Annotated in this window: 219 protein-coding genes, 1 tRNA gene, 1 pseudogene and 1 riboswitch (2 of these 222 only partly in view); of the genes and pseudogenes, 135 read left to right on the top strand and 86 right to left on the bottom strand. The window is 67.0% G+C overall.

Annotated features, from left to right (window positions below; all coding sequences use genetic code 11):
• Together QFZ46_RS05855 and melA are read right to left on the bottom strand one after the other, a co-directional pair.
• Positions 1-110 carry the 5' portion of an ABC transporter substrate-binding protein gene (locus QFZ46_RS05855; protein WP_307359316.1) on the bottom strand. The gene continues 1,195 nt to the left of window position 1, outside the view, so 110 of the gene's 1,305 nt are visible here — the first part of the coding sequence; it begins with the start codon at positions 108-110; its stop codon lies off the left edge, out of view.
• A 109-nt stretch (positions 111-219) separates the two neighbouring features.
• The gene (gene melA, locus QFZ46_RS05850) at positions 220-1,665 is read right to left on the bottom strand and encodes an alpha-galactosidase (RefSeq protein WP_307359314.1); all 1,446 of its coding nucleotides are present in this window, start codon (positions 1,663-1,665) and stop codon (positions 220-222) included.
• Positions 1,666-1,756: 91 nt separating this feature from the next.
• Here melA and QFZ46_RS05845 point away from each other — a divergent pair, with 91 nt between their 5' ends.
• The 6 genes from QFZ46_RS05845 (at position 1,757) to QFZ46_RS05815 (ending at position 7,438) form a co-directional block, all read left to right on the top strand.
• A complete protein-coding gene (locus tag QFZ46_RS05845; protein WP_307359312.1) occupies positions 1,757-2,680 on the top strand; it encodes a helix-turn-helix domain-containing protein in 924 nt (307 codons plus the stop codon).
• Positions 2,681-2,750: 70 nt separating this feature from the next.
• A complete protein-coding gene (locus QFZ46_RS05840) occupies positions 2,751-3,440 on the top strand; it encodes a GNAT family N-acetyltransferase (RefSeq protein ID WP_307359308.1) in 690 nt (229 codons plus the stop codon).
• Positions 3,441-3,486: 46 nt separating this feature from the next.
• Positions 3,487-4,113, top strand: coding sequence for a hypothetical protein (locus QFZ46_RS05835; RefSeq protein ID WP_307359306.1), 627 nt, complete (start codon positions 3,487-3,489; stop codon positions 4,111-4,113).
• A gap of 34 nt (positions 4,114-4,147) precedes the next feature.
• A complete protein-coding gene (locus QFZ46_RS05830; RefSeq protein ID WP_307359302.1) occupies positions 4,148-4,813 on the top strand; it encodes a YdeI/OmpD-associated family protein in 666 nt (221 codons plus the stop codon).
• An 87-nt stretch (positions 4,814-4,900) separates the two neighbouring features.
• Positions 4,901-6,286: a glycine--tRNA ligase gene (locus QFZ46_RS05825; protein WP_307359298.1), complete on the top strand. Its 1,386-nt coding sequence runs from the start codon at positions 4,901-4,903 to the stop codon at positions 6,284-6,286.
• 333 nt (positions 6,287-6,619) lie between these two features.
• Positions 6,620-7,438 carry a serine hydrolase domain-containing protein gene (locus tag QFZ46_RS05815; protein WP_307359295.1) on the top strand — a complete coding sequence of 273 codons (819 nt, stop codon included), beginning with the start codon at positions 6,620-6,622 and terminating at the stop codon, positions 7,436-7,438.
• A gap of 61 nt (positions 7,439-7,499) precedes the next feature.
• Here QFZ46_RS05815 and QFZ46_RS05810 read toward each other — a convergent pair whose 3' ends face one another.
• From QFZ46_RS05810 to QFZ46_RS05790, 5 genes are all read right to left on the bottom strand, one after another.
• The gene (locus QFZ46_RS05810) at positions 7,500-7,922 is read right to left on the bottom strand and encodes a DUF1801 domain-containing protein (RefSeq protein WP_307359292.1); all 423 of its coding nucleotides are present in this window, start codon (positions 7,920-7,922) and stop codon (positions 7,500-7,502) included.
• Between the two features lie 4 nt (positions 7,923-7,926).
• Entirely contained in the window at positions 7,927-9,408 is a 1,482-nt protein-coding gene (locus tag QFZ46_RS05805; RefSeq protein WP_307359289.1) for a phytoene desaturase family protein, read from the bottom strand.
• Complete coding sequence (locus QFZ46_RS05800; protein WP_307359287.1) at positions 9,405-9,872, bottom strand: SRPBCC family protein; 468 nt, start codon at positions 9,870-9,872, stop codon at positions 9,405-9,407. The genes QFZ46_RS05805 and QFZ46_RS05800 overlap by 4 nt, the downstream gene beginning before the upstream one ends.
• 76 nt (positions 9,873-9,948) lie before the next feature.
• Entirely contained in the window at positions 9,949-10,521 is a 573-nt protein-coding gene (locus QFZ46_RS05795; RefSeq protein ID WP_307359285.1) for an HhH-GPD-type base excision DNA repair protein, read from the bottom strand.
• A gap of 53 nt (positions 10,522-10,574) precedes the next feature.
• A complete protein-coding gene (locus tag QFZ46_RS05790) occupies positions 10,575-11,876 on the bottom strand; it encodes a glutamyl-tRNA reductase (protein WP_307359283.1) in 1,302 nt (433 codons plus the stop codon).
• 83 nt (positions 11,877-11,959) lie between these two features.
• Between QFZ46_RS05790 and hemE the strand changes: the two genes are divergently transcribed.
• From hemE to QFZ46_RS05735, 11 genes are all read left to right on the top strand, one after another.
• A complete protein-coding gene (gene hemE, locus QFZ46_RS05785) occupies positions 11,960-13,000 on the top strand; it encodes a uroporphyrinogen decarboxylase (RefSeq protein ID WP_307359281.1) in 1,041 nt (346 codons plus the stop codon).
• Positions 12,997-14,448 carry a protoporphyrinogen oxidase gene (hemG, locus tag QFZ46_RS05780; RefSeq protein WP_307359279.1) on the top strand — a complete coding sequence of 484 codons (1,452 nt, stop codon included), beginning with the start codon at positions 12,997-12,999 and terminating at the stop codon, positions 14,446-14,448. Before hemE ends, hemG begins: the two co-directional genes overlap by 4 nt.
• Before the next feature lie 123 nt (positions 14,449-14,571).
• Positions 14,572-14,997, top strand: coding sequence for a hypothetical protein (locus QFZ46_RS05775; RefSeq protein WP_307359277.1), 426 nt, complete (start codon positions 14,572-14,574; stop codon positions 14,995-14,997).
• 1 nt (position 14,998) lies between these two features.
• Positions 14,999-15,406, top strand: a complete 408-nt coding sequence (locus tag QFZ46_RS05770; protein ID WP_307359275.1) for a phage holin family protein — start codon at positions 14,999-15,001, stop codon at positions 15,404-15,406.
• Entirely contained in the window at positions 15,393-15,668 is a 276-nt protein-coding gene (locus QFZ46_RS05765; protein ID WP_307359273.1) for a hypothetical protein, read from the top strand. The genes QFZ46_RS05770 and QFZ46_RS05765 overlap by 14 nt, the downstream gene beginning before the upstream one ends.
• 63 nt (positions 15,669-15,731) lie before the next feature.
• On the top strand, positions 15,732-16,409 hold the full coding sequence (hemQ, locus tag QFZ46_RS05760; RefSeq protein ID WP_307359271.1) for a hydrogen peroxide-dependent heme synthase: 678 nt from the start codon (positions 15,732-15,734) through the stop codon (positions 16,407-16,409).
• A 6-nt stretch (positions 16,410-16,415) separates the two neighbouring features.
• The gene (hemC, locus tag QFZ46_RS05755) at positions 16,416-17,423 is read left to right on the top strand and encodes a hydroxymethylbilane synthase (RefSeq protein ID WP_307359269.1); all 1,008 of its coding nucleotides are present in this window, start codon (positions 16,416-16,418) and stop codon (positions 17,421-17,423) included.
• Entirely contained in the window at positions 17,423-18,223 is an 801-nt protein-coding gene (locus QFZ46_RS05750; protein WP_307359267.1) for a uroporphyrinogen-III synthase, read from the top strand. Before hemC ends, QFZ46_RS05750 begins: the two co-directional genes overlap by 1 nt.
• On the top strand, positions 18,220-19,197 hold the full coding sequence (hemB, locus tag QFZ46_RS05745) for a porphobilinogen synthase (RefSeq protein WP_307359265.1): 978 nt from the start codon (positions 18,220-18,222) through the stop codon (positions 19,195-19,197). The genes QFZ46_RS05750 and hemB overlap by 4 nt, the downstream gene beginning before the upstream one ends.
• Before the next feature lie 11 nt (positions 19,198-19,208).
• The gene (locus QFZ46_RS05740) at positions 19,209-20,534 is read left to right on the top strand and encodes a glutamate-1-semialdehyde 2,1-aminomutase (RefSeq protein WP_307359263.1); all 1,326 of its coding nucleotides are present in this window, start codon (positions 19,209-19,211) and stop codon (positions 20,532-20,534) included.
• Between the two features lie 87 nt (positions 20,535-20,621).
• Positions 20,622-21,071: a hypothetical protein gene (locus QFZ46_RS05735; RefSeq protein WP_307359261.1), complete on the top strand. Its 450-nt coding sequence runs from the start codon at positions 20,622-20,624 to the stop codon at positions 21,069-21,071.
• A 2-nt stretch (positions 21,072-21,073) separates the two neighbouring features.
• On the opposite strand, the gene QFZ46_RS05730 is transcribed toward QFZ46_RS05735, so the two are convergent.
• A complete protein-coding gene (locus QFZ46_RS05730) occupies positions 21,074-22,831 on the bottom strand; it encodes an ABC transporter ATP-binding protein (protein ID WP_307359258.1) in 1,758 nt (585 codons plus the stop codon).
• Between the two features lie 109 nt (positions 22,832-22,940).
• Here QFZ46_RS05730 and QFZ46_RS05725 point away from each other — a divergent pair, with 109 nt between their 5' ends.
• The 3 genes from QFZ46_RS05725 to QFZ46_RS05715 all read left to right on the top strand — a co-directional run bounded on the left by QFZ46_RS05725 (position 22,941) and on the right by QFZ46_RS05715 (position 28,006).
• Entirely contained in the window at positions 22,941-24,002 is a 1,062-nt protein-coding gene (locus tag QFZ46_RS05725) for an enoyl-CoA hydratase/isomerase family protein (RefSeq protein WP_307359256.1), read from the top strand.
• 159 nt (positions 24,003-24,161) lie between these two features.
• Positions 24,162-25,889: an ABC transporter ATP-binding protein gene (locus QFZ46_RS05720; RefSeq protein WP_307359255.1), complete on the top strand. Its 1,728-nt coding sequence runs from the start codon at positions 24,162-24,164 to the stop codon at positions 25,887-25,889.
• On the top strand, positions 25,886-28,006 hold the full coding sequence (locus QFZ46_RS05715) for an ABC transporter ATP-binding protein (protein ID WP_307359252.1): 2,121 nt from the start codon (positions 25,886-25,888) through the stop codon (positions 28,004-28,006). Before QFZ46_RS05720 ends, QFZ46_RS05715 begins: the two co-directional genes overlap by 4 nt.
• Before the next feature lie 26 nt (positions 28,007-28,032).
• Here QFZ46_RS05715 and QFZ46_RS05710 read toward each other — a convergent pair whose 3' ends face one another.
• Positions 28,033-29,685: a D-alanyl-D-alanine carboxypeptidase family protein gene (locus tag QFZ46_RS05710; RefSeq protein WP_307359250.1), complete on the bottom strand. Its 1,653-nt coding sequence runs from the start codon at positions 29,683-29,685 to the stop codon at positions 28,033-28,035.
• Positions 29,686-29,779: 94 nt separating this feature from the next.
• Positions 29,780-29,891, top strand: a riboswitch (TPP riboswitch).
• Between QFZ46_RS05710 and QFZ46_RS05705 the strand changes: the two genes are divergently transcribed.
• The 3 genes from QFZ46_RS05705 (at position 29,882) to QFZ46_RS05695 (ending at position 32,771) form a co-directional block, all read left to right on the top strand.
• Entirely contained in the window at positions 29,882-30,523 is a 642-nt protein-coding gene (locus tag QFZ46_RS05705) for an ECF transporter S component (protein ID WP_307359248.1), read from the top strand. (Overlaps the previous riboswitch by 10 nt.)
• Before the next feature lie 2 nt (positions 30,524-30,525).
• Positions 30,526-31,983, top strand: coding sequence for an ABC transporter ATP-binding protein (locus QFZ46_RS05700; RefSeq protein ID WP_307359246.1), 1,458 nt, complete (start codon positions 30,526-30,528; stop codon positions 31,981-31,983).
• A complete protein-coding gene (locus QFZ46_RS05695) occupies positions 31,980-32,771 on the top strand; it encodes an energy-coupling factor transporter transmembrane component T family protein (protein WP_307359244.1) in 792 nt (263 codons plus the stop codon). Before QFZ46_RS05700 ends, QFZ46_RS05695 begins: the two co-directional genes overlap by 4 nt.
• Positions 32,772-32,775: 4 nt before the next feature.
• On the opposite strand, the gene QFZ46_RS05690 is transcribed toward QFZ46_RS05695, so the two are convergent.
• The 3 genes from QFZ46_RS05690 to QFZ46_RS05680 form a co-directional block, all read right to left on the bottom strand.
• Complete coding sequence (locus QFZ46_RS05690) at positions 32,776-33,168, bottom strand: MmcQ/YjbR family DNA-binding protein (protein WP_307359242.1); 393 nt, start codon at positions 33,166-33,168, stop codon at positions 32,776-32,778.
• Entirely contained in the window at positions 33,168-33,893 is a 726-nt protein-coding gene (locus tag QFZ46_RS05685; protein WP_307359239.1) for an aminoglycoside 3'-phosphotransferase, read from the bottom strand. The genes QFZ46_RS05690 and QFZ46_RS05685 overlap by 1 nt, the downstream gene beginning before the upstream one ends.
• Positions 33,894-34,004: 111 nt before the next feature.
• On the bottom strand, positions 34,005-34,364 hold the full coding sequence (locus QFZ46_RS05680; RefSeq protein ID WP_307359236.1) for a DUF488 domain-containing protein: 360 nt from the start codon (positions 34,362-34,364) through the stop codon (positions 34,005-34,007).
• Between the two features lie 97 nt (positions 34,365-34,461).
• Between QFZ46_RS05680 and QFZ46_RS05675 the strand changes: the two genes are divergently transcribed.
• Both QFZ46_RS05675 and QFZ46_RS05670 read left to right on the top strand, forming a co-directional pair.
• On the top strand, positions 34,462-35,223 hold the full coding sequence (locus tag QFZ46_RS05675) for an SDR family NAD(P)-dependent oxidoreductase (protein ID WP_307359232.1): 762 nt from the start codon (positions 34,462-34,464) through the stop codon (positions 35,221-35,223).
• 95 nt (positions 35,224-35,318) lie between these two features.
• On the top strand, positions 35,319-36,149 hold the full coding sequence (locus tag QFZ46_RS05670) for an SDR family oxidoreductase (RefSeq protein ID WP_307359230.1): 831 nt from the start codon (positions 35,319-35,321) through the stop codon (positions 36,147-36,149).
• 12 nt (positions 36,150-36,161) lie between these two features.
• Here the strand turns inward: QFZ46_RS05670 and QFZ46_RS05665 are convergent, their stop codons facing one another.
• The 4 genes from QFZ46_RS05665 to QFZ46_RS05650 all read right to left on the bottom strand — a co-directional run bounded on the left by QFZ46_RS05665 (position 36,162) and on the right by QFZ46_RS05650 (position 38,853).
• Complete coding sequence (locus tag QFZ46_RS05665; RefSeq protein ID WP_307359228.1) at positions 36,162-36,908, bottom strand: sulfite exporter TauE/SafE family protein; 747 nt, start codon at positions 36,906-36,908, stop codon at positions 36,162-36,164.
• On the bottom strand, positions 36,908-37,585 hold the full coding sequence (locus QFZ46_RS05660) for an ankyrin repeat domain-containing protein (protein ID WP_307359226.1): 678 nt from the start codon (positions 37,583-37,585) through the stop codon (positions 36,908-36,910). The genes QFZ46_RS05665 and QFZ46_RS05660 overlap by 1 nt, the downstream gene beginning before the upstream one ends.
• Before the next feature lie 44 nt (positions 37,586-37,629).
• Positions 37,630-38,268, bottom strand: coding sequence for a bifunctional 4-hydroxy-2-oxoglutarate aldolase/2-dehydro-3-deoxy-phosphogluconate aldolase (locus QFZ46_RS05655; RefSeq protein ID WP_307359223.1), 639 nt, complete (start codon positions 38,266-38,268; stop codon positions 37,630-37,632).
• Between the two features lie 63 nt (positions 38,269-38,331).
• On the bottom strand, positions 38,332-38,853 hold the full coding sequence (locus tag QFZ46_RS05650) for a ribosomal protein L7/L12 (protein WP_307359220.1): 522 nt from the start codon (positions 38,851-38,853) through the stop codon (positions 38,332-38,334).
• A 70-nt stretch (positions 38,854-38,923) separates the two neighbouring features.
• On the opposite strand from QFZ46_RS05650, the gene rlmN reads away from it, so the two are divergent.
• Complete coding sequence (gene rlmN / locus QFZ46_RS05645) at positions 38,924-40,186, top strand: 23S rRNA (adenine(2503)-C(2))-methyltransferase RlmN (RefSeq protein WP_307359217.1); 1,263 nt, start codon at positions 38,924-38,926, stop codon at positions 40,184-40,186.
• Here rlmN and QFZ46_RS05640 read toward each other — a convergent pair.
• Positions 40,135-40,770, bottom strand: coding sequence for an NAD(P)H-dependent oxidoreductase (locus QFZ46_RS05640; protein ID WP_307359214.1), 636 nt, complete (start codon positions 40,768-40,770; stop codon positions 40,135-40,137). The two genes, rlmN and QFZ46_RS05640, sit on opposite strands and share 52 nt — an antisense overlap.
• Before the next feature lie 65 nt (positions 40,771-40,835).
• On the opposite strand from QFZ46_RS05640, the gene QFZ46_RS05635 reads away from it, so the two are divergent.
• Both QFZ46_RS05635 and QFZ46_RS05630 read left to right on the top strand, forming a co-directional pair.
• Positions 40,836-41,396: a TetR/AcrR family transcriptional regulator gene (locus QFZ46_RS05635; protein WP_307359211.1), complete on the top strand. Its 561-nt coding sequence runs from the start codon at positions 40,836-40,838 to the stop codon at positions 41,394-41,396.
• Positions 41,397-41,478: 82 nt separating this feature from the next.
• Positions 41,479-43,032 (top strand): DUF4407 domain-containing protein, encoded by a 1,554-nt coding sequence (locus QFZ46_RS05630; protein ID WP_307359208.1) that lies wholly within the window; start codon positions 41,479-41,481, stop codon positions 43,030-43,032.
• A 17-nt stretch (positions 43,033-43,049) separates the two neighbouring features.
• Here the strand turns inward: QFZ46_RS05630 and QFZ46_RS05625 are convergent, their stop codons facing one another.
• Positions 43,050-43,583 carry a TetR/AcrR family transcriptional regulator gene (locus QFZ46_RS05625; protein WP_307359205.1) on the bottom strand — a complete coding sequence of 178 codons (534 nt, stop codon included), beginning with the start codon at positions 43,581-43,583 and terminating at the stop codon, positions 43,050-43,052.
• Between the two features lie 114 nt (positions 43,584-43,697).
• On the opposite strand from QFZ46_RS05625, the gene QFZ46_RS05620 reads away from it, so the two are divergent.
• A complete protein-coding gene (locus QFZ46_RS05620; protein WP_307359202.1) occupies positions 43,698-44,315 on the top strand; it encodes an NAD(P)H-dependent oxidoreductase in 618 nt (205 codons plus the stop codon).
• A gap of 13 nt (positions 44,316-44,328) precedes the next feature.
• On the opposite strand, the gene QFZ46_RS05615 is transcribed toward QFZ46_RS05620, so the two are convergent.
• A complete protein-coding gene (locus QFZ46_RS05615; protein ID WP_307359200.1) occupies positions 44,329-44,679 on the bottom strand; it encodes a hypothetical protein in 351 nt (116 codons plus the stop codon).
• 19 nt (positions 44,680-44,698) lie between these two features.
• On the opposite strand from QFZ46_RS05615, the gene QFZ46_RS05610 reads away from it, so the two are divergent.
• Positions 44,699-46,156, top strand: a complete 1,458-nt coding sequence (locus QFZ46_RS05610; protein WP_307359196.1) for an aminotransferase-like domain-containing protein — start codon at positions 44,699-44,701, stop codon at positions 46,154-46,156.
• 21 nt (positions 46,157-46,177) lie between these two features.
• Here the strand turns inward: QFZ46_RS05610 and QFZ46_RS05605 are convergent, their stop codons facing one another.
• From QFZ46_RS05605 to QFZ46_RS05590, 4 genes are read right to left on the bottom strand one after another with little or no spacing between them, the layout of a single operon-like run.
• Positions 46,178-47,071, bottom strand: coding sequence for a carbohydrate ABC transporter permease (locus QFZ46_RS05605; RefSeq protein WP_307359193.1), 894 nt, complete (start codon positions 47,069-47,071; stop codon positions 46,178-46,180).
• The gene (locus QFZ46_RS05600) at positions 47,068-48,018 is read right to left on the bottom strand and encodes a carbohydrate ABC transporter permease (protein WP_307359191.1); all 951 of its coding nucleotides are present in this window, start codon (positions 48,016-48,018) and stop codon (positions 47,068-47,070) included. The genes QFZ46_RS05605 and QFZ46_RS05600 overlap by 4 nt, the downstream gene beginning before the upstream one ends.
• Positions 48,019-48,020: 2 nt before the next feature.
• On the bottom strand, positions 48,021-49,334 hold the full coding sequence (locus tag QFZ46_RS05595) for an ABC transporter substrate-binding protein (protein ID WP_307359189.1): 1,314 nt from the start codon (positions 49,332-49,334) through the stop codon (positions 48,021-48,023).
• A 44-nt stretch (positions 49,335-49,378) separates the two neighbouring features.
• Positions 49,379-50,599 carry an aminotransferase class V-fold PLP-dependent enzyme gene (locus QFZ46_RS05590; protein WP_307359186.1) on the bottom strand — a complete coding sequence of 407 codons (1,221 nt, stop codon included), beginning with the start codon at positions 50,597-50,599 and terminating at the stop codon, positions 49,379-49,381.
• Positions 50,600-50,784: 185 nt separating this feature from the next.
• Here QFZ46_RS05590 and QFZ46_RS05585 point away from each other — a divergent pair, with 185 nt between their 5' ends.
• Positions 50,785-51,471 carry a FadR/GntR family transcriptional regulator gene (locus QFZ46_RS05585; RefSeq protein WP_307359183.1) on the top strand — a complete coding sequence of 229 codons (687 nt, stop codon included), beginning with the start codon at positions 50,785-50,787 and terminating at the stop codon, positions 51,469-51,471.
• Between the two features lie 54 nt (positions 51,472-51,525).
• Positions 51,526-52,539 carry an aldo/keto reductase family protein gene (locus tag QFZ46_RS05580; protein ID WP_307359180.1) on the top strand — a complete coding sequence of 338 codons (1,014 nt, stop codon included), beginning with the start codon at positions 51,526-51,528 and terminating at the stop codon, positions 52,537-52,539.
• Between the two features lie 105 nt (positions 52,540-52,644).
• Here the strand turns inward: QFZ46_RS05580 and QFZ46_RS05575 are convergent, their stop codons facing one another.
• From QFZ46_RS05575 to QFZ46_RS05550, 6 genes are all read right to left on the bottom strand, one after another.
• The gene (locus QFZ46_RS05575; protein WP_307359179.1) at positions 52,645-53,151 is read right to left on the bottom strand and encodes a glycine cleavage system protein R; all 507 of its coding nucleotides are present in this window, start codon (positions 53,149-53,151) and stop codon (positions 52,645-52,647) included.
• A gap of 117 nt (positions 53,152-53,268) precedes the next feature.
• A complete protein-coding gene (locus QFZ46_RS05570) occupies positions 53,269-54,330 on the bottom strand; it encodes a PLP-dependent cysteine synthase family protein (protein ID WP_307359177.1) in 1,062 nt (353 codons plus the stop codon).
• A 22-nt stretch (positions 54,331-54,352) separates the two neighbouring features.
• Complete coding sequence (locus QFZ46_RS05565; RefSeq protein WP_307359175.1) at positions 54,353-54,640, bottom strand: hypothetical protein; 288 nt, start codon at positions 54,638-54,640, stop codon at positions 54,353-54,355.
• Between the two features lie 30 nt (positions 54,641-54,670).
• On the bottom strand, positions 54,671-55,507 hold the full coding sequence (locus tag QFZ46_RS05560) for a GntR family transcriptional regulator (RefSeq protein WP_307359173.1): 837 nt from the start codon (positions 55,505-55,507) through the stop codon (positions 54,671-54,673).
• A complete protein-coding gene (gene rbsD, locus QFZ46_RS05555; RefSeq protein WP_307359171.1) occupies positions 55,508-55,906 on the bottom strand; it encodes a D-ribose pyranase in 399 nt (132 codons plus the stop codon). It lies immediately after the preceding gene.
• A gap of 24 nt (positions 55,907-55,930) precedes the next feature.
• Positions 55,931-56,875: a ribokinase gene (locus tag QFZ46_RS05550; protein ID WP_307359169.1), complete on the bottom strand. Its 945-nt coding sequence runs from the start codon at positions 56,873-56,875 to the stop codon at positions 55,931-55,933.
• Positions 56,876-57,023: 148 nt separating this feature from the next.
• Between QFZ46_RS05550 and QFZ46_RS05545 the strand changes: the two genes are divergently transcribed.
• Positions 57,024-57,692: a transaldolase family protein gene (locus QFZ46_RS05545; RefSeq protein ID WP_307359167.1), complete on the top strand. Its 669-nt coding sequence runs from the start codon at positions 57,024-57,026 to the stop codon at positions 57,690-57,692.
• 16 nt (positions 57,693-57,708) lie between these two features.
• Here the strand turns inward: QFZ46_RS05545 and QFZ46_RS05540 are convergent, their stop codons facing one another.
• Positions 57,709-58,395 carry a FadR/GntR family transcriptional regulator gene (locus QFZ46_RS05540; RefSeq protein WP_307359165.1) on the bottom strand — a complete coding sequence of 229 codons (687 nt, stop codon included), beginning with the start codon at positions 58,393-58,395 and terminating at the stop codon, positions 57,709-57,711.
• A 47-nt stretch (positions 58,396-58,442) separates the two neighbouring features.
• Here QFZ46_RS05540 and QFZ46_RS05535 point away from each other — a divergent pair, with 47 nt between their 5' ends.
• Positions 58,443-59,351 (top strand): amidohydrolase family protein, encoded by a 909-nt coding sequence (locus QFZ46_RS05535; RefSeq protein WP_307359163.1) that lies wholly within the window; start codon positions 58,443-58,445, stop codon positions 59,349-59,351.
• Between the two features lie 135 nt (positions 59,352-59,486).
• On the opposite strand, the gene QFZ46_RS05530 is transcribed toward QFZ46_RS05535, so the two are convergent.
• Together QFZ46_RS05530 and QFZ46_RS05525 are read right to left on the bottom strand one after the other, a co-directional pair.
• Positions 59,487-60,239 carry an SDR family NAD(P)-dependent oxidoreductase gene (locus QFZ46_RS05530; protein WP_307359161.1) on the bottom strand — a complete coding sequence of 251 codons (753 nt, stop codon included), beginning with the start codon at positions 60,237-60,239 and terminating at the stop codon, positions 59,487-59,489.
• Positions 60,236-61,096 carry a fumarylacetoacetate hydrolase family protein gene (locus QFZ46_RS05525; RefSeq protein ID WP_307359158.1) on the bottom strand — a complete coding sequence of 287 codons (861 nt, stop codon included), beginning with the start codon at positions 61,094-61,096 and terminating at the stop codon, positions 60,236-60,238. The genes QFZ46_RS05530 and QFZ46_RS05525 overlap by 4 nt, the downstream gene beginning before the upstream one ends.
• Before the next feature lie 124 nt (positions 61,097-61,220).
• On the opposite strand from QFZ46_RS05525, the gene QFZ46_RS05520 reads away from it, so the two are divergent.
• From QFZ46_RS05520 to QFZ46_RS05510, 3 genes are read left to right on the top strand one after another with little or no spacing between them, the layout of a single operon-like run.
• Entirely contained in the window at positions 61,221-62,516 is a 1,296-nt protein-coding gene (locus QFZ46_RS05520; RefSeq protein ID WP_307359155.1) for an L-fuconate dehydratase, read from the top strand.
• Positions 62,503-63,465, top strand: coding sequence for an aldo/keto reductase (locus QFZ46_RS05515; protein WP_307359153.1), 963 nt, complete (start codon positions 62,503-62,505; stop codon positions 63,463-63,465). The genes QFZ46_RS05520 and QFZ46_RS05515 overlap by 14 nt, the downstream gene beginning before the upstream one ends.
• Before the next feature lie 28 nt (positions 63,466-63,493).
• Positions 63,494-63,913: an RbsD/FucU family protein gene (locus QFZ46_RS05510; protein WP_307359150.1), complete on the top strand. Its 420-nt coding sequence runs from the start codon at positions 63,494-63,496 to the stop codon at positions 63,911-63,913.
• A 4-nt stretch (positions 63,914-63,917) separates the two neighbouring features.
• Here the strand turns inward: QFZ46_RS05510 and QFZ46_RS05505 are convergent, their stop codons facing one another.
• A complete protein-coding gene (locus QFZ46_RS05505) occupies positions 63,918-64,790 on the bottom strand; it encodes a sugar phosphate isomerase/epimerase family protein (RefSeq protein ID WP_307359149.1) in 873 nt (290 codons plus the stop codon).
• 196 nt (positions 64,791-64,986) lie between these two features.
• On the opposite strand from QFZ46_RS05505, the gene QFZ46_RS05500 reads away from it, so the two are divergent.
• The 3 genes from QFZ46_RS05500 to QFZ46_RS05490 all read left to right on the top strand — a co-directional run bounded on the left by QFZ46_RS05500 (position 64,987) and on the right by QFZ46_RS05490 (position 68,607).
• Entirely contained in the window at positions 64,987-66,489 is a 1,503-nt protein-coding gene (locus QFZ46_RS05500) for a sugar ABC transporter ATP-binding protein (protein ID WP_307359148.1), read from the top strand.
• Complete coding sequence (locus QFZ46_RS05495) at positions 66,489-67,520, top strand: ABC transporter permease (protein WP_307359145.1); 1,032 nt, start codon at positions 66,489-66,491, stop codon at positions 67,518-67,520. Before QFZ46_RS05500 ends, QFZ46_RS05495 begins: the two co-directional genes overlap by 1 nt.
• Before the next feature lie 85 nt (positions 67,521-67,605).
• Positions 67,606-68,607 (top strand): ABC transporter substrate-binding protein, encoded by a 1,002-nt coding sequence (locus QFZ46_RS05490; protein WP_307359143.1) that lies wholly within the window; start codon positions 67,606-67,608, stop codon positions 68,605-68,607.
• 174 nt (positions 68,608-68,781) lie between these two features.
• Here the strand turns inward: QFZ46_RS05490 and QFZ46_RS05485 are convergent, their stop codons facing one another.
• The 4 genes from QFZ46_RS05485 to xylB are packed head-to-tail and all read right to left on the bottom strand — an operon-like array spanning position 68,782 to position 73,262.
• A complete protein-coding gene (locus QFZ46_RS05485) occupies positions 68,782-69,768 on the bottom strand; it encodes a phosphotriesterase family protein (protein WP_307359140.1) in 987 nt (328 codons plus the stop codon).
• Positions 69,765-70,694, bottom strand: a complete 930-nt coding sequence (locus QFZ46_RS05480; RefSeq protein WP_307359138.1) for a shikimate dehydrogenase family protein — start codon at positions 70,692-70,694, stop codon at positions 69,765-69,767. Before QFZ46_RS05480 ends, QFZ46_RS05485 begins: the two co-directional genes overlap by 4 nt.
• A 10-nt stretch (positions 70,695-70,704) precedes the next feature.
• Positions 70,705-71,655 carry an NAD(P)-dependent oxidoreductase gene (locus QFZ46_RS05475; protein ID WP_307359136.1) on the bottom strand — a complete coding sequence of 317 codons (951 nt, stop codon included), beginning with the start codon at positions 71,653-71,655 and terminating at the stop codon, positions 70,705-70,707.
• Positions 71,655-73,262 carry a xylulokinase gene (gene xylB, locus QFZ46_RS05470; protein ID WP_307359134.1) on the bottom strand — a complete coding sequence of 536 codons (1,608 nt, stop codon included), beginning with the start codon at positions 73,260-73,262 and terminating at the stop codon, positions 71,655-71,657. The genes QFZ46_RS05475 and xylB overlap by 1 nt, the downstream gene beginning before the upstream one ends.
• 99 nt (positions 73,263-73,361) lie before the next feature.
• Between xylB and QFZ46_RS05465 the strand changes: the two genes are divergently transcribed.
• Entirely contained in the window at positions 73,362-73,967 is a 606-nt protein-coding gene (locus QFZ46_RS05465) for a glucose-6-phosphate isomerase family protein (RefSeq protein ID WP_307359132.1), read from the top strand.
• 15 nt (positions 73,968-73,982) lie between these two features.
• Here QFZ46_RS05465 and QFZ46_RS05460 read toward each other — a convergent pair whose 3' ends face one another.
• Entirely contained in the window at positions 73,983-74,513 is a 531-nt protein-coding gene (locus tag QFZ46_RS05460) for a CGNR zinc finger domain-containing protein (RefSeq protein ID WP_307359130.1), read from the bottom strand.
• 39 nt (positions 74,514-74,552) lie between these two features.
• Between QFZ46_RS05460 and QFZ46_RS05455 the strand changes: the two genes are divergently transcribed.
• The 7 genes from QFZ46_RS05455 (at position 74,553) to QFZ46_RS05425 (ending at position 81,602) form a co-directional block, all read left to right on the top strand.
• Positions 74,553-75,608: an EamA family transporter gene (locus tag QFZ46_RS05455; protein ID WP_307359127.1), complete on the top strand. Its 1,056-nt coding sequence runs from the start codon at positions 74,553-74,555 to the stop codon at positions 75,606-75,608.
• Positions 75,609-75,622: 14 nt separating this feature from the next.
• Complete coding sequence (locus QFZ46_RS05450; protein WP_307359125.1) at positions 75,623-75,988, top strand: VOC family protein; 366 nt, start codon at positions 75,623-75,625, stop codon at positions 75,986-75,988.
• A 78-nt stretch (positions 75,989-76,066) separates the two neighbouring features.
• Positions 76,067-76,789 (top strand): GntR family transcriptional regulator, encoded by a 723-nt coding sequence (locus QFZ46_RS05445; protein ID WP_307364503.1) that lies wholly within the window; start codon positions 76,067-76,069, stop codon positions 76,787-76,789.
• Positions 76,786-78,303, top strand: a complete 1,518-nt coding sequence (locus QFZ46_RS05440) for an MmgE/PrpD family protein (protein WP_307359123.1) — start codon at positions 76,786-76,788, stop codon at positions 78,301-78,303. Before QFZ46_RS05445 ends, QFZ46_RS05440 begins: the two co-directional genes overlap by 4 nt.
• Positions 78,303-79,205 (top strand): methylisocitrate lyase, encoded by a 903-nt coding sequence (prpB, locus tag QFZ46_RS05435; protein ID WP_307359120.1) that lies wholly within the window; start codon positions 78,303-78,305, stop codon positions 79,203-79,205. Before QFZ46_RS05440 ends, prpB begins: the two co-directional genes overlap by 1 nt.
• A 3-nt stretch (positions 79,206-79,208) precedes the next feature.
• A complete protein-coding gene (locus QFZ46_RS05430; RefSeq protein ID WP_307359119.1) occupies positions 79,209-80,399 on the top strand; it encodes a bifunctional 2-methylcitrate synthase/citrate synthase in 1,191 nt (396 codons plus the stop codon).
• 18 nt (positions 80,400-80,417) lie between these two features.
• A complete protein-coding gene (locus QFZ46_RS05425) occupies positions 80,418-81,602 on the top strand; it encodes a thiolase family protein (RefSeq protein WP_307359117.1) in 1,185 nt (394 codons plus the stop codon).
• A 9-nt stretch (positions 81,603-81,611) separates the two neighbouring features.
• Here the strand turns inward: QFZ46_RS05425 and QFZ46_RS05420 are convergent, their stop codons facing one another.
• Positions 81,612-82,643, bottom strand: a complete 1,032-nt coding sequence (locus QFZ46_RS05420; protein ID WP_373457667.1) for a LacI family DNA-binding transcriptional regulator — start codon at positions 82,641-82,643, stop codon at positions 81,612-81,614.
• Between the two features lie 255 nt (positions 82,644-82,898).
• Between QFZ46_RS05420 and QFZ46_RS05415 the strand changes: the two genes are divergently transcribed.
• From QFZ46_RS05415 to QFZ46_RS05370, 10 genes are all read left to right on the top strand, one after another.
• Positions 82,899-84,254 carry an ABC transporter substrate-binding protein gene (locus tag QFZ46_RS05415; protein WP_307359113.1) on the top strand — a complete coding sequence of 452 codons (1,356 nt, stop codon included), beginning with the start codon at positions 82,899-82,901 and terminating at the stop codon, positions 84,252-84,254.
• A gap of 82 nt (positions 84,255-84,336) precedes the next feature.
• The gene (locus QFZ46_RS05410) at positions 84,337-85,278 is read left to right on the top strand and encodes a carbohydrate ABC transporter permease (RefSeq protein ID WP_307359111.1); all 942 of its coding nucleotides are present in this window, start codon (positions 84,337-84,339) and stop codon (positions 85,276-85,278) included.
• Positions 85,275-86,156, top strand: a complete 882-nt coding sequence (locus QFZ46_RS05405; protein WP_307359109.1) for a carbohydrate ABC transporter permease — start codon at positions 85,275-85,277, stop codon at positions 86,154-86,156. Before QFZ46_RS05410 ends, QFZ46_RS05405 begins: the two co-directional genes overlap by 4 nt.
• Before the next feature lie 9 nt (positions 86,157-86,165).
• On the top strand, positions 86,166-87,677 hold the full coding sequence (gene arfA / locus QFZ46_RS05400; RefSeq protein ID WP_307359107.1) for an arabinosylfuranosidase ArfA: 1,512 nt from the start codon (positions 86,166-86,168) through the stop codon (positions 87,675-87,677).
• 89 nt (positions 87,678-87,766) lie between these two features.
• Positions 87,767-88,801, top strand: a complete 1,035-nt coding sequence (locus tag QFZ46_RS05395) for a helix-turn-helix domain-containing protein (RefSeq protein ID WP_307359105.1) — start codon at positions 87,767-87,769, stop codon at positions 88,799-88,801.
• Between the two features lie 220 nt (positions 88,802-89,021).
• Positions 89,022-90,017: an ABC transporter substrate-binding protein gene (locus QFZ46_RS05390; RefSeq protein ID WP_307359103.1), complete on the top strand. Its 996-nt coding sequence runs from the start codon at positions 89,022-89,024 to the stop codon at positions 90,015-90,017.
• 67 nt (positions 90,018-90,084) lie between these two features.
• Positions 90,085-91,659: a sugar ABC transporter ATP-binding protein gene (locus tag QFZ46_RS05385; protein WP_307359101.1), complete on the top strand. Its 1,575-nt coding sequence runs from the start codon at positions 90,085-90,087 to the stop codon at positions 91,657-91,659.
• Positions 91,656-92,702, top strand: a complete 1,047-nt coding sequence (locus tag QFZ46_RS05380; RefSeq protein WP_307359100.1) for an ABC transporter permease — start codon at positions 91,656-91,658, stop codon at positions 92,700-92,702. Before QFZ46_RS05385 ends, QFZ46_RS05380 begins: the two co-directional genes overlap by 4 nt.
• The gene (yjfF, locus tag QFZ46_RS05375; protein WP_307359098.1) at positions 92,699-93,718 is read left to right on the top strand and encodes a galactofuranose ABC transporter, permease protein YjfF; all 1,020 of its coding nucleotides are present in this window, start codon (positions 92,699-92,701) and stop codon (positions 93,716-93,718) included. The genes QFZ46_RS05380 and yjfF overlap by 4 nt, the downstream gene beginning before the upstream one ends.
• Before the next feature lie 81 nt (positions 93,719-93,799).
• Positions 93,800-94,819: a LacI family DNA-binding transcriptional regulator gene (locus QFZ46_RS05370; RefSeq protein WP_307359096.1), complete on the top strand. Its 1,020-nt coding sequence runs from the start codon at positions 93,800-93,802 to the stop codon at positions 94,817-94,819.
• Between the two features lie 34 nt (positions 94,820-94,853).
• Here the strand turns inward: QFZ46_RS05370 and QFZ46_RS05365 are convergent, their stop codons facing one another.
• The 6 genes from QFZ46_RS05365 to QFZ46_RS05340 form a co-directional block, all read right to left on the bottom strand.
• Positions 94,854-95,699, bottom strand: coding sequence for an NAD-dependent epimerase/dehydratase family protein (locus tag QFZ46_RS05365; protein ID WP_307359094.1), 846 nt, complete (start codon positions 95,697-95,699; stop codon positions 94,854-94,856).
• Between the two features lie 105 nt (positions 95,700-95,804).
• Complete coding sequence (gene arfA, locus QFZ46_RS05360; RefSeq protein WP_307359092.1) at positions 95,805-97,328, bottom strand: arabinosylfuranosidase ArfA; 1,524 nt, start codon at positions 97,326-97,328, stop codon at positions 95,805-95,807.
• 38 nt (positions 97,329-97,366) lie between these two features.
• Positions 97,367-98,278, bottom strand: a complete 912-nt coding sequence (locus tag QFZ46_RS05355; RefSeq protein WP_307359090.1) for a carbohydrate ABC transporter permease — start codon at positions 98,276-98,278, stop codon at positions 97,367-97,369.
• Positions 98,278-99,237, bottom strand: coding sequence for a carbohydrate ABC transporter permease (locus QFZ46_RS05350; RefSeq protein ID WP_307359088.1), 960 nt, complete (start codon positions 99,235-99,237; stop codon positions 98,278-98,280). The genes QFZ46_RS05355 and QFZ46_RS05350 overlap by 1 nt, the downstream gene beginning before the upstream one ends.
• On the bottom strand, positions 99,234-100,571 hold the full coding sequence (locus QFZ46_RS05345) for an extracellular solute-binding protein (RefSeq protein ID WP_307359087.1): 1,338 nt from the start codon (positions 100,569-100,571) through the stop codon (positions 99,234-99,236). The genes QFZ46_RS05350 and QFZ46_RS05345 overlap by 4 nt, the downstream gene beginning before the upstream one ends.
• Before the next feature lie 94 nt (positions 100,572-100,665).
• Positions 100,666-101,712, bottom strand: coding sequence for a LacI family DNA-binding transcriptional regulator (locus QFZ46_RS05340; protein WP_307359086.1), 1,047 nt, complete (start codon positions 101,710-101,712; stop codon positions 100,666-100,668).
• 112 nt (positions 101,713-101,824) lie between these two features.
• Here QFZ46_RS05340 and QFZ46_RS05335 point away from each other — a divergent pair, with 112 nt between their 5' ends.
• The 6 genes from QFZ46_RS05335 to QFZ46_RS05310 all read left to right on the top strand — a co-directional run bounded on the left by QFZ46_RS05335 (position 101,825) and on the right by QFZ46_RS05310 (position 109,339).
• A complete protein-coding gene (locus tag QFZ46_RS05335) occupies positions 101,825-102,880 on the top strand; it encodes a LacI family DNA-binding transcriptional regulator (RefSeq protein WP_307359084.1) in 1,056 nt (351 codons plus the stop codon).
• An 80-nt stretch (positions 102,881-102,960) separates the two neighbouring features.
• On the top strand, positions 102,961-103,695 hold the full coding sequence (locus QFZ46_RS05330) for an L-ribulose-5-phosphate 4-epimerase (RefSeq protein ID WP_307359082.1): 735 nt from the start codon (positions 102,961-102,963) through the stop codon (positions 103,693-103,695).
• A complete protein-coding gene (locus QFZ46_RS05325; RefSeq protein ID WP_307359080.1) occupies positions 103,692-105,275 on the top strand; it encodes a xylulokinase in 1,584 nt (527 codons plus the stop codon). The genes QFZ46_RS05330 and QFZ46_RS05325 overlap by 4 nt, the downstream gene beginning before the upstream one ends.
• A 9-nt stretch (positions 105,276-105,284) precedes the next feature.
• The gene (gene araA, locus QFZ46_RS05320) at positions 105,285-106,808 is read left to right on the top strand and encodes an L-arabinose isomerase (RefSeq protein WP_307359078.1); all 1,524 of its coding nucleotides are present in this window, start codon (positions 105,285-105,287) and stop codon (positions 106,806-106,808) included.
• A complete protein-coding gene (locus QFZ46_RS05315; RefSeq protein ID WP_307359076.1) occupies positions 106,808-107,734 on the top strand; it encodes an aldose 1-epimerase family protein in 927 nt (308 codons plus the stop codon). Before araA ends, QFZ46_RS05315 begins: the two co-directional genes overlap by 1 nt.
• A gap of 66 nt (positions 107,735-107,800) precedes the next feature.
• Positions 107,801-109,339, top strand: a complete 1,539-nt coding sequence (locus tag QFZ46_RS05310; RefSeq protein WP_307359075.1) for a hypothetical protein — start codon at positions 107,801-107,803, stop codon at positions 109,337-109,339.
• A gap of 13 nt (positions 109,340-109,352) precedes the next feature.
• Here QFZ46_RS05310 and QFZ46_RS05305 read toward each other — a convergent pair whose 3' ends face one another.
• Entirely contained in the window at positions 109,353-110,018 is a 666-nt protein-coding gene (locus QFZ46_RS05305; protein ID WP_307359074.1) for a type 1 glutamine amidotransferase domain-containing protein, read from the bottom strand.
• A gap of 92 nt (positions 110,019-110,110) precedes the next feature.
• On the opposite strand from QFZ46_RS05305, the gene QFZ46_RS05300 reads away from it, so the two are divergent.
• Complete coding sequence (locus tag QFZ46_RS05300; RefSeq protein ID WP_307359071.1) at positions 110,111-111,010, top strand: LysR family transcriptional regulator; 900 nt, start codon at positions 110,111-110,113, stop codon at positions 111,008-111,010.
• Positions 111,011-111,014: 4 nt separating this feature from the next.
• Here the strand turns inward: QFZ46_RS05300 and QFZ46_RS05295 are convergent, their stop codons facing one another.
• Positions 111,015-111,593: an antibiotic biosynthesis monooxygenase gene (locus QFZ46_RS05295; RefSeq protein WP_307359069.1), complete on the bottom strand. Its 579-nt coding sequence runs from the start codon at positions 111,591-111,593 to the stop codon at positions 111,015-111,017.
• Between the two features lie 369 nt (positions 111,594-111,962).
• Between QFZ46_RS05295 and QFZ46_RS05290 the strand changes: the two genes are divergently transcribed.
• The 5 genes from QFZ46_RS05290 to QFZ46_RS05270 all read left to right on the top strand — a co-directional run bounded on the left by QFZ46_RS05290 (position 111,963) and on the right by QFZ46_RS05270 (position 116,911).
• Positions 111,963-112,409 carry a hypothetical protein gene (locus tag QFZ46_RS05290; protein WP_307359067.1) on the top strand — a complete coding sequence of 149 codons (447 nt, stop codon included), beginning with the start codon at positions 111,963-111,965 and terminating at the stop codon, positions 112,407-112,409.
• 104 nt (positions 112,410-112,513) lie between these two features.
• Positions 112,514-114,016, top strand: a complete 1,503-nt coding sequence (locus QFZ46_RS05285; protein WP_307359065.1) for a CoA-acylating methylmalonate-semialdehyde dehydrogenase — start codon at positions 112,514-112,516, stop codon at positions 114,014-114,016.
• Between the two features lie 51 nt (positions 114,017-114,067).
• Positions 114,068-115,213: an acyl-CoA dehydrogenase family protein gene (locus tag QFZ46_RS05280; RefSeq protein WP_373457666.1), complete on the top strand. Its 1,146-nt coding sequence runs from the start codon at positions 114,068-114,070 to the stop codon at positions 115,211-115,213.
• Complete coding sequence (gene mmsB / locus QFZ46_RS05275) at positions 115,210-116,094, top strand: 3-hydroxyisobutyrate dehydrogenase (protein WP_307359061.1); 885 nt, start codon at positions 115,210-115,212, stop codon at positions 116,092-116,094. Before QFZ46_RS05280 ends, mmsB begins: the two co-directional genes overlap by 4 nt.
• Positions 116,095-116,134: 40 nt before the next feature.
• Positions 116,135-116,911: an enoyl-CoA hydratase-related protein gene (locus QFZ46_RS05270; protein ID WP_307359060.1), complete on the top strand. Its 777-nt coding sequence runs from the start codon at positions 116,135-116,137 to the stop codon at positions 116,909-116,911.
• Positions 116,912-116,963: 52 nt separating this feature from the next.
• Here QFZ46_RS05270 and QFZ46_RS05265 read toward each other — a convergent pair whose 3' ends face one another.
• The 3 genes from QFZ46_RS05265 to QFZ46_RS05255 are packed head-to-tail and all read right to left on the bottom strand — an operon-like array spanning position 116,964 to position 118,435.
• Complete coding sequence (locus QFZ46_RS05265; protein WP_307359059.1) at positions 116,964-117,407, bottom strand: YdeI/OmpD-associated family protein; 444 nt, start codon at positions 117,405-117,407, stop codon at positions 116,964-116,966.
• Between the two features lie 25 nt (positions 117,408-117,432).
• Positions 117,433-117,882: an SRPBCC family protein gene (locus QFZ46_RS05260; RefSeq protein WP_307359057.1), complete on the bottom strand. Its 450-nt coding sequence runs from the start codon at positions 117,880-117,882 to the stop codon at positions 117,433-117,435.
• Positions 117,883-117,898: 16 nt separating this feature from the next.
• The gene (locus QFZ46_RS05255) at positions 117,899-118,435 is read right to left on the bottom strand and encodes a MarR family winged helix-turn-helix transcriptional regulator (protein WP_307359056.1); all 537 of its coding nucleotides are present in this window, start codon (positions 118,433-118,435) and stop codon (positions 117,899-117,901) included.
• Positions 118,436-118,564: 129 nt separating this feature from the next.
• On the opposite strand from QFZ46_RS05255, the gene QFZ46_RS05250 reads away from it, so the two are divergent.
• Genes QFZ46_RS05250 through QFZ46_RS05240 form a run of 3 tightly spaced genes read left to right on the top strand, consistent with a single transcriptional unit; the run spans position 118,565 to position 122,010 of the window.
• On the top strand, positions 118,565-119,341 hold the full coding sequence (locus QFZ46_RS05250; protein WP_307359054.1) for an electron transfer flavoprotein subunit beta/FixA family protein: 777 nt from the start codon (positions 118,565-118,567) through the stop codon (positions 119,339-119,341).
• Complete coding sequence (locus tag QFZ46_RS05245) at positions 119,341-120,315, top strand: electron transfer flavoprotein subunit alpha/FixB family protein (protein WP_307359052.1); 975 nt, start codon at positions 119,341-119,343, stop codon at positions 120,313-120,315. The genes QFZ46_RS05250 and QFZ46_RS05245 overlap by 1 nt, the downstream gene beginning before the upstream one ends.
• 6 nt (positions 120,316-120,321) lie before the next feature.
• Complete coding sequence (locus tag QFZ46_RS05240; RefSeq protein ID WP_307359049.1) at positions 120,322-122,010, top strand: cytochrome b/b6 domain-containing protein; 1,689 nt, start codon at positions 120,322-120,324, stop codon at positions 122,008-122,010.
• A 105-nt stretch (positions 122,011-122,115) separates the two neighbouring features.
• Here QFZ46_RS05240 and QFZ46_RS05235 read toward each other — a convergent pair whose 3' ends face one another.
• Positions 122,116-122,622: a GNAT family N-acetyltransferase gene (locus QFZ46_RS05235; protein WP_307359048.1), complete on the bottom strand. Its 507-nt coding sequence runs from the start codon at positions 122,620-122,622 to the stop codon at positions 122,116-122,118.
• A gap of 108 nt (positions 122,623-122,730) precedes the next feature.
• Between QFZ46_RS05235 and QFZ46_RS05230 the strand changes: the two genes are divergently transcribed.
• Both QFZ46_RS05230 and QFZ46_RS05225 read left to right on the top strand, forming a co-directional pair.
• Positions 122,731-123,291, top strand: a complete 561-nt coding sequence (locus QFZ46_RS05230; RefSeq protein WP_307359046.1) for a thioesterase family protein — start codon at positions 122,731-122,733, stop codon at positions 123,289-123,291.
• A gap of 19 nt (positions 123,292-123,310) precedes the next feature.
• The gene (locus QFZ46_RS05225; RefSeq protein ID WP_307359045.1) at positions 123,311-124,717 is read left to right on the top strand and encodes a hypothetical protein; all 1,407 of its coding nucleotides are present in this window, start codon (positions 123,311-123,313) and stop codon (positions 124,715-124,717) included.
• Here QFZ46_RS05225 and QFZ46_RS05220 read toward each other — a convergent pair.
• The 3 genes from QFZ46_RS05220 to QFZ46_RS05210 are packed head-to-tail and all read right to left on the bottom strand — an operon-like array spanning position 124,696 to position 126,472.
• The gene (locus tag QFZ46_RS05220; protein WP_307359043.1) at positions 124,696-125,232 is read right to left on the bottom strand and encodes a hypothetical protein; all 537 of its coding nucleotides are present in this window, start codon (positions 125,230-125,232) and stop codon (positions 124,696-124,698) included. The two genes, QFZ46_RS05225 and QFZ46_RS05220, sit on opposite strands and share 22 nt — an antisense overlap.
• Positions 125,217-125,762: a hypothetical protein gene (locus QFZ46_RS05215; protein WP_307359041.1), complete on the bottom strand. Its 546-nt coding sequence runs from the start codon at positions 125,760-125,762 to the stop codon at positions 125,217-125,219. The genes QFZ46_RS05220 and QFZ46_RS05215 overlap by 16 nt, the downstream gene beginning before the upstream one ends.
• A complete protein-coding gene (locus tag QFZ46_RS05210; protein WP_307359038.1) occupies positions 125,759-126,472 on the bottom strand; it encodes a hypothetical protein in 714 nt (237 codons plus the stop codon). Before QFZ46_RS05210 ends, QFZ46_RS05215 begins: the two co-directional genes overlap by 4 nt.
• Positions 126,473-126,625: 153 nt before the next feature.
• On the opposite strand from QFZ46_RS05210, the gene QFZ46_RS05205 reads away from it, so the two are divergent.
• The 7 genes from QFZ46_RS05205 to QFZ46_RS05175 all read left to right on the top strand — a co-directional run bounded on the left by QFZ46_RS05205 (position 126,626) and on the right by QFZ46_RS05175 (position 135,523).
• Positions 126,626-130,303 carry a proline dehydrogenase family protein gene (locus QFZ46_RS05205; RefSeq protein WP_307359036.1) on the top strand — a complete coding sequence of 1,226 codons (3,678 nt, stop codon included), beginning with the start codon at positions 126,626-126,628 and terminating at the stop codon, positions 130,301-130,303.
• Positions 130,304-130,396: 93 nt separating this feature from the next.
• Positions 130,397-130,831, top strand: coding sequence for a hypothetical protein (locus tag QFZ46_RS05200; RefSeq protein ID WP_307359033.1), 435 nt, complete (start codon positions 130,397-130,399; stop codon positions 130,829-130,831).
• Entirely contained in the window at positions 130,831-131,046 is a 216-nt protein-coding gene (locus QFZ46_RS05195; protein WP_307359031.1) for a helix-turn-helix transcriptional regulator, read from the top strand. Before QFZ46_RS05200 ends, QFZ46_RS05195 begins: the two co-directional genes overlap by 1 nt.
• A 1-nt stretch (position 131,047) precedes the next feature.
• Positions 131,048-132,052, top strand: a complete 1,005-nt coding sequence (locus QFZ46_RS05190) for an NAD(P)-dependent alcohol dehydrogenase (RefSeq protein ID WP_307359029.1) — start codon at positions 131,048-131,050, stop codon at positions 132,050-132,052.
• Between the two features lie 172 nt (positions 132,053-132,224).
• On the top strand, positions 132,225-133,121 hold the full coding sequence (ddaH, locus tag QFZ46_RS05185; RefSeq protein ID WP_307359027.1) for a dimethylargininase: 897 nt from the start codon (positions 132,225-132,227) through the stop codon (positions 133,119-133,121).
• Positions 133,118-134,317, top strand: a complete 1,200-nt coding sequence (gene rocD, locus QFZ46_RS05180) for an ornithine--oxo-acid transaminase (protein ID WP_307359025.1) — start codon at positions 133,118-133,120, stop codon at positions 134,315-134,317. Before ddaH ends, rocD begins: the two co-directional genes overlap by 4 nt.
• Positions 134,318-134,428: 111 nt before the next feature.
• A complete protein-coding gene (locus tag QFZ46_RS05175; protein WP_307359024.1) occupies positions 134,429-135,523 on the top strand; it encodes a hypothetical protein in 1,095 nt (364 codons plus the stop codon).
• A gap of 30 nt (positions 135,524-135,553) precedes the next feature.
• Here QFZ46_RS05175 and QFZ46_RS05170 read toward each other — a convergent pair whose 3' ends face one another.
• The 4 genes from QFZ46_RS05170 to QFZ46_RS05155 all read right to left on the bottom strand — a co-directional run bounded on the left by QFZ46_RS05170 (position 135,554) and on the right by QFZ46_RS05155 (position 140,714).
• Positions 135,554-136,888 (bottom strand): MFS transporter, encoded by a 1,335-nt coding sequence (locus QFZ46_RS05170; RefSeq protein ID WP_307359023.1) that lies wholly within the window; start codon positions 136,886-136,888, stop codon positions 135,554-135,556.
• Between the two features lie 122 nt (positions 136,889-137,010).
• Positions 137,011-138,903, bottom strand: a complete 1,893-nt coding sequence (locus tag QFZ46_RS05165) for a BCCT family transporter (protein WP_307359022.1) — start codon at positions 138,901-138,903, stop codon at positions 137,011-137,013.
• Between the two features lie 39 nt (positions 138,904-138,942).
• Positions 138,943-140,268, bottom strand: coding sequence for an MFS transporter (locus QFZ46_RS05160; protein ID WP_307364501.1), 1,326 nt, complete (start codon positions 140,266-140,268; stop codon positions 138,943-138,945).
• A 5-nt stretch (positions 140,269-140,273) separates the two neighbouring features.
• Positions 140,274-140,714: a MarR family winged helix-turn-helix transcriptional regulator gene (locus QFZ46_RS05155; RefSeq protein ID WP_307359021.1), complete on the bottom strand. Its 441-nt coding sequence runs from the start codon at positions 140,712-140,714 to the stop codon at positions 140,274-140,276.
• 54 nt (positions 140,715-140,768) lie between these two features.
• On the opposite strand from QFZ46_RS05155, the gene QFZ46_RS05150 reads away from it, so the two are divergent.
• The 4 genes from QFZ46_RS05150 (at position 140,769) to QFZ46_RS05135 (ending at position 144,433) form a co-directional block, all read left to right on the top strand.
• Positions 140,769-141,503 carry a copper homeostasis protein CutC gene (locus QFZ46_RS05150; RefSeq protein ID WP_307359020.1) on the top strand — a complete coding sequence of 245 codons (735 nt, stop codon included), beginning with the start codon at positions 140,769-140,771 and terminating at the stop codon, positions 141,501-141,503.
• A gap of 96 nt (positions 141,504-141,599) precedes the next feature.
• Positions 141,600-142,460: an alpha/beta fold hydrolase gene (locus QFZ46_RS05145; protein ID WP_307359019.1), complete on the top strand. Its 861-nt coding sequence runs from the start codon at positions 141,600-141,602 to the stop codon at positions 142,458-142,460.
• Positions 142,461-142,493: 33 nt separating this feature from the next.
• Positions 142,494-143,543 carry a lipoyl protein ligase domain-containing protein gene (locus QFZ46_RS05140; RefSeq protein WP_307359017.1) on the top strand — a complete coding sequence of 350 codons (1,050 nt, stop codon included), beginning with the start codon at positions 142,494-142,496 and terminating at the stop codon, positions 143,541-143,543.
• The gene (locus QFZ46_RS05135) at positions 143,540-144,433 is read left to right on the top strand and encodes a DNA-methyltransferase (protein ID WP_373457665.1); all 894 of its coding nucleotides are present in this window, start codon (positions 143,540-143,542) and stop codon (positions 144,431-144,433) included. Before QFZ46_RS05140 ends, QFZ46_RS05135 begins: the two co-directional genes overlap by 4 nt.
• Here QFZ46_RS05135 and aztA read toward each other — a convergent pair.
• Complete coding sequence (aztA, locus tag QFZ46_RS05130; protein ID WP_307359016.1) at positions 144,420-145,085, bottom strand: zinc ABC transporter ATP-binding protein AztA; 666 nt, start codon at positions 145,083-145,085, stop codon at positions 144,420-144,422. The genes QFZ46_RS05135 and aztA overlap by 14 nt on opposite strands.
• A gap of 55 nt (positions 145,086-145,140) precedes the next feature.
• On the opposite strand from aztA, the gene aztB reads away from it, so the two are divergent.
• Genes aztB through aztD form a run of 4 tightly spaced genes read left to right on the top strand, consistent with a single transcriptional unit; the run spans position 145,141 to position 149,361 of the window.
• Positions 145,141-145,995: a zinc ABC transporter permease AztB gene (aztB, locus tag QFZ46_RS05125; RefSeq protein WP_307359013.1), complete on the top strand. Its 855-nt coding sequence runs from the start codon at positions 145,141-145,143 to the stop codon at positions 145,993-145,995.
• Positions 145,992-147,194, top strand: coding sequence for a hypothetical protein (locus QFZ46_RS05120; RefSeq protein WP_307359011.1), 1,203 nt, complete (start codon positions 145,992-145,994; stop codon positions 147,192-147,194). Before aztB ends, QFZ46_RS05120 begins: the two co-directional genes overlap by 4 nt.
• Complete coding sequence (locus QFZ46_RS05115; RefSeq protein WP_307359009.1) at positions 147,191-148,138, top strand: metal ABC transporter substrate-binding protein; 948 nt, start codon at positions 147,191-147,193, stop codon at positions 148,136-148,138. Before QFZ46_RS05120 ends, QFZ46_RS05115 begins: the two co-directional genes overlap by 4 nt.
• Positions 148,139-148,173: 35 nt before the next feature.
• On the top strand, positions 148,174-149,361 hold the full coding sequence (aztD, locus tag QFZ46_RS05110) for a zinc metallochaperone AztD (protein WP_307359008.1): 1,188 nt from the start codon (positions 148,174-148,176) through the stop codon (positions 149,359-149,361).
• A gap of 105 nt (positions 149,362-149,466) precedes the next feature.
• Here the strand turns inward: aztD and QFZ46_RS05105 are convergent, their stop codons facing one another.
• Both QFZ46_RS05105 and QFZ46_RS05100 read right to left on the bottom strand, forming a co-directional pair.
• Complete coding sequence (locus QFZ46_RS05105; protein WP_307359006.1) at positions 149,467-150,900, bottom strand: carboxylesterase/lipase family protein; 1,434 nt, start codon at positions 150,898-150,900, stop codon at positions 149,467-149,469.
• 36 nt (positions 150,901-150,936) lie between these two features.
• The gene (locus QFZ46_RS05100; RefSeq protein ID WP_307359004.1) at positions 150,937-151,890 is read right to left on the bottom strand and encodes a LacI family DNA-binding transcriptional regulator; all 954 of its coding nucleotides are present in this window, start codon (positions 151,888-151,890) and stop codon (positions 150,937-150,939) included.
• Between the two features lie 202 nt (positions 151,891-152,092).
• On the opposite strand from QFZ46_RS05100, the gene QFZ46_RS05095 reads away from it, so the two are divergent.
• The 7 genes from QFZ46_RS05095 to QFZ46_RS05065 all read left to right on the top strand — a co-directional run bounded on the left by QFZ46_RS05095 (position 152,093) and on the right by QFZ46_RS05065 (position 160,453).
• The gene (locus QFZ46_RS05095; protein ID WP_307359002.1) at positions 152,093-153,712 is read left to right on the top strand and encodes an ABC transporter permease; all 1,620 of its coding nucleotides are present in this window, start codon (positions 152,093-152,095) and stop codon (positions 153,710-153,712) included.
• Complete coding sequence (locus QFZ46_RS05090) at positions 153,709-154,704, top strand: ABC transporter ATP-binding protein (protein WP_307359000.1); 996 nt, start codon at positions 153,709-153,711, stop codon at positions 154,702-154,704. The genes QFZ46_RS05095 and QFZ46_RS05090 overlap by 4 nt, the downstream gene beginning before the upstream one ends.
• Before the next feature lie 20 nt (positions 154,705-154,724).
• Entirely contained in the window at positions 154,725-155,795 is a 1,071-nt protein-coding gene (locus tag QFZ46_RS05085; protein ID WP_307358998.1) for an extracellular solute-binding protein, read from the top strand.
• On the top strand, positions 155,792-156,937 hold the full coding sequence (locus tag QFZ46_RS05080) for an adenosine deaminase family protein (RefSeq protein WP_307358997.1): 1,146 nt from the start codon (positions 155,792-155,794) through the stop codon (positions 156,935-156,937). The genes QFZ46_RS05085 and QFZ46_RS05080 overlap by 4 nt, the downstream gene beginning before the upstream one ends.
• Before the next feature lie 113 nt (positions 156,938-157,050).
• Positions 157,051-158,190, top strand: a complete 1,140-nt coding sequence (locus QFZ46_RS05075; protein ID WP_307358996.1) for an ROK family transcriptional regulator — start codon at positions 157,051-157,053, stop codon at positions 158,188-158,190.
• Positions 158,187-159,116: a polysaccharide deacetylase family protein gene (locus QFZ46_RS05070; RefSeq protein ID WP_307358993.1), complete on the top strand. Its 930-nt coding sequence runs from the start codon at positions 158,187-158,189 to the stop codon at positions 159,114-159,116. Before QFZ46_RS05075 ends, QFZ46_RS05070 begins: the two co-directional genes overlap by 4 nt.
• 2 nt (positions 159,117-159,118) lie before the next feature.
• On the top strand, positions 159,119-160,453 hold the full coding sequence (locus QFZ46_RS05065; protein ID WP_307358985.1) for an MFS transporter: 1,335 nt from the start codon (positions 159,119-159,121) through the stop codon (positions 160,451-160,453).
• Positions 160,454-160,459: 6 nt separating this feature from the next.
• Here the strand turns inward: QFZ46_RS05065 and galE are convergent, their stop codons facing one another.
• Both galE and QFZ46_RS05055 read right to left on the bottom strand, forming a co-directional pair.
• A complete protein-coding gene (galE, locus tag QFZ46_RS05060; protein WP_307358982.1) occupies positions 160,460-161,437 on the bottom strand; it encodes a UDP-glucose 4-epimerase GalE in 978 nt (325 codons plus the stop codon).
• 60 nt (positions 161,438-161,497) lie between these two features.
• Positions 161,498-162,859 (bottom strand): 8-oxoguanine deaminase, encoded by a 1,362-nt coding sequence (locus tag QFZ46_RS05055; protein ID WP_307358980.1) that lies wholly within the window; start codon positions 162,857-162,859, stop codon positions 161,498-161,500.
• Positions 162,860-163,093: 234 nt separating this feature from the next.
• On the opposite strand from QFZ46_RS05055, the gene QFZ46_RS05050 reads away from it, so the two are divergent.
• Positions 163,094-164,656 carry a nucleobase:cation symporter-2 family protein gene (locus tag QFZ46_RS05050; protein ID WP_307358978.1) on the top strand — a complete coding sequence of 521 codons (1,563 nt, stop codon included), beginning with the start codon at positions 163,094-163,096 and terminating at the stop codon, positions 164,654-164,656.
• A 4-nt stretch (positions 164,657-164,660) separates the two neighbouring features.
• Here QFZ46_RS05050 and galK read toward each other — a convergent pair whose 3' ends face one another.
• Positions 164,661-165,848, bottom strand: a complete 1,188-nt coding sequence (galK, locus tag QFZ46_RS05045; protein ID WP_307358975.1) for a galactokinase — start codon at positions 165,846-165,848, stop codon at positions 164,661-164,663.
• Positions 165,845-167,029 (bottom strand): galactose-1-phosphate uridylyltransferase, encoded by a 1,185-nt coding sequence (gene galT / locus QFZ46_RS05040; RefSeq protein WP_307358973.1) that lies wholly within the window; start codon positions 167,027-167,029, stop codon positions 165,845-165,847. Before galT ends, galK begins: the two co-directional genes overlap by 4 nt.
• 160 nt (positions 167,030-167,189) lie before the next feature.
• Here galT and QFZ46_RS05035 point away from each other — a divergent pair, with 160 nt between their 5' ends.
• Positions 167,190-168,155 (top strand): LacI family DNA-binding transcriptional regulator, encoded by a 966-nt coding sequence (locus QFZ46_RS05035; protein ID WP_307364498.1) that lies wholly within the window; start codon positions 167,190-167,192, stop codon positions 168,153-168,155.
• Positions 168,156-168,198: 43 nt separating this feature from the next.
• Here QFZ46_RS05035 and QFZ46_RS05030 read toward each other — a convergent pair whose 3' ends face one another.
• Complete coding sequence (locus QFZ46_RS05030; RefSeq protein WP_307358971.1) at positions 168,199-170,142, bottom strand: DUF6807 family protein; 1,944 nt, start codon at positions 170,140-170,142, stop codon at positions 168,199-168,201.
• Positions 170,143-170,313: 171 nt separating this feature from the next.
• On the opposite strand from QFZ46_RS05030, the gene QFZ46_RS05025 reads away from it, so the two are divergent.
• The 9 genes from QFZ46_RS05025 (at position 170,314) to QFZ46_RS04985 (ending at position 179,412) form a co-directional block, all read left to right on the top strand.
• Positions 170,314-171,477 (top strand): Gfo/Idh/MocA family protein, encoded by a 1,164-nt coding sequence (locus QFZ46_RS05025; protein WP_307358968.1) that lies wholly within the window; start codon positions 170,314-170,316, stop codon positions 171,475-171,477.
• Positions 171,474-172,679 carry a dihydrodipicolinate synthase family protein gene (locus QFZ46_RS05020; protein ID WP_307358965.1) on the top strand — a complete coding sequence of 402 codons (1,206 nt, stop codon included), beginning with the start codon at positions 171,474-171,476 and terminating at the stop codon, positions 172,677-172,679. Before QFZ46_RS05025 ends, QFZ46_RS05020 begins: the two co-directional genes overlap by 4 nt.
• Positions 172,676-173,542, top strand: a complete 867-nt coding sequence (locus tag QFZ46_RS05015; protein ID WP_307358963.1) for a sugar phosphate isomerase/epimerase family protein — start codon at positions 172,676-172,678, stop codon at positions 173,540-173,542. Before QFZ46_RS05020 ends, QFZ46_RS05015 begins: the two co-directional genes overlap by 4 nt.
• A 34-nt stretch (positions 173,543-173,576) precedes the next feature.
• Positions 173,577-174,347 carry a sugar phosphate isomerase/epimerase family protein gene (locus QFZ46_RS05010; protein WP_307358961.1) on the top strand — a complete coding sequence of 257 codons (771 nt, stop codon included), beginning with the start codon at positions 173,577-173,579 and terminating at the stop codon, positions 174,345-174,347.
• 9 nt (positions 174,348-174,356) lie between these two features.
• On the top strand, positions 174,357-175,418 hold the full coding sequence (locus QFZ46_RS05005; protein ID WP_307358960.1) for a LacI family DNA-binding transcriptional regulator: 1,062 nt from the start codon (positions 174,357-174,359) through the stop codon (positions 175,416-175,418).
• Positions 175,415-176,530 (top strand): glycerate kinase, encoded by a 1,116-nt coding sequence (locus QFZ46_RS05000; RefSeq protein ID WP_307358958.1) that lies wholly within the window; start codon positions 175,415-175,417, stop codon positions 176,528-176,530. Before QFZ46_RS05005 ends, QFZ46_RS05000 begins: the two co-directional genes overlap by 4 nt.
• Before the next feature lie 94 nt (positions 176,531-176,624).
• Positions 176,625-177,488: an ABC transporter permease gene (locus QFZ46_RS04995; RefSeq protein ID WP_307358956.1), complete on the top strand. Its 864-nt coding sequence runs from the start codon at positions 176,625-176,627 to the stop codon at positions 177,486-177,488.
• A 50-nt stretch (positions 177,489-177,538) separates the two neighbouring features.
• Positions 177,539-178,576, top strand: coding sequence for an ABC transporter substrate-binding protein (locus tag QFZ46_RS04990; RefSeq protein ID WP_307358954.1), 1,038 nt, complete (start codon positions 177,539-177,541; stop codon positions 178,574-178,576).
• A gap of 44 nt (positions 178,577-178,620) precedes the next feature.
• On the top strand, positions 178,621-179,412 hold the full coding sequence (locus QFZ46_RS04985; protein WP_307358952.1) for an ABC transporter ATP-binding protein: 792 nt from the start codon (positions 178,621-178,623) through the stop codon (positions 179,410-179,412).
• Positions 179,413-179,427: 15 nt separating this feature from the next.
• On the opposite strand, the gene pgm is transcribed toward QFZ46_RS04985, so the two are convergent.
• Positions 179,428-181,071 (bottom strand): phosphoglucomutase (alpha-D-glucose-1,6-bisphosphate-dependent), encoded by a 1,644-nt coding sequence (pgm, locus tag QFZ46_RS04980; RefSeq protein WP_307358949.1) that lies wholly within the window; start codon positions 181,069-181,071, stop codon positions 179,428-179,430.
• 93 nt (positions 181,072-181,164) lie between these two features.
• Here pgm and pheA point away from each other — a divergent pair, with 93 nt between their 5' ends.
• Positions 181,165-182,115 (top strand): prephenate dehydratase, encoded by a 951-nt coding sequence (pheA, locus tag QFZ46_RS04975; protein WP_307358946.1) that lies wholly within the window; start codon positions 181,165-181,167, stop codon positions 182,113-182,115.
• 7 nt (positions 182,116-182,122) lie between these two features.
• Here pheA and QFZ46_RS04970 read toward each other — a convergent pair whose 3' ends face one another.
• The 4 genes from QFZ46_RS04970 to QFZ46_RS04955 all read right to left on the bottom strand — a co-directional run bounded on the left by QFZ46_RS04970 (position 182,123) and on the right by QFZ46_RS04955 (position 184,254).
• On the bottom strand, positions 182,123-182,347 hold the full coding sequence (locus QFZ46_RS04970; RefSeq protein WP_307358944.1) for a methyltransferase: 225 nt from the start codon (positions 182,345-182,347) through the stop codon (positions 182,123-182,125).
• Positions 182,348-182,417: 70 nt separating this feature from the next.
• Positions 182,418-183,473 carry an LLM class flavin-dependent oxidoreductase gene (locus QFZ46_RS04965; protein WP_307358941.1) on the bottom strand — a complete coding sequence of 352 codons (1,056 nt, stop codon included), beginning with the start codon at positions 183,471-183,473 and terminating at the stop codon, positions 182,418-182,420.
• Positions 183,474-183,568: 95 nt separating this feature from the next.
• Positions 183,569-183,796 carry a DUF2795 domain-containing protein gene (locus tag QFZ46_RS04960; RefSeq protein ID WP_307358939.1) on the bottom strand — a complete coding sequence of 76 codons (228 nt, stop codon included), beginning with the start codon at positions 183,794-183,796 and terminating at the stop codon, positions 183,569-183,571.
• Positions 183,797-183,831: 35 nt separating this feature from the next.
• Positions 183,832-184,254 carry an Hsp20/alpha crystallin family protein gene (locus tag QFZ46_RS04955; RefSeq protein WP_307358936.1) on the bottom strand — a complete coding sequence of 141 codons (423 nt, stop codon included), beginning with the start codon at positions 184,252-184,254 and terminating at the stop codon, positions 183,832-183,834.
• Positions 184,255-184,374: 120 nt separating this feature from the next.
• Here QFZ46_RS04955 and QFZ46_RS04950 point away from each other — a divergent pair, with 120 nt between their 5' ends.
• On the top strand, positions 184,375-184,659 hold the full coding sequence (locus tag QFZ46_RS04950; protein WP_307358934.1) for a MerR family transcriptional regulator: 285 nt from the start codon (positions 184,375-184,377) through the stop codon (positions 184,657-184,659).
• Positions 184,660-184,730: 71 nt separating this feature from the next.
• Positions 184,731-186,461 (top strand): cation:proton antiporter, encoded by a 1,731-nt coding sequence (locus QFZ46_RS04945; RefSeq protein ID WP_307358932.1) that lies wholly within the window; start codon positions 184,731-184,733, stop codon positions 186,459-186,461.
• Between the two features lie 133 nt (positions 186,462-186,594).
• Here the strand turns inward: QFZ46_RS04945 and QFZ46_RS04940 are convergent, their stop codons facing one another.
• From QFZ46_RS04940 to QFZ46_RS04925, 4 genes are all read right to left on the bottom strand, one after another.
• On the bottom strand, positions 186,595-188,007 hold the full coding sequence (locus tag QFZ46_RS04940) for a dicarboxylate/amino acid:cation symporter (protein ID WP_307358931.1): 1,413 nt from the start codon (positions 188,005-188,007) through the stop codon (positions 186,595-186,597).
• A 170-nt stretch (positions 188,008-188,177) separates the two neighbouring features.
• Complete coding sequence (locus tag QFZ46_RS04935) at positions 188,178-188,414, bottom strand: helix-turn-helix domain-containing protein (RefSeq protein ID WP_307358929.1); 237 nt, start codon at positions 188,412-188,414, stop codon at positions 188,178-188,180.
• Entirely contained in the window at positions 188,411-189,022 is a 612-nt protein-coding gene (locus QFZ46_RS04930) for a hypothetical protein (protein ID WP_307358926.1), read from the bottom strand. The genes QFZ46_RS04935 and QFZ46_RS04930 overlap by 4 nt, the downstream gene beginning before the upstream one ends.
• Entirely contained in the window at positions 189,022-189,642 is a 621-nt protein-coding gene (locus QFZ46_RS04925; protein ID WP_307358923.1) for a hypothetical protein, read from the bottom strand. The genes QFZ46_RS04930 and QFZ46_RS04925 overlap by 1 nt, the downstream gene beginning before the upstream one ends.
• Before the next feature lie 149 nt (positions 189,643-189,791).
• Here QFZ46_RS04925 and QFZ46_RS04920 point away from each other — a divergent pair, with 149 nt between their 5' ends.
• From QFZ46_RS04920 to QFZ46_RS04900, 5 genes are all read left to right on the top strand, one after another.
• Positions 189,792-190,613, top strand: coding sequence for an EamA family transporter (locus QFZ46_RS04920; protein WP_307358920.1), 822 nt, complete (start codon positions 189,792-189,794; stop codon positions 190,611-190,613).
• A gap of 122 nt (positions 190,614-190,735) precedes the next feature.
• The gene (locus QFZ46_RS04915) at positions 190,736-193,264 is read left to right on the top strand and encodes an ATP-dependent Clp protease ATP-binding subunit (RefSeq protein WP_307358916.1); all 2,529 of its coding nucleotides are present in this window, start codon (positions 190,736-190,738) and stop codon (positions 193,262-193,264) included.
• 232 nt (positions 193,265-193,496) lie between these two features.
• Complete coding sequence (locus tag QFZ46_RS04910; protein ID WP_307358914.1) at positions 193,497-193,997, top strand: amino-acid N-acetyltransferase; 501 nt, start codon at positions 193,497-193,499, stop codon at positions 193,995-193,997.
• Entirely contained in the window at positions 193,997-194,653 is a 657-nt protein-coding gene (locus tag QFZ46_RS04905) for a hypothetical protein (protein WP_307358911.1), read from the top strand. The genes QFZ46_RS04910 and QFZ46_RS04905 overlap by 1 nt, the downstream gene beginning before the upstream one ends.
• A gap of 293 nt (positions 194,654-194,946) precedes the next feature.
• Positions 194,947-195,363, top strand: a complete 417-nt coding sequence (locus QFZ46_RS04900; RefSeq protein ID WP_307358908.1) for a dehydrogenase — start codon at positions 194,947-194,949, stop codon at positions 195,361-195,363.
• A gap of 40 nt (positions 195,364-195,403) precedes the next feature.
• Here the strand turns inward: QFZ46_RS04900 and radA are convergent, their stop codons facing one another.
• Positions 195,404-196,786: a DNA repair protein RadA gene (gene radA, locus QFZ46_RS04895; RefSeq protein WP_307358905.1), complete on the bottom strand. Its 1,383-nt coding sequence runs from the start codon at positions 196,784-196,786 to the stop codon at positions 195,404-195,406.
• A 224-nt stretch (positions 196,787-197,010) separates the two neighbouring features.
• On the opposite strand from radA, the gene QFZ46_RS04890 reads away from it, so the two are divergent.
• From QFZ46_RS04890 to cydC, 4 genes are read left to right on the top strand one after another with little or no spacing between them, the layout of a single operon-like run.
• Positions 197,011-198,423, top strand: a complete 1,413-nt coding sequence (locus tag QFZ46_RS04890) for a cytochrome ubiquinol oxidase subunit I (RefSeq protein ID WP_307358902.1) — start codon at positions 197,011-197,013, stop codon at positions 198,421-198,423.
• A gap of 15 nt (positions 198,424-198,438) precedes the next feature.
• Positions 198,439-199,464, top strand: a complete 1,026-nt coding sequence (cydB, locus tag QFZ46_RS04885; RefSeq protein WP_307358898.1) for a cytochrome d ubiquinol oxidase subunit II — start codon at positions 198,439-198,441, stop codon at positions 199,462-199,464.
• Entirely contained in the window at positions 199,461-201,104 is a 1,644-nt protein-coding gene (gene cydD / locus QFZ46_RS04880; RefSeq protein WP_307358897.1) for a thiol reductant ABC exporter subunit CydD, read from the top strand. Before cydB ends, cydD begins: the two co-directional genes overlap by 4 nt.
• Entirely contained in the window at positions 201,101-202,747 is a 1,647-nt protein-coding gene (gene cydC / locus QFZ46_RS04875; protein ID WP_307358894.1) for a thiol reductant ABC exporter subunit CydC, read from the top strand. Before cydD ends, cydC begins: the two co-directional genes overlap by 4 nt.
• A gap of 9 nt (positions 202,748-202,756) precedes the next feature.
• On the opposite strand, the gene QFZ46_RS04870 is transcribed toward cydC, so the two are convergent.
• The gene (locus QFZ46_RS04870) at positions 202,757-203,533 is read right to left on the bottom strand and encodes a hypothetical protein (RefSeq protein ID WP_307358891.1); all 777 of its coding nucleotides are present in this window, start codon (positions 203,531-203,533) and stop codon (positions 202,757-202,759) included.
• Positions 203,534-203,648: 115 nt separating this feature from the next.
• On the opposite strand from QFZ46_RS04870, the gene QFZ46_RS04865 reads away from it, so the two are divergent.
• The 3 genes from QFZ46_RS04865 to QFZ46_RS04855 all read left to right on the top strand — a co-directional run bounded on the left by QFZ46_RS04865 (position 203,649) and on the right by QFZ46_RS04855 (position 204,921).
• Positions 203,649-204,242: a hypothetical protein gene (locus QFZ46_RS04865; protein ID WP_307358889.1), complete on the top strand. Its 594-nt coding sequence runs from the start codon at positions 203,649-203,651 to the stop codon at positions 204,240-204,242.
• A gap of 24 nt (positions 204,243-204,266) precedes the next feature.
• The gene (locus QFZ46_RS04860) at positions 204,267-204,695 is read left to right on the top strand and encodes a hypothetical protein (RefSeq protein WP_307358886.1); all 429 of its coding nucleotides are present in this window, start codon (positions 204,267-204,269) and stop codon (positions 204,693-204,695) included.
• A 136-nt stretch (positions 204,696-204,831) separates the two neighbouring features.
• Positions 204,832-204,921 (top strand) — tRNA-Ser (locus QFZ46_RS04855).
• A 235-nt stretch (positions 204,922-205,156) separates the two neighbouring features.
• Here the strand turns inward: QFZ46_RS04855 and QFZ46_RS04850 are convergent.
• Together QFZ46_RS04850 and QFZ46_RS04845 are read right to left on the bottom strand one after the other, a co-directional pair.
• Positions 205,157-205,462 (bottom strand): NIPSNAP family protein, encoded by a 306-nt coding sequence (locus QFZ46_RS04850; protein ID WP_307358883.1) that lies wholly within the window; start codon positions 205,460-205,462, stop codon positions 205,157-205,159.
• 55 nt (positions 205,463-205,517) lie between these two features.
• A complete protein-coding gene (locus QFZ46_RS04845; protein ID WP_307358881.1) occupies positions 205,518-206,474 on the bottom strand; it encodes a LysR family transcriptional regulator in 957 nt (318 codons plus the stop codon).
• 141 nt (positions 206,475-206,615) lie between these two features.
• Between QFZ46_RS04845 and QFZ46_RS04840 the strand changes: the two genes are divergently transcribed.
• The 4 genes from QFZ46_RS04840 to QFZ46_RS04825 all read left to right on the top strand — a co-directional run bounded on the left by QFZ46_RS04840 (position 206,616) and on the right by QFZ46_RS04825 (position 211,267).
• The gene (locus tag QFZ46_RS04840) at positions 206,616-207,845 is read left to right on the top strand and encodes an MFS transporter (protein WP_307358879.1); all 1,230 of its coding nucleotides are present in this window, start codon (positions 206,616-206,618) and stop codon (positions 207,843-207,845) included.
• A 2-nt stretch (positions 207,846-207,847) separates the two neighbouring features.
• On the top strand, positions 207,848-208,744 hold the full coding sequence (locus tag QFZ46_RS04835; protein ID WP_307358876.1) for an MBL fold metallo-hydrolase: 897 nt from the start codon (positions 207,848-207,850) through the stop codon (positions 208,742-208,744).
• Positions 208,745-208,804: 60 nt separating this feature from the next.
• Positions 208,805-209,812 (top strand): fumarylacetoacetate hydrolase family protein, encoded by a 1,008-nt coding sequence (locus tag QFZ46_RS04830; RefSeq protein ID WP_307358874.1) that lies wholly within the window; start codon positions 208,805-208,807, stop codon positions 209,810-209,812.
• 225 nt (positions 209,813-210,037) lie between these two features.
• Positions 210,038-211,267, top strand: coding sequence for an MFS transporter (locus QFZ46_RS04825; RefSeq protein ID WP_307358871.1), 1,230 nt, complete (start codon positions 210,038-210,040; stop codon positions 211,265-211,267).
• 42 nt (positions 211,268-211,309) lie between these two features.
• Here the strand turns inward: QFZ46_RS04825 and QFZ46_RS04820 are convergent, their stop codons facing one another.
• Positions 211,310-212,254 (bottom strand): LysR family transcriptional regulator, encoded by a 945-nt coding sequence (locus QFZ46_RS04820; protein WP_307358869.1) that lies wholly within the window; start codon positions 212,252-212,254, stop codon positions 211,310-211,312.
• Between the two features lie 128 nt (positions 212,255-212,382).
• Here QFZ46_RS04820 and QFZ46_RS04815 point away from each other — a divergent pair, with 128 nt between their 5' ends.
• The 6 genes from QFZ46_RS04815 to QFZ46_RS04790 all read left to right on the top strand — a co-directional run bounded on the left by QFZ46_RS04815 (position 212,383) and on the right by QFZ46_RS04790 (position 218,119).
• The gene (locus QFZ46_RS04815; RefSeq protein ID WP_307358868.1) at positions 212,383-213,399 is read left to right on the top strand and encodes a VOC family protein; all 1,017 of its coding nucleotides are present in this window, start codon (positions 212,383-212,385) and stop codon (positions 213,397-213,399) included.
• Positions 213,399-214,358 (top strand): fumarylacetoacetate hydrolase family protein, encoded by a 960-nt coding sequence (locus QFZ46_RS04810; protein WP_307358866.1) that lies wholly within the window; start codon positions 213,399-213,401, stop codon positions 214,356-214,358. Before QFZ46_RS04815 ends, QFZ46_RS04810 begins: the two co-directional genes overlap by 1 nt.
• 85 nt (positions 214,359-214,443) lie before the next feature.
• Entirely contained in the window at positions 214,444-215,577 is a 1,134-nt protein-coding gene (locus QFZ46_RS04805; RefSeq protein WP_307358864.1) for an FAD-dependent monooxygenase, read from the top strand.
• Entirely contained in the window at positions 215,574-216,593 is a 1,020-nt protein-coding gene (locus tag QFZ46_RS04800) for an amidohydrolase family protein (RefSeq protein WP_307358862.1), read from the top strand. Before QFZ46_RS04805 ends, QFZ46_RS04800 begins: the two co-directional genes overlap by 4 nt.
• Before the next feature lie 97 nt (positions 216,594-216,690).
• Positions 216,691-217,281 carry a TetR/AcrR family transcriptional regulator gene (locus QFZ46_RS04795; protein ID WP_307358861.1) on the top strand — a complete coding sequence of 197 codons (591 nt, stop codon included), beginning with the start codon at positions 216,691-216,693 and terminating at the stop codon, positions 217,279-217,281.
• A 52-nt stretch (positions 217,282-217,333) separates the two neighbouring features.
• Complete coding sequence (locus QFZ46_RS04790; RefSeq protein WP_307358859.1) at positions 217,334-218,119, top strand: SDR family oxidoreductase; 786 nt, start codon at positions 217,334-217,336, stop codon at positions 218,117-218,119.
• A gap of 123 nt (positions 218,120-218,242) precedes the next feature.
• On the opposite strand, the gene QFZ46_RS04785 is transcribed toward QFZ46_RS04790, so the two are convergent.
• From QFZ46_RS04785 to QFZ46_RS04765, 5 genes and pseudogenes are all read right to left on the bottom strand, one after another.
• Positions 218,243-219,451, bottom strand: coding sequence for an ABC transporter permease (locus tag QFZ46_RS04785; RefSeq protein ID WP_307358858.1), 1,209 nt, complete (start codon positions 219,449-219,451; stop codon positions 218,243-218,245).
• Positions 219,448-219,954, bottom strand: a complete 507-nt coding sequence (locus tag QFZ46_RS04780; RefSeq protein WP_307358856.1) for an ABC transporter ATP-binding protein — start codon at positions 219,952-219,954, stop codon at positions 219,448-219,450. The genes QFZ46_RS04785 and QFZ46_RS04780 overlap by 4 nt, the downstream gene beginning before the upstream one ends.
• Before the next feature lie 40 nt (positions 219,955-219,994).
• Positions 219,995-220,078 (bottom strand): annotated as a pseudogene (locus QFZ46_RS04775) (ATP-binding cassette domain-containing protein); the annotation flags it as partial.
• Positions 220,079-220,155: 77 nt separating this feature from the next.
• On the bottom strand, positions 220,156-221,211 hold the full coding sequence (locus QFZ46_RS04770) for a peptidoglycan-binding protein (protein ID WP_307358854.1): 1,056 nt from the start codon (positions 221,209-221,211) through the stop codon (positions 220,156-220,158).
• On the bottom strand, positions 221,208-221,969 hold the full coding sequence (locus QFZ46_RS04765) for a hypothetical protein (RefSeq protein ID WP_307358852.1): 762 nt from the start codon (positions 221,967-221,969) through the stop codon (positions 221,208-221,210). Before QFZ46_RS04765 ends, QFZ46_RS04770 begins: the two co-directional genes overlap by 4 nt.
• A 136-nt stretch (positions 221,970-222,105) precedes the next feature.
• Between QFZ46_RS04765 and QFZ46_RS04760 the strand changes: the two genes are divergently transcribed.
• Positions 222,106-222,771 (top strand): response regulator transcription factor, encoded by a 666-nt coding sequence (locus tag QFZ46_RS04760; RefSeq protein ID WP_307358850.1) that lies wholly within the window; start codon positions 222,106-222,108, stop codon positions 222,769-222,771.
• A gap of 5 nt (positions 222,772-222,776) precedes the next feature.
• Entirely contained in the window at positions 222,777-224,057 is a 1,281-nt protein-coding gene (locus tag QFZ46_RS04755) for a sensor histidine kinase (protein WP_307358847.1), read from the top strand.
• A 30-nt stretch (positions 224,058-224,087) separates the two neighbouring features.
• On the opposite strand, the gene QFZ46_RS04750 is transcribed toward QFZ46_RS04755, so the two are convergent.
• Positions 224,088-224,356, bottom strand: the 3' portion of a protein-coding gene (locus QFZ46_RS04750; RefSeq protein WP_307358844.1) for a sensor histidine kinase. It continues 892 nt past the right edge of the window; 269 of the gene's 1,161 nt are visible here — the last part of the coding sequence; the start codon falls outside the window, past its right edge; the stop codon is at positions 224,088-224,090.

Raw genomic sequence — 224,356 nt, 5'->3', positions numbered from 1 at the left:
GGGGCTCCGGCGCAGGCGGCCAGTGCACCTGCGACTGATATGCCCGCGACCGCGAGGAACCCTCTGCGGCCGAGTTCCTTGTTCATGATCGGCTGATTGGTGGGCGGCATGCGTTGCCTCTCCTTCGAGGAACGATCGGACGGCAGATGAGTTCGAGTGCGAGCCAGGGGGGCGGAGGTGATGAGGCCTCCGCCCCCTGGCTCGACGTCTCCGGTCAGGTCACGGGGTGAGCACCGGAGCGGCGGTTTCCTGTCCGATGGCGATCGCGTCCGAATCTGTGGGGTTCGGGCGAAGAGCCGCTGGCAGGAGTGCCGCGTGGGCGTGGAGCAGCTCGTCCGTCATCGAGCGGATCTGATCGAGGGTGAGCTGGGCTGCGGTGAGCGGGTCGAGGGCGACCGCGTGGTAGACATGCTCGACCTCGCCGCTGAGCGCCGCGATCACCGCGAGGGTCTGCACGCCGATGTTCGTCCGGTTGAGTGCGGCGAGCTGCGGCGGCAGGCTCCCGATCGCCGTGGGCTGGACGCCATTGCGATCGACGAGGCACGGAACTTCGACGCAGGCGTCGGTCGGGAGGTTCTGGATGAGCCCGGTCGCGTTCGGCACGTTGCCGTAGACGACGGCGGGCACGCCGGTGACGGCGGCGTTGACGATGCTCGCACCGTATTCGACCGAAGGGGAGAGGTTCTTCTGCAAGCGCGTGAGTTGCTCGTCGATGTCGCCCTGCTCATCGTGGGCCACGCAGATCTCGTAGTAGTCCCAGCGTTCTGGGATGTACTCGAGGACAGTCTCCGGATCCTTTCGGAAGTACGGCAGATACTCGGAAGCATGGTGGCTCGACTCCGTCTCGAAGTAGCCGAACGTGTTCATCAGCGCAGTCCGCACCTGTTCGTTGCCGCCCTCGTAGTTGCTCATCCCCTCGGCGGCCTCGCTGTGGTCTCCGTCGTCCTCGTGCAGACCGCTGGCCCCCTTGCCTCGCCGGTGGCGTGCCGACATCGTGCGGCGCAGCTCGGGGTAGAGATCCTTGCCGTCGCGTGAGAACTCCAGGATCCAGGCCTGGTGATTGATCCCCGCAGACAGGAAGCTCACTTCTTCGTAGGGCACACCGAGCGTTCGCGCGAGCATCCGTGTCGTGCCCTGGACGCTGTGGCAGAGGCCGACGGTCTTCAACCCCTTCGCGTTGAGGAAAGCCGTCGCCATGGCCATCGGGTTCGCGTAGTTGATGAACTGTGCGTCCGGACAGAGTTCCAGCGCGTCGGCGGCGATCGCCTCGTAGGCGGGCACCGATCGCAGGAAGCGGAACACGCCGCCCGGCCCGACTGTGTCGCCGACCGCCTGGTCGACCCCGTAGCGACGCGGTATCTCGACGTCCCAGCGGTACGAGTCGATGCCTCCGACCTGGAAAGTGATGATGACGAAGTCGGCGTCGGCCAGCGCCTCGCGTCGGTCGGTCGTCTCCACGATCGTGGTGTCGAACCCGTGGTGGTCGACGAGTGCCCTCGCCGCAGTCGCGGTCCGGTGCACGCGGTCGGCGTCGAGGTCCATCAGGCACAGCGTGCTGTCTCGAAGCGCGGGGAAACTCACGAGGTCGCCGATGAGGCGGAAGGGGAAGACGAATCCTCCAGCGCCGATGATCGTGATCTTCGGGGTGTGCGTCGTTGCAGTCATAGGGAGAGCTTAAGTTCGAGAATCCCGGCATACCTTCCACGATTGACTGGAAAGTATCCAGGATTCTCAGATCGATGCGTACACTCGGGGCATGGCCATCCCTCCAGGCATCGGCGTCGCGAGCGATCCAGATTTGGCCGATCCGCTCGACGACCTCGTGCAGCACACCGAGCGGCACGGCTCGCAGGAGATCGTCGTCACGGAGCCTGGGCTCTGGGTGCGGCGCGGTGTCGCTCCGACCATGCCGCTCCCGCATCGGCACGACGACCTCGAGATCAACATCGTGCTGCGCGGGCAACTCGACTACCTGTTCGGCGGCACGCGGATAACCGTGCCGGCTGGATCGGTTGCAGTCTTCTGGGGTGCGACGCCGCATCGTCTCGTGAACACCGACGACGACGGAGACATGTGCTGGGTGCATGTGCCGTTGAGTACCGTCCTCAGCTGGAACCTTCGGGAGGCGGATCTCAGTGAGGTCCTGCTGAGTCGGCCGATCATCGTGCCTGCTTCCTCACTGGCCAGGGATCTCGAGACGATGTTCGAGGCCTGGCAGGATGAGCTCGGCACCGACGGATTGGAGACGATCGCGCTTCTCGAGGTTCAGGCGCTCATCCGCCGCCTCCTCCATCGGCACCGCCGCGACGGTGAGATGCCGGTGATGCAGCCGCTGGATCAACCCGGCGCGTCGACGGTCGCGATGCTGGCGGTCACCGAGATGGCGCGGTTCACCGTGACGCATTTCCGAGAGCCGATCTCGACGGTCGACATCGCTGCAGCCGCGCACCTGAACGCCAACTATGCGACCGCCCTCTTCCGCCGCGCAATAGGCTCCACGATCGGCGAGTATCTGATCCGCTGTCGGGTCGCCGAAGCACAACGTCTGCTGGTGACCACGCGGATGACCGCGAGTGATGTCGCCCACGCCGCAGGCTTCGGCTCGCAAAGCAGCTTCTACGCGCAGTTCACGAAGCGCTGCGGTTCGTCTCCCAGCGCCTACCGCGCTCGACTCCACTGACGAGAACCCGAAAGCCCACGTCGCGGACGTTCGATTCCGGATCCGGATCAAGGAGGGGCAGACTGGGGTCGTGCGAACAATACGTGATCTCGACACCGTTGAACTCATCATCGAAGCGCAGTCCTTGCTGGATTCCATCCGCGGACCGGAGCGCGTGATCGATGCCGGCACGCTGCGCGCCCTGGAGCAGTCCGGCAACTACGTCGTCGGGCTGTTCGACGATGAATCCGGTGCGGAGCGCATGGTCGGTGCATCCGTCGCCTTCTTCGGCGTTCCCGGCCAGCGGACGATGCACTCGCACATCACCGCTCTGGTGCCCGAGTACCGCGGTCGCGGGTGGGGGCGTGAACTCAAGGAGCACCAGCGCCAGTGGGCGTTCTCGCGCGAGGTCGGCCGGATCACCTGGACGTTCGATCCGCTCGTCGCCCGCAACGCGCACTTCTTCCTCACCATCCTGGGCGCGCGAGTGACCGGGTACTCGGTGAACAACTACGGCATCTTCGGCGGCGGCGATGCCGGCGACGAGAGCGACCGGCTCGACGTCGAGTGGATGCTCGCCGATATCGCCAAGCACCCGGCGACTGACGCCGTCGTGGAGACGCTCGAGATCCCGTCGGACATCGAGGGGATGCGGCTGTCCGATCCCGACGCGGCGCACGAGTGGCGGCTGCGACTGCGCGGTGAGATGGAGGACCTGCTCGGGCGAGGGCTGCGGCTGGGTGGTTTCGATGTGAAGCGTGGGTATCTGTTCATCGAGTGAGCCGCGGCGTGGACGCCGTGCCGACGGATTCTGGTTTCATGTAGACATGCCTTCCGACGCAGAATTCGCACAGCATCCCGCCGACACGGAGTGGCACAAGTGGGCGCCGATCGGGCAGACGCTCGATACGAGCGGCGTGCCCGGCAGTGGACCGGTGCCCAGCATCGCAGCGTTCGAATTGCTGCCGATCGAGCAGATGCTCGTTCCGGAGAGGCCGCGGCATGGCGAGTTCGACGCCTCGGAGTGCGGGCATTGCAAGCCGTCGAAGCGCACGATCTGGCAGGACGACGAATGGCAGGTGGGTTCCGGCTTCGAAGGCGGCGTCGGCCTGCCTTTCGTCGGCTCGATCTCGCCGCGTCGTCACGTGAAGCTCGAGGATGCTCCGATCGAGGTGCTCGCAGGCCTCGGTCCAGTGCTGCAGCGGCTGTCGGAGGCCACCAAACAGATCCCCGCGGTCGCCCGCTGCCATTTCTCGCGATGGAATGACGGCTCGGCGCACCTTCATCTGTGGGCCTACGCGCGACCGGCCGGGATGATGCAGGGGCGTGGGGCGATCCTGCCCTACTGGGAGCAGTCGATGCCGGCGATGCCGGAGGAGATGATGAACGAGCACATCGAGATCGTCGCGAATGCGCTCGCCGCCGGCGGCGGAGTGGCATTCCCGAACCGCTGAGCGGCTGTCGGAGCTTCGTTGCATCCTGATGCGCATGGACGACACTGTGGGACAGCCGGGCGGTTCGGCGGAGAAACCGGCCGTCTTCTTCCGCGACGCCGCGGAGTTCCGGGCGTGGCTGGCGCGTCATCACGACAGTGAGCCCGAGCTGTGGATGGAGATGCGCAAGGCCCATGTCGCCGATCGGGGTCTGACCTGGGCCGAGGCCGTTCCGGAGGGGTTGTGCTTCGGATGGATCGACTCCGTCTCCCAGCCGATCGACGACGATCGTCGACGCCAGCGGTGGACGCCGCGGAAACCGCGAAGCACCTGGTCGAAGGTCAATGTCGCGCACGTGGAGCGGCTGATCGCAGAGGGGCGGATGGCGCCGGCTGGTCTGGCGGCGTTCGAGGCGCGTGGCGCAGACCGCACCGGCACGTATTCGCACGAGAACGGCGAAGCAGAACTCGAGCCAGAGGTGCAGGCCGTGCTCGCGTCCTCTCCGGCGACACAGGCCTTTCTCGACGCCGCTGCCCCGGGATATCGCAAGGCCGTGCGGCACTGGATCGCGACGGCCAAGCGTCCAGCCACTCGCATCGCACGGGCCGAGCAGCTGGTCGAAGAGAGCACAGCAGGGCGACTCGTCCCCTTCGCGCGACCGGGTAAGACGCCGGCGTGGCTGGTGCGCGCCGCCGCGGCAGCGGCCGCAGCCGGGGGCTGAACGGTCCGCGTCGGCGCGGATAGGATGGTGGATGCCGCGGCATGTCCGCGCGCAGCATCCGAATCTCTCCCGACCATTGGAGCCACCGTGGCCGAACAGTCCCGTCTTGACAAGGTCATCAGCCTCGCCCGCCATCGCGGGTTCGTGTTCCAAGCGGGTGAGATCTACGGCGGTTCGCGTTCCGCGTGGGACTACGGCCCCCTCGGTACGGAGCTGAAGGAGAACATCCGCCGCCAGTGGTGGCAGACGTTCGTCCGCGGGCGCGGCGACATGGTGGGCCTGGACTCCTCGATCATTCTTCCGAAGCGCGTCTGGGAGGCGTCCGGTCACGTCGCGACATTCACCGACCCGCTGGTCGAGTGCCTGAGCTGTCACAAGCGCTTCCGCGCCGACACCCTCATCGAGGACTTCGAGGCACGCAAGGGCCGCACAGCAGAGAACGGCCTCGACGACGTGCCGTGCCCGAACTGCGGCACCAGGGGGCAGTACACCGAACCGAAGGCGTTCTCGGGGCTCGTGAAGACCTACCTCGGCGTGGTCGACGACGAATCCGGAATGTTCTTCCTGCGCCCCGAGACCGCGCAGGGCATCTTCGTGAACTTCGCCAATGTGCTCACGGCCAGCCGCAAGAAGCCGCCGTTCGGCATCGGCCAGGTCGGCAAGGCGTTCCGCAACGAGATCACCCCGGGCAACTTCATCTTCCGCACGCGCGAGTTCGAGCAGATGGAGATCGAGTACTTCGTGCCGCCCGCCGAGGCGCAGGAGTGGTTCGAGCACTGGGTCGAAGCCTGCTGGGCGTGGTTCGAAGACCTCGGCATCGACACCGCCAACATGCGTCGCTTCGATGTCCCCGAGGACGAGCGGGCGCACTACTCCGCCGGCACCATCGACTTCGAGTACCGCTTCGGCTTCCCGGGCAAGGAGTGGGGCGAGCTGATGGGCGTCGCCAACCGCACCGATTATGACCTCAGCAGCCACTCCGAAGCCTCCGGTCAGAGCCTGTCCTATTTCGATCAGGCATCCGGTGAGCGCTACACGCCTTACGTCATCGAGCCGTCGTTCGGACTCACCCGCTCGATGATGGCGTTCCTGGTCGACTCGTACGTCGAGGAGGAGGTGCCGAACGCCAAGGGCGGCACCGACACCCGAACCGTGCTCAAGCTCGACCCGCGCCTGGCGCCGGTCAAGGTCGCCGTCCTTCCGCTGTCGCGCAACGAGAAGCTTTCGCCGCTCGCGCGCGAAGTCGCCGACTCGCTGCGTGGCCGTTGGGCCATCGACTTCGACGACGCCGGTGCGATCGGTCGACGCTACCGCCGTCAGGACGAGATCGGCACGCCGTTCTGCGTCACGGTCGACTTCGATTCGCTCGAAGACCACGCCGTCACGGTGCGCGATCGCGATTCGATGGCGCAGGAGCGCATCTCCGTCGACGCGCTGCACGAGTACCTGGCGGAGCGCCTCAAGGGCGCCTAGTTCCTCAATCCCCGCCGCCGAGACCCCTGATTGCTGTCGAGACCCCTGGTCATCGACGTCCGCAGGCAGGGGTCTCGGCAATGAGACGGGGTCTCGGCGGCGGAACGAATTGCTGACTGCGCCCGGCGACCTCCTGCTGATGGATGAGCCGACCAACCACTTCGATCCCGAACTGGTCGAGCAGCTCGAGCACGCCGTTCAGCCTCATCCGGGAGTTGTCGTGACCGTCACGCACGATCGGTACTGGCTTCAGCGGACGGTCGGTGCGCCGCACGTGCAGGTGGGCGATGGTCGAGCGGAGGTCTGCGACGGCCGACGTGGGACGATGACAGGGTGGAGACCACGAATTTCGCAGCAACGGACGGCTTCCCGCACACGGCACTGGTGGGGGTGACCGGCCCGGAGCAGACCGTCGCCGTGCAGGGAGATCCGCGCGCCGCCCTCCCGCTGGCATCGGTGTCCAAGCCCATATCGGCGTGGGGCGTGCTGATCGCCGTAGAGCGAGGGCTCGTCGACCTCGACGAGCCGGCCGGGCCGGAGGGATCCACGCTGCTGAACCTGCTCGACCACACCAGTGGACTGCCGTTCGAAGGCGACCAGACGCAGGCGGCGCCAGGAACGCGGCGCATCTACTCGAACGCCGGGTTCGACGCACTCGGCGCGCACGTGGGCGCGTCCGTCGGCATGCCGCTCGCCGAGTGGCTGGCCCGTGAAGTCATTTTGCCGTTGGGCATGCAGGACACGGACGTGACCGGTCGCCCGTCCGCGGGCTATCGAGCCTCGATCGCAGATCTGCTGTCCTTCGCACGCGAAGTGCTGCGACCGGCGTTGATCCCGGTCGCGTTGCGCGACCTCGCGCTCTCGGTCTCACGATCCGGGCTGCGCGGCGTCGTGCCCGGATACGGCTCGTTCGACGACAACCAGTGGGGACTGGGATTCGAGCTCAAAGGCTCGAAGAGTCCGCACTGGCTGAGCGACAGCCTTCCGCCCGCGACCGCAGGTCACTTCGGTGGGCAGGGCAGTTTCCTCTTCATCGACCGGTCCAGCGACCTCGGCGCGGCGTTCCTCTCCGGTGTCGCCTTCAGCGATGAGCACAAGCGCATCTGGCCGTCTCTCACCGAGGAGATCGTCGCGCGCTATGGCGCCCGCTGACGGGTCGCGCGCGCTGCCGTCGCTCATGTCCGCAGGCGTGCAGAGGGCCGAGGAACGGGAGTCAGTCGGTGACGGTGATCTTCGCGTAGTCGTCGCCGCCGGCTTCGGTCCAGGCGAGCGTGCTCTCCAGGATCCCGCGGAGCACATCGAGGTCGACCTTCTCGAGATCCTTGATGTAGAGGCATCCGCGGCCCGTGGTGTGCGGGCCGAGATCACCGAGAGCCTCACCGTGGCGCCCGGTGTCGTCGAGGTAGATCGTGGTCGCGGCCTTACGCGGGGCGAACGCGAGGATGGGCATGTCGCCTTCGGTACCGGTCGGGTAGCGGTAATGGCAGGAGCCGAATCCGATGATCGTTCCCCACGTGGCGGGTTCGCGGCCGGAGATCTCCTGCATCAGGGCTGTCAGCGTCTCGGCATCCCGCCGTCTGGTCGCAGGGGTCGCTGCGGAGATCAGTGCTGCGACGTTCGAACCGGTCTGCTTCATGCGTTCATTCTCTGCCAGAAGCGCGGTCCGTTGCGAGAACCGGCAGCGCACTGGTGCCGAAGTCGTTCCTCAGCGCGCTCAGCGCCGCATGCCAGCCCGCCAGGCCGTGTACACCTGGTCCTGGCGTGGTCGATGCGCCGCAGAGGTAGATGCCACTCATCGGCGTCCGCCACGGATCGGGACTGAGCACAGGGCGGCGCAGCAGCTGCGCCAGATCAGGGGTGCCGGCGGAGATGTCGCCGCGCGGGTAGTTCGGGTTGTGGTGCTCCACGTCGATCGCCGTGCGGGAGGACATCCCCAGGATCGTGTCACGGAAGCCGGGCGCGAACCGTTCGATCTGACGGATGACCGCTTCCGACCTGTCCGCGCGCGATGCCGCGGGCACGTGCGTGTAGGTCCACAGTGTGTGCTGACCGGCCGGCGCGCGTGTGTCATCGAACACTGACGGCTGCGAGACGAGCACGTACGGAGATTCGGAGAGGGTGCCGTGCGCGACGGCGTTCTCGGCTGCCGCGATCTCGGCCCGTGTGCCGCCGAGGTGGAGAGTTCCGGCGCGACCGAGTTCCTCATTCGACCATGGCACGGGTTCGGAGAGTGCGAAGTCCACCTTCGCGACGGCGTTCCCGTAGCGGAAGCGCCCCAGCGCTCGGCGGTATCGCTCCGGCATCCGGTCTCCGGCGATTCTGCTCAGCGCGCGCGGCGTGACATCGAGCAGCGTCACGCGTGAGTTCGGCAGCTCGTCGAGCGAGGTGACGTCGTGATCCGTCACGAGTTCGCCGCCATGCGCCAGGAGGTCGTCGACCATCGCGTCGATGATGCTCTGGCTGCCGCCGATCGGAATCGGCCAGCCTTTGCCATGCGCGTAGGCCGTCAATGCGAGGCCGGCCCCGGCGGTGGCCAGACCAGGCAGCGGTAGGATCGTGTGCGATGCGACACCGGTGAGCATGGCGGGAGCGGCATCCTCACGGAAGCGCGCGTTCCACAGCGGGCCGCCCTGCTCCAACGCCGCCAGCCCGAACGCGAGGGCGGTCGGGATGTCGCGGGGAATGCGCAGGAGTGTGTCGCCGGTGAAATCGGCGACTCTCGTCGACCGCTCGACGAGGGGACGCAGCAGTCTGGCGTAGGCCTTGCCGTCCACGCCCAGACGCTCCGCCGTGCGCTCCAGATCCCGATATGCGATCCCAGCCCTGCCGCCGTCGAGCGGATGAGCGAAGGAGATCTCCGGCACGGCGAAGGGCACGCGTCGAGTGAGCTCGAACTCCCGGAAGAAGCGCGATTCGAAGGCGAGCGGATGAACCGCAGAGCAGACGTCGTGGCGGAAGCCCGGCAGGGTGAGCTCTGCGGTCGCCGCACCCCCGCCCGGATTCGCGGCGCGTTCGAAGACTCGGACCGACAGCCCGGCGCGTGCGAGTGTGACCGCGGCGGCGAGACCGTTCGGCCCCGCGCCGACGACAGTGGCGTCGACTTCGGCTGAACCGGCCGTCATCGGGTCTCCGGCGGGGATGCTGTGTCGATCTGGCCGAATCCTTCGGCGAGATATGCGAGTCGGTGCAATGTCTCGGCATTCCGCCACTGCAGCAGCACATCGGTCAGCACGCGGGGGATCGCCTTCGCGGGTCCGCTGACGGCCTCCTCCTGGATGCGGACCAGGCATCCGCCGCCGAAGGGCTTGACGTCGATCGTCACACGCGCTTCTCCGATCGGCCAGCCGCGTGCGGTCATCACCATCAGACGGGGCGGATTCCACGTCACGCTGCTGGTGGTGTCATCGAGGAGTGCCGGCCAGACTCCGACCGAGTGATGCAACTTCGCGCCGGGTTGCGGCCACGCGGCATCGACGTCTCGCATGCGCGATGCTCCGACGACCCAACTCGGATAGAGCCAGCCGTCCGCCAACACGCGGAAGACGGCATCAGGCGGGCAATTCATCCTTCGGACGTTTCTCGACATGTGCGCTCCCTGGATCGTCTGCGACCAGTCTGCGTCATCGCATCGTCCGCCGGACCGGCCTTGACAATGGCCTGATCTACTTCACGGCTTTGGCAGCAGCCTTCATGGCCTTCTTGTGCTCGCGCACCTTCGTGAGTGACTCGGGGGAGACGATGTCGGCGACGCTGCGGTAGGAGTCGTCCTCCCCGTAGGGGGCGGACGCCTCACGCCATCCCGACCCGGTGAACGCGTACTGCTTGCCGAGCAGAGCGAGGAAGATCTTCGCCTTCTGCTCGCCGAAGCCCGGCAGCTTCTTCAAACGTCGCAGCACCTCTGCGCCGTCCGGGTCGTCGCGGGTCCACAGTGCCGCGGCGTCCCCATCCCATGAGTCGACGAGCTCCTGGCAGAGGGTCTGCACTCGAGCGGCCATCGAGCCGGGGAACCGGTGCACAGCCGGCGTCTGCTTGAACGCCTCGAGGAAGGCCTCGGGGTCCATGCCTGCGATGGCCGTGGCATCCGCCGCACCTGTGCGCTGCTCGATCTTCAGCGGGCCGGCGAATGCGGTCTCCATCGGCACCTGCTGATCGAGCAGCATCCCGACCAGTAGAGCGAGCGGGTTCTCAGTCAGCAGCGAATCGGCGGCGGTATCTCCGGTGATGTGAAGGGCCATGCATCCAGTCTTGCACTCGAGCGCAAGATCCGGAGCGAAGCGTCGGAGCCGGGTCAGGCCGACTCTGCCGTCGGCGCATCGACAGCGACATCCGCCGTGATGCCGTACAGAGTCTGCAGTGCGGCGGCGAACTCGTCGCCCCGCCCTTGAGCTGCGAGTTCATGCGCACGTGTCGTCGGAGTGTGCGTGAGCACACCCGCGAGGTGCCGCATGGCCTGCTCGACCTTGCCGCCCTCGTCGCCGCGGGAACGAGCCCGCTCGATCTCGGCCTCCATCAGCGACAGGATGTGCGTGCGGAACGCGACGACAGAGGGTGTCACGCTCTGCTGCGCGCCGACGACATGGAACGTGTCAGCGGCCTCGCGAACGACCGTACGCGCGGCATCCGTCGCCTGCAGCTCCTCCAAAGGGGCGTGCAGCCGGATGGTCTCGAGGTCGAGCAGCGCGACGCCCTCGAGGCTCGCGATGTCGGGGTCGACGTTGCGCGGCATGCCCAGGTCGATCACGAGCTGTGAGCTCTGCTGCCCCATCGGGCATCCCGCGGTCGCGTTCGTGATCGGGCCCTGCAGCTGCGCACGGCCGAGTACCGGCTCGGTCGCGGTGGTGCAGGTGATGAGCAGGCTCGACGCCGTGGCGACGCGTGCGTAGTCGGCCTCGGATACCGCCGTGATGTCGTGCTTCTTGGCGAAGAGCTCGGCCCGACCTGACGGCGAGTACACCGAGATGTTCGTGGCGCCACGTTCGCGCAGCGTCGCGAGGGTGACTGCGGCATACGAACCCGTGCCGACCAGCAGCACGCGCTCTGCGGACCAGTCTGCGATGCGGCTGTCGGCGAGTTCGAGTGCGAGACGCACCAGTGAGCGGCCGGCGCGACCGAGCGCTGTCACGTTCTTGACCTTGCGCTGCGCCTGGCTCGCGCGCTGGAAGAGTCGTTCGAGTTCGGGGGAGGTGGTGCCGTGCTTGCGGGCGGTCGTGAGCGCGCGACGCACTTGGCCGGCGATCTCGCCTTCGCCGGAGACGACGGATTCCAGACCGGATGCCACGGCGAACAGATGCTCGGCGACCCGGCGTCCGGAGTGCACGGCATACGCGCCGTCCAATTCCGCAGTGGGGATTCCGGCTGATTGCTCGATGGCCTCGAGCACGGCCTCGACGCCTACGGCGCCGGCGGCGGTGACCGGTTCATCGACCTCGACGTACGCCTCGAACCGATTGCACGTCGAGACGACGACTGCACCCTGCACGCACGGAGCGAGGCGCAGAAGGTTCGGCGCGACGTCGTCGGGGGTGCGGCTCAGTCGTTCGAGCATTTCGAAAGAGGCGGTCTTGTGGTTCGCCGTCACACACAGCAGCACAGGGACATACTACGCCGCCTTCCGGAGTGCCTTCTGAATGGGGACACCGGGCACCCACAGAGTCCGGATGGGAAGATGGACGCATGCCTTCCCCCTCAGCCCCGTTGCTGCGAGCGCTCGCCGGAGACCGACCGGAGCAGACCCCGGTCTGGTTCATGCGTCAGGCCGGACGCTCTCTCCCGGAATATCGTGAGCTCCGCGTCGGCACCCGCATGCTGGATGCCTGCCTGACACCCGACCTCGCGGCGGAGATCACGCTGCAGCCGGTGCGTCGCCACGGTGTCGATGCGGCGGTGTTCTTCAGCGACATCGTCATCCCGCTGCGCCTTGCCGGTGTGGACGTCGTGATCGAGCCCGGTCGCGGCCCGGTGTTCGCGGAACCTGTGCGCACTCGGGCCGACGTCGATCGGATCACCGCGATCGATCCGGACGCGCTGGACACCACTGCGATCGCTGAAGCGGTGCGCATCGTCACCGCCGAACTCGGCGAGACCCCGCTCATCGGCTTCGCCGGTGCGCCATTCACGCTCGCTGCGTATCTGGTCGAGGGCGGCCCGTCCAAGGAGCACCTCCGCGCCCGTGCCATGATGCACACCGATCCCGAGGCGTGGGATCGTCTGGCAGGTTGGCTCTCACGCATCTCTCGCCGTTTCCTCGAAGCTCAGCGCGACGCCGGGGCCGCGACCGTTCAGCTCTTCGACTCCTGGGCCGGATCGCTCAACCCTGCCGACTATCGTGCGTTCATCGCCCCGCACTCCAAGGCTGCAGTGACAGATCTCGGCATCCCGGTGATCCACTTCGGTGTCGGTACCGGCCCCTTCCTCGGCGACATGAGGCTCGACGGCATCGCATCTGCTGTCGGCGTCGACTGGCGCCAGCCGCTCGACGAGGCGGCCCGCGTCCTCGGGCCGGATGTCACGGTGCAGGGCAACATCGACCCGGCGCTGCTGTCTGCGCCGTGGGACGTTCTCGAGGCGCATGTGCTCGACGTGCTCGAGCGCGGACGCGCAGCCCGCGCGCACATCCTCAACCTCGGCCATGGCGTGCCGCCGGAGACCGATCCGGACCAGCTCACCCGTATCGTCGAGCTGGTGCACTCCCGTTCGGATGCGGCGCGCGCATGACGGATGATCCCGTCGACCTCGCCGCGAGGGCGGCGAAGCGCCACATCATCGTGATCGGTGGCGGCATCGGGGGTCTCGTCGCCGCGCGCGAGTGCGCGAAGGTCGGGATGAACGTGACATTGCTGGAGGCGGCGAGCCTCGGCGGGGCCATCCGCAGTGCCGAGCTCGACGGGATAGCGGTGGACGCCGGCGCCGAGAGCTACGCGACGCGCGGTGGGCACGTGCGCGAACTGCTCACCGACCTCGGTCTCACCGATCGCATCGTCACCCCGAACCCGGACGGGGCATGGCTGGTCGGTGTGCCGGGAGTCGCAGCGGCACCGCTGCCCAAGGGCGGCATCCTCGGCATCCCGTCGAATCCCTTCGCCGATGACGTGCGCCGCATCATCGGCTGGGGCGGCGCGTGGCGCGCCTATGTCGACCGACTGCGACCGCCGCTGACGATCGGCAAGGAGCACAGTCTCGGCCGACTCGTCTCGACGCGCATGGGTGACAAGGTGCGCGACCGGCTGGTCGCTCCGGTGACCGCAGGCGTCTACTCGGCGCTTCCAGACGACATCGACACCGAAGTCGCCGCTCCCGGCCTCAACGAGGCACTCACGCGCACGGGCTCGCTCTCCGGGGGCGTGGCTCAGCTGCTCGCCGATCGTGCGGACCGCGCGAAGAAGGCTCCGGGCTCTGCAGTCGAAGCCCTCGCCGGCGGCATGAGCGCCCTCGTCGACGCCCTGGTCGACGATCTGGTCGAGCTCGGCGCAGTCGTGCGCACCGGCGTCGACGTGCAGATGCTGGCTCGTGACGGCCATGGCTGGACTGTCGCGTTCCCGGCGCCGTCGGAGGGCGTCGAGACGCTCGTCGCGGATGCCGTCATCATCGCCACCGCGGAGCCAGCGGCCCGCACCCTTCTCGACGGCCACATCGACGCTCTCGGCACTGCCGGCGCCGCTCCGGAGATCGAGATCGTGAGTCTGCTGCTCGATGCACCGGCGCTCGATGCCGCACCGCGTGGCACGGGCGTGCTCACCGTGCCCGGCAGCCACACGGCCAAGGCGCTGACGCACGCGACGGCGAAGTGGTCCTGGTTGCGCGAGGCCGCAGGCGGCCGACACATCGTGCGGGTGTCGTTCGGTGCGCAGGGCGAGCCCGCCGCCACAGCGAGACTCGACGACGCGGACGCCGCTCGGCTTGCACTGCGCGAGGCCGCTGACATGCTCGGAGTGCCGCTCGACGAATCGACACTGGTCGACTCGCATCGGGCGCGATTCACGCAGGCGCAGCCGGCCTCCCTCATCGGCGCGGCCGGCCGCCGTCGTGCAGTGCGCGCAGAAGTGCAGAAGCTCGATGGCCTCGCCGTCGTCGGGGCATGGCTCGCCGGGACAGGGCTCGCGCAGGTGATCCCGGATGCGGAGGATCAAGCCGACCGCCTCCGCAGGAGCCTGCTCTGGGAGTGAGACGGCGATGGCTGTCAACCCCCTGAGGTATAGATGCCGAAATCGGCATATGGGGTTACGCTGGGTACCTGGCCGCCAGGGGCAGAATCCTGCGGCTCGACCGGAACAACGTGAGGAGACCCCATGAAGGGGAAGATCGGACTCGTCGTCGGACTCGGCGTCGGTTACGTACTCGGCACGCGCGCCGGACGCGAGCGCTACGAACAGATAAAGAAGCAATGGCTGAAGGTCTGGCACCTCGATCCTGTTCAGGACCAGGTGACCAAGCTCACAGCCTTCGCGGGCGACAAGGCTGCTGCCATCCCAGGCGCGGTCTGGTCAGGCATCGTCAAGGTGGCCAAGTCTGCGGGCAACGGGACCACGCCTGGCGAGAAGCTCGACTCCGCCATCGCCACGACCAAGAAGGCTGCGGAGAACGTCGCCGAGGTGGCAGAAGGTGTGGTGGAGGACGCGAAGACCGCAGCGAAGACGCCGGCCGCCAAGAAACCCGCCGCCTCGAGTGCGTCGACGGCCTCAACGGCGAAGAAGACTTCGACGAACGGGAAGTGACATGGTTCGCGGATACCGTGACCGCGCCGACGACAGTTTTCTGACCCTGCTCGGCGATCTTCCCGAACTGGTCAGCAAGCTCGTCAAAGCCGAGATAGATGCGGCCAAGACGTGGATCTCCCGCACTGCGAAGGATGCGGGGATCGGCAGCGTCTGGTTCGTGATCGCGCTGTTCTTCCTGTTCTGGTTGATCCCGATGATCCTCGTCTTCGCTGTGGCAGGGCTCTCATCATGGTGGCCGGTCTGGCTCTCGGCGCTGGCGGTGCTCGGTCTTCTGCTGCTCTGCGTTCTGGTGTGCGCGGTGTTCGGGCTGCTGAAGTTCCGCAAGGTGCTGAGCCGGGAGAACCCCGGTCAGGCAGTCGCGACCGATATTCGAATCGTGAAGGACGCCGGTGATGACAAACTCTGAGTTGAATCTGCCCCGTACCGCAGTGCCTGCGGGGATCACCGACCCCGTGGCATCCGCCCGCGCCGAACTGAAGGCTGCTCTTGCCGCGATCGAGGTCAAGGGCAACCTTCCTCGTCGTATCGAGAAGGCGTCCGTGCGCGGCGCTGCGAAGGCGCGTGTCTTCGCGGATCGCAACCCGGTCGGCGCGGTCGCCGCGGTCGTCGGGATCGCGGCGGCGACCGGCGCTCTCGTCTGGGCGATCGCGCGGGCACTCGCTCGCTGACCTCGTAGACCCTCGCCGTCGGCTGCATTCGCTCCTTCCTCGAGAAAGGGGCAGACTGGATGCATGTCCGACGCGAGCGAAGAGAACCCCACCGGCTTCACACTCTGGGCCGTGTGGCGACGCAATCCTGATGCACCGGTCTCCGAGACCGACGCGACAGAGCTGGAGACGATCTCCGAGCACATCGAGAACTCCGGCGTCTCCATCCGCGGCTTCTACGACGTCTCAGGCCTCAAGGCCGACGCCGATCTGCTCGTGTGGCTGCACGGCGACACCGCCGAGGAGCTGCAGAAGGCGCTGCGCCGCCTTCGTCGCACCGAACTCCTGCGCACGCTGGTGCCCGTCTGGAACGTGATGGGCGTGCACCGCGACGCCGAGTTCAACCGTGCGCACGTGCCCGGATTCCTGCGCGGCGTCGAGCCGAAGGGCTGGCTGTGCCTCTACCCGTTCGTACGCACACCCGAGTGGTACCTCGCGCCCGAAGATGATCGCCGCAAGATGCTGGCCGATCACGGGCGCAAGGGCGCAGCGTTCAAGGGGGTCATCGCGAACACCGTCGCCGCCTTCGCGCTCGGCGACTACGAATGGATCCTTCCCCTCGAGGCGGATGATGTCACAGAGCTCGTCGATCTCATGCGTGACCTGCGCTACACCGAGGCTCGTCGTTTCGTGAAGGAGGAGGTCCCGTTCTTCACGGGCCGCAGGCTCCGCTTCGATGAGATCGCGGACGTGCTGCAGTAGACCGCCATGACGACTCCGAAGCATCAGCGCCCCATTCGCCTGGGCACGCGGCGAAGCGCACTCGCGCAGGCGCAGTCCGGTCACGTCGCCGCCGCTCTTGAGAAGATCTCGGGGCGTAAGGTCGAACTCGTCCCCATCGTGTCGGAGGGTGACACGAACCGTGCGTCGCTCTCCGAGATCGGCGGCATGGGCATCTTCGCGACTCGTCTGCGGGAAGCACTGCTGAACGGGGAGTGCGACATCCTGGTGCACTCCCTCAAGGATCTCCCGACGGCCGTGCCGAACGGTCTTCTGATCGCTGCGACGCCGGTGCGGGAAGACGCTCGAGACGTCGTGCTCACGCGTGACGGCACGCCGTTGCATGAGTTGCGCCCCGGCGCGAAGGTCGGCACGGGATCACCGCGGCGCATCGCGCAGGTGCGTCGTCGAGCACCCCGTGCGGAGGTCGTCGACATCCGCGGCAACATCGGCTCCCGCATGGGGCGGGTCGATACCGGTGAGTTGGATGCCGTGATCCTCGCCGCCGCCGGCCTGTCGCGGCTCGGATCCGAGGTCGCCCTCGTTCGCGAAGAGCTCGGTCTCGCCGAGTGGCCGACCGCCCCGGGACAGGGCTCACTCGCCGTCGAGACGACGAAGGATGCGCCCGCAGAGCTCCTCGCCGCCCTCGCAGAACTCGACGATGAGGCGACCCGTCTTGCGATCACCGTGGAGCGAGGCGTCCTCGAAGGATTGGATGCCGGATGCCAGGCGCCGATGGCTGCGCATGCGGTCGTGGCCCGCGAGGAAGTGCGCGTGCGCACCGTCGTCTACGCGCCGGAAGGGGACAGGCGGATCGGGCTCGACGTCACCGAACCTCTGCGCCGGGGGTATATTCGTCTGAACGGCAGTGGCAATGGAGCGGATGCTGCCGATGGTGCGGACCCGAATCACGCAGCACGCGAGATCGGACTTTCTGTCGCCCGTCGGCTGCTCGATCAAGGGGCGGCCGGACTCGTCTCCCGAGAGCAATCCTGATGACCAGCACACCCGAAACGAACCATGAGAAGCCGTTGACCGGCTGGCGCGTCCTCGTTCCGCGAGGAGGCCCCTGGGGCGACGGCGTCGCCGCGAGCCTTCGCTCGCAGGGCGCCGTTCCCGTCGTCGCGCCACTGATCAACTTCGGCCCGACGACAGACCAGGCAGCGCTCGACGACGCGCTGACGAAGCTCGCGGCCGGAGAGTTCGACTGGCTCACGATCACCAGTGCCACGACCGTGGATGTGCTGTTCGCGCACCGCGCGGTCGTTCCCAGATCGACGAAGATCGCTGCTGTCGGCGAGACGACGGCGGCCGCTCTCCAGGCCGTCGGGTACGAGGTCGCCCTGGTGCCCGAGGAGGACAACTCCGCCGAAGGAATGGCGCAGCAGCTCCTCGCTCTCGAGCCCTCGCCCCGACGCATCCTGACGCTGCGCAGCGAGATCGCGAAGCCCGTGCTCACGCGCTCCCTCATCGAGGCGGGGCACGAGGTCTCGAGCATCGTCGCCTATCGCACAGTGGGGGTGCCGGTCACCGACCGCATCCGCCGCGATGTCGACAGTGGCCGGATCAACGCGATCCTCATCACGAGCGGCTCGGTCGCTCAGCAAGTGCGCGAGCAGTTCCCGAACATCCCGGATGACACCCTGCTCGCCGCGATCGGACCCCGCACCGCGAAGGACGCCCGCAAGGCTGGGCTGCCCATCACGGTGGTCGCGGACAAGCAGACCGTCGATGCGCTCATCGATGCTGTCTCGCACTTCACCCTCCCGCACGCGGCCGACGAGTTCGCGCCGTGAGCTTCCCCGAGATCCGGCCGCGCCGACTGCGTCAGTCGACGGCGGTGCGCAATCTGGTTCGCGAGACGTCATTGGAGTCCCGCCAACTGGTGCTGCCGATGTTCGTGCGCGAGGGCATCGCCGAGGCGGTGCCGATCAGCTCGATGCCCGGCGTCGCCCAGCACTCGCTCGATTCTCTTCGCCGCGCCGCAGTCGATGCGGCCGAGGCAGGAGTCGGCGGCGTGATGCTCTTCGGCGTGCCCGCCGTGCGCGACGCCGTCGGCTCCGGCGCGGACGATCCGGACGGCATCCTCAACATCGCCACAGCCGCGCTGGTCTCGGAGGTCGGCGACGCACTCGTCGTGCAGACCGATCTCTGCCTGGACGAGTTCACGGATCACGGTCACTGCGGCGTTCTCGCTGAGGACGGCTCGGTCGACAACGACGCCACGCTCGAACGCTACATGTCAATGGCGCTCGCGCAGGCGCGGGCCGGCTCGCACCTGCTGGGTCTGTCGGGGATGATGGACGGCCAGGTGGCGGCGATCCGTCGTGGGCTGGATGCCGAGGGCTTCGCGGACACGCTTCTCCTCGGCTACGCGGCCAAATACGCGAGCGCGTTCTACGGTCCCTTCCGAGAGGCCGTCGACTCCCAGCTCCAGGGTGACCGCCGTACGTATCAACTCGACCCCGGCAACCGCCGCGAGGGCCTGCGCGAGGCGCTGATCGATGAGGCCGAAGGCGCGGACATCGTCATGGTGAAACCCGCGATGGGCTTCCTCGACGTCCTCCGCGAGGTTCGCGACGCCGTCCATATTCCGGTATGGGCATACCAGGTCTCCGGCGAGTACGCGATGATCGAGGCCGCGAGTGCGAACGGCTGGATCGATCGTCGTGCCGCGGTGATGGAATCACTGCTTTCGATCCGTCGCGCCGGTGCGGACGCCGTGCTCACCTACTGGGCGACCGAGGCTGCCGGCTGGCTTCGCGACTGAGGGAGGCTCCCATGAACGACCGCAACGACGACCTGTTCGCTGCCGCACGCACCGTGACCCCCGGCGGTGTGAACTCGCCGGTGCGGGCGTACGGCTCCGTCGGCGGCACTCCGCGGTTCCTGGCATCCGCGAAGGGTGCGACGGTCACCGATGCCGCCGGCAACGAGTACGTCGACCTCGTCGCGTCGTGGGGCCCCGCTCTGCTGGGTCACGCGCACCCGGATGTCGTCGCCGCCGTGCAGGAGGCAGCGACCCGCGGTCTCTCCTTCGGAGCACCGACGGAGGGTGAAGTCCAACTGGCGCGGTTGATCACCGAGCGCGTGCGGGTGGGAGATCTCGCCCCGATCGAACGCGTCCGTCTGGTCTCCACCGGCACCGAGGCGACCATGACGGCGATCCGCCTCGCGCGCGGCGCTACGGGCCGCGACCTGCTGGTGAAGTTCGCCGGGCACTACCACGGACATTCCGACGGACTTCTGGCGGAAGCGGGCTCAGGCGTCGCGACGCTGGCCCTGCCCGGCTCAGCCGGTGTGCCCGCCCCCATCGCGGCGCAGACGCTCGTGATCGGCTACAACGACCGCGCCGCGCTCGAGGCCGTCTTCGCCGAGCATGCGGGCCGCATCGCCGCCGTCATCGTCGAGGCCGCAGCCGCGAACATGGGCGTTGTCGAACCCGACCCCGGCTTCAACCGCTTCATCGCCGACACGGCGCATGCGAATGGTGCGTTGATGATCCTCGACGAGGTGCTCACCGGCTTCCGTGTGCACCACGCCGGATTCTGGGCGCTGCAGGCGTCGCTCGGCGAGGAGTACCTGCCCGACATCATCACGTTCGGCAAGGTCGTCGGCGGCGGCATGCCTCTCGCGGCCATCGGCGGTCGCGCCGATGTGATGGATCTGCTCGCACCCACCGGCCCGGTCTACCAGGCGGGCACGCTGTCGGGGAACCCGCTGTCGGTCGCTGCCGGCCTTGCGACGCTGCGCCTCGCGACGCCTGCCGTGTACGCCCGGGTGGATGCCGCGGCCGCTCGAGTCGCGGACGCCCTGGATGCAGCCCTCACCGACGCGGGCGTCGTGCATGCCGTGCCGCGCGCCGGCAACCTGTTCGGCGTGGTGTTCGCGGAGAAGGCACCGCACACCTATGCGGAGGCGCAGGCGCAGGAGGCATTCCGCTACGCACCCTTCTTCCATGCGATGCGCGAGCAGGGCGTCGCCCTGCCTCCGAGCGTGTTCGAGGCCTGGTTCCTCACGGCCGCACACGACGACGAGGCGCTGACCCGCATCGAGCGCGCGCTCCCCGCGGCGGCCGCTGCCGCAGCATCCGCTTCGCGTTCATAACTCCTGGCGGAATCGCACAAGCGGATTGTTGTGGTCCTGTGAGGAAGTCGCAGACAGTTTGCGGGGCGTCGCTGGCAGACTGGGTGCATGGTGACGTTGCTGCTGGATCAGACACAGCTTGAGGTTGTGCTCTCTCCGCTCGAGCGCGCTGCGACGTTTCACCGTGAGAACGTGAAGGTGTCGCGCGACACCATCACCAAGGTGCAGCTCACCGATGACGCATGGACGTGGCTGCGCGGGGTGCCGGGGCCAGGCACCCATATCCCGAGCATCCTCGCTGCCGGCACGTGGAAGGCCGCGGCGTCGACCGACTTCGTGCTCATCCGCCGGCATCGTCCGAGCGTGGTCATCGACCTCGAAGGCGATGAGCAGTTCCAGCGGCTGATCTTCACGACCAGGCACGGCCTCGCCCTGACGCAGGCGCTCCGACTCGAGGTCACAGAAGAGCCGGTCGATGTGGTGGAGATCGCCAGCACGGCTCCGATACCGGTCGTGAAGGGGCGTCAGCGTCCGGTCATCAGGCCGCGCCCCGTCTGAACTCAGCGCTGTTCGTGCGGTGGCTCGTCGCCGTCGTGCTCGTCGCCGTCTGCGTCGTCGCCTTCTGAACCGGCGTTCTCCAGGTCGTCGTCTTCCGACTCTTCGTCGGACGACGGTTCCTGTTCGTCGTCATCCTCGGAAGACGGGTCGCCGGTGAACGCGTCGAAGAACTCATCAGTCGGATCGGTCTCGTCGAGAGTCCCAGCCGATTCTGATTCCGCCAGCGGCACGTCGGCGACGACGTCGGATGCTGACGGCTCGGCGTCGGCGGCGGGGATGACCTCGATGACGCGGGTCACGTCCGAGTCGTCGCTGTCCGCGTCCGCAGCGTCGGCATCCGCATCGTCGATCGCATCCGTCGATGGCTGCTCTGCGTCGACGTGGCCTTCGGCGTCGTCGGCGTCGTCATCGGCAGCCGAAGCCGTCGCCGGGGTGTTGAACAGGCTGGCGACGGCCGCGAGTCCGGCGATGCCGGGGAGCGGGCGGGCGTCTTCCCGAGGGGCGGTGTCAACGTCTGCGGTATCACCAGCGCCGGACGCGTCTTCCGCCGTATCGGCGGGCTCCGCGGCGGTGCCGTCTTGTGCGGAATTCGCGTCATCGGAATCTGCAGCATCTGCGGGCGACGACCCGGCGTCGTCCTCGGCCTCGTCGGCCGGCTGATCCTCGGACCCCTCGGACCCCTCGGGCTCGGTGGGCCGGTCCACGGTCTCGGCGATCGAGTCCTCGTCGCGTTCGGATGCTTCGACCGTGCCGAACAGGGCGGCTGTGGCGTCGTCCGCGTGAGTCGCCGGCTCGTCTGCGTCCGAAGCAGACGCGGGCGCGACCGCCGCGGGAGCGGCACCTGCCACGCTCTTCGCGGGACGCACGTGCCGGTCGTTCACGAGGTCGAGGAAGACGTCTTCAAGGGTGGGTCCGCGCTGCTGCAGCGTGGTCAGGGCCACGCCGGCACCGGCGGTGACCGCACCGATCGTGGCAGCATCGCTGCCGCGTACTGTCAGCCCGGAGCGCAGGACCTCGAACTCGAAGCCTGCACCGCGCAGCGCCTTCGAGAGCGCGGAGCGGTCGGCGGCGTCGACCACCACGGGGCCGGCGGTCGGGTCGGCGAGGTCTTCCATGGTGCCGGCGAACTTCAGCTTGCCGCTCGCGATGACGAGGATCGCGTCGGCGGTCTGCTCGACTTCGGAGAGCACATGAGAGGAGACGAGCACGGTGCGACCCTCATCGGCGAGGCCGCGGATGAGAGTGCGCATCCAGCGGATGCCCTCAGGATCGAGACCGTTCGCCGGTTCGTCGAGCACGAGCACGCCCGGGTCGCCGAGCAGTGCCGTCGCCGCGCTCAGGCGCTGGCGCATGCCGAGTGAGAGCGCGGCGATCCGCGTCTCGACGTCATCGCCGAGGCCGACGAAAGAGATGAGCTCACCGACGCGCGACAGCGGGATGCTGTTGGCCTTGGCCGCCGCGATGAGATGACGCTCGACCGTGCGACGGGCGCGGAAGCCCGGGTTCTCGAGCATCGCCCCGATCACGCGAGCCGGGTCGCGCAGCTCGGAGAAGCGCTTGCCACCGATCTTCGTCGTGCCGATGGTCGGGCGCTCGAGGCCGACCAGCATCCGCAACGTGGTGGTCTTGCCCGCGCCGTTCGGGCCGAGGAAGCCCGTCACCACACCAGGGTTGACGCGCGCGGAGAAGTCAGACACCGCGGCGACTGCGCCGAAGCGCTTCGTCACGTGGTCGAACTCGATCAGCTGTCCGTCTGGCATCCGGGGCCTTTCCTGCGATGGGCGTTCTCTCTATCTTGTCGGAAAACACGCAGAATCTCGCGTCGGCACTGTGCGAAGCGTGAAGAAACAGACGAGTAACGTGGCATTCGTGACTGACAACACCGCGGCATCCACCGTTCTCGTCCGCACCGAGGGATCGCTGGGGCGGCTCACGCTGAACCGCCCGAAGGCGATCAACGCGCTCGATCTCGACATGATCCGTCAGCTCACGGCCGCCCTCGATCGGTGGCGTGATGACACCGACATCGACATCGTGCTCATCGACGGTGCAGGCGAACGCGGTCTGTGCGCCGGCGGCGACGTGCGGGGACTCTACGAGCAGATCGCGGGCGGCCGGTATGAAGGGGTCAGCGATTTCTTCCGCGAGGAGTACGCGCTGAACCTCATGATCGCGCAGTACCCGAAGACGGTCGTCGCCTTCGCGGACGGCATCACGATGGGCGGCGGAATCGGGCTCGCAGGGCACGCGGCCATCCGCGTCGTGACCGAGCGAAGCCGCCTGGCCATGCCGGAGACCAGGATCGGGTTCACCCCCGACGTCGGTGGCACGTATCTGCTCAGTCGCGCCCCCGGCCGCATCGGCGAGTACCTGGGACTCACCGGTGCCACCATGACGGGAGAGGATGCCGTGTACGCGGGCTTCGCCGACTATTACGTGCCGTCGACGCACCTCGACGAACTGCGCGAGGCTCTCGGCAAGCGCGCCGATCCGACCAGCCCGTCCGAGCTCGTGCTGCTGTTCGATGACACGCCGGAGCGTTCGCCTCTCGCGGATGAGCGCGGCTGGATCGACGAAGTCTTCTCGGCCGACACGATCGGCGAGGTCATGCAGCGGCTCTCCGCGCGGCCCGAGCCCGCGGCATCCGCCACGGCGGCGACGCTCGCCGAGCTCTCACCGACCGGGATCGCCGTCACGCTGGACGCCGTCCGCGAGGCCCGCGAGGGCGAGCTGCGCGATGCGCTGATCGGCGAGTACCGTCGGGTGCTCTGGTTCGGGACGCACCACCCCGATCTCATGGAGGGGATCCGCGCGCAGCTGGTGGACAAGGACCGCTCGCCGAAATGGCGGCCTGCCACCCTCGCGGAGTTGGAGCCGGACGCCGGTGCTGCGGCCCGCGCGTATGCGCCAGAGGTGCCTCTCTTCGGCTGAACAGCCCGCCGAGGTTTGCTGGACACCGTGCAGAATCCGCTGGTGACCAGCGGTTCGTTCGCCCTGAGCGGATAATCCTCCTTCGTCGTTACGAATGTCCGAGCTTCGTGACAATCTGTTCTGTGGCACTCGCTGCCCCTATCCCACAAGGACACTTTCATGCTCGGAAAACTCCTCGTCCGCTATCTCTCCAAATACAGGTGGCTGCTCGTCGGTGTGCTGGTCTTCCAGTTCGCCAGCGCGCTCGCCACGCTCTACCTTCCCCGCCTGAACGCCGACATCATCAACAACGGCGTCGCTCAGGCCGACACCGGCTACATCTGGCGCACCGGCGCATTCATGCTCCTGGTCTCGCTCGGTCAGATCGTCTGCTCGATCGTCGCGACATATTTCGCTGCCAAGGCGGCCATGAGTGTCGGACGCGACATCCGCGCCGACGTCTTCTCCCGCGTGAGCGGCTTCTCGGAGCGTGAGGTGTCGCAGTTCGGCGCCGGCTCGCTGATCACACGCAACACCAACGATGTGCAGCAGGTGCAGATGCTGGCGATGATGGGCGCGACGATGTTCGTCACCGCCCCGCTGCTCGCCATCGGCGGCATCATCATGGCCGTCCAGCAGGACGTCGGGCTGAGCTGGCTGATCGCCGTATCGGTGCCGGCTCTGCTGATCGCCGCCGTCCTCGTCATCGGCCGCATGGTCCCGCTGTTCCGCCGCAACCAGAAGCAGCTCGATGCGATCAACCGCGTCATGCGCGAGCAGCTCACCGGCGTGCGGGTCGTTCGCGCATTCGTCCGCGAGCCCATCGAGGAACAGCGTTTCCGCGAGACGAACACGGAACTCATGATTCTCGGGCGCAAGATCGGCTCGCTGTTCGTCCTGCTCTTCCCGCTGTTCATGCTGATCCTCAACGTCACCGTCGTCGGCGTGATCTGGTTCGGCGGTATCGAGATCAATGCGGGCAACGTCGAGGTCGGCACGCTGTTCGCCTTCATGCAGTACATCGGTCAGATCATGATGGGTGTGATCATGTCGAGCTTCATGGCGATGATGATCCCGCGCGCGGCTGTCTCCGCCGAGCGTGTCGGCGAGGTGCTGAACGCGGAGTCCAGCATGCACCGTCCTGACAACGGGGTCGTCGACTTCAGCGCCCCCGGCACCGTCATGCTCGAAGACGTCGAGTTCACCTATCCGGGAGCTGAGTCTCCGGTTCTTTCCGGTATCTCTTTCGGCGCGAACAAGGGCGAGACGGTCGCGATCGTCGGCTCCACCGGCGCAGGCAAGACCACACTCGTGTCGCTGATCCCGCGGCTGTTCGACGTCACCGGCGGCGGTGTGCGCGTGAACGGCACCGATGTGCGCGAGGCCGATGTGGACGCGCTGTGGAAGAGCATCGGTCTGGTGCCGCAGCGACCCTTCCTGTTCACCGGAACGGTGGCGTCGAACCTGCGGTACGGGCGAGAAGAAGCCACAGATGAAGAACTGTGGCACGCGCTCGAGATCGCGCAAGGACGCGATTTCGTCGAGGAGATGCCCGATGGTCTCGAATCGCGCATCGCTCAGGGCGGGACGAATGTCTCCGGCGGGCAGCGCCAGCGGCTCGCGATCGCGAGGGCCATCGTGCATCAGCCGGAGATCCTCATCTTCGATGATTCGTTCTCCGCGCTCGACCTCACGACCGACGCCCGGCTGAGACAGGCACTGTGGCGTGAGCTTCCGGGAGTGACGAAGATCGTCGTCGCGCAGCGTGTGTCGAGCATCATGGATGCTGATCGCATCGTGGTCCTCGATGGCGGCGCGATGGTCGGCGTCGGCACTCACGACGAGTTGCTCGCATCCAACGACACGTACCGAGAGATCGTCGAATCGCAGCTGGGAGTTGACGCATGAGCACGCCAGAGCAGCTCACTGCAGAAGAGCAGTACGAAGCGGAACTCGCCGATGCGGCGCGCCTCGACGCCGGTGGTTGGGATGCGCCGGCGCCGGGCAAGGCCGACAACTTCGGCAAGAGCTTCGCCAGGATGATCGGACTGCTGAAGCCCTCAGCCGTCTGGTTCGTCTTCGTCTCCATCCTCGGCGCGCTCGGCGTCGTGCTGACGGTCGCCGCGCCCAAGGTGCTCGGTGAGGCCACCAACCTCATCTACGAGGGATTCATCTCCAAGACGCTCGCCGACAATGGCGTGCCGGCCGGCACGCCGCAGGACCAGGTCGTGGAGATCCTGCGGTCGCAGGGGCAGGACGACTTCGCCAACATGGTCGCGGCGTTCACCGACTTCCAGGTCGGCGCAGGCATCGATTTCGAGCGTCTGCGCTGGATCATCGTCGCCGTGCTCGCCATCTACGTCGGTGCCGCCCTGCTGAGCTGGATCCAGGGCTACGTCATCAACGTGATCATGGTGCGTACGATGTGGCGTCTGCGGGAATCCGTCGAAGCGAAGATCAACCGACTGCCGCTGTCGTATTTCGACAAGGTGCAGCGCGGCGAACTGATCTCGCGCGTCACGAACGACATCGACAACATCACCACGGCGATGCAGCAGTCCCTCTCCGGTGCGCTGACCTCGGTGCTCACCGTCATCGGCGTGCTCGTGATGATGTTCTCCATCTCGTGGCAGCTGGCGCTCGTCGCCCTCGTAGCGTTGCCGCTCATGGGCGTCATCTTCGGCGTCATCGGCCCGCGTTCGCAGAAGGCCTTCGGGTCGCAGTGGCGCAAGGTCGGCCGTCTCAACGCGCGGGTGGAGGAGGCCTTCTCCGGCCACGCGCTGGTGAAGGTATACGGACGTGAGAAGGACGCACTCGACAAGTTCCAGGTCGAGAACGAGGAGCTCTTCCAGGCGAGCTTCAAGGCGCAGTTCCTGTCCGGCATCATCATGCCGGCCATGACCTTCGTCGGCAGCCTCACCTACGTCGGCATCGCGGTGCTCGGAGGCCTGATGGTCGCGAGCGGCCAACTCCGCCTCGGCGACGTGCAGGCCTTCATCCAGTACTCGCAGCAGTTCACACAGCCGCTGAGCGAACTGGGTGGCATGGCAGCCGTCGTGCAGTCCGGTACCGCCTCGGCCGAGCGCGTCTTCGACTTCCTCGACGCCGATGAGCAGGATCCTGATGCTGCAGATGCACCGGCCCTCGTCGAGGGCAAGGGCGTCATCGAGTTCGAGAACGTGTCGTTCTCGTACACGCCGGAGCGCCCACTGATCAATGACCTCTCGTTCCGGGTGGAGCCGGGGCAGACGGTCGCGATCGTGGGCCCCACCGGCGCAGGTAAGACGACGCTGGTGAACCTCATCATGCGCTTCTACGAGCTCAGCGGCGGACGCATCCTGCTGGATGGGCAGGACATCTCCGAGGTGACACGATCCGAGTTGCGATCGCGCACCGGCATGGTGCTGCAGGATCCCTGGCTGTTCGCAGGTTCCATCCTGGAGAACATCCGGTACGGCCGTGCGTCGGCGACCGACGAAGAGGTGCTGGACGCGGCGAAGGCGACCTACGTCGACCGTTTCGTGCACGCGCTTCCCGACGGCTACGAGACCGTTCTCGAAGAGGACGCGGCGAACGTCTCAGCTGGAGAGCGTCAGCTCATCACGATCGCGCGAGCATTCGTGGCGAAGCCATCGATCCTCATCCTCGATGAGGCGACGAGCGCTGTCGACACTCGCACCGAGCTGCTGCTGCAGCACGCCATGGCGGCGCTGCGTCAGGGGCGCACCTCGTTCGTGATCGCGCACCGTCTGTCGACGATCCGCGACGCCGACCTCATCCTCGTGATGGAGCACGGTGACATCGTCGAGAAGGGCTCGCACGATGAGCTCATCGCGGCGCAGGGTGCGTACTGGCGGCTGTACCAGTCGCAGTTCGAGCAGGCCGCCACCGACATCGACGCCGAGGAGGCCCTCACCGGCACGACTCCGGTCGTCGGCGCCGAAGAGGCGGAGCCGGCTGCGACGACGGGCGCGGTGCCGGTCGTGAAGACGGGTGCCGACGCCGAGGAATCGGCGCAGATCTGAGTTCGGAGGTTGTGGCCGGCTGCGCGTCAGTCGGCCACAACGCCGAGAAGTTCGAGCGGGTGCGTCAGCCGCCACCAGGGGCTCGGTCCCGTGAGCTCATCTGCGAGCGAGACACTGACCTCGACGGCATCCACGGGGCCGCTCACGCTGAGGCTGCCGGCCTCGTCGCCCGCAGCGCGCTCGTCGCTCAGAGCGAGAGTCGCACTGGCGTCGGCTGATGCTCCGTTCCACAGCAGAACCGTCGCATCTTCGTCTGTGACGAGGTCGACGTTCGAGCCCCAGAGGGTTTCGACCGTGCCGACCACGGTGCCGGTCGGCACAGTCGCCGGCATGTCCTGCAGTGCATTCTCGACTTCGGTGAACAGCGATCGCGTCACGGCGAGACGCTCGTCATTGCTGCCCTGGTTCAGCACGGAGGCGAACAGACGCACGGTCGTGTCCCCGATCGTGACGTCTTTCGCCGTGAGCATGCTCCAGCCCTCGAGCGTGCCGGTCTTGATGCCGACGACGCCCGGATCCGCCAGCATGCCGTTGGTGTTCGTGACGAGTCCAGCGCCGGGGATGTCAGCAGTGACCGTCCCGACGATCTCCGCGAAGACCGGGTTCTGCATCGCGCGCTCGCCGAGTTGCAGCAGGGCGTCGGGAGTCGCGACGTTGCCCTCGTCGAAGCCGGACGGCGTCACGATGGTGATTCCGGATAATCCGCGCTCAGCGAGCCAGGTCGCTGCGGCGTCGGCGAACTCCGCATCCGATCCCCAGATCTCGCGGGCGAGGCGATCGACATAGTTGTTCGCAGATCCGAGAAGCGTGCCCTGCAGCATCTGATACTCGGTCAGCACGCCGTCGACCGGTACATCCAGCGCCGACTGATCGCCGCGGCGATAGTCCCAGTACTCGACGCTGTCGCTGTAGGTGAAGGCGAACTCCGGCCCCTGCTCGCCGAGCTGCAGCGGCATCCGATCCAGCACCATCAAGGCGGTGACGACCTTCGTCACGCTGGCGATCGATACGGCATCCGCGGCGGACGATGCGGAGGAGACCCCGGCGACGCTGATGCCTGCGCTGCCCGCAACCGGCCAGGTGGGCGTCGCGAGCTCCGCCGTGATCTGCTCGATCTCCAGGACCTCCACCGTCGGAGGCACCTCATGTAGAGGCCACAGGAGTACTGTCGCGACGTATGCCAGCGCGAGCGCGGCGACAGCGCTGAGCGGCACCAGCCAGCGTGCCCGCAGCAGTGCGGGGCGGACGTGCGCGTCAGCGAGAAGATCGGGTCCGGTCTCCTGCATCGTTACTGGATCGAGATCCGCAGGGTGAGTGGCTTTCTCGACGGTGTCGATGTCGAGCCAGGTGAACGCGGTGGCCGTCCGCTCTTCGTCGGCCCACTGCGCAGCGGATGCGGTCGCTTCGTCGACATCCTGGTCGCCGTCCGACTCGAGCGCCGTCTCGATGTCATCGAGCCGGGCATCGCTGGAAACGGAATCGGCGGCCGACACGGGCGTTTGCGCTGTTTCCCCGGTGCTCGTCGCGGGTTCGACGACGGCATCGCCTGAAACGGTTGCGTTCGCGGTGTCGCTGAACGGCAGCGCCGGCGGCTGCACGGTACTGCTTGCTCCGGTGCTGGCACGAAGCTCCCGCCGGGTGAGGGTTCCCGTATCGGGCGTCGCGTCATCGATGGTCACTTGTTCACGGTACCGAATCCGGTGGCCTTGCCGTGCTTTGACGCTGCTGCTCCCAGGTGCCGGCGCGGGCGATTTCGAACCTGAGTATGATCGTCATCACAACCACGGGAGTCCGGCGAGCCGGGCTGAGAGGGAGCGAAAAGCGCTTCGACCGTCGAACCTGATCTGGGTCATGCCAGCGCAGGGAGGAGTTCCTATGAACACGTCTACACGCACGCCCGCCGCCACGACCATCGGCACCGGTGCGAATCCGTGGCGCTGGCGCGTCGTCGACATCGTCGTCGCCGCCGTCCTCGGCGTCGCGGTCGGCCTGCTCTTCTGGGGGTGGAACGTCGTCGGCGGGGCGTGGTTCGGGGCTGCGGATGCCTTGACCCCAGGGCTCGGCGGCATCGCCGTCGGCATCTGGCTGATCGGTGGCGTCATCGGCGGCCTCGTCATCCGCAAACCGGGGGCGGCCCTCGTCGTCGAGGTGGTCGCCGCGATCGTCTCGATGCTCATCGGCAACGTGTGGGGCGTTTCCACCGTCTTGTCCGGACTCGTCCAGGGCCTCGGCGCAGAGCTCATCTTCGCGCTGTTCCTGTACCGGCGTTTCGGCCTCGGTGTCGCGGCCCTCGCCGGAGTCGGCGCCGCGGTCGCCGCGTGGGTCTTCGAGCTCTTCTACGGCAGCTCGCCCAACATCCTCAAGTCGCTCGAGTTCAACACGATCTATCTGGTGTGCGTCGCCGTCTCCGGTGCGATCCTCGCCGGCGTCGTCGGTTGGTTGCTCGTGCGCGCACTGGCGAAGACCGGAGCGCTCAGCCGCTTCGCCGCGGGCAGAGAACTCGCACGCGAGGTCTGAACATGACTTCTGCCACCCCGGCCCGCGTGCAGGCCGCGGGCTGGGGGTGGCGCTACGCCGGACGGAAGCTTCCCGCCGTCAGCGATGCCACCTTCACGATCGAACCAGGCGAGCGCGTGCTGCTGCTCGGCGCCTCCGGCGCGGGAAAGTCGACCCTGCTGGCGGGTCTCGCCGGAGTGCTCGGCGATGCTGATGAGGGAGAACGCACCGGAGCTCTTCTGATCGATGGAGCCGCTCCAGAGTCGCGCCGCGGGCAGGTGGGCCTGGTCATGCAGGATCCGGATGCGGGAATCGTGCTGTCGAAGGTCGGCGACGATGTCGCCTTCGGCTGCGAGAACCTCGGCATCCCGGCATCAGAGATCCCCGCGCGTGTGGCGGGCGCACTCGAAGCCGTGGGGTTGGACGTGCCGTTGCAGCACGCGACGAAGGCGCTTTCCGGCGGTCAGAAGCAGCGGCTGGTACTCGCGGGCGTGCTTGCGATGCGCCCAGGGCTGCTGCTGCTCGACGAGCCGACCGCGAATCTCGATCCGGAAGGGGTCGCTGAGGTCCGGTCGAGTGTCGAGCGGGTCGTGGATGCCACCGGCGCGACGCTGATCGTCGTGGAGCACCGCACTCCGGTCTGGGTCGACCTGATGACCCGGGTGATCGTGCTCGCCGCCGGCGGCGGGCTGCTCGCAGACGGTTCACCCGCGCAGGTGTTCGCTGAGCACGGCCGTGCGCTGGCGGATGCCGGGGTGTGGGTACCGGATCAGGATGTCGAGCTGCCGGTGACGCCGGTAGCCTCTGGCGCGGCATCCGCTGTTCTCGAAGCGACCGGTCTCGCCGTGGCGCGCGATCCGCGTGTCGTCGTGCAGTCCGGGCTCGATGTGCGCGTGCCGCAGGGGAGTGCGACCGTGATCACGGGTCCGAACGGCGTGGGCAAGTCGACCCTCGCTCTCACGCTGGCAGGTCTCATCCCCGAGCGCACGGGTGAGGTCGTCGCGGCATCCTCGCTTACCGGCAGGGGTGGGCGTCGGCCGATCCGATGGACATCGCGCGAACTGCTCACGCGCATCGGCACAGTGTTCCAGGAGCCCGAGCATCAGTTCCTCACACAGACACTGCGTGACGAACTCGCCGTCGGGCCGAGAGCGCTGGGCTGGGACGCCGCCCGTACTGCATTCGTCGTCGACGGGCTGCTCGAGCGCCTGCACCTGTCGCACCTCGCGCTCGCGAACCCGTTCACGTTGTCGGGTGGGCAGAAGCGGCGGCTGTCCGTCGCGACGGTGCTCGCGGCATCGCCCGAGGTGATCGTGCTCGACGAACCGACCTTCGGGCAGGACCGGCGCGGCTGGATCGAGCTGGTCTCCTTGCTGCAGGAGGAGATCGCGTCGGGCACTTCGGTCGTCGCCGTCACGCACGACGAGGGCGTGATCCAGCACCTCGGCGGGCATCGGATCGTACTGGAGCCGGCGGCATGAGCGCGGATGTCGAGATCGAAGAGACGGTGCATCGCGCATGGCTCGACGGCGTGAACCCGGTGACGAAGCTGGTGCTCGCACTGCTGCTGTCCGTGCCGCTGTTCGCGTCCATCGATGTGGTGAGCGGCCTCGTCGCGATCGGACTGCAGCTGCTGTGCCTGCCGCTCACCGGTCTGCGATGGGGCACCGTGCTGAAAAGGATGCTGCCGATCATGATCTTCGCCCCGGTCGCGGGGCTGAGCATGCTGCTGTACGCCGAGCCTGCAGGGCGCATCTACTGGAGCTGGGGGTTCGCGACGGTGAGCGAGGAGTCGGTCCAGCTGGCCATCGCTGTGGCCCTCCGCGTCGTCGCCCTCGGTCTGCCGACGATCCTGCTGTTCGGGCGCACCGACCCGACCGAGCTGGCGGATGCTCTCGCGCAGGTCGCGAAGCTGCCCAGTCGATTCGTGCTCGGCGTCCTCGCCGGTGCCAGGATGCTGGGTCTGTTCCTCGATGACTGGCGCACGATGGGCCTCGCCCGACGTGCGCGTGGTGTGGGTGATCGCGGTGCGCTCAGACGCTTCTTCTCGATGGCGTTCGTACTGCTGGTGTTCGCGGTGCGCCGCGGCACGAAGCTCGCGATGGCGATGGAGGCGCGCGGGTTCGGGTCCGGCATCCCGCGTACGTGGTCCCGGCCGTCCCGTCTGCATGCACGTGACGGTGTGGCGCTGCTCGGAGGCACCCTGATCATGGCCCTCGCGCTCACCGCGGCAGTGCTGCTCGGCACGTTCCGGTTCGTCTGGAGTTGAGCGGTCAGCGCCCGTCGAGTTCTCGCACCAGCCGCCGCGGTGCTGTCACCCGATAGGAGGCGTCGATGAGTTCGGCGATCTCCTGCCAGTCCGTCTCCTCGTCGAGGTCGATCCCGAGCCATCCCGAGGGCCCGAGATACGCAGGCACCCAGAATCGTGGGTCCTGCCGCAGAGCGGGATCATCGGCGGGGTCCGGACGCACCATGATCGCCGCGTCATGCGCGACCCATTCATCGTCGGCGCGCACCGAGCCGCCGAAGTAGCAGAACACCTTCTGCGTGAAGAACGTGGGACGCCCGTGACTGACCTTCTCATCGGCCTCCGGCAGCCCGAGCGCGATCTGGCGTACCCGTGCGAGCAGCGGGTCGTCCTCGTGGAACATGATCGGATGAGCCATCAGGTCGCGTCCCACAGCGCTCGGTAGTACGCCAGCCGCTCGCGGTCGGGTTCGACGCCGTATGCCTCGATGAGCGCGTCTTCCCATCCGGAGCCGTAGTTCCAGGACGTGCTCATGGATGCCACCGCGATGTCCGCCCAGCGGTCGGCGGTGCCGAGTACCGCGAAGTCGACGTGCGCGAGCCACCGGCCACCGGCATCCAACAGGGTGTTGGGAACGCAGGCATCGCCGTGGCAGACGACCAGCTTGTCTATCGGCGGAGCCTCGCGCAGCGAGGCGGGAATGCGGATGCCCCTGGCCTCGGCGTTCGCGATGCGGGCGGGCACGCTCCAGGTCCACGGGCATTCGTCCACCGGAAGCCTGTCGTGCAGTGCTCGCAGCGCTTCGCCGACAGCACGCACGGCAGCGGCGGGTTCCGCGATCCAGCGCGGCGCGACGGCGCTCTCACCCTGAAGCGCCACCGTGACGAGCCACTCGTGAGTGGCTTCCTGTCCCTGCTCGATCACCTCCGGCACTCGTATCCATCTCGATGCCCAGCGCATCCGCTCTGCTTCATCGCGCATGTTCGCCTCGTCGTCGAGCGGACCGTACTTGATGAAGCGCCCGTCGTCGGTGCGGAACGTCAAGCCGCCGATGTTGTTGTGCCACACGGGCGTGAGGTCTGCACCGGCCGCGAGCGCCTCCACGCGCGCCGGAACCGCGACCTCTCCGACGGGGATCGTCATGCTGTCTTCCGTGTGCTCATAACTCCTCAACGATGGTTGCAGAATGTCGGCTTCTTCGCTCGCAGTGCCTCGGATCGCGGAAACGTGAGGAGTTGTGAACACGCAGGTCCGTCACAACAGTCTCCGCAGCGCTTCCTCCAGCACGATCGCGTGGTTGTGCTCCGGGTCGTGCGCGGCGTAGACGAGCGTGACGACGTCGTGCTGCTTCAGCGTCGCAGTGAGGTCCTCGAGCGCGGGCGCCGACTCGTTCGCCAGTTCGGCCCGGTACCGGTCTGCGTAGATGCCCCAGTCGTCGTCGGATGCCGTGTGCCATGCCTTTCGCAGGTCAGGGCTGGGCGCGGTGTTCTTGGCCCAGAGGTCGATGCCGGCCCGCTCCTTGGAGACACCGCGCGGCCACAGCCGATCGACCAGCACACGGAACCCATCGGCCGACGCAGCGGTGTCGTAGGCTCGCTTGCGACGCAGTTGCATGCCTCCACCCAACACCCGATTGCGGAACAGCGCCAGGGTGGAACTGAGAACTGCGTATGCTGGAACTGAGTTGCAAAAACCGTTCGAAGGAGAACACATGCAGGTCCAGGGATCCGCAGCACTGATCACGGGTGGCGCCTCAGGCCTCGGCCTCGCCACCGCTCGTGCGCTCGCCGCAGCGGGCGCGCACGTCACGCTGCTCGACCTGCCGTCATCGGCAGGCGCCGACCTCGCCACTGAACTCGGCGGAACGTTCGCCGCCGGCGACGTCACCAGTGCGGAGGATGCCGCGGCAGCCGTCGTCGCCGCGAACGCGGCGGCTCCACTGCGCATCGTCGTGAACTGCGCCGGCATCGCGCCGCCCGCGAAGGTGCTCGACCGTGAAGGCAACCCCGCCGTTCTCGCGGACTTCGAGCGTGTGATCCGCATCAACCTCGTGGGCACGTTCAACGTCATCTCGCAGGCGTCCGCCGTGATCGCGAAGAACGACCCGACCGAGTCAGGTGACAGAGGCGTCATCATCAACACGGCGTCCGTCGCCGCGTTCGACGGGCAGATCGGTCAGCCGGCGTACTCCGCGTCGAAGGGCGGCGTGCACGCCATGACATTGCCGATCGCACGTGAACTCGCTCGCTACAGCATCCGAGTCTGCACGATCGCTCCCGGCATCATGGAGACCCCCATGCTCGCCGGTCTCCCCGAAGCCGCGCAGGAGTCGCTCGGGCAGCAGGTGCCGTATCCCGCGCGTCTGGGGCGCCCATCCGAGTACGCCGCGCTCGCCCTGAGCATCGTCGAGAACGACTACCTGAACGGCGAGACGATCCGCCTGGACGGCGCGATCCGCATGGCGCCGAAGTAAGACACCCCTTTCGAATCACACAAAGTGCTGCAGATCGGCGGAGACCGAACACTGTGAACGATTCGAAGCAAGACATCGATCGACAAGGAGACCCCATGACACTGGCAGGAAAGACGATCCTGATGTCGGGCGGCAGCCGCGGCATCGGACTGGCGATCGCGCTGCGCGCCGCGGCGGACGGTGCGAACATCGCGATGCTCGCGAAGACCGACACACCTCATCCGAAGCTCGAGGGCACGATCCACACCGCGGCCGAGCAGATCCGTGCCGCCGGTGGCAACGCGCTGCCCATCGTCGGCGACGTGCGTGAGGACGACGACATCACCGAGGCGGTCCTGAAGACGCAGGGCGAGTTCGGCGGCATCGACATCGTGATCAACAACGCCAGCGTCATCGACCTGTCGCGCTCGCTCGATCTCGGCGCGAAGAAGTACGACCTGATGCAGGACGTCAACGTTCGGGGCACGTTCATGCTGTCGCGTGCGGCGATTCCGCAGCTGAAGGATGCCGCGAACCCGCACATCCTGTCGCTCTCGCCGCCGCTCAACCCGACACCGAAGTGGCTCGGCGCGCACACCGGATACTCGCTGGCGAAGTTCGGCATGACGATGGTCACGCTGGGGCTCGCGGCGGAGTTCGCCTCAGACGGCATCGCCGCCAACACGCTGTGGCCACGCACGACGATCGCGACCGCTGCGGTGCAGAACCTGCTCGGCGGTGACAAGGTGATGGCCGCGAGTCGCACGCCGGAGATCTATGCGGATGCCGCCTACGCGGTGCTCACGAAGCCGGCGGCCGAGTACACCGGGCAGAGCCTGATCGTGGAGGACGTGCTGGAAGCCGACGGCGTGACCGACTTCTCCGGCTACGCTGCGATTCCCGGCACCCCGGACGACCGGTTGTTCCCGGACATCTTCCTCGGGTAGCTGCTCGCCGGCTCAGAACAGCAGGTAGACGGCGCCGATGATCGTCAGGCCGATCACGATCTTGTCGAACACCTGCTGCTTCATCCGGCGGGCGAGTCGGATGCCGAGCAGTGCGCCGATGACGACGAGCGGGATGAGCACGGCGTCCATCAGCAGCACAGGGCCGTTGAACAGCCCGATGCCGGCGAGGAATGGCACCTTCACGAGGTTCACGATCGCGAAGAACCACGCCGAGGTGCCGAGGAACACCTGCACGGGAGTGCGCATCGCGAGGAAGTACATCGACATCACCGGCCCGGCGGCGTTGGCGACCATGGTCGTGAAGCCGGCGAGTGCGCCGTAGGTGGATGCGATCACGACCCCGTGCGGGGCAGTCTCGGCATCCGCCTTGCTCTGCCGCCAGCGTCGCCACAGCGTCACGGCGATCATCGCGAGCAGGATGACGCCGATCGCGCGGCGCACGACGTTGTCATCACCGATCGCGAGAAAGGCGAACCCGGCCACCAGGCCAGCGACGACCGCCGGTGCCAGCCGCAGCAGCGTCGGCCAGTGCGCGTGCCGTCGATAGGCGACCAGTGCGAACATGTCGCCGACGATGAGCAGGAGCAGCAGCGCCGCCGTCGAGGTGCGAGCCGGAAGCACAGCCGCGAAGAGCGCGACAGGCAGGATGCCACCACCGGGGATCGCGGTCTTCGCGAGGCCGATCGCGAGCGCGGCGAGCGCCAGCACGGCCCACGCCCACGGCAGAAGTTCGGGCATCACAGGGCGGTGTCGAGCACGGCGACGATTGCGTCGTATCCGCGGCCGGCGGCGAGTTCGCGGGGCGAGGCGCCCTCGCCGTCTGCGATTGCCGGATCTGCGCCGCCGGCGAGCAACGCGCGGACGACCTCGACATAGGCATCTGATCCGTCGCCCAGGACGATCGCCTCGTGCAATGCCGTCCAGTCCAGATTGTTGACGTGGTTCGGATCGACGCCGGCGTCGAGCAGGATCTGCACGGTGCTGAGCAGACCCCGTTCGGATGCCGGGATGAGTGCTGTCCCGCCGAAACGGTTCGTGCTCGACAGGTCTGCGCCGCTCTCGAGCGTGAGCCGGAGGATCTCATCGTGGCCGCGTGCTCCGGCGTAGAGGTATGCGGAGTCCTGGATGTCGTCCTGCGCGTTGACGTCGGCGCCGGCCTCTATGAGCGTGCGCGCGGCCTCGACGTGGTTCGCCTTGGCGGCGATGATGAGCGCGGTCATCCCGTTCTCGCCGCGCGTTTCCAGGTCGGCGCCGTCTCGGAGTGCGGTGCGCACACCTTCGACGTCTCCGGTGGAAGCGGCGGCGAGCAGGCGCTGTTCGGCGGGAGTGTTCACACCAGGTTCCTCAAGGTCGGTCGTCGGTGAACAGGCGGCTGCACCGACTGCCAGGGTGAGCAGCAGTATGGTCAGCAGCATTCGTCTCACCTGGGTGGTCCACCATGTCTGTCCGGCAGCTCGGATCAGCCGCGTACGGCGGCGAGCGCTGCGGCGAAGGCCTCCGCGCGCGCCGTGAGGTCGGCCCAGTCGCCGGTCTTGATCGATGCGGAGTTCGCGAGGTCGCCGCCCGCGCCGACGGCCACCGCGCCCGCGGCGAACCACTCGGCGAGGTTGTCGGGCTTCACGCCGCCGGTGGGCATGAGCGGAGCATCGGGGAACGGTCCGCGCAGTGCTCCGAGGTAGGAGGGGCCGCCGAGAGAGGCGGGGAAGATCTTCACGACGTCGACACCGAGCGCGAGCGCACCCATGACCTCGGTCGGTGTCATGGCACCGGTCATCACGACGCGGCCGGTGTCGAGCATGGCGCGGGTGAGATCGGGCAGCGTCCCGGGGCTCACCAGGAACTCGGCTCCTGCGTCCGCGGCGGCCGTCGCCTGTTCGATCGTCGTCACGGTGCCGGCACCGACATAGGCGGCGTCGCCGTGGCGGGCGATGAGCTCGCGGATCACGGCAGGAGCATCGGGTGTCGAGTAGGTGACCTCGATGCCCGCGACGCCGCCGCGGATGATCGCCTCGGCGGCGTCAAGCGCCGACTCGGCGGAAGGTGCGCGCAGTACGGCGAGGACGCCGGTTGCGCGGGCGCGGGCGAGACGGTCGGTCATGGAAAGCTCCTCGATCGGTGGTGATTCCATTCTCGTGCATCCCCGAATGCTGTAGTGACAGGTTCAGTTCGCGTTGCCTCGCGGAACCCAGGCGTCTATGCGGTCTTTGGCCTCCTTGAGACCGACTCCGGTCGCCGCCCGAAAGAGCTTGATCGCGTGGATCTTCTGATCTGCGGCGACGAGATGGTCGATCTGCGCGATGATGTCGGGGGGCAGCACGCCGCGGGGGGCGGGCGGCGGCACGGCAGCCGTCGGTGAGGCGAGGTACGGGGCGAATCGACGCTGGGCGACGCTGACTCCGTTCGGCCAGGTGTCGATGAGGTTCTTCGCCTCCGCGAGCCCGAGGCCGGTCTGCTCACGCATCAGCTTGATCGCCGTGATCTTCTGACCCTGCGAGAGAAGCCGTTCGATCTCGTGCGCGGCCTCAGCTGTCACCGCGGTCGGCTGGGCCGCGGGCTGAAGCGGGCCCTGCCCGGCGGGATGGATCGAAGGCGCTTCAGGGCGCATCGAGCGCAACGCGTGACGAACCCACAGAACCACGACGACGATCACGACGATGAAGCCGATGACGATCAGGATCTCCATCGCGCCATTCTAGGAGGCGGCGCATTCGACCCCAGCCGCTTCCCACCCGCCACCGCGTACCCTTGGAAGCATGACTGAGTCCTCCCGCATCCGCTCGACGGGTCCCGCACGCCCGAAAACGGATGCCGCCACGCAGGTGCGCCCCCGTACCGAAGGCTGGACCCAGAAGAAAGACGAGAGCGGACGTCCGCTGCTGCAGTTCGCGAGCCCCAAGCGCGGCAAGCCCCCGGTGCACCTCGCCGACCTCACGGTCGAAGAGCGCATCGAGAAGGTCAAGGAGCTCGGCCTCCCGGGGTTCCGCGCGAAGCAGCTGTCGACGCACTACTTCACGCACTACACGTCCGACCCCGCCGAGATGACCGACCTCCCCGCAGCCCAGCGCGAGGAGCTCGTCGCCGGGATGCTGCCGCCGCTGCTCACCGAGGTGCGCCGTCTCGAGACCGACAAGGGCGACACGATCAAGTTCCTCTGGCGACTGCACGACGGTGCTCTCGTCGAGTCGGTGCTCATGCGCTACCCCGGCCGGATCACGCTGTGCGTGTCGAGCCAGGCCGGCTGCGGCATGAACTGTCCGTTCTGCGCCACCGGCCAGGCCGGGCTCACCCGCAACATGTCGTCTGCCGAGATCATCGAGCAGATCGTCCGCGCGAACCGGCTGATCGCCGAGGGTGGTCTCGGCGGCAAGAAGGCCGACGACCACAGTATGGAGCGCGTCTCCAACATCGTCTTCATGGGAATGGGCGAGCCGCTCGCCAACTACAAGCGCGTGATGGATGCCGTGCGCACGATGGTCGCAGAGCAGCCGCACGGCCTCGGCATGAGCGCTCGTGGCATCACGGTGTCGACGGTCGGCCTCGTCCCGGCCATCCGCAAGCTCGCCGACGAGGGCATCCCCGTCACGTTCGCGCTGTCGCTGCACGCCCCTGACGATCACCTGCGCGACGAGCTCATCCCGGTGAACTCGAAGTGGAAGGTCGATGAGGCGCTGGATGCCGCGTACGGGTACTACGAGAAGACCGGCCGCCGCGTCTCGATCGAGTACGCACTCATCAAGGACATGAATGACCACGGGTGGCGCGCCGACCTCCTGGCGGAGAAGCTCAACGCCCGCGGGCGCGGCTGGGTGCATGTGAACCCCATCCCGTTGAACCCGACCCCGGAGTCGGTGTGGACGGCATCCACCCGCGAGGTCACGAACGAGTTCGTGCGCCGCCTCAACGATGCCGGCGTGCCGACGACCCTCCGCGACACCCGCGGCAAGGAGATCGACGGTGCATGCGGTCAGCTCGTCGCGACCACCGAGGACGAGGCCGCGTCCGCGGCGATGGCCTGAGGGTTCGGCCGATCGGCGTCTCTCCGAGCATCTGACGCCCCGGTGCGCTCCACGCCTTCGAGCCATCTCGCGATCTTGGCATCGTCGGCGCCTTGGACGCCGAGCAGGCGATGCACCTGGAAAGGTCGGACGCCGCAGAGCTTCATGGTGTTCTTCGCGACGTGCGTGGCGGCGGGGAGCCCGAGGACGGGAGCGGCGTACCACGGAGTGTCGGCGAGGAGGAACATCCGTCCGCGCCGCCCCTTGAGCAGTCCCTCCGGGAGCCCGTGCGAGTTGTAGCGGTACTCCTGCTGAGGCAGCAGGGCGCGGTCGAAGAAGCCCTTGAGCAGAGCCGGAACTGATCCCCACCACAGCGGAGTCGTGATGATGATCGTCTTCGCCTCCCGCATGGCCCGCTTCGCGTCTGCGAGGTCAGGTTCCAGAGGCATGCGCTGTCGATAGCCGAACCGCATGTGCGGATCGAACTCGAGGTCGCGAAGCGCGAGCAGCCGAGCATTCCCATATCCGGCGACGTAGCGCTGCGCCAGGGATGAGGTGAGGGATTCCGCGTCTGGGTGGCCGTCGATGACGAGAGCGGACGACATGGATGATTCCTATCTTGACACTGTCTAATTGGTGGACACTGTCAAGATAGGAAAGAATGTTGCTCATGTCAAGTTCGAAGACCGGCTATCACCACGGTGACCTGGCGCGGGCACTCGAGGTTGCAGCCATGCAGCTGCTGGAACGGACGCCGGCCGCCGAGATCAGCCTTCGGGAAGTGGCGCGCGCAGCCGACGTGAGCCACAACGCGCCGTATCACCACTTCACCGACCGACGAGGTCTGCTGAAGACGCTTGCCGAGCGCAGCATGGCCGAACTCGTCGACACTGTTCGTCGGGGAGCGGTGGCGAGCGATCCCCGTGGAGAGCTCGTCGGGGCGGGGGGTGCATACATCCGCTTCGCGGCCGAGCATCCGAATTCCTTCGACGTGATCTACGATCCGACGGTCTGCGTACCGGGCGCGCCGACGGAGATCATGGCGCCTCTCATCGAGGAACTGGAGGCTGTCCTGGCGGCCGCCGCGGTGGCGAACGGGCTCGATGCGCCCGAGGATGTCGCCGCGTTATGGGGTCTCGCGCACGGGCTCGGCACGCTTGCGGCCGCCGGGCACCTGACGCTCGACGCTGCGCTGGCCGCGCTCGATGCGGCTGTCGATCGGCTCGTCTGATCGCTTCGCTGCGCCCGAACCTGTGAACGTCATCCAGGAGTTTTGCACTGAGTCCACAGGCGACCTTTCGTAAGTTGTCCTGATGCCCTACTCCGCCCATCGACCGGGTCGACTCGACTCGCAGGGTCAGATCATCCTCGACGACGACTCGAACGTCGACACCGATGATCTCGACTTCCTGCGCGAGTTCGAACCCACGGGTTCCGACTCGACGCCCGCTGCCGACGAATCCACGCCCGTTGACGAAGCACCCGCAGCCGACTCCACGCCCGTCGATGACGAGCCATTCATCGGGGCGACGCCTCAGCGCCCGACTCCGGTGGAGCCCGATGCCGCACCCACTGCTGCAACGCGGGTGAAGCCCGCCCGCAAGCAGCGCGTCCGCCGGCCGCGTCGTCCTCGCACACCGGGTTCGCGCTTGCGCACGCTCGCGATCCTGGGCGGTGCAGACGGAGAGATCCTCGACCGGGTCCAGGGCGAGACCTCGCGCTTCGTGCAGATGTTCTTCGTGCTCGCCGGCACCGCTCTCGTCTCGGCGATCTCGATGCTCTTCGCTCTCACGACCGGTGTGCAGGCGATCATCTGGTTGGCGATTCCTCTAGCGCTCGTATGGGCCCTGATCATCTTCAATCTCGACCGCTTCCTCACTTCGACCATGACGTCGACGCGGAACATCTGGAAGCTCATCGGGCTCGCCATCCCGCGCGTGATCATGGCCGTGATCATCGGCTTCGTCGTCGCAGAGCCGCTCGTGCTGCAGATCTTCCACAACGACATCTCCCGCGAGGTCGCCGCGACGAACATCGTCCAGGCGCAGTCCGACCAGGAGGCCCTCGAGTCGGGCCCGGAGAAGTTGGCACTGGATGCCGCATCCGACCGCGTCGCGACGCTGGAGAATCAGGCCGCGACAGGGATCGTCGCCGGCACCGACTCCTCATCCGCCAGTGAATCCGCCGCCCAGGCGACCGTCGACGATCTCAACGCCAAGATGACCGAGCAGCAGGCCGTGATCGATCAGGCGCGTGCGCTGTACCAGTGCGAGCTCACCGGTGAGGGCGCGGGTACCGTGCCGGGCTGCACCGGCGTGAACGGCGAGGGTGCGAGCTCTGATGCCGCAGAGGCGCAGCTCGCGCAAGCGCAGCAGACGTATGACGCGCTCGCCGCACAGCAGCGCGACGCGAACGATGCGCTGGAGTCCGCCGGTACCGCCGCGAAGGAGAACACCTCGGCGTCCGAGTCGCAGAACCGCGAGCAGGCGAACTCGCAGCTTCCCGCCGCGAGGGACAGCTACGACCAGGCGCTCGCCGCGTACAACGCGCGGGCGGATGCCGTGGCAGGCGGCAATGCCGGAGCCACAGGGCTGCTGAGCCAGATCAGCGGTCTGAATCGTCTTTCCGAGAAGGAGCCCGCGATCCTGTGGGCGCACTGGCTCATCGCCGCGCTGTTCTTCATGATCGAACTGCTGCCGGTGCTCGTGAAGGTTCTCACCAGCTTCGGCGAGCCGACGCTGTACGAGCGGACGGTCGCGATTCGGAAGCAGGTGGCGCTCGACAAGGTCACCGCCGACGGATTCCGAGACCGCGCGCAGATCGTGACGGAGCAGTCGACCCCGCATCCGACTCCGCAGGCGACCTGAGCATCAGGCCGAAGGAGTCAGTCCCTGCCCGCAACGGTGACGATCAGTGCGGCGAGTTCTTCCTTCGCCTGGGCGGCGGGCAGGGCCGCGGCCACCGCCGCCTGGGAGAGGGCGTCCGCTGCACCGAAGACGGCGGTCAGCGAGGCGGGTCTCATCCCGCCTGCACCGCTGTACGGTGCGAGGATCTCGCGGCATCGCTCCGCGTATGCGCGCTCGGATTCGCGCTTGACCTGCTCGAGCTCCGGCGAGCCCTCCAACGCGGCGAGCACGCCGGTCAGCTCCCGCCCCTGAGCGAGCGCGCACTCGACGTAAGAGTCCGCGATGGCGCTCGCGCGGCCGTGCAGAGTCGTGTCGGCGGCGTTCAGGTACTCCTCGAGCATCGCCGTCTGGCGATCGTCGAACTCCGTGAAGAGGGCGGCCAGCAGAGCGGCGCGGGAGGCGAAGTGACTGTAGACCACGGGTTTCGCGACGCCGGCGCGCTCAGCGAGTCGGCCGAGGGTCAGCGCATCCGCCCCCTCGGATCGGACCAGCGCCCACGAGACTTCGATCAATTGGCTGTGCCTGTCGGCGCGAGACAATCTCCGTCGAGTCACCCGACGCCTCCTCCGCTTATGTACTATTGGTAACCTACGCTTCGTACATAACAACCTTACCGGAGGAAGTCCATGAGCAGTCTCGTCGTCGTCTCGCATGCCGATCGCACCTCGCTGACCCATAACGCCGCCCGTGCCGCATTCGATGCGATCCAGGCTGCGGGCGGCGAAGTCGAATTCGCCGACCTCGCGGCCGAGAACTTCGACCCGCGATTCACGGCCGCGGACCTGGACCTGTACCGCGGCAAGGGCGGGGTGCCGGATGAGATCGTCGCCGAGCAGGAGCGGGTCGACCGTGCAGACCACTTGATCCTGGTGTTCCCGATGTACTGGTGGTCGATGCCTGCGCTGCTCAAAGGGTGGATCGACCGCGTCTTCGTCGGTGGGTGGGCGTACGACGCAGCGCCGGGGGCCGCGCAGTTCGGGATGCTGGATCGCCTGACGATCCATCTGGTCATCGTCGCCGGCGACGATGCGGAGAGCTTTGAGCGGCACAGCATTCCCCAGGCCGTCAGTACCCAGATCGAACGAGGAATCGTGACGTACTCCGGCGCGACGCACGGGTCGACGACCTACATCTACGAGTCCGACACGAAGCACCGTGACCTCCTCGCCGCCGAAGTGCGCGAGCTCAGTGAGAGGATCGCAGTGCGCACGGTCGGTCGCACGGGCGCCGGCGTCCTGGCTTGACCGACGATCGTCTTCAGCGCCCGATGGCCTGTGCGTGCGACCGGGATGCCGTGGCGCCGGAGGCGACCTCGCCGAGTGTGCGCGCGCGCAGCGCCGGGTGAGCGCGAGAATGCAGAGCGATCGATCGCACCAGGCTGACGATCGCGGGCGAGCGCGACTCGCGGATGCCGGTGATCGCCGCCCCGCGCCCGACGGCCCAGTGGTGGCCAGTGAGTGCCTCCTCCAGCAGGAGCAGCGGTTCCCGCAGGTCGACGTCGCCGAGGCGATCGTCGTCCTCCGCGAACCAGTCCAGCAGCTCCTCAATAGTCCAATCACTCGAAATTGGCCCAGTGAATGGTGAATCTGTCGTGATCGAGTGGTTCATTGGACCAGAATGAACTCTCATGAGCGCAGATGGCAGGGCCAATCAACGGCTGGTGGACCATCGGACGGCCATAGTCGATTCCGCAGCCCTGGCCGCCAGGCTCGGACGCTGGTCGCATGGCGACGGCACGCTGTCGGCACAGCTCGCACACCGCATCCGATCCCTCGCCGAGACCGGAGAACTGCGCCCAGGGGATCGCCTGCCCGCCGAGCGTGCGCTCGCGGCGGCGATCTCGGTGTCGCGCGGGACCGTCGTGTCGGCCTACGCGGCACTCGCCGAGCAGGGAGCGGTGGAGCGGCGCCAGGGCAGCGGTACACGCATCGCGGGGTCGTCCGCCGCGCACGCGCGCGACAACGGACGCGGTGGACGCGGCGAGGCGCTCTTCTCAGCGCTGCCCGACGCGATCGATCTGCTGCGCACGGTGCCCCAGATCCCCGACGCGGCGGTCGCGATCATCCGCGCGCACGAGCCGCGCCTGGATCTCGCGCTGATTCCGGAGACGGATCCGGCCGGTTTCCCGATGCTCCGTGCGCAGATCGCGGACCTGCTGACAGCCGAGGGCACTCCGACCACGCCTGAGCAGATCCTCGTGACCCATGGCGCCCAGCAGGCCATCAGCCTGGTCGTGAACGCGATGGTCGGTCCTGGCGACGTCGTGCTCGCCGAGGAGGTGACCTGGCCGGGAGTGACGGACACCGTCGGACTGCGCGGGGGCAGCGTGCACGGCATCGCCATGGGAGAGGACGGTCTCGACGTCGCCGCGCTGGAGGTGGCGATGGCGCGGATGCGTCCGGCGCTGGTCGCCCTGAATCCGCACCATCAGAACCCGACCGGCACTCGACTGTCCGCCGCCTCGCGCACGCGCGTCGCCGATCTCGCGGCACAGTACGGTGTGCCGATCATCGAGGACCGGGTCGTGGCTGGGATATCGTTCGACGGCGTCGTGCCGCCGACGCTCGCCGCCGAGCGGCCGGATGCTCCGGTGATCGTCGTCGAATCCCTCTCCAAGTGGGCGTGGGCAGGGCTTCGGGTCGGATGGCTGCGCGCGGATCCGGTGCTGGTGCGCCGCTTGCGCGGTGCACGCCAGTTGGCCGACCAGTCCACGAGCGTGCCCGCCCAGCTGCTCGCGAGCGATCTGCTCGAGCATGCGGCTGAACTGCGGCGTGAGATCTCGGCCACGCATCAGGAGAGGCTGCGTCTGCTGCTTCGACTCATGGACGAGCATCTGCCGGACTGGACGTTCCGCGAGCCGCGCGGCGGACTCGCGCTGTGGGCGGCGCTGCCCGTCGGATCGGCGGACGCCCTGGCGCGCATCGCGGCCGTGCACGGCGTCGCCGTCGCCGGCAGCGCCGAGTTCGCCGCAGGTGCCTCGCCGGACGATCACATCCGCCTTCCGTTCACCGCGCCGGATGCCGTGCTCACAGAGGGCATCCGGCGCCTCGGCGAAGCGTGGCGGGAGTATCGCGAGCTGCTGTGATGCTGAGACGCCGGCGCGGCCCTACTCCTTCACGGCTCCCGCCGTAAGGCCCTGGACGATCCACTTGCTGGCGAGGGCGAACAGCACCATCGTCGGGAGGATCGTGACGACGGCCGCAGCCGACATCGAGCCCCAGTCGACGTTGAACGTCGAGATGAAGCCGTTCAGCGCCGCCGGTACCGTGCGGTTCTCTTCGGAGTGCATGAGCACGACCGACAGGAACAGCTCGTTCCAGCAGTTCACGAAGTTGAAGATGAACGCCGCGATGATGCCCGGGGTCATGACGGGGACCAGCACGCGGAACAGCGCGCCGAGGCGTGAGCATCCGTCGATCATCGCCGCCTCCTCGAGCGCCACCGGCACGTTCTCGAAGAAGCCGCGCAGCATCACGGTGGAGAACGGGATGCAGATCGCGATGTACACCAGGATCAGGCCGAACTTGTTGTCGACCAGACCCAGGTCGGCCATCATCGAGTACAGCGGTCCGAGCGCGATGAACGCGGGGATCATCTGCGTGAGCAGGAAGGCGATCAGCACCGCGCCCTTGCTGCGGAACTCGAAGCGCGCGATCACGAAAGCGCTCAGCAACGCGATGAACGTGCTCGTGGCACCGGCGACCAATGCCACGATCGCGGAGTTCGCCAGGAACACCCCGAAGCTGCTCGTCTCGAACAGGTTCGCGTAGTTCTGCATCGACGGCTGGCTCGGCCAGTACTCGATCGGATACACGTTGACCGTGGCCGGCGCCTTGAACGACGTCAGCGCGATCCAGTACAGCGGGAACAACGTGATCAGCAGCCAGACGGCGAGCCCGACGAATCGCAGGATGCCGAGGCCGGAGACCTTCTTCTTGCGCCGTCCGGGCGGCCGCTGACGCGTGCCGGTCGGAAGGACCATCTGTGCGGTGGCGCTCATCGGTTCGCCCTTCTCATCGCCAGCAGGTAGAAGGCGCAGAACACGAACAGGAAGCCGACGACGATCAAGCCGATCGCACTGGCGATGCCGTAGTTGCCCTGCTGGGTGTAATTGATCATCCAGGTGGTGATGATGTGGGTCTGGTTCGCCGGACCGCCCCTGGTCATCGCCCATATGATGTCGGGGAAGTTGAAGATCCAGATCACGCGCAGCAGCACCGTCAGCATCAGGGTCATCCGGATGTAGGGGATGATCACCGAGAACAGCTGACGGAGCTTTCCCGCGCCGTCGAGGCTCGCAGCCTCGAGCATCTCGTCCGGTACCGACTGGAGGGCGGCGAGGATCATGATCGCGAAGAACGTCACGCCGTACCAGATGTTGGCGACGATCACTGCGACCATCGCGAGCTTCGGATCGGCCAGCCACGGGAGCGGGGCATCGATGAGCCCGGCCTTCATCAGCAGGTCGTTGATGACGCCGAATTCGGCGTTGAACATCCAGCGGAACAGCATCCCGATCAGGAAGCCGGACACAGCCCACGGGAAGAACACCAGCGCCTGGTAGACGCCGCGGAAGCGGAATCGGGTGCGAAGTGCCAGGGCGATCAGGAAGCCGATGACGAACTGCGGCACCAGGGAGCCGACGACCCAGAGCACGGAGTTCCACGCGACCTGCGGGAAGACGGGGTCGCTGAAGATGCGCGCGAAATTGTCGAAGCCGACGAAGGGCGTCGACGTCAGGTCCCAGAGGTTCCAGTCGTGGAACGCCATTCGGATGCCCTGCAGCATCGGATAGTACGTGAACCAGCAGACGAAGAGGATGGCGGGGGCGAGGAAACCGAGGATCGTCCACGCATGCCGGCTGCGGAAGACACGCTTTCCCGGCCGCGCCGGGGCGGCTCCACCGGATTCACCGGTGGAGCGCCCCGAACGTGTCAGCAATGTCATGGTCAGCCCTTTTCAGAGGCGTACTTCTCGACCCAGTACGCATCCCACGACTCGAGCAGTTCCTTCGTGGTCATGTTGCCCAGCAGCACGTTCTGCACGTCCTGGTCGGACTTCTGAATCCACTCGCTCCACCAGCTCTCGCCACGCGGCTGCTGCACGTTGACGTAGGTGTCGGGGTTCTCGGTCATCGTGACGTAGCTCGTCCACGGGCCGGTCGAGTAGAACTCGTCGTCGGATGCTGCGGCGATGATCGGCACGAGACTGTTGGCCTGTGCGAACTCGGTGGCAGGCTCGGCAGAGGAGAGGAACTCGACGAGGTCGACGGCGGCCTCTTTGTGCTCGCTCGCCTCTGCGACTCCCCAGCCGGCGACCGCGAGCGGCTGTGCCGCCTTGCCGTCGGGGCCGGTCAGCAGCGGCGCGGTGTCCCACTGGTCCTCGGTGAGGTTCGACTCCTGCACGGTGGCGATGACCTCTGGATCCTGCAGCAGGAAGGCGGTCGAGCCGTTCGTGAAGCCGGCGACCATCTCGGGGTAGCCCCAGGAGACGGCAGAGGGTGGTGAACCCTGCTCGAACAGGTCGAAGTACGTGTCGACGGCATCCTGCGCCTCTGGCGCCGCGAAGATCGTCGAGCCGTCTTCGAGGAGGAAGGCGTTGCTCGGGTCGAGGTCGTCGACGAGGTACGCCTCGATGGCGGCGACGACGTTTGTGTTGCCGTTCTGGCCTCCGCGGAACGCGTAGCCGTAGGTGTTGTTCGCCGGATCCTGGATGGCGGATGCCTGCTCGAGCAGCTCTTCCCAGCTCGTGGGCGGGCCGTCGAAACCGGCCTCTTCGACGAGGTCGGTGCGGTAGAACAACGACAGGCCGTAGAAGCCGTACGGGATGAAGTAGCTCTCGCCGTCGCCCTCGGCTGCGGCCTTGGCGTTGTCGGTCAGGGCATCCCAACCGTCCCAGCTCGCGAGGTCATCGGTCATGTCGTACAGCCAGCCGTTGTTCGAGAACGGGCCGACGGTGATGTCACGCACCTCGAGCACGTCGACGCCGGAACCGGACTGCAGCATCTGCTGAATGGTCTGGTCGGCCTGCTCGGTCGGCGGTGAGACCAGCTTGACCGTGACGCCGGGGTTGGCTGCTTCGAAGTCGTCGAGCAGCCCGCGCAGCAGCTCGGTGCGAGCGGGGTTGGTCAGGCTCTCGACCATCTGCAGTTCGACGTCACCGCCCTCTGCGGAGGATTCGGAGCCGCCGCCCGAACATGCGGTCAGTGCCAGCAGGGCGACCGTGCCCACGCCGGCGATCGTCGTCAGACGAGTGCGCTTCATGACGTACCTCTTTCGTGTGTGGTGCTTGTTCTCGGGGATTCGGATCAGGATGCTGCTGCCTCGGCCGCGCGGAGGATCTCGGGGATGCAGCGCTCGACGTAGGCTTCGAAGTCGCTCACCTCGGTGTAGAGGTGGACGGAGAGGCGGTAGTAGCCGCGGCCTTCGAAGCTCGTGAACGCCGTCTCGACGCCGACGCGGTCGAACAGCGTCATCCGCAGTTCGTCGGCTTCTTCGCGGGTCTTACCGAGTCCGTCGGGAAGACGGATCAGTCGCATGGCATCGGCGGCTGCGGGGAGCCGGACGAGGGCGTCCTCCGTGACATAGGGCTGCACGGCGTCGGCGATCATGCGGGCCCCGACGTCGGCGAACTCGCGCATCGTGTTGCGGGTTCGTTCCCAGGTGTACTCGCGCTCGATGAACTCGATCGCGGCAGGAGTGCTGATGTACGTCGTCGCGTCGATCGTGCCCTGCGTGTCGAAGCGGCCGGGGAACGGCTCAGCTGCTCCCCAGGAGTCGATGAGCGGCCACAGCTCCTGGCGGTCGGGATCGGTCGTGACGAGCACGGCGGATCCGCGCGGGGCGCAGGGCCATTTGTGCAGATTGCCGAACCACCAGTCGCCGCCGCCGACCGTCGCGGCATCGGCGACGAGACCGGGCGCGTGCGCGCCGTCGACGAGCACACGGATGCCGCGCTCCCGTGCGAGTGCGCTGATCTCCGCGGTCGGGAGCACACGGGCGGTGGGCGAGGTGATCTGATCGACCACGATCAGGCGTGTGCGCGCGGTGATCGACTGGCGGAACAGCTCGACGACCTCTTCGGCGCCGGCGAACAGCGGGATGTGCACGGCGCGCACATGGGCGCCGAAGCGTCGCGCAAGACGGGCTGCGCCCATCGTGATCGCACCGTAGCCGTGGTCGGTCACGAGGATCTCGTCGCCGGTGGCGAGGCGCAGGCTGTTGTAGACGACCGTTGCCGCCGCAGACGCGTTCGGCACGAACGCCGTGTCCTCTGCGCGGGCGCCGACGAAAGGGGCTACCGCGGTGCGAGCGTCCGCCACGTGCTCTGCGATGCGGGGGAACCACCCGACGGGGCTGCGATCGGCTTGCGCGCGCAGCTCGTTCTGATGCTCGACGACCTCGGTCGGGACAGCGCCGAAGGAGCCGTGATTGAGGTGGATGATCTCAGGATCGAGAGGCCAGGCATCACGGGCACGCATGCCTGATGCCAGCTGCACCGGGGCGATGGTGGATGTCGGCTGCTGCATGTTGCCTCGTTCGGGGGGATCATCTGAAGGGGAACTTGTTGCACAACTTTGCCACACAGTGCCCGGAATGGCGATCCTGAGACGTATATTTAGCAAAGTCGTAATACAACTTGGTACATCGGTGTCTGCACGGCAGACTCCGAATGTGAGTCGGCGCTGCACAGCGCCCGGGGGAGAGCAGGCGTATGGGCGCGATGGAGACGGCGCTGCACGGACTGCGTGCATTGATCGCAGACGGCGACCTGCGCCCCGGCGACCGGCTGCCCAGCGAGGGCGAGCTGTGCGAACGGCTGGGCGTATCCAGAGGGCCGCTGCGCGAAGCCATCCGCACACTGTCGGCGCTCGGCGTGATCGACACGCGGCACGGTTCGGGAAGCTACGTCTCCGAGCTGCACGCCGCCGACCTGATCAAAGGGCTCGGTCTCACCGTCGGCCTGCTGCCGTTGGACTCGATCATCGAACTGTACGAACTGCGCCGCGCTCTCGAGGCGCATGCCGCGAGCCTCGCGGCAGCCAGGGTCGACGCCGAGACGATCGCGCGACTGGATGATCTGCTGGATCGCTTGGAGGCCGTCACGGACGATGAGGCGCTCTCCGAGCTGGACAACGAGTTCCACTCGGCGATCGCCGACATCGCAGGCAACGACGCGCTGGCCACGCTGCTCGATGTGCTCCGGTCGCGCTCGCGGGCGTACCGGATCTTCACCACCGACGACGCCGCGCAGATCAAGCTGCTCTCCGACGCGGGGCATCGATCGATCCTGCGCGGTCTCGAAGCGCGCGACCCTGTGGCTGCGTCAGCTGCGGCGGCCGGACACGTCGCACAGACCGAGTTCTGGTTGCGCAAGCATCAGTCGTCGCCGCAGGGATGACGCACTGCGACGAAGCCGACCCTTGTCGTTTCTTCAGCCGCTAGCGTTGTCGTCATGGTCAACTATCGCTATCTCGGCAACAGCGGTCTCAAGGTCTCTGAGATCACCTACGGCAACTGGGTCACACACGCCTCGCAGGTCGGCGACGACGCTGCGGTGAAGACTGTGCATGCGGCATTGGACGCCGGTATCACGACGTTCGACACCGCTGACACGTATGCGAACACCGCCGCCGAGGTCGTCCTCGGCAAGGCGCTCGAGGGCCAGCGCCGTGAAGGACTCGAGATCTTCACGAAGGTCTACTTCCCGACCGGTCCCAAGGGCCCGAACGACACCGGCCTGAGCCGTAAGCACATCCTCGAGTCGATCAACGGATCGCTGAAGCGCCTCGGCACAGATTACGTCGACCTGTACCAGGCGCATCGCTTCGACTACGAGACCCCGCTGGAGGAGACGTTCCAGGCGTTCGCCGACGTCGTCCGGCAGGGCAAGGCGCTGTACATCGGCGTCAGCGAGTGGACCGCGGAGCAGCTGCGCGAAGGCCACGCCCTCGCCAAGCAGCTCGGCGTGCAGCTCATCTCCAATCAGCCGCAGTACTCGATGCTGCACCGGGTGATCGAGGGCAAGGTCGTTCCGGCATCCGAAGAGCTCGGAATCTCGCAGATCGTCTGGTCGCCGATGGCGCAGGGCGTTCTCAGCGGGAAGTACCTGCCCGGCCAGCCGGTTCCGGACGGCTCGCGCGCGACCGACCCGCACAGCGGCGCCGACTTCATCAAGGGCTTCCTGCGCGACGAGATCCTCACCGCCGTGCAGAAGCTGGGGCCGATCGCCGAGCAGGCCGGCATCTCGATGCCGCAGCTCGCGATCGCCTGGGTGCTGCAGAACAAGAACGTCGCGGCGGCCTTGGTGGGAGCATCCCGTCCTGAGCAGCTCGCCGAGACGGTCAAGGCGTCCGGCATCACGCTCGATGCCGACACGTTGACTGCGATAGACGCTGCGCTCGGCGACACGGTCAACCGTGACCCCGAGAGCACCTACTCGGTCTCGCCGAAGTCGCGCCTGGTCTGAGCTTCCTCCACCGAGACCCCAGGTTCTCGTCGAGACCCCAGGCTACTGACGTCTATAGCCTGGGGTCTCGGCAGCAATGTGGGGTCTCGGCGACGTGCCGGGTGGTCACGTCAGGGTGATGTCGACCTGCAGCTCGGATGTGAGGCGCTCGAGGTCGGCGCGCAGCGCGTCGAGGTCGGCGGATGCCGGCACCTCTGCCGTCACGGACGCCTCGAAGAGGCGGCCCCCGGCCATCGCGGCATCCTTCGTCTCGGTGGCCATGTCCTGGATGCTGAGTTCGTGGGCCTGCAGCACCGCAGAGACCTCGCGGACTATGCCGGGCCGGTCGTTGCCGAGGATCTGAAGGGATACCGGTCGTGCGGTGCCGACGGCGGTGTCCGATCCCGTGTGCACGGCGACCGTGAGCAGGCCGTCGAGGGCGCGCAGTTCCGACGTGAGCTCGTCCTCGAATTCGGGCGTCACCGACACCTGGATGACGCCGGCGAAGACCCCTGCGAGTTCGCTGAGCTGGCTGTTCTCCCAGTTGCCGCCGTGGCCGTCGACGACATCGGCGACGGCGGCGACGAGGCCGGGGCGGTCGGATCCGGCGACGGTGAGGATCAGAGTGGTCATGCCGTCAGCGTAGTCCGGCCCGCACAACTCCGGAGGAACTGCCCGAATCTGCGGCCTCGAGTCCGAGATCCTGCGGATCCGCGGAGAATCTCCGGAGTTATGCGGGCAGTCCGGCGCTCATTCGTTCCAGGCGCCCGTCTCGAGGAACTCGTCCATACGCGCGCGATGGGGGGCGAGGTCCCAGCCCTGAGAGGCGACCCACTCGTCGGAGTAATAGGTGCCGGCGTAGCGGGCCCCGCCGTCGCAGATGAGCGTGACGACGCTGCCCTTCTTTCCGGAAGCGCGCATCCGCGCGATGAGCTGGAACGCACCGACGAGGTTCGTCCCCGTCGAGCCGCCGGCCCAGTGCAGGGTGCGCTCCTTCAGCAGGCGAATGGCGGCGATCGACGCGGCATCAGGGATCTGCAGCATCTCGTCGATCACACCGGGCACGAACGACGGCTCGACCCGCGGGCGCCCGATGCCCTCGATGCGGCTCGGAGTACCGGTCGTGTAGTCGGCTGCGCCAGTGCTCCAGCCGCCGTAGAAGGCGGAGCCCTCGGGATCGACCACGGCGACTCTGGTCGGATGCTGGCGGTAGCGCACGTATCGACCGAAGGTCGCACTCGTGCCTCCGGTGCCGGCGCCGACCACGATCCAGTCCGGGATCGGATGCCTCTCGCGCGAGAGCTGACTGAAAACGCTCTCGGCGATGTTGTTGTTGCCGCGCCAGTCGGTGGCCCGCTCGGCGTAGCTGAACTGGTCGAGGTAATGCCCGCCGCATTCGGCGGCCAGGCGCTCGGCCTCGCTGTACATCTCCGGTGGCCGGTCGACGTAGTGGCAGCGCCCGCCGTAGAACTCGATGAGCTCGATCTTCTCCGGGCTGGTCGAACGCGGCACGACCGTGACGAAGTCGAGTCCCAGCATCCGTGCGAAGTACGCCTCAGACACTGCAGTCGACCCGCTGGACGCCTCCACCAGCGTGGTGCCCTCGTTGATGCGTCCGTTCACCAGGCCGTAGAGCAGCAGTGAGCGGGCGAGGCGATGCTTGAGCGAGCCGGTCGGATGAACTGACTCGTCTTTGAGGTACAGGTCGATGCCCCACTCGACCGGCAGGGGGAAGACGTGCAGGTGGGTGTCGGCGCTGCGGTTGGCGTCTGCTTCCAGCAGGGAGATGGCGTTGCTGGTCCAGGAGGTCATGGATCCGAGCGTAGCCGCGTCATCAGTCGGTGAAGATCAGCGCCCGAGGGTGTTCTCCGCCGAGCGCGGTGTTCGAGTGCCAGGTCTGCGGTGCCGCCTGCATGGAGTTGCTCCACGCGATGCCGCCGGCGATCAGTGCAGCCAGCACGAGCAGGGCGGCCACGACGATCATCCAACGTCGGCGCTTCTTCGGCGGGCGGATGACGGGCGCCGGCTTCGTCAGAGGGCCGGGAACCGGACTCGGGCGAGTGCTGAGGTCAGCCAGCGGCGGCGCTGGATCGCCATGCGGGTGGTGCTGCTCGTCGACCATCATCATCCCTTCCGAGGAAAGCGATCGCCCTCAGAGAGAGACTGTACCGGCTCGCGAGGTTCCGCCGTCGCCGTCGACGTGCAGGAGCGACGCCTGCGACTGCTCCTGGCGCAGTTGGAACTCGAACCGTGACCGGTCCCCGCGATGCAGTGCGATGAAGTACTCGATCGGAATGCCCTGCGCGTCGCGGCTGATGCTGCGCAGCCGCAGCAGAGCCGAGCCGGCGCTGACACCGAGCTGCTGGGCCTGGTCGTGCGTCGCGACAGTCGCCTCGGCAGAGCGCACGCCGTCGGTCGCGCGGATGCCGTGCTCGGCGAGCACACGATACAGCGAGGCCTCGGAAAGATCGACGTCGAGGGTGAGGGCACCGACGGCATCCGGCATCCAGGTCGTGGACAGCGACCACGGCTCGCCGTCCACGTGGCGGAGTCGCTCCAGTGCGATGACGGGAGAGCCCACCGGCACCTCGAGAGCCGCGGCGACATCGGAATCGGCCTCCTCGCGCTCGTGACGAAGGATGTCGCTGTGCACGTGACCGCCGCGTCGCTCGACGTCGTCGAACAGGCCGATCAGTGTGTGGACCAGTGCTTCGCTCGTGCGCGGCCTGGACACGAAGGTGCCCTTGCCCTTGACGCGTTCGACGAGTCCTTCATGCTCGAGTTGGGCGAGCGCCTGACGCACGACCGTGCGTGAGATGCCGTACCGCTCGCACAACCGGTGCTCACCGGGAAGCGGATCGCCTGGTTGCAGTCCGTCCCTGGTGATGCCGTCGACGATCAGCTGACGCAGCTGGTCGTACATGGGAGCCGCCGAGTGGCGGTCGATCGCGTCGGTCGGGGCCGGTCGGGCCGGAGCGGCGGCGGCCATCTAGTACGCCACCCCCGCGTGCAGGATGACGTTGGCGTACGGGGTGAACTCGCCGGAGCGCACGAAGGCCCGCGCGTCATGCGTGCGCTTCTTGAACTCGACGTGCGGCACCAGTTCGATCTCGATGCCGGGCAGTCGTTCACGGAGGCCGGTCAGCACCTCGGGGCTCTGGTCGGCGATCTCCGCGGACACCGTCGCACCCTCGACGACCAGCTCGGCGAGCACGGTGTCGAGCACATCGAAGAACGCCGGCGCGCCGGCGCGATAGGCGAGGTCGATGCGCTCTGATCCGGGCGGGATCGGGAGCCCGGCATCCGTCACGACGATGAGGTCGGTGTGCCCCGTCTCGCTGATCACGCGCGAGAGTGCAGGATTGATCGTTGTCGCGGTCTTTCGCATGCGGTTCTCCTGGATTTCTGGCGGTCAGACTCTTGATGCCAGGAAGGCATCGACATCGGCGCGGAGCGGCAGACTGGGGGAGGCGCCCTGCTTTGTGACGGTGAGGGCACCGGCCGCCGTGGCCAGTCGGACGGCATCGGGCAGGGACGCCCCGTTCGCCAGCGCGGCGCCGAGGTACCCGGCGTAGGCGTCGCCGGCCGCGGTCGTGTCGATGGCCTCCACCGGAAGCGGCGGCACGAGTGTCGCGCCGTCGGCTGTGACCACGCACGAGCCCTGTGCGGCGAGGGTGATGACTGCGGCGCCGACGCCGTGATCGAGGAACCAGCGTCCGGCTTGTTCGGCGGTCTCGGCATCCGTGACCTCGATGCCGCTGAGCACGGATGCCTCCGTCTCATTCGGGGTGACGATGTCGATGTTGCCCCACACCTCGGCGGGCAGCGGTGCAGCGGGCGCGGGATCGAGGATCACCGTGAAGCCCAGTTCGCGGCCCCTGGCGGTGATGTGCGCGGTGAGTGCCGACGGCGTCTCGAGCTGGGTGAGCAGCACGGATGACGTCGCAGCGAGCGCGTCAAGCGCCGCGTCGATCTGCCCGGTGTTCAACTCGGCGTTGGCGAGCGGCACCATCACGATGTCGTTCTGCGCGGAGGCGTCGACGCGGATATGCGCGACGCCGGTCGGGCCCTTCACCGTGCGCAGATGCGTGAGATCGACGCCGGCATCCGTCAGCCCGTTCACGACGAGGTCGTGGAAGAGGTCGTCGCCGACGCATCCGACGAAACTCGTCCTGGCGCCGGCGCGGCCCGCCGCCACCGCCTGATTGGCACCCTTGCCTCCGAGCATCAGGGTGAACTGATCTCCGAGTATCGTCTCGCCGCGCGCGGGAAGGCGCCGGGAGAACGTGGTCACGTCCGCCGTGACGCTGCCGACGATGACGACGCCGGTGCGTCCTTCGGGGGGTGAGAGGGTCATGGGGCTCCTGATCTTCTTCGACACTCGTCGTCTTCGAGCGCGTATTCGGCACGCGTCGTCGACGGCGCTTTGACACGGGCCGAGTCCTGTCATTACATTAGCCGAATCCGAACCTGTAACGACAGGTTCGCCCCAAGGAGTCGATCCCATGTCTGCCAACGCCATCGCCCCGCGCCTGTACGTCGACAGCGCAGACACCGGGCGGGTCTCGCGGCTGCTGGCGGCGCGGGTGGTGCATGGCGTGACCACCAACCCCACGATCCTCGAGCGCGGCGGTCGTGCGGCGGCCGAGATCCCCTCGTTGTACGAACGGTGGGAGTCGGAGGGCGCGAGGGAGATCTTCTTCCAGACCTGGGGCGCCACTCGTGAGGAGCTGCTGCGCAACGCCGAGACGCTTCGCGCGGTCGGCGATCGAGTGGTCGTGAAAGTGCCGGCGACCGCCGAGGGATTCGCCGTGGCATCCGCTCTCGTGTCCGATGGCGCGACCGTGCTCATCACGGCCGTGTACTCGGTCGCTCAGGCGCTCGCCGCGGCGAGCATCGGTGCGACGTACATCGCGCCGTACCTCGGCCGGCTGAGGGATGCCGGAGTCGACGGCGACGCTCTGATCTCCGAGATGCAGGCCGTGTGCGCCGGAAGCGCGACGAACGTGCTCGCCGCGAGTCTGCGGTCGGCGGACGACATCGTGTCGCTGCGGCTGGCCGGCGTGCCGTACTTCACGGCCGCGCCGGACGTGCTGGATCAGATGCTGCTGCACCCGGTGAGTGACAGCTCGGCGGTGGAGTTCGACGCCGCGATGGGCCGCATCGGGGCCTGATTCGGACGCTCGGGCACTACGCCTCGGTGACGGCCGCCGCCTGGCGCAACCAGCGCTCGATGCCAGCGATGTGCGCGGTGGCCAGCGACGTCGCGAGGTTCGGATCGTGCTGCGCGATCGCCTCGGCGATGCCGCGGTGCTCCGACAGTGTCCGCTCCACAGCGCCCTGCTCAGTGAGCCCCCGCCAGATGCGCGCGCGCACGGTCTGGCCGCTGAGGCTCTCGATGAGACTGGCGAGATAGGTGTTGCCCGCCATGCGGACGATATCGCGGTGGAATCGGATGTCGTGCTCGACGAGGGCATCCACGGAGACGTCGGAGTCGATCCCGTCCAACTCCGCGTGCAGTGCTTCGATCGCCTCCGCGGTGCCGAGTGTGGCGGCGATCCCGGTGGCCTGGGATTCCAGCATGCGCCTGACCGCGAAGATCTCGAGCAGCGAATCGTCGTCGTGCATATCGGCCACGAACGAGATCGCCTCGAGCAGCAGGTGCGGTTCGAGGCTGGTGACATAGGTGCCGTCGCCGCGGCGCACGTCTAGCACGCGGATGACCTCGAGCGCCTTCACCGCCTCGCGCATGGAGTTGCGTGAGAGCCCGAGGCGTTCGGAGAGCTCCTTCTCCGGTGGAAGTCGGTCTCCCGGCGACAGCTCGCCGGACACGATCATCGCCTTGATCTTCTCGATCGCCTCGTCGGTGACAGCCATGATCGTCATCCTAGCGATTGATCGGATGTCTGGGGCAGGATGGTGCCATGCGCGTTCTCGATTCACATCTGCACCTGTGGGATCCATCGCTTCTGGACTACCCGTGGCTGGCCGGTCCGCTGCTGGCGCGGTTCGCCGCGGATGAGATCGTGGACGCCGTCGGTGCTGGCGACGGCGAGCGCGGTTTCGTCTTCGTGCAGGCCGATTGCGTCGAGGAGCAGTATCTCGACGAGATCGACTGGGTGGCCTCGCTCGCCGAGCAGCTGGGGGTGCGCGGGATCGTCGCCGGGGCGCGACTGGATCGTGGCGACGCGACCGTCGCGTATCTGGATGCCGCGACCGGCTCCCTTGACACCGAGGGGGAGCGGACGCTGGTCGTGGGAGTCCGGCACCTGCTGCAGGGCGAGCCTGAGGGGTTCGCCGGGAGGTCGGCATTCCGCGCAGGCGCGGAGGCGCTGGTCGAACGGGACCTGGCTTTCGACGCGTGCGTGCGGGGAACGGCGCAACTACGCGATGTCGGGGCACTCGCTGCGGCTCTGCCGGAGCTTCGAATCGTGCTCGATCATCTCGGCAAGCCCGCGGTAGGAACGGCCGAGGCGCCATTGCCGCCCACGTCGGACTGGACGGATGCGATCGCGGAGATCGCCGCGCACCCGCAGGTGTTCTGCAAGCTCTCGGGCCTGCCTGCAGAGGCCGGTGGCTCGTGGAGCGCCGAGCAGTTGGAGCCGTTCTTCGACGTCGCGCTGAACGCGTTCGGACCGGATCGGCTGATGGTCGGCAGCGACTGGCCGGTGTCGGCGGTCACGGCATCCGGCTGGAACGGTGGGGATGGCGTCTCGCTGGATGCCGGTGCGATCGGCGTATGGACGGATGCCGTGGCATCCTGGGCGACCGCACGCGGTCTGGATGTCGACGCGATCATGTGGCGCAACGCCGAGGGCTTCTACCGGGTCTGATCCGGGCGCTTTCGTCGAGGCGACCTCTGGACGTCGAAGCCCCCTCCAGCGTGCGTCGACACAGGGGGCGTCGGCGGCGAGAGGGGGCGTCGGCGGCGAGAGGGGGCGTCGGCACGAGGGGCGACCGCTGCAGCGCTACTCCGTGCGCAGGCGCAGCTGCGCCATGCCGCCGTCCACCTCGATGAACGTGCCGGTCGTGGAAGCCGCGGACGGGCCGACCAGATACGCCACCGCTGCGGCGACCTCGTCGGGCGAGACCAGGCGCCCGTGCGGCTGACGCGCCTCGAGCGCCGCGCGCTCGGCGCCAGGATCTGCGGCCTGGCCGAGCAGGCGGCCGACCCATGGGGTGTCGGCGGTGCCGGGATTCACGGCGTTGACGCGGATGCCTTCACGGAGATGGTCGGCCGCCATGGCGCGGGTGAGCGCGGACACGGCACCCTTCGACGCCGTGTAGAGGGCACGCTGCGGCAGGCCGGTCGAGGAGGCGATGGATGCCGTGTTGCACACCGCCGCGGCGGGCGACTGCCGCAGCCACGGGAGTGCTGCCGAGGTCACGCGCGCGATGCCGGTGACGTTCACCGAGAGCACACGCGCCCACTCGTCGTCGTCGTTCGCGCTGATGTCGCCGACAGCGCCGATGCCCGCGTTGTTCACGACGATGTCGATGCGGCCGAATTGCTCCGCGACGGCGGCGATCGCGGCATCCACACTCGCCCGGTCCGAGATGTCTGCGGTGAACGCGGCGAAACGCTCGTCTGCACCGGACATGTCCCGATCGAGCACTGCGACCTGGGCGCCGTCTGCATGCAGCCGAGCGGCTATCGCCGCGCCGATGCCGGAAGCTCCGCCGGTCACGATCGCGACGAGTCCCTCCAGTGGCGTGCTCATCGGGATGCCTCCCATGCCACGAAGTTCTGCCGCTGACTGCCGAGGCCGTCGATGGAGATCTCGACGACGTCGCCGGCCTTCAGATACGGGTACTTGCCGGACAGTGCGACGCCCTGAGGGGTGCCGGTGAGGATGAGATCGCCCGGCTCGAGCGTCACGTACTGCGAGAGGTGGTGCACGATGGTGCGCACGTCGAAGATCATGTCGGAGGTGTTCGAGTCCTGGCGCGGTTCGCCGTTCACGAAGCTCTTCAGGATGAGGTCGTCCACGTCGACCTCATCCGGGGTCACCAGCCAGGGGCCGGTCGGGTTGAACCCGGGCGCGATCTTGCCCTTGGACCACTGTCCACCGGAGACTTCGATCTGGAAGGCGCGCTCGGAGACGTCGTTCGCGACGACATATCCGGCGATGTGAGCCTCGGCTTCCTCGGGCGAATCGAGATAGGCCGCTCGTGCGCCGATCACGATGCCGAGTTCGACCTCCCAGTCGGTCTTCTCGCTGCCGCGGGGGATCGTCACGTCGTCGTTCGGCCCGACCACGGTGTTCGGGGTCTTCAGGAAGATGATGGGGATCTTCGGAGGCTCGGAACCCGACTCCGCTGCATGCGCGGCGTAATTCATGCCGATGCAGATGACGGCGCTGGGTCGCGCGATCGGTGCACCGATGCGGAGGTCGGCGGCGCCTTCGAGTTCGGGGAGCTCGCCGGCGGCGCGTGCGGCAGCCACGCGCGCTCGGAAGTCGCCGGAGAGAAAGTCTCCGTTGACATCGGATGTCACCGACCGGAGGTCGAAGTGTCGATCACCGTCGACCAGGACGGGAATCTCGGATCCAGGGGCGCCAAGCCGCGCGAACTTCATGGTTCTCCTACCTCATCGGGGAGCCGCCGACTGACGGCACGTCTGATTGACAGTATAGACATCCGATGTTTACACTCCAAGAGATCCGTGCAGAATACTCGTGCTGCGCGAGGAGAGGAATCCCGTGAGCCGCATCGTGGCACTCGACACCACCGATATCCGCTTTCCCACATCGCTGAGCCTCGACGGCTCGGATGCGATGAACCCCGATCCTGATTACTCGGCGGCGTACGCGGTGATCCGCACGGATGCCGAGGACGGCATCGAAGGGCACGCCTTCGTGTTCACGATCGGCCGAGGAAACGACGTGCAGGTCGCGGCGATCGATGCGCTCGCCGGGCATCTTGTCGGGCGTGAGCTCGAGGCCCTGCTGGAGGACATGGGCAGCACCTTCCGCGACATCATCGGCGACTCCCAGCTGCGCTGGCTGGGCCCTGAGAAGGGCGTGATGCACATGGCCATCGGCGCCGTGATCAACGCCCTCTGGGACATCAAGGCCAAGCGTGCGGGCCTGCCGCTGTGGCAGCTGCTCGCCAGGATGACGCCAGAGGAGCTCGTCTCGCTCGTCGACTTCCGCTACCTCACCAACGCGCTCACTCCAGAGGATGCGCTGGAGATCTTCCGAGCCGGGGTCGCCGGAAGAGAAGAGCGCGAGGCCGAACTGCTCGCCTCGGGCTACCCGGGATACACCACGAGCCCCGGATGGCTCGGCTACTCCGACGAGAAGCTCGAGCGCCTCGCCCGTGAGGCTCTCGCCGACGGCTTCACGCAGATCAAGCTCAAGGTCGGTGCCGACCTCGACGATGACATCCGCCGGTTCCGCAAGGCGAGAGAGGTGGTCGGTCCCGACTTCCCGATCGCGATCGACGCCAACCAGCGTTGGGAGGTGTCCGAGGCGATCGAGTGGGTGAACGCGCTTGCCGAGTTCAACCCGGCCTGGGTCGAAGAGCCCACGAGCCCCGACGACATCCTCGGCCACGCCGAGATCGCCCGCGGGATCGCACCGATCCGCGTCGCGACGGGCGAGCATGCGCAGAACCGGATGATCTTCAAACAGCTGCTGCAGGCGAACGCCATCGAGGTCATGCAGATCGACGCCGTGCGCGTCGCCGGAGTGAACGAGAACATCGCGAACCTGCTGCTCGCCGCCAAGTTCGGCGTTCCGGTGTGCCCGCACGCCGGCGGCGTGGGACTGTGCGAGGCGGTGCAGCACTTGTCGATGTTCGACTTCGTCGCAGTGACCGGCACCCGCGAGGGCCGACTCATCGAGTTCGTCGATCACCTGCACGAACATTTCGTCGTGCCGACCGACATCAAGGGCGGCTCGTACATGGCGCCGACCGCTCCCGGTGCCAGCATGGAGATGAAGGCGGAGACCATCGAGAAGTACACCTGGAAGGGCGAGCATGTCATCGGTTGAGCTGCAGCTGCCGGCGCTCGGATACGGAGCAGCGAACGTCGGAAACCTCTTCCGCGAACTCTCGGATGACGAGGCATGGGCCGTGCTGGAGGCGGCGTGGGAGAGCGGCGTCCGCTACTACGACACCGCGCCGCACTACGGTCTCGGTCTGTCGGAGAAGCGCCTCGGCGCGTTCCTGCAGACCAAGCCCCGTGACGAGTTCGTGGTCTCGACCAAGGCCGGACGGCTGCTGCGGCCCAACCCCGACTTCGACGACGGTCTCGACACGGCCCACGACTTCTTCGTGCCGGATGACCTGCAGCGGGTGTGGGACTTCTCGGATACCGGCATCCGCACGTCCCTCGAAGAATCACGCGAGCGGATGGGTCTCGACCGGATCGATCTCGTGTTCCTGCACGATCCGGAGCGCAACGACCTCGATCTCGCGCTCGCTGAAGCCTTCCCGGCCCTCGAAGCGGTGCGCGCCGAGGGCGGCGTGCAGTCGATCGGCATCGGATCGATGGCATCCGATGCTCTCGCGCGCTCGGTGCGTGAGGCCGACCTCGACATCATCATGATCGCCGGCCGCTACACACTGCTCGAGCAGCCGGCCGCAGTCGACGTGCTTCCGGCGTGCCATGAGCGCGGCACCGGTGTGGTCGCGGCATCCGTGTTCAACTCCGGCCTGCTCGCGAAGGCCGAGCCGACGCGCGACAGCCGCTATGAATACGGCGGTGTGCCGGATGAGATCTGGGCCAGGCTGCAGCGCATCGTCGCTGTATGCCGCGCGCATGATGTGCCGCTTCCGGCGGCCGCCATCCAGTTCCCGCTTCGCGAGGCCGCGACGCGATCGGTCGTACTGGGCAGTTCACGCCCCGAGCAGGTGCGACAGAACGCCGAGCTCGCCTCTCTCGCGATCCCCGACGAGTTCTGGGCCGAGCTCGTCGCCGACGGCCTCATCCCCGCCTGATACCCGAGACCGAACGCGAGGACGAAGAATGCTCGAAGGAATCAACCCGCTGCTCTCCGGCGAGCTGCTGCTGCACCTCGATCGGATGGGGCATTCGGACGCCGTCGTGATCGCTGACGCGCACTTCCCGGCGTGGGGGCTGGGGGAGCGCGTGATCGACCTGCCGGGTACGACGACGCCCGAGGTGCTCGCCGCGATCCGCACCGTGATCCCGCTGGATGATGCGCCAGGTCTGGATCTCATGGAATCCGCAGACGGCGAGGTGCTCGATGTGCAGCGCGAACTCATGGACGCGGCGGGCACCACAGTGGAGACCACGCGGTTCGTGGAGCGCTTCGCGTATTACGAAGTCGCGGCGCCGGCCTACCTCATGGTGCGCACCGGTGAGACGCGCAAGTACGGCAACGCGCTGTTGCGCAAGGGCGTGGTCGGTCACGCCTCCGCATAGGGATTCAATGCAGGTCGATCGTGCCGACGGCGTGCAGCCCATCACGGATGAAGCGGTTGGCGTGAGCGGCGAGATCATCGGAGTCCTGCCAGAGATTGCGCCAGATCCCGAGGGTGTTGCTCAGCTCGGCGCTGACCACGGCTGACGAGAACGACTCGAACACGACCGGGCCGTCGTATTCGACGTCGTGCAGTGCGCGGAAGAACGTCGCGAAATCGACCGTGCCTGTGCCGAGGTAACCGCGGTGGCTGTCGCCGATGTGCACGTAGCCGAGCTTGCCGGCCGCGGCGACGTCGTGCACCGGCTGGAAGAAGTCCGATTCCTCGATGTTCATGTGGTAAGTGTCCAGGTGCACGCTGACATCCCCGGTCACGCCGTCGAGGAACCCGAGCGCGCCGCGGCCGGTGTTGAATGCGTTCGATTCGTAGCGGTTGACGACCTCGAGGGAGAGGCGGATGCCGCGCGCCGCCGCCTTCGCCGCCAACTCGGAGATCGCGGCCTGGCTGTTCGTGAGCCCCTTCTCCGTCGCCGGCGCCATGTACTTGCCCATCGCCGAGTAGATGACGCCGCACAGCACGTCGCCGCCCATCGCCGCGACGTGATCCAGGCAGCGCTCCAGCATCACGACTCCGGAGGCGACGACCGCTGGGTCCTCGCTCGTGAGGTCGGTCGCCGGCGTCAGGCCGAGAGACGCCGTCACGGCGAGGTCGTTGTCGCGCAGCATCCGCCCGGCCAGCTCGGAGTCGAACGACGAAGCGTCCATCAGAGGGATCTCGATCAGGTCGAAGCCGGCGTTCTTCGTGCCCTCGATCGCCCGCCGCAGGCCCGACTCGTCGAAGGTTCCCGTGAAGACCAAGCCGTGCGCGCCGATGAGCATGTGCGTCCTTCTCTCTGCGCGTTCGTGCGCATCCGTGACAAAGTTGTTATTACAGGTCTAGCATGGCAGGACTCCAGTAGGTACATTTAGATACAACTTGCATCAGAGATCACGCTGGTACAGAATTGACCCGATGTTTGAATGGTTTCCATTCGAACGGAATCGGTACACGACCTTCAAGGAAGCAGGTGAGTACATGAGTGATCCCATCCTCAGGGTCGAAGGAATCAGCAAAGGCTTCCCCGGGGTTCAGGCCCTTCAGGATGTGCACCTCGAAGTGCACGCCGGCGAGGTGCTCGTTCTCGTGGGTGAGAACGGTGCGGGCAAATCGACGCTCATGAAGATCCTGTCTGGGATCTACGCGCGTGACGAGGGCACGATCACCTTCGAAGGTCAGGAAGTCGAACTCACCAGCCCTCTGCAGGCGCAGCATCTCGGCATCACGATCATCCATCAGGAACTCAACCTGATGCCCGACCTCACCGTTGCGCAGAACATCTACATCGGCCGCGAGCCCACGTCTGCGCTCCTGCTGTCGGAGCGCAGGCTCAACAAGCAGACCGCCGAGCTGCTGAGCCGATTGGGCATCGACCTCAATCCGCGCCAGCTGGTCGGTGAGCTGACCGTCGCCGAGCAGCAGATGGTCGAGATCGCCAAGGCGCTCTCGTTCAACGCGAAGGTGCTCATCATGGATGAGCCGACCTCCGCCCTCACCGACAGCGAGGTGGAGACGCTGTTCGTCCTCATCGAACAACTGAGAGCCAGCGGCACCGGGATCGTCTACATCTCCCACCGCATGGATGAACTGCGTCGTCTCGCCGACCGTGTCTCAGTGCTGCGAGACGGGCGATACATCGGATCACTGGAGAAGAGTGAGATCAGCGTCCCGAAGATCATCGAGATGATGGTCGGACGCGTGATCGACGAGGGAACCCGTCCGAAGGCACGTGAGCATCTCAGTGATCCCGTCGTGCTCGACGTGCAGGGCCTCACGACGAAGTCGCTGCTGAAGGACGTCACCTTCCAGCTCCACAAGGGTGAGATCCTCGGGTTCGCGGGGCTCATGGGCGCGGGGCGCACCGAGACAGCCCGCGCCATCATCGGTGCCGACCCGCGGGACGGTGGAGCCATCCAGGTCGATGGCCGCGCCGCCAGGATCAACCAGCCCGCCGACGCCGTGTGCCTCGGCGTCGGCTACCTCTCGGAAGACCGCAAGCGCCTCGGTCTCATGCTCGAGCAGAGCGTCACTTTCAACACCGTCCTGGCCTCGCTCGACTCGTACGCCAATGGCATCGGATGGATGGGCGACAGCAAGGCGAAGCAGCGCACGAAGGAGTACGTGCAGCAGTTGCGGGTGAAGACCCCGTCGGTCAATCAGGTCGTCAAGCTGCTCTCGGGTGGGAATCAGCAGAAGGTCGTCATCGCCAAATGGCTCATGCGCGACTGTGAGATCCTCATCTTCGACGAGCCGACCCGCGGCATCGACGTCGGCGCGAAGGAAGAGATCTACCGGCTCATGCAGCAGCTGGCGGATGCCGGGAAGTCGATCATCGTCATCTCATCGGAGCTCCCGGAGATCCTCCGCGTCGCGAATCGCATCGCCGTGTTCGCGAACGGCCGGATCACCGGAACGCTCCGCAACGAAGAAGCCAGCCAGGAGAAGATCATGCAACTCGCAGCCCATGGGGAGGAAGACTGATGAGCACCCCAGAACAGTCCGGATCGACGACGACCGTCATCCAGCAGGCAGTGAACGAGAACACGGACAAGCGCGACACGCGTGCGTTCCTCAAGCGGCAGGTGCAGCAGTCCCTGGCCTTCGGCACCCTGGTCGTGCTGCTGATCTTCTTCTCGCTCGCGAGTCCGAACTTCTTCACGTTCAGCAACATCGCCTCCGTGCTGCTGTCGACGGCGGTCATCGGCATCCTCGCCCTCGGCACGACGTTCGTCATCATCACGGGCGGCATCGACCTGTCACTGGGAACCGGTATGGCGCTGTGCTCTGTGATGACGGGTGTGTTCATCACGAACATGGGTCTGCCGGTCTGGGTCGGTGTGATCGGCGGCATCGCCACCGGTGTGCTGATGGGGTTGGTCAATGGCGTCAACGTGACGTTCCTGCGGTTGCCCCCGTTCATCGCCACGCTCGCGATGATGATGATCGCCGGCGGTCTCGCCCTGGTTATCTCCGGTGTCGCCCCGATCTACTTCTCGACGTCCGCACCTGACTTCAAACGGATCGCGCTCGGGGCGATCATCCCCGGAATCCCGAACGCCGTTCTGATCACCGCCGTGCTCGCGATCATCGCGTTCCTGGTGCTGTCGAAGACGCTGCTCGGCCGGTACACGTTCGCGATCGGCTCGAACGAGGAGGCCACCCGGCTGTCGGGTGTGAACACCCGTCGCTGGACGATCTTCGTCTACATGTTCGCCGGGGCTTTCACCGGGATCGCCGGAGTGGTCATCGCGTCACGTCTCGACTCGGCGCAGCCTCAGATCGGCACCGGATACGAACTGCAGGCGATCGCCGCCGTGATCATCGGCGGCACCTCGCTGCTCGGCGGTCGCGGCTCGATCATCGGCACGGTGATCGGTGCTCTCATCATGAGCGTGCTCGTCAACGGTCTCAGCATCCTGTCGATCCAGACCGAGTGGCGCAACATCGTCGTCGGCGTCGTCGTGCTGCTGGCGGTCTTCCTCGACTCGCTGCGCAACCGCCAGCGAACCTGATCCTTCCTTCCCGATCCACCACAGCGCCGACCGACAGGCCGGCATCCACAGAACAAATCAGTGATCACCGAACAATGGAGTTTCCATGCGATTTGGCAAGAAGACCGCATTCGCGGCACTCATGGCCGCATCCGCACTCGTGATGGCGGGCTGCGCAGGCGGCGGCGACATCATCGAAGAGGGCGGCACCGACGGCGGCGGCAGTAACGACGGCGAGATGTACATCGCTCTCGTCTCGAAGGGTTTCCAGCATCAGTTCTGGCAGGCAGTGAAGAAGGGTGCGGAGCAGAAGGCAGAAGAGCTCGGCGTCAAGATCACCTTCGAAGGTCCCGCCGCCGAGACCGAGATCGCCCAGCAGCTCGAGATGCTGACCACGGCGATCGACAAGAACCCGGATGCCATCGCCTACGCCGCGCTCGACCCCGAGGCGTGCGTCGCCCCGCTCGAGCAGGCGAAGTCGAAGGACATCCCTGTCGTCTACTTCGACGCCCCGTGCAACGGCGACGTGGGCCTGAGCCTCTCCGCGACCGACGGCAAGGTCGCCGGAGCCCTGGCCGCAGAGCACATGGCGGAGCTGATCGGCGGCGAGGGCGAAGTCGCCATCGTCGGCCACTCGCAGATCAACTCGACCGGTGTAGAGCGCCGCGACGGTTTCGTCGAGAAGATCGAGGCGGACTACCCGAACATCGAGATCGTCGACATCCAGTACGGCGACGGCGACCACCTGAAGTCGGCTGACATCGCCAAGGCCATGATCGCGGCGTACCCCGACCTTAAGGGCATCTACGGCACGAACGAGGGCTCGGCCATCGGCGTCGTGAACGCCGTCGGCGAGCTCGGCCTCGAGAAGGGCAAGCTCACCATCGTCGGATTCGATTCCGGTTCGGCACAGCTCGAAGCCATCAAGAACGGCACCATGGCCGGCGCCATCACACAGGACCCGATCGGCATCGGCGAGCAGGTCGTCCAGGCCGCGTACGACGCAGCCAACGGCGACGCCGTCGAGGAGTTCTACGACACCGGCTCGTACTGGTACGACGCCACGAACATGGAAGACCCGGACATCGCCGCGGTCCTCTACGAGTGATCTGATCGGTCGGCTTCGGCCCCTCGTCTTCGGGCGAGGGGCCGTTTCCATGTTCCGGCAGACGCATCCGGTGCACGGATGCAGGGTGATCGTACGTATGCAGGGGCAGACCACGGCGTTTCGCCCTGCATCCGTGCATTCACCCTGCAAGTGTGCGGCGCAGCGCCCTCGGAGTCATGCCAGGGTGAGCAACCGGGCCGGATTGGCGACCAGCATCCGGTCCACGACCTCGTCGCCGACGAGCGACCGCAGCCGCGGGATGTACCGCTCGCCGAGGTAGGCGAGGCCAGGCATGCCACCGTAGGAGACGTAGCGGGTGCGGCGGGCGACGTCTCCGCCGAGCAGGATGCGATCGCCGCTGCCCTGTTCGACGACTGCGGCGGTCAGCGCCAGCAGCTCGGCGTCGCTGCGCGTGCGGGGGCGGGCGAATCCGTCATAGCCGAGATACGCGCCGCGTTCAGCGAGGGAGGCGTGCAGACCGGCATCCGGATCCCGGTCGGCGTGCGCGAGTACGACGCGATCGGATGCCACGCCGTCGGCCACGAGCAGGTCGAGTACTTCGTGCGCCGCCGTGCAGAACTCCAGGTGCACCATGAGCGGTGCGTGGGTGGCGCGGTGCGCCGCGGCCAGTGCCTCGAGCGTCGTCCGTTCGAACGGGCTGATCCGCCAGTAGTCGATGCCGCCCTTGAGCAGCCCGGCGCGCACGGGGGATCCGGTCGCAGTGCGCGCGGTCCGCACATCAGGGCTCTCGAAGATCTCGGCGTCGTCTGCGGCCATTCCAATGGTGACGTCGGCGATGAAGAGTTCTGCGAGCTGCTCGGCGGTCCAGACCTGCGTCGGATGCTCGTCGCCGTAGTGCGCCTCGCGGTGCCGCCCGGTCGTGGCGATGACGTGCAGTCCGGCAGAAGCGCTGATGCGCGCAAGGGCCTCGGGGTCGCGACCGAGACCGAAGGGCGTGGCATCCACCATGGCGGCGAACCCGCTGCCCTGCAGCAGAGCGGCCTCCGCGCCGGACGCGGCTTCGTCGTCGAGCTCATCGCCCGACAGCAGCGGAGTCACCTGGAAAAGGTGCTCGTGGTAGTTCGTCGCCCCGAGCTGCGCCGGGTCGATGTCGCCGAGGACGGTGCGGACGGCGCGTTGAGTCAACGCTGCAGCACTCATCGTCGCGCGAATTCGGCGGCCTCGGCGAGCTGTTCGACGACCTCGGATGTCAGCTCGAGTTCGAACACGTCGGCGATGACCTGAGACCATCCGTGGATGAAGTATCGCCACCCATCGATCACCTGCGGGCCCCGCGAGCTCTCCTGCGCGCGCGCCTGGTGCAGGAACTCCAGCGAGCCCCGGTAGTTGAACTCCCAGACATATGCGCCTTCGGGGAAGACGACGTCATCCGGCAGGGGAGAGCCCGGCCTGTCCTTGCCGAGTCCCGTGGCGTTGACGATCAGCGATCCTGATGGCGCAGCCGTGACGATCGCGGCGGCGTCTTCCGGAGCATCCGTGCGCACGTAGGAGATGAGCCCGTCGCGGGTTCCGTGCTGGAGATGCACCTCGCGCAGGTGTTCGAGCTTCTCGTCGTCGCGCGCCGTCACGACCACGCGCGACGGAGCATCCGCCCGCTCGGAAAGGGCCCAGCTCAGCGCGGTGCCGGAGCCGCCGGCGCCGAGGATGACGACTTCGGCGCCCGTCGAGGTGAAGTGGTCGGCGGGCAGGAAGTCGCTCAGCGCCAGGTCGACCGTGATCGGATCCTTCGCCCTGCCCGACAGTCGCGAGTCGCGCTTGGCGATGCTGGAGATCTCCGAGCACGAGACCGCGAACGGGTCGAGCTCGTCGAAGAGGCGGGATGCCGCGGCGTACAGGTTCATCTTGTGCGTCGTGACCAGGGCGCCGCGGTGATGCGGGTCGTCGCGGATCTGCTCGACGAGGGCGAGGTACTGCTCGGGCGTGGCATCCATCGGCAGATCGTGTCCGACGAGAGTGCGCGTCGGCAGGCCGAGGATGTCCGCCCAGCGCGGGAAGACCTGCATGATCGACGACGAGCCGGTGGTGACGCCGACGAAGCCCATGTAGTCGGAGGAAGGTGCGGTCATGCGAGGCCTTTCAGCGTGTGACGGGGTGGACCGGATACCGCCCGGCGAGGATCGCGAGTACGTCGTCGAGCGACATCGAACCCATGTTGTCGACAGCCTGGGTGGTCTGCGCGCCCAGGTGCGGAGTCACGATCACGCGGTCGGCGAGATCGTCGGCGAGCAGCGGGCTGGCGGATGCCGCGGTGTCGCCGTCGAGTGTGTCGGCCGCGTAGCCCGAGAGGCGTCCGTCCGCGAGCGCCTTCGCGACGGCGGCTTCGTCCACGAGATCGGGGCGGGCGGTGTTGACGATGATCGTGCCGGGCCCGATGCTGTCGAGCCGAGCCGCATCGACGATCCGCTGCCCGCCCGGTGCATGCAGGGTGATGACGTCGGCGGATGCGAACAGCTCGTCGAGCTCGACCGGCGCGGCACCGAGATCGCGGATGCGGTGCTCGGCGAGGAACGGGTCGGCGGCGATGACGCGCGGGCCGAAACCGCCAAGGCGCTTCGCGACGCCCTGTCCGATCCGGCCGAAGCCCACGATCCCGACCGTCGCCGCTCCGAGTTCGCGTCCGCGGCGCACACCCCAGTCGCCCTGGCGCACGCGGCGGTCGCCGTCGGGGATGAAGCGGAGTGCGGCGAGCATGAGGCCGATGGCATGGTCGGCGACAGCATCGGCATTGGCCCCAGGCGTGTTCGTGACCTGGATGCCGCGGGCCTCGGCAGCTTCGAGGTCCACAGCCTCGGTGCCGACGCCGTATCGGGCGAGCACCTTGAGGTTCGGAGCGGCGGCGAGGTGGGCGACGTTGACCGGGCCGGTGCCTGCGATCCAGGCATCCGCCCTCGCGAGCAGAGGGGCAAGCTCCAGCAGGTCGTGGTGCGCAGGGCCGCGGACGATCCGGTGCCCTGCCTCCGCCGCGCGTGCGATGAGATCGAGGTCGCCGTCCGAGAAGGAGCGGCTGGTGGCGAGGATGATGCCCATCAGCCGGCATCGCTCGGGTCAGCGCCATCCGTCGCGGCGACACTCTGGGGGCCGTTTGCACGGTTGTCGGACGTATTCGGCGAAAGGGTCCGACCTGTGTCCGAACGGCCCCCGGACTGTGCAGGCCCTGCCGCGAACCAGGGGGCCAGGGCGTCGTAGGCGCCGGTGAAGCGCGCGTGCCGCGCCGCGTGCACGCTGTGGCGATCGGCATCCGGGGTGAACTCCGCCGTCACCTCGCTCAGGTCGCGCGCTGCGGAGAACTCGGCCAGGCCGAGCCCGACCGCACCGGTGACGGCCGCACCGAGGCTGTTCGCCTCTTCGACTATGGTGCGCCGCCGTACCGGCATGCCCCACACATCGGCGAGGATCTGCAGCAGTGCATCGCTCTGCGCGCCGCCACCCACGGCGTCGATCCGGTCGATCGCCGCACCAGACTCGCGGAAGGCGTGGATGCTGCTGAGCAGGCTGTAGCCGAGGCTCTCCAGCACCGCGCGCATCAGATGCTGGCGGGTGTGATGGCGGCCGATGCCGACGAAGGCGCCACGGGCGTTCGGGTCCCACATGGGCGAGCGTTCACCGAGCAGATAGGGCAGGAAGTAGAGGTCCTCGGCATCGAGGTCACCGCCGGCCTCAGTGGTGAGTCGGGCCGTGTCGGGATGCCGAGGGTCGGGGGAGAGCGCTTCGCTGATCCACTGGATCGAGGCGCCGCCGGCCTGCATCGTCGCGGTGGGCACGTAGCTGTTCGGCACGACGTTGTCGAAGGTGAAGGTGCGCATCCCCTTGTCGAGCAGGGGAGCGTTCGAGGCGAAGGAGATCCACGCGGAGGTGCCGAGGCACACGTACGCGCCGTCCTCCGGTGCGACGATGCCTGATCCGACGGCGGCCATCGGACCGTCGCCGCCGCCCATCACCACGCGCACGCCGGTGTGCAATCCCAGGGCAGATGCCGCGGCATCCGTCAGCGAGCCCGCGACCGCCGTCGAATCGAGGATCTCCGGGAACAGCGATCGATCGAGGCGGGACGCTGCGAGCACCTCATCGGACCACTCGCCGGTCTGCTGGTCGTAGGCGTTCGTGCCGGAGGCGTCGGAGCGATCGGTCGCCAGGCGCCCGGTGAGACCGAGGACGATGTAGTCCTTGGCGATGCAGAAGCGGCGCACGCGCGACCACACGTCGGGTTCGTTGTCGCGCACCCACATGACCTTCTCTATCGAGTAGGTCGGGTTGAGACGGTGGCCGAGCACCCGGTAGGCATGCGCTGCGCCGAGCGATTGCTCGAGCTCGTACTGCTGGGCGCCCGCACGTGTGTCTGCCCAGATGATCGCGGGTCGCACGGGAACGCCCTCCCCGTCGAGCAGCACGGCGCCCATCATCTGTCCGCTCACGACGAGCCCCTGCACGTCGGCCGGCGCGGTCCCCGTGCGGGCGAGGAGTTCGCGGGTCGCCGAGGCGACGGCATCCCACCAGTCCTGCGGGTCTTGCTCGGCGACACCGCCCGCGGCGAAGTGTGCGGGGTAGCGCGCCGTCGTCGACGCGACCAGGCGCCCGTCGTTGTGATGCAGTGAGGCCTTGTTGCCTGTGGTGCCGAGGTCGTGCGCGATGATCACAGTTCGTGCCTGCTTCGTTGGTTGCGGTTTCCTGAACGTGCTGTTTTGGAGTATACCTGTAATTACAGGTCCTGTAGTTACAAGTCGTAGGAGATCATCGTGAGCACCCCATCGGTCGTGGACATACCCACCCTGCTTGAGATCTCGCCGCAGGGCGGTGTCGAAGGGCGGTCCCGACGCTACGAGAAGTATCTGGGTGACATGGACGGTGTGTACCGCGACGAGAGAGCCTGGCAGGATGCCGTCGGCGAGCACGGCGCGGACGAATTGGTCTACTGGGTCGACGACCATCGGTACCAGGAGGGCCCTGGCGCGCTGATCGTCGGCACGAGCACCCTGCTGCCCGGTCGTTACGGCGAGGAGTTCGCCGTGACGCGAGGGCACCTGCACGCGGTCGCTGATCGGGCTGAGCTGTACTACTGCCTGAGTGGTCGCGGTGTCATGCTGCTGGAGACGCTCGACGGACAGGCTTCGGCCGTCGAGCTCTCACCGGGCCAGGCCGTGAACGTGCCGGGTCACTGGATCCATCGCAGCGTGAACGTGGGGGACGAGCCGTTCGTCACGCTGTTCTGCTACGCCGCGGACGCGGGGCAGGACTATGCCGTGATCGCCGATGCGGGCGGTATGAAGAACCTCGTCGTCGCGGACGGCGACGGCTGGGCGCTCAAGGACAACCCTGACCACGCCGGGTACCGCCGTCAGTAGACGGCGCCTTCGGGATCACCGCTGTCGTGCGCGGTAGGCGGCCACAGCGTTGCGGTTCGTGCAGGCGGTCGAGCAGTAACGGCGCGACCGATTGCGGGAGAGGTCCAGGACGATCCCCTCGCAATCCTCGTCGGCGCACACTGCGAGCCGACTGCCTTCGTCGGCCCGCACCACGTCGAGGAGTGCCATGGCCGTCTCGGCAAGGATGCGCTCGGCGAGTGGGCGGTCATCGGCGACCGCATGCAGATGCCAGTCCGCCTCGTCGTGACGCACGACGTGCGCGTCGAATGTCACGTCACGCAGTGCGTCGTTGATGCCGGCGACCATGTCGGCGCGTGGCGCGAGCAGCATCCCGCGCAGTCGCGGACGCAGCGCGCGGAGGGTCGACAGCTCGTCGCTGTCGCGGTCGATGCGGCCCGTGTAGGGGAACGCCTCGAGGAAGCCTTCGAAGTCTTCTGGAGTGGCGAGGGTCTCCGGTTCCTCCGCAGTGTTGACGAGGTGGACCGCGGCGCGCAGCGCTTCGACCGTGTCATCTGTGAAAAGCATATTGACACCTTACATGTGTCGTGGATAGTGTCATCGATCATGACCACTTTGGCAGATGACAGTCGTACGCGCTCCGGCTTGCGGATCGGACTCCCGCTCGCGATCGGCGCGGCCTTCGCTTTCGGCATGTCCGGCGCGTGGGCACGTGGGTTGATCGACGCCGGGTGGACCCCTGGTGCGGCGGTCACCGTTCGGATCTGGGTGGCCGCGCTCGTGCTGCTCATTCCCACCGTGATCGCCCTGCGTGGTCGGTGGCGGCTACTGCTCCGGAACGCAGGGATCATCGCCGCATACGGGCTGCTCGCAGTGACGGCCACGCAGCTGTTCTACTTCCAGGCGGTCGCTGTGATGGATGTCGGGCTCGCGTTGCTCATCGAGTACACGGCGCCGATCGCCGTCGTGCTGTGGCTGTGGATGCGACGGGGCGAGAAGCCCACGGGCCGCAGCATCCTGGGCGCGCTGATCGCCTTCGCCGGACTCGTGCTCATGCTCGACGTGCTCTCGGGCCGCATCGTCGACGTCGGTGGAGTGCTCTGGGCGTTCGGCGCGATGGTCGGAGCGGCGGCGTACTTCATCCTGTCCGCCAAGAGCGACACGGGGCTTCCGCCGCTCGTGCTCGCCGGTGCAGGCCTCTTCGTCGGTGCGGTCGGCCTGACGCTGGCCGGGCTCATCGGGATCATCCCCGTCTCCTGGAACACGGACGATGTCACCTACCGGTTCGGGACGGTGCCGTGGTTCGTGCCAGTGCTCGCGATCGGCATCATCGCCACGGCGCTGGCATACGTGCTCGGCATCGCCTCCACTCGCCTGCTCGGTTCGCGGTTGGCGTCTTTCATCGCGCTCGCCGAGGTCGTGGCAGCACTGCTGTTCGGATGGCTGCTGCTGGGTCAGCTGCCGAACCTGCTGCAGGGCGTCGGGGCGGCTCTCGTGCTCATCGGCGTGGTGGTCGTGAAGCTCGGCGAGCCGGCGGCGGCTGTATCCGGAGACCAGGTTCTCGCATCGCCCGGTGAACACTTCGTGGAAGCCCTTGAAGTCGTGGGTCTGGCGGACGAGACTGGCCGGGCCGGTGCTCGCACGGGCCCGGATGACGTGTAAGAGAGGATCCCGAAATGGCACACGGAGACATCACGCACATCGACATTCCGGTCGGCGACATGGAGCGGGCGAAGGCCTTCTACTCCGGGCTGTTCGGCTGGGAGATCGCGGAGGTCCCCGGGTTCGAGGACTATCCGATGTGGCAGGCGCCGAACAAGATCAGCGGGGGAGGGCTCGCGCCGCGCAGCGCGGACTTCTCGCAGCCGCGCTCGTACGTGGAGGTCGATTCGATCGACGACACCGTGGCGGCGGCTGTGGAAGCGGGGGCGACGCTCGCGATGGGGAAGCAGCAGATCAGCGAGACGAGTTGGTGGGCGGTGATCACCGATCCCGATGGCAACGCGATCGGGCTGTACGAAGGCGTGACCGACGCCGGCTGAGCTGCTCGCCGTTTGAATCGAGCGCCGGGAGCGCCGGCACCGCGTCTGTATACGTTGCGCGGGTGCTGAGTGACGGAAATGCCCGCTGCGGTGATTTATGTATACACTAATGCCGTGAGCACCGCAGTCGAGCGAACCAGAGCCAGCGATCGCGCTTATGCGACGCTGCTGGAGGAAATCCAGTCCGGCGCCCTCGCCCCGGGAACTGTTCTGGCGGAGGTCGAGCAGGCGGCGAGGCTCGGCGTGAGTCGCACTCCGCTGCGCGAGGCGCTGCAGCAGCTCAGCGCCGACGGCCTGGTCGAACAGCAGTCTCCGCGGGTCACGGTCGTGACCGACATCGATGCCGACGACATCCGCTCGCTTTTCGAGATCCGACGCGCGCTCGAGGAATCGGCGGCGCGCCTCGCCGCCGTACGCGGTGATGCGGCGCTGTTCGCCGGGCTCGCTGCAGAGTTCGCGGATGCTGGAGCATCTCTCGACGCCGCCACAGGACGAGCGGACTACTACGCGCTCATCGCCCGCTTCGACGCCGCCGTCGATGCCGCCGTCGACAACGACTACATCGCTGCGGCCCTGCGCACCGTGCGAACCCACCTGGTGCGCGTGCGCCGATTGTCGCGCGACAATCCTGCGCGGCTCGCCGCATCGGTCGCCGAGCACCGGCTCATCGCAGAAGCGCTCGCCGAGCGCGACGGCGACCTCGCGGCCCACGCCACGCACGTGCATCTGCGCAATGCGCTCACAAGCATCCTCGACAGCATCCAGAACCCCGACATCACTCAGAACAGAGGACAGTCATGACCGTCAACCACCACGTCCGTGTCTACAAGAGCGAAGAAGATCTGCCCCGAGAGCAGCAGCTCGCCTGGAAGATCGCAGAGGTCGCGACTGATGCCGTCGAGGTCGAGCAGGACGTCGTCGACATGGTCATCAACCGCATCATCGACAATGCGTCCGTCGCTGCGGCATCCCTCACCCGGGGCCCGATCATCGCGGCCCGTGACCAGGCGTTCAGCCACCCGGCCTCGACCGGTGGCAACGGCGCGAACGTGTTCGGTGCGCCGCTCGAGCGACGCACCAGCCCGGAGTGGGCCGCATGGGCGAACGGTGTCGCCGTGCGCGAACTCGACTACCACGACACGTTCCTCGCCGCCGAGTACTCGCACCCCGGCGACAACATCCCGCCGATCCTCGCCGTCGCGCAGCACGTCGGCGCCGACGGGCGTGCGCTCGTGCGCGGCATCGCGACCGGCTACGAGATCCAGGTCGACCTGGTGAAGGCGATCTGCCTGCACAAGCACAAGATCGACCACGTCGCTCACCTCGGTCCCTCGGCCGCTGCCGGGATCGGCACGCTTCTCGGCCTCGACGCCGAGACGATCTACCAGGCCGTCAGTCAGGCTCTGCACACCACGACCGCCACTCGGCAGAGCCGGAAGGGCGAGATCTCGACGTGGAAGGCGCACGCGCCCGCATTCGCCGGGAAGATGGCGGTCGAAGCCGTCGACCGGGCCATGCGCGGCCAGACCAGCCCGTCGCCCATCTACGAAGGCGAGGACGGCGTGATCGCCTGGATGCTGGACGGGCCGGATGCTTCGTACGAAGTGCCGCTGCCTGCCGCAGGTGAGGCCAAGCGGGCGATCCTCGACACGTATACGAAGGAGCATTCCGCGGAGTATCAGGCGCAGGCGTGGATCGACCTGGCGCGAAAGCTGCACAATGAAGGCGTCGACACCTCGAAGATCGAGTCCGTGGTACTCCACACGAGCCACCACACGCACTGCGTGATCGGCTCGGGCGCAGGCGACCCGCAGAAGTACGACCCGACCGCGTCGCGCGAGACGCTCGACCACTCGATCCCCTACATCTTCACCGTCGCGCTGCAGGATGGCAGCTGGCACCACGTCGACTCGTACACGCCCGAACGGGCCGGTCGGTCCGACACGATCGAGCTGTGGAACAAGGTCACCACTCTCGAGGATGCGGAGTGGACGCGCCGCTACCACTCGAACGACATCAGCGAGAAGGCGTTCGGCGGTCGCGTCGAGATCGCACTCGCCGACGGCACGAAGATCATCGACGAGATCGCCGTCGCCGACGCCCACCCACTCGGCGCGCGGCCGTTCGCCCGCGAGAACTACATCGCCAAGTTCCGCCTGCTGGCCGGGCCGGTGCTGGATGAGGCCGAGATCGAGCGATTCCTCTCGCTGGTGCAGCGCCTGCCTGAGCTGACGGCGGCGGAGGTCGCAGAGCTCTCGATAATCGCGAAGCCCGGTGTCGTGGCATCCGATCCGACCACCAAGGGGCTGTTCTGATGCTGTACTCCACCATCACGCCCGCTGAGAAGCGGCGACTGTTCCGGGAGCGCCTCGCGACGGGCGAGCTGCTGCGGTTCCCCGGCGCTTTCAATCCGCTGAGTGCCCGGCTCATCGAGCAGAAGGGGTTCGAGGGCGTCTACATCTCCGGGGCCGTGCTCTCCGCCGACCTCGGCCTGCCCGACATCGGGCTGACGACGCTCACGGAGGTCGCCGGGCGCGGCCAGCAGATCGCGCGGATGACCGAACTGCCCGCGATCATCGATGCCGACACCGGATTCGGAGAGCCGATGAACGTCGCTCGCACGATCCAGACCCTCGAGGATGCCGGCCTCGCCGGAGCCCACATCGAAGACCAGATCAACCCGAAGCGGTGCGGTCACCTCGACGGCAAGGCAGTGGTCGACGAGCAGACCGCGATCAAGCGCATCCGTGCCGCCGCCGACGCGCGCCGTGACGAGAACTTCCTCATCATGGCGCGCACCGACATCGCCGCTGTCGATGGGCTGGAGGCTGCGAAGGACCGCGCCAAGGCGTTGGTGGATGCCGGTGCCGATGCTGTCTTCCCCGAGGCGATGCGGTCGCTGGAGGAGTTCGCGGCGATCAGGGATGCCGTCGACGTGCCGATCCTCGCGAACATGACCGAGTTCGGGAAATCAGACCTCTTCTCCGTCGACCAGCTGCGCGATGTCGGTGTGAACATCGTCATCTGGCCGGTGTCGATGCTGCGCATCGCGATGGGCGCGACGGGCCGCGCACTCGATACGCTGAACGATGAGGGGCATTTGACCTCGAAGCTCGGCGAGATGCAGCACCGCGCCGACCTCTACGACCTCATCGACTACGAGTCGTACAACCACTTCGACTCCGGCGTCTTCAACTTCACCGTTACGAAGGAGTGAGCAGTGGCTGACAACGAGATCAAGAAGGGCCTCGCAGGGGTCATCGCCGACGAGACGGCGGTGAGCAAGGTCAACCCTGAGACGAACAGTCTGCTGTACCGCGGATACCCGGTGCAGGAGCTGGCGGCGACCCAACCGTTCGAGGCGGTGGCCTATCTGCTGTGGCACGGCGAGCTGCCCTCTGCCGCAGAATTGGCGCAGCTGCGTGCGACCGAGCGCGAGCATCGCGCGCTCGCACCAGAGGTGAAGGACGCGATCGACCGTCTGCCGCTGGACTCGCACCCGATGGACGAGGTGCGCACCGCGGTGAGTGTGATCGGCGCCATCGAGACGGCCGGCATCAGCAACGTGCTGGATGCCGTCGGCACCCCTGAGGAGAATCTGCGGCGCAGCCTGCAACTGTTCGCCGCGCTGCCGGCGATCGTCTCGTACGGGCAGCGTCGTCGCCGCGGGCTGGAAGCGGTCGAGTCGCGAGATGACCTCGACTATGCGGCGAACTTCCTGTGGCTGACGTTCGGCGAGGAGCCGGGTGCTGTGGTCGTCGATGCGTTCAACCGCTCGATGATCCTGTACGCGGAGCACTCGTTCAACGCGTCGACGTTCACGGCTCGTGTCATCACCTCGACGCTGAGCGACCTGTACTCCGCCGTCGTCGGCGCGATCGGTGCGCTGAAGGGCCCGCTGCACGGCGGGGCGAACGAAGCGGTGATGCACATCTTCGACGAGATCGGTTCGGCTGATCAGGTTGAAGGTTGGCTGGACACCGCGCTCGCCGAGAAGCGCAAGATCATGGGCTTCGGCCATCGCGTGTACAAGCGCGGCGACTCGCGTGTTCCGACCATGAAGGCGGCGCTCGACTCGCTGGTCGCGCACTACGACCGTCCGGACGTGGCAAAGCTCTACGAGACGCTCGAGAGCGAGTTCGTCTCACGCAAGGGCATCTACCCCAATCTCGACTATCCGTCCGGACCGGCGTACAACCTGATCGGCTACGACACCCTCACGTTCACCCCGTTGTTCGTCGCGTCGCGCATCACCGGCTGGACCGCGCACATCCTCGAGCAGCAGGCCTCCAACGCGTTGATCCGACCGCTGTCGGCGTACAACGGACCGGATGAGCGGCATATCGAGGAGTACGAGCCGGACACGGCGGCCGTCGAGGTGCAGGAGCGACCGGAGGAAGCGGCCGGCTGATCCGCCGGCAGAGGAATCATGACTGAGCGCAACGAAGCGGTTCTGGTCGACGTCGTCCGCACCCCGGTGGGGCGAGGCAAACCCGGCGGTGCTCTGAGCGAGGTGCATCCGGTCGACCTCGCGGCAGGGGTCTTGAAGGCGATTCTCGAACGCAACTCTCTGGAGTCGCGGCAGATCGACGACGTGCTGCTCGGCTGCGTCAGTCAGGTCGGAGAGCAGTCGATGAACATCGCCCGACAGGCGGTTCTGGCTGCGGGATTCGATGAGACGCTCCCGGGCGCGACCATCGACCGCCAGTGCGGATCGAGTCAGCAGGCCGTGCACATCGCCGCACAGGGGATCATGGCCGGCGCTTACGACGCAGTGCTGGTGGGCGGAGTCGAGTCGATGAGCCGTGTGCCGCTCGGCTCCTCCGCCGCAAGCGGATCACCGATGTCGCCGCGACTGCGCGCCCGCTACCCCGACGGCCTGGTGAACCAGGGCGTCTCCGCCGAACTGATCGCGCAGCGCTGGGGCTTCAGCCGTGACGATCTCGACGAGTATGCGGCCGAGTCGCACCGTCGCGCAGCCCAGGCCTGGGCCGATGGCTTCTTCGATGGCACGATCGTCGCCGTCGAGGAGGTGCAGGATGCTCGAACCGATGAAACAGTGCGGGCGGGAACAACGGCAGAGAAGCTCGCCGGGCTCCCACCTGCGTTCCGGACCGATGCCCTGGCGGCACGGTTTCCGGATCTGACGTGGAGCATCACACCGGGCAACTCCTCCCCGCTCACCGATGGTGCGTCTGCAGCCCTGCTGATGAGCGCCGAACGGGCCGAGTCTCTGGGCATCCGCCCACGAGCCCGATTCCACGCCTTCGCCGTCGTGGGGGATGACCCGATGATGATGCTCACCGGTCCGATTCCCGCCACGCGCCGGATCCTGGATCGCACCGGACTCACCATCGGCGAACTCGATGCCTACGAGGTCAACGAGGCCTTCGCCTCCGTCCCGCTCGCCTGGGCTGCGGAGTTGGGGGCGGATGCCGCGAAGCTGAACCCGCGCGGCGGGGCGATCGCTCTCGGTCACGCGCTCGGCTCCTCCGGCACGCGGCTGCTCGGCACGCTCGTCGATCACCTCGAAGCGACCGGTGGTCGCTACGGGCTGCAGACGATGTGCGAAGGCGGCGGCATGGCCAACGCGATGATCCTCGAGCGGCTCTGAACGCGCGCCCTAGCGCCCGTTGCCGGAGAATCCGGTGGACTCGCGTCGGATGATGCGGAAGTCCGGTTTCACAGTGCGCGGAGGCCTGCGAGGTCCTTTCTCCGCGATGCGCTCGATCAGCAGGTCGACCGCCGTGGCGGCGATCTGCTCGCTTCCGACATCCACACTCGACATCGACGGGACCGAGAAGCGCGCCTCGTCGATGTTGTCGAAGCCGATGACGGCGACATCGCCCGGGACGCTCAGGCCCGCTTCGCCGAGTGCCCTCAGCGCGCCGAGCCCCAACGTGTCGTTGAGGGCGAAGACGGCGTCGAACGGAATCTTCTCGTCGATCAGCTGACGGGTGGTCGAGGCTCCGGCGGAGTGGCTCCAGTGGGCGCTCGGGCGGATCAGCGTTCGGTCGCTATCGATGCCGGCGCCCTCGAGAGCCTGGAGGTAACCGTCCAGGCGCAAGCTCGCTGAGCTGACTTCATCGCCCCGGTCGGATTCGGCCCCGATGATCGCGATCCTCCGTCGCCCGATGTCGAGGAGATGTTCCACGGCCGCACGTGCAGACGAGGTGTTGTGCATGGCGACATGGTCGGTGGGCCCGTTGAATATCCGCTCACCCAGCAGTACCAGGGGGAAGTCGGTGCTCAACGATTCGGCATCCTTCTGGCCGAGCGCCGACGGGCTGAACATCAAGCCGTCGGTGAGCCGGAGTCGTCCGCCGCTGACGACCTGGAGCTCGCGCTCCCTGTCGCCGCTGGTCTGCTCGACGACCACGCCGAGGCCACGGGCATCCGCTGCTCGGATGATCGCATCGGCGAGTTCGGCGAAGTAGTTCTCGCGGAGTGCGGGGACTGCGAGGCCGATGACTCCCGTGCGACCGGAGCGGAGACCTCGCGCCGAGAGATTCGGGCGGTAGTCGAGCTCTTCGATCGCAGCCAGGACTCGATCACGGGTGTCGGGGCGGACGTGCGGGTAGTCGTTGATGACGTTCGACACGGTCTTGATCGATACACCGGCGACTCGCGCGACGTCGTGCATCGTCGAACCCATCATGCCCACCCATCGTCGCGACAGCGCGACTGGCCCCGCGCTCCCCACACTCTAGCTTCGCTGCTCTCACCGGTCCGACATGCCCACCGGTGAGCCAGACGGGCAGAGCTTCGCGTAGAGGTATTGACACCGATGTGCACCGCTGCGCTACTCTCTTCACAACGTATGAATACAACGTTGTAAATACGATCGTCTCACGCCACCCGATGACGTGAACGGCACCGACAATGAAGTCCAGCCCTGAAGGGAAACACAGTGAAGAGGAAACCGATTCTCGCTGCGGCGATCACGCTCGTACTCGCCGGCGCACTCGCATCGTGCGCCGATGGCGGTGATGCGAACGAGGGTGGCGGCAGCGAAGCGACGAACTGCACCAACACGATTCCGAAGAAGGACCTGCCCGTCGTCACGATGTGGGCGTGGTATCCGAACATGGAGCTCGTGATCGACAACTTCAACGAGCAGAGCGACGAGGTCCAGGTCTGCTGGACCAACGCAGGCCAGGGCGGCGACGAGTACGACAAGTTCCAGACCGCGATCACCGCGGGAACAGGTGCCCCCGATGTGATCATGATCGAGGCCGACCGCATCCCGACCTTCCAGGTTCAGGAGGCGATCGTCGACATCGCCGAGTTCGGCTATGAAGACGTCAAGGACGACTACAGCGAAGGGGCCTGGAAGGACGTCTCGGTCGGCGAGGGCGTGTACGGAGTGCCCGTCGACGGCGGCCCGATGGGCATGATCTACCGCAAGGACATCTTCGAGCAGTACGGCATCACGCCTCCCACCACGTGGGCCGAGTACGAGGCTGCCGCACAGAAGGTCAAGGATGCCGGCGGCCCATTGTTCGGCGATCTCGGAGCCAACACCCCTGCGGTCATGATGGCGCTGCAGTACCAGAACGGCGCAGAGCCATTCGTCTACGACTCGGCGAGCCCGGAGAACATCGGGATCACGCTGAACGATGACGCATCCAAGGAGGTGCTCGACTACTGGGGCGGCCTCGTGGAGAAGGGTCTGGTCGGAACGCAGGACCAGTTCACGCCCGAGTACATCGCCGGTGTGATCGGCGGCGACTACGCGACGTACATCTCCGCCGCATGGGCACCGGGATATCTCACTGGAGCCGGTGTGGGCGAGGGCGAGGATGCCGGCGTATGGGCGACCGCACCGCTGCCGCAGTGGGACGCAGCGAACCCGACATTCGTGAACTGGGGTGGATCGGCCTTCTCGGTAACGAGCCAGGCCTCCGACCCTGAACTCGCTGCGAAGGCCGCCTTCGGCGTCTACGCGGACGAGGCCTCGCTGACCGACGGCTGGCAGAACCAGGTGATCTTCCCACTGAACCTCAACGCGCTCAATGCGCCGGAGTTCGTCGACTACGAGGTGCCGTTCTTCGGGGGACAGCAGGCGAACAAGGAGGTGTACGTGCCAGCGGCCAACGAGTACACGGGCATGACGTACACGCCGTTCGGAGCCTTCTACTTCGATGCGTTCAACGAGCAGCTGGCATCCGTCAACGACGGGTCGATCACCGGCTCGGAGGCGGCTGATCGTCTGCAGGAGGCGGTCGTCTCGTACGCGGAGGAACAGGGCTTCACGGTCGAGTGACCCGACAGCACGGTGGGCCATCCCGCCCGGCGGGGTGGCCCACCGTGCGTCTTCCCGTTCCTCTCACACTCAGGAGTCACCCATGACAGTTGACACAGCGGCCCAGCCCGATGTAGCCGCCCCACGCCGTCATCACCGACGGCGACGCGTGAACAAGCAGAATCGCGTCGGCTGGGCGTTCGTCGCGCCGTTCGCGATCGTGTTCATCGCGCTGCTCGTCCTGCCGTTGTTCTACGCGCTCTATCTGAGTCTGTTCCAGACCAGACTGATCGGCGGCACGAACTTCGTGCTTTTCGACAACTACATCAAGGCGTTCACCGACGAGAACTTCCTCGACGGCATCTGGTTCGTCATCGCCTTCTCCGCCGTGCTCATCCCGCTGCAGATGATCGTGTCGCTCGGCGTCGCCCTGATCCTCGATGCTGTCGTCACCCGGTTCGCGCGGTTCTCGCGCCTGATGATCTTCTTGCCGTATGCGATCCCCGCCGTGATCGGGGCGCTGATGTGGGGATTCCTCTACAGCAAGAGCTTCGGCCCGATGGCTGAGATCTTCGGTGCGTTCGGAATGGCGGGGCCGGACTTCCTCAGCCGCGAGCTCATCTTCTTCGGACTGCTGAACATCGTCACCTGGCAGTGGGCCGGCTACTACATGATCATCATCTACGCCGCGCTGCAGGGCATCGACCCGACGCTGTACGAGGCCGCGCGCATCGACGGGGCGAGCGGATGGCAGATCAATCTGCGGATCAAGATCCCGCTCATCGCTCCGGCGCTGGTGCTGATCCTGGTGTTCGCACTGATAGGCACGCTGCAGTTCTTCAATGAGCCGCAGATCCTGCGATATCTGGCATCCGGCGCGATACCTTCCGACTTCACTCCGAACATGTACGCGTATCAGCAGGCATTCGCCCTCGCGAACTACAACTACGGCTCGGCGATCTCGTTCGCCCTCGGCGCCGTCGTGTTCGTGTGCGTCTACATCTTCATGTTCATCACTCGAAAGCGCGGGAGCTTCCTCGCATGACCACACTCTCCGCCTCTCGCCGTTCGACGAATCGTCGTAAGCATCTCCCGCTACAGGTGCTCCTCGGTTTCCTGCTGGTCTACTTCCTCGTGCCGTTCTGGTGGGTGATCGTCAACAGCTCGAAGGATGCCGCCGGTCTCTTCGGTGGCACGAGCTCGCTCTGGTTCACCTCGGACATCGACTACTGGGGCAACCTGGTCGACCTGTTCACGTACCAGAACGGCATCTATGCGCGTTGGCTGCTGAACTCTGCGCTCTATGCCTTCGTGGGCGGGATCGGTGCGACGATTCTCGCAGTGACCGCGGGCTACGGCTTCGCGAAGTTCCGCTTCCGCGGCAGGAACTTCAGCTTCGCGGTTCTGCTCGGATCGGTCATGGTCCCGACGACGGCACTCGTGATTCCGACGTTCATCCTGTTCTCCCAGCTCGGTCTGACTAACACGATCTGGGCCGTCATCCTCCCGACGCTGCTGAACCCGTTCGGCGTGTATCTCATGCACATCTACACCCGAGAAGCCGTGCCGGACGAGCTCCTCGATGCGGCACGCGTCGACGGTGCGGGCGAGATGCGCACCTTCCTGCAGGTCTCGTTGCCACTGATGCGCCCCGCGATCGTCACGGTGCTGCTGCTCTCCGTCGTCGCGTCATGGAACAACTACTTCCTGCCGCTGGCGATGCTCTCGGACAACAGGCTCTTCCCCGTCACGGTCGGGATCGGCATGTGGCAGGGCATCGCATCGGCGAACAACGCCGGGGGGACGTCGCTGTGGAGCGTCATCATCCTCGGCTCTCTCGTGTCGGTGATCCCTCTGGTCATCGCATTCCTCACCCTCCAGAAGTACTGGCAGGGCGGCCTCTCCATCGGAAGCCTCAAATAGAAGGTGAAAATGATCAACGCAAGCCTCACCATCGATCCGCACTTCACAGTCGGCGATGTCAACCGACGACTGTTCGGATCCTTCGTGGAGCACCTCGGCCGCTGTGTCTACGGCGGCATCTACGAACCCGGCCACCCCACTGCCGATGCGGATGGATTCCGCACCGATGTGGCAGAGCTCATCCGCGAATTGGGCGTGAGCACCATCCGATACCCGGGCGGCAACTTCGTCTCCGGCTACCGCTGGGAGGACGGCGTAGGACCGCGCGAGGACCGACCGAAGCGCCTGGATCTCGCGTGGCACTCGACCGAGACGAACGAGATCGGCCTGGACGAATTCGCCTCCTGGGCGGCGGGCGTCGACAGCGAACTGATGTACGCAGTGAACCTCGGCACCCGCGGGATCGACGCGGCGCTCGACGTGCTCGAGTATGCGAACATCCCCTCCGGCACCTTCTGGTCCGATCAGCGCATCGCCAACGGGCATCCCCAGCCGCACAACATCCGCATGTGGTGCCTCGGCAACGAGATGGACGGCCCATGGCAGGTCGGGCATTCGACTCCGGAGGAGTACGGCCGCATCGCGGTCAAGACCGCCAGGGCGATGCGCCAGGTCGATCCGGACCTCGAGCTGGTCGTCTGCGGCAGCTCCAGCGCCCACATGCCGACCTTCGGAGAATGGGAGCGCATCGTGCTCGAGGAGACCTACGACGAGGTCGACTTCATCTCCTGCCACGCATACTACGAACCGAAGAACGACGATTTCGCGAGCTTCCTCGCATCCGCCGTCGACATGGATCGCTTCATCGAGGCCGTGGTCGCGACTGCCGATCACGTGAAGGCGCTTCGGAGCAGTGACAAGACCCTGAACATCTCGTTCGACGAGTGGAACGTCTGGTACCAGTCGCGCTACAACGAGGTGGACAAGATCACCGACGTCGCAGACTGGCCGACGGCACCGAGGCTGCTCGAGGATTCCTATTCGGTGATGGATGCCGTCGTCTTCGGCAACCTGATGATCTCGCTGCTCCGGCACGCCGATCGGGTCACTGCGGCGAGTCTCGCGCAGCTCGTGAATGTCATCGCGCCGATCATGACCGAGCCCGGAGGGATCTCGTGGAAGCAGACGACGTTCTTCCCGTTCGCGCTGACCTCTCAGCTCGCACACGGGCGGTCGCTGGAGGTGCGCCTGCAGGCGCCGACCTATGCATCCGACGCGTACGGCGACGTCTCGCTCGTGGATGCCGTCGCAACCCACGACGAGGAGACCGGTGACGCCGCGGTTTTCCTCGTCAACCGCAGTCTCACCGAGGCGGTCACAGTGCAGATCGATGTCAGCAGGCTGGGTGACGTGTCGGTGGTCTCGGCGCAGACGCTGCACGACGACGACATCCATGCGCGCAACACCCTCGAGGACCCCGAGCGCGTCGGACTGAAGGAGAACACGTCTGCGTCGATCGCTGGCGGCATCGTATCCATCACGCTGCCCGCGGTGTCGTGGACAGCGGTGGCGGTTCGATGAGCGCGAGTCCGATCCTCTCCGCACAGCGACCATGATGGTGAGGAGAGCCACTTGCATCTCAAGCCGCTTGAGGTCGCAGAGTGGAGGACATGAACGACACAGAACACACTCTCCATCTCATCGGTGACGTCGCTCGCCGCACAGGCCTGAGCGTCAGCGCTGTCCGTTATTACTCCGACGAAGGTCTCGTAAGGCCCACTGGCGAGACAGACGGTGGGCATCGGCTCTACGATCTGGATGCCATCGCCCGCTTCGAGTTCATCCGTACCCTGCGCGATCTCGACACCGGTCTGGATCAGATTCGTCGCTTCCTCACTGGCGTCGTGTCATTGCGTGATCTCCTGGCCGAGCACCTCGATGTCGTGGAGAACCGCGCGCGAGATCTTCAGGCGAAGAGAGCGGTCCTGCGTGCGCTCGTGCGGAACGAGAGCACCTCCGAGCGCGCGAAGCTCCTGCAGCGTCTCGTGACGATGTCCGACGCCGAGCGGCAGCGGCTGATCGACGACTTCTTGGAGAGCGTCTCCGCCGGCCTTCCGGATGCCGCGGTCGAGAGGATCCGAGACGCGCACCCGCGACTGCCGGAGGACCCATCCGCGGAGCAGCTCGATGCGTGGATCAGCCTCTCGGAGTTGCTGGGCGATGAGAAGTACCGAGAGGAGACACGCGCCTATCTGCGTGAAACCTATGCCACCGAGGTCGGCAGGAAGATGTCGGCGCCAGCCGTGCAGGAGTTCATCAGCTCCGCAGGCGGTGACCTGATGCCGAAGCTCGGTGCGGCTCGCGAGGCGGGACTCACGTCCGATGATCCCCGAGTGGTGCTGCTCGCCGATGAGCTGGTCCGGCAGAGCGCGGCTGCCGGAGGCGTCGTCGCCGACGATGACCTGCGAAAGCGGTTGGCGGACGTTTACAGCCGAGTGGACCAGATCACTTCGGAGGCGTTGCAGCACGACGGGTACCGCGCCACCGAGGCGCGCTACCTCGAACTGGTCGCGATCATCAACGAGCAGCCCAGCCCCGATGCGGAACTCATCCGTGCCGCGGGCTTCACGGGCGCGGATCAGGGGCCGGAACTCCGCCGCTTCGGCCGATGGCTCGCAGAGGCCATCCTCGCCACGATCGGCTGACTGACGCGGTCGATTCAGGGGTACTCGTCTGCTGCGGCCGGACGAGTACCCCTCGGTGTTCACCATGACGCCGTTATCGTTTCGTTGCTCCGGGGCGTGATATCACACTTGTGAGCGCTAACAGTGAGCGCTAACATTTCGATTGCGGCCACGGAGGCCGCCCGAATGCACCGCGGAGCACCAGCCGCAACAGCTGCCGGACGAACAAGGAGGTTCACCCATGAAGAAGCTCATTTCGATCGCAGCGGCAGGCGTGCTGCTGCTCGGTCTCGCCGGCTGCGCGTCCGGTGGCGACAGCGGGGGCAGCGACGCCGCCGGCGGCGGAGAGTCCAAGGCGCTCGACGAGCTCGTTGTCGGATTCGCCCAGGTCGGTGCCGAGTCCGGTTGGCGCACGGCGAACACGAAGGACATCCAGGCCGCGTTCGAAGACGCCGGTATCGAGTTGAAGTTCTCCGACGCCCAGCAGAAGCAGGAGAACCAGATCAAGGCGATCCGCTCCTACATCCAGCAGGGCGTCGACTACATCGCGTTCTCGCCGGTCGTCGAGACCGGATGGGATGCTGTGCTCAATGAGGCCAAAGCCGCAGGCATCCCCGTCATCCTGACCGACCGTGCGGTCGACTCGAAGGATGAGTCGCTGTACGTCTCGTTCCTCGGTTCGGATTTCGTGGAGGAGGGCGAGAAGGCCGGAGAATGGGCGGTCGAGGAGTTCGCGGACGCGGATTCCGTCAAGATCGTCCAGCTCGAGGGTACGACCGGTGCCGCGCCGGCGATCGATCGCGCCGAAGGATTCGCGAACGTGATCGGCGAGGACGACAAGTTCGAGATCGTCGCGAGCCAGACCGGCGACTTCACCCGTGCCGGCGGCTTGCAGGTCATGGAGGCGCTGCTCAAGTCGAACCCCGACATCGACCTCGTCTACGCGCACAACGACGACATGGGGCTCGGCGCCATCGAGGCGATCGAAGCGGCCGGTCTCGTGCCGGGCGTCGACATCAAGATCATCACTGTCGATGCGGTCAAGGACGGCATGCAGGCACTCGCAGACGGCAAGATCAACTTCATCGTCGAGTGCTCACCGCTGCTCGGACAGCAACTGGTCGACATCGTGAAGACGCTGAACGACGGCGGGACCGTCGAGCCGCGTATCGTCACCGAAGAGACCACGTTCACCAAGGAGCAGGCCATCGAGGCGCTGCCCGATCGTCAGTACTGAACTCGACCCGACCGGGGAGCGGACGAACGCCCGCTCCCCGGCCTCACCCCTTCGATGGAGAAGCAGGATGACTGAGCTGAGCAGACCCGCAGCGCCGGCGGAGCACCCCGATCCGATCATCGAGATCAGCGACGCGTCGATCTCGTTCCCCGGTATCAAGGCCCTCGACGAGGTGTCGTTCCGGATGTTTCCCGGAGAGGTGCACTCGCTGATGGGCGAGAACGGGGCCGGCAAGTCGACCCTGATCAAGGCGCTGACAGGCGTTTACCAGATCGATTCCGGAAGCATCATCTTCGACGGCGCTCCGGTCTCATTCCGCGGAACAGCGCAGGCGCAGGATGCCGGCATCAGCACGGTCTATCAGGAGGTGAACCTCCTCCCCAATCTCTCCGTCGCCGAGAACATCATGCTGGGGCGCGAGCCGCGGAAGTGGGGCTCCATCGATTACCGAGCCATGCGCGCGCAGAGCCGCGTCGTCCTCGACGCCCTCGGACTGGACGTCGATCCGGAGTCGATGCTCGGCAGCCACTCGCTGGCGATCCAGCAGCTCATCTCGATCGCCCGCGCGATCCACATCAACTCCAAGGTGCTCATCCTCGATGAGCCGACCTCCAGTCTCGATGCCGATGAGGTGGCCGAGCTCTTCCGCATCATCCGCAATCTTCGCGACGACGGCGTCGCCATCCTCTTCGTCTCGCACTTCCTCGACCAGGTGTACGAGATCGCGGATCGTCTGACGGTGCTGCGCAACGGGCGCCTCGTCGGCGAGCACCTGACGCCGGAGATCCTGCGCATCGAACTCGTGCAGAAGATGATCGGAAAGGAGATCGGCACGCTCGAGGACCTCGAGCAGCGCGTGCGCGAGAACGACCAGAGCACTCCGGAGTCCGTTCCGTTCCTGCGCGCGACCGGCATCGGACGGAAAGGCTCGGTCTCCGCCGTCGACGTCAGCATCGGCGAGGGGGAGGTGGTCGGCTTCGCCGGCCTGCTCGGCTCCGGCCGCACGGAGGTCGCCCGGCTTCTCGGCGGCATCGACAGAGCGGACACCGGCACGCTCGAGATCCTCGGCGACAGCATTCGCCTTCGCACCCCACGCCAGGCGCTGTCGCGACGCATCGCGTACTCCAGTGAGAACCGTCGTGCCGAGGGCATCGTCGACGAACTCACCGTCCGCGACAACATCATCCTCGCGCTGCAGGCCGACCGGGGTTGGTTCCGGCCGATCCCGCGCAAGCGTCAGGATGAGCTCGCGCAGAGCTATATCGAAGCACTGCACATCCGTCCGGCCAACCCCGACGCGATCGTACGCAATCTCTCAGGCGGCAACCAGCAGAAGGTGCTGCTCGGACGATGGCTCGCCGTCGCACCCCGCCTGCTGATCCTCGACGAGCCGACCCGCGGGATCGACATCGGCGCGAAGGCCGAGATCCAGAAGCTCGTGATCAGTCTCGCCGAGAACGGCATGAGCGTGATCTTCATCAGTGCGGAGCTCGAGGAGGTCCTGAGGCTCAGCCACCGGATCATCGTGATGCGCGACCGGCACAAGGTCGCCGATCTCGAGAACGACGACCTGACCATCGACAACCTGCTCGCTCTCATCGCCGAGGGCGACGCGGACGAGGAACTCGGAGAGACCGCATGACCGCACTGCTGGCCCGCATCGTCGCCAGCCGCCTGTTCTGGCCGCTGGTGATGCTCGCCGTACTGTTCGTGATCAACGTGCTCGCGTTCCCGGGCTTCTTCTCGATCACCGTCCGCGACGGCAACCTCTACGGCAGCCTGATCGACATCCTGCGCAACGGCGCACCCATGATGATCGTGGCGATCGGGATGACACTGGTCATCGCCACCCGTGGCATCGATCTGTCGGTCGGTGCGGTCGCCGCGATCGCCGGATCCGTGGCATGCAGCATCCTGCTCGGTGCGCCCGATCCGGCCGACCCAGGGACGGTCGCCATCGCGATCCTCACAGCGGTCCTGATCGCGCTCGTACTCGGCGCGTGGAACGGTTTCCTCGTCGCCGTCGTGGGCATCCAGCCGATCATCGCGACGCTCATCCTGATGACCGCCGGGCGAGGGGCTGCGATGCTCATCACCGAGGGGCAGATCCTCACCGTCAACAGCGCACCGTTCAAGGTGCTCGGAGCGGGCTTCATCTGGGGTGTGCCGGTCGCGATCTACCTGGCGGCAGGAGCCTTCCTCGTCGCGGCCCTCTTCACACGGCGCACCGCGCTGGGCATGCTCATCGAGGCGGTGGGCATCAACCCGGAGGCCTCTCGGCAGGCCGGCGTGCGAGCCAGGGGGCTGCTGTTCCTCGTCTACATCTTCGCGGCGCTGTGCGCGGCCGTAGGCGGACTCATCCTCACCGCGAACACGATGGCTGCCGACGCGAACAACGTCGCGCTCTTCATCGAGCTCGACGCGATCCTGGCCGTCGTGATCGGCGGCACGTCTCTCGCCGGCGGGCGCTACTCGCTGGTGGGCACCGTGGTCGGGGCTCTTGTCATCCAGACCCTCGTCACGACGGTCTACACCGTCGGCATCCCGCCGATCATCACGATGGTGTTCAAGGCCGTGGTCGTGACGCTCGTGTGCCTCCTGCAATCGCCGACCACCAATGACGCGCTGGCGGCTTTCCGACGAAGGCTCGCGCTGCGAGCAGGCAAGGAGGCGGTGTCGGTATGAGCACGCTGATCAAGACACCCGCCCCCACTCGGTTCGAACGGATGCTGCACAGCACGCGCTCCGCCTTCACCAGCCCGAAGTACGGGCCGGTACTCGTGACCGCGATCCTGTTCGTCGTGGTGTTCATCGTCGGCGGCATCCGCTATCCGGGGTTCTTCGCTGGACAGGTGATCCTCAACCTGTTCGTCGACAACGCGTACCTCATCGTCCTGGCCGTCGGAATGACCTTCGTCATCCTCACCGGCGGCATCGACCTCTCTGTCGGCGCCGTCGTGGCGCTGTCCACGATGATGGTCGCCAGCCTGCTGCAGAGCGGAGTGCCCGCGGTGATCGTCATCCCCGTGATCATCGTCGCGACGACGGTGCTGGGGCTCCTGGTGGGATTGATGGTCCACTACTTCAAGGTGCAGCCGTTCATCGCAACGCTGGCGGCGATGTTCCTCGCACGCGGTCTCTGCTACGTCATCAGCCAGAGCTCCATCTCGATCTCCGACCAGTCGTTCATCGCGCTGGCAGTGTCGCGTATACCGCTCGGGGGCGGCATGTCGATCACCTGGAGCGTCGTGATCGCGCTCGTGATCGTGGCCATCGCGGTGTGGACGCTGCACCGGACGCGCTTCGGCCGCACGGTCTATGCGATCGGCGGAGGTGAGCAAAGCGCGCAGTTGATGGGGCTGCCGGTCGCGCGCACCAAGGTGCTCGTGTACGCGGTGAGCGGTCTGTGCTCGGGGCTCGCCGGCATCCTGTTCTCGTTCTACACGCTCTCCGGCTATCCGCTCACCGCGATCGGCACCGAGCTCGACGCGATCGCCGCGGTGGTGATCGGCGGGACGCTGCTCGCCGGCGGATACGGCTTCGTGCTGGGCTCAGTGCTGGGTGTGCTGGTGCTGGGCATCATCCAGACGATCATCACGTTCGAGGGCACGCTGTCGTCGTGGTGGACGAAGATCTTCATCGGCGCCCTTCTGCTCGCGTTCATCGGATTGCAGCGCGTCCTCACAAGACGCAAGACGTGATCGCCAGGATTGCACGAGTGCCGCCACGATAATGGGGGGACGGAGCGCGTCGCAGGACGCCAGAGGGAGCAGGCGGAACCGGTGAGTCCGAACGACGATCAGTCGCACAGTGCGACGACGATCTTCGATGTCGCACGTCTGGCGGGTGTCTCGCATCAGACGGTCTCGCGAGTGCTCAACGACCTTCCCAACGTGCGCGCGAGCACGCGGGAACGCGTGGAACAGGCGATCCGCCAGCTCCACTACGTCCCATCGCAGGCGGCCCGTGCGCTGGTCACCAGGCGTTCGCGCACGATCGGGCTCGTCGCGACAGGACTGCCGGACTTCGGGCCGTCCAGCATCGTGCTCAGCTTCAACAGATCCGCGCGCGCCGCGGGCTATGCGGTCATCACCTCGAACCCGGCCGACATCGAAGGCGCGACGCTGCGTTCCGCATCGGAGGTGCTCATCCGCCAGAGCGTGGAGGCGATCGTGCTGCTCGCTGCCGAGCGGGGAGTGCTCGATGCTTTCGATGGATGGGAACTGGGTGTACCCCTGATCGCGGTCGCTTCCGAGCCGCGAGGTCGAGGTGTGCGAGTGAGTCTCGATCAGTACGGCGGAGCACGCCGGGCGGTCGGTCATCTGCAGGAGCTCGGGCACCGCGACATCCTTCACATCGCCGGGCCCGCCGGCTCGATGGATGCGGAAGAGCGCCTGCGCGGATGGCACGACGCCCTTTCCGACGGCGGGATGCCGGTCACTGAACCGCTGCGCGGGGACTGGTCTTCGGGATCCGGTCACCGAATCGGTCGGCAGCTCCTGGCCGAACGGGTGCCTGAGGCCGTGTTCGTCGGCAACGACCAGATGGCCCTGGGCTTCCTGCACGCGACGCAGGAAGCCGGGCTGCGGGTACCGGACGACATCAGCGTCGTCGGGTTCGACGATGTGCCGGAGTCGGCGCACTTCTCGCCGCCCCTGACCACCGTTCGGCAGGATTTCACCGCTGTCGGCCAGGAACTGATGTCCGCCGTGCTCTCTCAGTTGCGGGACGAGGACTCGCCGGTGATGAGCGCGATGCGGATACCGGAGCTCGTCGTCAGAGCGAGTACCCGAAGGCGCTGACGTCGCCGACTCGGCTCATCGAAGACGAGTGGAGTCACACGTCGTCGCGCCAGGAGTGCCGCGGTTCGTATCCGAGCACCCGGCGCGCCTTGTCGATGGACAGCAGCGTCTCGTTCGCGGTCACGTCCCGGGTGACGGGGACACCGGGGAAGACCTCGGCGATCAGCTCGGCGTTCGGACGCGACATCACGGTGTCGGCCGCGGCGATGATGAACTGGTCGAAGCCGGGTGCGGCACCCTCGAGCGCGCGCTGGACCGCCTGAGCACCGTCGCGCGCGTCGATGTAGCCCCAGAGGTTCCACTTGCGCTGCAGTGCGTCGTCATCGAATGCCGGGAATGCGGCGTAGTCCTCGGGGATCATGACGTTCGAGAATCGCAGCGCGGTGATCGAGACATCCGGATGCCATCGCACCAGCTCATCAGCCATCCGCTCCTCCAGCGTCTTCACCAGCGAGTAGACGGACTCCGGACGCGCCGGGTACTCCTCGTCGACGGGGATGTAGGGCGGTGGCACGTCGAACGGCAGGCCCAGGACGGTCTCGCTCGATGCGTAGACGATCCGATGGATCCCGAGGCGGACGGCCGCCCAGAACACGTTGAAGGTCGCTGCCATGTTGTTGTGGAAGGTCGCGACGTCGCTGCGGATTCCCGGTGCCGGGATCGCTCCGAGATGGACGACCGCGTCGATCCCATCGTGTCGGTCGCCCACTCCGCCGAGAGCGTCGATCACCTGCCCGTAGTCGGCGAGGTCGACCTGCACGAACGAAGGACCGCGTGATCCGACGACGTCCATGCCGATCACGTCGTAGCCGTTCGCGCGCAGTTCGCGGGCGACGACGGTGCCGAGTTTGCCGGATGATCCGGTGAGAGCGATGCGCATGTCTCCAGACTGGCACGGGGAAGCCGGGTGCCGGCAGAATCGCGCAAAGTGCCGCATCCTGAATCGGATGCAGCACTTTGCGCGATTCGAACCTCGGGTGCGACCTCAGCCGAGTTCGATCACCGACCACGACAGCGGCGGCAGCGTCGCGCGGACGGCGCCCTCGACGACCTCCGCAGCGCCGAGCGGCACCATGCGCACGGCATCCGGCGTGGACTCGAGGTTCGCGGTGTGCCGGTCTCCGGCGTCAGGGACGGTCAGCGTCTCGGCGTTCTTGACACGAAGATCGCCGAGCCCGCGCAGGTCGATCGTGAGATCGTTCGACTCCTCCAGCGAGCGGTTGGCGACGAACACGACCAGACGCCCGGTCTGCTCATCCCACGTCGCGGCCGCATCGACGGCATCCACGTCGCCGTAGCGCTTGGTGCTGATCTGGGATGAAGAGACGGCGAGACGCAGGATCTGACCCCGGGCGAGGCGTGCCATCCGCTCGAACGGCCAGAAGGTCGACTGCCGCCAGGCCGCCCCGCCCTCTTCGGAACGGATCGGTGCGATCACATTCACGAGCTGCGCCTGGTTGGCGATGCGCACGCGGTCGCCGTGACGCAGCAGGCTGTTGAGGAACGTGCCCACGACGACGGCATCTGTCACCGAATAGGTGTCCTCGATCAGGCGCGGATGCGTGCGCCACGACTTCGACACCTGGTGCGGCTGGTCCTCGGTGTCGAGACCCGACTGGTACCAGACGTTCCACTCGTCGAACGAGATGTCGACCTGCTTCGTGTGCTTTCCTGCAGCCTTCACCGCGTCGATCGTCGCGACGACACCCTCGATGAAGGCATCCATCTCGACGGCCTCGGCGAGGAACGACTCGGCGTCGCCGTCGTGCTCCTGGTAGTACGCGTGCATCGAGATGTAGTCGACCTCGTCGTACGCGTGCGTGAGCACCGTGTGCTCCCAGGTGCCGAACGTCGGCATCTGACGGTTGGACGATCCGACCGCGACGAGTTCGATCGAGTCATCGACGAGCTTCATCGCCTTGGCGGTCTCCTGAGCGAGTCGCCCGTACTCGGCCGCCGTCTTGTGGCCGATCTGCCACGGACCGTCGAGCTCGTTGCCCAGGCACCACAGCTTGATGTCGAACGGGTCGGCAGCGCCGTTCTTGCGGCGCAGGTCCGACCAGTAGGTGCCGCCGGGGTGGTTCGCGTACTCGACGAGCGCACGCGCCTCTTCGACGCCGCGGGTGCCGAGGTTGATCGCCTCCATGATCTCGACGTCGGCCTCACGTGCCCAGTCCACGAACTCGTGCAGGCCGAACGCGTTGGTCTCGATCGTGTGCCAGGCGCCGTCGATGCGCGTCGGGCGATCGGCCGCTGGGCCGACGCCGTCCTCCCAGAGATAGCCCGAGACGAAGTTGCCGCCTGGATAGCGGATGACCGTCGGGCCCATCTCCTTGACCAGCGAGAGCACGTCCTTGCGGAAGCCGCGCTCGTCGGCGAGGGGGTGCCCGGGCTCGTAGATACCGGTGTACACGCAGCGGCCCATGTGCTCGACGAACGAGCCGAAGAGCCTGCGGGGCACATCGGCGATCGTGTAGTCGCGGTCGATGGTGATACGGGCGTGGGACATTGCTCTCCTTGTTCTGGCGGATGCCGGGTGGTGACGGACTACTGACCGCCGAAGCCGCTGGTCGCGACTCCCTTGACGATCTGCTTCTGGAAGATGATGAACACGATGATGAGCGGGAGGGCAGCGAGCACCGCCTGCGCCATGACCTGCGCGTACTGCACTCCATAGGCGCTGATCACGGTCTGAAGACCCACAGGAAGCGTCATCAACGTGGTGTCGTTGATGACCAGGAACGGCCACAGGAAGTTGTTCCATGCGCCGATGAACACGAAGATCGCCACGGATGCCAGGATGGGCCGCGACAGCGGCAGGACGATCGACCAGAAGATGCGGAACCGGCTCGCGCCGTCGACGCGGGCGGCGTCCTCGAGTTCGATGGGGATCGCGTCGAAGAACCGCTTGAGGATGAACACCATCGCCGGCGCCACCACCTGCGGCAGGATGAGGCCCCAATGCGTGTCGATCATGTTGAAGGTCAGCATCTGGTAGAACAGCGGGATGATCAGCACCTGGGGCGGCACGATGATCGACGCGATGACGACGACGAACAGCCATTTGCGCCCGGTGAAGTCCATCCGCGAGAACGCATACGCGGCGAGTGCCGAGATCGCCAGTGTGATGAGCGTGATCGCCGCCGAGGTCCACAGGCTATTGAACGCCCAGGCGTAGACATTGCCCTGCGACAGGATCGCGGTGAAGGCCTCGACGGTGGGACCGGTCGCACCGATCCACGAAGGGTCGCCAGATGCGGCATCCGTCTCGGTCTTGAACGCCGTGGCGATCGCCCAGAGGAAAGGCAGGAGCCAGCCGATCGCGAGCAGGGCGAGAACCACGAATGCGGTGACGCGCAGCGGTCCGAACGGCTTCTGGCCCGGCAGGTGCGGACGGCGGCGGCGACGCGCCCCGGGTGCGGTGATCGTCTCGGTGTGGGAGAGAGTGGCGGTGGACATCACAGCTCCTTCCGACGACGCGAGACCAGGGCCTGCGCGACGCCGATGATGACGATGAGGGCGAAGAACACGTACGAGATCGCGGCCGAGTAGCCGAATCGGTAATTCACGAAGCCGGCTTCGTAGATGTACTGCACGATGGAGCGGGTGGTGTCGCTCGCCACCCCGCCGAGCATCTGATACGCCTGGTCGAACAGCTTCAGAGAGGCGAGGATCTGCAGGATGAGGATGAGCACGGTGGCCGGCCCCAGCTGCGGGAGCGTGATCGACCAGAACTGCCGCCAGGGTCCTGCGCCGTCGAGTGATGCCGCTTCATACTGCTGTGACGGGATGTTCTGCATCGCGGCGAGGTAGAGCAGGAAGTTGAATCCGACCGTCCACCACACCGTCGCGATCACGATCGAGAGCATGTTCGTGTCCGGATTCTGCAGCCAGGCGAGCGGCTCCAGGCCGAGGGCCTTGAGAATGTTGTTCGCCGCGCCGATCTGCGGGTTGAAGATCCACACCCAGATCTGCGAGATCACGGTGGATGCCAGCAGATACGGCATGAAGAACGACAGGCGCCAGAGCCACTGACCCGGCAGCCCGCGATCGACGAGTGCCGCCATGAGCAGCGCGATCACGACGAGCGGCACTGTGGAGAGCAGCGTGAACCAGACGGTGTTCCACATCGACTGCCACATCACCGGATCCGTCAGTGCTTCACCGTAGTTGGCGAAGCCGACGAATCCGCCACCGGCGCCCGTCAGGGACTGGTCGGTGAAGCTGAGGTAGATGCCGTGGACGATCGGCCAGATGAGGAACAGCGCGAATGCGACGAGGAACGGTGCGAGGAACGCCCAGCTGACGAGCTGCTCGCGATTGCGGCTCCCCGCTCGACGAACCCGGATGCCGGAAGAGGCGGCGCCGGTGACGATCGTGCGGGTGGCAGCACCTGATGCGGTAGTAGAGGTCGTCATGGCTTCCACGTCCCTTCGGGGTCAGCCGGGTTCGGCCCGGAGAGCATCGTGTTCGCACGCGCCTCGAAACGGTCGATCGCGGCGGCGGGGTCGTCGCCGCGGAGCAGCACTCCCTGCACGGCGGCGCCGAAGTCCTCCTGGAAGCTGGAACCCGATCCGGTAAACCAGGCGGCCGGATCGTAGACGACGTGCTCTGCCGCCTCGGCGTAGTGCGACTGAGGGATCAGATCGGCGTACTTCGCGGATTCTGTGACAGGCAGGAACGCCGGGATGTGCCCGGCCTCCGCCCACCCGAACGAGCCCTTCAGCAGATCCGCCACGAACTGATACGTCAGCTCGCGCTTGGCCTCGTCGGCGTGCGTCTGGTGGGGGAGCACGAACGAGTGGGAATCGGCGTACACGGCCGGCGTCCCGTACAGGATGGGGATCATGGTCGCGTCGAACGGGATGCCCGCGTTCTGCATTGTGCGCAGCTCCCACACACCGGTCATGAGCATGCCACTCTTGCCGGTCGCGAACTCGGCGATCGCGGAGCCGTAGTCGTTCTGAGCAGCGGCGATCTCGCCGTCGAGCAGGGTCTGCATGAGCGTGAGTGACTCGACCGCGGCATCCTTGTCGATCACGGCCTTGCCGCCGAGCGGCAGCTCGATCGCGAGTCCGTGCTGGGCGTAGAGACCGTAGAACAGCCGCCACATCTGCGCCCCGTCGCCGAGATAGCCGTACGACAGCGCGTGACCCTCGGCCGTGCCGCTGACTGTGCGGAGCTGATCGAGGAACTCCTCGGGGGAGCTCGTCTCCCGCAGGCGCCCGTCGGTGTCGAGCACGCCGGCTGCATCGCAGACGTCGGTGTTGAACATCATGACGAACGGATGCGCGTCGAGCGCGACGCTGAAGAGCCGGTCGCCCACGAAGCCCTTCTCCCAGATCGGTGCGGGGAACGTGCGCTTGTCGACGCCGAGATCGGCGAGCCGGTCGAGATCCCAGTCGTCCAGGAGCCCGCCGGGCGCCCAGCCGTTGACGCGTGTGGCGTGCATGATCGCGACATCAGGAGCCCGGCCGCCGGCACCGGCCATGGCGAGTTTCGTGTAGTACGGCGTTCCCCAGGCGAGCACCGTCGGGCGGATGCGATAGGCGTCCTGTGCGTCGTTGACCCCGTCGAGCAGCGACGACATCGTGACGCCGTCACCGCCGCTCAGAAGGTGCCAGAACTGCAGCGTCTGCGTGTCGGATCCGCTCGCGGGACCGGGAGCGCACCCTGCGAGCAGGGCGGCGCCGGCGGCCAGCGAGCTGGCAGTGAGGAATTGTCGGCGGGACAGATCGAGCGGGGGTGTCATCGTCACTCCTTCGTGACCAGGGGTTGGCCTGTACATGATTACATCGCAGTAATCAGGATGCAAGGACACGCCGAGGATCAGTCATCCGGCACGGTCAGGGGTGGTAGCCGGCCGGGGTGTGCGCAGTGCTCGCCCGTTCCACGACCCGGTGCGGGAGGGTGCGGGATCGCGGGGCGACCGCGCGATCGACCATACGTGATTCGAGCAGATCGAGAATGGCTTCTGCGAAAGCGGCGCGGTCGAACGCGACAGTGGTGAGAGAGGGCGAGGTGAACTCGGAGATCTCGACGTCGTCGAATCCGGTCACCATCACGTCATCGGGCACGCGGATGCCGTGTTCGTGGAGTGCGTGCAGCGCACCGACGGCCAGCGAGTCGGTGAATGCCACGACGGCATCGAATGCGACCTCGCGGGCCAGCAGCTCGCGCGCGGCATCGGCTCCGGATGCCATCGACCACGGCAGACGGTTGACCTCCAGGGCGGGATCGCGTGCGATGGCGACCTCGCGCAGAGCGTCGTGCACGCCTTCCAGCCGGAGTCGACTCGTGGCTGTCGCGAACGATGCGTTGTCGTCGCCACCGATCACGGCGATCCGCTTCGCGCCGCGTGAGATCAGGTGGCGAGTGGCATCTGCGGCGGCGAGCCGACTGTCGATGCGCACGTGGTCCGCCCGGTTCTGCTCCACCTCGCCGATCACGACGAGCGGGGGCAGGCGGTCGGCGTAGCGGATGACGCTGTCCTCGAGGCGGATCGGATTGAGGATCAGGCCGTCGATCAGATGCGAGCGGGCTCGGGCGAGCAACTCGCGCTCACGTTCGGGGGTCGCCGCGGTCTCCTCGATCTGCACGGCGAGTCCGCGCCCGTGTGCGACATCGACGATGCGATGCAATAACTCGGCCGAGTATGCGGTGGCGAGGTCGGGAAGTGCGAGGGCGATCGTTCCGGAGCGTCCGCTTCGGAGCCCTCGGGCGTTGAGGTTGGGAACGAAGTCGAGCTTCAGCATGGCGGCTTCGACCCGAATCCTGGTCTCATCGCGAACGGGCACGGCACGTGTGACGACGTTGGACACGGTCTTCTGCGAGACACCGGCGAGAGCGGCGACATCCTTCATCGTCGCAGGGGGCGGCACCGGCGCTGTCATGCCACCAGTTTAGTCCGGTCGGCCTCCACGCCACGGATTACCACGATGTAAAATGCGGGCGATGGTGAGGGGCGGAACTTCGGTCCGCGGCGCACGCCGTACACTCGTCGGCGTGAGCGAGTCGAGCAGTGAACCGGTGAGGCCGGGGCGTGCAGTCGGCGTCCGAGACGTCGCCGCGCTCGCCGGAGTCTCCCGGCAGACGGTGTCGCGTGTGCTGAACGATCACCCGGATGTCGCGCCCGAGACCAAGGCTCGGGTGGTGCAGGCCATGCATGAGCTCGGTTATCGGATGAACAATGCGGCCCGCGCGCTCGGCACCCGGCGCTCCCGCACGCTCGGCGTACTCGCCTCGGATGCGCTGCAGTACGGGCCTTCGCGCAGCATCGCCGCGATCGAGATCGCTGCCCGTGCGGCCGGATACTGGGTGAGTGCGGCCTTCGCCGACGCCGGCGACGACGAGTCGGTCATCTCGGCGGTCGAGCACCTCATCGCGCAGGGCGTGGAAGGCATCGTCGTCGTCGCCCCGCATGCTCGCACGCTTCGTGCGCTCGACACTCTGCGCGTGGGCGTCCCCGTGCTCACGCTGCATTCGGCCGGCCGTGGGCCCCGCGGCCTCTCGGTCGACCAGGGCGCCGGTGCGCGCCTCGCGGTCGCAGCCTTGGCGGATACCGGACACATCCGCATCGCGCACCTCGCCGGCCCTGCCGACTGGCTGGAGGCGGAGTCCAGGGCCGAAGGCTATGCGACGGAACTGGCGCATCGCGGCCTCGAGCCCGCACTGATGCTGATCGGGGACTGGACCGCGCGCTCCGGATACGAGGCGACCGGCGCTGTGCTGGCCGCCGGTGTCACCGCAGTGTTCGCGGCAAACGACCAGATGGCGCTCGGGCTTCTCGGTGGGCTGCACGAGGCGGGTGTCGCCGTGCCGGAAGCGATCAGTGTCGTCGGCTTCGACGATGTGCCCGATGCCGCGTTCTACTGGCCGCAGCTCACCACGGTGCGGCAGGATTTCGAGGAACTCGCCCGTCGCGCGGTCGCCTCGTTGATCGGAGAAGCGGATGCCGCGGCGTCCGGGCTCGCCCCCGTCGCGCCCGTGCTCGTGCCGCGCCGCTCCGTCGCCCCGCCGCCCCGCCGCCCTGAATCGCGCCCTCGCCGCCCGGCGTCTTGACGCTCGCGAGGCCGCGCGCATACACTTCGATACAGACACTGTGACCGGTCACAGTGACATTCGCACCCGATGAGGAACCCGTGAGCAACGAAGCCCCCGCATTCACCCCCGAGGTCGACGCGACCATCGCGGCTGTCCGAGCCGAGGTCGCCGCTCTGCATGGCGAGCTGGTCCGCAACGGCCTGGTGGTCTGGACCGGCGGCAACGTCTCCGGTCGTGTCCGTGTCGGCGATGACCCGGGTGCTGATCTGTTCGTGATCAAGCCGTCCGGTGTGAGCTACGACGACCTCACGCCGGAGAACATGATCCTGTGCGACCTCGAGGGCAACGCCATCCCCGGCACGCCCGGCAGTGAGCGTTCGCCGTCCAGCGACACGGCCGCCCATGCCTACGTCTACCGTCACATGCCCGATGTCGGCGGCGTCGTGCACACCCACTCGACCTTCGCGGTCGCGTGGGCCGCTCGGGGCGAGGAGATCCCGTGCGTCATCACCGCGATGGCCGACGAGTTCGGTGGGCCCATCCCGATCGGGCCGTTCGCGATCATCGGCGACGACTCGATCGGCCGCGGCATCGTCCAGACACTCACCGGTCACCGCTCACGCGCGGTGCTGATGCAGAACCACGGTCCGTTCACGATCGGCGTGAACACGAAGGATGCGGTCAAGGCCGCCGTCATGGTGGAAGACGTCGCCCGCACCGTGCACTACGCCCGCGAAGCAGGGCCGATGATCCCGATTCCGCAGGACGCGATCGACAGCCTCTACAACCGGTACCAGAACGTGTACGGCCAGAGCGAGGACACGCGGCGATGAGCGCGCGCGATGACATCCTCGAAGGCCGCACCAGCCTCGGCATCGAACTCGGTTCGACGCGCATCAAGGCGTGCCTGATCGGGGCCGATGCCACGGAGGTTCTCGCGACCGGATCGTTCGCGTGGGAGAACCGCCTCGAGGGCGGTCTCTGGACCTACGCACTGGACGAGGTGTGGCGGGGGCTTCAGGCGGCGTTCGCCGACCTCGTCGGCGACGCGGAGCAGCGCCACGGAGTGCGGCCTGAGACTTTCGGGGCGATCGGAATCTCGGCGATGATGCACGGCTACCTCGCCTTGGATGCCGCGGGTGAGCTGCTCGTGCCGTTCCGCACCTGGCGCAACACCAACACAGGTGTGGCGGCGGCAGAGCTCACCGGTCTGCTCGGCGTGAACATTCCACTCCGCTGGTCGATCGCGCACCTGCACCAGGCAGTGATCGACGCCGAGGCGCACGTGGCACGACTCGACTTCGTCACGACACTCGCCGGCTATGTGCACTGGAGGCTCACCGGCGAGCGGGTGCTGGGCGTGGGAGATGCCTCAGGCATGTTCCCGATCGACTCCGCGACCTGCGACTACGACGCCGAAATGCGGGATGCGTACTCCACCGTCGCTGCAGATCGCCTGCCCGCGCCGCTCGCCGATCTGTTCCCACGTGTGCTCGCGGCGGGCTCCGACGCGGGTGCGCTCACGCCAGAGGGTGCGGCGCTGCTGGATCCGACCGGCGGCCTGCGTCCCGGCATCCCGCTCTGCCCGCCCGAAGGCGACGCCGGCACCGGCATGGTCGCGACCAACTCGGTCGCGCCCCGAACCGGCAACGTCTCGGCGGGCACGAGCATCTTCGCGATGGTCGTGCTGGAGCGGCCGCTCGGGATCGTGCACCACGAACTAGACCTCGTGACGACCCCGGCCGGCGACGCTGTCGCCATGGTGCACTGCAACAACGGCGCCAGCGAGCTCGCCGCCTGGGCCGGCCTGTTCACACGGTTCGCTGCGGCCGCCGGGCAGCCTCTCGATGATGACGCTGTATTCGACGCCCTGTTCCGCGAGGCGCTGGACGGTGAAGCGGATGCCGGTGGACTGCTGGCTTACAACCACCTCGCCGGAGAGCCGATCGCCGGGCTCAGCGAGGGGCGGCCGCTTTTCGTGCGCACTCCCGACAGCGACTTCTCCCTGGCGAATTTCATGCGCGCGCAGGTGTACGGCGTGTTCGGCACGCTCGCACTGGGCATGCAGGTGCTCGAGGGGGAGGGCGTCGGGCTCGACCGCATGTTCGCGCACGGCGGGATGTTCCGCACCGCCGGTGTGGCACAGCGGTTCCTCGCCGGTGCTCTCGGCGCCTCCGTCTCCGTCGGAGAGCTGGCTGCGGAAGGCGGTGCATGGGGCATCGCGGTACTGGCCTCGTACCTCGCGCAGTCGGACGACCTGAGCCTGGGGGCCTACCTCGAGGAACAGGTGTTCGCCGCGGCATCCCTCACCACTGTCTCGCCGGACCCCGCCGACGTCGCAGGCTTCGCCACCTACCTCACCCGCTACCGCGCCGGCCTCGCCATCGAGTCCGCCGCGGTCGAGTCCCTCTGAAGGATCCTCATGACCCGCACCCCGCTGAAGACCACGCTCGACGAGTACGAGGTCTGGTTCCTCACCGGCAGCCAGCACCTGTACGGACCCGAGACGCTCGCGCAGGTCGCCGAGCAGTCCCGCTCGATCGCGGAGGCCCTGGATGCCGCGGCAGACGTGCCGGTGAAGATCGTGTGGAAGCCGGTGCTCACCGATTCGGCCGCGATCAAGCGCATCGCTCTCGAGGCCAACGCCGATGACCGGGTGATCGGACTCGTCGCCTGGATGCACACATTCAGCCCCGCCAAGATGTGGATCGCCGGCCTCGACGCGCTGCAGAAGCCCCTCGCGCATCTGCACACGCAGGCAAATGTCGAGCTCCCATGGGCCGACATCGACTTCGACTTCATGAACCTGAACCAGGCCGCACACGGCGACCGCGAGTTCGGCTACATCCAGACCCGCCTCGGTGTGCCGCGCAAGACCGTCGTGGGCCACGCCAGCGACCCGCGCGTGCAGCGGGAGATCGGCACCTGGCAGCGCGCTGCCGCCGGGCTCGCGGCATCTCGCAGCCTGAAGCTCGCCCGCTTCGGCGACAACATGCGCTTCGTCGCGGTCACCGAGGGCGACAAGACCGAGGCAGAGTTGCGGTTCGGCGTGCAGGTCAACACCTGGGGCGTCAATGAACTGGCGGATGCCGTCGCCGCGGCATCCTCGTCTGACATCGACGCGCTCGTCGCCGAGTACGAGGAGCTCTACGAGGTCGTGTCCGAACTTCGCAAGGGCGGCGAACGGCACCAGTCGCTGCGCGACGGCGCGGCCATCGAGATCGGCCTGCGGTCGTTCCTCGAGGAGGGCGGTTTCGGCGCCTTCACCACGTCGTTCGAAGACCTCGGCGAGCTGAAGCAGCTGCCGGGCCTCGCCGTGCAGCGTCTGATGGCAGAGGGTTACGGCTTCGGCGCCGAAGGCGACTGGAAGACGGCCGTGCTCGTGCGCATCGCGAACGTGATGGGTGCCGGCCTGCCCGGCGGCGCGAGCCTCATGGAGGACTACACGTACGACATGACCCCCGGCGACGAGCTGATCCTCGGCGCGCACATGCTCGAGGTCTCGCCGTCGCTGACCACCGCGAAGCCCACGCTCGAGATCCACCCGCTCGGCATCGGCGGCAAGGACGACCCGGTGCGCCTGGTCTTCACCGCCGACCCCGGCCCCGCGATCGTCGTGGCCATGAGCGACATGCGCGATCGCTTCCGCCTCACCGCCAACGTGGTCGAGAACGTCGCCCCTCGGGCGGCTCTGCCCAACCTGCCGGTCGGTCGTGCCGTCTGGAAGCCCGCCCCCGACTTCAACACGAGTGCCGCCGCCTGGCTCACCGCCGGTGCCGCGCACCACACGGTCATGTCGACGGCAGTCGGGCTGGAGGCGTTCCGCGACTTCGCCGAGATGGCAGAGGTCGAACTGCTCGTGATCGATGACGAGACGACGCTGCCCGAGTTCCAGAAGCAGGTCCGCTGGAACCAGGCCTACTACCGTCTCGCGCAGGGCCTGTGATGGCTCCCGTTCACACGCCGCGCTCCGGACGCCAACTCACCCTGGTCGGGAACGGCTACGAGGCGGTGATCGCGAGCGTGGGCGCGACACTTCGCACGCTCACATTCGACGGTCGCGACCTCATCGTGCCGTTCGAAGCCGATGAGGTGCGTCCCGCCTACCGGGGAGCGACGCTCGCGCCGTGGCCGAATCGCGTCGTCGACGGCAGGTACTCCTTCGGCGGAGGTGAGTTCCAGCTCGCGCTCACAGAGCCAGCGCGTGGGCATGCGCTGCATGGCCTGCTGTCGTGGACCGAGTTCGTCGACCGCGTCGCGGAGCACGACCGCGTCGAGCTGGCCGCCGTGATCGAACCGCAGTTCGGGTATCCGTTCCGCGTCGAGGTCGTCGTCGACTTCCGGCTCTCTGCTGCCGGCCTGACGCAGACTGTGACGGCCCGCAACATCGGGGCGGATGCTGCGCCCTGGGGCACCGGTCCGCATCCGTACCTGGTGGGAGGCGAGGGGGGAGTCGATGACTGGACGCTCACGCTCCCGGCATCCGAGGTCCTCACCGTCACACCCGACCGGCTGAATCCGGTGGCGGTCGAGTCGATCGACCGGCATCCGGATTGGGACTTCCGCACTCCGCGCCCGATCGGCGACGTGTTCATCGATCATGCGTTCACCGAGCTGACGCGCACGGATGGCGCAGCGGAGGTGCGTGTGGTGGCGAAGGACGGACACGGTGTCGCGCTGAGCTGGGACGAGAGATGCCCCTGGGTCCAGGTGCACACGGCTGACCTGCCGGATGGCGCCGCGAATCACCGGATCGGACTGGCGGTCGAGCCCATGACCTGCCCGCCCGACGCCTTCAACTCCGGGGTGGATCTGATCGTTCTCGATCCCGGGGCCGAAGCCTCGGCATCCTGGCGGTTCAGCGCAGTCTGATCACATTCCCCTCATGGGCATTTCTGCCCCTGATGGTCAGGTTGCTTTGGCAATACGATGGGGATTGTGACGAACGAGACGCCCGAGAATCCGCAGAACACCCCACCGATCGTGCCTGAGTCGGTGAATGAGGCATCCGACGCGCCCGTCGTCGATGCGCCTGCTGGACAGCACGGATTCGATGGCACGTTCTCGTCGGATGCCGTAGCGCCGGATGCAGTACCCGCAGCAGACGCGCCGCGCGCGGCAGAGCCTGACGAGTCTTCCGTCGCGGAGCCCGTCGCGGAGCCCGTGATCGCTCCCGTTGCAGAGTCCGAGGTCGCTCCCACGAGCGCGGCCCCCGAACATCCGCCGACGGCCCCCGAGTATCCGCCGGCTGCGCCCGGTGGCCACGAGATTCCAGGTGCGACTGCGTACCCAGGTGCGGCCCAGGCCGTTCCCGGATACCAAGCCGCCCCGGTGTACGACCCGAACGCACCGGTGTACCCGGGGAACGCACCGGTGTACGACCCGAACGCGCCGGTGTACCCCGGGTCCGCGCCGGCTTACGACCCGAACGCGCCTCAGGCCTATCCTGTCGGCGGGTATCCAGCGAGCGCCTACCCTGCGGCACCGGCCGCGCCGAAGAAGCCCATGTCGAAGGGGCTGCTGTTCGGCATCATCGGCGGAGCGGCGGCCGTCGTGCTGCTGATCGCCGCCGTGATCATCGTGCCGGGTCTTCTGCGTGGGGCTGCACCGACAGCATCCGATGCAGTGGAGAAGTATCTGACGGCTCTGTCCGAGGGAGACGCAGAGACGGCGCTCACGTTCGTCGAGACGTACTCCGACGACAGTCTGCTCACCGACGAGGTGCTCGCCGCGTCGCTGGAACTCGCCCCGATCACCGATATCGTGGTGGAGGAGTCCGAGGACGCGACCGAATACGAGGCGACGGTCTCAGCATCATTCGCCGTCGGGGGCGAGACGATCGAGCGGGATTTCACGGCGTACAGCTCGTCTGACGACGGATGGGTGATCAGCGACGGACTGGTCGCCGCGACGCTGTCGAACTTCGACGGTCTCGGTCTGACCGTGAACGGCGCCGAACCCGCTGATTCCTCGACGTCGCTCTTCCCCGGTGCGTACCAGCTCGCGTTGAGCTACGAGGAATTCGCCCTCGATTCCGACACGGACACGTTCACCCTGACGACGGATGCAGACAGCGAGCTGTTCTGGGACATCTACCCGGTTCTCACCGAGGATGGTGCCGCGACGTTCCGCTCGCTCGTGCGCGCGTCCATCGAGGAGTGCGTGGCGTTGAAGACGCTCACGACGCCGTGCGGCATGGACATCACCGAAATCGACCTCAGCGGCTACACGCCGGTCGACGGCACCGTCACCCGGACGATCACCAGTGACGGTCAGGCGACGCTCGACTCCATGGAGGCGGAAGTCGACTACTCGACGCCGACGCTCGTCTCGACGTATGACACCCCCGATGTGGACATGACGTTGCAGGGCACCAAGGACGGGCAGACCTCGGAGTTCGAGGTCTGGTTCGGGGGATACATGGACACCCCGTCGGTCGACTTCGCCCAGGAGACACCGACCGTCACCTGGGACTGAAGCCTCCGGTAAGTCAGTCGAGCACCGTCACCAGTGCGGCAGCGACGGATGCCGATGACTGCGGGTTCTGCCCGGTGATCAGCAGCCCGTCGATGACCGTGTGATCACTCCACGGCGCCGCGACCTCGACATCGGCACCGAGTCGACGCAACGACGTCTCGAGGAGGAAGGGCGCACGATCGGCGAGGCCACCGATGCGCTCCTCCTCATCTGAGAAGCCGGTGATGCGGCGTCCGGCCAAGACGGAAGCCCCCGTGGCGGTGCGTGCCGGCAGCAGAGCCGCGAGTCCGTGGCACACCGCAGCGAGCGGACGGCCGGCGGCGACGGTCGCGGCGATCAGCGCAGCGGAGTCGGAATCGACGGCGAGGTCCTGCATCGGCCCGTGTCCACCGGGGTAGTACACCGCGTCGTACGTGAGCGGATCGACGTCGGCGAGCACCAGAGGTGTCGCGAGTGCGGTGATGCTCGCGATCGCCTCGGCATCTCCGTCGCCGAGGCTGCCTCCGTCGGCGACCGGGGCGACTCCGCCGGGTGTCGCGAAGACGATGTCGTGGCCCGCATCGGTGAGCAGGGCGTACGGGACGAGCAGCTCCTCGGCCCAGTAACCGGTGGGATGCGCTGTGCCGTCCGAAAGGGTCCAGGTGCGGGCGCCGGTGACGACGAAGAGGACGGTGGACATATGGACTCCAATGATCTGACGGCGGATGCCGTGGAAGGGTGACACCCATGACAACGGTCGATCCAGATAGCCGATTCCGATAGATTCGCGATATGAACGATCGGAATTCCGATGGCTTGCAGAGCCTCGACCGATGGCGCGTGTTCCTCGCGGCCCACCGTTCGAACTCCGTCTCCGCAGCAGCGCGGATGCTTGGCCTCGCCCAGTCGTCGGTCACTGCGCAGTTGCAGGCACTGGAGAGAAGCATCGGCGAGCCGCTCTTCGTACGGCATGCGCGCGGCATCCGCCCGACTGCCCGCGCGGACGAGCTGGCATCCCGTCTCGCCGGCCCGCTCGACGCGCTGGCGGAGGCTCTGGGCGCGCGACCGGCCGTTGAGGCGCCTCGAGTGCGGCTCGGCGGAGCAGCGGAGTTCCTCGCCCACGTCGCCATGCCTGCTCTTGCGCCGGCGATCGCGGACGGGCTCCGTCTCGACGTCACCCACGGTCTTGCCGAGAACCTGCTGGAGCAGCTCGGGTCCGGCAGCCTCGATCTGGTGATCTCCGCTGTGCGGCCGCGCGGACGTGCGCTTCCGACGGCTCTGCTCTGCGACGAGGAGTTCGTCCTCGTCGCTTCGCCCTCACTGGGGATCGCCCCCTCGCCGGAGCTGCGCCCTTCCGATGTCGATGCCTGGCCGCTGCTCTCCTACGCGCGCGACGTCCCGATCCTGCGGCGATACTGGCGGCATGTGTTCGGCATCCGCCTCGAGCGCGAACCGCAGTTGATCGCCCCCGACCTCCGCGCGCTCGCAGCGGCCGCAGTGGCCGGGGCGGGTGTGACGGTGCTGCCAACGTACCTGCTCGCCGATGAACTGGCGGCAGGTCGACTCGTCGTGCTGCGCGAGACGGACGACCCTCCGATCAACACTCTGCACATGGTGCGCCGGCCCGGTCCTCTCGGTGACGGCGTCGCGATCGTCGAGCGCGCTCTGCGCGCGGCGGCCGAGCGGTTCTGAGCTCTCAGCGCGAGAGCCACCCGCGCAGCGCCCGGGTGACCCAGGGGAGTACCCAGTACGTCATGATCGGCGTGAGCACGATCGTCGTCGCCAGCACGCGCAGCCAGAGGGGCAGCTCGCCCCATCCCGGAACGGGCGTCATCGCCAGGCTGAAGAGCAGGTTGACGGGGAAGAACCCGAGCCAGATCGTGACGGCCTGCTTCCATCGTGGCGGTGCAGGCTGTGCATCTTCAACGGTCGCGGCATCCGGAATCCGGATCGATCCCGTCGCGGGTTCATCGAACCAGCCCTCGATCCCTGTGCGCCTGCGCGAGTGCTCGCTGCGCACGAAGCCCTCGCCCATCGAGAGCCACCACGTGCGCTCAGGCGATTGCTCCCACGCATCCAGAGTCTCGACGCTCGTGAACCGATAGAGCATGTGCCAGAGCTGGGAATCCTCGCCGGCGCGCACCCATCCCGAGCCCAGGAACCCTGGGTGCTTGTTCGCGAGATTGACACCGGTCTGCACCCAGGCGGTCGCCTCGGAGATGCGGGCGGGATCCACCTCGCGGCGGATGGAGACGGTGATCGGGATGCTGGACATGGTGGGCCCCTCGGAGAAAGCGTGCTTGTGGCGAATCCGAGTGTATGCGGGCTATGTTTCAGATTTGCTTCGAGCGGCGGAGCTTCTCGATCGGTGGGTCCCTTCGGGACGAAGTAGACCCCCGCCGACCCGATTCGGCGGGGGTCTCGGGAGCATCGCTCACCGTTGCGCGGAAAGTTCTGACTACCCGATCCGGTCTGAGTTCTTCCGCGCAGTTGCAGTTGTACGTGTCGAACGTGACCAGCTGGTGAACTGGCGCGGAACACGCCACGTCGACTCGTTCTGCACATGTGTCGTGATGCGGGCACCTTTCCCCAGGTCCGCGGATTCACGCCGAGGTGAGCTTGCGAAGAAGGCCAGGATCGGCTCATGACAGACGCAAGCAGTTCCCTAAGAGACCGCGTGCTCGACCGTGACGACGACCTTCGCGACGCACTGCAGCTTCTGCTGCAACGCGCGAACAGGCGCCAGATGTGGATGATGTTCATGGACGATCGTGGCTGCCTCGGCCAACCTCTCATCCCGATAGAGGACTACCCCGATGACGCCGATGAAGTCGTCGACGTCGCTGATCTCGGCAGAGTCACCCAGGCGCACGTCTTCATGCACCGCGCCGGCCGGCTCTGCCAGATGACCGAGAATGCCAGCGTCGTGCTCGTCTGGGAGCGGATCGGAAGCAGCGCCGTTTCGCCGGAGGATCGAAGCTGGGCGAGGGCGATGGCGGACGCGGCTGGCGTGCTTGACGTCCCGTTGCGCGCGCAGTTCGTCGTGCACGGGCGCGGCGTCCGGCAGCTTCATCCCGACGACTATCTCTGACCTGCTGCGGCGGGTCCGCAAACTACATGGACCCCCTAGTAAAACAGCGGATGTCCGAGTAATCTGGTCATCGTGCCAAAGATGGCGCGAAGGGACGTCGCATAATGACTCGCATCATTCCCCATTTCGTAGGCGGAACGCTTCTGACTCCGAAAGACGGACGCTTCGGCGACGTTTATGATCCAAGCGTCGGCCGTGTGCAGGCCAGCGTGCCGCTCGCATCGGCCAGCGAAGTGCGCCGCGTGATCGATGACGCTGAGGCCGCGCAACCGGCTTGGGCGGCGACCAACCCGCAGAAGAGAGCGCGAGTGCTGCTGCGCTTCCTCGATCTCGTTCAGAAGAACATGACCGAGCTTGCGACGCTGCTCTCCAGCGAGCACGGCAAGACGTTCGACGACGCCAAGGGCGATATCCAGCGAGGCCTCGAGGTGATCGAGTTCTCCGCCGGCGCGCCGCACCTGCTCAAGGGGGAGTACTCCACCGAAGCAGGCACCGGTATCGACGTCTATTCGATGCGTCAGCCGCTCGGTGTGGTCGCAGCCATCACGCCGTTCAACTTCCCGGCCATGATTCCGCTGTGGAAGGCAGGGCCCGCGATCGCCGCCGGCAACGCCTTCGTGCTCAAGCCCAGCGAGCGCGACCCCTCGGTGCCGGTGCGCCTCGCGGAGCTGTTCCTCGAAGCGGGCCTGCCCGCCGGAATCTTCAATGTCGTCCACGGCGACAAGGAGGCCGTGGACACCCTGCTCACCGACCCGCGCATCCAGGCCGTCGGATTCGTCGGATCGACTCCGATCGCCGAGTACATCTACTCGACCGCGACTGCGCACGGCAAGCGCGCGCAGTGCTTCGGCGGAGCGAAGAACCACATGGTCGTCATGCCGGATGCTGATCTCGATCAGGTCGCGGATGCGCTGATCGGCTCTGGTTACGGTTCCGCCGGGGAGCGCTGCATGGCGATCTCTGTCGCAGTGCCGGTCGGCGATGAGACGGCCGACGCGCTCGCCGCGAAACTCACGGAACGGGTCGGTCAGTTGCGCGTCGGACCAGCCCTCGCCGAGGACGTCGACTACGGGCCGCTCGTCGCACGGTCAGCCGTGGAACGCGTGGAGGACTACATCCAACAGGGCATCGATGCCGGGGCGACGCTGCTCGCCGACGGTCGCGGGATCACCGTCCCCGGTCATGAGGAGGGCTTCTATCTCGGTCCGACCCTGTTCGACCACGTGACGACAGACATGTCGATCTACCGCGAGGAGATCTTCGGCCCTGTGCTCGTGATCGCTCGCGCAGCGGACTACGAAGAGGCTCTGGCGATGGCATCCGATCACGAGTTCGGCAACGGCGTCGCGATCTTCACTCGCGACGGAGACGCCGCCCGGGATTTCACCGCTCGGGTGAACGTCGGCATGGTCGGCGTCAACGTGCCGATCCCCGTTCCGATCGCCTACTTCACGTTCGGCGGCTGGAAGCGCAGCGGCTTCGGCGACCTCAATCAGCACGGTGCCGACGCTTTCCGTTTCTACACGAAGACCAAGACGGTGACGAGCCGCTGGCCCGCGCATGGCGTGCGCGACGGTGCGAGCTTCGTCATCCCGACCATGCGCTGAGAACGACCACATCCCTGATCTGCCCACAAGGCGAGAGGATCCCCGATGACGATGATCACCACAACCACCGAGGAGCGTGCAGCGATCCTGCACGCGGTCCGCGAGTTCACCGAGACCGAACTCGAGCCGTTCGCTGCCGAGCGCGACGAGCATCACATCTTCCCGACCGAGGCGCTGCAGCGCGCTGGAGACCTCGGTCTCGGCGGCATCTACGTCGACGAGGAGTTCGGCGGCACCGGGCTATCGCGTCTGGACACGGTCGCGATCTTCGAGGAGCTTGCGAAGGGCGATCCTGCCGTTGCCGCGTACATCTCCATCCACAACATGGTGGTGTGGATGCTCGACACCTACGGCTCGGCAGCGCAGCGTGGCGAATGGCTGCCGCAGCTCACGAGCATGACCGGGTTCGGTGCGTACTGCCTGACGGAGCCAGGGGCAGGGTCCGATGCCGCAGCCATCACCACGAGCGCGATCCGCGATGGCGACGAATACGTGCTGACCGGAGTCAAACAGTTCATCTCCGGGGCAGGCGAGGCCGCGGTGTATGTGGTCATGTCGCGCACCGGCGAGGCGGGCGCCAGAGGGATCTCGGCCTTCCTCGTACCAGGGGATGCCGTCGGCCTGTCGTTCGGAGCGCCGGAGAAGAAGATGGGTTGGCACGCCCAGCCGACACGGCAGGTGATCCTCGATGAGGTGCGGGTGCCGGCATCCGCTCTGCTCGGCACCGAAGGGCAGGGGTTCGCGATCGCGATGTCGGCGCTCAACGGCGGTCGGCTCAACATCGCGGCATGTTCGATCGGCGGTGCGCGCTGGGCGCTGGATCAGGCACGACGCTACGTGCACGAACGGTTCACATTCGGCGAGGCGCTCGCCGAGAAGCAGAGCATCGTGTTCGCGATCGCCGACATGGAGACCGAGTTGCACGCGGCGCGGTTGCTCGTGCAGGATGGCGCCCGCGCGGTCGACGAGCATGCGGATGATGCGACCGTGCGGTGCGCGATGGCCAAGCGTTTCGCGACGGATGCCGGATTCCGCGTCGCCAATGATGCCCTTCAGCTGCACGGCGGCTACGGGTACCTTCAGGACTACGGGATCGAGAAGGTCGTGCGAGATCTGCGCGTGCACCAGATCCTGGAAGGGACGAACGAGATCATGCGCATGATCGTCGGACGCGACGCGCTGAAGGCGGCGTCATGAAGATCGCGTTCCTGGGACTCGGACACATGGGCCTGCCGATGGCCCGCAACCTGCAGGCCGCGGGCCACGACGTGATCGGCTTCGACGTCATGCCGGCTGCGCGGGAAGCGGCGGTGGCAGTCGGCGTGCCGCTTGCTGAGTCGGGGACGGATGCCGCGACCGACGCGGATGTCGTGATCACGATGTTCCCGGCGGGCAAGCACGTCATCGAGGCGTACGAGGGCGGACTGCTGGCCGCGGCGCGACCGGGAACGCTGTTCATCGAGTCGTCCACGATCGCAGTCGACGAGGCGCAGGCTGCGCACGCGATGGCGATCGCGGCCGGACATCGCAACATCGATGCACCCGTTTCCGGCGGAGTGGTCGGAGCGGAGAACGCGACACTCGCGTTCATGGTCGGAGCATCCGACGACGACTTCGCGGCCGCGCTCCCGCTGCTAGAGGCGATGGGCAAGCGCATCGTGCACTGCGGCGGACCGGGGCTCGGACAGGCCGCGAAGGTGTGCAACAACATGATCCTCGCGGTCTCGCAGATCGTGGTGGGGGAGGCGTTCGTGCTCGGCGAGCGTCTCGGGCTCTCGCATGATGCGCTCTACGACGTGGCCGCGAACGCCTCAGGTCAGTGCTGGGCGCTGACGACGAATTGTCCGGTGCCGGGGCCGGTTCCGACGAGTCCGGCGAACCGTGACTATCAGCCGGGCTTCGCCGGCGCGCTGATGGCCAAGGACCTCGGGCTCGCGCTGCAGGCGATCGATCAGACATCCACGGATGCCAGGATGGGGCGGCTCGCGCAGGAGATCTACGCAGCGTTCGCGGCCGGCTCAGGTGGTGGGCGGGACTTCTCCGGCATCATCACCGACATCCGCGACGGACAGGTGTGATGATCGTCAGTGACGTTTCGAAACCACTGAGGGAGCATCGATGACCGAGTACGAGACGATCCTTGTCGAACAACGCGGACGCGTGGGGTGGATCACGCTGAACCGCCCGCAGGCGCTCAACGCGCTGAACTCGCAGCTCGCGCAGGAGGTCACTGCAGCAGCCGTCGCATTCGACACGGATGAGAGCGTCGGTGCGATCGTCGTCACCGGGTCGGAGAAGGCTTTCGCTGCCGGTGCAGACATCAAGGAGATGGAGTCGATGTCGGCCGCAGAGATGCGCGCGACCGACCACTTCGGGTCGTGGAGCGATTTCGCTGCGGTGCGCACCCCCGTCATCGCAGCGGTCAGCGGCTTCGCGCTCGGTGGTGGCTGCGAGCTGGCGATGATGTGCGACATCATCCTCGCGGCTGATACGGCGAAGTTCGGCCAGCCCGAGATCAACCTCGGAGTGATTCCGGGGATGGGCGGAACGCAGCGACTCATCCGTGCCGTCGGCTATTACAAGGCGGCCGAGATCATCCTCTCCGGTCGCATAATGGGCGCAGAGGAAGCTGAGCGCGCTGGCCTCGTGTCACGGGTGGTGCCGGCATCCGATCTGATCACCGAGGCCACGACGTTGGCTGAGACGATCGCGTCGAAGAGCCTCCCTTCGCTCTATGCCGCGAAGGCCGCCCTGGATGCCGCGATGGAGACGCCGCTGGCCGAGGGGCTGGCGCACGAGAAGCAGGCGTTCGCGGCGCTCTTCGACACGGTCGACCAGAAGGAGGGCATGGCGGCCTTCCGCGAGAAGCGGTCACCCAACTTCATCAATCAGTAGGCGGAGGTGCCCGCACGGCCCGCACGGACGGCACCGCCCGTACCGCCCCGGGTCACTCGCCGAGCGCGTCGAGGATCTTCTCCAGGCGGCGGGTGCGGGTCTCCTCGGTCTTCGCCTCGGCGATCTGGCGCGCCATCTCCTTCCGCTTGGATGGCGGCAGGTTCTCGAAGGCCGCGCGGACCGCGGGATCGGCGTCCAGAGCCTCGGCCAGCGCCGGCGGGATCTCGATGACGCGTTCCTCGGTGTCCGGTCTGATCGTCACCTCGATCTCCTCGTCGATCTCGACTCCGGCCTCCGCACGCGCAGCCTTGCTGAACCCGATCATGTTCTGCCCGCCCATGCGGGACAGGCGAAGACGGATGCTGCGATCGCCGAAATCGACCACCACGGGAAATGCCTTGCCCGCCCCGAGGGAAGCGACCTGGTCGTCGGTGAGCACGATCGCTGCGGCGGGCCCGTGGCCCTCCAGCACGGTCTTCAGATGCAACTCGGTCATGGCGCTCAGCGTAGCGTCGGCGGCGTCAATTCTCGAGGGACGCTGCCAGCACCTCATTGCGCTCGTCGATCAGACGCCGCATGTACTCGCCCATGAACAACCGATCCACGAGCGAGCCGATCGGACCGAACGGCGAGCGGAACGTGACGGTGTCGCGCATGAGCGTGCCTTCGGGGTGCTCTTCGAAGACGTGCTCATGATGGAAAGCGGCGAACGGTCCCTTCGTCTGCCGATCGCAGAAGCGCCGCGGCGGGTCGATGTCGAAGACGATCGAGGTGAGGTGGAACGGCAATCCGAAGTGTCGTGCGCGCCATGTCACGGAAGATCCTTCGTTGAAGGCACCGCCGGCTGGGCCCTTGACCATGATCTCCCCGTAGCGCGCCATCGACTCGACGTGCAGCCCAGGGTCGAGCGCGGCGCCGAAGACCTCGGCGGGGGTGGCGCGGATGACGCGTTCGAGAGTGAACTGCGCCACTAGCGGATGCGCGCCATCAGAGCGGATCCGGTTGCGGGCGCGGTTCCGCGAAGTCGCCGGCATCCTTGCGCAGACGGGCGACGATCGCGACGAGGTCAGCAGCATCGGTCGAACTCATACCTGGACGGCTGAACACTTCGCTGTTGAGTGCGGTGGTCGCGCGTTCGACGAGAGCACGGCCGTCTTCGGTGAGCGACAGCATCGCCGCGCGCCCGTCGTGCGGGTGCGGCTCGCGTCGGATCAGGCCATCGCGCACCAGGCGTTCCGCGGTGCTCGTCACGGTCGTGGCATGCACCTGCAGGCGAGCGACGACGCTGGACAGCGGCAGTCGGCCTGCGCGACTGAAAGCCAGCAGGCGCAGCACCTCGAATCGCGCGAAGGAGAGGCCGAATGGCTTGAGTGCGGCATCCACTCGAGCCAGCAGCAGCTGCTGCGCCCTCATCACCGATGTCACGACAGTCATTCCGTCGGCGGCATCCGTCCAGCCGTGCGCGAGCCATTGGCGCTTCGCCTCGGCGAGCGGATCGGTGGGAAGGGGACGGGGGAGGGCCACAGCTCAACCGTATCGGCAGAATCAGGTATGGACGGCGAAGTCGAACCTGATTCTGAGTATCATGACAACTGAAACTCGATTCCGAGCTGTCTCGCCGACTAGACTCGGCCGTGTCGTGAGGAGTAGTCGATGAAGATCTTCGTCTTGGTCAAAGAGGTACCGGACACCTATGGCGATCGCAAGCTGAATCTGGAGACAGGATTGGCTGATCGTGCGGCCGGTGACGTGGTTCTCGATGAGATCACCGAGCGGGCGCTCGAAGTCGCCCTTTCGTTCGCCGACAAGAACGATGGCACCGAGGTCGTCGCTCTGGCGATGGCTCCCGAGTCTTCGACAGCGTCCATTCGCCGTGCGCTCGCGATCGGAGCGGCATCCGCTGTGCACATCGTCGACGAGCAGCTCGTCGGTGCTGATCTGGGATTGACCGCCGAAGTTCTCGCCGCCGCCATCCGCCGTGCAGAGCCGGACCTCGTCATCACTGGAAACCTCTCCACCGACGGCTCCGGCGGCGTCATCCCCGCGATGCTCGCCGAGCATCTCGGCTACGCGCAGGCGACCGCCCTCAACGCCGTAGAGATCACCGCAGAAGGCGTCGCCGGCACTCGCGCCGCCGACGACGGCTCGCAGGCGGTCTCGGCACCCTTCCCGGCGGTGATCTCGATCACCGAAGCATTGCCCGATGCGCGCTTCCCGAACTTCAAGGGCATCATGGCGGCGAAGAAGAAGCCGCTCGAAGTGCTCTCCCTCGACGACCTCGGCATCTCGGCCGATCCTGCGGCAGCACCGCGGACGATCATGACCTCGGTCTCCGAGAAGCCCCCGCGTGCGGCAGGCGTGAAGATCACCGATGAGGGCGACGCCGGCACGAAGCTGGTCGAATACCTCGTGCAGAACAGGTTGGTGTGATGATGAGCTACCCCGACAACTCGATCCTCGTCCTCGTGGATGTGACACCCGCCGGTGACGCCGCCAGTTCGACTGCTGCGCTCATCGGTGCCGCATCGACGATCGGATCTCCGGTTGCCCTGGTGCCCGGCGGATCACCGAAAGCCGTGGATGCTGCTGCTGCCGCCGGCGCGTCGGTCGTTCTGACCTCTGGCGTCGATGTCGACTCTCTCACCGTGCCACTGGTGGACGCACTGCAGGCGGCGTACCAGCGCGTGCAGCCTGACGCCGTGCTGATCTCGAACTCGATCGCCGGTCGTGATGTCGCCGGTCGTCTCGCGGTGCGAGAGAAGCTCGCCCTTTCGGTGGATGCTGTCGGCGTCTCCCGTGACGACGAGGGCATCGTCGCGCACCACTCCGTGTACGGCGGAGCGTTCCTCGTCGATTCCGCGCCGACCTACGGAGCGTCGATCATCACTGTGCGCCAGGGTGCAGTGGACGCTCGCGCCGAAGCCGTCGCATCACCGGTTGTCGAGCCGTTGGAAGTGACGGCATCCGGCGCGGCCGCCGCGAAGGCGGGTGCGACTGAGATGGTCGAGGCGGAGTCGTCTCGACCCGAGCTGCGGGGTGCGTCGAAGGTCGTCTCTGGCGGCCGAGGTCTCGGCTCGAAGGAGCAGTTCGTGCTCGTCGAGCAGCTCGCCGATGCGCTGGGCGCCGCGATCGGCGCGTCGCGCGCGGCGGTGGACGCTGGCTACATCCCGTACGCGCACCAGGTCGGGCAGACCGGTGTCTCGGTGTCGCCGCAGCTGTATGTCGCGGTCGGCATCTCCGGTGCCATTCAGCATCGCGCCGGTATGCAGACAGCCAAGACGATAGTCGCGATCAACAAGGACGGCGAGGCGCCGATCTTCGACGTCGCCGACTTCGGCATCGTCGGTGACCTGTTCAAGATCGTGCCGCAGGTGGTCGAGGCGCTCGAAGCGCGGAAGAAGTAGCGACGGATGGCTGCGCAGAAACTGCGACAGGGACTGCCAAGGGTCATCGGTGGAGAGCCGTGGCCTCCGGCCGGTGACGTCGAGGTGGCGGATGCCGCGGTGAAAGTCGCGGCGGCCGCTGCCCCATCAGGGGCCGATGAGCGAGCGGAGCGAGTCGAAGAAACCGCTCCGGTCGCCGAAGCATCTGCCCCTGCTGCTGGGGAGGGCTTCGACTCCCTGGCGGTCGCTCACCCCGTTTCGTCTGCGGCGGCTGCGCCGCCTTCGCTCAACGACCCGCAGGGCATGCGCCGTGGTCTTCCGCGAACACCGGGCGGGGAGCCGTGGCCTCCCGCTGGTGCCGCCCAGGCTGTCGCCGTCGCGCCTGCGACAGCCGCTGCCCCTGCGGCCTCAGCTCCCACCGCAGCCTCCGCTCCGACTCGGGTCGCCCCGGGAGAGGGCGAAGCGACCGAGAGGAAGAGAGTCCCGCGGACGGAGCGAGTCGAAACCTCGGCTCCCGCGCCTGCATCCGGTATCGGCGAAGCCCTCCGCCGTGGCCTGCCTCGCACGGCCGGCGGCGATCCCTGGCCTCATGCCGGCATGGCTGCGCCCGCCGCCGTGACGGTCGCAGTCGAGGAAGATGTCGAAGCACCGGCCGATCTCATCGAGGCATCCGATATCCCGGCATCCACCGCCGTCGAGACGGTCGATGTCAGCACTCCGTTGCCGTTCCAGCGCACCGTGTTCCCCGGCAAGAACGCGTTCACTCGCCCCGCAGCCGCCACGGAGCCGGCGCGCATGGGTCCCTTCACCAAGGGGCAGTGGGCAGGCGTCGTGATCGTGGGCGGTGCCGGTCTGCTCGGTGCGGCGGCGATGGCTGTGCTGTTCGTGCGCTGGCTGCTGAGTCTGTCGGGTATGCAGGACTTCCTGCAGACCTACCCCGGTGAGTACCACTTGCCCGAGGGGGCGCCGGTGGGCTTCCCGGGGTGGCTGGGCTGGCAGCACTTCTTCAACGTGTTCCTGATGGTGCTGATCATCCGTTCGGGCCTCAGCGTGCGCCACGACAAACGCCCGACCGCGTTCTGGACCGCGCGCGGCAACGCGAAGAGCAAGATCAGCCTGACACTTTGGTTCCATCAGTCGCTCGACATCCTGTGGCTGGTGAACGGCATCGTGTTCGTCGTGCTGCTGTTCGTGACCGGTCAGTGGATGCGGGTGATCCCCACCAGCTGGGAGGTCTTCCCGAACGCGCTGTCAGCTGCGCTGCAGTACGTGTCGCTGGACTGGCCGACCGAGAACGGGTGGGTGAACTACAACTCCCTGCAGCAGCTCGCCTACGGCGCGACGATCTTCATCGCCGCCCCTCTCGCCGCCGTCACCGGTGTGCGCATGAGCGGCATCTGGCCGAAGAATGCGACCAGGCTCAACAAGGCGTATCCGGTCGAGTGGGCGCGCGCCGTGCACTTCCCGGTGATGCTGTACTTCGTGGTGTTCATCGCGATCCATGTGTTCCTCGTGTTCGCGACGGGTGCTCTGCGGAACCTCAACCACATGTATGCGGTTCAGGGCTCGACCGACCCGAACGCCTACGCGGACAACTGGACCGGCTTCTGGTTCCTGGTGGCATCACTCGTCGTGATCGCAGCCGCGTGGATCGCCGCACGTCCGATGGTGCTGGCCCCGATCGCGAAGCTGTTCGGGAACGTGTCGGCCCGCTGATCCGGTAGTTTCGTCCGCACAACTCCGGCGGAATCCGCGCAGACCGCGAGAAACGGCCGCCCGATGTGCTGGGGCGGCCGTTTCTCCGGAGTTATCCGGCGGAACTCAGCGAACGAAGCGGACTTCGGTGAGCGTCTCGCCGAGGAAGGGCTCGGTGTGGCTCGCGCCGTCGAGCGTGAAACCGTTGCGCACGTAGAAGCGGTGGGCCCGGGGGTTGTCCTCCGCCACCCAGAGGTACAGCGGCTCGTCTTTCTTCACAGCCGCGTCGAAGAGCTTCTGGCCGAGGCCGGTGGAGTGCCACTGGTCGAGCAGGTAGATGAAGTACAGCTCGCGGAACGCCGGCGCATCCTTGTCGCGCGCAGGTCCGGAGCCGACGAAGCCGACGATCTCACCGTCGACGAGCGCTGCGCTCATGCTGAAGTCGTCGCCCTGCGCTGCCCAGTGCGTCCAGAGCTCGGCCATGCGGCGGGGGGACACGCGCTCCAGCGCAGCCTTGCTGACCAGGTGGTCGTAGGTCTCGTGCCAGCACTGTGCGTGCACGCGACCCAGTGCTTCCGCATCCACATCGCGGACCGGACGGATGATGACTTCAGGCTGGGCTACGGCGCTCATGCCGCGACTCTACGCGCGCCTCGGGCGAAGATGAAATCGAGCGGCACTCCTGTTTGAATCCCACAAAGGACTTCAGAGATCATGCACCGCTGGCTACTATCGATCCTCGTGAACGTGATCTGGCGGACTCTTCTCGTGATGTGGCGTGCGCGCCGGCGACTGCGCCGGGAAGGGCAGCTCGCTTCCGGCGAAGTCGGAAGGATCAGAGTGACGACTCTCCCCACCGATATCGATGTGCTGCGCCACATGAACAACGGACGTTATCTGTCGCTGTTCGACCTCGGGCGCTGGGATCTGCTGGTGCGCACCGGTATGAGCGACGCGATGAAGCGCAACGGCTGGTACGCGGTCGTCTCTGCTGAGACGGTGACATTCCGCAAGTCGCTGCAGCTCTGGCAGCGTTTCGACATCGAGTCGCGCCTGCTCGGTCACGATGACAAGGCCATCTATCTCGAACACCGCGCCGTGGTCGACGGCGAGATCTACGCGAGAGTCATCGTCCGCGCACGCATGCTCAAACGCAGTGGCGGCACGCTGTCGCACCAGGAGCTGTTCGCGGCCGTCGGCCGGCCGGAGGGTCTGCCGGATGTCGAGCCGTGGGTGCATGAGTGGGCGATGGCATCCGCTCTGCCTGCCACCCGCGCGGATGCCCCGAGCATTTGGATGTGAGGCGCGCTAACGTAGGGGCGTGCTGACGATCCTCGCCACGACCGGACGCGTGCTGCTGCGGCACTGGCCGTCTCTGCTTGCGTGGTTCGCGGCTGGCACGCTCGGGCACTATCTCGCGATCCAGCTGGCAGGCTATGTCGGCGCGTGGAGCTCCACATGGGGATTCGTGCTGCTGCCGTTGGCGATCCTCTTCAAGCTCATCAGCTTTGTGGCCATGTTCCTCGTCGTACGCGACGGACTGCACAACCTGCAGGCGATCGCGCCCCTGTCTGAGAATGCGGCTGAGCGCCGGAAGACCTTCCTCGCGACGTTGCTCGTCAGCATCCTGCCGTTCTTCGCGATCTACGCCGCCTGGGGTTTCCTGCAAGACGACGTCACCGACTACGCCACGCAGGCGCTAGAGGTGCGAACCGGCGTGGCATGGACGCAGCTCGCGGAGCAGATCGAATCAGGCGAAACCGCCACCGAGGCGAGTGCGCTGCCCGCGGATGCCGTCCTGCAGCTCGGCTTCAATGTCGCGAGCGTCTCCGTCATCGTGGTGGCCTTCGCGGGGCGTTGGGCGTGGAAGCGGTACGGAGCGCGACTGCCGAAGGTTCTCTCACTCGTCGCCGTCTACCTGGAGGCGGTCTGGGTCTGCTTCTCCCTTTTCCTCATCAGCGATGGCATCGCGGCCGTCACCTCGTGGGTCGACGGCCGCGCCGCCATGGTGTGGATCGGCGATATCCGTGAGTGGGTCGGCTCCCAGCTCACGCCGGTCGCGTGGATCTGGGACGGCGTGGAATGGTTGCTCGGCGAAGCCGGGGGCATCCTGCTTCAGCCGCTCGCGTGGCTGGCCATCGCCGGCGTGATCTACGGGCAGGCGATCGTAGCCGAGAACGTACGGCTGCGTCACCGCTTCTTCAAGCGCACCCGGCAGCGGGTCGAAAGCCTCCCCGGGCCCGTGTCCCGCTGGCTGAGTGAGTTCGGCGAGCAGTTCATCGGCCGCTTCCGTCCGCTCGGTAAGGCGATCGTGTTGATGTGGCGGGCCGGACCAGTGATGATCGCCACGTACGTCTTCCTGTACACGGTCGTGATAGCCGCGGACGCGCTGCTCAGCCTCGCGATCACGCGTGTGCTGGGCCCGAATGACCTCGAATCGTTCTGGCAGGTCGCCGACAGCCTGATCTTTCTGCTCGTGCCGATGATCCTCGAACCGATCCGGTTCGTTCTCGTGGCCGCGTCGTACGACGCCACGCTCGGCGCCCTGCGGAAGCAGGTGGCCGAGGAGACACAGGTGACCGAGGAGACACAGGTGGCAGCAGAGGCACAGGTGGCAGCAGAGGCACAGGTGGCAGCAGAGGCACAGGTGGCCGAGAAGACTCGCGTGGCCGCCGAAGTGGTCGATCCGAGCCCCGCACCGACGACTCAGGGGTCGATCGAGAACTGAACCATCTGCGGGGCGACCGCCGCCGGTGCGATATTCACCCAGAACGGGCCCTCCGCGTCCTTCGGCACTATGTAGGGCAGGAGCAGCTCGTACGGCTCAGTCGCGGTGCTGTCGCAGATGGTCGGCTCGTCGGGGTTCGACAACACCCCCAGGTCGAAGCGCCCCTCACTCCATTCGCGTCCGCTGCTCTGCTCGATCAGCGTCGGCGCGAGGCAGGAGGGCGGGTCTTCGCCTGGAGCGACGGGGATGACGGCGACGACCACTTCGGCGCCGTCGGGCAGCGTCAGGCCTTCGACGTTCTCGAGGTACTGACCGCGGATGGGTCCCCACGTCGCACCTGCGAGCTCGACGGTCCCGTCTTCGGTCTCGGGTGCGACCGGGGTGCCGGAGCGGTAGAGGAAGTACTCCTGCCATTCGTTCCATCCGATGACTCCGGCCGTGACCGGCGCGAGCACAGCCAAGGCGATCAGCGGCACTGTGTTCCGTCGCCACCAGCCGGTCATGGCGTCGCCCATTCCGTGTCATGCACTGGTTCCTCGGCGCTGATGGTCAGTTCGTCGAACGGGATCGTCAGCTCGATAACCGAATCGAGACGGGTGTCGCCGCTGGGAGAGAGGTGCAGGACGCCGGTGCCAGTCAGCGCGTCGTCCGGGAGTTCGAACGCGATTGTGCCTGTGCGAGGGATGCCGGGGACGAGCCTGGTCGAGAAGATCGAGTCCATTCGCTCACTCGCGCGGAATTCGCGACCGCCGATCGTCAGCGTCGCGCCCTTGAGAAGACTGTCGGTCGTGACGGCTTCGGCCTTCAGATCGACGAGCAGCCAGGTTCCCTCGGCGCTCCATCCGCTCGAACTCGTGACGGTGCTCGCCGCGCGCACGTCGAGGACCGTGACGACGATCTCGCGTCCGACGGCCTCGGAGCCGACCGCGGTGGCGACGATGAAGGGCTCGGACGCCGCGTCGTCGGAGGGCGTGAGGAGCTGGACGAACCAGGCGCCGACAAGCAGGACGAAGGTCGCGACCCAGGGCAGCCATTTCTTCATCATGATTCCTCCTCCGCGGGTGGGATCTCTTCCACAGGGAGATCGGCGAACCCGGCGACGGTGACGGCGGCCCAGTATCGCCCGTGCATCACCGTGCTGCCGACGAACTCGGTCGCAGTGTGCAGGACAACCCGAACCTCGGTGAGATCAGCGAGATCAGCGGTCGAGACCAGCCAGCTCAGGGCGATCTGCGTCCGGACGTTCGGCTGCAACCACGCGTCAGCGAAGTTCTCGTCTTCGAGTCGGGTGATCGCGGGCGCGACATCTGGGAAGCCTTCGATGCGCACTTCTACGGCAGAACCGTCGCTTTCGGCCCGGCGAGGGACGTCGCTGAGGTTCGTGACATCCATGATGAGCGTCAATACGCGCTCGTCCACCCCCGCGTCGGCGATGAGGCCGGAGTATTCCAGCTCCTCGGCGACCGTGACTCGTATCGGCGTCATCTCCAATTCTGCGCCGGTGAACGTCTCGCCGGGGCCGATCTCCGGGAGAGGAGGCTCCGGGACGGAGGCAAGACCACCGAACGCGGCGGTGACAGCGAGGAAGACTCCGGTCGCGCCGGTCGCGAGCCACCTCGCCGGCACACGGTCGATGGCCGCACGAGCCCATTGATTGCGCCGCGGCACGGATGCGGGTGGCGCTGCGGACGCCAGAGGAGCCACACGCGGCGAAGCATCAGGAGCAGCGGCAGTCGGAGCCGCAGCATTCTTCACCCTGGGCAAGCCAGTCTCCGGCGTGCTCGAAGAGCGCCGCTTACCCCCCTGGTCGGTCACAGCAACATCTTAGAGTGGTGCGGGTGGGCCGAGTAGCGGCCGCTCTACAGTGTCACTCGCGTCATCGTGCGGTCGCGCTCCTAGGCTGATCACATGTCAGAGTCGTCGCTGCACGGGGCCGGTCAACTCGCCGATCAGGCCGTAGAACTCGCGCGTCGTTGGATCGCCGATGCGGCGGAGATCGAGGTCGATCCAGCGGCAGCGCGCCTCGCCGATCTGCTGCAGGACAAGAACGGCCTTCCGTTCACTCTCGGGTTCGTCGACGGGGTGATGCGGCCGGAGAGCCTGAGCGCCGCTGCCGCCCAGCTGCAGCGGATCGCACCGATGGTGCCCGATTTCCTCCCCTGGTACCTGCGCGGCGCGGTGCGTCTCGGCGGTGGCATCGCGCCCGTGATCCCCACTCCTACCGTGCCGATCGCTCGTCGTGTGCTGCGTGAGATGGTCGGGCATCTCGTCGTGGATGCGCGCCCGGCGAAGCTGGGCCCGGCGATCGAGAAGCTCCGTGAGACGGGTGCTCGGCTGAATCTCAACCTGCTCGGCGAAGCCGTGCTGGGCGAGGCGGAGGCGAAGCGTCGTCTCGACGGCATCCACGATCTGATCCAGCGCGACGATGTCGATTACGTGTCGGTCAAGGTCTCGTCGGTCATCAGTCATGTCTCGATGTGGGCGTTCGACGAGGTCGTCGAGGCGGTCGCAGCCCGCCTGCTGCCGCTCTATGTGACCGCCGCATCGAACGGCACCTTCATCAACCTCGACATGGAGGAGTACCGCGACCTCGATCTCACGATCGCGGTGTTCACGCGCATCCTCGAAGACGCGCGCCTGCAGCGTCTCGAAGCGGGCATCGTCCTGCAGTCCTACCTGCCCGATGCGCTCGAGGCGCTGCGTGAGCTCACGGCGTGGGCGAAGGCACGCGTCGAGCACGGCGGGGCCAAGATCAAGATCCGCTTGGTCAAGGGTGCGAACCTCGCGATGGAGCGAGTGGATGCTGTGATGCACGGGTGGCCGCTCGCCACATACGACACCAAGCTCGACACCGATGCGAACCACCTGCGCCTGCTGGATGAGGCGCTGCGTCCGGAGAACACCGCCGCGGTTCGGATCGGTGTCGCCGGCCACAACCTGTTCGGTATCGCGCACGCCTGGCTCCTCGCCGGCGAACGCGGCGTCACCGAGGACGTCGAGTTCGAGATGCTGCTCGGCATGGCTCAGGGTCAGGCGCAGGCCGTCTCACGCGACGTCGGATCCGTACTGCTGTACGTGCCCGTGGTCAAGCCGGACGAGTTCGATGTGGCCATCAGTTACCTGGTGAGGCGGCTCGAAGAGAACGCGGCACCGGAGAACTTCCTCTCCGCGGCATTCCACCTGCACGACGATTCGGCTCTCTTCGAGCGGGAAGAGGGCCGCTTCCGCCGGGCGCTGGAGCGGGCGGGCGATCGCACGATGAGGAGCGTCCCGTTCCGCATTCAGAACCGACAGGCACCGGTGCACGAGTCGCTGCGACCGACGACGGCCGCGCAGATCGATGATGGAGACCTCACGCAGGCGGTGCTCGGCATCGCCAGAGGCTCGGACGGCGCGGACGGGTCGGACGGGTCGAATGGCGAAGCGTTCGTCGAGACTGCGGTGTACTCCCGCCGCGAGGCGGAATCCGATTCCGCAGGAGCACCGGGGTTCGCCAACACCACGGACAGCGATCCCGTTCTTCCGGCCAACCGCGAATGGGCGGAGGGCATCCGCGCCCGCATCGCGACGTCTAGGGCCGGCGAGTCCACTCTGCTCGACGCCAGAATCGACGACGCAGCAGTGCTGGAGCAGAGGATCGCGCAGGTTCGCGCTGCGGCACCGGCGTGGGGGGCGCGATCCGCATCCGAGCGCGCCGAGACACTGCTGCGCGCTGCTGCCGCGCTGGAATCGCGTCGAGGCGAACTCATCGAGGTCGCCGCATCCGAGACCGGCAAGGTGTTCGCCGAAGCGGACATCGAGGTCAGCGAGGCCGTCGACTTCGCTCGTTACTACGGGGCCAAGGCGCGCGAACTGGATGCCGTCGCCGGTGCCGCATTCGAGCCGGCCCGTGTCACCGTCGTCACGCCGCCGTGGAACTTCCCCATAGCGATCCCCGCCGGTGGCGTGCTCGCAGCGCTCGCCGCCGGTTCCGGCGTGCTCTTCAAACCGGCACCGCAGGCCAGGAGGTGCGCGGCTGTCGTCGCCGAGGCGCTCTGGCAGGCCGGCATTCCGCGAGACGTCCTCACTCTGGTCGACGTCGACGAGGGAGACCTGGGGGAGCGTTTGATCGCACACGAAGCGGTGGATCGCGTCATCCTCACCGGCTCTTGGGATACCGCAGCACTGTTCCGATCCTGGCGTCCCGACCTGCCACTGCTCGCGGAGACCAGCGGCAAGAACGCGATCGTCATCACGCCGTCCGCAGACCTCGACCTCGCCGTCGCCGATCTCGTGAAGAGCGCCTTCGGGCACGCAGGCCAGAAGTGCTCCGCCGCCTCGCTCGTGATCCTCGTCGGACCGGTCGGCCGCTCCAAGCGCTTCGCCCGTCAGCTGGCGGATTCGGTGCGCTCGCTCAACATCGGATGGCCCACCGACCCGCTCGCGGAGGTGGGCCCGGTCATCGAGGAGCCTCAGGGAAAACTCGCCTGGGCATTGTCGGAGCTCGAGGGCGATGAGAAGTGGCTGATCAAGCCCTCGCTTGTGGGCGGCGATGAGACCGGGCGGTTGTGGCGCCCCGGCATCCGCGTCAATGTGGAAGCCGGATCCCGCACTCATCGCGAGGAGTTCTTCGGCCCGATGCTGGGCGTCATGCACGCCCCGACGCTGTCGGCCGCGATAGATCTGCAGAACGACGTGGCATACGGCCTGACCGCCGGGCTGCACACCCAGGATCCTGACGACCTCGCGCTGTGGCTCGACCGTGTGCGCGCCGGCAATCTCTACGTGAACCGGGGCATCACCGGCGCGATCGTGCAGCGTCAGCCCTTCGGCGGCTGGAAGCGGTCTTCGATCGGGCCCGGTGCGAAAGCGGGCGGCCCGAACTATCTGATCGGCCTGGGAACGTGGCGTTCGCTGCCTCGCGGCAGGGCCTCGAGCACTCTGCATCTGCGGGGGCTCGACAGTCGCATCTCGGGACTCATCGAGTCGGCGCAGTCATCGCTGGACTTCGAAGCCTTCGAATGGCTGCGTCAGTCGGCACTGTCGGACGCTGTCGCATGGGATCGTGAATTCGGCCAGGTGCGCGATGTGTCGCAGCTCGGCATCGAGCGGAACCTCTTCCGCTATCGGCCGACGCCCGTCGTGGTGCGCGCGACGGTGGACGCCCCTCTGCAGGACGTGCTCCGAGTGGTGCTCGCCGGCATCCGCTCCGGTGCCGGCTTCTTCGTCTCGATCGCCGAGGGCCTCCCTGCCGAAGTGCGCAGTGCGCTCGGCGACCTCGGCGCACTCATCGCGGTGGAGAGCGATTCGGAGTGGGTCGAACGGATGCTGCGGCGTGAGGAACCGGCCCCCGTTGCCGTCGTCGCGCATGAGCCGGAACGCGCGTCAGGCGTGCGAGTGCGACTCGTCGGGGGGCGCAGCGCCGTCGCCAGGCTGCACCGCTTGCTGGCAGAGACTGTGGAGGGCGATCCCGACATCGCCGTCTACGACAACGAGGTCACGTCAGCGGGAAGGCTGGAGCTGCTGCCCTTCGTGCACGAGCAGTCGATCAGCATCACCGCGCACCGGTTCGGCAACCCCGATGACTGGAGTGCCGACGTCATCTGACCGATTGCACACCGACATGTAAAAGATTCTTGACACAGACGCCGTCACGGCAGTACCTTCAAGGTGTCAAGAATCTTTTACATCGGAGGCGTCATGGTCTACTCGGAACGCAATACCTGGTCGACGCTGATCGCCACGACCGTCATCATCCCCGGTTACATCGTCGTCATCCTCCAGCAGGCGGCCGGTGGGCCGCTCACGTCGGTCGACTGGTTCCCGATCATGCTCTGGGCGATCGGGATCAGCATCGCGGTCACGATCGTGCTCAGCATCCTGTGGGGAATGCTCGCAGGGTTCCGCGACCCGAAAGGCTCGACCGCCACCGACGTCCGCGACAGGGACATCGATCAGATGGGCGGGCGCGTCGAGCATGCGTTCCTCGTGATCGCGGGTCTCGGTGTCATCGCCCTGTGCGCCATCGGTTCGGATGTCTTCTGGATCGCGAACGCGATGTTCCTCGGCTTCGCGATCTCCGCGTTCGTCGGCAGCATCGCGCGGATCATCGCCTACCGCCGGGGACTCGTCTGATGGTCAAGCCCACTCTCGTCACCAACAGCATCCGCTCCCGGAGAGAGGATGCGGGGATCACCCAGGCCGACCTGGCCGGCCGCATCGGCGTCACGAGGCAGACGCTCATCGCGATCGAGCAGGGCAGGTACTCTCCCACGCTCGAACTCGCCTTTCAGATAGCCCGTGCATTCGAGGTCGGCATCGACGACCTCTTCCAGTATCCGGAGGATTGAGATGGACACCGCAGCGATTCCCGCCACCATGACCGCCTGGCTTCGCACCGACTACGGCCCTGCCGCGGGCACGACGCTGCAGAGCGTCGATGTCCCTCGGCCGGGCAAGGGCGAAGTGCTGCTGAAAGTCAGAGCGACGGCGCTGGCCGCCGGTGATGTGCGGCTGCTGCTCGGGGACCCGCGATTGGCGCGCCTCGCCTTCGGGCTGCGCCGGCCCTCGCAGCCGATTCGTGGCATCGACGTCGCAGGCACCGTCGTCGCCGTGGGCGCGGATGTTCCGCAAGAACGCATCGGCGACGAGGTCGTCGTCGAGCTGAGTGCCGGAGGAGGGCTCGCTGCTTTCGTCGTGGCATCGGCCGCCCGGCTCGTGGCTCGGCCAGACGACGTCGAGCCCGGTACCGCGGCGACGCTCTCGGTGTCAGCCGGCACCGCGCAGCAGGCGCTCGACCTCGCGGGGATCGAAGCCGGCAACCGCGTGCTCGTGCTCGGCGGGTCGGGCGGCGTCGGCACCTTCACCGTGCAGCTCGCGGTCGAACGCGGCGCGGAAGTCGATGCCACATGCAGCGAGCCGAATCGTGCGCTCGTCGAACGGATCGGTGCGACGCGCACGTTCGACCATCGCGTCTCCCCGGCATCCGCTCTGCACGCAGGAACGTATGACGCCATCATCGACATCGTGGGGAACGAACCGCTGCTGTCTCTGCGCAATCTGCTGACGCCGAAGGGAACGCTGGTGATGGTCAGCGGAGCCGGTGGGAGCGTCCTCGGCCCTCTGCCGCGGATGCTGCGCGCCGCGCTCCTCTCGATCGGGTCGGGTCGTCGCATCCGCCCCCTTATGGCGATGCCGAAGCCGGAGATGACCGCCGCCCTCATCGAACTCGCGCGCGAGGGCATGATCACCCCGGTGATCGAGCGCACCTACCCGTTCTCCGAGGCGTCCGCCGCGCTCGCTCGCGTCGAGACCGGTCATGCGGTGGGAAAGGTCGTCGTCCGTGTCGAGGAGTGAGTCGTGATCGGGCGGCGCCGGTGCGTGGCTGGCGCTTCCACAGATTCAGATGTCAGAATGAACTCTGGCGTGCCTGCGTCGCATCTTCCCCGCTATTCTCTGCATTGAGCGGCGGGTCGAACTTCCGCCGGGCCCCTGGACAGCGTCCGCCGCATCTCTTTCGAGGAGCAAGATGTCGACGCCAGAAACTGTCACCGCACCCACCACCACCCGCATCGCGCATCACCGCCGGTACCTGATGTGCCGGCCCGAGCACTTCACGGTCAGCTACAAGATCAACCCGTGGATGGAGCCTGCGAAGCCCACCGACACCGCGAAGGCCGTCGCGCAGTGGCAGAAGCTCTACGAGCTCTACCTTGAACTCGGCCACGAGGTCGAACTGATCGAGCCGCTCGAGGGCTTCCCCGACATGGTCTACACCGCCAACGGCGGCTTCCTGATCGACGGGCGGGCGTACGTGCCGAAGTTCCGCTTCGTCGAGCGCGCCGGTGAGGCGCCGGCGTTCGCCGACTGGTTCCGCGCGAGCGGATTCGACACGGTCGAGCCGGAAGAGGTCAACGAGGGTGAGGGCGACTTCCTGCTCGTCGGTGACACGATCCTGGCCGGTACGGGCTTCCGTTCCACCGGCGACAGCCACCGCGAGGTTGGCGAGGTGTTCGGCCGGGAGGTCATCTCCCTGAACCTCGTCGACCCGCGCTTCTACCACCTCGACACGGCCATCTCAGTGTTGGACCCGGTCGAGGGTGCAGCGAACGGCGGTCCGGAGCGCGCGAACATCGCCTACCTGCCCGGCGCTTTCGACGACGCCAGCCGCGCGATCCTCGAGGAGCGCTACCCGGATGCCATCCTCGTCGCCGATGCGGACGGTGCCGTGTTCGGCCTGAACTCTGCCAGCGACGGCTACAACGTGATCATCTCGCCCCGCGCCACCGGCTTCGAGAAGCAGCTGCGCGAGCGCGGCTACAACCCCATCACCGTCGACCTGTCCGAACTGCTGCTCGGCGGCGGCGGCATCAAGTGCTGCACGCTCGAACTGCGCGCGGCGAATGATGCGGAGGTGAGCGGATGACCGCTTCGACCAGTCCCGTCGCCACCGAGGCGCACGTCGCCCAGAACTACAGCCCGCTGCCCGTCACGATCGCCTCCGGTGAGGGGGCCTGGGTCACCGACGCCGAAGGCAAGCGCTACCTCGACCTGCTCGCCGCGTACTCGGCAGTGAACTTCGGCCACCGGCATCCGGATCTCGTGGCCGCGGCGAAAGCGCAGCTCGACCGCGTGACGCTCGTGAGCCGTGCGTTCATGAGCGACCGCCTCGAGCCGTTCGCAGACGCTCTCGCCCGACTGTGCGGCAAGGAGATCGTCCTGCCGATGAACACCGGCGCCGAAGCGGTCGAGACCGGCATCAAGGTCGCCCGCGCGTGGGGCTACCGGGTCAAGGGCATCGCACCGGAGAGGGCGCGCATCGTCGTCGCCGCCGGCAACTTCCACGGCCGCACCACGACGATCGTGAGCTTCAGCGACGACGAGTCCGCCCGGGATGACTTCGGACCCTACACGCCCGGTTTCGACGCGGTGCCGTTCGGCGACGCTGACGCCATCGCCGCCGCCATCACGGATGAGACGGCGGCCGTGCTCGTCGAGCCCATCCAGGGAGAGGCGGGCGTGATCATTCCGCCGGAGGGCTATCTCACCCGCGTTCGCGAGATCTGCACCGAGAAGAACGTGCTGTTCATCGCGGACGAGATCCAGGCCGGCCTTGGCCGCGTCGGCGCGACGTTCGCGTGCGACCGTGAGGATGTGGTTCCCGACCTCTACCTCCTGGGCAAGGCGCTCGGTGGCGGCATCCTCCCGGTGTCTGCTGTCGTCGGCGATCGTGATGTGCTGGGCGTGATCCGCCCCGGCGAGCACGGATCGACGTTCGGCGGCAACCCGCTTGCAGCCGCCGTCGGCCTGCGAGTCGTGGAGATGCTGGAGACGGGCGAGTTCCAGGAACGGGCCCGCACGCTCGGCGCGCACCTCGACGAGGGGCTGCAGAAGCTCATCGGCAACGGCGTCACCGCCGTTCGCGTCGCAGGCCTGTGGGCCGGAGTCGACATCGACCCCGCACGCGGCACCGGTCGCGCGATCAGCGAGAAGCTGATGGAGCGCGGCGTGCTCGTGAAGGACACGCACGGTCAGACGATCCGCATCGCGCCGCCGCTCGTCATCCGCAGCACGGAGATCGACTGGGCACTCGAGCAGCTTCGGCTGGTGCTCGAGGGCTGACCGCAGGAGACGAAGCGGGGTGGTCGGTCCTGGACCGACCACCCCGCTTCGTCTCGTCGTGGCTGAAGCTCGTTGGCTTCGGTGCCCGCTAACGTGACCGGGGGAGGGGACATGACGAATCCGCCGAATGAGACCGTGGCGCCACGGTTCTCGTTGCCGAAGCCGCGTCCGGTCAGACAGCGCGGCATCCACGCGTTCGTGTGGGACGCGTGGCCGTGGGTGAACTGGCTTCTCCCGATCTTCTTCTGTTTCCACGGTTGGCTGGGCAGCGGCGGGTGGGAGACCCTTCTCCTCACTGTCCTCTCGCCGATCATCGTGCCTGTCTTCGCTCTGCTCGCGTCTTTGCCGAGGCTCATCCTGCGCAAACGTGGTCACACGACGGCGCCCGGTCCCATGGTCTGGTTGCTGTTCCTGAACGGGTGGAGCTGGTTCATCGCGCCGCTGACCATCCCGGGACCCACTGACGGGGCGACGATTCCGTCTCTGTTGCAATCGCTGGTCGTCGTCCCGCTCTCGGACGGGTTTCAGGGGCTGATGTTCATCGGCTGCTGCATCCTCGGAGCGCTTTCCTGGGTCGCGCTCCTCGTGCTCGCAGGCACGCTGCATCCGCTGCCGGCAACGGCGGTCGGCATATGGCGGATCATCTCGTGGGGCTCTGCCTTCCTCGTTCCGATGCTCTTCGCCGTCACCGTCGTCATCGGCGTGGGCACGACGGCGAACCACCTGGACGCTGCGTCCGAGACGAGCGGGCTGGTGCACTCTCGGTCGCTGCAAGATCAGGCCGAGCTCGCGACCGAAAGATACGAACAGACCCAGCAGGCGGTCTCAGAGATACGCGCGCTGATCGCCGACGACGACTGGCACATGCTCGGCGGACTCGAGCGCAATCCGTACGCATGCCGATCCCTGAACATGGACTGCTATCTCATCAATGCTGATTTCTCGCACGACACGGCCGGCACGGGACTCGACAGGGACGCGCTCATCGCCCAGATCGAATCGCTGGGATGGAAGCCAACGGAAGGCGGCCGACTGGTCGACGCCGACGGCCGCGAACTCCAGCTCAGCACCGATGAAGGAGGATTCGTCCAGGTGGACGTCGAGAGTCCATGGTGGTGGGGAGACTCGTGGGACATTCAGGATGTGTTGCCAGATCCTGGCACCCGCCCGGAGACGTACGCTGCTGACGAGTGGCCGAGTCTCTAGCTCCTTGATCCTGTTCAGGCCCGTTCTGCCTCAGTCCTGGAGAGCGCTCGCATCGACGCCGCGTCGGAGGGTCTCCGGAAGGAACCTGATGCCGATGATGCCGATCAGGCTGAGTGCGACGAGATAGCCGGCCACGAGCCACGGTGATCCTCCGGTGGCCGCGACCAGTGCGGTCGCGACGAGAGGCGCCGTGCCGCCGACGAGTGCCGCGGGGATCTCGCGCGAGATGGCGATACCGCTCCAACGCATCCGGGTGGGGAACAGTTCGGCCAGCATCGCGGCGCTGACCCCGATCGTCCCGCCCTGGATCACGGCGAGGCCGAGGATCAGCGACAGACCCACCAACCACGAGTTCTCGGTGTTGAACAGCAGGAACATCGGGAACGCGAACACGACACCGAAGATCGCGGCGGTCATGAGTACGGGCTTGCGGCCGATGCGGTCGGCGAGTCGTCCGCACAGCAGCGTGACCGGGATCGTGAGCAGTTCGGCGATCACGAGCCCGATCAGCGCATGCGTGGGGTCGACCGAGAGCGTGCCGGTCGTGTAGTTCAGCGAGTATGTCTGCACGACGTAGACCCATGGCAGGGCGAAGACGAAGAGTGCCATGCCGGGGAGAAGGATCCGCCAATGCGTGCGGACGGCTTCGACGAGCGGTGCCGACGTCACTTCGCCCTTGCGCTCGGCGGCCTCGAACGCCGCCGTCTCCTTCACCCGAAGGCGGAAGTACAGGGCGAATGCGACGATGGCGATGCTGGCGACGAAGGGGATGCGCCACCCCCATGCCAGGAAGAGGTCGCTGGGCATCAGACTCACCAGCGCGAAGCAGCACGTGGCCAACGCCATGCCCACGTATACGGCGGAACCGGGGAACCCGGCGACGAAGGCCCGGTTCTTCGTCGGTGCGGACTCGCTGGCCATCGTCATGGCACCGGCGAATTCCGCACCGGCCCCCGCGCCCTGGAACAGACGCAGCACGATCAGCAGGATCGGCGCCCAGATGCCGATCGTCTCGCCCGTCGGCAGCAAGCCGATGAGCGTGGTGGCCAGGCCCATCATCAGCAGGGTCGTGAGCAGAGTCGCCTTGCGCCCGATCCGATCACCGAAGTGCGCGAAGATCAGGCCGCCGATCGGTCGGGCGCCGAAGCCGACCGCGAAGGTCGCGAACGCGCCGAGGGTGCCGGCGAGGCTGCCGGCGCCGGGGAAGAACAGCGGTGCGAACACCAGTGCCGAAGCGAGCCCGTACAGCGTGAAGTCGTACCACTCGATGATGGTTCCGACCGAACTGCCGATGATGGCACGGCGGCGCTGGTCCTTGGTATCGAGTCCTGATCGGTCGATGTCTGCGGCGACGACGTCAGTCATGTCACTCCTTCGTGGGCGGTCTTCCCCACGGTAGAAGTCGGCATGGCGAACCGGCGATGTGCGTTTCGCACACGGTCAGTGCGACCGTATGCACGGACCGCACATCGGCGTTCGTGGATCGCTCAACGCACGGGTGGCTCTTGATCCTCGCCGTGCGACGGGACGTCCTGGTCGTCATGCGCCGAGAACTCATCCGCTGACACCAGATCATCGACGTCGAGCATGGCCGGTCCGGCATCCGCCCGGCTCTCTGCACCGAGCAGCTCCGCAGGGATGCGGATCGGCGTCGTCGGTGCGACCGGCAGCCCGAGGCGGCGCTGGAGATTGCGCAGCCAGCGGGGCTGCGCGCCGAGCAGCCCCGTCTCGTCGCGCGCCTCCACCTCGAGACCGTAGTAGTCGCCGATCTTGTCGATGAGCTGCGCCCGTTCTGCTCTGGCGTACGCCCGCCGTTCTCGGATGAACGCCACCATCGTCGACCAGCAGATCAGCAGCATCACGATGCTGAAGGGCAGGGCGATCGTGATGGCGGCCGTCTGCAGGGCGGTCAGGCCGCCCGCGAGCAGCAGGGCGATCGCGAGTGCCGCAGTGACCAGCACGAAGAAGGTGCGGATCCAGCGCTTCGGGTTCTGCTGCCCGCCGGTGGCGATCATGCCCATCACCAGTGCGCCGGAATCCGCCGATGTGACGAAGAAGATCCCGATGAGCAGGATGACGCCGATCGTGATGACCTGTGTTCCAGGAACGTGCTCGAGCATCTGGAACAGAGCGCCTTGCAGATCGACCTTGCCTTCAGCGTCCAACAAGGCGCCCGGCTCCTGAAGCTCGATCGCGAGTGCGGATCCGCCGAGCACCGAGAACCAGAGGATGCCGAGCAGTGTCGGAACGAGGATGACGCCGGCGACGAACTCGCGCACCGTGCGTCCCTTCGACACTCGGGCGATGAAGATCCCGACGAACGGTGCCCAGGAGATCCACCAACCCCAGTAGAACGAGGTCCACTGCGCCTGCCATTCCTCACCGGCCGTGCCCTGGAACGCGCTGACGTTGAAGGAGAGTCCGACGAAGTTCTGGATGTAGTAACCGATCGATTGGACGAAATCCCGGAGCAGGAACTCACTCGGTCCCATCACGAGCAGGTAGAGGACGAGGACACCGGCCAGAACGAGGTTCACCGTCGACAGCCACTTCATGCCCTTCGTGACTCCGGAGAGCACCGACGCGAGCACGAACACCGAGATGACCAGGATGATGATGACCTGAGTGGTCGCGTCGGGCTTCGTGAAGCCGGCGGCATCGAGGCCGGCGCTGATCTGCAGCACTCCGAGACCCAGAGAGGTGGCCACGCCGAACAGCGTGCCCACCAGTGCGATGATGTCGATCGCGTGACCCCAGCCGCCCTCGACGCGCTTTCCGAGCAACGGCTCCAGCGTCCATCGGATGGAGATCGGACGCTTGCGACGGTGGATGGCGTAGGCGAGGGCGAGGCCGATGACGACGTAGATCGACCACGCGTGGATGCCCCAGTGCAGATACGTCTGGCCGAGGGCCGCCTGCGCGAGCTGCTCCGGCGTTCCTGCGACGCCGGGCCGCGGGGTGACGAAGTGGGTCAGCGGCTCCGATACGCCGTAGAACACCAGCCCGATGCCCATGCCCGCGGCGAAAAGCAGCGAGAACCAGCTCATCAGTGAGAACTCCGGCTCGTCGTCATCCTTGCCGAGCTTGATGTCGCCGAACCGGCTGAAGCCGAGGTACAGGCTGAATGCCACGAACACGACGGCGATGAGCACGTAATACCAGTTGAACGCATTGACGATCGTGGTCTGGATGGTCTTGAAGAGCGACTCGGCGATGCCCGGTGCGATCAACGTGAACGCCACGAAGACGATCACGATCACCGCCGCCGGCCAGAACACCCAGCGCTGGACGGCGGGAAGCGTGCGGCGAGGTGCGGCCGCGGGATCCGCGGAGGCCGATGGGGGAAGGTACGTGCCCTGTGAGTTCTCCGGTTCGCTCATCCCCTCCACGCTAGCCAGATACGAGGATGAGCGGGAGTGTCAGTCCGCGCGCACGGTCCTGATCGGCGTGGTGGCCGCGGCGACCTCATCGCTGAACTCGACCGGGTCGGCACGCATGACCGAGATCGGTCGTGTCTCGTCCAACGTGAGGCGGAAGCGGGTGTTCTCCCGCCGGTGGAGTCGGCCGGATGCCAGCATCCATGTCACGCCGACCGCCATCGCGACGAGCCCGGCGATGCCGCCGAAGAGGATCGAGGCGCGGGGGCCGGCGGCATCCGTTATCCAACCGGCGATCGGCGCGCCGATCGGAGTGGAGCCCATGACGACGGCCATGTACAGAGCCAGCACGCGACCTCGCAGGGCGGGGTCCGTCGTGGTCTGCACGTAGCCATTCGCCGTCGTGAGCATGGTCACGGTCGAGAAGCCGACGAAGATGAGGACGGTCGCGTAGCTCCAGTAGTTCGGCATCCAGGACGAGATCACCGATGCCAGGCCGAAGCCTCCGGCCGCGATGACCAGCACTCGGATGCGCGCCCGATCTCGACGCGCGGCGAGAAGGGCGCCGACGAGCGATCCGATCGCCAGCACTGAGCTCAGCACGCCGTAACCATCCGCTTCTCGCCCGAACTCCAGCGCCATCGTCGAGGCGTAGATCGGGAAGTTCATCCCGAACGCGCCGATCAGGAACACCATGACGAAGGTCACTTTGAGGTCGCTCCGACCCCAGACGTAGCGGAAGCCCTCGGCGAGACCGGTTCGTCCGCTGTTCTTGATGCGGGGGAGCAGCTCGCGGGAGCGGATCAGGACGAGAGCGATCAGCATGGCGAGGAAGGTCGCCGCGTTGATCACGAACACCCAGCCGGTGCCGACCGCGACGATCAGAAGGCCGCCGACGGCGGGGCCGATGAGCCGCGCCATGTTGAACGACGCCGAGTTGAGCGCAACGGCGTTGGATGCGTCGCCCACTGAGACCATGTCGGACACGAACGCCTGACGTGCGGGGGCGTCGAAGGCATTCGTGATTCCGAAGGCCAGCGCGAAGCAGAACATCAGCGGCAGCGTCATGACTCCGGTGAGCAGAAGTGCGGCGACGCCGAGTGCGAGCGCCATGAGCACCGTCTGGGTGAGCAGGAGGATCTTGCGCCGGTCGAAGCGGTCGGCGACCCAGCCGGTGAGGCTCACCAGCACCAGCGGCGGGCCGAACTGCAGCGCCATGGTGAAGCCCATCGCGGTGGCGTCGTTGTCCGTCAGTTCGGTGAGCACCACCCAATCCTGGGCGGTGGCCTGCATCCATCCGCCGACGTTCGACACCAGAGCGCCGAGGAACCAGATCCGGTAGTTGAACGAGCTGAAGGATCGGAACATGGCAGTCATCGTTCGGCCACCTTCCGCATGAGGGCTGCCGCTTCCCGCAGCGTGCGCAGCTCATCGTCAGTGAAGTCGAACTCGGAGAGGGCGTCGGCGAGCGCGGCATCGCGCTTCTGCACAGTCGCGGTGACGACGGCGGTGCCGGCATCCGTGATCTCGATGTAGACGCGCCGCCGATCCTCGTCGCTCGGCACCCTGACGACGTGACCGCTCTCGGCGAGCCCGTCCACGATGTTCGACATCGTCGGAGCGCTCACCCGCTCACGCTGTGCGAGCTCGCCCACCGGCAGCCGACCGTTGCCGCGCAGGCACGCGAGCACAGCGAACTGCGCGTCGCTGATGCTGTCGACCGCGCGTTCGCGGCGCAGGCGTCGGGCAAGGCGGAAAGTCGCCAGGCGCAGATCGGTGGCGGTGGCGTGCAGAAGGTCATCCGATTCGATCATTACTTAGGTAGTCTAACTAAACTTCCTGAAAAAAGGGAGGGCAGAATGGGTGGCGTGAACATTGCACTCGAGCTCGCCGTCCAGGGTCCTGCAGGCGTGCGCGTCGCACGTGAGGTCGGTGCAGCCCGCGTCGAGCTGACTCAGGCGCTCGCGCTCGGGGGCCTCACCCCGTCACCGGCGACGCTCGAACTCGCTCGCGATGCGGCGGGGGATGACGGGCCCGAGATCCACGTGCTCATCCGCCCGCGTGCCGGCGGGTTCCACTACGACGCAGACGAGCTCGCGATCTCGGTGCGCGACGTCGAATGGGCGGTCGCGAACGGTGCGGATGGTGTCGTCATCGGCGCGCTGGACTCGTCCGGCGCGCTAGATCTTGATGCGATGGCGAGACTGCGGGATGCCGCGGGCGATGCGTCCGTCACACTTCACCGCGCGATCGATGTCACCGCCGACCCGGTGGCGACGCTGGAGCTCGCCGTCCAGCTCGGGCTGCGTCGTGTGCTGACATCCGGGGGAGCGTCGACCGCGCTCGAGGGGATGGATGCGCTGCGCGCACTCGTCGCTGCGGCCGACGGTCGGATCGAGGTCATGGCCGGCAGCGGAGTGGTGGCGACCGGAGCAGCGGAGCTCGCGGCCACGGGCATCGATGCACTGCACTTCTCGGCTAAACGCGCCGTCCACGGCGACAGCGCAGGAGTGCGAATGGGCTCCGCCTCGGACGGCGTCGGCGGGTACGAGGTCACCGATCGTGACGCGGCGTTCGCCGTGCGTCGTGCCCTCGCCCTCTGACGGGATCCGACGGGCTGTTCCTCGAGAGACCGCCGAATGTGACGGCGCATCTGACATGCCGCTGGCGCGCGCGTGACTGATCCGTAGACTCGACGCATGCCCCAGACTTCGGAGTTCACCGACGCGCACGGCGTCGCGATCGTCTACGACGTCCACGTGGCGGTGGGGGTGCCACGCGGAGTGGTGCAGCTTCTGCACGGCGTCGGCGAGCACGCCGGGCGCTACGGCGCGCTCATCGGCGCGCTCACCGGCCAGGGCTTCACCGTGTACGCCGACGATCATCGCGGTCACGGGAGAACCGGCATCCGCCAGCACGACGGTCAGACGGCGAAACTCGGAAAGCTCGGCAAGGGCGGATTGCGCGCGGCCGAGGACGCGATATGGCAGTTGACCGGCATCATCCGCGCCGAGAACCCCGACCTGCCCCTCGTGCTGCTCGGACATTCCTGGGGATCGTTCCTCGCACAGATGCTCGTCAACGACCATCCGGAGGCGTGGGACGCCGTGGTCCTCTCCGGTTCGGCACTGCGCACTCCTCGCGACCTCAATGCCGCACCGTTGAACGCTCGTTGGGAGGTCGCGGACGCGACCGGCTACGAATGGCTCAGTCGCGACCCCGCGGTGTGGAAGGCGTTCGACGACGATCCGCTCACCACGAACGTGCCGCTGCTGAAGCTGTTCGGGCCCGTCGAGGCGCTGAAGCTCTACGGCCGGCCGGCGAAGAACCTCGGTCGAGACATCCCCATGCTGCTGCTGGTCGGTCGCGATGATCCGGTCGGCGGTCCGCGCAGCGTGCACAAGCTCGCGGACGAGTACCGCAGCCGCTCGGGCCTCACCGATGTCACGACGCTGGTGTACCCGGATGCGAGGCACGAGATCTTCAACGAACTGCAGCAGGATGAGGTCCGCGCCGACCTCCTCGCGTGGCTCGACAAGCACATTCCGGCCCGGGACTGAGACCGCGCACGCCACGCGGCTTAAGCTGTACTCGTGCATGGTGAGTACAAGGTCCCCGGTGGAAAGCTGGTCGTCGTCGATCTCGAGGTCGAGAACGGTCGCCTGACCGACTTCCGACTCGCGGGAGACTTCTTCCTCGAACCCGACAGCGCGCTGGAGGACATCAACGCGGCGGTCAACGGACTGCCCGTGGAGACGGATGCCACGGCCATCGCCGCCGCGGTCCGTGAGTCGCTCCCCGCGGGGGCGCAACTGCTCGGCTTCAACCCCGAATCCGTCGGTACCGCTGTGCGCCGTGCGCTCGTCACTGCTCCGGGCTGGCGCGACTTCGACTGGGAGATCGTGCACGAGAAGGCGGTCTCGCCGCGTATGAACCTCGCGCTCGATGAGGTGCTCACGTCCCGCGTCGGAGAGGGCCGCCGCCGCCCCACGCTGCGGATCTGGGAATGGGACGAATCGGCCGTCGTCATCGGCTCGTTCCAGTCGTACCGCAACGAGGTCGATCCCGAAGGTGCAGCGAAGCACGGTTTCGACGTCGTGCGCCGCATCTCCGGCGGAGGTGCGATGCTCATGGCCGCGGGGCAGATCATCACGTACTCGCTGTATGTGCCGGCATCGCTCGTGCAGGGCCTGACTTTCGCCGACTCGTACGCGTTCCTCGACGACTGGGTGCTGCAGGCGCTGAAGTCGGTCGGTGTCGATGCCACGTACCAGCCGCTCAATGACATCGCGAGCCCGACGGGAAAGATCGGCGGCGCGGCGCAGAAGCGCCTCGCGAACGGTGGAGTGCTGCACCACGCGACGATCTCGTACGACATCGACGGTCAGGTCATGACCGAGGTGCTGCGCATCGGCCGCGAGAAGCTCAGCGACAAGGGCACGACCTCTGCGGCGAAGCGGGTCGATCCGCTCCGTACCCAGACCGGACTCAGCCGTGCCGAGATCATCGAGAGCTTCAAGGCGACGTTCCGTTCGCTGACCGATGCGGAAGACGGTGCGATCACCGCCGACGAGTACGCCGATGCGGAGGCGCTCGTGAAATCGAAGTTCGCGACCGACGCGTGGCTGCATCGCGTGCCGTGAGAGACGTTCCGAACCGACCCCAGCCCGAAGCGTCACCTGTGCGCGGTGCCGTCACGATCATCCAGGGCGACAATCTCGCGGCCGCACGCACTCTGCCCTCGGCATCCTTCACCCTCGTCTATCTCGATCCGCCCTTCAACACCGGTCGCACGCAGAACCGCCAGGTGATGACGGCCCGACGCACGTCTGGCGAAGCCGAGCCGACAGGGGAGGTCCGGCACGGCTTCCACGGGCACGAGTACGAGCGCGTGCGCGGGATGCTGCGCACCTACGACGACAGCTTCGACGACTACGGCGACTTCCTCATGCCGCGCCTGGAGGAAGCCTGGCGCCTGCTCGGCGATGACGGCACGCTCTACCTGCACCTCGACTATCGCGAGGCGCACTACGCCAAGGTGATGCTCGACGCCGTGTTCGGCCGCGACAGTTTCCTCAACGAGCTCATCTGGGCGTACGACTACGGTGCCAAATCCCGTCGGCGCTGGCCGACCAAGCACGACACGATCCTCGTCTACGTGAAGACCCCGGGTGCACACGTGTTCAACGCCGACGACATCGATCGCGAACCGTACATGGCGCCGGGTCTGGTCACGACGGAGAAGGCTGCAAGAGGCAAGCTCCCAACCGATGTCTGGTGGCACACGATCGTGCCGACGACAGGGCGGGAGAAGACCGGCTATCCGACGCAGAAGCCGGAGGGCATCCTGCGCCGGATCGTGCAGGCGTCGAGCAGGCCGGGCGATCGAGTGCTCGACCTCTTCGCCGGAAGCGGGACGACCGGGGCGGTGGCTTCCGCCCTCGGGCGTGACGCGGTGCTCGTCGACGACAACCCCGAGGCCGTGCGCATCATGACGAAGCGGATGCCGCACGCCGAGGTCACGACGCCCTGACCACGCGTCCGTCCTGAAGTTCCAGGACATCGTCGACAGCGGTGAACTCCGCGATGTCATGAGTGACGGCGATGACGGCGGAACCGGTCGCGGTGAGATGACCGATCGTCGTCGCGATGACCGCGCGCGAACGGGAGTCGAGTCCTGCCATCGGCTCGTCGAGCAGCACCAGGTCGGCGCGCTGCACGAGCGCCTGCGCCAGGAGTGCGCGCTGCCGCTGCCCGCCCGAGAGCGTGCCGACCGGCCGCCTGGCGAGGTCGGCGAGGTCGACGGTGCCGATGGCGTCCACGACGAGGTCGCGATCGACTCGGCGAGCAGGGCGCCAGGTGCCGAGCCGTCCCCACGTGCCCATCGCGACGATGTCTGTGACGTTCAACGGGAGATGCGCGGCGAGCGGTGTGGACTGCGGCACGAGTGCGATGCGGATGCCTGGTCGCAGATCCACGGCTCCGCGGTGAGGGGTGAGAAGCCCTGCCGCCACCTCCAGCAGCGTCGATTTTCCTGAGCCGTTGGCGCCTGTCACGGCGAGCAGCCTCCCGGCATGCGCTTCCGCGTCGACGCCGCGCAGAGCGGGGTGGCCGTCGCGATCGACGGCGATGTCGCGCAGCGAGAGTACTCGGGTGGTCGGCAGGAGGATCGAAGAAGAAGACACGCCCGCCATTATTGCAAATGAAAATCATTCTCAATAACTGCTACAGTCGCTCACTGTGTCCCTCCTGCTTGATCCCTTCACCGTCGTCTTCGTGCAGCGCGCGTTGCTGACCGGTGCGCTCGTCGCGGTGATCTGCGGTGTCGTCGGCACCTGGGTCGTTCTTCGCGGCATGGCCTTCCTCGGCGAAGCCATGGCGCACGGAATGCTCCCCGGCATCGCCGTCGCGACGCTGCTCGGCATCCCGCCGATCCTCGGTGCTGCGATCAGCGCGACGGGCATGTCGCTCGGGATAGGAATGCTCCAGCGGAGGGGGCGCCTCTCCGCCGACACCAGCATCGGGCTGCTCTTCGTGGCCAGTCTCGCGCTGGGTGTCATCGTGATCTCCGCTTCGCGAAGCTTCGCGACGGATGCCACGGCGATCCTGTTCGGCGACATCCTCGCCGCCGCGTCGACAGACGTGCTCACCCTCGCGATCGTGGCCGTCATCACGCTGGTCGTCGCTTTCCTGGGGCACCGCTCGTTCGTCGCGATCACGGTCGACCCGCGCCAGGCGCAACTGCTGGGACTCCGTCCCCAGCTCGCACACGTGCTTCTGGTCGGGCTCATCACGCTCGCGGTCGTCGCGGCGTATCAGGCCGTCGGTTCGCTGCTCGTCGTCGGCATGCTGCTCGGCCCCGCCGTCGCCGCCGGCCGTTGGGCCACCCGCATCCCCTCGACCATGGCGCTCGCCGCGCTCATCGGCACGGCATCCGTCGCCGTCGGACTTCTCATCTCCTGGCATGCCGGAACGGCCGCCGGTGCCACGATCGCCTTCGTCGCGATCGCATCGGCCGCGGCATCCGCGGCGCTTCATGGCCTTCTCGCTCAGATATCCGGGCGCCGTCGCGCCCTCGTCGAAAGGACCTCATGAGATTCCGATTCACCGCAGTGACCGGCATCCTGCTGCTCGCCTCGGCCGGATGCGCCGCGACGCCCTCGGCGCCTCCGTCGCCGGCGAACGAGACCGTCGGCGACGGACATGGCGAGATCGCCGGCGCGCACGAGCTCTCCGAGCCTGCGCTGCACCTCACAACCGTGGATGCCGACGGCGCAGTAGATCACCTCGATCTGCTCGACGAGGAGACCGAGACCCTCGCCGAGATCGAGCCGATCGAGGAGCTCGTGAGCGACGGCCGGTATCTCTTCGGCATCCGGGACGGGTCCGTCACGGTCGTCGACAGCGGTGTCTGGACGTGGAGTCACATCGACCACTTCCACTACTACGAGGCTCCGTCGCGCGTGATCGGGGAGATCGAGGGGAGCGGTCTCGCGACCGTGGTGACCGGAGACGTCGGCACGGGCATCCAGTTCGATGACGAAGCCGTGCTGATCGACACGCTCGCGCTCGCCGACGGCGAGATCGTGGAGGAGTTCCGCCTCCCCGTCGAACCGCACGCGGGCCTCATCGTCCCGCTGGCCGAGGGCGCGGTCATCACTGAGCCGGATGCCGATGGTGCTCCGCAGACGCTGCGTGTCGTCGACGCGGAGGGCGCGCCTGGGGAGAGCATCGCATGTTCGAACGCCGCGGGGACGATCACCACAGTCGTCGGAGTCGTCATCGGCTGCGCAGACGGGGCGGCGCTCTCGGTCGGCGGTGATCCTTCCGACTGGGAGCGCATCGCGTACCCGGCGGATGCTGCACCACCCGTGACCGAATTCGCCGGGCGCGAGGGTCGCCCGAGCGTGGCGGCGCTCGCCGGGCCCACCGGAGTCTGGCTGCTGGACACGCGTGAGCGGAACTGGACGTTCCAGAACGTCGGCGAGGAGATCGTGCGGGTTGCGGCGGTGAGTGACGACGCGGACCGGGTGCTGGCGCTCACCGCGAGCGGATCGGTGCTCGTGCTCGCCGGAGGCGAGGTCGTCTCGCGCACAGAACCGCTTGTCGCGGCATCCGTCGCTGACCCGGAGCTTGCGGCGGGCGTGACATTCGTCGTCGACCAGAACAGGGCGTACCTCAACGGTCCTGCCGAGCAGGCGCTGTGGGAGATCGACCCGGCGGACGCCGCACGCATCGCGCGCACCTTCGAGACAGTGACCATGCCGTTTCACCTCGCAGGGACCGGGCGATGAGCAGGAACCGGCCGATGAGCCGGAGCCGAGCGATGAGCATGGTCGGTCGCGCGGTCGCGGCAGTGCTCGCCGCGGCCTTCGCCGTCGGCGCGCTCGCCGGATGCGCACCCGGAGGCGGCGACCGCCCCAGCGTGTATGTCACGACGAACATCCTCGGCGACGTCGTGTCCGAGATCGCCGGTGATCACCTTGACATCGTGACACTGATGGCACCGGGTGCCGATCCGCACTCCTTCGAGCTCTCCGCACAGCAGGCGGCGGGGCTGCGAGACGCCGAGCTCATCGTGGCGAACGGACTCGGGCTCGAGGAAGGTCTCGCCCAGCACGTCGAGGCCGCGGCAGAAGAGGGTGTGCCCGTCATGGAAGCCGGTGAGCACGTCGAGGTGCTCGAGTACGCGGAAGGCGCCGGGCCCGACCCGCACTTCTGGACCGATCCTGCGCAGATGATCCTGGTCGTCGATGCGCTCGCACCGGCGCTCGCCGAGCTCGCCGGTGACGAAGAGGCCGAGGTCCTTGCCGCTGCTGCGAGCTACCGGGAGGACCTGAGCGCGCTCGATGAGCAGATGGCTGAGTCGCTTTCGGAGATTCCCGCAGAGCACCGCGCGCTCGTGACGAATCACCATGTCTTCGGCTACCTCGCTCGTCGCTACGACGTGACTCTGCTCGGGGCGGCGATCCCCGGCGGCACGACGCTCGCCGCACCCAGTCCCGCCGATCTCCAGGAACTCGTGGACGCGATCGACACCGCCGGCGTCCGCACGATCTTCGCCGAGTCATCGCAACCCGATCGGCTCGTGCAGGTGCTCGCCGAGGAAGCGGACCGCGAGGTCGCCGTCGTCGAGCTCATCACCGAGTCTCTCGCGCCGCCCGGCGAACCCGGCGACACGTATCTCGACATGATGCACGTCAACACCGAGCGCATCACCACGGGCCTCAGCCCATGACCCCCCGCCCGAGAGGGCGACACGAAAGGAAAACCATGACACAGCTGAAAAGAACCATGCGCTTCGCGGCGGGCGCCGGAGTCGCCGCACTCCTGCTGGCGGGTTGCAGTGCGGGGTCGGCCGCGGAGACCGACACCGTTCCCAGCAGTTCGGACGCACCGGCGGACGGCCCCCGCGTCGCTGTGGCGTACGAAGGCGGAGTGCTCATCGTCGACGGCGAGTCCCTCGAGGTGATCGATGATCTGCCGACCGAGGACTTCGTCCGGCTCAACCCCGCAGGCGACGGACGGCACGCATTCGTGACCACGTCGGAGGGCTTCCAGCTGCTCGATGTGCGCGAACCCGAACTCACCGACCTGGTGGTCGAAGCCGCCGCTGCAGGGCACGTCGTCCGTCACGGCGGCAAGACCGTGCTCTACGACGATGCGACCAGCGACACCACCATCTTCGACACCGACTCGCTCGCCGACGTCGACGGCGAGCTGCCGGAAGCGGACGTCGTCGAAGGGGTGGACGCGCACCACGGCGTCTCGGTGGTGCTGGAGGACGGAACGTTCGTCACGACCGTCGGTGACGCGGCCGGGCGCTCCGGCATCCGGGCCGTGGATGCAGGCGGTGCGGAGATCGCGGCCAGTGCGGAGTGCCCCGGCGTGCACGGCGAGGGCACAGCGCAGGGAGAGGCGGTCGTCTTCGGCTGCGAGAACGGTGCGCTCGTCTTCGACGACGGCGAGATCACGAAGCTCACCTCGCCCGATGAGTACGGCCGCATCGGCAATGCATATGTCTCCGAGAACAGCCCGCTCGTCGTGATGGACTACAAGGACGACCCCGACATGGAGGGCTACCTTCTCACCGACATCGCGCTGGTGGACACAGAGGCGAAGACACTCGAGAAGGTTGCTCTTCCGGAGGGCGTCAGCTACACCTTCCGTGGCGTGACGCGTGTCGAGAACGGTGACGCGGTACTCATCGGCTCCGATGGCAAGCTGCACCTCATCGACCCCGCGACCGGTGCGATCACGGCGTCCTACGATGCGATCGATGCGTGGGAGGGGCCGAGTGAATGGCAGCAGCCGCACCCGGCCATCGCTGCACTCGGCAACGTCGTCTACGTCACCGACGCCGCCAACAGCACCATCGTCACGTTGGATGCCGCCACTGGAGAGGTTCTCGCTTCCGCGGAGCTTCCCGAGGTGCCCAACGAGATCGCGGTCGTGGGCTAGCGTGACTCACTCCTGACCCGGCGTAAGAAGAGTTTCCGGGCTTCACCACGGGATGAAGCCCGGAAACTCTTCTTCGAACCCTTTCGCAGAGTAGGGCCTCGCGACTCAGAGCAATGCGAGCACGCTGTCGTACGCGGTGTCAGTGACGACGGCGTCCGCGCCCGCTCCGCCGAAGACCCGCGTTGTTCCCGGCTGCGCGCGCCACGGCGCCCAACCGGGATCGCCGGCGGTGATCAACGAAACCGCTGCACCGTGCAGTTCATCCGCGAGCGACTGCGGCGGATGCGGCCCGGTAAGGGCGTCGACGCGCACTCGGTCCAGTCCATCGAACCAGAACGGCACGTCGAGGCAGTGGCATGCCCAGCCCTTCGCAGACGAGACCCAGCTGAACCGGTACGTCCAGGTCGCGGCATCCACACTCTGCCGTGCTTCGGCCACCCGGGGGACGAGCACTCGGAAGATGTGGTCGCTGATGTAGCGCCCGACCATCGCAGCGGTGCCGAGTGCGCGCTGCGATGCGTTCGCCTCGAAGTAGGCGCGGCGTGCATCGCGGTTCCTGATGAAAGGACGCAGCAGCAGTGCCGGCGGAATCATGCGCAGCTTCGACTCTTCGCGCTCTGCAACCATCGTGAACTCATCGTCGGCGGCGCCCAGCAGCAGCGGCTTGTCGCCGCCGATGCCTGCGCGCAGCGCGTCGACGGTCGGCTGCGCGATGAGGTCGCCGTCGATCATCGGCCCCCAGGGCAGGCCGTTCGCGAGCTGATCCGTCAGCGCGGCGAGGCCGCGTCTGGCGCTCGCCGCCTTGGCCTGCAGAGAGAGCAGGGTCGCCTCATCCGCCGATCGGAATCCGTAGAGGTCGGCCGTGACGCCGGCGATCGCAGCCAGCCGCGTCGATCGCTCGCGCGCCTCGTCGAGTGGCACATCGGCCAACGCGCCGGAGACCGACAGCGCCTGGTGGAACAGGTGCTGGGTCGACGGCATCCCGAGAAGTGTCAGAACGGCGCCTCCGCCGGCGGACTGCCCGCCGATCGTCACGCGACCAGGGTCACCGCCGAACGCGGCGATGTTCTGCTGCACCCACTCCAGAGCGGCGATCCAGTCGCGCACGCCGCGGTTGTGCGGAGCGCCCTCGATGAAGCCGAAGCCGTCGAAGCAGAGCCGGTACGAGATCGACACCGTCACGACGCCGTCGCGATTGAAACGGCTGCCGTCGTACCAGGGGCTGGCCGGTGAGCCCTCCGTGTAGCCGCCGCCGTGAATCCACACCAGCACCGGCAGCGACGCATCCAACGATGGAGTGAACACGTTCACATTCAGCGTGCTGTCGCCCGGGATTGCGGGCTCAGGGATGAGCGTGTCCGTGCCCGTGGTGAGCAACGCGGTGGCCCCGTACTCCGTGGCGTCGAGGATCTCTGTCCACGGCTCCGGCGGCACCGGGGCCGCGAAACGCAGGTCGCCGATCGGCGGCTGGGCGAACGGGATGCCGAGGAAGGCGGCGGATGCCGCGGGTGTGCCGTGATCCCGCCAGAATCCGCGCACGGGGCCCCGAAGCCGTGGTGGCGATGGGGTCGTTGTTCATCGGTCGGCCGCCTGTTCGAAGGAGACTTCCAGTCTGGCGCGTGCGGCGGGCGCCTCGGGCGCGCCGATCCGTTCGATGAGCATCTCGGCGGCCACGCGACCGAGTTCCTGACCATCCACATCGATGGCGGGCGAGCCTGGTTCGTCCAGCGCCTCCACGATCGAGCGTTCCGAGCTGACCAGCGGCGGACGATCTCCCGCCATCAGGTACGAGAATCGCACGCCCAGACCGATCGCCGTCGCATAGGGGATGACCGCTGTCGGAGCGAACGCCCGCACCTCTTTCGCCGCCTGCGTCCCGGCAGCGAACGTCGAGGCGTAAGGCCCGATGACGGTCAGCTCGGCCCTGCCGCGGTGCGCCGCTTCCTGCACGGCGCGCGTGCGCTGGAGATCCTGCCACGACCCTTCCGGCCCGCCCACATACGCGATCCGGCGGTGGCCGTCGCGGATGATCTGCTCGACCAGCGAGCCGAAGGCGGACGCGGTATCAGCCACGACAGAGGTCACGCCGTCGATCTCCCGGTCCACGAGGACGGTCGGTGTGGTGCCGAGGGCGGAGCGGATCAGATCGTCCGTGCCGCGCGGTGCGACGACGATGAGGCCGTCGATCTGGCGTTCGAGGCGGGCCAGGCGAGGCAGCTCCGCAACGTTCTCCAGCGGGAACACGACGACGGTGAGCTGGTATCCGGAAGCATCGGCGCGAGCCTGTGCACCGGCGATGATCGGACTGAAGTAGCTGTTGTCAAGGGTCGGGACGGCGAGTGCGAGGATTCCGCTTCGACCGCCGGCGAGCAGTCGCGCCGCGTTGTTCACGACGAACCCGAGCTTGTCCGCTGCATCGTGCACTCGCTGCGCGGTTCCGGGCGTCACCAGTTCCGGGCGGGAGAAGGTGCGTGACGCAGTGGCCTTGGAGACTCCGGCGAGTCGTGCGACATCGGCGATCGTCGTCATCGCGACTCCTCTCGTCGGTTCTCCGCGTGTCCGGCTCGACACTTTGCCAGCCGACTCGGTTCCCGCTATCAAACCACGATGAGTGAAACCGGATGCAGATATTCGGCAGTCCGCGTGTTTCACCTATGTGAACAAAAGGGATTCGTCTCTTGCGTCCGATTTGTAACCGGTTACACTGATCGAGTCGCCCGAGGAGGAAGAAATGCGAAACAGAGCAACGCCCGCGCTGTTGTTGCTACCGGGGCTCGCCTTTCTGCTGATCGGATTCCTCGTTCCTTCACTCGCCATGCTGCTGGCTCCGCCGCGCACAGCGACGATCGACATCTTCGTTCGGATGGGCGAGATGCTCACCGATCCATACGACCTCGCGATCATCGGCAGAACACTGCTGCTGGGACTGGTCGTCACCGCGGTGTGCGTGATCCTCGGATTCCCGATCGCGTATCTCCTGGCCCGGTCGACATCGAAGTGGGCGGGAGTGTTCCTGGCACTGGCGATCTTCCCGCTGCTGCTGAGCAATGTGGTGCGCACCTTCGGCTGGCTCGTGGTGCTCGGTTCCAACGGGGCCCTCGGGCAGCTGCTCACCGCTCTCGGGCTCGTCGATGAGGCGCCGCAACTGCTGTACACGCCGCTGGCGATCGTGCTGGGTCTGACGCAACTCTTCCTGCCGCTCGCGATCATCACCTGCTATTCCGCGGTGTCCCAGGTGGATGCCGGTCTCGATGATGCGGCGAGGGGCCTCGGCGCGTCCCGTACCCGTACCTTCTGGGATGTCGTCGTTCCGCTCTCCCTCCCCGGCCTCGTCGTGGCGGCCACTCTCGTGTTCGCCGGATCCGTCACGGCATACACGACTCCTTACCTGCTGGGCGGATCCGGCAACCGGATGCTGTCGACGCAGCTCTTCTCATACGCGAGCGTGACGGTCGACTGGGCCGCCGCATCCGCCACGGCGTTGATCATGACCATCCTCGTCTTCCTGGTCTCGGCGATCTCGTCCATCGTCGGACGGAAGGGGGCCCACCGCATGAACACCCGCCGTCCGGTCGCCATGTCGTTGGCCGTTCTCGGCTACATCGTCATGATCGTGCCGATCCTTTTCGTGGTGGCGGTGTCATTCACGGAATCCAGGACTCTGAAGTTCCCGCCGGAGGGCTTCTCGCTGAAGTGGTTCGGCGCCGCGCTCAACTACAAGCCGTTCATGGGGTCGCTCATCACGAGTGCAGAGATCGCTCTGCTGGCGACCGTGCTCGCGCTCCTGGTCGGAGTTCCGGCGACGCTGGCCATCTACCGCGGAAAGCTGCCGGGCAAGGGGGTCGTGGAGGCGCTGTTCCTCTCGCCGCTCATCGTCCCCGAGCTGGTCGTCGGGCTCGCGCTCTTCCAGCAGCTCATCGTCACCTTCCGCATCGACAACTGGCCCGTGCTGCTGATCGGGCACACGGCCCTCCTGCTGCCCTATGCGGTGCGGGTCACGGGTGCGGCCGTGGCCGGTGCCGACCCCGCACTGGAGGAGGCGGCCAGAGGGCTCGGCGCCTCCCCATGGCGCACGTTCTGGACGATCACGCTGCCGATCCTGCGTCCGGGCATCTTCTCCGCCGCGCTGCTGAGCTTCATCACGTCGTTCAACAACGTTCCGCTCTCGCTGCTGCTGCAGAGCCGTACCACGCAGACTCTGCCCGTCACGATGCTCGACTACGTGCAGCAGAGCTACGACCCGATGGTCGCAGCCACATCGACCCTCATCCTCGCCGCCACCGTCGTCATCGCGATCATCGCGGAGAAGACGGTCGGCTTCGCCAAGATCTTCGGAGGCATCAACCGATGAACGCCGCAGCCCAGTTCGTGTCGGTCAGCCAGAGATTCGGCGACTTCACCGCGGTCGATGACATCGACCTCAGCATCCCGGCCGGGAAGCTCACGACCCTGCTCGGTCCGTCAGGTTGCGGAAAGACCACCTCGCTGCGCATGCTCGCCGGCTACACCAGGCCCACCGCAGGACGCATCCTCATCGACGGCGTCGACGCCACCACCACGCCGCCGGAGAAGCGGGGTCTGGGGATGGTGTTCCAGTCCTACGCGCTGTTCCCGCACATGACCGTCGCCGAGAACGTCGGCTACGGTCTCAAGCTGCGCGGCACATCCAAGGACGAGCGCCGCACCCGCGTCATGGAGAGTCTTGAGCTCGTCGGCCTCGCACACCTCGCCTCCCGAAAGCCCCGTGCGCTGTCCGGCGGACAGCAGCAGCGGGTGGCGCTCGCCAGAGCCATCGCGATCCGCCCCAAACTGCTTCTGCTCGACGAGCCGCTGTCGAATCTCGATGCGCGGCTCCGGGTGCAGATGCGCACTGAGATCCGCCGCATCCAGCACGAGACAGGGCTCACCGTCGTCCTCGTCACCCACGACCAGGATGAAGCCCTGGAGATGAGCGATGAGATGGTGCTGATGCGCGAGGGCCGCATCATGCAGCAAGGGGCGCCCGCCGACGTCTTCGGGGCCCCGGCAGACCGTTTCGTCGCCGACTTCCTCGGTTATGAGAACTTCGTCCGGACGGCATCCGGTCTGGTCACGGTGCGTCCTGAGCACCTCGTCGTCGAGACCGGATCGTCCGAGCGGCAGCACGCGCTCGCGCTGCCCGGCACGGTGACCGACGTCGCATATCGCGGCGTCGACCTGCTCATCACGATCGCTGCGCACGACGAATCGGGCCCGATCACCCTGCTCTCCGACATGCGTGCCGATGGGGCACCGCGGGTCGCCGTCGGAGACGCCGTGACCGCCGGTGCCGCTCGCGCGCACATCGTCGAACTCTCTGAATGACCCTCCCGAAAGGAATCATCATGCTGAATCGTCCCTCTCGCCTCGTGATGCTCGCGGCAGGTGCCGCGGCATCCGCCGTCGTCCTCGCCGGCTGCACGTCCTCGGAGCCGGAGTCCGACGCGGACGTGCTCGTCGTGAGCACGTTCCCGTTCGGGGTGGAGGAGCTGCAGGAAGCGGTCATCGACCCGTTCACCGAGGCGACCGGCATCGAAGTCGAGATCGCCACCGGGTCCAACGCCGACCGCCTCTCGCAATTGCAGCTGACGGACGGCGTCGACCCCGGCGTCGACGTGATGATGATCAGCGACTACTACGCCGCCCTCGGCCAGGAGGACGACCTGTTCCAGCAGGTCGACGCCTCGGCCGTGCCGAACCTCGATGAGATCGCCGACTTCGCCAAGGAAGACACCTACCTGGGCCCGGCCTACAGCTACCAGCTCAACGGCACGCTGTACAACACGGACGAGCTGGACGCCGAGGAGGCGTCGAGCTGGGATCTGTACGGAGACCCGGCGTACAAGGGCAAGCTCGCGCTGCCCGACATCTCGGTGACCGCGGGCCAGCTGACCATCAGCGGCGTCGCCACCGCGTTCGGCGACGGACCTTATGACGTCGACACCGCGTTCACGACAATGGGGGACTGGGCGCCGAACATCCTGCAGTTCTACAGCTCGTCCACCGAGGTGACCAACCTCATCACCCAGGGCGAGATCGTCGCGGCCGATTCACTGAACGGCTTCGCCACCGACGTGATCGCCTCCGGAGAGCCGGTCGCCTGGGTCGCGCCGAGCGAGGGCGCCTACATGGCGACCAACCGCGCCATGATCCCGACCGGTGCGGCGAATGTCGAAGCGGCCGAGAAGTTCATCGACTATCTGCTCGGCGTCGAGGCGCAGACGTCTTCCGCCGCCATCGTTGGAGACCTTCCGGTCAATCCTGCTGCGGAGATCCCCGATGAGATCCGCGCCGTCGTCGGCGACATCGCCGACGACCCGATCGCCGCCGGATTCGCCACCCTCGACCCGACCGAGCTGGTGCCGACGCGCACCGAATGGGTGGACCGCTTCGCCCGCGAGGTGACGGCCCAGTGACCGCACCGACGACCGGGTCGACCACCGAGCCGGTGACCGCAGCGGTCTCCGCGGACTGGATCCGCGATCTGCCCAAGGTCGACCTGCACTGCCATCTGATCGGCACGGTGCGTGCGACGACATTCGCCGAGCTCGCCCGGCGCGAGAAGCTCGACCTGCCGGACGACCCGGAGCGCATCTTCCGGGACATCAATTCGTTGCCGCCGGATCCGGCGCTGTACAAGAACACCGTGATCCCGGTTCCGCAGGGCCGCTCGGCCGATGAGCCCGAGGTGTCGTACTCGCTGTTCCAGGCATCCCGGTGGGTGACCGAGGCGCTTCGCGATGCGGATGACCTCACTCGTATCGTCTACGAGGCGTTCGAGGACGCGCATCGCAAGAGCAATACGCGCCACCTCGAGTTGTTCTTCGACGACGTGCCGGAGCATCTCTCGTCCTTGGGCTACCGGGGCAGCGTGGAGGCGTACGCCGAGGGCATCCGCCTGGCGGAACGCGACTTCGGGATGACCGGCCGCATGATCAAGGGGATCGACCGTTCCAAGAGCGGCGAAGAAGCGCTGCAGGGCGTGCGCCAGGTCGTCGACAACCCCAATGAGTACGTCGTCGGGATCGGGCTGGACAACCTCGAGACCGCGGGTCCGCCCGAGCGCTTCGCCGACGCGTATCGGCTGGCGGGGGAGGCCGGGCTCAGACGGACAGCGCACTCATCCGAGCATTCGCCGACGGCGCAGAACACCATCACGTGTCTCGATCTGCTCGGCTGCGATCGGATCGACCACGGCTACTACGTGCTCGAAGATCCGGAGGTCGTGGCTCGCGTGCGCGGTGAAGGCGTCACGTTCACCGTGGGCTCGACCACCTCGCGCCGCTCCTGGCGGCCGTGGCGCCGTGCCTCCATCCGTGCCATGCTCGACGCCGGTCTCGGCGTCATCCCATGCTCGGACGACCCCGGCATGTTCCCCACCACGCTGAGTGCTGAGTACGGCATCCTCAACGAGCAGATCGGTGCGACCCGCGCGCAGCTGAGCGAGATGGCGGTTCGCGCCGTGGACGCGAGCTGGCTGCCGGATGCTGAGCGGACCGCGCTGCGCTCGGAGGTGGCGCAGAGTATCGTCGTGCTTGATCGGCGCGACGGCCAGTAGGGTTCCGCGCTCCTCGAGGGAGAACCGGGCAGCGTCGTGCCGGTGACACGAAGTGCGTGCGCATGTGGGACACTTCGTGTCATACTGTCCCGAACGAAGCACGAGGAAACGTTGTGACAAGACCTCTGGCGGATCCGCAGACCCTGCTGCGAACACTGAACGCGAGAGCGATCCTGGAGGCGTTGGCACGACGAGGCCCCCTGACCCGTGCGGAGTTGATGGGTGAGACCGGGTTGTCGCGGACAGCCGTCACTCAGGTCCTTCGGATGCTCGAAGCTGGGGATGCCGTGGCATCCGCTGGGGTGGACCGGGAGACGCGCGGTCCGGCGGCGACCCGGGTCTCCCTTCACCCTGGGCTCGGAGTCGCGGCCGCCGTGCATGTCGACCACACCGCGATGCACGTCTCGCTGGTGGACCTGACCGGTTCGGTGCGCGCCCAACGGGATGCGCCGCTCGGCCACGTCGAGGATCGGGCCGCCGACATCGCCGCACTCATCACCGAATGTCGTCAGGCAGTGCATGCGCCGCTGCGACACGTCGTGGTGGCGATGCCGGGGATCGTCACCCCCGACGGTGAGATCAGAGACGACCAGGGTCCGGATGGCGGAGCCTTCCGTGCCGCCTTGGCCGCTCACCTCGGGTGCCCCGTTCGTATTGAGAACGACGTCAATCTGGCTGCGCTCGCAGAAGCGGATTCCGAGGTCGGGCGGGAGCTGTCGAGTTTCACCCTGCTGCTCATCGACGAAGGTCTCGGCGCGGGGACGGTGCTCGATGGTGAACTGCGCCGCGGCGCCGCCGGCATCGCGGGTGAGGTGCTCTACCTCCCTCAGCCGCCGGTTCCGATCGGTGCACCGGTGCTCAATGAGGCGGTCGTCGAAGATCTGGCGCTCGTGCACGGTCGTGATCCGGCTGATCCGCTGCTCGTGCATCTGAACGCGTGCGCGGACGGTGACGAGGCGGCGAAGGCCATGGTCGACGAACTGGCGAGGCGCATCGTGGTCGTCGCAGGCAGCGTGACGCTCGTCATCGACCCGCAGGCCTTCGTATTGGCGGGACATGCCGCTCATCCGAGCTTCGTCGCCGCAGTGCATCGGGCTGCGGAAGCCCTCTCGCACCTGCTCGCACTGAGATTCGTGACATCCGCGTTCGGACGCGAGGCGACGATGATCGGGGCGATCGGTCAGGCGGCATCCACCCTGCGGGAATTCTCGTTCTCCCGTTTCGTCTCGCCGGGCGGCATGGTCGGCCGATGACGGCGCCATCCGTGCTCACCACACGACTGGATCTCGCGCCGGAGTCTCGTGCGATCATCCTCAACGCGGATGACTTCGGCATGTGCCACGCGGCGAACGAGGCCATCACCGAGCTGCTGATCGCCGAGCACCTCGATTCGGCGACAGTCATGGTGCCATGCGCCTGGGCGCCGGAGGCGCTCGCGTTCGCCGCTGCACATCCTTCCCTGAGCGTGGGCGTCCATCTGGTGCTCACCAGCGAGTGGAGTCGATATCGCTGGCGCCCGCTGATCGGCGCGGGGACGAGCCTCGTCGATCCCGACGGCTACTTCCCGACCGATGTGCGAACGGTGGAGGAGAGGGCTTCGGTCGAAGACGTCGCGGCCGAGCTCGACGCCCAGGTCGAGGCCGCGCTCGCCGCCGGGGTCGACGTCACGCATATCGACAATCACATGGGGTCGGTCTACGGGCTGCACACCGGGCGCAACTTCCTCAGCGCTGTCTTCGACCTCGCCGCCCGACACGGGTTGCCCTTCCGTCTGCCACGCATCGCCGACGGTCCCGAACTCGATCCCGCGATGCAGCCGCTCCTCGATCACGCCACGCAGATGGCGGATGCTGCGGGGATCGTGATCCTCGACAGGCTGTGGACGCATCCCTTCGAGCTGGCCGGGGAAGGCACGGACGACGAGGAGACGTACGAGCAGATCCGCGACGGTTTCGTGGCGCTGCTCCGCGCCGTGCCGACCGGTGTGACCGAGATCTACCTGCATCCGATGGTCGACGGGCACGAACTGCGCGCCGCCGTCGACTACGGCGCGGCGAAGCGTGGGTACGAGCGGCGACTGCTCGCCGATCCTCTGGTTCACGAAGTCATCGAGAAGGAGGGACTCGTCCGGATAGGCTGGCGTGCGCTGCGCGACGTGCAGCGCCGACAGGAGCCATAGCGATGAGCCTTGCAGCGCGTATCCGTGATCGTCGTCTGGATGCCGCGCCCACCCGCGCTCAGTCGATGGCGTTCGGGGCTTCTGGATTCCCGATCCAGCTGATGTCGCAGACGTTCTCCGCGTTCGTCGTCTACTTCTACGTGGCTCACCTCGCCGTGCCGGCCGAGTGGGTGGCGGCGGCGATGATTGCGCACGGCATCCTGAACGCTCTGCTCAACCCGCTCGTCGGCGCTCTCTCCGATCGCATTCGCACACCGTGGGGGCGCCGGATTCCGTGGATCGGGTTCGGGATCGTGCCGCTCGTGGTCGCGTTCGCGCTGATCTGGATGCCGCCCGCGTCGTCGGCGGGTGGCCTGATCGTCTGGTTCCTCGTCGTCGTCGCCGTGTACGACATCGCATTCGTCGTGGTCGTGCTGAACATCTCGGCACTCTTCCCGGAGATCTTCCGCACCACGGCGGAGCGCGCCAGGGGCAATGTGCCGCGGCAGGTGTTCGCGATCGCCGGCATGATCCTCGGTACGGCAGGCGCTCCGCTGCTGTACGGCAGCATCGGTTGGCCGGGCATGGGGCTCGCGCTGGCCTTCGTATGTCTGGTGCTTTTCGTCTGGTCGTTCGCGGGCGGGATGCTGGAGCGCCGAGGTGAGGTGGCCGCAGAAACGCCGATGAAGTGGCGCGCGCAGCTGCGTTATACATTCGCCAACCGTGCGTTCGTGCCGTACGTGCTCGGGTCGCTGTTCGTGCAGACCGCGATCGCGGTGATCCTCGCGGCGATCCCGTTCTATGTGCGGTACTCGTTGCACGCCGCGGAGGGCGAGGGCAGCATCCTGCTCGGAGTGATCTTCGTCGTCGCCATCCCGGCGATCTTCCTGTGGAGCAAAGTGGTGCAACTGACGTCGCCGCGGGCGTCGCTGCTGTGGGCGGTGGGGGTTTTCGGTGTCGCCGTGCTCGGCTACCTGGTGCCTGCCTCTGTTCTCGGTGCCGCATTGGTCGGTGCCGCCGTGGGTGTCGGTGTCGGCGGACTGCTGCAGCTGCTCGAGGTCGTGCTCGCCCAGATCATCGACGATGACGCCGCGCGCACCGGTCACCGTCGTGAGGGCGTGTATTTCGGGGTGAACGGGTTCGTGGTGCGCGGATCAGTGGTGCTGCAGGCCGTCGTCGCCGCGTGGGTGCTGAATGCGAGCGGGTTCGACGCCGCGCTCGGCGATGCGCAGCCGGATGCTGTGGATGGCGGCATCCGGATCATGCTCGCCGTCGTGCCGATGGGCTTCACCGCACTCGCCTGGGTGTGCTTCTTCCTCTACCCGATCCGCGCGCGCGACCTCGTCGCAGCACCCTGAGACGGACTACTGCGCCGCGCGGCGAGCTTCCCAGCCCGAGCGGACCATCTCGTCGACCGTGTAGCGCATCTTCCAATCCAGATCGCGCGCGGCGAGCTCGCCGGTCGCCACGATGCGGTCGGGGTCGCCGGGGCGGCGGGCGCTGATCTCCGGGGTGAATTCGATGCCGGTCACACGCACCACGGCATCCATGATCTGCTTCACGCTCAGGCCGTCGCCGGAACCGAGGTTGTAGGCGGCCTCGATGCTCTCCCCGGATGCCAGACGCTTGGCCGCAGCCACGTGCGCGGCCGCGATGTCGCCGACGTGCACATAGTCGCGCACGTTCGTGCCGTCTTCGGTGGCGTAGTCGTCGCCGAAGATCTTGGGCGTCTTGCCTTCGATCAGCGCCTCGAACACGATCGGGAAGAGGTTGTGCGGGCTGACGTCGTAGACGGTCTCGTCCGCGGATCCGACGACGTTGAAGTAGCGCAGCGACGTGTGACGCAGCGGATGCTCGGACTCGGCCGTCGCGATCGCCTGGTCGCGCAGCATCCATTCGCCGATCAGCTTGGATTCCCCGTAAGGGCTCGCCGGCTTCTTCGCCGTCTCCTCGACGACGAGCGGAACATCGGGGGTGCCGAAGACGGCCGCGGAGGAGGAGAAGACGATGTTGCTGACGCCCGCGGCTTCCATCGCCTCGAGAATCACGCGTGTGCCCTCGACATTCTGCGCGTACGTGTGCAGCGGTCGCTGCACCGAGACGCCGGCGTACTTGTAGCCCGCGACGTGGATGACGCCCTCGGCGTCGTGATCGCGGAGCGCCTTCTCGACCAGATCGCGATCGAGGATGCTGCCCTGCACGAACGGAACGCCCTCCGGCACGAACGCGGCGATGCCGCTGGACAGATCATCCAGTACGACCGGAGAGAGCCCGGCATCCGCGAGCGAGCGCACGACGTGCGCTCCGATGTAGCCGGCTCCGCCGGTGACGATCCAGGACATGGACTTCCTCTCCTCGAAGCATCCATTCTTTCAGTCCCGACGCAGTCCGCCGAACGGTGGTCAGGAAGCGGAGACCAGGGCACGGGCGGCCTGGCGATGCTCGGCGATGAGCTCATCGACGTCGAGGCCCTCGACCTGTCCGTCCCGCACCCTCCATTCGCCGCCCACCATGACGCGGTCGGCGCGCTCGGCGCCGCACAGCACAAGCGCCGCGATCGGGTCGTGGGAGCCGGAGAACGCGAGGCCGTCCAACCGGAACATCGCGAGATCGGCCTGCATCCCCGGTGCGATGCGGCCGATGTCGGTGCGGCCGAGAGCCGAGGCCGATCCTGCGGTCGCCCAATCCAGCACGCGTGCGCTGGTCACCCTTTCGGTGCCGTACCGCAGCCGCTGCAGATAGAGCGCCTGGCGGACCTCGCGGATCATATTGGAGGCATCGTTCGATGCCGATCCGTCGACGCCGAGTCCGACCGGCACTCCTGCCTCTTCCAGCTCCACGATGCGGGCGATGCCGCTGGCCAGGCGCATGTTGGACGTGGGGCAGTGCGCGACCGCCGTGCCGGCGGTCCCGAGCGCGTTGATCTCGTCATCGTTGAAGTGCACTCCGTGCGCGAGCCAGGTGCGATCCGACAACCACCCGACCGACTCCAGATACTCGACGGTGCGCATGCCGAATCGGTCCAGGCAGAACTGCTCCTCGTCGAGCGTCTCTGCGAGATGCGTGTGGAGGCGCACGTCGAGTCGCTCCGCGAGCGTTGCCGAATCGGCCATCAGTGACGTTGTCACAGAGAACGGCGAGCACGGCGCGAGGCCGATCTGCACCTTCGCGCCGGCGCCGCGCTCGTGGTAGCGCTTCACCAGCCGCTCCGAATCCGCGAGGATCACGTCCGGGTCCTGCACCGTCTGCTGCGGAGGCAGCCCGCCGTCGTCCTCTCCGAGCGACATCGAGCCGCGGGTGAGCATCGCGCGCATGCCCAGCCTGCGAGTGACATCGACCTGGATGTCGATGGCATCGTCCATGCCGGTGGGGAAGAGATAGTGATGATCGGCGGCCGTCGTGCACCCGGACTGGAGCAGCTCCGCCATCGCCACGGTCGTGGCCAGCTCCAGGGCGCGAGGGGTGAGCCTGGCCCACACCGGATACAGGTTCACCAACCACCCGAACAGGGGGAGGTCCGCGACCGGTGCCCAGGCCCTGGTGAGGGTCTGGTAGAAGTGGTGGTGGGTGTTGATGAGGCCGGGCGTGATCACGTGCGCGCCGGCGTCGAACACCTCATCGACGCGCGGTTCCTCCCCGCGCCCGACGAGCTCGGCGATGGTGCCGAGTCGCGTGTCGACGACGATGCCGCGCGCGGCGAGCGCGGCATCGGCATCCGTTCCCAGATGAATCGCGAGTGGGTCGCGGAGCCAGATTCTTGTCATCGGTGTCGCCTTTCCTCTGGCGACACGGGGCTGGGGCTCGGGCCGCCAGCTCAGGTTTCTCGGCGTCTGCTGTTCCGCCGACCGGCCCGTGGAAGGGCCGGCGATCGTACGCTAGCACGGGACGTCATTCGGTGTTAGCATCACTCCAACCGCAGACATGGAAATTAAATTCCATAATACGGAATCGCGCGATGAGCGTGAAACCATGACAGACGCACCTCAACGGAGAGATCAATGTCGAGAACGCCAAAAGTCCGCCGCCCCGAAGACGAGAGGCTCCGCCTCGGTCCGACCTTCGCCTATGGGCTGCAGCATGTGCTGACGATGTACGGCGGGATCATCGCCGTGCCGCTCATCATCGGCAATGCCGCCGGCCTCGCGCCGGGCGAGATCGGCCTTCTCATCGCATCGTGTCTGTTCATCGGCGGCCTCGCCACGATCCTGCAGTCGTGGGGCGTGCCCTTCTTCGGATCGCAACTGCCACTCGTGCAGGGCGTCTCGTTCTCGGGCGTCGCGACCATGACGGCCATCCTCACGGCAGGCGAGGGGCTGCCCGGCGTGTTCGGCGCCGTGATCGCGGCATCCATCGCCGGCCTCATCGTCGCGCCGTTCTTCGCGATGATCGTGCGGTTCTTCCCGCCGGTCGTGACCGGCACCGTGATCACGACGATCGGGCTGACGCTGATGCCGGTCGCTGCCGGTTGGGCGATGGGTGGCACCTCCCCTGAGGACCCGAACTGGGGCAGCCTGCAGAACATCGGCCTGGCGATGGGGACGCTGCTCGTCGTGCTGGTGCTGAGCAAGGTCGCGTCTCCGACCGTCTCGCGCCTCGCCATCCTCATCTCCATCGTGCTCGGCACCACGTTCGCCGGTGTCGTCGGCTGGGCCGACTTCTCCAACATCGCAGACGGTGGGATCGTGGCGCTGCCTCAACCGTTCGCATTCGGGCTGCCGACGTTCGGCATCGCCAGCATCATCTCGATGTTCATCGTCATCATCGTGACGATGACCGAGACCACTGCAGACATCATCGCGGTCGGGGAGATCGTCGGCACCAAGGTCGATTCGAAGCGGATCGCCAACGGCCTCCGCGCCGACATGATCTCCTCCGCCATCGCCCCCGTGTTCAACTCGTTCACGCAGTCCGCGTTCGCGCAGAACGTCGGCCTCGTCGCGATCACGGGCGTGAAGTCACGGTTCGTCGTGAGCGCTGGTGGCGTCATCCTCGTCGTGCTCGGGCTGCTGCCGATCGTCGGCGGACTGGTGGCGGCCGTGCCGCCGCCCGTCCTCGGTGGCGCGGGCATCGTGCTGTTCGGGTCGGTTGCAGCCGCCGGCATCCGCACGCTCGCCAAGGTGAACTACGAGGGCAACATGAACATGGTGATCGTCGCCGTCTCGCTCGGCTTCGGCGTGATCCCGGTGGTCATGCCCGGCTTCTACGATGCTCTGCCGAGCTGGGTGGGCATAATCCTGCACTCCGGCATCTCATCGGCCGCGATCATGGCGGTGCTGCTGAACCTGCTGTTCAACCATCTCGGCGGGAAGTCCGCCGAGCGCTCCGCATTCATCCCCGGCTCGGGGCGGGTCATCCGTGAGGAGGATCTGGCGCGACTCATCGCGAACGAGACCCTCTTCGACGGCGACACCATCAAGAACGGCAAGGTTCTGGATGCCGACGGCGACGAGGTTCCGGTCGTCACCGCCTCGCAGGAGGTCGTCATCACCGACGCGATCAAGACCGGGAAAGTCCGCAGCCGGGACGACGTGCGACGGATGCTCGCGGAAAGGGACGCCTAGGCGGTCAGGAATCGCGGCGGGCACCGGCAGCGGGCGTCACCGTGAAGATGTGCGGTGACGCGAATCCGGATGCCGCGAAGGCGGCGGTCACGGCATCCGACACGGCCGGTACTGATTCCTCCTCGACCAGCGCGATGGCGGCGCCGCCGAAGCCGCCGCCGGTCATGCGTGCGCCGATCGCGCCTGCCGCCAGCGCGGCGTCGACCGCGGTGTCGAGTTCTGGAACCGAGATCTCGAAGTCGTCGCGCATCGAGGCGTGCGAGGCGACGAGCAGGTCGCCGATCGCACGGGCACCGCTCTCGCGCAGCGTGCTCACCGTATCCAGCACGCGCTGGTTCTCGGTCACGACGTGGCGCACACGGCGGAACGTCACGTCATCCATGAGCCCCTCGGCGCGGGCGAGGTCGTCGACGGACACATCACGCAGTGACGGCACGCCCATGATCGCGGCGCCGTGTTCGCAGGAATCACGCCGCTCGCGGTAGCCGCCCGTGGAGTGCGAGTGCTGCACGCGGGTGTCCATGACGAGGATCGCGAGCCCGGCCTCGGCGACACCGACCCGCACGAGATTCGCGTCGAGCGTGCGGCAGTCCAGGAAGATCGCGGCATCGGGTTCGCCGAGCATCGACGCCATCTGATCCATGATCCCGGTCGGTGCGCCGACGGCCTCGTTCTCGGAGCGACGGCCGATGCGGGCGAGTGCCGTGCGGTCGAGTCCGGCGTCCCAGAGGTCGTTCAAGGCGGATGCTGTCGCACTCTCGATCGCGGCTGAGGAGGAGAGCCCGGCCCCGACGGGAACGTCGGATGAGATCGCGATGTCGACACCCGCCCCTGCGGCTCCGGCCAGCTGCAGCGCCCACGCGACGCCGAGGGGATATGCGGCCCACTCGGCGACTGCAGGCTCTTCGCCGGCACGCGTGGGGAACAGCGTCGTGAGCTCAGCGAGCGCGACCTCGACGGGCGCGTCAGCGGCGAATGTGGAGGCGACCCGGATGCGGTCGTCGTCGCGCATGCCGACAGCGGCATATGTGCGATGCGGGATGGCGAAGGGCAGCACGAAGCCGTCGTTGTAGTCGGTGTGCTCGCCGATCAGGTTCACCCGGCCCGGTGCGGACCAGATGCCTGCAGGCGCGTGGCCGGTGAGCTGCTCGAACAGGACGGATGCCGCGTGCGCCGGCTGAAGGTCGGTCATTCGGCGGCCCCCTCAGCGCGTGCGATGGCCTCGCGGATCCGCGCAGCGGATTGCTCCGGTGGAATCTCCGCAGTCCAGGCCCACATCGCGGCCTCGGATCCGGCGAGGAACTTCAGCTTGTCCGCGCCGCGCCGCGGGCTCGTGAGCTGCAGGTGCAGACGCACCGAATCGCGGCCGACGTTCACGGGAGCCTGGTGCCATGCGGCGATGTAGGGAGTCGGGGTGTCGTAGAGCGCATCGATGCCGCGCAACAGGCGCAGGTAGAGCGGGGCGAGTTCGTCGCGCTCGGCGTCGGTCGTCTCGGCGAAGTCGGGCACGTGGCGGTGCGGCATCAGGTGCACCTCGACGGGCCAGCGCGCTGCGAACGGTACGAACGCCGTCCAGTGCTCGCCCTCGAGCACTACCCGCTCCGAGCCCTGCTCGAACTCGAGGATGTGCTGGAACAGATCCGGCGCCGTGCGATCGATGCTGTCCAACAGCCGCTGGGTGCGTGGGGTGATGTAGGGGTAGGAATAGATCTGGCCGTGCGGATGCGGCAGTGTCACGCCGATCGCCTCGCCGCGGTTCTCGAACGGGAAGATCTGCTGGATGCCCGGCAGTTGCGACAGTGCTGCGGTGCGGTCTGCCCACGCCTCGATGACGGTGCGGGCGCGCGTGACCGACTGCGTGCCGAACGAGCCGGAGTGGTCAGGGCTGAAGCACACGACTTCGCAGCGGCCGACCGAGGTGCGGGTGCGGCCGAGTCCGAGGGCGTCGAGGTCGTCCAGTCCGCGCGGCGGGTTGCTCGCGGCGGGGGCCGTGCCGAGGGCTTCGGCGAGGGCGGGGCCGAAGGCGGGGGAGCGGTTCTCGAACACCGCGACGTCGTAGAGCGACGGAACCTCTGACGGATTCGTCGGAGACTGCGGGGCCAGTGGATCGGCGTCGGCGCTGGGCATCATGACGCGGTTCTGACGATTCGCGGCGACCGTGATCCAGTCGCCCGTCAGCACGTCGAGTCGCATCGTCGCGGTGTCGGGTCGCGGGTCGAGGGTGCGAGCGTCGACGGCGCGCTCTGATCCCAGGGTCGTGCCGGGATCGTCGTAGTAGATCAGGTCGCGGCCGTCAGCGAGGGTGGTGGCGCGTTTGACGACGCCGGCGCTGAGTTCGGTCGTGCACAACTCGGGAGGATCTTGAATGTTCACGTAAACACGCTACCTTCCCGGCGGTGGTAACGTCAACATTGCGAAGTTGTACGCGGCACGCAGCCACGAGGCAAGTAAGAGGGGGAGCCGGATGGGCGACTGGGCAGAGCTGACGGGCAGGTCCGGGCGCGCTCCGCGGCCATCGTCGGGCCGCGTCTCGATGGCCATGGTCGCCGACCGGGCAGGTGTCTCCGGGCAGACGGTGTCCAGAGTCGTCAACGGCAGTCCCCGTGTCGACCCTGCGACGCGGAGCCGCGTCGAGAACGCGATGGCCGAACTCGGCTATCGCCCGCATCGGGCCGCCAGAGCACTGCGCACTGGGCGCACGCAGACGATCGGCCTGGTCGTCACGACGCTCGCCACGGTCGGAAACTCGCGGATGCTGCAGGCCACAGCCGAAGCGGCGGAAGAGCGCGGCTACGCGCTGCTGCTTGTCACTGCGGGGGACACGGTCGCTGGGGCTTTCGAGCAGTTGCGCGATCAGGGCGTCGATGGTGCGATCGTGCTGAACGAGGCGTCGGCACTCACTCGCGCCGGTGATCGGCCTGAGGGTCTCCGTCTCGTCGTCGTCGACGCGCCAGCGGCATCCGGATTCCGCGTGGTGCACAGCGACCACGCCGGAGGTGCGGCGGCGGCGACGAGCAGGCTCCTCGCTCTAGGTCACGAGAACGTCTGGCACCTGGCGGGTCCGACAGCCTCGTTCGCCGCTGCCGAGCGCGAGCGCGGCTGGCGCGAGACTCTGCAGGCGGCAGGGATCGCGCCGAAGCCCGTGGAGCGCGGCGACTGGTCGGCCGAGTCCGGCCACGCCGCGGCAGGGTCGCTGTCGCAAGCCACCGCTGTGTTCAGCGCGAACGATCAGATGGCACTAGGTCTCGTCCGCGGGCTCGCGGAGCAGGGCCGTGCCGTGCCGGATCAGGTCAGCGTGATCGGATTCGACGACGTGCCGGATGCGGCGAACTACCGCCCGCCATTGACGACGGTCCGCCAGGACTTCGCGGCGCTCGCCGTGGCTGCGGTCGACGCGCTGGTCGCGGAGATCGAAAACGCTGGGCCCATCCCTGACGGCGATGCCCAGAGCGTCATCCCCACGCATCTGATCGAGCGGAACAGCACCTCGCGGGGCTGATATACGGAGAGCCCGTAGAGGCCCGTCGTTGCGTGGAAGGGGCTCAGGCCCCTGCGCCGAGAAGCGCCGCGACCTCGGCATCCTCAAGCCGCCCATCGGCGACGACGCCGCGGAACGAGAGCGTCACGCTCGCGCCGGCATCCAGCAGCAGCGGTTCCTCCCAGGCGAGAGCCGAACCGATCCCCGGGTAGTCGGCGACTCGCACGAACCAGGGGTCGGATGCGGTGCGTGGGTCATCGGCGGCGAGTGCGACGGTCGCCTCGCCATCAGGGAATCGAGCGCTGAACGCAATCCACGGTGACTTCGCGCCATGCGTGGCTTCCTCGCCCGATGCGTCAGAGGTGCGCACATCGACGTGTGATGCGGAGGGGAAGCGCCAGGCGAAGCCGCCGTAGCCCCCGCCGACGCGCCCATGAGTGCCTGGGCTGCCGAGCTCGACCGGCTCGTCGAGCGCGCGCAGGTTCGTTCGGGCCACGAATCTCCAGGCGCGCGGGTCGGGCGACGAATGCACGCGCCACGACGTCTCCTCTATGAGCAGCGTCGCACCCGTCGGTGTGATCCAGTTCGCGGTGGCGGAGAAGCCGTCGTCGGTGCGGGTGAGCGCGGTGGTCTCGATCCGCCCATGATCGGCGCGCCAGCGGTAGCCGAAGTCCTCGGTGTAGGTCGGTCCGCCCCAGAAGTTCACGCCGTTCGCGTGCTGCACCCCGATCGATGCGCCGAGATGCCAGTCGTGATCGGCAGGATGCGCGTCCGTGACGACGACCCCGCCCAGGGTGCGGACCGGATGCAGGAACGGGCGGGGCGCAGACGTCGGCGTGACAGCAGAGCCGTCGTCCCGAACCGCCACGATGCGCGCGTCGACCGCGATGTCCTCGGTGGTGCCGGAGGGCGCGATCTGCGCGAAGGGTGCATGCACTTCGCTGAACAGTGCACCGGCACGCGCGGCACGCTCGACCCAATGCGCGATGTCGTCGACGGTGACGCGGTCTTCGGCCGTCGTGATCGATGCATCCGGGATACGGATGGGATCGGGCGCCCTGCGCACGGCTTCGAGCACTTCCATGTATGCGCCGGTGCCGATGAGTGGCGACGAGAGAGGCGTTCCGTGGTCGCGGTGGTCGAGGAGCTCTTCGAACAGGTCGGTGCGTCCGGTGCGCACGACGTGGCCGTCGGCGTATCTGAGGTCGTCCGTCGTGTACGAGAACGTCACATCCTCGCCAGGTGTGCGCACTTCGATGAGGGGCTCCGCGAGCTCGGCAGATGCCAGGGTCAGCGCGCCGGTGACGATACGGCCGTCGGCGAGCGTGATCCGGACGCTCGACGTGTCATCGGCTTCGATCTCGGCGGCGCGGTAGAGCTCGAGTTCGACGTCGGCGATGTCTTCTCTCCGCCGCGCGCCCGCGATGTGCAGCGCGGTGGCGATCGCATGCGAGATGGCGTTGGTGAGAACGCCGTCCACGACCGGCTGCCCGTTCAGCACCCGACGTCCTGCCCACGCCGAGCGGGTCCAATAGGCACGGTCGCGGCTCCAGTGCGCCCAGGTCGCCACTGAACTCGGAGTGCCCAACGTGGCGATCTCGGCGAGGGCGTGCGAGCCGAAGCTCTGGAACCCGACCTGGATCGCGCGGCCTGTGCGCTCCTGGAGTGCGAGAAGTTCGGTGAACTGCTCCATAGTGGCGACCGGGGGCTTCTCGAGATAGACGTCGGAGCCTGCTTCGAGCGCTCGCGCGGCAAGGGCGAAGTGCGTGTTCGTCGGGGTCGCGACGATGACGATGTCGGGGCGGACGCCCGAATCCAGCGCCGCATCGAGTGTGGGCCAGCTCGGCACATTCGATCCAAAGCCCTCGGCGGGGCCGCCTTTCGGGTCGGCGAGTGCCACCAGTTGTATTCGGGATCCGAGACGCTCCAGGTTCCGGAGGTGGACAGCGCCGAATCCGTGGGCGCCGACGAGGAGGACGGCGGCGGTGGCGCGGGGTGTGTCGGTCATGTCATCTCCACTGGAGCGGATGCTGCACTCATTCATCTCCAGCGTACTGGAAAGCGTTTACTCGGAGGACCCTCACGCTGCTGCTTGCGGCATGCCCATTCCGGTGGCAGACTCTTGGAAAGCGTTTACCCGCTTCCCGCACACTCAGTCGGAAACACAGAAGGATCACACATGTCACAGGCGACGACCCGCGAGATCGGCATCATCATGAACGGCGTCTCCGGGCGCATGGGGTACCGGCAGCACCTGGTGCGCTCCATTCTCGCGATCCGTGACCAAGGCGGCATCGAACTGGCCGACGGCACGAAGGTCACGGTGAAGCCGATCCTCGTCGGACGCAGTGAGGCCAAGCTGGCAGAGCTCGCCGCCCTGCACGGCATCGATGACTACACCACCGATCTCGATGCGGCCCTCGCCGATCCGAAGTGGGAGATCTACGCCGATTTCCTCGTGACGAAGGCGCGTGCCTCCGCCATCCGCAAGGCCATTGCCGCCGGCAAGGCGATCTACACCGAGAAGCCGACGGCCGAGTCGCTGGAGGAGGCGCTCGAGCTCGCCCGTCTCGCGAAGGATGCCGGGGTCAAGACCGGCGTTGTGCACGACAAGCTCTACCTGCCGGGCCTTCAGAAGCTCAAGCGCCTGATCGACTCGGGCTTCTTCGGCCGCATCCTCTCGGTCCGCGGAGAGTTCGGCTACTGGGTGTTCGAGGGCGATTGGCAGCCGGCGCAGCGTCCGAGCTGGAACTACCGCACCGAAGACGGCGGCGGCATCATCACCGACATGTTCCCGCACTGGAACTACGTGCTGGAGAACCTGTTCGGCGAGGTCAAGAGCGTCTACGCGCAGGCCGCGACCCACATCCCCGAGCGCTGGGATGAGAAGGGCGAGAAGTACGTCGCGACCGCGGAGGATGCCGCCTACGGAATCTTCGAACTCGAAGGCGGCATCGTCGCCGAGATCAACTCCAGCTGGACGGTGCGGGTGAACCGTGACGAGCTGGTGGAGTTCCAGGTCGACGGCACGCACGGCTCGGCAGTCGTCGGACTGTTCGGCGCGAAGATCCAGCCGCGCAACGCCACCCCGAAGCCGGTGTGGAACCCCGATCTCGAAGACTCGCACGACTACGACACCGACTGGCAGAGCGTGCCGACCAACGACGTCTTCCTCAACGGATTCCGCCAGCAGTGGGAGGAGTACCTGACCTCGTTCGTCGAAGGCACCGACTACCCGTTCGACCTGCTCGCCGGCGCCAAGGGCGTGCAGTTCGCCGAGGCGGGGCTGACATCGAGCGCCGAAGGCCGCAAGGTCACGATCGCGCCGTTGACGCTGTCATGAGCAGCCTTCGACTTCTCGCGCCGGACGGCACGACATCGGATGCTGCGCTGAATGATTCCGGTATCTACACCCGCCCCACCGCGCCACTGCAGAGCCGCGTCGCCTACGCCGCCGCGCACGTCGTTCCCCAGGTGCACGCCGACAACACTCCTGGACAGCCGGCCGATATCGACTGGGACGCGACCCTTGCGTTCCGTCGCAACGTCTACTCCTGGGGGCTCGGCGTCGCCGACGCCATGGATACGGCACAGCGCAACATGGGGCTGGATGCCGCCGCGACCCGCGAGCTCATCGCCCGCAGCGCTCAGGTCGCGCGTGAAGAGGGCGGATCGGTCGTGGTCGGCGTCAACACCGATCACCTTGCGTCTGATCACGGCATCGAGACGCACATCACGCTCGACCAGGTCATCGACGCCTATAAGGAGCAGCTGCACTTCACGGAGGAGCAGGAGGGGGCCGGCCCAGTGCTGATGGCATCGCGCCATCTCGCGCGGGTGGCGACGGGGGCCGATGACTACCGTCGCGTGTACCGAGAGGTGCTGCAGTCGGCGACCGTGCCTGTCGTGCTGCACTGGCTCGGCACCGCATTCGACCCGGCGCTGGAAGGCTATTTCGGCGCGAAGGACTGGCAGACGGCATCCGAAGTGCTTCTCCAGGTCATCGCGGAGAACCAGGACAAGGTCGCCGGCGTCAAGATGAGCCTGCTCAACGCGGAGTCCGAGATCTCGGTGAGAGAGCGTCTGCCGCATGGCGTGCGCATGTTCACCGGCGACGACTTCAACTACGTCGGTCTGATCGGCGGCGACACGATCGGCGAGGGTGACGGCCATTCCGACGCGCTGCTGGGTGCCTTCGCGGCGATCACACCCGTGGCATCCGCCGCGATCCAGGCACTCGACGCCGGCGATCCGGACGCGTATCGTCGCATCCTCGGTCCCACCGAGGAGCTCAGCCGTCAGGTGTTCGCCGCGCCGACGTTCTACTACAAGACCGGCGTCGCATTCCTCTCCTGGCTCAACGGGCACCAGCCCGCCTTCCAGATGGTCTCCGGCCTGCACTCCGCCAGGAGCCTGCCGCACCTCAGCCGCATCGTCGAGCTCGCGAACGCCTCGCTCGCCCTCGAGAACCCCGAACTCGCTCGAGAGCGTTGGCACGGGATGCTGCGACTGAACGGCATCGATGCGGGAGGGGCGGACGCATGAGTGCCCCGGACCCGCGCCTGTCGATCAACCAGGCCACCATCAAGTATTCGAACCTCGAAGAGGCGCTGAGAGTCACCGCCGGGGCGGGGATCCACGCGATCGGTCTCTGGCGGGAGCCGGTGAACGAGGTCGGACTCGACGTGGCGGCGCGGATGCTGGCCGACTCCGGTCTGCGGTTCTCCACGCACTGCCGTGGCGGGTTCTTCACTCTGCCGGACGGTCCGCAGCGCCGCGCGGCGCTCGACGACAACCGCAGGGCGATCGAGGAGACGGCGACGCTCGCCGCCGCCGGCGCCGACGGTTCGACCGCCGTGCTCGTGCTGGTCGCCGGCGGTCTTCCCGAAGGCGACCGTGACCTCATCGGCGCGCGGGAACGGGTGCGTGACGCCATCGGTGCGCTGGCACCAGACGCGAAGGCCGCCGGCGTGACGCTGGCGATCGAGCCGCTGCATCCGATGTACGCCTCCGACCGCGCCGTCGTCTCGACGCTGGGGCAGGCTCTCGACATCGCCTCCGACTTCGATGCCGAGGTCGTCGGCGCCGCTGTCGACACCTTCCACATCTGGTGGGATCCTCAGGTGCTCGAGCAGATCGCGCGCGCGGGCCGCGAGGGCCGTATCGCGACGTACCAGGTGTGCGACTGGAAGACCCCGTTGCCCGCAGATGTGCTGCTCGGGCGGCACTACATGGGTGACGGAGTGATCGATTTCGCCTCGCTCACCCAGGCCGTGGTCCAGACCGGCTACGACCGTGACATCGAGGTGGAGATCTTCAACGCGGACATCTGGGCCGATGCCCCGGAGCACGTGGTGCGGCGCACGGCCGAGGCGTTCACAGCGACAGTGTCGCCGCATCTGCGCTGAACCTGTGTGCCCATCCGCTTGAGAGGATGACGTCATGACTGCGATCCGTCCTGGCCTGTGCTCGGTGACGTTCCGCGCGCTCGCACCTGAGCGCATCGTCGACCTCGCTGCGGATGCCGGGCTCGCTGCGATCGAGTGGGGCGGCGACGGACACGTGCCCCCTGGCGATCTTGTTCGCGCTGAGCAGATGGCGAGGGCCACCGCGGATGCCGGACTCGTCGTCGCCTCATACGGCTCGTACTTCCGCGCGGAGGCCGATGAAGATCTCACACCGATCCTCGACAGCGCAGAAGCCCTCGGCGCCGACCGTGTGCGCATCTGGGCGGGGCGACTCGGCTCGGTCGAGGCGACCGCTGACGAAAGAGCATCGACCATCGCACGACTGCAGTCCGCGGCATCCGAGGCGCAACGACGGGGTATCGGCCTCGCCCTCGAGTTCCACGCCGGAACGCTCGCCGACAGCGCTCCGGCGACGCTGAGCGTGCTGAGCGAGGTCGACAGCACGGCGCTCAGCACGTATTGGCAGCCGACGGTCGCCGCATCCGATGACATCGCACTCGCCGAGTACGAGGCGGTCGCGATGCACACGAGTGCTGTGCACGTCTTCTCGTGGTGGCCCCAGACCCAGCGGCTGCGCTTGCACGAGCGCGGCGAGCTCTGGCGACGCATCTTCGCTGCCGCGGCGGCGCAAAGCGCCCCTCCGCGCGACGCGCTGCTCGAGTTCGTGCCGGACGACGACCCTGCCCTCCTCGCCGCGGAAGCCGCGACGCTGCGGGGCAGCATCCGGTCCGCTTCCCCTCGTTAGGATCAACGCATGACCCCTCGTGAATCGCGTCCGCGCTCCGATACGCCGACGCTGCACGATGTCGCACGCGAGGCGGGGGTGTCGCTCGCGACGGCCTCTCGCGTGCTGAACGGCTCAGCACGCAAGGTCGCCGAATCGTTCCGCGAACGCGTCGAGGCGACGGCCGAACGGCTGGGTTACACCGCGAACGCCTCTGCGCAGGCCACGGCGCGTGGAACGTCCGCGGTGATCGCCCTGCTCGTCGCCGACATCGCCGACCCCTATTTCGGACAGATCGCCTCCGGTGTCGCGCGCGGCGCTGATGAGGAGGGCCTGATCGTCACCATCGCGATCACCGAGCGCGACGAGGCGCGTGAGAGGAAGATCCTGCGCGCGCTGCGCGGACAGCACCCCCGCGGCGTGATCCTGGCCGCATCGCGCACCGACGACGGTGAGAAGTCCACGGATGAGGAGCTGTCGGCGTTCAGGTCTCTGGGCGCGCGCACCGTGACGTTCGGACCGGGCGGGGATCGCAGCATCCGGATCGACAACCACGGTGGCGCCGAGCGTCTGGGGCGCGAGATGGCTCGCATCGGATATCGGCAGGCGATCGTGATCGGGGCGGCAGAGGGCGTGCGCACCTCCGACGACCGGCTCGGCGGATTCCAGGCCGGATTCGCTGCCGGCGGCGGCACGGTCTCGCGGGAGTATCGGGGCCGCTTCGCTCGCGAGTCGGGCGTGACGTCGATGGCGGCGGCGCTCGCCGACGGCGTGGAGCCGGGGACTCTCGTGTTCGCGCTCAGCGACGTGATCGCCGTCGGAGCGATGACGGCGATCCGTGACGCGGGACGATCGGTCGGCGGCGACATCGCGATGTGCGGGTTCGATGACATTCCCGTGAGCCGCGATGTCACCCCGCAGCTCACCACCGTCGGCGTGCCGCTGAGCGACTTCGGCTACCAGGCCTTCAGAGCGACGGTCGACGACGAATGGCAGCAGTCCGAACCCCCGCTCGAGGTGCTCGTGCGTGGGAGTACCCCGGGCCTGTCGGACACACCGGATCAGCCGAACGCACCGGGTCTCGCGCGATGACCCGCGTCGTCATCGCACCGGACAGCTTCAAAGGGACGATCACGGCGGCGGATGCTGCGGAATCGATCGCGCGCGGATGGCGTTCTGTCGATCCGGCGACCGAGATCGTGCTCAGACCGATGGCCGATGGGGGAGAGGGCACTGTCTCGGCGTTCGCCGCTGCGGTCGCAGGTTCCGAGCGGATGCCTCTCACCGTCGACGGCCCTGCTGGAGCGCGAGTGGAGACGGACTGGCTGCTGCTTCCGGCATCCGAAGACGCACCGCGCGGCACCGCGGTGATCGATCTCGCCTCGACGTCGGGGATCGAGCTGCTGGACGAGTTGCGTCCGTTCGATGCCCACTCCGGTGGATTCGGCCAGGCGATCGCCGCTGCGCTCGATCATGGCGTCTCCCGGCTCGTGCTGGGGATCGGCTCGAGTGCATCGACGGACGGCGGGCTCGGGATGCTGGCCGCGCTCGGCGCGCGATTCATCGATGCCGAGGGTCTGGATGTCGAGCCGGGCGCTCGCGGCCTGCTGCGTGTCGCAGCCGTCGACCTTTCGGGGCTTCGAGCCGCGCCGGAGGTGCTCGTGCTCTCCGACGTGACGAATCCGCTCACCGGCGCTCGCGGCGCCGCTCATGTGTTCGGGCCGCAGAAGGGCCTGGTGGACACTGCCGATCGCAACAGCGTCGACGCTGCGCTCGCGCACCTCGCCGACCTGCTCGGGCTGGATGAGTCGACCAGCGGAGCAGGAGCGGCCGGCGGCGTCGGCGGTGCGCTGGTCGTGTGGGGTGCCCGACTGGTCCCCGGCGCGGGTGAGGTGGCTCGGCTCATCTCGCTGGCCTCTGAGGTGCATGCTGCGGATGCGGTGATCACCGGCGAGGGCTCCTACGACGGGCAGTCCGGCGACGGCAAGGTGCCCTCATTCGTCGCTGCTCTCGCGGCGGATGCCGGTGTGCCGGCACTGATCATCGCCGGACGCATCACCGTGGATGCCGATCGCGGTCTGTTCGCGGCATCCGCTTCGCTGACCGACCTCGCCGGTTCAGCAGACGCTGCGCTCGCCGAACCAGCGCACTGGCTCACCGCCGCAGGCGCGGTACTCGCGGAGAGCGTTTTCCGCACAGATTGACATGGCTGTGCCGGAGACATAAACTCGCTCCATACTCTTTGGGAATACGCTTTCCCATCGCACCCCACCCGCAGACGAAGATGTCGAGGATTCCATGTCGTCACCCCAGAACGCCACCATGACGCTTGCCGTCGCGCAGGGCAAGGATCGCGATCCTCGCGAGCCGAACGTGATCGTCGGCTGGCTGTCGCGCAACTGGCACCCGGTGGTCTTCGTCATCGCCGTGTTCGCGCTGTGGTGGGTCGCAACCGCCCTGAAGTGGGTGCAGCCGTTCATCATCCCGTCCCCGGCTGACACCTGGAACGCCTTCGCCGACAACTTCGCGTATCTGATGCAGCACACCTGGGTGACGACGTACGAGACGGTGATCGGGTTCGTCATCGCCGTGATCATCGGGCTCTTCGTGGCCGTCGTCATGGTCTACTCCAGGGGCTTGGAGCAGACGCTCTACCCGGTGATCCTGTTCGCTCAGGTCATCCCCAAGATCGCGATCGCCCCGCTGTTCGTCGTCTGGCTCGGGTTCGGCGCGGAGCCGAAGATCCTCGTCGCCGTCCTGATGGCGTTCTTCCCCGTCGTGATCTCCGGTCTCGCGGGCCTTCGCACGGTCGACCCCGAGATCCTGCAGCTCGCCTCCACCATGGGCGCGGGAAAGTTCAAGACCTTCCTCAAGGTTCGTCTGCCCGCATCACTGCCGGAACTGCTGTCGGGGCTGAAAGTGGCTGCGACCCTTGCCGTCACCGGTGCGGTCGTCGGCGAATTCGTCGGCGCGAACGAGGGGCTCGGCTACGTCATCCTGCAGGCCAACGGAAACCTCGACACCGCGATGCTCTTCGCCGCGCTCATCATCATGTCGCTCATGGGCGTCATCCTCTTCGGCATCATCCAGATCGCCGAGAAGTTCCTCATTCCCTGGCATGCCTCCAAACGCGATGTCGCGTCAGCCACCGTGCGGCTCTGACCGCTCTCCGAACCCCGCACCCAACAGCACCCAACGAAAGCAGGAGTCTGATGAAGAAGTCAGGAACCGTCCTCAGCTCGATCGCTCTGATCGCTGCATCCGCGCTCGCCCTCACCGGCTGCGGGGGCGCGAGCGAGACCCCGTCAGGCGACGGAGGTGACGCGCCCGCTGAAATGACCGATGTCACTCTCATGCTCAACTGGTACCCGTACGGAGAGCACGCGGCGTTCTACTACGGCGTCGAGCAGGGCATCTTCGAGGAGCACGGCATCAACCTCACCATCGAGGCCGGTCAGGGATCCACGAAGACCGCGCAGGCTGTCGGACAGGGCCAGGTCGACTTCGGCTGGGCGGACACCCCCGCAGTGCTCGCCAACATCGACAAGGGCGTCGCGATCAAGAGCGTCGGCGTCTTCCTGCAGACCACGCCATCGGCCGTGCAGGTCTTCGCAGACTCCGGCATCGAGAGTCCCGAGGATCTGAAGGGCAAGACGATCGCGGTCTCGGCAGGCGATGCGCCGACCACGACGTTCCCTACGTACCTCGAAGCTGTCGGGCTGAGCGAATCCGACGTCACGCAGCAGAACCTCGACGCGACGGGCAAGATGGCTGCGATGCTCTCCGGACAGGTCGACGGGCTGATCGGCTTCGCACACGACCAGGGCCCGACGATCGCTGCGAAGAGCGGCAAGGACGTCGAGTACCTCCGCTACTCGGACGCTGGCCTGAACTTCTTCAGCAACGGGCTCGTCGCCCCGACCTCGACGATCGAGAGCGATCCGGAACTCGTCAAGGAGCTCGTCGCCGCGACGTCGGAGTCCTTCATCGCCGCGCAGGAGGATCCGGAGGCGGCGGTCGCCGCGATGGACGGCAAGGACCCGCAGATGCCCGAGAAGGACGTGCTGCTGGACCAGTGGGAAGAGACCATCAAGCTGCTCACCACCGACGCCACCGAAGGCAAGGCGCCTGGCGTGAACGCGACGGAGGATTGGGAATCGACCCTCACGGTGCTGACGGATGCCGGCCTCATCTCCGGTGAGGGAGACGTCGACACCTACTTCGACGCGTCCTTCGCGCCCGGCGAGTAGCGAGATCTCGGATGCCGACGCAGCAGATTCAGGAAAGAGCAGACATGGCGCAGACACCCAGCAGTGATTCCGTGCTGGAGATCAAGGATCTCGCGATCACATTCGCGTCCAAACGCGGACAGGTCACAGCGCTCGAAGGTGTCGACCTCGATGTGAAAGCGGGGGAGTTCATCACGATCGCCGGCCCGTCCGGATGCGGCAAGTCGACGCTCCTGAAGGCTGTCGCCGGTCTCACCACTCCCAGTGGCGGATCGATCAAGCTGCGCGGGGACGAGGTTCGTGGTCCGCGCCAGGACATCGGGTTCGTGTTCCAGCGGGCCGCTCTGCTGGAGTGGCGGAGCGTGCGGGGCAACATCCTGCTGCAGGCGGAGATGCGCGGCATGAACATGCGCAAGGCGCAGGCACGCGCGGACGAGCTGATCGAGATGACCGGACTCACCGGCTTCGAGAAGGCGCTTCCACATGAGCTGTCCGGCGGCATGCAGCAGCGGGTGTCACTGTGCCGTGCGCTGCTGCACGAGCCCGGCGTGCTGCTGATGGACGAACCGTTCGGCGCGTTGGATGCGCTGACCCGCGAGCGGATGAACGTCGAGCTCAACCGGATCACGAGCCAGACCGGTACGACCGTGCTGCTCGTGACGCATTCGGTGGCCGAAGCGGTGTACCTCGCCAGTCGCGTCGTCGTCATGAGTCCGCGGCCCGGCCACATCCTCGAGGAGCACCGCGTCGACCTGCCGGCCCAGCGCGACTATGCGGCCGTGCTGGAGACGCCGGAGTTCCACCGCGTCTCCAGCCGCGTGCGCGAGCTGCTCGGGGCCCCGGCCGTCGCCGACTGAGGTCCCGCGGTCGTGTCAGTCGCCGAGCGCGGCCGACACGACCGCGCGAGCCTCGTCCTGGACCTCGGCGAGATGCTCTGCGCCGAGCAGGCTCTCGGCATAGAGCTTGTAGACGTCCTCGGTGCCTGACGGACGCGCGGCGAACCATGCGTGCTCGGTCTGCACCTTCAGCCCGCCGATCGCCGCACCGTTGCCCGGTGCGTGCGAGAGCTTCGCCACGATCTTCTCGCCGGCCAGCTGCGTCGCGCCGACGGCATCCGGAGCGAGCTTTCCGAGGGTGGCCTTCTGCTCCGGCGTTGCAGGAGCATCGACGCGCTGATACGCGGATGCTCCGAACGCCTGCTCCAGTTCGGCATAGCGCTCAGACGGAGTCTTGCCGGTCACAGCGATGATCTCGGCCGCGAGCAGGCAGAGCAGGATGCCGTCCTTGTCGGTCGACCAGACAGAGCCGTCCCGGCGCAGGAACGATGCACCAGCCGACTCCTCACCGCCGAATGCGACGGAGCCGTCGAGCAGCCCTGGCACGAACCACTTGAAGCCGACCGGCACCTCCAGCAGTCGGCGACCCAGCGACTCGGCAACGCGGTCGATGATCATCGATGAGACGAGGGTCTTGCCTATCGCGGCATCCCGCGGCCACTCCGCGCGGTGCGAGAACAGATAGTCGATCGCGACCGCGAGGTAGTGGTTGGGGTTCATGAGCCCGGCGTCGGGGGTGACGATGCCGTGACGATCGGCATCGGCGTCGTTGCCCGTGAGCACGTCGAAATCCCCACGTCGAGCGACCAACGACGCCATGGCATTCGGCGAGGACGGATCCATCCGGATCTTCTCGTCCCAGTCCAGTGTCATGAAACGCCAGGTCGGATCGACCTCGGGGTTCACGACCGTGAGGTCGAGACCGTGCACCTCTTTGATGAGCTGCCAGTACTCGACGGATGCTCCGCCCAGCGGGTCTGCGCCGATCCGAACGCCAGCAGCCTTGATCGCATCCACGTCGATGATCGTCGGCAGGTCACGCACGTACGCGTCACGGAAGTCGTAGCTCGGAAGCGAGTCCCAGTCGATGTCGGCGAAGCTCTTGCTCTTCACGGCCTCGAGGCCGCCCTCGATCAGCTCATTCGCCCTGTCGGCGATCCAGCCGGTGGCATCGGCATCGGCGGGGCCGCCGTGCGGCGGGTTGTACTTGAAGCCGCCGTCGCGCGGCGGGTTGTGCGACGGTGTCACGACGATGCCGTCGGCCCGGCCCGCAGCATCCGGAGCCAGATCGCGGTTGTACGTGAGGATGGCGTGGCTGAGCGCCGGGGTCGGCACATACGAGTCGCGAGAATCGACGCGCAGGTCGACGTCATTGGCGATCAGCACCTCGATCGCACTGCGCTCCGCCGGCAGCGACAGCGCATGCGTGTCACGGCCGAGGAACAGCGGGCCGGTGATCCCCTGCGACTGGCGGTAGTCGACGATCGCCTGGGTGGTGGCGAGGATGTGCTGTTCGTTGAAGCTCTTCGACAGGGAAGAGCCGCGGTGGCCGCTGGTGCCGAACACCACGCGCTGCGCCGGGACCGACGGATCAGGAACGCGGTCGTAATATGCGGCGATCAGTTCGTCGACATCGATGAGGTCACTTTCCTCCGCGGGGAGGCCGGCACGGCTCGTCATGAGTTCAGTCTGCCCCGATCTGGTGTCGAACGCATCATCAGGAGCCGGGCCCTCAGCGCATTGACAAACTCTGGAACCACGGGTGGGGCTAGGGTGAAACGCGTGACTGAACGCCGTACCTACAGCTACCTCGGACCCGCGGGAACCTTCACGGAAGCCGCACTCGATCAGGTGGCAGAGGCGTGGGGCCAGGAACGACGGCCGGTGCTCAACGTCGGCGAGGCGCTCGCCGATGTTCTCGAGGGCCGCAGCCACGCGGCGATGATCGCGATCGAGAACTCCATCGAGGGCGGTGTCTCCACCACGCAGGACGCACTCGCGACACTGCCGGGGCTCCGCATCATCGGCGAATACCTGGTGAAGGTGAACTTCGTCCTCGTCGCCGCTCCTGGCACGAAGCTCGAAGATGTGACGTCGATCGCCGCGCATCCGGTCGCGTACGCACAGTGCCATGGATGGCTCGGAGAACATCTGCCGAGGCACTCGCATGTGCCTGCCGCCAGCAACGTGGCATCCGCGATCGGAGTGCTCGACGGCACACTGCCCGCGCAGGCGGCGATCGCTCCTCCGGGGATCGTGCAGCATTACGACGTCGACGTGCTCGCCTCCGAGATCGGCGACAACACCTCGGCGGTGACGCGGTTCGTGCTCGTGACCCGCACCTCGGCACCCGCGGAACCCACCGGTGCCGACAAGACATCCCTGATCGTCGAGCTTCCCAACGATCGCCCTGGCGCACTGCTCGAGATGCTCGAGCAGTTCTCGACCCGCGGCATCAATCTGTCGCTCATCGAATCACGGCCGATCGGCGATGAGCTCGGCCGCTACCGGTTCGTGCTGGATGCGGACGGGCACGTGCAGGATGAGCGGATGGCGGATGCGCTGCTCGGCATCCGCCGCTTCAGCCCGCGCGTCGTGTTCCTCGGCTCATACCCCCGGGCGGACCGGCAGATCGTGCACTACCCCGACCGCTATGCCGACGACGTGTTCGTCGAGGCGCGCGATTGGTTGCGAGACCTGCTCTCCGGCGCACCGGAGGAGTGAGCCCCGCTCAGTGCTCCTGGTAGCGAGGCCAGCCGCTGCCGGGGCGCATGTGCGAGTACAGCGCACCCTTGGCGACTTCGAGTGACGGATAGCTGCCGGTCTCGGCATCCGCCCCGCTCATCACGACGACGTATCCGTCATCTGAATGACGGATGCTGCCGACGACCCCGTTCGTTCCGTACGCAACCCAGAGACCTCGGGTCCTGCTTTTCACAGACGCAGTAGTGCTCATCTTTGAACTCCTTCCGACACTGCCGACCGTACCCCCACGCCTCCGATAAGGCCATAGGTGCACGCCGGAACTACAGCGCGGCGGCGATGAGCTTCAGTGTCTGTGCGCGACCGGCGGCGGAGTCCATCGGCTCCGCGTCGTACGCGCCTGCAACAGGAGAGAGCATGACCTCGTCGACGCCGTACTTCTCGGCGAACGCGCGCACCTCTGCGGCGACCGATTCCCCAGTGCCGACGAACCAGCGCTCCCGTGCCGCCTGCACGACCTGCTCGGTCGCGGCGTCCGCCTCGGCGATGCCGGCGGCGATCGCCTCTTCCACGGTCTCGAGCGCCGTGAGCGGCTTGTTCAGGCGCAGACGCGACATCATGCGCAGCTGCGGCAGTGCGCGAGCCTCGGCCTCCTCTGCTGTGGGGGAGGCGACGGCGTTGACGGTGAGGAACGTGCGCGGCGTTGGATGCGCCTCGCTGGGCTGGTACCCGGACCGGTAGAGGTCGAGCGCCCGCTCGAGTCCCTGGCCGGAGAAGTGGTTGGCGAAGACGTACGGCAAGCCGTGGGATGCTGCGAGCTGCGCCGAGTAATCGCTCGAGCCGAGCAGCCAGACGATGGGCGCGCCGGTGGCTGCGGGCGTCGAGTGCACGGTGTACTCGCCGCCGGAGGTGAAGCGCACTGTCGCGCCCTCACCCGACAGCAGCAGCGAGATGTCCTGCACGTAGCGCGGGAACTGTTCGACATCGCTGGTGGTGCCGGTCGTGCGCAGCAGCTGCGTGATCACGGGGTCGCTGCCGGGTGCGCGCCCGAGACCGAGGTCGATGCGGCCCGGTGCGATGGCCTCGAGCGCGGCGAACTGCTCGGCGACGATGAGGGGTGCGTGGTTCGGCAGCATGACGCCGCCCGAGCCCAGTCGCATCCGCTCGGTGCGTGATGCCGCGGCCGCGATCAGCACCGGGGGAGTGGTGGATGCCACGGCCGGCATGTTGTGGTGCTCGGCGAACCAGTAACGGCGGTAGCCGAGCCGGTCGGCGATCTCAGCGAGACCGAGGGATGCGGCGATCGCCTCTGCACTGGTCTGGCCGGTGCGCACCGGGACGAGGTCGAGTACGGACAGGGCAGGGGCTACGGAAGTCATCACCGGACGCAACAGAAGGGGAGGGCGGGGAATTCCCGTCCTCCCCTTCTCGGTGACGCAGTCGGCCGTCGGTTGAGCTTCGGCCTCACGCCGCGTCAGGCGAGCGCCGGCTCGACCGACGTGAAGGCGCCGGAGAGTGCCCGTGCGCCGAGGCGGTACTTGATGTGCCAGCCTGCGCTGTAGCTCTGCTCGGGGAGTCCTTCGAGCAGAGCGATGTCAGCTGGCCCGAGTCCGTCCCGAGTCGCCTCGCGCAGAAGGTCATCCTTCGTGGCCGGATACTCCATGTCGGCGAGGAACTGACTCATCTCGGGAGAAATGCGCATCTCGATACTCCTTTCATCGTGTTGATCGGCTCAAGTCACGCGTCGATGGACTGCCGGTGCTCTCTGGATTCGATCTCGATCTTGCGGGGCTTCGCTCGCTCGCTGACAGGGATGATCACCGAGAGCACGCCACTCTCGTATGAAGCACTGATTCCTTCGAGATCGACGCCATCGCCGAGCGTGAACTGACGCAGGAAAGTTCCCGCGCCTCGTTCCCGCGCGAGCCAGCGGACGCCCTCCTGGTTATCGGCTGTGCGCTGCGCTCGCAGCGTGAGCTGCGCGCCGTCCAGATCGACGTCGATCGAACCAGGATCGACGCCGGGGAGATCGGCGTGCAGGACGTACCTTTCTCCATCGCGGAAGAGGTCCACCGGCATGAGCCGGGGCGCGCGAACGGAGTCGAGCACGCTCGCGGCGAAGCGATCGAGCTGACTGAATGGATCGAATGACATTGCCATGAGTTATCTCCTTCCATGCGGCCCGTGCGGGCAGTTACGGATACTTATCTGCATCCGTGCTATAGATTTGTTATAGAACAACGACCGAGAAAATTGCAAGCCTCTAAGGAAGTTCTCAGCATGGCCGAACGAAAGTCCTACACTCCGGTCTACGGCATCGCCGTGGCGGCGGCGCTGGTCGGGTTGCCCGAGGCGACTCTGCGTCTGTTCGAGAGCAAGGGGTTGCTGACACCGTCGCGCAGCGACGGCGGGACTCGCCGTTACAGCGACGACGACATCGAGCGGATGCAACGGGCGGCCAGGCTTCGCGACGACGGAATCAATATCGCAGGAATCAGCCGAGTGCTCGACTTGGAGGACGAGAACGCAGAGCTCCGCGGACAGCTCGACGAGTCATCGGAATGACAGACCGAGGCCTCCGTCTCGGTCCGTGACGCTCCCGTCGCGCTCACTGTCGGCCTCGCTAGCATTCACTCATGGATGCCACCCTGTTCTACGTGCTTGTCGGAGCGGTCATCGTGGCGGCGATCGCCCGATGGCGCGGATGGCCGGCTCCTCTGCTCGTCACGGTCGTCGCACTCGCGGCATCCTTCCTCCCCTTCGTGCCCGAGATGGCGATCGACGGGCACGTGCTGCTGAATCTAGTGCTCCCACCGCTGCTGTACTCGGCGGCGCTGGACGTGTCGTTCGTAGGCTTCAAGCGCAGCCTTCCGCAGATCCGTCGCCTTGGCATCTGGCTCGTGCTGATCACGGCGCTCATCGTCGGACTGGTCGCCTGGCTCATCTTCCCTGCACTCACGCTTCCCGGCGCGTTGCTGCTCGGCGCGATCGTCGCCCCACCGGATGCCGTCTCCGCCGCAGCCATTGGCCGCAAGCTCGGGCTGCCGAGGCGCGTCATGACAGTGCTCTCGGGTGAGAGCCTCATCAACGACGCCACCTCGCTGACGCTGTACCGGGTGTTCGCGGCGATCATCGCCGGTGCGACGCTCACGGTCTGGGACGGGATCTGGCAATTCGTGCTCGCGGTCGTGATCGGCGTCGTGATCGGCCTCGTGTTCGGCATCCTTCTCCACCAGCTGCGCATGCGCGTCGCCGACCCCGTCGTCATCGGCACCTTCGGGTTGCTCGTGCCGTTCGGGGCGTACGCGATCGCCGAGCACCTCGGTGGCTCCGGCGTGCTCGCGGTCGTCGCGATGGGCCTGTACGTCGGATACAACGCCCCGCGCACCGACTACACGACGAGGCAGCAGGAGGCGCCGCTGTGGCTCTCGGCCGATCTCCTGCTGGAGAGCTTCGTGTTCGCCTACATCGGCTTGCAGTTCCGTCGAGTGCTCGATGATCTCGGGGATGAGTCGGTGGAGCACATCCTGTTGCTCTCGGGTGCCGTGCTGCTGGTCGTGCTCGTCGTCCGTCCGCTCTTCATCTACCCCGCGCACGCCTGGGCGAGTTTCCAGGATCGGCGCCGCCTCGCCCGGTGGGATCGAACGGTCACGTCCGGAGCCTTCGACGAGCGTCGGCGAAAATCGAAGCGATGGGGGTCGTACAGCGCGGAAGAGCTGCGCACGCGCATCGTCAGGGAACGGATGGCGGGGCTGCAGCTGACCTGGAAGGACAACGCCGTCATCTCCTGGGCGGGCATGCGCGGGGTCGTGACCTTGGCGACGGCGCTCGCCGCGGCCGACATCGCAGAGCTTCCGACAGGGCCGTCGCATGCGATCGTCATCGTCGCCTTCATCGTCACTGTGGGCACTCTGCTGCTGCAGGGACTCACGCTGCCGTTGCTGATCCGCCGCCTCGGCGTGGCGAGCGATGTCGATCACGAAGCCGACGTGCAGGCTCTGGCCGCAGTGCGCGCGCGCAGCAAGCAGGCGGGCAAGGCCTTCCTCGCGGAGCAGCGCGCACTATGGGAGCAGAAGTACGGCGAGATCGATCTGCGGGCGTTCGACGCGTTCGCGAATCGTATGACCAAGGTCGAGACCGACACCGATCATGCCCAGGAGACGGAGGAGTCGGTCGCGCGGCCGTCTGCTGAGGATCTGGTCGCGCTGTCCCGCGGATGGCTGCAGGTGCGGCGCGAGGTGCTTCTCGAAGAACGCGACGCGGGGAACATCGACGAAGAGGTGATGCGGGAACTCATCACCGCGATGGATGCGGAAGAGCTGGCGCTCGACACCCGCGGCGCGATGCGGCTTCCCGGCCGCGCCTGAGTGGCCGCTTGCGCCGCGGCGGGAGCGTTGCTGTTGCTCGAGAAGGGACTTCTCGAATGAAAAGGGACTTCCTGCATGAGACTGGACGCGGGAACGCACGTCTCATGCAGGAAGTCCCTTCTCGTGCCTGGACTCAGCGAGCGGCGGCGGGCTCAGCTTCCACGGCGTCCTCGTCCGAGTCATCCGAGTCGTCCGCGAACGGCAGGCCCTCACGGGGAGCGTTGTACAGCTCCTCGTCGAGGATGCCCTCGCGCTTGGCGACGATCGTCGGCACGAGCGCCTGGCCTGCGACGTTGACCGCCGTGCGGCCCATGTCGAGGATCGGGTCGATCGCCAGGAGCAGTCCGACGCCCTCCAGCGGCAGGCCGAGAGTCGACAGCGTCAGCGTGAGCATGACGGTTGCTCCGGTGGTGCCGGCGGTGGCGGCCGAGCCCAGGACTGAGACGAGCACGATCAGCAGGTACTGGATGAAGTTCAGTTCGATGCCGAAGAACTGCGCGACGAAGATCGCGGCGATCGCGGGGTAGATCGCCGCGCAGCCGTCCATCTTCGTGGTCGAGCCGAAGGGGACGGCGAAGGATGCGTACGAGGCGGGCACTCCGAGGTTCCGCTCTGTGACGCGCTCGGTGAGCGGAAGCGTGCCGATCGAGGAGCGGCTGACGAATCCGAGCTGCACAGCGGGCCACACGCCGGTGAAGTACTGCTTGATCGAGAGTCCGTGGACCCTGACGAGGATCGGGTAGACGACGAAGATCACCAGGGCGAGACCGATGTAGACGGCGGCGGCGAACCACGCCAGCGAGGCGAGCTTCTCCCAGCCGTACTTGATCACGGCCGAGCCGATGAGGCCGAAGGTGCCGAGTGGAGCGATGCGGATGATCCACCACACCACGCGCTGGATGACCTTGAGCAGCGACTCCGTGAAGGCGAGGAACGGCTCGGCCTTCTTGCCGGCCTTCAGCGCGGCGATGCCGACGACGGCGGCCACGACGATCACCTGAAGGATGTTGAAGCTGATGCTGGATTCGACGGTGCCCGCATCCGCGTCGAACGAGCTGCTCACACCGATGCCGAGGAAGTTCTCGGGGATGAGGCCGAGGAGGAAGTTCCACCAGGTGCCGACTGCATAGGGCTCGCTCGGCTCCAGGCCGTCACCGGCGCGCGCACCCGGCTGGATCACGAGACCCAGCACGATTCCGATGGTCACGGCGATGAACGCGGTGATCGCGAACCAGAGCAGGGTCTGCCCCGCGAGGCGCGCGGCGTTCTGCACGCGGCGGAGGTTCGAGATGCTGGCGACGATCGCCGTGAAGATCAATGGCACGACGGCGGCACGCAGGATCGTGACGTACGAGCTGCCGATCGTGTCGAGCGTGGCCGACAGGCCGTTCGGGTTCTCCGCCGTGGCGCCGAGGTTGCGTCCGATGAGCCCGGCGGCGATGCCGAGCACGAGGGCTGCGAGGATCTGGAACCCGAACGACGTCAGCAGCTTCCGTGCGGGGCTGCGGGTGTCCGGCGCTTTCTGGGCGCGAGTGGTGCTGCTCATGAGACTCCAAGTCGAAGGGCGCTGGATGTGCGCCGTGCGGATCAACGTTAGGAGCAGTCATGCGTTCTCGGTGCGGAGATGACGAAGGATGACGGCTGCCGGGGCATCCGTCATCCCTGCGATGTCGCGCGACCTGCCGTCTCAGGCGCGGGAGATCACTCCGCGGGGGCTCACTCGTGCGGAGCGAGCACGAGCAACTCGCCGACCTCGCAGCCGAGTGCGTCGCAGATCGCCCGCAGCGTCGAGTAGCGGATCGCCCGTGCCCGGTCGTTCTTCAGCACCGACAGATTGACGATGCTCACCCCGACCCTCGCGCTCAGCTCGGTGAGCGTCATCCCGCGTTCGGCGAGCAACTCATCGAGTCGGCAGTGGATGCCGGTGTCCTCCTCTTCCGCAGCAGGAGTCATACGAGACCCTCAGCATCTTTCTGAAGCGCTGTCCCGCGGCGGAACACGATCACGAGCACGCCGACTGCGATGGCCGCAACCAGGAGCGGGACGGTCGCGAGATTGAATGCGGTCTGTCCGCGGAAGTCTTCGTCGATCGCGGCGAAGACGCCGTTGAGGCCCATGTTCCGGAACCAGTACTCGCCTGCCCAGGCGAGCAGCAGGCTCAACGACAATGCGAACAGCAGCCGCACATTCAGTTGATCGAAGACAGTTCCGCGCAGCATGCGGATGCAGCTCCACGCCCCGAGAGCGGCGGCGGCGGCGAGTCCGAGCGCGCCGAGAACGATGGCGAGGACGAGGCAGATCACGCTGACAGTGTTGACGTCCGCCACCACGAGCGTGCCGCTCGTGACGGTCGCCTCCGTTCCCTCACCGAGTCGCGTCGTGATCACCTGGGCTGGAATGTGTGCATCGACGGTGATGGCGCCCGGCGTCGCGAAGAGGGACACGACGGCGCTCGTGCCTCGGAACGATACGAATGCGATGACGAGTGCACCGACGATGATGCCGGTCCAGAGGTCGGTCCGATCGCGTCGGGCCTGCAGTTCGGGTGTACGGGCCATCATCACACCAATCCTTCCGTCTCGCGGTGCAGGCGCCGGCCGACTTCGAACGCGGTGGCCACGAGTGCAAGGGCGATGCCCCATCCGATCGGTGCGGGATCCAGCTGGTAGAGAAGCATCCAGAATCCACTCGTGTCGACGCCGGATGCCGTCAGCTGCTCGACCACCTGCGCGCGAGCGATCGCACCGAAGAAAGGGGCGACCGGTCCTGCGATGACGAGAGCGAATGCCGCGGTCGCGAGCACGGGTACCATCGACCGCCGGAACACCTGCTGCCGGATCAGTGACAGTCCCAGCCACCACAGCGCCGCGCATACGATCACCGTCGCCAGAGCGGGAAGCACGGCCTCCGCGAGCAGCAGCCAGCGGGTACCGGCATCCAGCGTCTCGAACGAGACCACCGATTGCGTGTACTCCGCCGCAGCGACGCCTTCGGCATCTGCAAGTGAAGTCATCTGCGCGCCCTCGACGGGCAGGCTCACGGGAACCGGCGACCCGAAGATCTCGATTCCCGCTCCGACGGCGCCGACGATGGATGCGATCCCGATGCTCACGGCACCGGTCGCGACCAGGCCGAGCGCCACCGCCTCGCTGAGGGACGGGCGTCCGTTGCGCTTGTTCATGAGACCCTCCATATCGATTATCGTTGTTATCGACTCCCGTTAACATAACGATTGTCGATAACGCCGTCAAGCGGGTCGGGAGATTAGCTCACCGGCGTCTTCGGCAAAACGCCCTGTTCGAACATCCGCCGGCAGGCGAGAGTCGGCGTGTGCTTGCTCTTGCGTCAGCCGTCGTCTACGGCATCGTCGACTTCGCCGGTGGCATTCTGTCTCGCCGGGTTCACTACGCATTCGTCGCATGGGTAGGGCAGATCGGCGGAATGGCGTTCGCTTTCATCGCAGCAGTCGTGGTCCCTGCCCGGCAGGTCGGAGTCGAAGATCTGGCGTGGGGAGCACTCTCCGGAATCGGCAGCGCGGTAACCATGCTGTTTCTGAACCGCGCCCTTGCGCGTGGTGCCATGAGCGTCGTGCTGCCCATCAGCGCCGTGACAGGAGTCGCGCTCTCCGTGCTGTGCGGAGTCTGGTTCCTCGGCGAACAGCCGGCGATGCCCGCCTGGTTCGGCATCCTGCTCATGCTGCCCGCGCTCTGGTTGGTATCCGGCGGTTCAGGTGACGGTCATCGTCCGGATGGAGTTCGAGACGGCCTCATCGCGAGTCTCGGCGTCGCTGTTCAATACATCGGGCTGGGCTTGGCTGGGCAGGAAAGCGGATTGTGGGCGGTGTTCGCTGGACGCGTCGCCGCCGTCGTCGTTCTCACACCGGTGCTCGCAACCGCAAAGAACGTACGGCCTGTGACGGGCAGAGACACGACGAAGGCGTTGCTGATCGGCGCCGGCGCCGCGCTCGGGCTCACCTTGTACCTGTTGGCGACCAGGGAGCAGCTGCTCGCCGTAGCCGTGACACTGGCTTCTCTGTACCCGGCGATTCCCGTTCTTCTCGGAATCGTCGTGCTGCATGAGAAACTCACTGCTCGTCGCGTCGTCGGTCTCGCCGCCGCGGGCGTAGCCGTCGTGCTGCTGAGTGCAGGGTGAGGCGCTATGCCGACGGCGAACACGGGCTTGCCGGGCCCGTACGGTCGTTACTCTCGATGTACAGGCGCTGAAGAGCCGTCTGGCGTCAGTGCATTCGCCCCGTGCGAACCAAGGAGTTGACAATGTTCGAGAGATTCACCGACCGTGCCCGTCGTGTCGTCGTCCTCGCCCAAGAAGAGGCGAAGATGCTCAATCACAACTACATCGGCACTGAGCACATCCTGCTCGGCCTCATCCACGAGGGTGAAGGCGTCGCCGCCAAGGCCCTCGAGAGCCTCGGCATCTCCCTCGACGCCGTGCGCGAGCAGGTGCAGGACATCATCGGTCAGGGCCAGCAGCAGCCCACCGGCCACATCCCGTTCACGCCGCGCGCCAAGAAGGTGCTCGAGCTGAGCCTGCGCGAAGCGCTGCAGCTCGGCCACAACTACATCGGCACCGAGCACATCCTGCTCGGCCTCATCCGCGAGGGTGAAGGCGTCGCCGCTCAGGTGCTCGTCAAGCTCGGCGCAGACCTGAACAAGGTGCGCCAGCAGGTCATCCAGCTGCTCTCCGGCGCTCCTGGCCGCGAGCCCGCAGCCGTCGGCGCGACCACCAACGACAGCCAGCAGGCCGCCCAGGGCGGATCCGCCGTGCTCGATCAGTTCGGCCGCAACCTCACCCAGGCCGCCCGCGACAACAAACTCGACCCGGTGATCGGGCGCGAGAAGGAGATCGAGCGGGTCATGCAGATCCTCTCCCGCCGCTCCAAGAACAACCCCGTCCTGATCGGTGAGCCCGGCGTCGGCAAGACGGCCGTCGTCGAGGGCCTCGCCCAGGCGATCGTCAAGGGCGATGTCCCCGAGACGCTGAAGGACAAGCAGCTCTACTCGCTCGACCTCGGTTCGCTCATCGCCGGTTCCCGCTACCGCGGTGACTTCGAGGAGCGCCTGAAGAAGGTCACCAAGGAGATCCGCACGCGCGGCGACATCATCGTCTTCATCGACGAGATCCACACCCTCGTGGGTGCGGGTGCCGCCGAGGGTGCGATCGACGCGGCCAGCATCCTGAAGCCGCTTCTCGCCCGTGGCGAGCTGCAGACGATCGGTGCGACGACGCTCGACGAGTACCGCAAGCACTTCGAGAAGGATGCTGCGCTCGAGCGCCGCTTCCAGTCCATCCAGGTCGCCGAGCCGAGCCTGCCCCACACGATCAACATCCTCAAGGGGCTGCGCGACCGCTACGAGGCGCACCACAAGGTGCAGATCACCGACGGCGCGATCGTCGCGGCTTCCAACCTCGCCGACCGCTATGTCGCCGACCGCTTCCTGCCGGACAAGGCCATCGACCTGATCGACGAGGCCGGCGCCCGCCTGCGCCTGTCGATCCTGTCCAGCCCGCCCGAGCTGCGCGAGTTCGACGACAAGATCGCCGCTGTGCGCGAGCAGAAGGAAGCGGCATCCGAGGAGCAGGACTTCGAGAAGGCCGCATCGCTGCGCGACGAGGAGAAGAGCCTCCTTGCCGAGCGCCTGCGCCTCGAGAAGCAGTGGCGCTCCGGTGACGTCGCGACCGCAGCAGTGGTCGACGAGGGTCTGATCGCCGAGGTTCTCGCACAGGCCACCGGCATCCCGGTGTTCAAGCTCACGGAAGAGGAGTCCTCGCGACTCGTCTTCATGGAGAAGGCGCTGCACCAGCGCGTCGTCGGGCAGGAAGAGGCCATCGCGGCGCTCTCCCGCACGATCCGTCGTCAGCGTGCCGGCCTGAAGGACCCGAAGCGCCCCTCGGGCTCGTTCATCTTCGCCGGCCCGACCGGCGTCGGAAAGACCGAGCTCGCCAAGGCTCTCGCCGAGTTCCTGTTCGACGACGAAGGCGCGCTTATCTCGCTCGACATGAGCGAGTTCGGCGAGAAGCACACCGTCTCGCGGCTGTTCGGTGCCCCTCCAGGATTCGTCGGATTCGAAGAGGGCGGCCAGCTCACCGAGAAGGTGCGCCGCAAGCCCTTCAGCGTGGTGCTGTTCGACGAGATCGAGAAGGCTCACCCCGACATCTTCAACTCGCTGTTGCAGATCCTCGAAGAGGGTCGCCTCACCGACGGCCAGGGTCGCGTGGTGGACTTCAAGAACACGGTCATCATCATGACGACCAACCTCGGCTCGTCCGCGATCGCCGGCGGCCCCGTGGGCTTCCAGATCGAGGGCAACGCGCAGACCAGCTACGAGCGGATGAAGGGCAAGGTTGACGAAGAGCTCAAGCGGCACTTCAAGCCCGAGTTCCTCAACCGTGTCGATGACGTCATCGTCTTCCCGCAGCTGTCGAAGGAAGAGCTCGTGCAGATCGTCGATCTGTTCGTCAAGCGCCTCAGCGACCGTCTGCTCGACCGCGACATGACGGTGGAGCTGTCGCAGCCGGCCAAGGAGCGTCTCATCGAGATCGGCTTCGACCCGGCCCTCGGCGCTCGTCCGCTGCGTCGTGCCATGCAGCGCGAGATCGAGGATCAGCTATCGGAGAAGATCCTGCACGGCGAGCTCAACCCCGGCGACCACGTGAAGGTGGATGCCGCGGACGGCAAGTTCCAGTTCGAGACCGCCCCGCGCGGCGAGAAGGTCTCGGTCGGCATCAACACCGGCGGCGCGATCACGTCGAGCCCCGACCTGGCGGCCGCTTCCGGCGAGTGAGCCTCTGAGCGAGAAGAGGGCGGATGCTTCGGCATCCGCCCTCTTTCGTGTCTGGTGCACGTCGGTCTGCCACGCTGGGGAAAACCCAGACGGCCAAGCGTGTCGGCGGCGAGTCGTATCCGGACACGCCGACCCTCGCCATTGTCGTCTGAGTTTTCCCGTCAGTGGGACGGCGACGGGGCGCCAGCGCGCGAATACGAGGCTGGAGACGCGCCGAGATTAGGCTGGACACGTGAGCGAGTACACCGTCCGCCCGGCGCGCAGCGCCGACATCCTCGGCATCCACACTCTGCTGGAGCCGCTGGTCGAGCGACGGATCCTGCTCGGCAAAGATCTCGCGGTGCTCTACGGCGCTGTGCAGGAGTTCGTCGTCGCAGAGCGTGACGGTGAACTCATCGGATGCGGTGCGCTGCACGTGATGTGGGAGGACCTCGGCGAGGTGCGCACACTGATCGTGCGCGACGACTGGCTGCATCACGGCGTCGGGCGCGCCCTGGTCGAGGGTCTCGAGGATCGGGCGGTCGCGCTGGGACTGCAGCGGTTGTTCTGCCTCACGTTCGAGGTGGAGTTCTTCACCCGTCGCGGTTTCGCACCGATCGGCGAACAGATCGTCGATCCCGACGTGTACTCGCAACTGCTGCGCAGCCCCGACGAGGGCGTCGCAGAGTTCCTCGATCTCGCGCACGTGAAGCCGAACACGCTCGGCAACACGCGCATGCTGAAGCATCTGTGATGGCACGCCGCCGCAAGACCGACGCCGTGTACCGGCGACGCCGTGTCGTCGTCTTCGGCGGTCTGATCATGCTGATCCTCGCGCTGGCCGCGGGTATCTGGCTCGCCATCGCACAGCCGTGGACGGATGCCGGAGCTGAGCCTGCTCCCACGTCGTCGCCGAAGCCGTCGGCGTCGCCCGCTACGGAGACCCCGGCCCCGACGGATACGCCGTCGCCCGAACCGACCGCGGATGAGACTCCGACGGCCGTGCCGTGTCAGGCGGGTGACGTCACCGTCGAAGCCGTCACGGATGCCGACACTTACCCCGCCGGCGCGTTGCCGCAACTGTCCATCTCGCTCACCAACACGGGCGCCTCGGACTGCACGATCGACGTCGGCTCGACAACCCAGGTCTTCACCGTGTCCAGCGGGAGCGACACGTGGTGGCGCTCCACGGATTGCCAGGAGAGCCCGAGCAGCATGGTCGTGACGCTCGCGGCGGGGCAGACCGTGACGAGCGCAACGCCTCTGCAGTGGGACCGCACGCGCTCGGATGTGGCGACGTGCGATCAGGAGAATCGTCCGCGCGCTCCTGGCGGAGGGGCGTCGTACCACGTCGCCGTTTCGATCGGCGGCTTCGAGGGCGCGGAGACGCGACAGATCCTGTTGTACTGAGCGCAAGAACTTCGCATGAGCGTGGAACATCGACCTGGATCCGCAGATCTGGTGCTGACAGCCCCAGTCCTTTGGGATACCATTGACTCGACTCTCGGGATTCTTCGGTGCAGGCCATCCCCAGTGGCGTCGTATTCAGCGTCCCCAGCGCTTCGACACTTCACCGTTCGAGAGTTCGAGGGCCCTTTCGAGTACTCCAGTCCCCAATGGAGGATTCGAGAGGGCCCCAATCGTTTCCGCGTTCGTCGTTCCGCGCGAATCCGCCCGACCATCAAAGTCCTTAGGCTGGATGCATGGCAGCGAAGAAGTCGAAGGCGGCGAGCAAGAAGCCGGCACCGGAGGAGTTCCGCTCCGAAGCGCTCGCACAGGCGCTCGAGAAGCAGGACATGGCGGCGGTCGCGCTCGCGCTGCGCCACGGGACGACGGTCGTGCCGTTGCTGAGATCGGGTGACCGCGACAATCCGCTCGACGGCGGTGAAGTCTGGACGTACCGTGACGAGGCAACTGGAGACGTCGCCCTGCTGCTGTTCAGCGATGCCAAGAACAAGCCGGCGAATCTGCCCCCGGGCGTCGGCATCTACTCGTCGGAATGGCTGCGGGCGTTCTTGACCACGCATCGCGAGACGATCACCACGGTCTTCCTCGACATCGCGGGGCCCCATCCGATGCAGGCACCGCCGGACGAACTGCTCGCCGCACTGGACGCGTGACGCGCTTCCCGCACGATGACGGACGGACGCGGAAGGGGCGTCAGAACGGCGGAAGGTCGTCTTCGCGACGCGGCTTCGCCGGATGCGAGGACCGACTGCGTGATTTCACGTCGTTCAGCGCGGCGTCGAGAGACTTCGAGCGCTCATCGATGACCTGCTCGTAGCCGAGCCTCTTCGCCTCCGACCGCCGTTGCGTGGCCTGGGTCACCGCGCGCACCTCGCCGGCGAGGCTGAGCTCGCCTACTGCAGCGATCGTGCGCGGCACCGAGAACTGCTGGATCGACCCTGCCACGGCGATAGCGATCGCGAGGTCGGCAGCGGGCTCTGTGAACCGCACGCCGCCGACGGTCGACACGTAGACGTCGAGCTTTCCGGTGGGGATACGGCCACGCTTCTCGAGGATCGCCAGCACCATCGCCACGCGTGCCGAGTCGAGCCCTGACACCACTCGACGGGGATTCGGCGCCGTGGACTCCACGGTCAGAGCCTGCACCTCGACCGGCAGGGCGCGGCGGCCCTCCATCGCGATCGCGACGCATGTGCCGGGTTCTGTCGAACCATGACCGAGGAACAGCCCGCTCGGATCCGGCACCTCGGCGATGCCATCGCCGGTCATCTCGAAGCAGCCGACCTCATCGGTCGGGCCGAAACGGTTCTTCAGCGCGCGGATGAACCGCAGTGCGGTCTGCCGATCCCCCTCGAAGTGGCACACGACGTCGACCAGGTGCTCCAGGATGCGGGGACCGGCGACCTGCCCGTCTTTCGTGACATGGCCGACGAGGATGATCGGAAGGCTCCGCTCCTTCGCGACCCGGATCAGGGTGGCTGCGACTTCGCGCACCTGACTGGGCTGACCCGCTGCTCCGTCGGAGAGGGAGGACGCCACGGTCTGCACCGAGTCGACGATCACGAGCTGCGGCTGCACCTCATCGATGTGTCCGAGGATCGTGGCGAGGTCGGTCTCGCTCGCGAGGTACAGCTCATCGTGCAGGGCGCCGGTGCGCTCGGCGCGCAGCCGCACCTGCGCCTGGGACTCCTCTGCGCTCGCGTACAGCACCCGGCGTCCGCCGCGTGCGGCCTGGGCGGCGACCTCCAGGAGCAGCGTGGACTTGCCGACGCCCGGCTCACCGCTGAGCAGTATCGCTGCACCGGGGACGATGCCGCCGCCGAGTACGCGGTCGAACTCGCCCACGCCGCTGGAGCGACGAGGAGTGTCGATCGTGCTGATCTGGGTGATCGGGCGTGCGGCGCGGTCCGCGCCCGGCGTGAGAGGGGTCATCTGCCGCAGGATGCCGGTCTTCGCGGCCTGCTCCTGCACCGTGCCCCACTGCTGGCATTCGCCGCAGCGGCCGGCCCACTTCGAGGTGGTCCACCCGCACTCGGTGCAGACGAACGCGGGCGGAGCGGGGCGACGGGTTGCCATCCTCTCAGGCTAGTCGGGGGATCGGACAGCGGCGCATGCTGCATCTCGATACCTCGCCGCTATCGACCGCATCAGACATCCCTATCGCCCAGAAGCCGATTCTCCCCATATCCCGAACCATCTCACGGGATACTGGATGAAACGCCGATGACGTCTCGTCTGCGGGCCGCTTCCGGCCCACTCCCGGGTGCAGGCAATGCACCTTCGAGAGAAGGAGTCCTCCGATGGAGTGGCTTGATCCACTGGTTCTATCCCGATGGCAGTTCGGTCTCACGACCATCTACCACTACCTGTTCGTGCCCCTCACGATCGGCATGGCCGTCTCGGCCGCGATCTTCCAGACAGCGTGGGTGCGCACCGGCAAGATCCACTACCTGCACCTGACCCGCTTCTTCGGCAAGATCTTCCTCATCAACTTCGCGATGGGCGTGGTGACCGGCATCGTGCAGGAGTTCCAGTTCGGCATGAACTGGTCGGACTACTCCCGCTTCGTCGGGGATGTCTTCGGCGCACCGCTCGCATTCGAGGGGCTGCTGGCCTTCTTCTTCGAGGCGACCTTCATCGGGCTGTGGATCTTCGGCTGGGACAAGCTGCCGCAGAAGCTGCACCTCGCCACCATCTGGTGCGTCTCGATCGGCAGCATCCTGTCGGCGTACTTCATCATCGCCGCCAACGCGTTCATGCAGAACCCGGTCGGCTACGAATACAACCCGGTGACGAACCGCGCCGAACTCGTCGACATCTGGGCGCTCATGACCAATCCGGTCGCCCTCGCCGCGTTCCCTCACACGATCTTCGGCGCGTTCATGTTCGCCGCCGGTGTCATCATCTCGGTGTCGGCATGGCACCTCATGCGCGGCCAGCACCTCGACACGATGCGCATCTCGCTGAAGTTCGGACTGTGGGGGATGCTGGTCTCCACGGCGGGCGTCGCGCTCACCGGCGACCAGCTGGGACTCGCCATGTATGCCGCGCAGCCGATGAAGATGGCGGCGGCCGAGGCGACGTTCAACACCGTCTGCGGGGCCGACGCCTCATTCAGTCTCTTCACGCTCGGTACGCCGGACGGCACCTCCGAACTGTTCTCGATCCGGGTACCGTACCTGCTGTCGCTGTTGTCGACGCACACGCTCGATGCCTGCGTGCACGGCATCAACGACCTCAACGCGGAATACGCGGCGCAGTACGCAGACCTCGGCATCGACAACTTCGCGCCGGTGCTGTGGATCACGTACTGGGCGTTCCGCTGGATGATCGGCCTGGGCATGCTGCACGCGTTCATCGCCCTCGTCGGGCTCTGGGTCACGCGTCGCGGGGCCAAGAAGCCTCCCGCGAAGTGGATGTGGAAGCTCGCGATCTGGTCGTACCCGCTCGCCCTGCTCGCGAACATCGTCGGCTGGGTCTTCACCGAGATGGGCCGTCAGCCCTGGATCGTGTTCGGTTTGATGAGCACGCGCGACGGTGTCTCGCCGGGCACATCGGGGCTCGAGGTGCTGATCTCGCTGATCGCCTTCACCGCGATCTACGCCGCGCTCGCCGTGGTCGAGGTGCGCCTGATCATCCGGGCAGCCCAGAAGGGGCCGGACACGACCGAAACCCACGACGAGGCGGCACCCGCACCGTCGGCCGTGTACTGATCGGAAGGATGCGAAATGGATCTTGCAACGCTCTGGTTCGGCATCATCGCCTTCCTCTTCGTCGGCTACTTCGTGCTCGACGGCTTCGACTTCGGTGTCGGCATGTCACTGCCGTTCCTCGGCGGCGTGGGTAAGAACAGCGACGACGTGACGCGCCGGCAGATCATCAACACGATCGGTCCGGTCTGGGACCTCAACGAGACGTGGCTGATCGTCGCCGGCGCCTGCCTGTTCGCCTCCTTCCCGGAGTGGTACGCGACGCTCTTCAGCGGCTTCTACCTGCCGCTGCTGCTGATCCTGCTCACGCTCATCCTGCGCGGCGTCTCATTCGAGTACCGGCACCAGCGCGACGGACTGCGGTGGAAGCAGGGCTTCGACCGCATGATCATGATCGGCTCGGCCGTGCCCGCGTTCCTCTGGGGCGTCGCTTTCGCGAACATCATCCAGGGCGTGGCCCTGGATGAGCGGCACGTGTTCATCGGGACGGTGTTCGATCTGCTGAATCCGTACGGACTGCTCGGCGGTACTGTCACGCTGCTGCTGTTCTTCACGCACGGCGTCACTTTCGTCGCGCTCAAGACGGACGGTCAGCTGCGGACGGATGCCAGGCGCCTCGCCTTCCGCGCGGGCCTCGTGACGCTGGTCGTCGCGGCGGTCTTCCTCATCTGGACGGTGACTGCGCACTTCTCGATCGCGGTACTCGTGCTTGCGGCGCTCGCCGCGGTGTCGCTGGTGCTGTCGATCGTGTCGAACCTGCGGGGTCGCGAGGGGTGGGCGTTCGGGTTCGGCGCGGCCACCACACTGTTCGCCGTCGTCATGCTGTTCGCCGCGCTCTTCCCGAACGTGATGCCGTCGACGATCGATCCGGCGTACAGCCTCACGATCGAGAATGCGTCGAGCACCGAGTACACGCTGACGATCATGAGCTGGACGGCTCTGGTCGCCCTGCCCCTGGTCCTGCTGTATCAGGGCTGGACATACTGGGTGTTCCGCAAGCGCGTCACTCGCGCATCCATCGAGGGGGCACCGGCGCACGCGTGAAACCCGTCGACCCGAGGCTGCTGCGGTACGCCGGTGCCGCGCGAAGCTTCTTCGTCCTCGCCGCGGCGATCGGCGTGCTGCAGACCGCGGTGGTGATCGCGTTCGCGTGGTTCCTGACGGATGCCATCACGGGAGTGCTGTCCGGGCGCTCGGTCGTGGCGTCACTCGTCTGGCTGCTCGGACTCGCGCTGCTGCGTGGTGCGCTGATCGCGGCATCCGACGCGGCCGGCACGGCGGCTGCGGCTCGCACGGGCATGCAGCTGCGCACCGCACTGATCCGCGCGGTCGGCCGCCTCGGTCCCGGCTGGCTTGCGCAGCGCAATCACGCCTCGCTCGCCGTCACCGCGGGGCACGGACTGGAAGCGCTGGACACCTACTTCTCCCGCTACCTGCCGCAGCTCGTGCTGACCGTGATCGCGACGCCCGTGATCGTGCTGGTGATGTGGTGGCAGGACTGGCCGAGCGGGCTGACTGCGACGATCACTCTGCCGCTGATCCCGCTGTTCCTGATCCTCATCGGTATCGCGACCCGCACGGTGCAGCGCAAGCAGTGGCAGACGCTGCAGCATCTCGCCGCGCGCTTCGCCGACACTGTGCAGGGGCTTTCGACGCTGCGGCTGTTCGGGCGCGACCAGCGAGCCGCGACGCAGATCGGGGTGACGGCCGACCAGTACCGCCGCGAGACGATGAAAGTACTGCGGTTCTCGTTCCTCTCCGGCTTCGCGATGGAGCTGCTCGCGTCGCTCGCCGTCGCCCTGATCGCCGTGGCCGTGGGGTTCCGACTGCTCGCGGGGGAGATGCCGCTGGAGATCGGGCTGTTCGTGCTGCTGCTCGCGCCCGAGGCGTTCCTGCCGATCCGGCAGGTCGGGGTGCAGTTCCACGCCGCATCGGAGGGCGTCGCGGCGACAGAGGACGTGTTCGAGGTGCTCGATGCCGCGGATGCCGGACCTGTGCGCTCGCACAACTCCGGAGCATCTTCGGCGATCGCCGATCTTCCGGCTCCGGAATCCGGAGGATGGGCAGAAGCTCCGGAGTTACGCGTCGTCGACTTCCGGGTCCGCGACCTCCCGCCCGTCTCGTTCGACGCGAAGCCGGGAACGATCACCCTGATCGAGGGGCCGAGCGGCTCAGGGAAGTCCAGCCTGCTCGCTGCCCTGCGCGGCGCAGCCGAGTTCGAGGGCACGGCCACGTTCGCGGGGGACGACGTTCGCACCCTCACCCCCTCCGACTGGCTCGCGTGGGCCGGCCAGGCATCGGGGCTGATGCAGGGCACGATCGCCTCGAACGTGGCGCTGGGCGATCCGGACCCGGATGCTGACAGCATCCGCAAGGCGCTCGACGCCGCATGCGCGGGCGATCTGGATTCCGCGCAGGAGCTCGGCGTGCAGGGGAGCGGGCTGTCCGGTGGACAGGCGCAGCGCGTCGCCGTCGCGCGGGCGCTGTACCGGCACGCAGCCGATCCCGCCCGTGTGCTCATGCTGGATGAGCCCTCGAGCGCGCTGGATGCCGGCACCGAGGCTCGACTGTGGGCAGCGCTGCGCGATCGTGCGGATGCCGGTGCCACGATCCTGCTCGTCTCGCATCGGCGATCGGCGCGGGCGGTCGCCGATGACGTCGTGGCTCTGGCGGTGCGAGTATGACGAACGTCCGGGCTGTTCTCGGTCTCGCCCAGCCGCCGGTGCGTCGGTTCCTGCCAGGACTCATCTGGGGCGTGCTGTCAGCGGCCGCAGCGGTGTCGCTGCTCGCGGTCAGTGGCTGGCTGATCGTCAGCGCCTCGATCGTCGACTCGCTCGTGCCGTTGTCCATCGCTGTGGTCGGCGTGCGCTTCTTCGCCGTATCGCGTGCGGTGTTCCGCTATCTGGAGCGGCTCTCGGGACACGATGCGGCGCTGCGCCAGCTCGCGACGACCCGTTCCGACATGGTGCGCAGGCTCGTCCCGCTCTCACCCGCCGGCCTCGGACGCACTGATCGAGGACAAGTGCTGTCGGCACTCGTCGACGACGTCGAGAATCTTCAGAATCTGCCGCTGCGCGTGGTGCAGCCGGTTGCGGTCGCTGCCGTCGTCGCGATCGGGGCCGTCGGCTTCATCGCCTTCATCTCACCGATTGCCGCTCTCACGCTCGCGGTGTGCCTCATCGTCGCCGCGGTCGTCGCGATCGGACTGGGCTGGATCTTCGGTTCTCGCGCCGAAGCGCGCGTGTCGATGCAGCGTGCGGAGCTCTCGGCATCCCTCGTCGACTATCTCGGGAGCCTGGATGTGCTCCTCGCATACGGTGCCGAGCCGCAGGCGCACGAGCGCATCCAGCGCGCAGATGCGATGCTGCGACGCACCGTCACGCGCGCGTCACTGGCGCAGGCGGTCGCGGCAGGCGTACTGTCCGTGCTCGCGGGAGCCGCATCGGTGTGGGCGCTGGCGGCGGCATCCCCCGGCCTTGCGACGGGCACGATCGACGGACCGTGGCTGGCGGTGGTCGTTCTTGTGCCGATGGTGGTGTTCGAGGTGTTCGGCGCGGTGCCGATCGCTGCGGCTTCTTGGCGGAGTGTGCGCGCGAGCGCCGAGCGCATCGTCGATGTGCTGCCCGCGGCCGTGCCGGACGAGCTGCGTTCGGATGCCGGATCGGATGATGCTCCGACAAGCACGGCGCTGCGACTGCGCGACGTGCGCACGTCGTGGCCCGGCGGCGCACCAGCGCTTCTCGATGTCTCGCTGGAGGTCGCACCGGGGGAGCGGGTGCTGGTGTCGGGCCCGAGCGGCGCGGGCAAGAGCTCGCTGGCGGCCGTGCTGGTCGGCTTCCTCAGATCAGAGGGCGAGTTCACGGTCGGTGGGACGGATGCCGCGAGGTTGTCGGGCCCTGCTCTTCGGCGCATCATCGGCCTGTGCGAGCAGAGTCCGCAGCTGTTCGACGAGGACATTCGTCAGAATCTGCTGTTCGCCCGCGACGATGCGTCGGATGACGAGCTGATGGCCGTGCTCGATCGGGTGGGGCTCGGTGAGTGGGTGCAGGAACGCGGGGGACTGGACGCGCGGGTCGGCGACCGCGGCGCGCTGGTGTCGGGTGGTCAGGCCCAGCGGATCGCTCTCGCGCGGGCGCTGCTGCGCGGATTCCCGGTGCTCGTGCTGGATGAGCCGACAGCCGGGGTCGATCCGGAGGCATCCGATGCGCTGCTGCGCGATCTGCTGGGTGCTGCCGGCGATCAGTCGGTACTGCTGATCTCGCACGTCGAGCCGCCGGCGGGAACGGTGGATCGGGTCGTGCGGATCGAGGGCGGGCGCACGGTCTGAGCCATGCCCTCAGCCGTAAAGGTCGGCGGGCGGCTCCATCACGATGCCCTGTGCTTCGAACGCCTTGCGACGCTCCTCGATGCGCCGGTGCATCTCGACCTGAGCCTCATCGACCAGCTGCGGGTCGAGCGCGACGCTCTGCGGATGCTGATCGCCGTGGTTCTGCTCGATGTAGGCGTCGAGCTCGGGGCCGGACGTCCATGACGTGATGAGGGAATAGCGAGGAGCAGGGCCGCGGTGCCACACGGCGTGCCAGAAGCGCTGGGTGTCGACGATGATCCGGCTGCCCGCAGGCAGCGGCAGCCGCACTTCGGTGCTGGGGTCGAAGCGGTCCTCGCGCAGGATGAGGAGCGAGTCCGGGTCGTCGGTGAGATTGAACCAGGCGCGGACGACCCAGCCGTCGCCGTCTTCATTCATGCGGTTGTTGTCGTCCTGATGCAGGTTGTAGATCGCGTCGGCGTAGGTGTTGGGCTGCAACTCGATCACCCGGCAGCGGCCGACGTTCGCGCCCGGCTCTTGCGCTCGTCGGACGAGGTTCGGCGCCTTCTCGACCTGGGACGGGATCCAGACGCCGTCCTTGTCGGTGCGCGGGGGTGTGTGGTTCCAGAAGCCGTTGCACTCGACGTCGCCGGCGTAGCTCGCGAGAGGTGCGAACCGTGTGATGCCGGAGGATCGCCAGCCGACGTATTCGAGGTCCAGCCACTCCGCGGGGTCGGCCGCCTGGCCGTATCGGTCGAGGGCGACGTATCCCGTCTCCTGCAGCGCCGATGACGTGATGAAGCTCATGTGGTGAACCTTTCCGGGCCGGCGTCTCCGTCCGCTCGTAAGGCCATCCTAACCAGCGGGCGTCGACGGCGCAGGATGCCGCGGCTGACGCCACCCGGGCGGATACCCTGGATGCATGACTCAGCCGCAGGGCGCCCTCCTCGTGGGCAGCGTGAACTACGACGACGCCGAGACCACGATGCGCACGGCGGCGGCGCTGTTGGGTGATCGGCTCACGCGCATCCCCGACGGTGAGGTCGGCAAGCGGTTCCACTGGATCATGTTCCAGCCCGACGTGCTGGGCGAGGCCGTCGGCATCGAGCGGGTGGGCGAAGAGCCGATCCCGTTCAAGGCGGGGCTGGATGCGCGTCCGCTTCGCATCGCCGACGGCGTGGACGCGGCAGGCATCGTGCTGCCGCCCCTCGGATATGCGGATGCCGCGATCGAGTCGTATGCGGTGTTCACGAGGTTGCGCGACGAAGGCGCCGTGCCCGCCGGCATCCGTTTCCAGGTGTCGCTGCCGACTCCGGTCGCGATCATCTCGTCGTTCTTCTCCGGTGATGACCGTGCGGCGTTCGAGCCGGTGTACACGGCGGCGATGCTGCGTGAACTCGACGAGATCGTGGCGGCGGTGCCGCACGACGATCTTGCGGTGCAGTGGGATGTCGCCAGCGAGATGGGCATCATCGAACATGCTGCCGGATACGGCAAGGTGATGGATGCGTGGTGAGAGGGCGACCCCTTCGATGGACTGGTGGCGCGGCTCGCCGTGCTCGTGGACGCGGTGCCGACCGACGTCGAGGTCGGTGTGCACCTCTGCTACGGCGACGCAGGGGAGAAGCACTTCTTCGAGCCGACGGATGCTGGAACCCTCGTCCGCTACGCGAACGCGGTGGTCGCGGCATCCGCCCGCGAGCTGAGCTGGCTGCACCTGCCGGTGCCCATCGCGCGCGACGACGCGGAGTACTTCGCGCCGCTCGCGTCGCTGGCGCCGGTCGCTGAACTGTACCTGGGGCTCGTGCATCGGGAGGATGGCGCCGAGGGGGCGCAGCGGCGGATCGCCGCGGCATCCGCTGTCGTCCCCGTGTTCGGCGTGGCGACGGAGTGCGGCATCGGACGCGCGCCGGAGGGAACCACCGAGGGCATCTTGCGCACCCACGCCGAGGTCGCCGCCGCCTGGTGAAGACCGGCCGCTCCGCGAGAATTGATTTGCAGCATGAGACTTGCGCTCCCAGGCCCCTTCTCATGCTGCAAATGCAGTCTCGCGCCCCGAACGCGCCGATTCGCGCGTAGGCCCGTCGTCGCGTAAACTCTTCCGCGGTGACGTGTCCGAGCGGCCGAAGGTGCAACACTCGAAATGTTGTGTAGGTTCACCCCTACCGTGGGTTCAAATCCCACCGTCACCGCCATGGAAACCCCCGAGAAATCGGGGGTTTCTTCGTGTGCGTGGCGGGGCAGCGCCGGGCTGCAGGCGGTCTTGCTCGCGGGGGCAGAGGTCTCGCACTACGAGCTGCTCCCATGGAACGCCTCCCCGTGGTGAGCTGCACACACCGCGACCGATGTGCGCAGCGGGAAGTCACTCAGGGCATCGGCCCAGGCAGCGCCCGCATCGCAGCTCCGGTCGGCCATGCATGATGGGCGATCTCATTCGAAGACCGGGCTGAGGAAGCGGCGCTCGTAGCGGCGGATGCACTGCGTCCTGCGTGCGAACTCGAACGCCTCCACGCATTCGGGATCCGTTTTCGACGCCGTGCGATAGGTCTCGTAATCCGCCAAGGATGGGAACGTGAACAGTGCGAACGCTTCGTCGTTGTCGCCTTCGCTCGGCATGAAGTAGCCGTGGTGGGTTCCGCCGTGCTTCGCCACCAATCGGATCCACGTCTGTCCGTACTCGGTGAAATCGTCCAGTTTGTCCGGGTCGATCTCGTAGCGCAGGTGAATGGTGATCATGTCGATCATCCTCTCAGAGACCCGCGGTCGCGATTGGCGCCCGCGCGACAAGCGATCAGTCAACGTGCTGAGCATGGGAGAGGATTCGCGGCGACGGACCGCTCGGCTCTCGTGAAAGCGAACCGACAGTTCGGGTGAGAGCGTCCCGGAGCCACGCGATCGCAGGATCATCCTCGTCGCGCGGATGCCAGTAAACGCATTCGGTCATCGGCAGCGTCATATCCTCGGGCAACTCGAACACTGAGAGATGAAGAGTACGAGATGCCTTGGCCGCCAGCATCCGCGGAACCATCGCGACCATGTCGGTGCCCGAAACGAGCAGCGGTAGCGCGGCAAGGCCGAACAGCCGGGCTCCGATGATGTAATCGACTCCGGCTCGGCGCAGCACATCCTGCACGCTGTCGTGGTCGGGGTCGTTGAGGTACGCGAGGGCATGCGGCACGGAGGAGAGGTCTGAAACGGTCGGATCGGACCGGGACAGTGCTGCGTTGTCCGGATCGGCGATGAGTACGAAGTCGTCGGTGAAGAGCTCTCTGCTGCGGCCGGGAAGGTTGAACCCGACCGGCCCGACGATGAGATCGAGATGGCTGTAGGGGGCGAGCGTCCCGTCCCTCACCGGTTGGGGCGCGAAGTCGACCGATGCCCGGGGCGCGTCCTGGGAGATGGTTCGTAGCAGTGGACCAGCGAGGATCGCCGTCATGTAGTCGGTCGCTCCGATGACGAATCGGCGCTCGGTGCGAGACGGATCGAAGCTGAGTTTGCGGTCCACGACCGGTGTGAGCTCCGCGACCGCGTGTGTCACCGCTGGCAGCAGGTCGCGGGCGAACGGGGTGAGTTGCATGATTCGGCCGGTGCGTACCAGGAGGTCATCGTCGTAGTGGCGACGCAGCCGGGCCAGCGCCGCCGAGGTCGCGGGCTGGCTCAGATGCAGGCGCGCCGCTGCCCGAGTGACGTTGCGCTCCTCCAGCAGCACCAACAGTGGTCTCAAGAGATTCAAGTCGAAAGCTGCCACGGGTCTCCTCGGTAGTATCCACGCGATGGATATGAACCATGAAAAGGACGGGATTGCATGAATAGTACCCGGCTGTGACGATTGAGCTTCGCGCGACCCGAGCGTCGGAGCGCGACCTTCAATGTCGAAAGAGGAACGCACATGACGCAGTCACAGACCCTGGAAGATAAGGTCGTGGTCCCGCCGAAGGGCGAGTTCAGGCGAGGATGGCCGACCCTCGTCTTCAGCACGATCGGCGCCGGCGTCGGTCTGAGCGCGCTGGGGTACATTCTTGGCACCCTTGTCGTCCCACTCCAGGAGGAGTTCGGATGGGGACGCGGCGAGATCAACCTCGCATCTCTCGTCAGCTCGCTCGGTCTGGCTGCTGCTCTTCCGTTCGTGGGCAAACTGCTTGATCGTTTCGGGGTCAAGCGGGTCGCTCTGATCTCGATACCGCTCTTCGTCGTCGTACTGACTCTGCTGAGCGTCCTGACCTCGAGCCTGATGACGTTCCTCGCGTTCTACGCCATGGCGGGATTCCTGGGCGCTGGCACGTCCGCCGTGACGTATTCGAAGGCGGTCGTCGAGAAGTTCAACAAGAACCGCGGCATCGCGCTGGGAATCGTCGCGGGTGGGCTCGGGACAGCAGGTCTGCTCCTGCCGCCGCTCATGGGCATCGTGATCGCCAATGGTGGCTGGCGTGCTGCATACCTGACGATGGCAGTGCTGGCTGCGTTGCCATTCGTTCTCGTATTCTTCGCCCGGTTGAGCGCGCCATCCGCCGTCGTCGCAATCGACCGCACGACTCTTCCCGGCCTCACGTTGCGCACCGCAGTTCGCCGACGCGAGTTCTGGAGCCTGTGCGTCGTCTTCTTCCTGCTGGGCTGGGCGCTGCTGACGATGATCCCGCACTTCGTGCCCCTTCTCATCGACTCCGGCGTCGACCCTGTCCGGGCGGCATTCCTGTCATCGCTCGTCGGTGTCGGCACCGTGATCGCCCGCCCGGTGATCGGCTGGCTCTTCGATCGCTTCAACGCGATCTACATCGCCGTTCCGCTGTTCGCCGCTGCCGCGCTGGGATGCCTGCTGCTCCTGTGGGCCGGCCCCGGTGCAGCACCGTTGACCGCCCTCCTCATCGGCATCGGGTTCGGCGCTGAGATCGACCTGATGTCCTATCTCAGCTCGCGATACTTCGGCCCGCGCGCGTTCGGTGCGTTGTACAGCATCGTCTACAGCGTGTTCATGATCGGCAGCGCCTTCGGGCCCGTGATGGCAGGCTTCGCGTTCGACGCCACCGGCACCTACAGCATCCCCCTCATCGTCGCCGCGTCGATGATGGCGGTCGCCGCAGTCGTGCTCTTGACTCTGCCTCGCTTCAGTAAGGACTCCTGATCGTGACCGCGACCCCGAGCATGCAGGAACTCGCATCGGGAGTGTGGGCGTACGTCCAGCCCGACGGAGGCTGGATGATCAACAACATGGGCGTGATCCTCGGGTCGAGTGGCGCGACGAGCGTCGACGCGACATCGACGGAACGACGCACCCGCGACTACCTGCGCGCCATCGGACGGGTATCCGAGGCGCCGGTGAAGCGGGTGGTGCTCACCCACTCGCACCCGGACCACTGCAACGGCACCTCCTTGATACCCGACGCCGAGATCATCGCCCACCGCAACGTCGTCGACGACCTGCAGCGACCGCATGCGCTTGCCCCGCACATCTTCCAGTCTTTCGAGCAGGGCGCGATCGAACCGCGCATCCCGACCCTCGTCTTCGAAGACACTGTGACCATCGACCCGGGCGGGCGACGTATCGAGGTGCGCCACCCCGGAGGGCCCGCACACACCCGCGGTGACGCGTACGTATGGCTCCCCGACGAGCGTGTGCTTTTCACGGGGGACCTGGTCTTTCACGGTGGGACGCCGTTCGCGCTGTCTGGTTCGCCTGCGGGGTGGCTACGTGCCATCGAGCAGATGGCGGTCCTCGACCCGGAGGTCGTCGTTCCCGGGCACGGGCCGGTGGGCGGTCCGGAGCTCTTCGGGCCGGTCGCCGACTACCTGCACTTCCTCATCGACGCGGCGACCGAAGCCCGCGACCGTGATCTGACGCCGTTGGAGGCAGCTCGCGCCCTCGACCTCGCCCGGTTCGGCGATCTCATGGAACAGGAGCGCATCGTCGGAAACCTCCATCGCGCTGTCGCAGAGCTCGACGGGGTCGAACCGGACTTCGCGAGAGCCTGGCAGGACATGTACGAGTACAACGGAATGCGGCCTCTTGCCTGCCATGCCTGAGGATTTCGCCGCCGCCCAAGAGACACAGCAACCCCCCGCAGATCGAATGGAGATGTCGGCATGAGAATCGCGCGCTGGACGCACAACGGACACGTCGGTGAGGGGTTCGTCATCGACGACCGCGTGATCGGATTCGCGGATGGGGAATCAGTAACCGAGATCCTCGCGCGTGGCCTTGAGGGAGCGCGGGAAGCGCAGGAGCGGGTCCTTCACCAGCTGCGAGAGTCGGAAGCCCCGGCTCTGCTGCTTGCGGACGTCGCACTTCTCGCCCCGCTCGTGCCCGCCTCCATCCGGGACTTCGTCGCCTTCGAAGAGCACGTCGAGGGAGTCTCCGCCGGGGTGGAAGGCAAGAGTCACGTCGCCCCGGAGTGGTACGAGGCTCCGACGTTCTACTTCACCAACCCGCACACAGTCCACGCTCCGGGTCAAGAACTGCGACCACCTGTCACCGAACGACTGGACTTCGAACTCGAACTGGCGGCGATCATCGGTGCTGCACCTGCAGTGGGGGAGTCGAATCTCACCGCCACGGATGCCGCATCCGTCATCTTCGGCTACACGATCATGAACGACTGGTCGGCCCGCGATCTTCAAGCCCGAGAGATGCAGGTGAGGCTTGGTCCAGCCAAGGGCAAAGACTTCGGTACCGTGCTGGGGCCATGGATCGTCACCGCGGACGAATTCGAGCAATACCTCGACGAAGAGGGTTTCCTTCAGCTCCGTGCCGAAGTCCGGGTCAACGGCGAGCTGCTCGGCGAGGACCTCATCTCGAACATGGGATGGCCGTTTCCTGAGCTCGTCGCCTACGCGTCGAGAAACTCGCGAGTGATCTCCGGCGATGTCCTGGGATCGGGAACAGTGGGCAATGGCGGATGCCTCGGTGAGCTGTGGGGGCGCAACCAGGGGCTCGTTCCGCCTCCGCTGAAGGAGGGCGACGTCGTCGCTATGTCGATCGAGGGCATCGGCGACCTCGTCAATCGTGTCGGTGCGCCACAGGCTGCACCTGAGCTCCCGCCTGCGCGACGCCGAACGCGCCAGCGCCACCGCACCCACCGCGGGACCGCCTGACCCGATCGTCGCGCGGAGGCAGACGCGAAGAACAGATGACTTCGCATTTCGTGCAGCGTATCGACACTGTCGATGGTGCGCATAAGCGATATCCCGTTTCCGGATGCGTCCGCCTCCTGTCTGCTGGAAGTGCCTCGCATCCGACGAGGCCGCGTGGCTCCGGGCGGAGCATTCGCGAATCGGCGTGCTCGATGAAGAGCGCGCTGCCCCCCCCAAGGAGGTTCGATGACGAACGTCACTGTAGACAACCAGGAGAGCACGCCGCTGCGGCGGGCGGGCGGTTGGCAGGCGGTCTTGCTGCTCGCTGGCAGCTGCATGCCCGTTCTCGGTTCGGTGCTGATCACCCCGGTGCTGCCGCAGCTGTCGGCCCATTTCGCCGATGTGCCCGCATCCGAGATCCTCGTGCCGATGATCGTGGCGATCCCCGCGCTCATCATCGCGATCTTCGCGCCGTTCGCCGGGCAGATCGTCGACCGGCTGGGTCGAAAGATGCTGCTCATCATCGCGATGCTCGCATACGCGGTCGTGGGTACGGCCCCGGCGTGGCTCGAGGGGCTACCGGAGATTCTGCTGAGCCGCGTGCTGGTCGGTGTGTGCGAGGCGGCGATCATGACTGTGTGCACCACGCTCATCGTCGACTACTTCCATGAGGAGCATCGACGCAACAAGTATCTGGGGCTGCAGACGGTGACCACCACTCTCGCCGCCACCGTCTTCATCGCCCTGGGTGGCGCGCTCGGCGTCGGCGGCTGGCACACCCCGTTCTGGGTGTATGCCGTGAGCATCGTGATCGCGGTGCCGATGATCTTCTCGCTCTGGGAGCCCACGCCGGCGGAGGCCGGCGACACACGCGTGGACGTCGTGGCGAGAACGCGGATCCCGTGGCGTCGCATCGCCGCCCCGCTCGTGGTCACGCTCTTCGGCGGGTTCACGTTCTACGTGATCATCATCGAGGCCAGCTACCTCGTCGTCGGTACAGGTGTCGCCCCGACGGACACGGCCACGATCGGGCTCGTGGCTGCGGTCGCATCGCTGGCCACCGCGATCGGCGGCCTGATATTCGCACGTCTGCGACGGTTGCGGGCGGGGAGTCTGACACCCGTCGCCTTCGGATTGCAGGCGGTCGGGATGCTGATCATCTGGGTCGTCCCCGGCCTTGCGGGAGTCATCATCGGGGCTGTCGTCGCCTCCTTCGGCGCGGGGCTGCTCCTTCCGTCCCTCGTGACATGGGTCGTGGCCTCGACGACCTTCGAGGACCGCGGCCGGGTGGCAGGGTGGTGGACTGCTGCGTTCTTCCTGGGCCAGTTCCTCACGCCGATCCTGATGGGCGCCATCAGTGCAGCTGTCGGCGGCCTGTCGGTCGCCGTCGGCATCGTGGGCATCGCCGCCGCCGTCGTCGCCGTACCGGCATGGTTCGCGACGCGTCGCACGGGAGCATCCGTCCCGTCCGTATGAGGCACGAGGGGCCGGGATCGTCGAGATCCCGGCCCCTCGTGTTCACGGCGAGGTTGGTGGATCGTGCATCGCACGGCCCTGTGCGGCCTCCGCGAACAGCCCACGCATCCAAGTGTGCTCGGGATCGCGATCATGCACCGGATGCCACCACATCGCGTTGAGCACGGGGGTGGCATCGAACGGCGGTTCGTAGAGGGTGATCCCACCGCTGCCGAGTGCCGCATCGGCAAGGCCGGACTGGATCAGGCCCAGTCGATCCGTGCCCGCGATGAAGCGCGGCAGTGCGACGAAGCTCTCCACGACTGCGTCGATGTGCGGCTCGATTCCCAGTTGTTGAAGCTGCCGACTGGCAGAGGTGAACGCGGTGCGCGACTGGTAGGTGAAGACCCAACGCGAGCGCGACATGAGGTCCATCGTGAGTCCCTCGGCCGCGCGCTCGTTCGTGTCGGAGGCGACGATGAGCCAGCGATCCCGCCATAGGTCGAGGTATGGCAGATCTGTCAGGAAGCCGTGCGGGATGAGGAGCCCATCGACAGATCTCAATCGGGTGTCGAGCTCGTCGATGACCGTCGGCGAATGCAACATGAAGCGGAATCTCACGCCGGGTGCGCGCTCCGCCGCGAGCGCGGACACTGCGGCGCCGATCGTCGCGAAGGCGTAGTCGGACCCGTAGATGGAGAACTCGCGGGCAGAATGCTCGGGCGTCCAGTCAGCATGGGTGTCGAACACCCGCCGGGCGGATTCGAGGGCGGTGGAGGTGTGATCGGTCAGCCGGATCGCGAGCGCGGTGAGCTCGTAGGCGTTACCGCGTCGAGCCAGCAGTGGATCGTTGAAGTGCGTGCGCAAGCGCGCGAGCGACGCGCTCAATGCCGGTTGGCTCAGATGCAGTCGCTCAGCCGCTTTGGTCACACTGCGCTCCGTGAGCAGCGCGTCGAGGGCGACGAGGAGATTGAGATCCAGTCGGGATAGCGGAGGGCGCTCGGGCATTGCGGTTCTCCCTGTGACCGTGCAGGTCATAAACGACATCTATGTCGGGGATAGCTAACCACGGATTCCCTGATGCGCAACGTCCGCGCAGAGTGGACCTCAGAGAAAGCCCCTTGGAAGGATCGAAGATGATCAAGCTGCTGTCCCATCTGTCGTACGTCGCGATCACCTCGCCAGACGTCGAGGCGTCCGTCGCGTTCTACGAGTCCCAGGTCGGACTGACCGTCGTCGATCGCGTCGACGAAGCCGTCTATCTCCGCTGCTGGGGCGACTATTACAGGTACTCCGTCGTCGTCCTGCCCGGCGACGAGCCGTCGTTGTCGACCATGGCGTGGCGTACCTCGAGTGCCGCCGCGCTGGAGGAGGCCGCAGCCCGCATCGAGGCCGCGGGCATCCAGGGCGAATGGTTCGACGGCCCTGCCATCGGCCGCGCCTACCGCTTCACCGGACCGTGGGGGCACAACATGACCCTGCACTGGGACGTCGAGCGCCATCAGGCTCCCGAACAGGCCGCGTCGATCTACCCCGACCGGCCGGAGAAGCGCAGCAAAGTCGCCGGCGCGCCACGCCAGCTCGATCACGTCACGATCGCGACGAGCGACGTCGACGCGTTCGCCGCGTGGTACAACGAGGTGCTCGGCTTCCGCATCATGGCCAAGACCGTCCTCGACGAGGCGCCGATCTCCGTTTTCTCCGTGCTCACCACGAACGAGAAGTCGCATGACCTCGGGGTCGTGCTGGATGGCTCGACGAGGGCAGGACGCATCAATCATTACGCGTTCTGGGTCGACACCCGTGAGGAGCTGCTCATCGCTGCGGACGTGCTCATGGAGAACGGATACCCGATCGAGTACGGACCGTCGATCCATGGCATCGGCGAACAGACGTTCCTCTACTACCGCGAGCCTTCGAGCCTGCGGATCGAGCTGAACACGGGCGGCTACCGCAACTACGTGCCGGACTGGGAGCCCAACACCTGGAAGCCCTCGCTCGGTTCGAACAACTTGTACCGCAACGGCGCGATGCCGATGTCGATGACCGAGTCGTTCCCAGCAGCCGACGGCCCGAGCGCCACGGAGGAAGGCGTACCGGACGAGATCAAGGACGCCTTGTTCAACCCGTACGCCAAGCAGGGGCGCGGCTGATGCCGCTTGACGCGCCGTTCGCGCTGGCCCGATTCCGCAACGGCGAAGACGCGTGCCTCGGCCTGGTCGCAGGCGAGCGCATTCGGGCTCTCGACACCGAGAGCCTCGGGGCCGCCGACCTCAATGACTTCCTCGGGGCACCCGACTGGAATCGACTCGCGGCACTGGTCGCGACCGACAGCGGGGCGTGGACGGATCTGGCCGATGTCACGCTGACGGCACCGGTGCAACCGCGCCAGGTGCTGCAGACGGGGGCGAACTATCGCCAGCATGTCATCGAGCTGGTCGCCGCGGGTCTGACACAGAACTCCGATCGCACGCCGGAGGAGGCTCGGGAGTCCGCGGCGAAGATGATGGATGAGCGCGCCGCGCACGGCGAGCCGTACTTCTTCATCGGGATGCCCGCCTGCGTCGTTGGCGATGACGTTCCCCTCGCCCTGCCCGCCTACAGCTCGGTGCACGACTGGGAACTGGAGCTTGCGATTGTGATCGGCCGCGAGGCGTTCCGCGCGTCGCGGGAAGACGCGATGGATCATGTCGCCGGCTACACGATCGTCAACGACATCACCACACGCGACCTGGTGTTCCGCAAGGACATGAAGGAGATCGGCACCGACTGGTACCGCGCCAAGAACGCACCCGGGTTCCTGCCCACAGGCCCGTTCCTGGTGCCTGCGCCCTTCGTGGACGAGGGCGACCTCGGGCTCCGCCTCGAACTCAACGGTCAGGTGATGCAGGACGGGAACACCAGCGATCTGCTGTTCGACATCGCCGCGCTCGTCTCGGGCGCGAGCCAGACGATGCCGCTGCTTCCCGGAGACCTGCTGCTCACCGGCAGCCCCGCGGGCAACGGCCAGCATTGGAAGCGGTTCCTGCGCGACGGCGATGTGATGACCGGCTCGATCAGCGGACTGGGTGCCCAGGTTGTGCGCTGCGTCGCGGAAGAGGCCGGTCGGTGAGCGGGCGCAGCGAGATAGACCGTTCGTCGGAGAATCCCGCCGTCTTCTGACATTCGCACTCGTTCAAGAACAGAGAGGTTCTGACATGACCGCAGTCCACAAGGTCGCCGTCGCCGGCAGCGGCGTGGCGGCGATGGCCGCCGCCATCCAACTCGCGAAGGCCGGTGTCGAGGTCGACGTGTTCGAGGTGAAATCGGAGTTGAGTGCGCTCGGCTCCGGCATCTCCCTGCAGGGTAACGCGCTGCGCGTGTTCGATGCCCTCGGCGTCTGGGAGGACGTTCGGGCGGCCGGCTACCCCTTCGAAGGCCTGAACCTCCGGGCTCCGGGACTCGGAGCGCCGATCGTCGCCGAGCTTCCCGATGTGAAGACCGGCGGTCCCGACTACCCGGCCGGAATGGGGATGCCTCGTCCCGAACTCGCCCGCATCCTGCACGAGCACGCCGCGAAGGAAGGGGTGCGCGTGCACTTCGGATCGGGAGTGACCGGACTGGATTCTCGCGTCGATGGCGTCGAGGTGTTCGTGAACGACGAGTCCGCCGGGACGTTCGATCTGCTCATCGGCGCCGATGGGCTCAACTCGAGAGTCCGTACCCTGATCGGCATCGACACCGCGCCCCAGCCGACCGGCATGGGCATCTGGCGCTCGTTCGTGTCGCGACCCGACGACGTGGTCCGCAGCGAGCTGTACTACGGCGGCCCGGTCTACATCGCGGGCTATACCCCGACGGGCGAGGACTCGATGTACGCGTTCCTCGTCGAGAAGGCCCAGGACCGCAGCGCTGTCACCGACGCGCAAGCCGTCGAGATCATGCAGGGCGAGTCGATGGCCTACCAGGGGCCGTGGGAGTCGATCCGCGCCGATCTCTCGGCCGGCGCGCACGTGAACTACACGTGGTTCACCTCCCACATCGTGCCCGCGCCGTGGAACCGCGGTCGCGTCGTCATCATCGGTGATGCCGCGCACAGCTGCCCCCCGACGATCGCACAGGGGGCGGCTCAGGCGCTCGAGGACGCCTTCGTCCTCACGGAACTCCTCGTCTCCCGGGATGAGGTCGATCAGCAACTGTGGGACGAGTTCCACGCCCGGCGGCTGCCTCGCGCCCAGGCGGTGGTGGAGGCATCCGTCCAACTCGGTCAGTGGCAGCTCGACGGAGTCCGAGATGCCGACGTGCCCGGCCTCATGTTCGGCATCGCGCACCGCATGGCGGAGCCGGCATGACTGCTCCGGACGAGCGGATGCCGGTCACGGATGTCCACGCGCACCTCCTGCTGCCCGGCCTCCATGCCGAGGTCGAGCGCCGAGACTCCGCAGGCGTGGGGAACGCCGCGGCCCTCGATCTGCGCCGCAACGGAGCGGAGAGCCAGGCGGTGTCGGGGCCGATGGTGGGCGCCCGCATCCCGAAGCTCACTCAGGTCGGGGTTCGGCTGGCGTCGATGGATGCCCAGGGGGTCGACCGGCAGTGGGTCAGCGTCTCGCCGAATCACTTCTACCCCTGGGCGAACGAGCAGTTGGCGGTGTGGATCGCACAGGAGACGAACCGTCTGGTCGCTGAGCACGTCGCCGCCGCGCCCGACCGCCTCACCGGACTCGGCGTCGTGCCCCTGCAACACCCCTCGCGCATTCTCGAATGCGTCGACGATGCGGTACTCGGTCGAGGTCTCGCTGGCGTGGAGATCTCATCGTTCGCGGGCGATGTCGAACTGTCCGACCCGCGACTCGAGCCGTTCTGGTCACGGGCCGAGGAGCTCGGCGCGGTGGTCTTCCTCCATCCGTTCGGGTGCAGTCTGGATGAGCGCCTCGATCGCTTCTATCTCGCCAACACCGTCGGCCAGCCGGTCGAGAACGCAGTCGCGCTGTCGCACCTGATCTTCGCAGGAGTGCTGGACCGTCACCCCGACCTCAAACTGGTCGTCGCGCATGGTGGCGGGTATCTGCCGACCGCGATCGGACGTTCCGATCACGCCTGGCGCGTGCGCCCGGATGCCCACGGATGCGCCCACCCGCCGTCGAGCTACCTGCGTCACATCTGGTTCGACACTGTCGTGCACGACCCTCTGGCCCTTCGCCATCTCATCGAGGTCGTCGGCGCATCCCAGGTGGTGCTGGGCAGCGACTTCCCGTTCGACATGGGCCTGGACGATCCCGTCGGGACCGTGCGCGGCGCCGGCCTGTCCGACGACGTCGCTCGTCGGATCCTCTCCGAGAATGCCGCCGCGCTCCTCGAAGCCGGGTGAAGACACGAGGAATGCACGCCGGCGTCAACGAGATTCCGTGACCCAAGACCGTCGCAAGATTTTACAGACAGGTGTGCGAAAAGTGTAGGATGCTGGCATGCAGAGCGGCACACCGTCGAGAGCGGTCGATCCTCGCCCGGCCCGCACCCGGGCTTCGATCTACGCGGCGGTGGCGGAGTTGGCGCTCGAACCTGAGCAGGGCGTCTCGGTCAACGCGATCCTTCGCATGTCGGGCGTGAGCCGCAGCGGTTTCTACGCCCACTTCACGGGTCTCGATGACCTGCTCGTCGCGATGGTCACCGAGGCGTACCGCGACATCGCCGCGACGTACAAAGCCGCCAGTGTTGCTGACCCCGCGGGGGCGGCACGTCGAGCGCAAGAGCAGCTCGTCGCGTTCATCAGCGAGCGGCGCGCTTTTCTTCGCGCGTCGCTCGAATGGCCGGTCGGCTCCCGCGCCCATGAGGTGATAACCCAGGCGTACGCAGAGGGCGTCCGCGACGCGATCGTGGCTAGAGGGGATGCCGCTCCGTCCGGGATCGACCTCGACGACATGGCCACTTTCATCGCCGGCGGGGCAATCGCGATGCTGACGAGATGGATCCGCGAAGGGGACGACAGCGTCCCGCAGAGCCTGTTGGTCGATCGACTTCTCGCTGTCCTTCCCGAATGGCTCATCGGCTCGGGTTGAGCTCGATCAAGAACCTCTCCGCACTCTTCCTATAAGAAAGGCAAGACAAGAAATGACTAGGACCTACGTCGTCACCGGGGCCGCATCGGGCATAGGCAAGGCCACCGTGGAACACCTCCGCGCACAGGGCCATACCGTGTTCGGGGTGGACATCCGCGATACCGACATCATCGCTGATCTCAGCACCGACGACGGCCGCGCATCCCTGGTGGAGCAGGCGAACCGCTTGTCAGGTGGGCGGCTCGATGGTGTCATCGCTGTCGCCGGCCTCGTCGCACCCAAGCCGATCACTGTTCGTGTGAACTACTTCGGCGCCAAAGCGACCCTTGAAAGCCTCCAGCCACTGTTGACCAAGTCCGACGCCCCCCGCGCGGCGGTGGTCGCGTCGATGGGCGCTCTCACAGAAGTCGACGATGATCTCCTCGCCCTACTTCTCGCCGACGACGAGCCGGGAGCAGTGGAAGCTGCCGAACGGCTCGGCACGACCACTCTGGCAACCGGCATGAGCCCGATCTACGCCACGACGAAGAATGCCATCGCTCGGTATGTGCGCATCCATGCAAAGGATGATCAGTGGTCCGGCGCCGGCATCGCACTGAACGCGATCGCTCCCGGTGTCATCGAGACCCCGATGGTCGCCGCCACCCTCGCCACCGAAGAAGGACGAGCCGCGATGGCCGAGGGTGCACCCGCTCCGCTCAACGGACCAGCCGCACCCCCGACTGCGCCTGCGGCGCTGCTCGCGTGGTTGACCAGCGAGGAGAACTCGTTCGTCACCGGCCAGATCATCTTCATCGACGGCGGAGCCGAGAGCATCCTGCGCCCGGAGCTCGTCTGACTCAGTCACACCGGTGAGGTCACCGCAGCGTCGGGACCGGTTCGCGCTGGAGCAGACCACCGCGAACCCGTCCACGTCCACAGGGGCTTCGCCCGATGGACGTGGACGGGCAGCGCCCCGCGGTCACACGGTCCGAAGGGCGGCTGTCGGTGACAGCCTCGCCGCGCTGATCGCGGGATAGAGGCCCGCGATCACGCCGACCACCAGCGCCACGATCGGGCCGCCGACGAGCACGGCCACCGGTATCGTCGCCGCCTGTCCCTGGATCGTCGCGTAGGCGAAGACTCCGAGCGCCCCGCAGATCACCCCGGCGAGGCCCCCCAGACCGCCGAGCACGATGGCCTCCGCCACGAATTGACCCGCGATCTGACTCGAGCGCGCGCCGAGGGCCCGCCGGAGTCCGATCTCCCCCCGGCGCTCCAGCACCGCCACCACCATGGTGTTGGCGATGCCGATGCCGCCCACGAGCAGGGCTATCGCCGCGAGGCCGACGGCGAGGCCGGACAGCGAGTCGTTCGCGGTGTCCCGCGCCCCGGCGAGATCGCCGACTCCGGTCACCTGCACGTAGGGCGAACTCGGGTTCGCCGCTCGGGCGATCGCGTCGCGGACCTTCTCCCCGGTGTCGCCGTCGGCCATGCGCACATAGATCGAGGCGATGGTGTCATCGCCCTTCGCCGACACATGCTCAGCCGCCCAGCGATCACCGAGGAATGCGCTCGCGTCGATGGATTCGGCGAGACCGGCCGAATCGAGGATTCCGATCACGGTGTACCACTGCTCGCCGATCCAGACGCGCACCCCCGGCTCCGTGACGCCCATCCGTGCGGCAGCCGCCGACCCGAGCACGGTCACCGGCAGTGACCGGTCGGTCTCGTCGAACCAGGAACCCTTCGCGATTGATCCCTCGACCGACGACAGGAAGTCCGGACTCGCCGCATACGCGGTCAACCCGTTGCCCTGACTCTTCGGGATGAGGTCGTTGCGGTAGACGCCGGTACCGTCCGGCACTTTCTCGAGCACACCCACCTGCTCGACGCCGCCGACCCTCTCGATCATCCCTGCAGCCGTCTCTGGCAGCGCGACCGGCTTGTTGTCGGGCCCGTAGCCGGGCTGCACGACGAGCATGTTCGCGCCGAGTTCGTCGAGCTCGGCCAGCAGTTCGGCCTGGTTGGATGCGGCGATGCCGGTGATGGCCGTGAGTGCCGCGATACCGACCGCCACACCGAGCGCCGACAGCGCCGTGCGCATCTTGCGGCTTCGTGGTCCGATGAGCGCCGTGCGGATGCTGTCCGCGATGGTGAGCCGCGGCATCCGCTCGCCCCTGCGCCTCATGCCGCCACCTCTTCCCGTTCGCGCTGACCCGTGTCGCTCACGATCCGTCCGTCATGAATGCTGACCTGCCGTTGCGCGCGCTCGGCGATATGCCCGTCGTGCGTGATGATCACGACCGCCGTGCCCGAATCGGCGATCGAGGTGAGCAGTTCGAGGATGCGCTCGCCGGTGGTCGAGTCGAGCGCCCCGGTCGGCTCATCGGCGAACAGCACTGACGGCTCCCCGACGATCGCCCTGGCGATCGCCACCCGCTGCTGTTCTCCACCGGAGAGCTGGCCCGGCCGATGCCTCATACGGGCACCGAGGCCGACCCGCTCCAGGGCAGCCGCCGCACGCACGGCACGCTCCGCCGCAGGCACCCCCGAATAGAGAAGCCCGAGTGCGACGTTGTCCACCGCGCTGAGCGCCGGCAGCAGGAAGAACTGCTGGAAGACGAACCCGATGCGGCGGGCGCGCAAGGACCGCGCGCTCGCGCTCGGCGAGAGCCGCGGCATCCGTTCCATCGATCAGCACGGTGCCGTTCGTCGGGTCGTCGAGGGTCCCCATGATCGCGAGCATCGTGCTCTTCCCGGACCCGGATGCTCCGACGACGGCGACCAGCTCGCCACGCTCGATCGCGAGGCTCATGCCGTGCAGCACTCGCAGCGGCGGGCTGCCGGGGTACTCCTTGATCACGTCGACGAGCTCGACGACGGTGCCCGGCGTCATTGCGCCACCACCACTGCGTCGCCGACGGCAAGTTCTCCGCCGACCACCTGCACCTTGGTATCGGCGATCAGACCGACCTCCACGGACACTCGTTCGACCTTGCCGCCCTTGCGCAGCACATCCACCGCATAGCCACCATCGGTCGTCGCCACGAGGGCAGTGACAGGCACGACGAGCGCATCCTTCACCTCCGAGGTCGCGAAAACGACCTTGACCGCCCGCAGCCCGATGCCCTCCGCGACGGCAGGATCATCGAACTCCACGTTCGCGGTGGCCGGCGTGGTCTCGCCCTCTGTCTCGGTCGGCTGGCCGCCGGGGTCGACGGCGGTCACCGTGGCCGGCGCCTCCGTGCCATCAGGGAGGATGACGGTGACCCGCGTCGCAGGCAGGATCTCACGCGCCTGTGCGTCGGTGAGCTTGACCACCACGCGCAGGGTGGTGCTCGTGTAGGTCAGCGGGCTCGCCTCGGCGGCATCGCCCAGCTGTGCCTTGACTGATTCGACGCGCACGGACGCCGCGGTGATCGCGACGACGTCGCCCAGCTTCACGACGCCGTCCTTCGTGACGCCGAGGGACTTCTGCCAGGCCTTGACGTTGGCTTCCGTCACCGCGGTGAACTCGTCGTCCACCGTCATGTCTTTTCCGAAGCCGAGGTCGGCGAGTGCCTGCTCCAGCTGACGGACGTCGGGACCGTTCTCGACGCCGAGACCCAGGTCGCGCCAGAAGGGCCGGTCGCCGCGCATAGCGATCACGGGCTTCCCATCGACCTCGTAGAGCACCTGTCCCACACCGATCACATCGCCGGCGGTCGGCAGACGCGTGATGGTTCCGCCGCGACCGGGCAGGGCGATGGACGCCCCGTAACTGAGGTTCCCGTTGAGCCTCAGGTCGGATGTGAGCGTGGTGAGCTCTGCCTCGGCGGTGACCGGCTTCTCGCTGTCGTCCGGAGTGTCGGCCGCAGAGCTCCACGGCTGCAGCACCGCAAGCGCCGCCGCCGCGGCCACGAGCAGCACCGCGACGGGCACGATCACCTTCGTCAGTCGGCGGCTCATTCGCTATCCCCTGACTGCAGGGGCGTCGCCGCCATGAAGGCGCCTTCGAAGTACTCGCCCACCAGAGCGAACCAGTCGAAGTCGGCGGATTCGACGCTCTCCGGCGTGAACATCGGCGGCATGTCGCCCACGGCCTCCGCGCACGCCTCGAGGAGCGTCCGCGCCTCGTCCTCGGTGATCCCGACCGGGAGCTCGAGCATGCCGTCGGCATCGGGGTCGGCGAAGTCCGTGAAGCCGTTCTCCCTCGCGCACGAGGCGAAGGCGAGCCCCGACTCGATGAGATCCTCCTGCGAGATCGACATCGTCTCCGCCCCCTCGGACGCCGACATGTCGGGCTCGGGCTGGGAGAATTCCGGGATCTCTTCTTCGCACTTCTCCCAGGCGGCACGCTGGCCGCCCTCTTCCGGATACCCGGACGCGGCAGTCGACGCGAGCCATGTGCCCTCATCGTCCGAGAAGACCATCGTCATGGCCATCTCGTCGCCTTCGCCTGCTTCCACGGACATCATGCTCTCGCTCGATTCGCCCATGGAACCGTCACCAGGTGCATCCGGCATCAGCAGACCCACCTGGCCGCCTTCGATGATCTTTGCCGTCTGACCCTCACCTGTGAGGCAGGTCACGAACCGGGTGGCGGCCGCATCGTCTGCGCCGTCATCCGCGTCGTCGGCGGGTGCGCCGGCGCATGCAGCGAGCGCGAAGAGCGCCAGGACAGCGGGCATCACCGCCAATGAACGGAGTGCTTTCGAGTCGAACATGACATTCCCTTTCTCGCGGTCGCAGCTCATCCGCGACGTGCAGTCAGTTCTACGGATGCGATGGTTTGCTTTGGGTATGACGGCACCTAACCGGGAACTAACCGCGGATCGCGCACCCTTGGAGACGGGAGGTGCCATGCGATTGCTGCTGGTGGAAGACGAGGCCGACCTGGCTGACACGCTGGCCGACGGCCTGCGCCGCGAGGGATATCTCGTGGATGTCGCACGCGACGGCGCGAGCGCGCTGACCGCGGCGGCATCGACCGACGTGGACGTGATCGTGCTCGACCGCGACCTGCCGGTGTTGAGCGGCGACGCGGTGTGCCGCACGCTGGTCTCGCAGGAATACCCGGCGCGCATCCTCATGCTCACCGCAGCCGGAACCCTCAACGACCGCGTCGAAGGACTCGACCTCGGTGCCGACGACTACCTCGCCAAGCCGTTCGCGTACGTCGAGCTGCTCGCCCGCATCCGCGCACTCGGCCGCCGGTCGCAATCAACTCGCCCGAACGCGGTCCTGGAGTCCGCTGGTGTGCGCCTGGACATCGTCCGGCGCATCGTTGAACGCGACGGCACACCGATCCGACTCACCCTCAAGGAGTTCGGGGTCCTCGAGACGCTGCTTGCCGCGGGGGGCGGCTACGTCAGCTCGGACGACCTGCTCGACGAGGTCTGGGATGAGCCGCGTGAACGCACGCGCGGCGTGGTCAAGATCGTGGTGCACACGCTGCGTCGTAAACTCGGGTCGCCCGCGGTCATCCAGTCCGCGGCGGGCCACGGCTACCGAGTGGGGACGGCATGAGACGCATGAGCTTCCGCACCCGGTTGGTGATCATCATCGCCGGGGTGTTCATCGCTGCGGGCGCGGCACTGCTCACCGTGCAGTACCTGGTGGTGCAGCAGCTGTTCTCCTCGGCGATCACCATGACAGCCGAGAGTTGCGTGCCCGCGCTTTCGGTCACACGTGTTGTTGACGGGACGACGGGAGGCGATGAGACGGACTTCAGCGATGTCGAGCCCCTCACCGACAGCTCCGGGATGTCGTACGGGACCGCCGGCGACGGCTGCAGCTACTTCGCCGACACCACCGCCGACTTCCAGCTGGCCACCCCGATGGCGTCGCTGTCGGTGGACGCGGCGGAAGCGGTCGAGGGCGCAGTGCTCCAGCAGTCGACGTTCCTCGCCGATGAGGTCGGCGGCGGGCTGCTGCTGTGGTCGGTCGTGGTGCTCGTGGGCTTCACAGGCGTCGCCGCCGCGATCGCGTTCTGGCTCGCGCGTCGTTCGCTCGACCGCATCGGCGAGGTCACGGCTGCAGCGCGGGACATCTCCGAGCGCGATCTCGGTCGTCGACTCGACCTGCCGGGGCCGGACGACGAGATCAAGGAGCTGGGAGACACGATCGACGGGATGCTCGACCGGCTGCAGTCGGCCTTCACCGCACAGGATCGGTTCGTGGCGAACGCGTCGCACGAGCTGCGCACCCCGCTGACCACCACTCGAACAGCCTTGGAGATCCCGCTCGAGCAGGGCGTCGTCCCGGAGGCGCTTCAGCTGAACATGCAGCGAGCGCTGCGGGCCACCGACCAGAGCGAACGGCTCATCGCGGCGCTGCTCGCTCTCGCTCGTTCGCACAACGGGCTCGAGCATGTCGAGCCGGTCGAACTCGGTGTGCTCATCGAGGAGGAGATCGAGGACCTGGACTCTCAGGAGATCGCGGTGCACACGAACCTCCGCGACGTCACCGTCGATGGCGACATGATCCTGTTGGCCAGGGCCGTGCGCAATCTTCTCGAGAACGGCATCCGTCATAACGCCCCGGGCGGCGAGCTCTGGGTCCGATGCCGACGCGAGCGGGGACGCGCCATCGTCGAAGTCGAGAACACCGGTGCCCCGATTGCCCCGGCCACGCTGGAGCTGCTCACTGAGCCGTTCTACCGTGGCGATGCGAGTCGCACGTCTGCAGGCCCCGACGGCACCGGTCTCGGGCTGGCGATCGTGCAGAGCATCGCGAAGACGCACGGCGGCGAGGTGCGTCTGCGCGCCCGCAGGGGCGGCGGCTTGATCACCTCGCTCGTTCTCCCGCTCTGACCCGCGGAATCGGGCGTCCTGCACCCGCTCTCAGTGCGTTTCGTCGACGGGCGCCGGCACTGTCGCCCGCAGAGTCCACCCGTCTGACATCTGAACAGATTCCAGTTCGCCGTGATTCTGCGCGAGGCGCTGTCGCGCGCGCTTCAGGCCCCGACCGCTCGCTGGACTGTCCGACGGCGTCGTCGATGAAGGAGCGAGGTTCGTCACGACGAGCTCCATCGCATCGCCGTGTTCGAGTATGTCTATGCTCGCGGACTGCGATCGCGGGGCGTGTTTCATGATGTTCGTCACCGCCTCGA

Source organism: Microbacterium murale (assembly GCF_030815955.1).
GTDB classification, from domain to species: domain Bacteria; phylum Actinomycetota; class Actinomycetes; order Actinomycetales; family Microbacteriaceae; genus Microbacterium; species Microbacterium murale_A.
Note: the sequence above shows the minus strand (reverse complement) of the source record. Positions and strands in the feature narration are given on the sequence as shown.

What these genes read in the sequence shown, in the direction of transcription:
- melA (WP_307359314.1), bottom strand. Translation starts at nt 1,665, where the DNA reads ATGACTGCAACGACGCACACCCCGAAGATCACGATCATCGGCGCTGGA.
- QFZ46_RS05845 (WP_307359312.1), top strand. Translation starts at nt 1,757, where the DNA reads ATGGCCATCCCTCCAGGCATCGGCGTCGCGAGCGATCCAGATTTGGCC.
- QFZ46_RS05835 (WP_307359306.1), top strand. Translation starts at nt 3,487, where the DNA reads ATGCCTTCCGACGCAGAATTCGCACAGCATCCCGCCGACACGGAGTGG.
- QFZ46_RS05830 (WP_307359302.1), top strand. Translation starts at nt 4,148, where the DNA reads ATGGACGACACTGTGGGACAGCCGGGCGGTTCGGCGGAGAAACCGGCC.
- QFZ46_RS05810 (WP_307359292.1), bottom strand. Translation starts at nt 7,922, where the DNA reads ATGAAGCAGACCGGTTCGAACGTCGCAGCACTGATCTCCGCAGCGACC.
- QFZ46_RS05805 (WP_307359289.1), bottom strand. Translation starts at nt 9,408, where the DNA reads ATGACGGCCGGTTCAGCCGAAGTCGACGCCACTGTCGTCGGCGCGGGG.
- QFZ46_RS05800 (WP_307359287.1), bottom strand. Translation starts at nt 9,872, where the DNA reads ATGTCGAGAAACGTCCGAAGGATGAATTGCCCGCCTGATGCCGTCTTC.
- QFZ46_RS05795 (WP_307359285.1), bottom strand. Translation starts at nt 10,521, where the DNA reads ATGGCCCTTCACATCACCGGAGATACCGCCGCCGATTCGCTGCTGACT.
- hemE (WP_307359281.1), top strand. Translation starts at nt 11,960, where the DNA reads ATGCCTTCCCCCTCAGCCCCGTTGCTGCGAGCGCTCGCCGGAGACCGA.
- hemG (WP_307359279.1), top strand. Translation starts at nt 12,997, where the DNA reads ATGACGGATGATCCCGTCGACCTCGCCGCGAGGGCGGCGAAGCGCCAC.
- QFZ46_RS05775 (WP_307359277.1), top strand. Translation starts at nt 14,572, where the DNA reads ATGAAGGGGAAGATCGGACTCGTCGTCGGACTCGGCGTCGGTTACGTA.
- QFZ46_RS05770 (WP_307359275.1), top strand. Translation starts at nt 14,999, where the DNA reads ATGGTTCGCGGATACCGTGACCGCGCCGACGACAGTTTTCTGACCCTG.
- QFZ46_RS05765 (WP_307359273.1), top strand. Translation starts at nt 15,393, where the DNA reads ATGACAAACTCTGAGTTGAATCTGCCCCGTACCGCAGTGCCTGCGGGG.
- hemQ (WP_307359271.1), top strand. Translation starts at nt 15,732, where the DNA reads ATGTCCGACGCGAGCGAAGAGAACCCCACCGGCTTCACACTCTGGGCC.
- hemC (WP_307359269.1), top strand. Translation starts at nt 16,416, where the DNA reads ATGACGACTCCGAAGCATCAGCGCCCCATTCGCCTGGGCACGCGGCGA.
- QFZ46_RS05750 (WP_307359267.1), top strand. Translation starts at nt 17,423, where the DNA reads ATGACCAGCACACCCGAAACGAACCATGAGAAGCCGTTGACCGGCTGG.
- QFZ46_RS05740 (WP_307359263.1), top strand. Translation starts at nt 19,209, where the DNA reads ATGAACGACCGCAACGACGACCTGTTCGCTGCCGCACGCACCGTGACC.
- QFZ46_RS05735 (WP_307359261.1), top strand. Translation starts at nt 20,622, where the DNA reads ATGGTGACGTTGCTGCTGGATCAGACACAGCTTGAGGTTGTGCTCTCT.
- QFZ46_RS05730 (WP_307359258.1), bottom strand. Translation starts at nt 22,831, where the DNA reads ATGCCAGACGGACAGCTGATCGAGTTCGACCACGTGACGAAGCGCTTC.
- QFZ46_RS05720 (WP_307359255.1), top strand. Translation starts at nt 24,162, where the DNA reads ATGCTCGGAAAACTCCTCGTCCGCTATCTCTCCAAATACAGGTGGCTG.
- QFZ46_RS05715 (WP_307359252.1), top strand. Translation starts at nt 25,886, where the DNA reads ATGAGCACGCCAGAGCAGCTCACTGCAGAAGAGCAGTACGAAGCGGAA.
- QFZ46_RS05705 (WP_307359248.1), top strand. Translation starts at nt 29,882, where the DNA reads ATGAACACGTCTACACGCACGCCCGCCGCCACGACCATCGGCACCGGT.
- QFZ46_RS05700 (WP_307359246.1), top strand. Translation starts at nt 30,526, where the DNA reads ATGACTTCTGCCACCCCGGCCCGCGTGCAGGCCGCGGGCTGGGGGTGG.
- QFZ46_RS05695 (WP_307359244.1), top strand. Translation starts at nt 31,980, where the DNA reads ATGAGCGCGGATGTCGAGATCGAAGAGACGGTGCATCGCGCATGGCTC.
- QFZ46_RS05690 (WP_307359242.1), bottom strand. Translation starts at nt 33,168, where the DNA reads ATGGCTCATCCGATCATGTTCCACGAGGACGACCCGCTGCTCGCACGG.
- QFZ46_RS05685 (WP_307359239.1), bottom strand. Translation starts at nt 33,893, where the DNA reads ATGACGATCCCCGTCGGAGAGGTCGCGGTTCCGGCGCGCGTGGAGGCG.
- QFZ46_RS05680 (WP_307359236.1), bottom strand. Translation starts at nt 34,364, where the DNA reads ATGCAACTGCGTCGCAAGCGAGCCTACGACACCGCTGCGTCGGCCGAT.
- QFZ46_RS05675 (WP_307359232.1), top strand. Translation starts at nt 34,462, where the DNA reads ATGCAGGTCCAGGGATCCGCAGCACTGATCACGGGTGGCGCCTCAGGC.
- QFZ46_RS05670 (WP_307359230.1), top strand. Translation starts at nt 35,319, where the DNA reads ATGACACTGGCAGGAAAGACGATCCTGATGTCGGGCGGCAGCCGCGGC.
- QFZ46_RS05665 (WP_307359228.1), bottom strand. Translation starts at nt 36,908, where the DNA reads ATGCCCGAACTTCTGCCGTGGGCGTGGGCCGTGCTGGCGCTCGCCGCG.
- QFZ46_RS05660 (WP_307359226.1), bottom strand. Translation starts at nt 37,585, where the DNA reads ATGCTGCTGACCATACTGCTGCTCACCCTGGCAGTCGGTGCAGCCGCC.
- QFZ46_RS05655 (WP_307359223.1), bottom strand. Translation starts at nt 38,268, where the DNA reads ATGACCGACCGTCTCGCCCGCGCCCGCGCAACCGGCGTCCTCGCCGTA.
- QFZ46_RS05650 (WP_307359220.1), bottom strand. Translation starts at nt 38,853, where the DNA reads ATGGAGATCCTGATCGTCATCGGCTTCATCGTCGTGATCGTCGTCGTG.
- rlmN (WP_307359217.1), top strand. Translation starts at nt 38,924, where the DNA reads ATGACTGAGTCCTCCCGCATCCGCTCGACGGGTCCCGCACGCCCGAAA.
- QFZ46_RS05640 (WP_307359214.1), bottom strand. Translation starts at nt 40,770, where the DNA reads ATGTCGTCCGCTCTCGTCATCGACGGCCACCCAGACGCGGAATCCCTC.
- QFZ46_RS05635 (WP_307359211.1), top strand. Translation starts at nt 40,836, where the DNA reads ATGTCAAGTTCGAAGACCGGCTATCACCACGGTGACCTGGCGCGGGCA.
- QFZ46_RS05630 (WP_307359208.1), top strand. Translation starts at nt 41,479, where the DNA reads ATGCCCTACTCCGCCCATCGACCGGGTCGACTCGACTCGCAGGGTCAG.
- QFZ46_RS05620 (WP_307359202.1), top strand. Translation starts at nt 43,698, where the DNA reads ATGAGCAGTCTCGTCGTCGTCTCGCATGCCGATCGCACCTCGCTGACC.
- QFZ46_RS05615 (WP_307359200.1), bottom strand. Translation starts at nt 44,679, where the DNA reads ATGAACCACTCGATCACGACAGATTCACCATTCACTGGGCCAATTTCG.
- QFZ46_RS05610 (WP_307359196.1), top strand. Translation starts at nt 44,699, where the DNA reads ATGAGCGCAGATGGCAGGGCCAATCAACGGCTGGTGGACCATCGGACG.
- QFZ46_RS05605 (WP_307359193.1), bottom strand. Translation starts at nt 47,071, where the DNA reads ATGAGCGCCACCGCACAGATGGTCCTTCCGACCGGCACGCGTCAGCGG.
- QFZ46_RS05600 (WP_307359191.1), bottom strand. Translation starts at nt 48,018, where the DNA reads ATGACATTGCTGACACGTTCGGGGCGCTCCACCGGTGAATCCGGTGGA.
- QFZ46_RS05595 (WP_307359189.1), bottom strand. Translation starts at nt 49,334, where the DNA reads ATGAAGCGCACTCGTCTGACGACGATCGCCGGCGTGGGCACGGTCGCC.
- QFZ46_RS05590 (WP_307359186.1), bottom strand. Translation starts at nt 50,599, where the DNA reads ATGCAGCAGCCGACATCCACCATCGCCCCGGTGCAGCTGGCATCAGGC.
- QFZ46_RS05585 (WP_307359183.1), top strand. Translation starts at nt 50,785, where the DNA reads ATGGGCGCGATGGAGACGGCGCTGCACGGACTGCGTGCATTGATCGCA.
- QFZ46_RS05580 (WP_307359180.1), top strand. Translation starts at nt 51,526, where the DNA reads ATGGTCAACTATCGCTATCTCGGCAACAGCGGTCTCAAGGTCTCTGAG.
- QFZ46_RS05575 (WP_307359179.1), bottom strand. Translation starts at nt 53,151, where the DNA reads ATGACCACTCTGATCCTCACCGTCGCCGGATCCGACCGCCCCGGCCTC.
- QFZ46_RS05570 (WP_307359177.1), bottom strand. Translation starts at nt 54,330, where the DNA reads ATGACCTCCTGGACCAGCAACGCCATCTCCCTGCTGGAAGCAGACGCC.
- QFZ46_RS05565 (WP_307359175.1), bottom strand. Translation starts at nt 54,640, where the DNA reads ATGGTCGACGAGCAGCACCACCCGCATGGCGATCCAGCGCCGCCGCTG.
- QFZ46_RS05560 (WP_307359173.1), bottom strand. Translation starts at nt 55,507, where the DNA reads ATGGCCGCCGCCGCTCCGGCCCGACCGGCCCCGACCGACGCGATCGAC.
- rbsD (WP_307359171.1), bottom strand. Translation starts at nt 55,906, where the DNA reads ATGCGAAAGACCGCGACAACGATCAATCCTGCACTCTCGCGCGTGATC.
- QFZ46_RS05550 (WP_307359169.1), bottom strand. Translation starts at nt 56,875, where the DNA reads ATGACCCTCTCACCCCCCGAAGGACGCACCGGCGTCGTCATCGTCGGC.
- QFZ46_RS05545 (WP_307359167.1), top strand. Translation starts at nt 57,024, where the DNA reads ATGTCTGCCAACGCCATCGCCCCGCGCCTGTACGTCGACAGCGCAGAC.
- QFZ46_RS05540 (WP_307359165.1), bottom strand. Translation starts at nt 58,395, where the DNA reads ATGGCTGTCACCGACGAGGCGATCGAGAAGATCAAGGCGATGATCGTG.
- QFZ46_RS05535 (WP_307359163.1), top strand. Translation starts at nt 58,443, where the DNA reads ATGCGCGTTCTCGATTCACATCTGCACCTGTGGGATCCATCGCTTCTG.
- QFZ46_RS05530 (WP_307359161.1), bottom strand. Translation starts at nt 60,239, where the DNA reads ATGAGCACGCCACTGGAGGGACTCGTCGCGATCGTGACCGGCGGAGCT.
- QFZ46_RS05525 (WP_307359158.1), bottom strand. Translation starts at nt 61,096, where the DNA reads ATGAAGTTCGCGCGGCTTGGCGCCCCTGGATCCGAGATTCCCGTCCTG.
- QFZ46_RS05515 (WP_307359153.1), top strand. Translation starts at nt 62,503, where the DNA reads ATGTCATCGGTTGAGCTGCAGCTGCCGGCGCTCGGATACGGAGCAGCG.
- QFZ46_RS05510 (WP_307359150.1), top strand. Translation starts at nt 63,494, where the DNA reads ATGCTCGAAGGAATCAACCCGCTGCTCTCCGGCGAGCTGCTGCTGCAC.
- QFZ46_RS05505 (WP_307359149.1), bottom strand. Translation starts at nt 64,790, where the DNA reads ATGCTCATCGGCGCGCACGGCTTGGTCTTCACGGGAACCTTCGACGAG.
- QFZ46_RS05500 (WP_307359148.1), top strand. Translation starts at nt 64,987, where the DNA reads ATGAGTGATCCCATCCTCAGGGTCGAAGGAATCAGCAAAGGCTTCCCC.
- QFZ46_RS05495 (WP_307359145.1), top strand. Translation starts at nt 66,489, where the DNA reads ATGAGCACCCCAGAACAGTCCGGATCGACGACGACCGTCATCCAGCAG.
- QFZ46_RS05490 (WP_307359143.1), top strand. Translation starts at nt 67,606, where the DNA reads ATGCGATTTGGCAAGAAGACCGCATTCGCGGCACTCATGGCCGCATCC.
- QFZ46_RS05485 (WP_307359140.1), bottom strand. Translation starts at nt 69,768, where the DNA reads ATGAGTGCTGCAGCGTTGACTCAACGCGCCGTCCGCACCGTCCTCGGC.
- QFZ46_RS05480 (WP_307359138.1), bottom strand. Translation starts at nt 70,694, where the DNA reads ATGACCGCACCTTCCTCCGACTACATGGGCTTCGTCGGCGTCACCACC.
- QFZ46_RS05475 (WP_307359136.1), bottom strand. Translation starts at nt 71,655, where the DNA reads ATGGGCATCATCCTCGCCACCAGCCGCTCCTTCTCGGACGGCGACCTC.
- QFZ46_RS05460 (WP_307359130.1), bottom strand. Translation starts at nt 74,513, where the DNA reads ATGCTTTTCACAGATGACACGGTCGAAGCGCTGCGCGCCGCGGTCCAC.
- QFZ46_RS05455 (WP_307359127.1), top strand. Translation starts at nt 74,553, where the DNA reads ATGACCACTTTGGCAGATGACAGTCGTACGCGCTCCGGCTTGCGGATC.
- QFZ46_RS05450 (WP_307359125.1), top strand. Translation starts at nt 75,623, where the DNA reads ATGGCACACGGAGACATCACGCACATCGACATTCCGGTCGGCGACATG.
- QFZ46_RS05445 (WP_307364503.1), top strand. Translation starts at nt 76,067, where the DNA reads ATGCCCGCTGCGGTGATTTATGTATACACTAATGCCGTGAGCACCGCA.
- QFZ46_RS05440 (WP_307359123.1), top strand. Translation starts at nt 76,786, where the DNA reads ATGACCGTCAACCACCACGTCCGTGTCTACAAGAGCGAAGAAGATCTG.
- prpB (WP_307359120.1), top strand. Translation starts at nt 78,303, where the DNA reads ATGCTGTACTCCACCATCACGCCCGCTGAGAAGCGGCGACTGTTCCGG.
- QFZ46_RS05425 (WP_307359117.1), top strand. Translation starts at nt 80,418, where the DNA reads ATGACTGAGCGCAACGAAGCGGTTCTGGTCGACGTCGTCCGCACCCCG.
- QFZ46_RS05420 (WP_373457667.1), bottom strand. Translation starts at nt 82,643, where the DNA reads ATGGGTTCGACGATGCACGACGTCGCGCGAGTCGCCGGTGTATCGATC.
- QFZ46_RS05410 (WP_307359111.1), top strand. Translation starts at nt 84,337, where the DNA reads ATGACAGTTGACACAGCGGCCCAGCCCGATGTAGCCGCCCCACGCCGT.
- QFZ46_RS05405 (WP_307359109.1), top strand. Translation starts at nt 85,275, where the DNA reads ATGACCACACTCTCCGCCTCTCGCCGTTCGACGAATCGTCGTAAGCAT.
- arfA (WP_307359107.1), top strand. Translation starts at nt 86,166, where the DNA reads ATGATCAACGCAAGCCTCACCATCGATCCGCACTTCACAGTCGGCGAT.
- QFZ46_RS05395 (WP_307359105.1), top strand. Translation starts at nt 87,767, where the DNA reads ATGAACGACACAGAACACACTCTCCATCTCATCGGTGACGTCGCTCGC.
- QFZ46_RS05390 (WP_307359103.1), top strand. Translation starts at nt 89,022, where the DNA reads ATGAAGAAGCTCATTTCGATCGCAGCGGCAGGCGTGCTGCTGCTCGGT.
- QFZ46_RS05385 (WP_307359101.1), top strand. Translation starts at nt 90,085, where the DNA reads ATGACTGAGCTGAGCAGACCCGCAGCGCCGGCGGAGCACCCCGATCCG.
- QFZ46_RS05380 (WP_307359100.1), top strand. Translation starts at nt 91,656, where the DNA reads ATGACCGCACTGCTGGCCCGCATCGTCGCCAGCCGCCTGTTCTGGCCG.
- yjfF (WP_307359098.1), top strand. Translation starts at nt 92,699, where the DNA reads ATGAGCACGCTGATCAAGACACCCGCCCCCACTCGGTTCGAACGGATG.
- QFZ46_RS05365 (WP_307359094.1), bottom strand. Translation starts at nt 95,699, where the DNA reads ATGCGCATCGCTCTCACCGGATCATCCGGCAAACTCGGCACCGTCGTC.
- arfA (WP_307359092.1), bottom strand. Translation starts at nt 97,328, where the DNA reads ATGTCCCACGCCCGTATCACCATCGACCGCGACTACACGATCGCCGAT.
- QFZ46_RS05355 (WP_307359090.1), bottom strand. Translation starts at nt 98,278, where the DNA reads ATGTCCACCGCCACTCTCTCCCACACCGAGACGATCACCGCACCCGGG.
- QFZ46_RS05350 (WP_307359088.1), bottom strand. Translation starts at nt 99,237, where the DNA reads ATGACGACCTCTACTACCGCATCAGGTGCTGCCACCCGCACGATCGTC.
- QFZ46_RS05345 (WP_307359087.1), bottom strand. Translation starts at nt 100,571, where the DNA reads ATGACACCCCCGCTCGATCTGTCCCGCCGACAATTCCTCACTGCCAGC.
- QFZ46_RS05340 (WP_307359086.1), bottom strand. Translation starts at nt 101,712, where the DNA reads ATGACAGCGCCGGTGCCGCCCCCTGCGACGATGAAGGATGTCGCCGCT.
- QFZ46_RS05325 (WP_307359080.1), top strand. Translation starts at nt 103,692, where the DNA reads ATGAGCGCGCGCGATGACATCCTCGAAGGCCGCACCAGCCTCGGCATC.
- araA (WP_307359078.1), top strand. Translation starts at nt 105,285, where the DNA reads ATGACCCGCACCCCGCTGAAGACCACGCTCGACGAGTACGAGGTCTGG.
- QFZ46_RS05315 (WP_307359076.1), top strand. Translation starts at nt 106,808, where the DNA reads ATGGCTCCCGTTCACACGCCGCGCTCCGGACGCCAACTCACCCTGGTC.
- QFZ46_RS05305 (WP_307359074.1), bottom strand. Translation starts at nt 110,018, where the DNA reads ATGTCCACCGTCCTCTTCGTCGTCACCGGCGCCCGCACCTGGACCCTT.
- QFZ46_RS05300 (WP_307359071.1), top strand. Translation starts at nt 110,111, where the DNA reads ATGAACGATCGGAATTCCGATGGCTTGCAGAGCCTCGACCGATGGCGC.
- QFZ46_RS05295 (WP_307359069.1), bottom strand. Translation starts at nt 111,593, where the DNA reads ATGTCCAGCATCCCGATCACCGTCTCCATCCGCCGCGAGGTGGATCCC.
- QFZ46_RS05290 (WP_307359067.1), top strand. Translation starts at nt 111,963, where the DNA reads ATGACAGACGCAAGCAGTTCCCTAAGAGACCGCGTGCTCGACCGTGAC.
- QFZ46_RS05285 (WP_307359065.1), top strand. Translation starts at nt 112,514, where the DNA reads ATGACTCGCATCATTCCCCATTTCGTAGGCGGAACGCTTCTGACTCCG.
- QFZ46_RS05280 (WP_373457666.1), top strand. Translation starts at nt 114,068, where the DNA reads ATGATCACCACAACCACCGAGGAGCGTGCAGCGATCCTGCACGCGGTC.
- mmsB (WP_307359061.1), top strand. Translation starts at nt 115,210, where the DNA reads ATGAAGATCGCGTTCCTGGGACTCGGACACATGGGCCTGCCGATGGCC.
- QFZ46_RS05270 (WP_307359060.1), top strand. Translation starts at nt 116,135, where the DNA reads ATGACCGAGTACGAGACGATCCTTGTCGAACAACGCGGACGCGTGGGG.
- QFZ46_RS05265 (WP_307359059.1), bottom strand. Translation starts at nt 117,407, where the DNA reads ATGACCGAGTTGCATCTGAAGACCGTGCTGGAGGGCCACGGGCCCGCC.
- QFZ46_RS05250 (WP_307359054.1), top strand. Translation starts at nt 118,565, where the DNA reads ATGAAGATCTTCGTCTTGGTCAAAGAGGTACCGGACACCTATGGCGAT.
- QFZ46_RS05245 (WP_307359052.1), top strand. Translation starts at nt 119,341, where the DNA reads ATGATGAGCTACCCCGACAACTCGATCCTCGTCCTCGTGGATGTGACA.
- QFZ46_RS05240 (WP_307359049.1), top strand. Translation starts at nt 120,322, where the DNA reads ATGGCTGCGCAGAAACTGCGACAGGGACTGCCAAGGGTCATCGGTGGA.
- QFZ46_RS05235 (WP_307359048.1), bottom strand. Translation starts at nt 122,622, where the DNA reads ATGAGCGCCGTAGCCCAGCCTGAAGTCATCATCCGTCCGGTCCGCGAT.
- QFZ46_RS05220 (WP_307359043.1), bottom strand. Translation starts at nt 125,232, where the DNA reads ATGGGCGACGCCATGACCGGCTGGTGGCGACGGAACACAGTGCCGCTG.
- QFZ46_RS05215 (WP_307359041.1), bottom strand. Translation starts at nt 125,762, where the DNA reads ATGATGAAGAAATGGCTGCCCTGGGTCGCGACCTTCGTCCTGCTTGTC.
- QFZ46_RS05205 (WP_307359036.1), top strand. Translation starts at nt 126,626, where the DNA reads ATGTCAGAGTCGTCGCTGCACGGGGCCGGTCAACTCGCCGATCAGGCC.
- QFZ46_RS05200 (WP_307359033.1), top strand. Translation starts at nt 130,397, where the DNA reads ATGGTCTACTCGGAACGCAATACCTGGTCGACGCTGATCGCCACGACC.
- QFZ46_RS05195 (WP_307359031.1), top strand. Translation starts at nt 130,831, where the DNA reads ATGGTCAAGCCCACTCTCGTCACCAACAGCATCCGCTCCCGGAGAGAG.
- QFZ46_RS05190 (WP_307359029.1), top strand. Translation starts at nt 131,048, where the DNA reads ATGGACACCGCAGCGATTCCCGCCACCATGACCGCCTGGCTTCGCACC.
- ddaH (WP_307359027.1), top strand. Translation starts at nt 132,225, where the DNA reads ATGTCGACGCCAGAAACTGTCACCGCACCCACCACCACCCGCATCGCG.
- rocD (WP_307359025.1), top strand. Translation starts at nt 133,118, where the DNA reads ATGACCGCTTCGACCAGTCCCGTCGCCACCGAGGCGCACGTCGCCCAG.
- QFZ46_RS05175 (WP_307359024.1), top strand. Translation starts at nt 134,429, where the DNA reads ATGACGAATCCGCCGAATGAGACCGTGGCGCCACGGTTCTCGTTGCCG.
- QFZ46_RS05170 (WP_307359023.1), bottom strand. Translation starts at nt 136,888, where the DNA reads ATGACTGACGTCGTCGCCGCAGACATCGACCGATCAGGACTCGATACC.
- QFZ46_RS05165 (WP_307359022.1), bottom strand. Translation starts at nt 138,903, where the DNA reads ATGAGCGAACCGGAGAACTCACAGGGCACGTACCTTCCCCCATCGGCC.
- QFZ46_RS05160 (WP_307364501.1), bottom strand. Translation starts at nt 140,268, where the DNA reads ATGTTCCGATCCTTCAGCTCGTTCAACTACCGGATCTGGTTCCTCGGC.
- QFZ46_RS05155 (WP_307359021.1), bottom strand. Translation starts at nt 140,714, where the DNA reads ATGATCGAATCGGATGACCTTCTGCACGCCACCGCCACCGATCTGCGC.
- QFZ46_RS05145 (WP_307359019.1), top strand. Translation starts at nt 141,600, where the DNA reads ATGCCCCAGACTTCGGAGTTCACCGACGCGCACGGCGTCGCGATCGTC.
- QFZ46_RS05120 (WP_307359011.1), top strand. Translation starts at nt 145,992, where the DNA reads ATGAGATTCCGATTCACCGCAGTGACCGGCATCCTGCTGCTCGCCTCG.
- QFZ46_RS05115 (WP_307359009.1), top strand. Translation starts at nt 147,191, where the DNA reads ATGAGCAGGAACCGGCCGATGAGCCGGAGCCGAGCGATGAGCATGGTC.
- aztD (WP_307359008.1), top strand. Translation starts at nt 148,174, where the DNA reads ATGACACAGCTGAAAAGAACCATGCGCTTCGCGGCGGGCGCCGGAGTC.
- QFZ46_RS05100 (WP_307359004.1), bottom strand. Translation starts at nt 151,890, where the DNA reads ATGACGACGATCGCCGATGTCGCACGACTCGCCGGAGTCTCCAAGGCC.
- QFZ46_RS05095 (WP_307359002.1), top strand. Translation starts at nt 152,093, where the DNA reads ATGCGAAACAGAGCAACGCCCGCGCTGTTGTTGCTACCGGGGCTCGCC.
- QFZ46_RS05090 (WP_307359000.1), top strand. Translation starts at nt 153,709, where the DNA reads ATGAACGCCGCAGCCCAGTTCGTGTCGGTCAGCCAGAGATTCGGCGAC.
- QFZ46_RS05085 (WP_307358998.1), top strand. Translation starts at nt 154,725, where the DNA reads ATGCTGAATCGTCCCTCTCGCCTCGTGATGCTCGCGGCAGGTGCCGCG.
- QFZ46_RS05070 (WP_307358993.1), top strand. Translation starts at nt 158,187, where the DNA reads ATGACGGCGCCATCCGTGCTCACCACACGACTGGATCTCGCGCCGGAG.
- QFZ46_RS05065 (WP_307358985.1), top strand. Translation starts at nt 159,119, where the DNA reads ATGAGCCTTGCAGCGCGTATCCGTGATCGTCGTCTGGATGCCGCGCCC.
- galE (WP_307358982.1), bottom strand. Translation starts at nt 161,437, where the DNA reads ATGTCCTGGATCGTCACCGGCGGAGCCGGCTACATCGGAGCGCACGTC.
- QFZ46_RS05055 (WP_307358980.1), bottom strand. Translation starts at nt 162,859, where the DNA reads ATGACAAGAATCTGGCTCCGCGACCCACTCGCGATTCATCTGGGAACG.
- QFZ46_RS05050 (WP_307358978.1), top strand. Translation starts at nt 163,094, where the DNA reads ATGTCGAGAACGCCAAAAGTCCGCCGCCCCGAAGACGAGAGGCTCCGC.
- galK (WP_307358975.1), bottom strand. Translation starts at nt 165,848, where the DNA reads ATGACCGACCTTCAGCCGGCGCACGCGGCATCCGTCCTGTTCGAGCAG.
- QFZ46_RS05035 (WP_307364498.1), top strand. Translation starts at nt 167,190, where the DNA reads ATGGCCATGGTCGCCGACCGGGCAGGTGTCTCCGGGCAGACGGTGTCC.
- QFZ46_RS05030 (WP_307358971.1), bottom strand. Translation starts at nt 170,142, where the DNA reads ATGACCGACACACCCCGCGCCACCGCCGCCGTCCTCCTCGTCGGCGCC.
- QFZ46_RS05025 (WP_307358968.1), top strand. Translation starts at nt 170,314, where the DNA reads ATGTCACAGGCGACGACCCGCGAGATCGGCATCATCATGAACGGCGTC.
- QFZ46_RS05020 (WP_307358965.1), top strand. Translation starts at nt 171,474, where the DNA reads ATGAGCAGCCTTCGACTTCTCGCGCCGGACGGCACGACATCGGATGCT.
- QFZ46_RS05015 (WP_307358963.1), top strand. Translation starts at nt 172,676, where the DNA reads ATGAGTGCCCCGGACCCGCGCCTGTCGATCAACCAGGCCACCATCAAG.
- QFZ46_RS05010 (WP_307358961.1), top strand. Translation starts at nt 173,577, where the DNA reads ATGACTGCGATCCGTCCTGGCCTGTGCTCGGTGACGTTCCGCGCGCTC.
- QFZ46_RS05005 (WP_307358960.1), top strand. Translation starts at nt 174,357, where the DNA reads ATGACCCCTCGTGAATCGCGTCCGCGCTCCGATACGCCGACGCTGCAC.
- QFZ46_RS05000 (WP_307358958.1), top strand. Translation starts at nt 175,415, where the DNA reads ATGACCCGCGTCGTCATCGCACCGGACAGCTTCAAAGGGACGATCACG.
- QFZ46_RS04995 (WP_307358956.1), top strand. Translation starts at nt 176,625, where the DNA reads ATGTCGTCACCCCAGAACGCCACCATGACGCTTGCCGTCGCGCAGGGC.
- QFZ46_RS04990 (WP_307358954.1), top strand. Translation starts at nt 177,539, where the DNA reads ATGAAGAAGTCAGGAACCGTCCTCAGCTCGATCGCTCTGATCGCTGCA.
- QFZ46_RS04985 (WP_307358952.1), top strand. Translation starts at nt 178,621, where the DNA reads ATGGCGCAGACACCCAGCAGTGATTCCGTGCTGGAGATCAAGGATCTC.
- pgm (WP_307358949.1), bottom strand. Translation starts at nt 181,071, where the DNA reads ATGACGAGCCGTGCCGGCCTCCCCGCGGAGGAAAGTGACCTCATCGAT.
- QFZ46_RS04970 (WP_307358944.1), bottom strand. Translation starts at nt 182,347, where the DNA reads ATGAGCACTACTGCGTCTGTGAAAAGCAGGACCCGAGGTCTCTGGGTT.
- QFZ46_RS04965 (WP_307358941.1), bottom strand. Translation starts at nt 183,473, where the DNA reads ATGACTTCCGTAGCCCCTGCCCTGTCCGTACTCGACCTCGTCCCGGTG.
- QFZ46_RS04960 (WP_307358939.1), bottom strand. Translation starts at nt 183,796, where the DNA reads ATGCGCATTTCTCCCGAGATGAGTCAGTTCCTCGCCGACATGGAGTAT.
- QFZ46_RS04955 (WP_307358936.1), bottom strand. Translation starts at nt 184,254, where the DNA reads ATGGCAATGTCATTCGATCCATTCAGTCAGCTCGATCGCTTCGCCGCG.
- QFZ46_RS04950 (WP_307358934.1), top strand. Translation starts at nt 184,375, where the DNA reads ATGGCCGAACGAAAGTCCTACACTCCGGTCTACGGCATCGCCGTGGCG.
- QFZ46_RS04945 (WP_307358932.1), top strand. Translation starts at nt 184,731, where the DNA reads ATGGATGCCACCCTGTTCTACGTGCTTGTCGGAGCGGTCATCGTGGCG.
- QFZ46_RS04940 (WP_307358931.1), bottom strand. Translation starts at nt 188,007, where the DNA reads ATGAGCAGCACCACTCGCGCCCAGAAAGCGCCGGACACCCGCAGCCCC.
- QFZ46_RS04935 (WP_307358929.1), bottom strand. Translation starts at nt 188,414, where the DNA reads ATGACTCCTGCTGCGGAAGAGGAGGACACCGGCATCCACTGCCGACTC.
- QFZ46_RS04930 (WP_307358926.1), bottom strand. Translation starts at nt 189,022, where the DNA reads ATGATGGCCCGTACACCCGAACTGCAGGCCCGACGCGATCGGACCGAC.
- QFZ46_RS04925 (WP_307358923.1), bottom strand. Translation starts at nt 189,642, where the DNA reads ATGAACAAGCGCAACGGACGCCCGTCCCTCAGCGAGGCGGTGGCGCTC.
- QFZ46_RS04915 (WP_307358916.1), top strand. Translation starts at nt 190,736, where the DNA reads ATGTTCGAGAGATTCACCGACCGTGCCCGTCGTGTCGTCGTCCTCGCC.
- QFZ46_RS04905 (WP_307358911.1), top strand. Translation starts at nt 193,997, where the DNA reads ATGGCACGCCGCCGCAAGACCGACGCCGTGTACCGGCGACGCCGTGTC.
- QFZ46_RS04900 (WP_307358908.1), top strand. Translation starts at nt 194,947, where the DNA reads ATGGCAGCGAAGAAGTCGAAGGCGGCGAGCAAGAAGCCGGCACCGGAG.
- radA (WP_307358905.1), bottom strand. Translation starts at nt 196,786, where the DNA reads ATGGCAACCCGTCGCCCCGCTCCGCCCGCGTTCGTCTGCACCGAGTGC.
- QFZ46_RS04890 (WP_307358902.1), top strand. Translation starts at nt 197,011, where the DNA reads ATGGAGTGGCTTGATCCACTGGTTCTATCCCGATGGCAGTTCGGTCTC.
- cydB (WP_307358898.1), top strand. Translation starts at nt 198,439, where the DNA reads ATGGATCTTGCAACGCTCTGGTTCGGCATCATCGCCTTCCTCTTCGTC.
- cydC (WP_307358894.1), top strand. Translation starts at nt 201,101, where the DNA reads ATGACGAACGTCCGGGCTGTTCTCGGTCTCGCCCAGCCGCCGGTGCGT.
- QFZ46_RS04870 (WP_307358891.1), bottom strand. Translation starts at nt 203,533, where the DNA reads ATGAGCTTCATCACGTCATCGGCGCTGCAGGAGACGGGATACGTCGCC.
- QFZ46_RS04865 (WP_307358889.1), top strand. Translation starts at nt 203,649, where the DNA reads ATGACTCAGCCGCAGGGCGCCCTCCTCGTGGGCAGCGTGAACTACGAC.
- QFZ46_RS04850 (WP_307358883.1), bottom strand. Translation starts at nt 205,462, where the DNA reads ATGATCACCATTCACCTGCGCTACGAGATCGACCCGGACAAACTGGAC.
- QFZ46_RS04840 (WP_307358879.1), top strand. Translation starts at nt 206,616, where the DNA reads ATGACGCAGTCACAGACCCTGGAAGATAAGGTCGTGGTCCCGCCGAAG.
- QFZ46_RS04830 (WP_307358874.1), top strand. Translation starts at nt 208,805, where the DNA reads ATGAGAATCGCGCGCTGGACGCACAACGGACACGTCGGTGAGGGGTTC.
- QFZ46_RS04825 (WP_307358871.1), top strand. Translation starts at nt 210,038, where the DNA reads ATGACGAACGTCACTGTAGACAACCAGGAGAGCACGCCGCTGCGGCGG.
- QFZ46_RS04820 (WP_307358869.1), bottom strand. Translation starts at nt 212,254, where the DNA reads ATGCCCGAGCGCCCTCCGCTATCCCGACTGGATCTCAATCTCCTCGTC.
- QFZ46_RS04815 (WP_307358868.1), top strand. Translation starts at nt 212,383, where the DNA reads ATGATCAAGCTGCTGTCCCATCTGTCGTACGTCGCGATCACCTCGCCA.
- QFZ46_RS04810 (WP_307358866.1), top strand. Translation starts at nt 213,399, where the DNA reads ATGCCGCTTGACGCGCCGTTCGCGCTGGCCCGATTCCGCAACGGCGAA.
- QFZ46_RS04805 (WP_307358864.1), top strand. Translation starts at nt 214,444, where the DNA reads ATGACCGCAGTCCACAAGGTCGCCGTCGCCGGCAGCGGCGTGGCGGCG.
- QFZ46_RS04800 (WP_307358862.1), top strand. Translation starts at nt 215,574, where the DNA reads ATGACTGCTCCGGACGAGCGGATGCCGGTCACGGATGTCCACGCGCAC.
- QFZ46_RS04795 (WP_307358861.1), top strand. Translation starts at nt 216,691, where the DNA reads ATGCAGAGCGGCACACCGTCGAGAGCGGTCGATCCTCGCCCGGCCCGC.
- QFZ46_RS04790 (WP_307358859.1), top strand. Translation starts at nt 217,334, where the DNA reads ATGACTAGGACCTACGTCGTCACCGGGGCCGCATCGGGCATAGGCAAG.
- QFZ46_RS04785 (WP_307358858.1), bottom strand. Translation starts at nt 219,451, where the DNA reads ATGAGGCGCAGGGGCGAGCGGATGCCGCGGCTCACCATCGCGGACAGC.
- QFZ46_RS04780 (WP_307358856.1), bottom strand. Translation starts at nt 219,954, where the DNA reads ATGGAACGGATGCCGCGGCTCTCGCCGAGCGCGAGCGCGCGGTCCTTG.
- QFZ46_RS04770 (WP_307358854.1), bottom strand. Translation starts at nt 221,211, where the DNA reads ATGAGCCGCCGACTGACGAAGGTGATCGTGCCCGTCGCGGTGCTGCTC.
- QFZ46_RS04765 (WP_307358852.1), bottom strand. Translation starts at nt 221,969, where the DNA reads ATGTTCGACTCGAAAGCACTCCGTTCATTGGCGGTGATGCCCGCTGTC.
- QFZ46_RS04760 (WP_307358850.1), top strand. Translation starts at nt 222,106, where the DNA reads ATGCGATTGCTGCTGGTGGAAGACGAGGCCGACCTGGCTGACACGCTG.
- QFZ46_RS04755 (WP_307358847.1), top strand. Translation starts at nt 222,777, where the DNA reads ATGAGCTTCCGCACCCGGTTGGTGATCATCATCGCCGGGGTGTTCATC.